This is a genomic window from Cellulomonas sp. NEAU-ZC6, from assembly GCF_056844425.1.
Genome location: NZ_JBXFYH010000001.1, coordinates 230687 through 454235 on the forward strand (window position 1 = coordinate 230687; position 223549 = coordinate 454235).

The 223549-nt window shown below is 75.8% G+C and carries 220 protein-coding genes, 1 tRNA gene and 1 pseudogene (2 of these 222 cut by a window edge); 132 read left to right on the forward strand and 90 right to left on the reverse strand.

All coding sequences use genetic code 11. The features are described from left to right. The 7 genes from prcA to pcp form a co-directional block, all read left to right on the forward strand. Positions 1-207, forward strand: partial view of a proteasome subunit alpha gene (prcA, locus tag AC1050_RS01005; protein WP_482385521.1) — the 3' portion only. The gene continues 510 nt to the left of window position 1, outside the view; the window shows 207 of its 717 coding nt (coding positions 511-717); the start codon falls outside the window, past its left edge; the stop codon is at positions 205-207. An 11-nt stretch (positions 208-218) separates the two neighbouring features. After that, positions 219-1580, forward strand: a complete 1362-nt coding sequence (gene pafA / locus AC1050_RS01010) for a Pup--protein ligase (RefSeq protein WP_482385522.1) — start codon at positions 219-221, stop codon at positions 1578-1580. 108 nt (positions 1581-1688) lie between these two features. Continuing rightward, positions 1689-2597: an FKBP-type peptidyl-prolyl cis-trans isomerase gene (locus tag AC1050_RS01015; protein ID WP_482385523.1), complete on the forward strand. Its 909-nt coding sequence runs from the start codon at positions 1689-1691 to the stop codon at positions 2595-2597. A gap of 1 nt (position 2598) precedes the next feature. Further along, on the forward strand, positions 2599-3369 hold the full coding sequence (hisF, locus tag AC1050_RS01020) for an imidazole glycerol phosphate synthase subunit HisF (protein ID WP_482385524.1): 771 nt from the start codon (positions 2599-2601) through the stop codon (positions 3367-3369). Positions 3370-3411: 42 nt separating this feature from the next. After that, on the forward strand, positions 3412-3615 hold the full coding sequence (locus tag AC1050_RS01025; protein WP_482385525.1) for a hypothetical protein: 204 nt from the start codon (positions 3412-3414) through the stop codon (positions 3613-3615). 70 nt (positions 3616-3685) lie between these two features. Beyond that, a complete protein-coding gene (gene coaE, locus AC1050_RS01030; protein ID WP_482385526.1) occupies positions 3686-4315 on the forward strand; it encodes a dephospho-CoA kinase in 630 nt (209 codons plus the stop codon). Then, a complete protein-coding gene (gene pcp, locus AC1050_RS01035; protein ID WP_482385527.1) occupies positions 4312-4971 on the forward strand; it encodes a pyroglutamyl-peptidase I in 660 nt (219 codons plus the stop codon). Before coaE ends, pcp begins: the two co-directional genes overlap by 4 nt. Before the next feature lie 300 nt (positions 4972-5271). Here pcp and AC1050_RS01040 read toward each other — a convergent pair whose 3' ends face one another. After that, positions 5272-5799: an HNH endonuclease gene (locus AC1050_RS01040; protein ID WP_482387273.1), complete on the reverse strand. Its 528-nt coding sequence runs from the start codon at positions 5797-5799 to the stop codon at positions 5272-5274. A gap of 243 nt (positions 5800-6042) precedes the next feature. Next, positions 6043-6444, reverse strand: a pseudogene (locus AC1050_RS01045) (DUF222 domain-containing protein); the annotation flags it as partial. Positions 6445-7203: 759 nt separating this feature from the next. Between AC1050_RS01045 and uvrB the strand changes: the two are divergent. From uvrB to AC1050_RS01065, 4 genes are all read left to right on the forward strand, one after another. Beyond that, complete coding sequence (gene uvrB / locus AC1050_RS01050) at positions 7204-9309, forward strand: excinuclease ABC subunit UvrB (RefSeq protein ID WP_482385528.1); 2106 nt, start codon at positions 7204-7206, stop codon at positions 9307-9309. Between the two features lie 18 nt (positions 9310-9327). Beyond that, entirely contained in the window at positions 9328-9774 is a 447-nt protein-coding gene (locus tag AC1050_RS01055) for a VOC family protein (RefSeq protein WP_482385529.1), read from the forward strand. A 257-nt stretch (positions 9775-10031) separates the two neighbouring features. Beyond that, complete coding sequence (locus tag AC1050_RS01060; RefSeq protein WP_482385530.1) at positions 10032-11072, forward strand: TerC family protein; 1041 nt, start codon at positions 10032-10034, stop codon at positions 11070-11072. Between the two features lie 7 nt (positions 11073-11079). After that, a complete protein-coding gene (locus tag AC1050_RS01065; RefSeq protein WP_482385531.1) occupies positions 11080-12129 on the forward strand; it encodes a TerC/Alx family metal homeostasis membrane protein in 1050 nt (349 codons plus the stop codon). 31 nt (positions 12130-12160) lie between these two features. Here AC1050_RS01065 and AC1050_RS01070 read toward each other — a convergent pair whose 3' ends face one another. Then, positions 12161-12457, reverse strand: coding sequence for a YciI family protein (locus AC1050_RS01070; RefSeq protein ID WP_482385532.1), 297 nt, complete (start codon positions 12455-12457; stop codon positions 12161-12163). Positions 12458-12524: 67 nt separating this feature from the next. Between AC1050_RS01070 and AC1050_RS01075 the strand changes: the two genes are divergently transcribed. Beyond that, positions 12525-13682: an acyl-CoA dehydrogenase family protein gene (locus AC1050_RS01075; RefSeq protein WP_482385533.1), complete on the forward strand. Its 1158-nt coding sequence runs from the start codon at positions 12525-12527 to the stop codon at positions 13680-13682. 71 nt (positions 13683-13753) lie between these two features. On the opposite strand, the gene AC1050_RS01080 is transcribed toward AC1050_RS01075, so the two are convergent. From AC1050_RS01080 to AC1050_RS01090, 3 genes are all read right to left on the reverse strand, one after another. Next, positions 13754-15169: a DUF4190 domain-containing protein gene (locus AC1050_RS01080; RefSeq protein ID WP_482385534.1), complete on the reverse strand. Its 1416-nt coding sequence runs from the start codon at positions 15167-15169 to the stop codon at positions 13754-13756. 164 nt (positions 15170-15333) lie between these two features. After that, a complete protein-coding gene (locus AC1050_RS01085; protein ID WP_482385535.1) occupies positions 15334-16068 on the reverse strand; it encodes an MBL fold metallo-hydrolase in 735 nt (244 codons plus the stop codon). After that, complete coding sequence (locus AC1050_RS01090; RefSeq protein WP_482385536.1) at positions 16065-17975, reverse strand: glycoside hydrolase family 15 protein; 1911 nt, start codon at positions 17973-17975, stop codon at positions 16065-16067. The genes AC1050_RS01085 and AC1050_RS01090 overlap by 4 nt, the downstream gene beginning before the upstream one ends. A gap of 102 nt (positions 17976-18077) precedes the next feature. On the opposite strand from AC1050_RS01090, the gene uvrA reads away from it, so the two are divergent. Then, positions 18078-20942 (forward strand): excinuclease ABC subunit UvrA, encoded by a 2865-nt coding sequence (uvrA, locus tag AC1050_RS01095; RefSeq protein ID WP_482385537.1) that lies wholly within the window; start codon positions 18078-18080, stop codon positions 20940-20942. 35 nt (positions 20943-20977) lie between these two features. Here uvrA and AC1050_RS01100 read toward each other — a convergent pair whose 3' ends face one another. Next, complete coding sequence (locus tag AC1050_RS01100) at positions 20978-21490, reverse strand: OsmC family protein (protein WP_482385538.1); 513 nt, start codon at positions 21488-21490, stop codon at positions 20978-20980. A 53-nt stretch (positions 21491-21543) separates the two neighbouring features. Here AC1050_RS01100 and uvrC point away from each other — a divergent pair, with 53 nt between their 5' ends. From uvrC to AC1050_RS01145, 9 genes are all read left to right on the forward strand, one after another. Continuing rightward, positions 21544-23598: an excinuclease ABC subunit UvrC gene (gene uvrC / locus AC1050_RS01105; protein WP_482385539.1), complete on the forward strand. Its 2055-nt coding sequence runs from the start codon at positions 21544-21546 to the stop codon at positions 23596-23598. Beyond that, on the forward strand, positions 23595-24542 hold the full coding sequence (gene rapZ, locus AC1050_RS01110; RefSeq protein ID WP_482385540.1) for an RNase adapter RapZ: 948 nt from the start codon (positions 23595-23597) through the stop codon (positions 24540-24542). The genes uvrC and rapZ overlap by 4 nt, the downstream gene beginning before the upstream one ends. Further along, a complete protein-coding gene (locus tag AC1050_RS01115; RefSeq protein WP_482385541.1) occupies positions 24539-25525 on the forward strand; it encodes a gluconeogenesis factor YvcK family protein in 987 nt (328 codons plus the stop codon). Before rapZ ends, AC1050_RS01115 begins: the two co-directional genes overlap by 4 nt. 4 nt (positions 25526-25529) lie before the next feature. Beyond that, positions 25530-26510, forward strand: a complete 981-nt coding sequence (gene whiA, locus AC1050_RS01120; protein WP_482385542.1) for a DNA-binding protein WhiA — start codon at positions 25530-25532, stop codon at positions 26508-26510. A gap of 199 nt (positions 26511-26709) precedes the next feature. Beyond that, positions 26710-27714 (forward strand): type I glyceraldehyde-3-phosphate dehydrogenase, encoded by a 1005-nt coding sequence (gene gap / locus AC1050_RS01125; protein ID WP_482385543.1) that lies wholly within the window; start codon positions 26710-26712, stop codon positions 27712-27714. Positions 27715-27833: 119 nt separating this feature from the next. Beyond that, positions 27834-29024, forward strand: a complete 1191-nt coding sequence (locus tag AC1050_RS01130) for a phosphoglycerate kinase (RefSeq protein ID WP_482385544.1) — start codon at positions 27834-27836, stop codon at positions 29022-29024. Between the two features lie 3 nt (positions 29025-29027). Beyond that, the gene (tpiA, locus tag AC1050_RS01135; RefSeq protein WP_482385545.1) at positions 29028-29813 is read left to right on the forward strand and encodes a triose-phosphate isomerase; all 786 of its coding nucleotides are present in this window, start codon (positions 29028-29030) and stop codon (positions 29811-29813) included. 187 nt (positions 29814-30000) lie between these two features. Next, complete coding sequence (gene secG / locus AC1050_RS01140; RefSeq protein ID WP_482385546.1) at positions 30001-30243, forward strand: preprotein translocase subunit SecG; 243 nt, start codon at positions 30001-30003, stop codon at positions 30241-30243. A 13-nt stretch (positions 30244-30256) separates the two neighbouring features. After that, positions 30257-30616: an RNA polymerase-binding protein RbpA gene (locus AC1050_RS01145; RefSeq protein WP_454048804.1), complete on the forward strand. Its 360-nt coding sequence runs from the start codon at positions 30257-30259 to the stop codon at positions 30614-30616. A gap of 191 nt (positions 30617-30807) precedes the next feature. Here AC1050_RS01145 and AC1050_RS01150 read toward each other — a convergent pair whose 3' ends face one another. From AC1050_RS01150 to tal, 5 genes are all read right to left on the reverse strand, one after another. After that, a complete protein-coding gene (locus tag AC1050_RS01150; protein WP_482385547.1) occupies positions 30808-32436 on the reverse strand; it encodes a hypothetical protein in 1629 nt (542 codons plus the stop codon). Positions 32437-32719: 283 nt separating this feature from the next. Then, complete coding sequence (pgl, locus tag AC1050_RS01155) at positions 32720-33529, reverse strand: 6-phosphogluconolactonase (RefSeq protein ID WP_482385548.1); 810 nt, start codon at positions 33527-33529, stop codon at positions 32720-32722. Further along, positions 33526-34443, reverse strand: a complete 918-nt coding sequence (locus AC1050_RS01160) for a glucose-6-phosphate dehydrogenase assembly protein OpcA (RefSeq protein ID WP_482385549.1) — start codon at positions 34441-34443, stop codon at positions 33526-33528. Before AC1050_RS01160 ends, pgl begins: the two co-directional genes overlap by 4 nt. Then, on the reverse strand, positions 34440-35981 hold the full coding sequence (zwf, locus tag AC1050_RS01165; RefSeq protein ID WP_482385550.1) for a glucose-6-phosphate dehydrogenase: 1542 nt from the start codon (positions 35979-35981) through the stop codon (positions 34440-34442). The genes AC1050_RS01160 and zwf overlap by 4 nt, the downstream gene beginning before the upstream one ends. After that, the gene (tal, locus tag AC1050_RS01170; RefSeq protein ID WP_482385551.1) at positions 35978-37096 is read right to left on the reverse strand and encodes a transaldolase; all 1119 of its coding nucleotides are present in this window, start codon (positions 37094-37096) and stop codon (positions 35978-35980) included. Before tal ends, zwf begins: the two co-directional genes overlap by 4 nt. 311 nt (positions 37097-37407) lie before the next feature. Between tal and AC1050_RS01175 the strand changes: the two genes are divergently transcribed. The 12 genes from AC1050_RS01175 to AC1050_RS01230 all read left to right on the forward strand — a co-directional run bounded on the left by AC1050_RS01175 (position 37408) and on the right by AC1050_RS01230 (position 48752). Then, complete coding sequence (locus AC1050_RS01175) at positions 37408-38385, forward strand: heme o synthase (RefSeq protein ID WP_482385552.1); 978 nt, start codon at positions 37408-37410, stop codon at positions 38383-38385. A gap of 25 nt (positions 38386-38410) precedes the next feature. After that, positions 38411-39415, forward strand: a complete 1005-nt coding sequence (locus tag AC1050_RS01180) for a site-specific tyrosine recombinase XerD (protein WP_482385553.1) — start codon at positions 38411-38413, stop codon at positions 39413-39415. A gap of 29 nt (positions 39416-39444) precedes the next feature. Next, complete coding sequence (locus tag AC1050_RS01185) at positions 39445-40311, forward strand: ParA family protein (RefSeq protein WP_482385554.1); 867 nt, start codon at positions 39445-39447, stop codon at positions 40309-40311. Next, entirely contained in the window at positions 40295-41176 is an 882-nt protein-coding gene (locus AC1050_RS01190) for a segregation and condensation protein A (protein WP_482385555.1), read from the forward strand. The genes AC1050_RS01185 and AC1050_RS01190 overlap by 17 nt, the downstream gene beginning before the upstream one ends. Next, on the forward strand, positions 41173-41880 hold the full coding sequence (scpB, locus tag AC1050_RS01195; protein WP_482385556.1) for an SMC-Scp complex subunit ScpB: 708 nt from the start codon (positions 41173-41175) through the stop codon (positions 41878-41880). Before AC1050_RS01190 ends, scpB begins: the two co-directional genes overlap by 4 nt. After that, on the forward strand, positions 41880-43172 hold the full coding sequence (locus tag AC1050_RS01200; RefSeq protein WP_482385557.1) for a pseudouridine synthase: 1293 nt from the start codon (positions 41880-41882) through the stop codon (positions 43170-43172). Before scpB ends, AC1050_RS01200 begins: the two co-directional genes overlap by 1 nt. Further along, on the forward strand, positions 43169-44302 hold the full coding sequence (locus AC1050_RS01205; RefSeq protein WP_482385558.1) for a prephenate dehydrogenase: 1134 nt from the start codon (positions 43169-43171) through the stop codon (positions 44300-44302). The genes AC1050_RS01200 and AC1050_RS01205 overlap by 4 nt, the downstream gene beginning before the upstream one ends. Then, positions 44284-45048 carry a (d)CMP kinase gene (gene cmk, locus AC1050_RS01210; protein WP_482385559.1) on the forward strand — a complete coding sequence of 255 codons (765 nt, stop codon included), beginning with the start codon at positions 44284-44286 and terminating at the stop codon, positions 45046-45048. The genes AC1050_RS01205 and cmk overlap by 19 nt, the downstream gene beginning before the upstream one ends. Then, positions 45045-45716: a lysophospholipid acyltransferase family protein gene (locus AC1050_RS01215; protein WP_482385560.1), complete on the forward strand. Its 672-nt coding sequence runs from the start codon at positions 45045-45047 to the stop codon at positions 45714-45716. Before cmk ends, AC1050_RS01215 begins: the two co-directional genes overlap by 4 nt. Positions 45717-45889: 173 nt before the next feature. After that, positions 45890-47461: a ribosome biogenesis GTPase Der gene (gene der / locus AC1050_RS01220; RefSeq protein WP_482385561.1), complete on the forward strand. Its 1572-nt coding sequence runs from the start codon at positions 45890-45892 to the stop codon at positions 47459-47461. Further along, on the forward strand, positions 47458-48585 hold the full coding sequence (locus AC1050_RS01225; protein ID WP_482385562.1) for a hypothetical protein: 1128 nt from the start codon (positions 47458-47460) through the stop codon (positions 48583-48585). The genes der and AC1050_RS01225 overlap by 4 nt, the downstream gene beginning before the upstream one ends. A 93-nt stretch (positions 48586-48678) precedes the next feature. Continuing rightward, positions 48679-48752, forward strand: a tRNA-Pro gene (locus AC1050_RS01230). A 172-nt stretch (positions 48753-48924) separates the two neighbouring features. Here the strand turns inward: AC1050_RS01230 and AC1050_RS01235 are convergent. Next, positions 48925-49590 carry a hypothetical protein gene (locus AC1050_RS01235; RefSeq protein WP_482385563.1) on the reverse strand — a complete coding sequence of 222 codons (666 nt, stop codon included), beginning with the start codon at positions 49588-49590 and terminating at the stop codon, positions 48925-48927. Between the two features lie 206 nt (positions 49591-49796). Next, a complete protein-coding gene (locus AC1050_RS01240) occupies positions 49797-50069 on the reverse strand; it encodes a peptidoglycan-binding domain-containing protein (protein WP_482385564.1) in 273 nt (90 codons plus the stop codon). A 197-nt stretch (positions 50070-50266) separates the two neighbouring features. Here AC1050_RS01240 and AC1050_RS01245 point away from each other — a divergent pair, with 197 nt between their 5' ends. The 8 genes from AC1050_RS01245 (at position 50267) to AC1050_RS01280 (ending at position 58227) form a co-directional block, all read left to right on the forward strand. Beyond that, positions 50267-51103 carry an STAS domain-containing protein gene (locus AC1050_RS01245; RefSeq protein ID WP_482385565.1) on the forward strand — a complete coding sequence of 279 codons (837 nt, stop codon included), beginning with the start codon at positions 50267-50269 and terminating at the stop codon, positions 51101-51103. Then, positions 51103-51507: an STAS domain-containing protein gene (locus tag AC1050_RS01250; RefSeq protein WP_482385566.1), complete on the forward strand. Its 405-nt coding sequence runs from the start codon at positions 51103-51105 to the stop codon at positions 51505-51507. Before AC1050_RS01245 ends, AC1050_RS01250 begins: the two co-directional genes overlap by 1 nt. 2 nt (positions 51508-51509) lie before the next feature. Next, positions 51510-51914 carry an anti-sigma regulatory factor gene (locus AC1050_RS01255; RefSeq protein ID WP_482385567.1) on the forward strand — a complete coding sequence of 135 codons (405 nt, stop codon included), beginning with the start codon at positions 51510-51512 and terminating at the stop codon, positions 51912-51914. 4 nt (positions 51915-51918) lie between these two features. Next, positions 51919-52944, forward strand: a complete 1026-nt coding sequence (locus AC1050_RS01260) for an ATP-binding protein (RefSeq protein WP_482385568.1) — start codon at positions 51919-51921, stop codon at positions 52942-52944. After that, positions 52941-54653 carry an ATP-binding protein gene (locus tag AC1050_RS01265; RefSeq protein ID WP_482385569.1) on the forward strand — a complete coding sequence of 571 codons (1713 nt, stop codon included), beginning with the start codon at positions 52941-52943 and terminating at the stop codon, positions 54651-54653. The genes AC1050_RS01260 and AC1050_RS01265 overlap by 4 nt, the downstream gene beginning before the upstream one ends. Next, entirely contained in the window at positions 54650-56281 is a 1632-nt protein-coding gene (locus tag AC1050_RS01270) for a SpoIIE family protein phosphatase (protein WP_482385570.1), read from the forward strand. Before AC1050_RS01265 ends, AC1050_RS01270 begins: the two co-directional genes overlap by 4 nt. 115 nt (positions 56282-56396) lie before the next feature. Then, on the forward strand, positions 56397-57644 hold the full coding sequence (locus AC1050_RS01275; protein ID WP_482385571.1) for a glutamate--cysteine ligase: 1248 nt from the start codon (positions 56397-56399) through the stop codon (positions 57642-57644). 67 nt (positions 57645-57711) lie between these two features. Next, entirely contained in the window at positions 57712-58227 is a 516-nt protein-coding gene (locus AC1050_RS01280) for an SRPBCC family protein (RefSeq protein ID WP_482385572.1), read from the forward strand. Between the two features lie 13 nt (positions 58228-58240). Here the strand turns inward: AC1050_RS01280 and AC1050_RS01285 are convergent, their stop codons facing one another. After that, a complete protein-coding gene (locus AC1050_RS01285) occupies positions 58241-58861 on the reverse strand; it encodes an acyltransferase (protein WP_482385573.1) in 621 nt (206 codons plus the stop codon). A gap of 160 nt (positions 58862-59021) precedes the next feature. Between AC1050_RS01285 and AC1050_RS01290 the strand changes: the two genes are divergently transcribed. The 10 genes from AC1050_RS01290 to AC1050_RS01335 are packed head-to-tail and all read left to right on the forward strand — an operon-like array spanning position 59022 to position 70145. Beyond that, positions 59022-60095, forward strand: coding sequence for a Gfo/Idh/MocA family protein (locus AC1050_RS01290; protein WP_482385574.1), 1074 nt, complete (start codon positions 59022-59024; stop codon positions 60093-60095). After that, positions 60092-61108 carry an SDR family NAD(P)-dependent oxidoreductase gene (locus AC1050_RS01295; protein ID WP_482385575.1) on the forward strand — a complete coding sequence of 339 codons (1017 nt, stop codon included), beginning with the start codon at positions 60092-60094 and terminating at the stop codon, positions 61106-61108. Before AC1050_RS01290 ends, AC1050_RS01295 begins: the two co-directional genes overlap by 4 nt. Positions 61109-61122: 14 nt before the next feature. Further along, positions 61123-62235 carry a DegT/DnrJ/EryC1/StrS family aminotransferase gene (locus AC1050_RS01300; RefSeq protein WP_482387213.1) on the forward strand — a complete coding sequence of 371 codons (1113 nt, stop codon included), beginning with the start codon at positions 61123-61125 and terminating at the stop codon, positions 62233-62235. Next, positions 62232-62954, forward strand: coding sequence for a NeuD/PglB/VioB family sugar acetyltransferase (locus AC1050_RS01305; protein ID WP_482385576.1), 723 nt, complete (start codon positions 62232-62234; stop codon positions 62952-62954). The genes AC1050_RS01300 and AC1050_RS01305 overlap by 4 nt, the downstream gene beginning before the upstream one ends. Beyond that, positions 62951-64063, forward strand: a complete 1113-nt coding sequence (locus tag AC1050_RS01310) for a DegT/DnrJ/EryC1/StrS family aminotransferase (protein ID WP_482385577.1) — start codon at positions 62951-62953, stop codon at positions 64061-64063. Before AC1050_RS01305 ends, AC1050_RS01310 begins: the two co-directional genes overlap by 4 nt. Beyond that, a complete protein-coding gene (locus AC1050_RS01315; protein ID WP_482385578.1) occupies positions 64060-65301 on the forward strand; it encodes a glycosyltransferase family 4 protein in 1242 nt (413 codons plus the stop codon). The genes AC1050_RS01310 and AC1050_RS01315 overlap by 4 nt, the downstream gene beginning before the upstream one ends. Beyond that, the gene (locus AC1050_RS01320; RefSeq protein WP_482385579.1) at positions 65298-66833 is read left to right on the forward strand and encodes an oligosaccharide flippase family protein; all 1536 of its coding nucleotides are present in this window, start codon (positions 65298-65300) and stop codon (positions 66831-66833) included. The genes AC1050_RS01315 and AC1050_RS01320 overlap by 4 nt, the downstream gene beginning before the upstream one ends. Next, positions 66830-68011: a glycosyltransferase family 2 protein gene (locus AC1050_RS01325; protein WP_482385580.1), complete on the forward strand. Its 1182-nt coding sequence runs from the start codon at positions 66830-66832 to the stop codon at positions 68009-68011. Before AC1050_RS01320 ends, AC1050_RS01325 begins: the two co-directional genes overlap by 4 nt. Next, positions 68008-69261 carry a rhamnosyltransferase WsaF family glycosyltransferase gene (locus AC1050_RS01330; protein WP_482385581.1) on the forward strand — a complete coding sequence of 418 codons (1254 nt, stop codon included), beginning with the start codon at positions 68008-68010 and terminating at the stop codon, positions 69259-69261. Before AC1050_RS01325 ends, AC1050_RS01330 begins: the two co-directional genes overlap by 4 nt. Further along, positions 69258-70145, forward strand: a complete 888-nt coding sequence (locus AC1050_RS01335) for a DUF6492 family protein (protein ID WP_482385582.1) — start codon at positions 69258-69260, stop codon at positions 70143-70145. The genes AC1050_RS01330 and AC1050_RS01335 overlap by 4 nt, the downstream gene beginning before the upstream one ends. Positions 70146-70162: 17 nt before the next feature. On the opposite strand, the gene AC1050_RS01340 is transcribed toward AC1050_RS01335, so the two are convergent. From AC1050_RS01340 to AC1050_RS01360, 5 genes are all read right to left on the reverse strand, one after another. Continuing rightward, positions 70163-71308, reverse strand: a complete 1146-nt coding sequence (locus AC1050_RS01340) for a YveK family protein (RefSeq protein WP_482385583.1) — start codon at positions 71306-71308, stop codon at positions 70163-70165. After that, positions 71287-72573 (reverse strand): O-antigen ligase family protein, encoded by a 1287-nt coding sequence (locus tag AC1050_RS01345; protein WP_482385584.1) that lies wholly within the window; start codon positions 72571-72573, stop codon positions 71287-71289. The genes AC1050_RS01340 and AC1050_RS01345 overlap by 22 nt, the downstream gene beginning before the upstream one ends. Positions 72574-72683: 110 nt before the next feature. After that, a complete protein-coding gene (locus AC1050_RS01350) occupies positions 72684-74003 on the reverse strand; it encodes a hypothetical protein (RefSeq protein WP_482385585.1) in 1320 nt (439 codons plus the stop codon). After that, a complete protein-coding gene (locus tag AC1050_RS01355; RefSeq protein WP_482385586.1) occupies positions 74000-75826 on the reverse strand; it encodes a glycosyltransferase family 2 protein in 1827 nt (608 codons plus the stop codon). Before AC1050_RS01355 ends, AC1050_RS01350 begins: the two co-directional genes overlap by 4 nt. Beyond that, complete coding sequence (locus AC1050_RS01360; RefSeq protein ID WP_482385587.1) at positions 75823-76782, reverse strand: WecB/TagA/CpsF family glycosyltransferase; 960 nt, start codon at positions 76780-76782, stop codon at positions 75823-75825. The genes AC1050_RS01355 and AC1050_RS01360 overlap by 4 nt, the downstream gene beginning before the upstream one ends. Positions 76783-77347: 565 nt before the next feature. Between AC1050_RS01360 and AC1050_RS01365 the strand changes: the two genes are divergently transcribed. From AC1050_RS01365 to AC1050_RS01385, 5 genes are all read left to right on the forward strand, one after another. Further along, positions 77348-79081: an ABC transporter ATP-binding protein gene (locus AC1050_RS01365; protein WP_482385588.1), complete on the forward strand. Its 1734-nt coding sequence runs from the start codon at positions 77348-77350 to the stop codon at positions 79079-79081. Then, a complete protein-coding gene (locus tag AC1050_RS01370) occupies positions 79078-81081 on the forward strand; it encodes an ABC transporter ATP-binding protein (RefSeq protein WP_482385589.1) in 2004 nt (667 codons plus the stop codon). The genes AC1050_RS01365 and AC1050_RS01370 overlap by 4 nt, the downstream gene beginning before the upstream one ends. Then, complete coding sequence (locus AC1050_RS01375) at positions 81078-81443, forward strand: hypothetical protein (RefSeq protein ID WP_482385590.1); 366 nt, start codon at positions 81078-81080, stop codon at positions 81441-81443. Before AC1050_RS01370 ends, AC1050_RS01375 begins: the two co-directional genes overlap by 4 nt. Before the next feature lie 149 nt (positions 81444-81592). Further along, positions 81593-85210: an ATP-binding cassette domain-containing protein gene (locus tag AC1050_RS01380; RefSeq protein ID WP_482385591.1), complete on the forward strand. Its 3618-nt coding sequence runs from the start codon at positions 81593-81595 to the stop codon at positions 85208-85210. A 20-nt stretch (positions 85211-85230) separates the two neighbouring features. Beyond that, the gene (locus tag AC1050_RS01385; protein WP_482385592.1) at positions 85231-85914 is read left to right on the forward strand and encodes a GOLPH3/VPS74 family protein; all 684 of its coding nucleotides are present in this window, start codon (positions 85231-85233) and stop codon (positions 85912-85914) included. 21 nt (positions 85915-85935) lie between these two features. On the opposite strand, the gene AC1050_RS01390 is transcribed toward AC1050_RS01385, so the two are convergent. From AC1050_RS01390 to AC1050_RS01400, 3 genes are all read right to left on the reverse strand, one after another. Beyond that, positions 85936-86436 (reverse strand): glutathione peroxidase, encoded by a 501-nt coding sequence (locus AC1050_RS01390; RefSeq protein ID WP_482385593.1) that lies wholly within the window; start codon positions 86434-86436, stop codon positions 85936-85938. Between the two features lie 16 nt (positions 86437-86452). Continuing rightward, complete coding sequence (locus tag AC1050_RS01395) at positions 86453-87646, reverse strand: NAD(P)/FAD-dependent oxidoreductase (RefSeq protein WP_482385594.1); 1194 nt, start codon at positions 87644-87646, stop codon at positions 86453-86455. Between the two features lie 90 nt (positions 87647-87736). Continuing rightward, complete coding sequence (locus AC1050_RS01400; protein ID WP_482385595.1) at positions 87737-88228, reverse strand: PLD nuclease N-terminal domain-containing protein; 492 nt, start codon at positions 88226-88228, stop codon at positions 87737-87739. A gap of 181 nt (positions 88229-88409) precedes the next feature. On the opposite strand from AC1050_RS01400, the gene AC1050_RS01405 reads away from it, so the two are divergent. After that, complete coding sequence (locus tag AC1050_RS01405) at positions 88410-90734, forward strand: glycoside hydrolase family 43 protein (RefSeq protein ID WP_482385596.1); 2325 nt, start codon at positions 88410-88412, stop codon at positions 90732-90734. 131 nt (positions 90735-90865) lie between these two features. Beyond that, positions 90866-91654: a class I SAM-dependent methyltransferase gene (locus AC1050_RS01410; RefSeq protein ID WP_482385597.1), complete on the forward strand. Its 789-nt coding sequence runs from the start codon at positions 90866-90868 to the stop codon at positions 91652-91654. 139 nt (positions 91655-91793) lie between these two features. Here AC1050_RS01410 and AC1050_RS01415 read toward each other — a convergent pair whose 3' ends face one another. Beyond that, positions 91794-94379 carry a LamG-like jellyroll fold domain-containing protein gene (locus AC1050_RS01415; protein ID WP_482385598.1) on the reverse strand — a complete coding sequence of 862 codons (2586 nt, stop codon included), beginning with the start codon at positions 94377-94379 and terminating at the stop codon, positions 91794-91796. 207 nt (positions 94380-94586) lie between these two features. On the opposite strand from AC1050_RS01415, the gene AC1050_RS01420 reads away from it, so the two are divergent. From AC1050_RS01420 to AC1050_RS01430, 3 genes are all read left to right on the forward strand, one after another. Further along, positions 94587-95405 carry an ABC transporter ATP-binding protein gene (locus tag AC1050_RS01420; protein WP_482387214.1) on the forward strand — a complete coding sequence of 273 codons (819 nt, stop codon included), beginning with the start codon at positions 94587-94589 and terminating at the stop codon, positions 95403-95405. A 111-nt stretch (positions 95406-95516) separates the two neighbouring features. Next, on the forward strand, positions 95517-96515 hold the full coding sequence (locus tag AC1050_RS01425; RefSeq protein ID WP_482385599.1) for an ABC transporter substrate-binding protein: 999 nt from the start codon (positions 95517-95519) through the stop codon (positions 96513-96515). Positions 96516-96533: 18 nt separating this feature from the next. After that, positions 96534-98687: an iron ABC transporter permease gene (locus tag AC1050_RS01430; RefSeq protein ID WP_482385600.1), complete on the forward strand. Its 2154-nt coding sequence runs from the start codon at positions 96534-96536 to the stop codon at positions 98685-98687. Positions 98688-98693: 6 nt separating this feature from the next. On the opposite strand, the gene AC1050_RS01435 is transcribed toward AC1050_RS01430, so the two are convergent. The 9 genes from AC1050_RS01435 to AC1050_RS01475 form a co-directional block, all read right to left on the reverse strand. Beyond that, positions 98694-99542 carry an alpha/beta fold hydrolase gene (locus tag AC1050_RS01435; protein WP_482385601.1) on the reverse strand — a complete coding sequence of 283 codons (849 nt, stop codon included), beginning with the start codon at positions 99540-99542 and terminating at the stop codon, positions 98694-98696. A 42-nt stretch (positions 99543-99584) separates the two neighbouring features. After that, positions 99585-100616 carry an NAD(P)/FAD-dependent oxidoreductase gene (locus AC1050_RS01440; protein WP_482385602.1) on the reverse strand — a complete coding sequence of 344 codons (1032 nt, stop codon included), beginning with the start codon at positions 100614-100616 and terminating at the stop codon, positions 99585-99587. After that, positions 100613-101143, reverse strand: coding sequence for an isoprenylcysteine carboxyl methyltransferase family protein (locus AC1050_RS01445; RefSeq protein WP_482385603.1), 531 nt, complete (start codon positions 101141-101143; stop codon positions 100613-100615). Before AC1050_RS01445 ends, AC1050_RS01440 begins: the two co-directional genes overlap by 4 nt. Continuing rightward, on the reverse strand, positions 101140-102276 hold the full coding sequence (locus tag AC1050_RS01450) for a type III polyketide synthase (protein WP_482387215.1): 1137 nt from the start codon (positions 102274-102276) through the stop codon (positions 101140-101142). The genes AC1050_RS01445 and AC1050_RS01450 overlap by 4 nt, the downstream gene beginning before the upstream one ends. A 1-nt stretch (position 102277) precedes the next feature. After that, positions 102278-103126, reverse strand: coding sequence for a UbiA family prenyltransferase (locus tag AC1050_RS01455; protein WP_482385604.1), 849 nt, complete (start codon positions 103124-103126; stop codon positions 102278-102280). Between the two features lie 20 nt (positions 103127-103146). Further along, the gene (locus AC1050_RS01460; RefSeq protein ID WP_482385605.1) at positions 103147-103809 is read right to left on the reverse strand and encodes a PAS and ANTAR domain-containing protein; all 663 of its coding nucleotides are present in this window, start codon (positions 103807-103809) and stop codon (positions 103147-103149) included. Positions 103810-103928: 119 nt separating this feature from the next. Next, a complete protein-coding gene (dinB, locus tag AC1050_RS01465; RefSeq protein ID WP_482385606.1) occupies positions 103929-105143 on the reverse strand; it encodes a DNA polymerase IV in 1215 nt (404 codons plus the stop codon). 41 nt (positions 105144-105184) lie between these two features. Next, positions 105185-105568 carry a hypothetical protein gene (locus tag AC1050_RS01470; protein WP_482385607.1) on the reverse strand — a complete coding sequence of 128 codons (384 nt, stop codon included), beginning with the start codon at positions 105566-105568 and terminating at the stop codon, positions 105185-105187. 10 nt (positions 105569-105578) lie between these two features. After that, a complete protein-coding gene (locus tag AC1050_RS01475; protein WP_482385608.1) occupies positions 105579-107423 on the reverse strand; it encodes an anthranilate synthase family protein in 1845 nt (614 codons plus the stop codon). A 189-nt stretch (positions 107424-107612) separates the two neighbouring features. On the opposite strand from AC1050_RS01475, the gene AC1050_RS01480 reads away from it, so the two are divergent. The 11 genes from AC1050_RS01480 (at position 107613) to AC1050_RS01530 (ending at position 120822) form a co-directional block, all read left to right on the forward strand. Then, positions 107613-108074 (forward strand): hypothetical protein, encoded by a 462-nt coding sequence (locus AC1050_RS01480; RefSeq protein ID WP_482385609.1) that lies wholly within the window; start codon positions 107613-107615, stop codon positions 108072-108074. 255 nt (positions 108075-108329) lie between these two features. Further along, positions 108330-109211, forward strand: a complete 882-nt coding sequence (locus AC1050_RS01485; protein ID WP_482385610.1) for a manganese catalase — start codon at positions 108330-108332, stop codon at positions 109209-109211. Positions 109212-109221: 10 nt separating this feature from the next. Continuing rightward, positions 109222-110109: a hypothetical protein gene (locus tag AC1050_RS01490; RefSeq protein ID WP_482385611.1), complete on the forward strand. Its 888-nt coding sequence runs from the start codon at positions 109222-109224 to the stop codon at positions 110107-110109. Between the two features lie 74 nt (positions 110110-110183). Beyond that, on the forward strand, positions 110184-110630 hold the full coding sequence (locus tag AC1050_RS01495) for a phage holin family protein (RefSeq protein ID WP_482387216.1): 447 nt from the start codon (positions 110184-110186) through the stop codon (positions 110628-110630). Then, positions 110623-111264, forward strand: a complete 642-nt coding sequence (locus tag AC1050_RS01500; RefSeq protein ID WP_482385612.1) for a DUF3618 domain-containing protein — start codon at positions 110623-110625, stop codon at positions 111262-111264. Before AC1050_RS01495 ends, AC1050_RS01500 begins: the two co-directional genes overlap by 8 nt. Before the next feature lie 142 nt (positions 111265-111406). Next, entirely contained in the window at positions 111407-112399 is a 993-nt protein-coding gene (locus tag AC1050_RS01505) for an ABC transporter ATP-binding protein (RefSeq protein ID WP_482385613.1), read from the forward strand. A gap of 11 nt (positions 112400-112410) precedes the next feature. Next, entirely contained in the window at positions 112411-113079 is a 669-nt protein-coding gene (locus AC1050_RS01510; RefSeq protein ID WP_482387217.1) for an ABC transporter ATP-binding protein, read from the forward strand. After that, positions 113076-116363 (forward strand): hypothetical protein, encoded by a 3288-nt coding sequence (locus AC1050_RS01515; RefSeq protein ID WP_482385614.1) that lies wholly within the window; start codon positions 113076-113078, stop codon positions 116361-116363. Before AC1050_RS01510 ends, AC1050_RS01515 begins: the two co-directional genes overlap by 4 nt. Next, the gene (locus AC1050_RS01520; RefSeq protein ID WP_482385615.1) at positions 116360-119113 is read left to right on the forward strand and encodes an FtsX-like permease family protein; all 2754 of its coding nucleotides are present in this window, start codon (positions 116360-116362) and stop codon (positions 119111-119113) included. Before AC1050_RS01515 ends, AC1050_RS01520 begins: the two co-directional genes overlap by 4 nt. Positions 119114-119319: 206 nt before the next feature. Next, on the forward strand, positions 119320-119598 hold the full coding sequence (locus tag AC1050_RS01525; protein WP_482385616.1) for a hypothetical protein: 279 nt from the start codon (positions 119320-119322) through the stop codon (positions 119596-119598). Between the two features lie 222 nt (positions 119599-119820). After that, on the forward strand, positions 119821-120822 hold the full coding sequence (locus tag AC1050_RS01530; protein WP_482385617.1) for a M15 family metallopeptidase: 1002 nt from the start codon (positions 119821-119823) through the stop codon (positions 120820-120822). Here the strand turns inward: AC1050_RS01530 and AC1050_RS01535 are convergent. Continuing rightward, positions 120813-121703, reverse strand: coding sequence for a formate/nitrite transporter family protein (locus tag AC1050_RS01535; RefSeq protein ID WP_482385618.1), 891 nt, complete (start codon positions 121701-121703; stop codon positions 120813-120815). The two genes, AC1050_RS01530 and AC1050_RS01535, sit on opposite strands and share 10 nt — an antisense overlap. A gap of 124 nt (positions 121704-121827) precedes the next feature. On the opposite strand from AC1050_RS01535, the gene AC1050_RS01540 reads away from it, so the two are divergent. Next, positions 121828-123495: a diguanylate cyclase gene (locus AC1050_RS01540; RefSeq protein WP_482385619.1), complete on the forward strand. Its 1668-nt coding sequence runs from the start codon at positions 121828-121830 to the stop codon at positions 123493-123495. Positions 123496-123584: 89 nt separating this feature from the next. Beyond that, positions 123585-124382: an NAD-dependent epimerase/dehydratase family protein gene (locus AC1050_RS01545; RefSeq protein WP_482385620.1), complete on the forward strand. Its 798-nt coding sequence runs from the start codon at positions 123585-123587 to the stop codon at positions 124380-124382. 50 nt (positions 124383-124432) lie between these two features. Here AC1050_RS01545 and AC1050_RS01550 read toward each other — a convergent pair whose 3' ends face one another. Then, entirely contained in the window at positions 124433-125023 is a 591-nt protein-coding gene (locus AC1050_RS01550; protein WP_482385621.1) for a DinB family protein, read from the reverse strand. Positions 125024-125076: 53 nt separating this feature from the next. On the opposite strand from AC1050_RS01550, the gene AC1050_RS01555 reads away from it, so the two are divergent. The 4 genes from AC1050_RS01555 to AC1050_RS01570 all read left to right on the forward strand — a co-directional run bounded on the left by AC1050_RS01555 (position 125077) and on the right by AC1050_RS01570 (position 128790). Further along, positions 125077-126078: a phosphotransferase family protein gene (locus tag AC1050_RS01555; RefSeq protein ID WP_482385622.1), complete on the forward strand. Its 1002-nt coding sequence runs from the start codon at positions 125077-125079 to the stop codon at positions 126076-126078. Between the two features lie 87 nt (positions 126079-126165). After that, positions 126166-126963 (forward strand): ANTAR domain-containing protein, encoded by a 798-nt coding sequence (locus AC1050_RS01560; protein WP_482385623.1) that lies wholly within the window; start codon positions 126166-126168, stop codon positions 126961-126963. 168 nt (positions 126964-127131) lie between these two features. Next, positions 127132-127836, forward strand: a complete 705-nt coding sequence (locus AC1050_RS01565) for an ANTAR domain-containing protein (protein ID WP_482385624.1) — start codon at positions 127132-127134, stop codon at positions 127834-127836. A 99-nt stretch (positions 127837-127935) separates the two neighbouring features. Next, positions 127936-128790: an aminotransferase class IV gene (locus tag AC1050_RS01570; protein WP_482385625.1), complete on the forward strand. Its 855-nt coding sequence runs from the start codon at positions 127936-127938 to the stop codon at positions 128788-128790. A 10-nt stretch (positions 128791-128800) separates the two neighbouring features. Here the strand turns inward: AC1050_RS01570 and AC1050_RS01575 are convergent, their stop codons facing one another. Together AC1050_RS01575 and AC1050_RS01580 are read right to left on the reverse strand one after the other, a co-directional pair. Beyond that, entirely contained in the window at positions 128801-129949 is a 1149-nt protein-coding gene (locus tag AC1050_RS01575; RefSeq protein WP_482385626.1) for a M20/M25/M40 family metallo-hydrolase, read from the reverse strand. A gap of 52 nt (positions 129950-130001) precedes the next feature. Then, positions 130002-131303, reverse strand: a complete 1302-nt coding sequence (locus AC1050_RS01580; protein WP_482385627.1) for a sensor domain-containing phosphodiesterase — start codon at positions 131301-131303, stop codon at positions 130002-130004. A gap of 103 nt (positions 131304-131406) precedes the next feature. Between AC1050_RS01580 and AC1050_RS01585 the strand changes: the two genes are divergently transcribed. Continuing rightward, positions 131407-131616 (forward strand): hypothetical protein, encoded by a 210-nt coding sequence (locus AC1050_RS01585; protein ID WP_482385628.1) that lies wholly within the window; start codon positions 131407-131409, stop codon positions 131614-131616. A 74-nt stretch (positions 131617-131690) separates the two neighbouring features. Here the strand turns inward: AC1050_RS01585 and AC1050_RS01590 are convergent, their stop codons facing one another. From AC1050_RS01590 to AC1050_RS01600, 3 genes are all read right to left on the reverse strand, one after another. Further along, the gene (locus tag AC1050_RS01590) at positions 131691-132269 is read right to left on the reverse strand and encodes a Dps family protein (protein WP_482385629.1); all 579 of its coding nucleotides are present in this window, start codon (positions 132267-132269) and stop codon (positions 131691-131693) included. Between the two features lie 108 nt (positions 132270-132377). Beyond that, complete coding sequence (gene ligD / locus AC1050_RS01595) at positions 132378-133286, reverse strand: non-homologous end-joining DNA ligase (protein WP_482385630.1); 909 nt, start codon at positions 133284-133286, stop codon at positions 132378-132380. After that, positions 133286-134212, reverse strand: a complete 927-nt coding sequence (locus AC1050_RS01600) for an ATP-dependent DNA ligase (protein ID WP_482387218.1) — start codon at positions 134210-134212, stop codon at positions 133286-133288. Before AC1050_RS01600 ends, ligD begins: the two co-directional genes overlap by 1 nt. Positions 134213-134292: 80 nt before the next feature. Here AC1050_RS01600 and ku point away from each other — a divergent pair, with 80 nt between their 5' ends. The 5 genes from ku to AC1050_RS01625 all read left to right on the forward strand — a co-directional run bounded on the left by ku (position 134293) and on the right by AC1050_RS01625 (position 138481). Next, positions 134293-135336 carry a non-homologous end joining protein Ku gene (ku, locus tag AC1050_RS01605; protein ID WP_482387219.1) on the forward strand — a complete coding sequence of 348 codons (1044 nt, stop codon included), beginning with the start codon at positions 134293-134295 and terminating at the stop codon, positions 135334-135336. 3 nt (positions 135337-135339) lie between these two features. Beyond that, on the forward strand, positions 135340-136410 hold the full coding sequence (locus tag AC1050_RS01610) for a PHP domain-containing protein (RefSeq protein WP_482385631.1): 1071 nt from the start codon (positions 135340-135342) through the stop codon (positions 136408-136410). 140 nt (positions 136411-136550) lie between these two features. Beyond that, positions 136551-136835 (forward strand): HU family DNA-binding protein, encoded by a 285-nt coding sequence (locus tag AC1050_RS01615; protein WP_482385632.1) that lies wholly within the window; start codon positions 136551-136553, stop codon positions 136833-136835. 152 nt (positions 136836-136987) lie between these two features. Beyond that, a complete protein-coding gene (locus tag AC1050_RS01620) occupies positions 136988-137389 on the forward strand; it encodes a Fur family transcriptional regulator (protein ID WP_482385633.1) in 402 nt (133 codons plus the stop codon). A gap of 36 nt (positions 137390-137425) precedes the next feature. Continuing rightward, positions 137426-138481, forward strand: a complete 1056-nt coding sequence (locus AC1050_RS01625; protein ID WP_482385634.1) for a threonine aldolase family protein — start codon at positions 137426-137428, stop codon at positions 138479-138481. Between the two features lie 357 nt (positions 138482-138838). On the opposite strand, the gene AC1050_RS01630 is transcribed toward AC1050_RS01625, so the two are convergent. Both AC1050_RS01630 and AC1050_RS01635 read right to left on the reverse strand, forming a co-directional pair. After that, on the reverse strand, positions 138839-140737 hold the full coding sequence (locus AC1050_RS01630) for a DEAD/DEAH box helicase (RefSeq protein ID WP_482385635.1): 1899 nt from the start codon (positions 140735-140737) through the stop codon (positions 138839-138841). Positions 140738-140988: 251 nt separating this feature from the next. Continuing rightward, entirely contained in the window at positions 140989-141405 is a 417-nt protein-coding gene (locus AC1050_RS01635; RefSeq protein ID WP_482385636.1) for a CoA-binding protein, read from the reverse strand. Positions 141406-141528: 123 nt separating this feature from the next. On the opposite strand from AC1050_RS01635, the gene clsA reads away from it, so the two are divergent. The 8 genes from clsA (at position 141529) to AC1050_RS01675 (ending at position 146986) form a co-directional block, all read left to right on the forward strand. Continuing rightward, positions 141529-142137, forward strand: a complete 609-nt coding sequence (clsA, locus tag AC1050_RS01640; RefSeq protein ID WP_482385637.1) for a cardiolipin synthase ClsA — start codon at positions 141529-141531, stop codon at positions 142135-142137. Continuing rightward, entirely contained in the window at positions 142134-143072 is a 939-nt protein-coding gene (locus tag AC1050_RS01645) for a DUF881 domain-containing protein (RefSeq protein ID WP_482385638.1), read from the forward strand. Before clsA ends, AC1050_RS01645 begins: the two co-directional genes overlap by 4 nt. Further along, complete coding sequence (locus AC1050_RS01650) at positions 143069-143401, forward strand: small basic family protein (protein WP_482385639.1); 333 nt, start codon at positions 143069-143071, stop codon at positions 143399-143401. Before AC1050_RS01645 ends, AC1050_RS01650 begins: the two co-directional genes overlap by 4 nt. Before the next feature lie 4 nt (positions 143402-143405). Continuing rightward, positions 143406-144188, forward strand: coding sequence for a DUF881 domain-containing protein (locus AC1050_RS01655; RefSeq protein ID WP_482385640.1), 783 nt, complete (start codon positions 143406-143408; stop codon positions 144186-144188). Between the two features lie 112 nt (positions 144189-144300). Then, positions 144301-144816, forward strand: a complete 516-nt coding sequence (locus tag AC1050_RS01660) for an FHA domain-containing protein (protein ID WP_482385641.1) — start codon at positions 144301-144303, stop codon at positions 144814-144816. Then, a complete protein-coding gene (gene ftsR, locus AC1050_RS01665; protein WP_482385642.1) occupies positions 144813-145631 on the forward strand; it encodes a transcriptional regulator FtsR in 819 nt (272 codons plus the stop codon). The genes AC1050_RS01660 and ftsR overlap by 4 nt, the downstream gene beginning before the upstream one ends. Before the next feature lie 70 nt (positions 145632-145701). Then, the gene (locus AC1050_RS01670) at positions 145702-146262 is read left to right on the forward strand and encodes a bifunctional nuclease family protein (RefSeq protein ID WP_482385643.1); all 561 of its coding nucleotides are present in this window, start codon (positions 145702-145704) and stop codon (positions 146260-146262) included. A 139-nt stretch (positions 146263-146401) separates the two neighbouring features. Beyond that, positions 146402-146986 (forward strand): MerR family transcriptional regulator, encoded by a 585-nt coding sequence (locus AC1050_RS01675; protein ID WP_482385644.1) that lies wholly within the window; start codon positions 146402-146404, stop codon positions 146984-146986. A 110-nt stretch (positions 146987-147096) separates the two neighbouring features. On the opposite strand, the gene AC1050_RS01680 is transcribed toward AC1050_RS01675, so the two are convergent. The 7 genes from AC1050_RS01680 to AC1050_RS01710 are packed head-to-tail and all read right to left on the reverse strand — an operon-like array spanning position 147097 to position 157481. Then, positions 147097-147888 carry an endonuclease/exonuclease/phosphatase family protein gene (locus AC1050_RS01680; RefSeq protein WP_482385645.1) on the reverse strand — a complete coding sequence of 264 codons (792 nt, stop codon included), beginning with the start codon at positions 147886-147888 and terminating at the stop codon, positions 147097-147099. After that, positions 147885-151280 carry a hypothetical protein gene (locus AC1050_RS01685; protein ID WP_482385646.1) on the reverse strand — a complete coding sequence of 1132 codons (3396 nt, stop codon included), beginning with the start codon at positions 151278-151280 and terminating at the stop codon, positions 147885-147887. The genes AC1050_RS01680 and AC1050_RS01685 overlap by 4 nt, the downstream gene beginning before the upstream one ends. Before the next feature lies 1 nt (position 151281). Beyond that, positions 151282-152055, reverse strand: a complete 774-nt coding sequence (locus AC1050_RS01690) for a hypothetical protein (protein ID WP_482385647.1) — start codon at positions 152053-152055, stop codon at positions 151282-151284. Then, complete coding sequence (locus AC1050_RS01695; protein ID WP_482385648.1) at positions 152052-154289, reverse strand: exo-beta-d-1,3/1,6-glucosidase; 2238 nt, start codon at positions 154287-154289, stop codon at positions 152052-152054. Before AC1050_RS01695 ends, AC1050_RS01690 begins: the two co-directional genes overlap by 4 nt. 53 nt (positions 154290-154342) lie before the next feature. Next, positions 154343-155248 (reverse strand): carbohydrate ABC transporter permease, encoded by a 906-nt coding sequence (locus tag AC1050_RS01700; protein ID WP_482385649.1) that lies wholly within the window; start codon positions 155246-155248, stop codon positions 154343-154345. Next, positions 155245-156195: a carbohydrate ABC transporter permease gene (locus AC1050_RS01705; protein ID WP_482385650.1), complete on the reverse strand. Its 951-nt coding sequence runs from the start codon at positions 156193-156195 to the stop codon at positions 155245-155247. The genes AC1050_RS01700 and AC1050_RS01705 overlap by 4 nt, the downstream gene beginning before the upstream one ends. Beyond that, entirely contained in the window at positions 156192-157481 is a 1290-nt protein-coding gene (locus tag AC1050_RS01710; RefSeq protein ID WP_482385651.1) for an extracellular solute-binding protein, read from the reverse strand. Before AC1050_RS01710 ends, AC1050_RS01705 begins: the two co-directional genes overlap by 4 nt. Positions 157482-157669: 188 nt before the next feature. Between AC1050_RS01710 and AC1050_RS01715 the strand changes: the two genes are divergently transcribed. Next, positions 157670-158758, forward strand: coding sequence for a LacI family DNA-binding transcriptional regulator (locus AC1050_RS01715; RefSeq protein WP_482385652.1), 1089 nt, complete (start codon positions 157670-157672; stop codon positions 158756-158758). Positions 158759-158770: 12 nt separating this feature from the next. Here AC1050_RS01715 and AC1050_RS01720 read toward each other — a convergent pair whose 3' ends face one another. Next, the gene (locus AC1050_RS01720; protein WP_482385653.1) at positions 158771-159538 is read right to left on the reverse strand and encodes a ParA family protein; all 768 of its coding nucleotides are present in this window, start codon (positions 159536-159538) and stop codon (positions 158771-158773) included. A 65-nt stretch (positions 159539-159603) separates the two neighbouring features. On the opposite strand from AC1050_RS01720, the gene AC1050_RS01725 reads away from it, so the two are divergent. After that, positions 159604-160278, forward strand: coding sequence for an MBL fold metallo-hydrolase (locus AC1050_RS01725; protein ID WP_482385654.1), 675 nt, complete (start codon positions 159604-159606; stop codon positions 160276-160278). Positions 160279-160281: 3 nt separating this feature from the next. Here the strand turns inward: AC1050_RS01725 and AC1050_RS01730 are convergent, their stop codons facing one another. Both AC1050_RS01730 and AC1050_RS01735 read right to left on the reverse strand, forming a co-directional pair. Beyond that, a complete protein-coding gene (locus AC1050_RS01730; protein WP_482385655.1) occupies positions 160282-161289 on the reverse strand; it encodes a LacI family DNA-binding transcriptional regulator in 1008 nt (335 codons plus the stop codon). A gap of 30 nt (positions 161290-161319) precedes the next feature. After that, entirely contained in the window at positions 161320-161478 is a 159-nt protein-coding gene (locus AC1050_RS01735) for a hypothetical protein (protein ID WP_482385656.1), read from the reverse strand. Positions 161479-161627: 149 nt separating this feature from the next. Here AC1050_RS01735 and AC1050_RS01740 point away from each other — a divergent pair, with 149 nt between their 5' ends. Next, the gene (locus tag AC1050_RS01740; protein ID WP_482385657.1) at positions 161628-162812 is read left to right on the forward strand and encodes an AI-2E family transporter; all 1185 of its coding nucleotides are present in this window, start codon (positions 161628-161630) and stop codon (positions 162810-162812) included. 6 nt (positions 162813-162818) lie between these two features. On the opposite strand, the gene AC1050_RS01745 is transcribed toward AC1050_RS01740, so the two are convergent. Next, on the reverse strand, positions 162819-163553 hold the full coding sequence (locus tag AC1050_RS01745; RefSeq protein ID WP_482385658.1) for a class I SAM-dependent DNA methyltransferase: 735 nt from the start codon (positions 163551-163553) through the stop codon (positions 162819-162821). Between the two features lie 111 nt (positions 163554-163664). Between AC1050_RS01745 and AC1050_RS01750 the strand changes: the two genes are divergently transcribed. The 7 genes from AC1050_RS01750 (at position 163665) to AC1050_RS01780 (ending at position 168591) form a co-directional block, all read left to right on the forward strand. Beyond that, entirely contained in the window at positions 163665-164000 is a 336-nt protein-coding gene (locus tag AC1050_RS01750) for a cupin domain-containing protein (RefSeq protein WP_482385659.1), read from the forward strand. Positions 164001-164004: 4 nt separating this feature from the next. Then, positions 164005-164733, forward strand: a complete 729-nt coding sequence (locus tag AC1050_RS01755) for a class I SAM-dependent methyltransferase (protein WP_482385660.1) — start codon at positions 164005-164007, stop codon at positions 164731-164733. Between the two features lie 2 nt (positions 164734-164735). Continuing rightward, a complete protein-coding gene (locus tag AC1050_RS01760) occupies positions 164736-165308 on the forward strand; it encodes an alpha/beta hydrolase (RefSeq protein WP_482385661.1) in 573 nt (190 codons plus the stop codon). A gap of 98 nt (positions 165309-165406) precedes the next feature. After that, positions 165407-165958, forward strand: coding sequence for a cysteine hydrolase family protein (locus AC1050_RS01765; protein WP_482385662.1), 552 nt, complete (start codon positions 165407-165409; stop codon positions 165956-165958). 97 nt (positions 165959-166055) lie between these two features. Further along, positions 166056-166478, forward strand: coding sequence for a YciI family protein (locus AC1050_RS01770; protein ID WP_482385663.1), 423 nt, complete (start codon positions 166056-166058; stop codon positions 166476-166478). A gap of 50 nt (positions 166479-166528) precedes the next feature. Beyond that, entirely contained in the window at positions 166529-167740 is a 1212-nt protein-coding gene (locus AC1050_RS01775) for an RNA polymerase sigma factor (RefSeq protein ID WP_482385664.1), read from the forward strand. Further along, positions 167737-168591, forward strand: coding sequence for a phosphotransferase family protein (locus tag AC1050_RS01780; protein ID WP_482385665.1), 855 nt, complete (start codon positions 167737-167739; stop codon positions 168589-168591). Before AC1050_RS01775 ends, AC1050_RS01780 begins: the two co-directional genes overlap by 4 nt. Here the strand turns inward: AC1050_RS01780 and map are convergent. After that, complete coding sequence (gene map / locus AC1050_RS01785) at positions 168575-169345, reverse strand: type I methionyl aminopeptidase (RefSeq protein ID WP_482385666.1); 771 nt, start codon at positions 169343-169345, stop codon at positions 168575-168577. The two genes, AC1050_RS01780 and map, sit on opposite strands and share 17 nt — an antisense overlap. A gap of 64 nt (positions 169346-169409) precedes the next feature. Here map and AC1050_RS01790 point away from each other — a divergent pair, with 64 nt between their 5' ends. Beyond that, the gene (locus AC1050_RS01790; RefSeq protein ID WP_482385667.1) at positions 169410-169682 is read left to right on the forward strand and encodes a helix-turn-helix transcriptional regulator; all 273 of its coding nucleotides are present in this window, start codon (positions 169410-169412) and stop codon (positions 169680-169682) included. Here AC1050_RS01790 and AC1050_RS01795 read toward each other — a convergent pair. The 6 genes from AC1050_RS01795 to AC1050_RS01820 form a co-directional block, all read right to left on the reverse strand. After that, positions 169642-170487: a glycosyltransferase family 2 protein gene (locus AC1050_RS01795; RefSeq protein ID WP_482385668.1), complete on the reverse strand. Its 846-nt coding sequence runs from the start codon at positions 170485-170487 to the stop codon at positions 169642-169644. The two genes, AC1050_RS01790 and AC1050_RS01795, sit on opposite strands and share 41 nt — an antisense overlap. Before the next feature lie 162 nt (positions 170488-170649). Beyond that, entirely contained in the window at positions 170650-171624 is a 975-nt protein-coding gene (locus AC1050_RS01800) for a MerR family transcriptional regulator (protein WP_482385669.1), read from the reverse strand. A 33-nt stretch (positions 171625-171657) separates the two neighbouring features. Next, positions 171658-172968 (reverse strand): MFS transporter, encoded by a 1311-nt coding sequence (locus AC1050_RS01805; protein ID WP_482385670.1) that lies wholly within the window; start codon positions 172966-172968, stop codon positions 171658-171660. 114 nt (positions 172969-173082) lie between these two features. Continuing rightward, entirely contained in the window at positions 173083-173706 is a 624-nt protein-coding gene (locus tag AC1050_RS01810) for a dihydrofolate reductase family protein (RefSeq protein ID WP_482385671.1), read from the reverse strand. Beyond that, positions 173703-174194: an SRPBCC domain-containing protein gene (locus tag AC1050_RS01815; protein ID WP_482385672.1), complete on the reverse strand. Its 492-nt coding sequence runs from the start codon at positions 174192-174194 to the stop codon at positions 173703-173705. Before AC1050_RS01815 ends, AC1050_RS01810 begins: the two co-directional genes overlap by 4 nt. After that, the gene (locus tag AC1050_RS01820) at positions 174191-174526 is read right to left on the reverse strand and encodes an ArsR/SmtB family transcription factor (RefSeq protein WP_482385673.1); all 336 of its coding nucleotides are present in this window, start codon (positions 174524-174526) and stop codon (positions 174191-174193) included. The genes AC1050_RS01815 and AC1050_RS01820 overlap by 4 nt, the downstream gene beginning before the upstream one ends. 189 nt (positions 174527-174715) lie before the next feature. Here AC1050_RS01820 and AC1050_RS01825 point away from each other — a divergent pair, with 189 nt between their 5' ends. Together AC1050_RS01825 and AC1050_RS01830 are read left to right on the forward strand one after the other, a co-directional pair. Further along, a complete protein-coding gene (locus AC1050_RS01825; protein WP_482385674.1) occupies positions 174716-175819 on the forward strand; it encodes an EAL domain-containing protein in 1104 nt (367 codons plus the stop codon). Between the two features lie 63 nt (positions 175820-175882). Further along, on the forward strand, positions 175883-176053 hold the full coding sequence (locus AC1050_RS01830) for a DUF1059 domain-containing protein (protein ID WP_482385675.1): 171 nt from the start codon (positions 175883-175885) through the stop codon (positions 176051-176053). A gap of 2 nt (positions 176054-176055) precedes the next feature. Here AC1050_RS01830 and AC1050_RS01835 read toward each other — a convergent pair whose 3' ends face one another. Next, on the reverse strand, positions 176056-176697 hold the full coding sequence (locus tag AC1050_RS01835) for a winged helix-turn-helix transcriptional regulator (RefSeq protein WP_482385676.1): 642 nt from the start codon (positions 176695-176697) through the stop codon (positions 176056-176058). Between the two features lie 5 nt (positions 176698-176702). Next, entirely contained in the window at positions 176703-177137 is a 435-nt protein-coding gene (locus AC1050_RS01840) for a VOC family protein (RefSeq protein WP_482385677.1), read from the reverse strand. Between the two features lie 267 nt (positions 177138-177404). Between AC1050_RS01840 and AC1050_RS01845 the strand changes: the two genes are divergently transcribed. Then, entirely contained in the window at positions 177405-178046 is a 642-nt protein-coding gene (locus AC1050_RS01845; RefSeq protein ID WP_482385678.1) for a dihydrofolate reductase family protein, read from the forward strand. Between the two features lie 12 nt (positions 178047-178058). On the opposite strand, the gene AC1050_RS01850 is transcribed toward AC1050_RS01845, so the two are convergent. Further along, on the reverse strand, positions 178059-178400 hold the full coding sequence (locus AC1050_RS01850) for a YciI family protein (protein WP_482385679.1): 342 nt from the start codon (positions 178398-178400) through the stop codon (positions 178059-178061). 84 nt (positions 178401-178484) lie between these two features. Between AC1050_RS01850 and arr the strand changes: the two genes are divergently transcribed. Beyond that, positions 178485-178895: an NAD(+)--rifampin ADP-ribosyltransferase gene (gene arr / locus AC1050_RS01855; protein ID WP_482385680.1), complete on the forward strand. Its 411-nt coding sequence runs from the start codon at positions 178485-178487 to the stop codon at positions 178893-178895. A gap of 17 nt (positions 178896-178912) precedes the next feature. Here the strand turns inward: arr and AC1050_RS01860 are convergent, their stop codons facing one another. The 4 genes from AC1050_RS01860 to AC1050_RS01875 all read right to left on the reverse strand — a co-directional run bounded on the left by AC1050_RS01860 (position 178913) and on the right by AC1050_RS01875 (position 182473). Further along, complete coding sequence (locus AC1050_RS01860; protein WP_482385681.1) at positions 178913-179326, reverse strand: GntR family transcriptional regulator; 414 nt, start codon at positions 179324-179326, stop codon at positions 178913-178915. Continuing rightward, complete coding sequence (locus tag AC1050_RS01865) at positions 179323-180249, reverse strand: hypothetical protein (RefSeq protein ID WP_482385682.1); 927 nt, start codon at positions 180247-180249, stop codon at positions 179323-179325. The genes AC1050_RS01860 and AC1050_RS01865 overlap by 4 nt, the downstream gene beginning before the upstream one ends. A 76-nt stretch (positions 180250-180325) precedes the next feature. Next, positions 180326-180952, reverse strand: a complete 627-nt coding sequence (locus AC1050_RS01870) for a phosphatase PAP2 family protein (protein WP_482385683.1) — start codon at positions 180950-180952, stop codon at positions 180326-180328. 96 nt (positions 180953-181048) lie between these two features. Beyond that, the gene (locus tag AC1050_RS01875) at positions 181049-182473 is read right to left on the reverse strand and encodes an outer membrane protein assembly factor BamB family protein (protein ID WP_482385684.1); all 1425 of its coding nucleotides are present in this window, start codon (positions 182471-182473) and stop codon (positions 181049-181051) included. A gap of 96 nt (positions 182474-182569) precedes the next feature. Here AC1050_RS01875 and AC1050_RS01880 point away from each other — a divergent pair, with 96 nt between their 5' ends. After that, entirely contained in the window at positions 182570-183151 is a 582-nt protein-coding gene (locus AC1050_RS01880; protein ID WP_482385685.1) for a GNAT family N-acetyltransferase, read from the forward strand. A gap of 64 nt (positions 183152-183215) precedes the next feature. Here AC1050_RS01880 and AC1050_RS01885 read toward each other — a convergent pair whose 3' ends face one another. Both AC1050_RS01885 and AC1050_RS01890 read right to left on the reverse strand, forming a co-directional pair. Continuing rightward, positions 183216-183842: a hypothetical protein gene (locus AC1050_RS01885; RefSeq protein WP_482385686.1), complete on the reverse strand. Its 627-nt coding sequence runs from the start codon at positions 183840-183842 to the stop codon at positions 183216-183218. Beyond that, positions 183839-184414: a SigE family RNA polymerase sigma factor gene (locus tag AC1050_RS01890; RefSeq protein WP_482385687.1), complete on the reverse strand. Its 576-nt coding sequence runs from the start codon at positions 184412-184414 to the stop codon at positions 183839-183841. The genes AC1050_RS01885 and AC1050_RS01890 overlap by 4 nt, the downstream gene beginning before the upstream one ends. Before the next feature lie 140 nt (positions 184415-184554). Here AC1050_RS01890 and AC1050_RS01895 point away from each other — a divergent pair, with 140 nt between their 5' ends. Next, a complete protein-coding gene (locus AC1050_RS01895) occupies positions 184555-185202 on the forward strand; it encodes an HAD family hydrolase (protein ID WP_482385688.1) in 648 nt (215 codons plus the stop codon). A 51-nt stretch (positions 185203-185253) separates the two neighbouring features. On the opposite strand, the gene AC1050_RS01900 is transcribed toward AC1050_RS01895, so the two are convergent. Continuing rightward, positions 185254-185646 (reverse strand): MerR family transcriptional regulator, encoded by a 393-nt coding sequence (locus AC1050_RS01900; RefSeq protein ID WP_482385689.1) that lies wholly within the window; start codon positions 185644-185646, stop codon positions 185254-185256. A gap of 66 nt (positions 185647-185712) precedes the next feature. Between AC1050_RS01900 and AC1050_RS01905 the strand changes: the two genes are divergently transcribed. The 3 genes from AC1050_RS01905 to AC1050_RS01915 all read left to right on the forward strand — a co-directional run bounded on the left by AC1050_RS01905 (position 185713) and on the right by AC1050_RS01915 (position 188542). Further along, entirely contained in the window at positions 185713-186402 is a 690-nt protein-coding gene (locus tag AC1050_RS01905) for an SDR family oxidoreductase (protein ID WP_482385690.1), read from the forward strand. A gap of 132 nt (positions 186403-186534) precedes the next feature. Beyond that, on the forward strand, positions 186535-187509 hold the full coding sequence (locus tag AC1050_RS01910) for a phosphotransferase enzyme family protein (protein WP_482385691.1): 975 nt from the start codon (positions 186535-186537) through the stop codon (positions 187507-187509). Positions 187510-187687: 178 nt separating this feature from the next. Beyond that, positions 187688-188542 carry a dienelactone hydrolase family protein gene (locus tag AC1050_RS01915; protein ID WP_482385692.1) on the forward strand — a complete coding sequence of 285 codons (855 nt, stop codon included), beginning with the start codon at positions 187688-187690 and terminating at the stop codon, positions 188540-188542. Here AC1050_RS01915 and AC1050_RS01920 read toward each other — a convergent pair. Continuing rightward, complete coding sequence (locus tag AC1050_RS01920) at positions 188471-189157, reverse strand: TetR/AcrR family transcriptional regulator (protein WP_482387220.1); 687 nt, start codon at positions 189155-189157, stop codon at positions 188471-188473. The two genes, AC1050_RS01915 and AC1050_RS01920, sit on opposite strands and share 72 nt — an antisense overlap. Positions 189158-189269: 112 nt before the next feature. On the opposite strand from AC1050_RS01920, the gene AC1050_RS01925 reads away from it, so the two are divergent. Both AC1050_RS01925 and AC1050_RS01930 read left to right on the forward strand, forming a co-directional pair. Beyond that, positions 189270-190061 (forward strand): SDR family oxidoreductase, encoded by a 792-nt coding sequence (locus tag AC1050_RS01925; RefSeq protein WP_482385693.1) that lies wholly within the window; start codon positions 189270-189272, stop codon positions 190059-190061. Beyond that, complete coding sequence (locus tag AC1050_RS01930) at positions 190054-190497, forward strand: nitroreductase/quinone reductase family protein (RefSeq protein ID WP_482385694.1); 444 nt, start codon at positions 190054-190056, stop codon at positions 190495-190497. The genes AC1050_RS01925 and AC1050_RS01930 overlap by 8 nt, the downstream gene beginning before the upstream one ends. Before the next feature lie 55 nt (positions 190498-190552). Here the strand turns inward: AC1050_RS01930 and AC1050_RS01935 are convergent, their stop codons facing one another. The 5 genes from AC1050_RS01935 to AC1050_RS01955 all read right to left on the reverse strand — a co-directional run bounded on the left by AC1050_RS01935 (position 190553) and on the right by AC1050_RS01955 (position 196487). After that, entirely contained in the window at positions 190553-191800 is a 1248-nt protein-coding gene (locus tag AC1050_RS01935) for an ABC transporter permease (protein WP_482385695.1), read from the reverse strand. Next, entirely contained in the window at positions 191797-192507 is a 711-nt protein-coding gene (locus tag AC1050_RS01940) for an ABC transporter ATP-binding protein (protein ID WP_482387221.1), read from the reverse strand. The genes AC1050_RS01935 and AC1050_RS01940 overlap by 4 nt, the downstream gene beginning before the upstream one ends. A gap of 20 nt (positions 192508-192527) precedes the next feature. Continuing rightward, on the reverse strand, positions 192528-194195 hold the full coding sequence (locus AC1050_RS01945) for an efflux RND transporter periplasmic adaptor subunit (protein ID WP_482385696.1): 1668 nt from the start codon (positions 194193-194195) through the stop codon (positions 192528-192530). Between the two features lies 1 nt (position 194196). Then, positions 194197-195246, reverse strand: coding sequence for a hypothetical protein (locus AC1050_RS01950; protein WP_482385697.1), 1050 nt, complete (start codon positions 195244-195246; stop codon positions 194197-194199). 233 nt (positions 195247-195479) lie between these two features. Continuing rightward, positions 195480-196487 carry a Gfo/Idh/MocA family protein gene (locus AC1050_RS01955; RefSeq protein WP_482385698.1) on the reverse strand — a complete coding sequence of 336 codons (1008 nt, stop codon included), beginning with the start codon at positions 196485-196487 and terminating at the stop codon, positions 195480-195482. Between the two features lie 295 nt (positions 196488-196782). Here AC1050_RS01955 and AC1050_RS01960 point away from each other — a divergent pair, with 295 nt between their 5' ends. Beyond that, positions 196783-197679, forward strand: coding sequence for a LysR family transcriptional regulator (locus AC1050_RS01960; protein ID WP_482385699.1), 897 nt, complete (start codon positions 196783-196785; stop codon positions 197677-197679). A gap of 3 nt (positions 197680-197682) precedes the next feature. On the opposite strand, the gene AC1050_RS01965 is transcribed toward AC1050_RS01960, so the two are convergent. After that, on the reverse strand, positions 197683-198384 hold the full coding sequence (locus AC1050_RS01965; RefSeq protein ID WP_482385700.1) for a type 1 glutamine amidotransferase domain-containing protein: 702 nt from the start codon (positions 198382-198384) through the stop codon (positions 197683-197685). A gap of 509 nt (positions 198385-198893) precedes the next feature. Between AC1050_RS01965 and AC1050_RS01970 the strand changes: the two genes are divergently transcribed. From AC1050_RS01970 to AC1050_RS01990, 5 genes are all read left to right on the forward strand, one after another. Further along, positions 198894-199871, forward strand: a complete 978-nt coding sequence (locus tag AC1050_RS01970; protein ID WP_482387222.1) for a zinc-binding dehydrogenase — start codon at positions 198894-198896, stop codon at positions 199869-199871. A 1139-nt stretch (positions 199872-201010) separates the two neighbouring features. After that, the gene (locus AC1050_RS01975; RefSeq protein WP_482385701.1) at positions 201011-201484 is read left to right on the forward strand and encodes a hypothetical protein; all 474 of its coding nucleotides are present in this window, start codon (positions 201011-201013) and stop codon (positions 201482-201484) included. A 255-nt stretch (positions 201485-201739) separates the two neighbouring features. Beyond that, positions 201740-202342 carry a GNAT family N-acetyltransferase gene (locus tag AC1050_RS01980; protein WP_482385702.1) on the forward strand — a complete coding sequence of 201 codons (603 nt, stop codon included), beginning with the start codon at positions 201740-201742 and terminating at the stop codon, positions 202340-202342. 481 nt (positions 202343-202823) lie between these two features. After that, complete coding sequence (locus AC1050_RS01985; protein WP_482385703.1) at positions 202824-203087, forward strand: hypothetical protein; 264 nt, start codon at positions 202824-202826, stop codon at positions 203085-203087. A gap of 369 nt (positions 203088-203456) precedes the next feature. Then, positions 203457-204032 carry a DinB family protein gene (locus AC1050_RS01990; protein WP_482385704.1) on the forward strand — a complete coding sequence of 192 codons (576 nt, stop codon included), beginning with the start codon at positions 203457-203459 and terminating at the stop codon, positions 204030-204032. A gap of 80 nt (positions 204033-204112) precedes the next feature. Here AC1050_RS01990 and AC1050_RS01995 read toward each other — a convergent pair whose 3' ends face one another. Together AC1050_RS01995 and AC1050_RS02000 are read right to left on the reverse strand one after the other, a co-directional pair. After that, positions 204113-204466 (reverse strand): hypothetical protein, encoded by a 354-nt coding sequence (locus AC1050_RS01995; RefSeq protein ID WP_482385705.1) that lies wholly within the window; start codon positions 204464-204466, stop codon positions 204113-204115. Between the two features lie 125 nt (positions 204467-204591). Continuing rightward, positions 204592-207111: a cellulase family glycosylhydrolase gene (locus tag AC1050_RS02000; RefSeq protein ID WP_482385706.1), complete on the reverse strand. Its 2520-nt coding sequence runs from the start codon at positions 207109-207111 to the stop codon at positions 204592-204594. A gap of 299 nt (positions 207112-207410) precedes the next feature. Between AC1050_RS02000 and AC1050_RS02005 the strand changes: the two genes are divergently transcribed. Beyond that, on the forward strand, positions 207411-207920 hold the full coding sequence (locus AC1050_RS02005) for an ASCH domain-containing protein (RefSeq protein ID WP_482385707.1): 510 nt from the start codon (positions 207411-207413) through the stop codon (positions 207918-207920). Here the strand turns inward: AC1050_RS02005 and AC1050_RS02010 are convergent. Beyond that, positions 207815-209374, reverse strand: coding sequence for a diguanylate cyclase (locus AC1050_RS02010; protein ID WP_482385708.1), 1560 nt, complete (start codon positions 209372-209374; stop codon positions 207815-207817). The two genes, AC1050_RS02005 and AC1050_RS02010, sit on opposite strands and share 106 nt — an antisense overlap. A gap of 79 nt (positions 209375-209453) precedes the next feature. After that, the gene (locus tag AC1050_RS02015; RefSeq protein ID WP_482385709.1) at positions 209454-210020 is read right to left on the reverse strand and encodes a CG0192-related protein; all 567 of its coding nucleotides are present in this window, start codon (positions 210018-210020) and stop codon (positions 209454-209456) included. A gap of 119 nt (positions 210021-210139) precedes the next feature. Between AC1050_RS02015 and AC1050_RS02020 the strand changes: the two genes are divergently transcribed. From AC1050_RS02020 to AC1050_RS02040, 5 genes are all read left to right on the forward strand, one after another. Further along, positions 210140-211126 carry a malate dehydrogenase gene (locus AC1050_RS02020; RefSeq protein ID WP_482385710.1) on the forward strand — a complete coding sequence of 329 codons (987 nt, stop codon included), beginning with the start codon at positions 210140-210142 and terminating at the stop codon, positions 211124-211126. A gap of 88 nt (positions 211127-211214) precedes the next feature. Further along, entirely contained in the window at positions 211215-212207 is a 993-nt protein-coding gene (locus AC1050_RS02025; RefSeq protein WP_482385711.1) for a diacylglycerol/lipid kinase family protein, read from the forward strand. A gap of 37 nt (positions 212208-212244) precedes the next feature. After that, the gene (locus tag AC1050_RS02030) at positions 212245-213450 is read left to right on the forward strand and encodes a glycoside hydrolase family 26 protein (protein WP_482385712.1); all 1206 of its coding nucleotides are present in this window, start codon (positions 212245-212247) and stop codon (positions 213448-213450) included. Between the two features lie 50 nt (positions 213451-213500). Then, positions 213501-213902, forward strand: coding sequence for a pyridoxamine 5'-phosphate oxidase family protein (locus AC1050_RS02035; protein WP_482385713.1), 402 nt, complete (start codon positions 213501-213503; stop codon positions 213900-213902). A 40-nt stretch (positions 213903-213942) separates the two neighbouring features. Then, on the forward strand, positions 213943-214938 hold the full coding sequence (locus AC1050_RS02040; RefSeq protein WP_482385714.1) for an isochorismatase family protein: 996 nt from the start codon (positions 213943-213945) through the stop codon (positions 214936-214938). Between the two features lie 26 nt (positions 214939-214964). Here the strand turns inward: AC1050_RS02040 and AC1050_RS02045 are convergent, their stop codons facing one another. Next, on the reverse strand, positions 214965-215183 hold the full coding sequence (locus tag AC1050_RS02045; protein ID WP_482385715.1) for a hypothetical protein: 219 nt from the start codon (positions 215181-215183) through the stop codon (positions 214965-214967). A 196-nt stretch (positions 215184-215379) separates the two neighbouring features. Between AC1050_RS02045 and AC1050_RS02050 the strand changes: the two genes are divergently transcribed. Continuing rightward, positions 215380-215778, forward strand: a complete 399-nt coding sequence (locus tag AC1050_RS02050) for an HNH endonuclease (protein WP_482385716.1) — start codon at positions 215380-215382, stop codon at positions 215776-215778. A 20-nt stretch (positions 215779-215798) separates the two neighbouring features. On the opposite strand, the gene AC1050_RS02055 is transcribed toward AC1050_RS02050, so the two are convergent. After that, the gene (locus AC1050_RS02055) at positions 215799-217013 is read right to left on the reverse strand and encodes an MFS transporter (RefSeq protein ID WP_482385717.1); all 1215 of its coding nucleotides are present in this window, start codon (positions 217011-217013) and stop codon (positions 215799-215801) included. Between the two features lie 23 nt (positions 217014-217036). On the opposite strand from AC1050_RS02055, the gene AC1050_RS02060 reads away from it, so the two are divergent. The 3 genes from AC1050_RS02060 to AC1050_RS02070 all read left to right on the forward strand — a co-directional run bounded on the left by AC1050_RS02060 (position 217037) and on the right by AC1050_RS02070 (position 218986). Further along, complete coding sequence (locus tag AC1050_RS02060) at positions 217037-217597, forward strand: TetR/AcrR family transcriptional regulator (protein ID WP_482385718.1); 561 nt, start codon at positions 217037-217039, stop codon at positions 217595-217597. Then, the gene (locus AC1050_RS02065; protein ID WP_482385719.1) at positions 217597-218043 is read left to right on the forward strand and encodes a DUF1232 domain-containing protein; all 447 of its coding nucleotides are present in this window, start codon (positions 217597-217599) and stop codon (positions 218041-218043) included. Before AC1050_RS02060 ends, AC1050_RS02065 begins: the two co-directional genes overlap by 1 nt. A 94-nt stretch (positions 218044-218137) precedes the next feature. Then, entirely contained in the window at positions 218138-218986 is an 849-nt protein-coding gene (locus AC1050_RS02070) for a helix-turn-helix transcriptional regulator (RefSeq protein ID WP_482385720.1), read from the forward strand. Between the two features lie 78 nt (positions 218987-219064). Here AC1050_RS02070 and AC1050_RS02075 read toward each other — a convergent pair whose 3' ends face one another. The 6 genes from AC1050_RS02075 to AC1050_RS02100 form a co-directional block, all read right to left on the reverse strand. After that, positions 219065-220036: an NAD-dependent epimerase/dehydratase family protein gene (locus AC1050_RS02075; protein WP_482385721.1), complete on the reverse strand. Its 972-nt coding sequence runs from the start codon at positions 220034-220036 to the stop codon at positions 219065-219067. Between the two features lie 20 nt (positions 220037-220056). Continuing rightward, a complete protein-coding gene (locus tag AC1050_RS02080) occupies positions 220057-220404 on the reverse strand; it encodes a VOC family protein (protein ID WP_482385722.1) in 348 nt (115 codons plus the stop codon). Positions 220405-220435: 31 nt separating this feature from the next. Then, a complete protein-coding gene (locus tag AC1050_RS02085) occupies positions 220436-220981 on the reverse strand; it encodes a TetR/AcrR family transcriptional regulator (protein ID WP_482385723.1) in 546 nt (181 codons plus the stop codon). Between the two features lie 2 nt (positions 220982-220983). Then, positions 220984-221583: a sugar O-acetyltransferase gene (locus AC1050_RS02090; RefSeq protein ID WP_482385724.1), complete on the reverse strand. Its 600-nt coding sequence runs from the start codon at positions 221581-221583 to the stop codon at positions 220984-220986. Between the two features lie 24 nt (positions 221584-221607). Beyond that, positions 221608-222444 carry a glycerophosphodiester phosphodiesterase gene (locus tag AC1050_RS02095; protein ID WP_482385725.1) on the reverse strand — a complete coding sequence of 279 codons (837 nt, stop codon included), beginning with the start codon at positions 222442-222444 and terminating at the stop codon, positions 221608-221610. A 90-nt stretch (positions 222445-222534) separates the two neighbouring features. Further along, positions 222535-223086: a small multidrug efflux protein gene (locus tag AC1050_RS02100; RefSeq protein ID WP_482385726.1), complete on the reverse strand. Its 552-nt coding sequence runs from the start codon at positions 223084-223086 to the stop codon at positions 222535-222537. Positions 223087-223209: 123 nt separating this feature from the next. Here AC1050_RS02100 and AC1050_RS02105 point away from each other — a divergent pair, with 123 nt between their 5' ends. Next, entirely contained in the window at positions 223210-223380 is a 171-nt protein-coding gene (locus tag AC1050_RS02105) for a hypothetical protein (RefSeq protein WP_482385727.1), read from the forward strand. Here the strand turns inward: AC1050_RS02105 and AC1050_RS02110 are convergent. Further along, positions 223371-223549 carry the end of a TetR/AcrR family transcriptional regulator gene (locus AC1050_RS02110; RefSeq protein WP_482385728.1) on the reverse strand. The gene runs 427 nt beyond the window's last position, so the window shows 179 of its 606 coding nt (coding positions 428-606); its start codon lies beyond the right edge, outside the window; it ends in the stop codon at positions 223371-223373. The two genes, AC1050_RS02105 and AC1050_RS02110, sit on opposite strands and share 10 nt — an antisense overlap.

Below are 223549 nucleotides of genomic sequence, written 5' to 3' on the forward strand. Positions count from 1 at the left end.
CCGGGCATGCCGCTCGGCGACGCGCTCGCGCTCGCCGTCCGGGCGCTCGGCACCCCGGCCGACGGCACGGACGAGGACGACCGGCGGGTCATCCCCGCCGCACAGCTCGAGGTCGCGGTCCTGGACCGCACGCGCCCCCGCCGGGCGTTCCGGCGCCTGTCCGGCGTCGTCCTGGAGGACCTGCTGGGCTCGGCCTCCGAAGCCTGAGGAGACGCACCATGGACCGACGGATCTTCGGCCTCGAGACCGAGTACGGCGTCACCTGCGCCGCCGACGACGGGCGCGGCCTGTCCGCGGACGAGGTCGCCCGGTACCTGTTCCGCAAGGTCGTCGCGTGGGGCCGGTCGTCCAACGTCTTCCTGCGCAACGGCTCCCGGCTCTACCTGGACGTCGGCTCGCACCCGGAGTACGCCACCGCCGAGTGCGACGACTGGCGCCAGCTCGTCACGCACGACCGGGCGGGGGAGCGGATCCTCGAGGGCCTGGTCGCCGACGCCCAGCAGCGCCTGGAGCACGAGGGCCTGTCGGGCCGGATCCACCTGTTCAAGAACAACACCGACTCCGCCGGCAACTCCTACGGCTGCCACGAGAACTACCTCGTGCGCCGGCAGGGCGACTTCTCCCGGCTGTCCGACGTGCTCGTGCCGTTCCTCATCACCCGGCAGGTGCTGACCGGCGCGGGCAAGGTGCTCGCCACCCCGCGCGGCGCCGTCTTCTGCCTGTCCCAGCGCGCCGACCACATCTGGGAGTCCGTGTCGTCGGCCACCACCCGGTCCCGGCCGATCATCAACACCCGCGACGAGCCGCACGCGGACGCCGAGCACTACCGGCGCCTCCACGTGATCGTCGGCGACTCCTCGATGTCCGAGACCACCACCATGCTCAAGGTCGGGTCGACCGACCTGGTGCTCCGGCTCATCGAGGCCGGGCTGCCGATGCGCGACCTCACGCTGGAGAACCCGATCCGGGCGATCCGGGAGATCAGCCACGACATCACCGGCTCGCACCCCGTCACCCTGGCCACCGGGCGCACCGTCACCGCGATCGACCTGCAGGAGGAGTACCTGGGCCGCGTCCAGGACTTCGTCGGCGGCGAGACCGACGCCGGACCCGAGGTCAAGCAGGTGCTCGAGCTCTGGGAGCGCGGCCTGCGCGCCCTGCGCACCGGGGACCTGTCCCTGGTCGAGCGCGAGCTGGACTGGGTCATCAAGCACCGGCTCATCGAGCGGTACCGCGCCAAGCACGGCCTGGAGCTCTCGGACGTGCGCGTCGCCCGGATGGACCTGGCCTACCACGACATCTCCCGCACGGAGGGCCTGTACAACCTGCTCGCCCAGCGCGGGCTCGTCGAGCGCGTCACCACCGACGTCGAGGTCTTCGAGGCCACGTCCGTGCCGCCGCAGACCACCCGCGCCAAGCTCCGCGGCGAGTTCGTGCAGGCCGCGCAGGAGGCGCGCCGGGACTACACCGTCGACTGGGTGCACCTCAAGCTCAACGACCAGGCGCAGCGCACCGTCCTGTGCAAGGACCCGTTCCGCAACGTCGACGACCGGGTCGAGCGGCTCATCGAGTCCATGTGACGGGTCTTCACCAGACCCGCCCCGGCTGACCGGCCCCGACGTCCAGGACGCCCTGCCCGGACCCGTACAGTGGGCGCGGCAAGATGCTGGACGCTCGGAAGGATCGATGTGCGACGTCTCGTGGCCGTGTGCGCCGCAGCGGCACTCGCGCTGCTCGCGGGGTGCTCGACGGAGGACCCCGAGCCGCCGGAGGTCGTCGTGACCGGCGAGGCCGACGTGGCGCCGACCGTGACCTACCGGACCCCGCTGCGGCTGTCCGAGCCGATGAGCGAGGTCGTCTGGGAGGGCACCGGCCCCGACCTCGTCGAGGGCCGGCCCGTGCTGCTCGACTTCTGGCTGGAGAACGCCTCCGACGCGTCGCTCGTCAAGGAGTCGTACAGCACCAGCCCGACGCCGCGCATGCTCACCGAGGAGGACCTCGGCAAGGACCTCTACGCCACCCTGTCCGGCCAGAAGGTCGGGGCGCGGCTCCTGCAGCTCAGCCCCGCCTCCGAGGCGAGCGCCTCGTCCTACCCGACGGTCACCGTCCTGGACGTCCTGCCGATCCGCGCCGACGGCGAGCCCGTGGCCCCGCGCGAGGGCATGCCCGCCGTGGCCCTGGCCGACGACGGCGCCCCGTCGCTCACCCCGACCGGCACCGAGCCGCCCACGGACCTCGTCGTGCAGCCGCTGATCCGCGGCACCGGCGACCAGGTCGCCGAGGGCGACGTCATCACCGTCCAGTACACCGGGTTCGTGTGGGGGACCGGCGAGCCGTTCGACTCCACCTGGACCAACGGCAGCCCGGCCACCTTCCAGCTCGACGACGTCCCCGCCTGGAAGGAGGCGCTGGTCGAGCAGGCCGTCGGCAGCCAGGTCATGGTCGTCGTGCCGCCCTCCTACCCGCTCGGCGCCACCCAGAGCGAGGAGCTCTCCGGGCAGACCATCGTGTTCGTCATCGACCTGCTCGCCACCCGCGCGCCGGCCCGGGCCGACGCCGCCGATCCCGCGGCGACCGCCGCACCCGAGGGGGAGTGACGTGACCGTCGCGCTGCGGGTCGTCCCGTGCCTGGACGTCGACGCCGGACGCGTCGTCAAGGGCGTCAACTTCGAGAACCTTCGGGATGCCGGCGACCCCGTCGAGCTCGCCCGCCGCTACGACCGCGAGGGCGCCGACGAGGTCACCTTCCTCGACGTCTCCGCGTCCTCCGGCGACCGCGAGACCACCTACGACGTCGTGCGGCGCACCGCCGAGCAGGTGTTCGTGCCGCTCACCGTCGGCGGCGGCGTCCGGTCCGCCGACGACGTCGACCGGCTGCTGCGCGCCGGTGCCGACAAGGTCGGCGTCAACACCGCGGCCATCGCGCGGCCCGAGCTGATCGCCGAGATCGCCCACCGGTTCGGCAGCCAGGTGCTCACCCTGTCCGTCGACGCCCGCCGCGTCACCGGGGACACCCGGACCGACTCCGGCTACGAGGTCACCACGCACGGCGGTCGCCGGGGGACCGGCATCGACGCCGTCGCCTGGGCCGTGCGCGCCGCCGAGCTCGGAGCCGGCGAGATCCTGCTCAACTCCATGGACGCCGACGGCACCGAGGCCGGCTTCGACCTCGACATGCTGCGCGACGTCCGCCGCGAGGTCCGCATCCCGCTGATCGCCAGCGGCGGCGCCGGGGTGGTCGAGCACTTCGCCGCGGCCGCCGACGCCGGGGCCGACGCCGTGCTCGCCGCGAGCGTGTTCCACTTCGGCCAGCTCACCGTCGGGCAGGTCAAGGACCACCTCCGCGCCACGGGGCACGTCGTCCGGTAGGCCCGGTTGCGGGCGGCTCGGGGAGCCGCCAGGGTCGGCCCCGTGGCGACCGCGAGCGGCCCCCGACGCCGACCGACGATGCTCGACGTGGTCGCGGGCTTCGTCCTCATGGTCTGCGGGGGCTACCTCGCGGTCCTCGGGTTCCGCGACGGCAACACGGTGTCGGGCGTCGTCGGACTGGTCCAGGTCGGCCTCGGCGCGTACTGCGGCTGGTGGGCGGTGCGGGAGCGCCGGCGCCTGCGCTGACCGGGGTGCGGGAGAGAGCCCGACCCGGACCGACGTGCGTCCCTGCGCCCCGGCACGGCACGATGGGCGGATGCAGCGCATCGGACTGACCGGAGGGATCGCGGCCGGCAAGTCGGTGGCCGCCCAGCGGCTCGCCGAGCGGGGCGCCGTCCTCATCGACTACGACGTGCTGTCCCGGGACGCCGTCGCGCCCGGCTCGGCCGGCCTCGCGGACGTCGTGGCGGCGTTCGGGGAGACGGTGCTGACCGCCGACGGCACGCTCGACCGGCCGGGCCTCGCCGCCGTCGTGTTCGCCGACCCCGGCGCGCGCGAGCGGCTGAACGGCATCGTGCACCCCGTGGTCCGCCGGCTCGCCGCCGAGCGGGAGGCCGCCGCGGCCGCCGCCGACCCCGGTGCCGTCGTGGTGCACGACGTGCCGCTGCTCGTCGAGACCGGCCGTGCCGACGCCTTCCACCTGGTCGTCGTCGTGCAGGCGCCGGCCGTGCTGCGGGTCGAGCGGCTCGTCCGCACGCGCGCCATGGACCGCACCGAGGCCGAGCGTCGCATCGGCGCCCAGGCCACCGACGAGGAGCGGCTCGCCGTCGCCGACGTCGTCCTCGACGGGTCCGGCGACCCCGACGACCTCCGCGCCGAGGTCGACGCGCTCTGGGAGCGGCTCGCCGCCGAGCGGGACGACGAGCACGAGGTGGACGTCCCGTGAGCACCCCGACCGTGCTGGTCACGGGCTTTGAGCCGTTCGAGCAGCAGGAGGTCAACGCCTCCTGGGCCGCCGTCAGCGCCGTGGCGGCCGACTGGGACGAGGCCGCCGAGGGTGCGCGGCTGGTCACGGAGCTGCTGCCCGTGTCGTTCGCCCGGGCGCCCCGACGGCTCGCCGAGCTGCTCGTCGACGTACGACCGGACCTCGTCGTCTGCGTCGGCGAGGCCGGCGGACGGTCCGCCGTGAGCGTCGAGCGCGTGGCCGTGAACGTCCAGGACGCCCGGATCCCCGACGAGGACGGCGCGCAGCCCGTCGACGCGCCGGTGGTCCGTGGCGGCGACGTCGCGTACTTCTCGTCGCTGCCCGTCAAGGCGTGCCTCGCCGCGCTGCAGGACGCGGGCGTGCCCGGCGAGGTGTCGAACACCGCCGGGACCTACGTGTGCAACACCGTGGCCTACGCGCTCGCCGACGCCCTGGCCGCCGGGCGGGCACCCGGGGCGCGCGGCGGCTTCGTGCACGTCCCGCGGCTGCCGGAGCAGGTGCCGGACGGGGCCGCGGCTCTAGGCGTCGACGAGGCGGCACGCGGCCTCGCGGCCGTGCTGCGGACCGCGCTGCGCACGACGGAGGACCTCGAGCTGGCGGCGGGCACGCTGAGCTGAGCTGAGCTGAGCTGAGCTGAGCTGGCTGGAGTGAGCGAGCCGCCCGGCACCGAGCAGCATCTCCAGGCACCGGCACGCAGCAGCAGGCACGCAACAGCAGGCGCGCGACGGCCAGCGCCCGATGGCCGGCACCCGACAACCGGTACGTGCCACAACCGGTACGTGCCACAACCGGTACGTGCCACAACCGGTACGTGCCACAACCGGTACGTGCCAGCCGGCACCGAGGAGCCTGGCACGTGCCGGCCGGTGACGCGTGTCGAGGTGGTCTGGCCGCCCGGTCGCCGACGCGTGCGTCGGCTAGAACGGCGGCGGGATCGGCAGCGGGATCGACGGCTGCGGCAGAACCGCGGAGTCGGTGCCCGGCCGCACCTCGTACCGGTGGCCGGTGGGATCGATCCAGACGAACGTCCCCGGGCTGACGTGGTGCAGCACGAAGCCCGCCTCGGACTTGAGCCGGTGGTGGTTGCGGCACAGCGGTGCCAGGTTCGCGTGGCTGGTCGTACCCGGCGGACCGCCGTCGTCGGGTGGTCGGTGGTAGTCGCGGGAGTGGTCGACGTCGGCCAGGTCCGCGGCGACGGAGCAGCCCGGCCAGACGCAGGTCCGGTCACGACGCCTGACGTGCTCGGCGAGTGCGGCGGTGGGCCGGTAGCGGGTGCGGCCCAGGTCCAGGACGGTGCCGTCACGCGGGTCGGTCAGCATCCGCTGCCAGGTGCCACCCCAGGCGAGCGCGCGGGCCTGGACGGCGTCGATCGGTCCGTAGCCGGACAGCTCGGCGGGACCGTCGTCCAGCCCCATCATCGTGGTGATCGGGATGGTGATCAGCACGCGCGTCCGAGGGTGCGTCCGCGGAGCCGTGGTCCCGGACCCCGCTGCGTGACCTGGCGATGCGGCGGGGTCGGGCGATGCGGCGGGCTCGGTGGCCTCGCAGGGACCCGACGTCCGCGCGGGCCGAGGCATCGCGTCGGAGGGGTCCGCGGCATCGGTGCGCAACGGGTTCCGGCCGGCCGACGGGCTCGGGAGACCGCCGGCGGGCGGCTGCCCGAACGCGTCCGACGGGGTGCACCCGCGATGCAGGACCAGGTCGCAGAGCCCGTCGGCGCGCAGCTGCTCCAGGGTCCGCGGGTCGCCGCCTGCCCGCGCCGCGCGGGCTGCTGCCTCCAGGAAACCGTCCACCTGGACGGCCTCGGCAGCCGGGAGCAGGACCCACAGGGCAGCCATGCCGTCGTCCCGGACGAGCGGCCGCGAGACGCCGCGGGTGGCGCGCGCCGCGACGTGGGGCGGCGTGCTCGGCGTCGACGCGCAGCAGCGCGCGTTCGACGTCCTGCTTGACCTGGTGGCTGGTCCGGCCCTCGGCGTGCTCGAGGACCGCGGTCTCGACCTGGAGCGCGACGCGGGGCGGCTGGTCGTGCAGGTGCCGCACGATGACCCGGGCGCGCGGCGGGTCGATGGCCCCGCGGGCGAGCGCGTCACCGGTCTCGGCCAGGACGCCCGCGTAGCAGCGACCCTCCGCGATCAGAGTCGCGGTCTCCCTCGGCGACGTCTGCAGGCGCAGGGCGAGCACCGCGGGCGCGATCCGGTCCGGCACGACGTGCATGCCCTCGGGCACCGGCTCCGTGCGCGGGGTGCTCATGGTCCAGTGCCGGTCCACCGCGGCGGCGGCGCGCGCCTTGACCGCGTGCGCCCAGGAGGCCACCCGGCCCGCCGCGGCCGCCACCTCGACCCGGTCGTGGGCGTCCAGCAGCTCCAGGTCGAGAGACGCGACCAGCTGCGCCAGCGCGGGACCCGCCGGGGTGTCCGCGAGCAGGCGGGTCAGGTCGCGGCGCACCTCCAGGCGCACGCCGTCGAAGCACTCCAGCACGCCCTGCTCGCCCACGTGGTCGACGGCCGGGGAGCCCGGATCCACGTATTCGGTCAGCACCAGGCGGCCGGGCAGCGCGACGCCGACCGGGTCGGCGTCGGCCGTCCGGGTCGGGTGTTCGCGCTGCTGATCGGGCATGCCGACCACCGTACGAGGTGCCACCGACAATGCAGGGAATCGACCACGACACCTGTGGACGAGCAGTTCTTTCTCCCGATCGGACATTTCCTCGCAAAGGTGGAAATGCCGGGAGGCAGCCCGGCGCGAGCCCGGTGCCGACCCGTGCCCATCCGGTGCCACCTCGCACGCCGTGGGCGAACCCGGGCCCTCGTCCGGCGCACGTGTCGGACCCGCGTCGTACGGTTGACGCCATGCGTCCCGTCACCGATCTGCAGCGCACCGTCGCCCCGTTCGAGGTGGTCTCCGAGTTCACCCCGTCCGGTGACCAGCCGGCCGCGATCGCCGAGCTGAAGAAGCGCATCCAGGCGGGGGAGAAGGACGTCACGCTGCTCGGCGCCACCGGTACCGGCAAGTCGGCGACCACGGCGTGGCTGATCGAGCAGCTGCAGCGCCCCACCCTGGTGATGGCGCCCAACAAGACGCTCGCCGCGCAGCTCGCCAACGAGTTCCGCGAGCTGCTGCCCAACAACGCCGTCGAGTACTTCGTGTCGTACTACGACTACTACCAGCCCGAGGCGTACATCGCGCAGACGGACACGTACATCGAGAAGGACTCGTCGATCAACGACGAGGTCGAGCGGCTGCGGCACTCGGCGACGTCGTCGCTGCTGACCCGCCGCGACGTGGTCGTGGTCGCGTCGGTGTCCTGCATCTACGGCCTGGGCACGCCGCAGGAGTACGTCGACCGCATGGTGACGCTCGACGTGGGCGACCAGGTCGACCGCGACCAGCTGCTGCGCCAGTTCGTCTCGATGCAGTACAGCCGCAACGACATGGCGTTCACCCGCGGCACGTTCCGGGTGCGCGGCGACACGGTCGAGATCATCCCGGTGTACGAGGAGCTCGCGATCCGCATCGAGTTCTTCGGCGACGAGATCGAGGCGATCCAGACCCTGCACCCGCTGACGGGCGAGGTGGTCCGGAACGAGAAGCAGGTGCACGTGTTCCCGGCGACCCACTACGTCGCGGGCCCGGAGCGCATGGAGCGCGCGATCGGCGGCATCGAGCACGAGCTGGAGGAGCGCCTCAAGGACCTCGAGCGCGCGAACAAGCTGCTCGAGGCCCAGCGGCTGCGTATGCGCACCACCTACGACATCGAGATGATGCGCCAGATCGGGTCGTGCTCGGGCATCGAGAACTACTCGCGGCACATCGACGGCCGCGCGCCCGGCACTGCGCCGAACACGCTGCTGGACTACTTCCCCGAGGACTTCCTGCTCGTCATCGACGAGTCCCACGTGACGGTCCCGCAGATCGGGGCGATGTTCGAGGGCGACATGTCCCGCAAGCGCAACCTGGTCGACTTCGGGTTCCGGCTGCCGAGCGCGATGGACAACCGCCCGCTGCGCTGGGAGGAGTTCGTCGACCGCATCGGGCAGACCGTGTACCTGTCGGCGACGCCCGGCGACTACGAGCTGGCGATGTCCGACGGCGTCGTCGAGCAGATCATCCGCCCGACCGGACTGGTCGACCCGGAGATCGTGGTGAAGCCGACCAAGGGCCAGATCGACGACCTGCTGGACGAGATCCGCACCCGCGTGGAGAAGGACGAGCGGGTCCTGGTGACGACGCTGACCAAGAAGATGGCGGAGGACCTGACGGACTACTTCCTGGAGAAGGGGGTCCGGGTCCGCTACCTGCACTCGGAGGTCGACACGCTGCGCCGCGTCGAGCTGCTGCGCGAGCTGCGCCTGGGCGAGTACGACGTGCTGGTCGGCATCAACCTGCTCCGTGAGGGACTCGACCTGCCCGAGGTGTCGCTGGTCGCCATCCTCGACGCCGACAAGGAGGGCTTCCTCCGGTCGGGCAAGTCGCTGATCCAGACCATCGGCCGTGCGGCGCGCAACGTGTCGGGCCAGGTGCACATGTACGCCGACAAGATCACGCCGGGCATGGCGATGGCGATCGACGAGACGACGCGCCGCCGTGAGAAGCAGGTGGCCTACAACCTCGAGCACGGCATCGACCCGCAGCCGCTGCGCAAGAAGATCGGCGACATCACGGACCTGCTCGCCCGCGAGGACGCCGACACCGCGGAGCTGCTGGGCGGCGCCGGGCGCCAGTCGAGCCGCGGCAAGGCGCCGGTGCCGGGGCTGAGCTCCAAGGCCGGCCCGCCGTCTGAGCGCACGAAGCTCGCGGGCGCGGCGGCCGGCGAGCTCGCCGGGCTCATCCAGGAGCTGAGCGACCAGATGCACGCGGCGGCGGGGGAGCTGCAGTTCGAGCTCGCGGCGCGGCTGCGCGACGAGATCTCGGGACTCAAGAAGGAGCTGCGGCAGATGCACGCCGCGACCGCCTGACGACTACGGGAGGCACGCATGGGGCACGGGTTCCAGGTCACCTTCGACGCGGGCTCGCCCCGCGCGCTCGGCGCGTTCTGGGCGCTGGCGCTCGGGTACGTCGAGGAGCCGCCGCCACAGGGCTTCGACTCGTGGGACGCCGCGCTGGACGCGTGGGGCTTCGACCCGGCTGACCGCGACACCGCGTACGCGGTGGTCGACCCGGCGGGGGACGGCCCGCGGGTGTACTTCCAGCGCGTGCCCGAGGGCAAGACGGCGAAGAACCGGGTGCACCTGGACGTCCGCTCGCCGGGATCCGCCGGGATCGACCGCGAGGACCGGGTCGCGAAGCTGGGCGCGGCCCGGGCGCACGCCGCCACGCTGGTCGGGGCCGGCGGCTCGGTCCTGCGCGAGGTGGACGACCCGCGCGAGGGCGCGTGGGTGGTCATGGCGGACCCGGAGGGCAACGAGTTCTGCGTGGTCTGACGTCTCGCTCGGGGTGAGGCGTCCCGGCCGGGTCGGCGAGACGCAGGTCACGGCGCGCCGGGGTGCGGCCGCTCGGTGCGCCTAGGACTGATGACCTATGCTGGCGCACGCAGTGGAGGGGAGTATCCCGACACGACGCCCCCCGTCAACACGGTCGCCTATGACGCCGACCCGGGGACGTCGGCCTGGTCAGCAGGTGGGAGAGACCTCCGGTACTCAGTCGTCTCTTCTTCTCGTCTGTACCGGAGGAATCACCTATGTCCGTCGACCTGTGGGTCTGGGTCGCGACCGGCGTCGCGATCATCGGGATGGTCCTGTTCGACTTCTTCGCGCACGTGCGCACGCCGCACGCGCCGTCGTTCCGCGAGGCGGCCACCTGGTCCGCCATCTACATCGCGCTCGCCATCATCTTCGGCGTCGGGCTCGGCTTCGTCTGGGGCTGGGACCACGGCACGGAGTACTTCGCGGGCTACGTCACCGAGAAGAGCCTGTCGGTCGACAACCTCTTCGTCTTCCTCATCATCATGACGAAGTTCGCGGTGCCGCGGGAGTTCCAGCAGAAGGTGCTCCTGGTCGGCGTCGTGATCGCGCTGGTGCTGCGCACCGTCTTCATCCTCGCCGGTGCCGCCGCCATCGAGCGCTGGTCCTGGGTCTTCTACATCTTCGGCGCGTTCCTGGTGTACACCGGCATCAAGCTGGCCAAGGAGAAGCACGAGGCGGACGAGCTCAGCCACGCGGACGAGAAGAAGGACGGCCTCGCGGTCCGCCTGCTGAAGAAGGTCGTCCCGTCGACCGAGGAGTACCACGGCGACCGCCTGACCACGAAGATCGACGGCAAGCGGTTCATCACCCCGATGCTCGTGGTCATGGTCGCGATCGGCGCCACCGACATCCTGTTCGCGCTGGACTCGATCCCGGCGATCTACGGCCTCACGCAGGAGCCGTACATCGTGTTCACGGCCAACGCGTTCGCGCTGCTCGGCCTGCGCCAGCTGTACTTCCTGATCGGCGGCCTGCTCGAGCGCCTGGTGTACCTGAACAAGGGTCTGGCGTTCATCCTCGCCTTCATCGGCATCAAGCTGGTCCTGCACGCGATGCACGAGAACGAGCTGCCGTTCATCAACGGCGGCGAGCACATCGAGTGGGCGCCGGAGATCCCGACGTGGCTCTCGCTGCTCGTGATCCTGGGTACGCTCACCGTCGCCACCGTCGCGAGTCTCGCCAAGACCCGGCGCGACCGTGACGCCGCGCCGGCCGCCGTGACCGCCGCGGAGGAGCCTGCCGGCAAGGAGCACTGACCCCCGCATGGACGTATCTCCCCTCGTCTGGATCGTCTCGCTCGGCCTCGCCGCCGCCGTCCTCGTCGTGGACGTGGCGGTGGTGGGGCGGCGGCCGCACATCCCGTCGACGGCGGAGTGCCTCCGGTACCTGGGGGTCTACATCGGCCTCGCGCTGGCCTTCGCCGTGACCGTCGCCCTCGTGTGGGGCGGCGGTCCGGCGGGGGAGTTCGTCGCGGGCTGGCTGACCGAGTACTCGCTCTCGGTCGACAACCTGTTCGTGTTCCTGCTGATCATGTCCCGGTTCGCCGTGCCGCGGCAGTACCAGCAGACCGCCCTGCTGATCGGCATCATCCTGGCGCTGGTGTTCCGCGGGATCTTCATCGGCATCGGCGCCGCGGCGATCGCGTCGTTCTCGTGGGTGTTCTACCTGTTCGGCGCGTTCCTCGTCTGGACCGCCGTGAAGGTCGCCCGCGAGGGGGTCGGCGAGGACGCGGACGAGGCCGCCGAGGACTACCGCGCGCCGGCCCTCGTCCGGGCGGTGCAGCGGTTCCTGCCGACGACGGACGGCTACCGGGGCGTCGCCCTCACGGCCAAGGTCGACGGCCGCAGGCACGTGACGCCGATGCTGCTGGTGCTGGTCGCCATCGGTGCGACCGACCTGCTCTTCGCGTTCGACTCGATCCCCGCGGTGTTCGGCCTCACGCAGGAGCCGTACCTGGTGCTGATGGCGAACGTCTTCGCGCTGATGGGGCTCCGCCAGCTCTACTTCCTGCTGGGCGGGCTGCTGACCCGGCTGCGGTACCTCAACATCGGGCTGGGCGTCCTGCTGGGCTTCATCGGCCTGAAGCTCGTCCTGCAGGCGCTGCACGAGAACACGCTGCCGTTCGTCAACGGCGGCGAGCCGGTGGAGTGGGCCCCGGAGCTGCCGTCCTGGGTGTCGCTCGCCGTGATCGTCGTGACCCTCGCGGTGACGGCGGTGACGAGCATCGCGGCCTCCCGCCGTGACGAGCGGCGCGGGGCAGCGGCCGGCGCGAGCCCGGCCGAGGTGCAGCCGGAGGGCGACCGCTCGCGGTGAGCGGCCGCCACCCGGCCGGCGACGGGGACGGTCAGGCCGTCGGTGCCGCCGCCCAGGGTCCGAGCACGAGCGTCCACTCGCGCACCTGCAGGTCCGCGATGATCCCGGCCTGCGAGAACGGGTCCTCGGCGACCAGGCCGTCCAGGGCGGCGCGGTCGTCGGCCGCGAACACCAGGAGCGCGCCGTCCGGGCCGTCGGCGTACGGGCCGGAGCCCAGCAGGAGGCCCCGCTCGGCCAGACCGGCCAGGTAGTCGCGGTGCGCGGGGCGGATCTCGTCGCGCAGGTCCGCGCGCTGGTCGTAGGTGTACTGGACGGCGAAGGTGGTCATGCGGCTCATCCTGCCGCACGCCGACGACGCGCCGCGTCGCCGCGGCACGGGTGGGAGAGTGGCGGCCATGACCGCACGCACGCTGCTGACCGATGACCTGCTCGCCCGCGTCGCCGAGCGCGCACCGGTGCACGACCGGGAGAACACCTTCCCGCACGACGACCTGACCGCGCTGGCGGAGGCGGGCTACCTGCGGGCGTTCGTGCCCGAGCGTCTGGGTGGCGCCGGGCTGTCGCTCGAGGAGGTCGCGCGGGAGCAGGTGCGGCTCGCGGGCGCCGCACCGGCGACGGCGCTGGCGGTGAACATGCACCTGGTGGTCACCGGCATGGCCGCCGTGCTCGCCGCGCGCGGCGACGACTCGCTGGACTTCGTGCTGCGGGACGCCGCGGCGGGCGAGGTGTTCGCCTTCGGGAACTCGGAGCCCGGCAACGACCTGGTGATGTTCGGCTCCCGGACCCGGGCCGAGCGGCAGCCGGACGGCGGCTACCGGTTCCACGGCACCAAGATCTTCACGTCGCTGTCGCCGGTCTGGACCCGCATGGCGACCTTCGGCCTGGACGATCAGCACCCCGACGGCCCGCGCCTGGTGCACGCGGTCGTCACCCGGGAGGACGGCGGCACCACGGCGAAGGACGACTGGGACACCCTCGGCATGCGGGCCACGCAGAGCCGCACCACCGTGCTGGACGGTGCGCCCGCGCGCCCGGAGCGGGTGTTCCGGACGCTGCCGCCGGGCCCCAGCGCGGACCCGTACGTGTTCGCGCTGTTCGCGGTGTTCGAGGTGCTGCTGGCCGCCGTCTACACCGGGATCGGCCGGCGGGCCCTGGAGCTCGCGGTCGCCGCGGCGCACCGGCGGACGTCGATGAAGCACGACGGCCGGTCCTACGCCCAGGACCCGGACATCCGGTGGCGGGTCGCGGACGCGGCGATCGCGCAGGACGGCATCGAGCCGCAGGTCTGGTCGCTCGCCCGCGACGTCGACGAGCAGGTCGACCACGGCGGCCTGTGGTTCGCCAAGGTCGTCGGGCTCAAGGTCCGGGCGACGGAGACCGCCCGCGAGGTCGTGGACAAGGCGGTGCGGGTCTCGGGCGGCGGCACGTACTTCAGCGGCAGCGAGCTCGGCCGGCTGTACCGCGACGTGCTGGCCGGGATGTTCCACCCGTCCGACGACGAGTCGGCGCACGGCACCGTCGCGAACGCCTGGCTCGGCCCGCTCGAGGACTGAACGACGACGGCCCCGGGGCGTGCTGCCCCGGGGCCGTCGTGGCGCCGTCGTGCGCGGTGGCGCGGCGGAGGTCAGCCGCCGATCTCGTCGGAGCAGTACATCGCGAACTCGACCCGGTTCCCGCAGGTCAGGCCGAAGTCCTCGTACTCCGAGCCGGCGGGCGACTCCGTGTACAGGTCGTCGCACGCGGTGCCGCTGCCGCCCTCGCACGCGTCCCAGAGGGCGTCGAGGGCCGGGTCGTCGCCGTACGAGCCGCCCGTGGAGCCCGACTCGTCGGCGGTGCCGGCGCCGGACGCGCAGGAGCCGACGGCGTCCGTCGTCCCGCCGCAGGTGAGGCCGAACTCCTCGTACTCGGACCCGACCGAGGACGTCAGGGCGAGCTCGTCGCACGCCGCGGCGTCACCGGAGTCGCAGGCGTCCCAGAGCGTGTCGAGGGCCTCGTCATCGCCGTACGTGAACCGCTCCGCGTCGATGCCGGTGCACGACGCGTAGCCGTCCGTCCGTCCGCCGCACGTCCGGCCGAACTCCTCGTCGTCCGAGCCGACCTCGGAGTCGTAGTAGAGGTCGTCGCACGCCTCCATGACGCCCGACGCGCAGTCGTCCCGCATCGAGTCGATGTCGTTCTCGTGCGCGACGACGGCCGCGACGATCGCGATGCCGATGCCGATCACCGCCACCAGCTCGACCGCGCCGATGATCAGGCCCGCGAGGGCGAGCCCGCGGCCCTGGGTGCCGTTCTTCCTGGTGCGGCGCAGGCCCAGGATGCCGAGGACGACCGCGACGACGTTCATGCCGAGCAGGCTGGTGACGAGCGCGGCGATGGAGACGCCGTCCGTCGTGGGCGCCTGCGGGCCCGGGTACGGGGCGGCGCCGTACGGGTACGGACCGCCGCCAGCGGGCGGGTTCCCACCCTGGTAGCCGGGCTGGCCGGGCTGGCCCGGGTACCCGGGGTAGGCCGGGTAGCCGCCCTGCTGCTGACCTGCCTCACCCGCTTGACCCGCCTGGCCGGGCTGACCCGCCTGCGGGTAGCCGGGCGCCGCGTAGGCGCCGGCGGCCGTGCCGGGGGCGGGGTCGCCGGCCGGCTCGCCGGACGTGGCCGCCGCCGGGGTCCCGTAGGGCGTGGTCGCGGGTGCGGGGTAGCCGCCGGGCGCGGGGTAGCCGGCGCCCGCCACCGGCGGCACGCCGTACGGCGACGTCGGCTGGTCCGCCTGCGGGGTGCCGTACGCCGCGGTCGGCTGGTCGCCGGTGGTGCGCGTGCCGTAGGGCGCGGTCGGCCAGTCGCCCGCGGTCGGCTGCGCCGGCGGCGTCGTGCCGGACGGCGCGGTCGGCCATCCGGCGGACGAGGCGGGCGTCGGGTCCTGCTCCCCGGGCGCCGCCGGGGTCGTGCCGGCCGACGACGGCTGCCCGCCCTCGGTCCCCGGTGCCGGGTGACCGGTGCTGCTCGGCTGCTCGCCGTCCCCCGGCGTGGCGCTGCCGTCGTTCGACATGGATGTCCCCTCGTCCTGTGCTGTGGCTGTGCGCCACTATGGCAGAAGCCGCCCGAACCGGGACATCCTGGTCCACCGCTGGTGGCACCGCCCTGACCAGCGCACGGACGGAGCCGGCAGCGCCGGGCCGGGCCGTCGGTCCCGCCCGCTCACCAGCCTGGCGCTCACCAGCCCCGCGCGCGCCACCCGCCGAGGTGCGGCCGCTCGGTCCCGAGGGTCGTGTCGCGCCCGTGCCCCGGGTACACCCACGTGTCGTCGCCGAACCGCCCGAACACGCGCTCCTCGAGGTCGGTCATCAGCGAGCCGAACGCCTCCGGGGACGTGGTCCGCCCGGGCCCGCCGGGGAACAGGGAGTCCCCGGTGAGCAGGTGCACCCGCCCGGGCACGGCCCCGGGCACGTCCGTCCCCTCGGCACCCGCAGCGCGCTCCCGGCTGCCCGGCTCCCGGTGCGCCAGGGCCACGGCGCCGGGCGTGTGCCCGCGCAGCGCGACCACCTCCAGCCGGACCGCGCCCACGGTCACGACGTCACCGTGCGCGAGCGGTCGCCCCTCGACGCCGCCCGCCGCGGCGGTGACCTCCGCCAGGTCGGGCGCGCCCGCCGCGTGCGTGGCGCGGGTCGCCGCGAGCACGGCGGCGAGGGCTCCCACGTGGTCGTGGTGCCGGTGCGTCGTGATCACCTGGACCGGCCCGTCGGCCCCGTCGGCGGCCAGCAGGTCCAGCAACCGTTCCGGCTCGGCGGCGGCGTCGACCAGCAGCCGGGCACCGGTCCGGTGGCAGGTGAGCGTGTAGGCGTCGTTGTCCATCGGCCCGACGGACAGCTTCCGGATCGTCACGCCCGCCAGCACCCGCTCGGCCGCGGGTCCGCCCGGGACGACGTCCCCGGTGTACCCCGCGGTCACGCCTGCACCACCGGCTGGTCGCCGGCCACCCCGTCCGCGGCCACCGCGTCCCGGGCCGCGTCCCGGGCCGCGTCCCCGGCGCGCGCCACCGCCTCGCCGTGGGCGTGCACCGCCCGGACCAGCGCGAGGTGCGACAGCGCCTGCGGGGTGTTGCCGGCCATCCGGCCCGTGCCGGGGTCGTACTCCTCGGCGAGCAGCCCGACGTCGTTCCGCAGCCCGGTCAGCACGTCCAGCACCGCGGTCGAGCCCGCGACGTCGTCCTGCCGGGCGAGGGCGTCGGCCAGCCAGCCGGAGCACGCCAGGAACGGGTGCTCGGCGCCGTGCAGGCCGTCGTCGGTCCGCTCGGTGCGGTACCGGAGCAGCAGGCCGGGCGCGACCTCGAGCTCCGCCCGCACCGCCGCCACGGTCCCGGTCAGCCGGGGGTCGGTCGCGGGCAGGAAGCCGACCTGCACCAGCTGCAGCAGGGACGCGTCGGTGTGCGTCGCGCCGTAGAACTGCACGAAGGTGCCGCGCGCGTCGTCCCAGCCGTGCGCGAGGACGTCGGCGTGCACCGCGTCCCGCTCCCGGCGCCACCGCTCGACCGGTCCGGGCAGCCCGTGCTGCTCGACCGCGCGCACGGCCCGGTCGAGCGCCGCCCACGCCATCACCTTGGAGTGCGTGAAGTGCCGCGGCGCGCCGCGGACCTCCCAGATGCCGCTGTCGGGCTCGCGCCACGTCCGGCACAGGTGGTCGACCATGCGGGCCTGCAGCGACCAGGAGTCGGTGCTCTCCGCGATGCCCGCCGACCGCGCGAGGTCGAGGGCGGACATCACCTCGCCGAGCACGTCGTTCTGCACCTGGCCGACCGCGGCGTTGCCCACCCGCACGGGGCGGGACCCGGCGTAGCCGGGCAGGTGGTCGAGGGTGCGTTCCGGCAGGTCCCGGGCGCCGTCGACGCCGTACATGATCTGCACGTCGGCCGGGTCGCCCGCGACGGCGCGCAGCAGCCACTGCCGCCACGCCTGCGCCTCGGTGCGGTAGCCGTGCTCCAGCAGCGCCTCGAGCGTCATCGCGGCGTCGCGGAGCCAGCAGAACCGGTAGTCCCAGTTCCGCTCGCCCCCGAAGTCCTCGGGCAGGGACGTGGTCACCGCGGCGACGATCCCGCCGGTCTCGGAGTCGCTCAGCAGCCGCAGCACGAGCAGCGACCGGACCACCGCCTCGCGGTAGGCGCCCCGGTACGCGCACGCCCGGGCCCACTCGCCCCACCGGTGCTCCGTCGCCTCGATGCGGTGCGCCATCCGCGGCGCGCGCGGGACCGGCTGCCAGGACGGCGCCCAGGTGAGCGAGAGCTCGAGCGAGTCATCCTCGGCGAGCACCACGTCGTCGGCGTGCACCCGGTGCGCGCCGGCCCGGGCCGGCCGGGGCAGGCGGTCGCCGCGCAGCACCAGGCTGTCCGGGCCCGCGACGGCCTGGATCACCTCGGTGCCGCCGGCGTCCACGACGCGGTGCACCCAGGGCACGTCGCGCCCGTAGCCGAACCGCACCACCCACTCGTGCCGCACGTGCACGGTCCCGCGGGTCGCGGTGATCCGCCGGACCAGGTCGCACCGGCCGTCGCCCAGCGGCATCGCGTCGAGGAGCACCGCGGTGCCGGTCGGGGACTCGAAGGTCGTCTCCAGGACGAACGAGTCCCCGAGGTACCGGCGGGTGACCCGGGTGGCGTCGGGGACGGTCAGCAGCCACCGCCCGTGCTCGGGGCCGCCGAGCAGCGCGGCGAAGCACGCGGGGGAGTCGAACCGGGGCGGGCAGAGCCAGTCGACGGAGCCCGCGCGGGACACGAGCGCGGCGGTGCGCCCGTCTCCCAGGACGGCGTAGTCGCCGATCGGCGTGGGGTGCGTCACGGGGGTGCCGGCGGGGTCCGGGAGCATGGCCTCATCATGCGCCCCACCTGCGGCGACGCGCAGGGCGGCGGGCCGCACACCGTTCGAACACATGTGCGTCTGTCGGAGGTCGGCCGTAGAGTTGCGCGCGTGAATGATCGACTGGTGGTCCAGGGGGCCCGCGAGCACAACCTGCGCAACGTCGACCTGGACCTCCCGCGTGACAGGCTCATCGTCTTCACCGGCCTGTCCGGGTCCGGCAAGTCGTCGCTGGCGTTCGACACCATCTTCGCGGAGGGGCAGCGCCGCTACGTCGAGTCGCTGTCCGCGTACGCGCGCCAGTTCCTCGGGCAGATGGACAAGCCGGACGTCGACTTCATCGAGGGCCTGTCGCCCGCGGTGTCGATCGACCAGAAGTCGACCAACCGCAACCCGCGCTCGACGGTCGGCACCATCACCGAGGTCTACGACTACCTGCGCCTGCTGTTCGCCCGCGCCGGGACGCAGCACTGCCCGGTCTGCGGCGAGCGCGTCACCGCGCAGACCCCGCAGCAGATCGTGGACCGCCTGCTCGAGCTGCCCGAGGGCACCCGCTACCAGGTGCTGGCCCCGGTGATCCGCGGTCGCAAGGGCGAGTACGCGGACCTGTTCGCCGAGCTGCAGGCCAAGGGCTTCGCCCGCGCCCGCGTCGACGGCGAGGTCGTGCAGCTCACCGAGCCGCCCACGCTGGAGAAGAAGCTCAAGCACGACATCGAGGTCGTGGTCGACCGCCTGGTGTCCCGCGAGGGCGTGCAGCGCCGCCTCACCGACTCCGTGGAGACGGCGCTCGGCCTGGCCGGCGGCCTGCTCGTGGTCGAGATGGTCGACGCCGACAAGGACGACCCCGAGCGCGAGCGCCGGTTCTCCGAGCACCGCGCGTGCCCGAACGACCACCAGCTCACGCTGGAGGAGATCGAGCCCCGGACCTTCTCGTTCAACGCCCCGTACGGCGCCTGCCCCGAGTGCACGGGTCTCGGCTCCCGCCTCGAGGTCGACCCCGACCTGGTCGTGCCGGACGACGACCTGTCCCTGCGGGACGGCGCGGTCGCCCCGTGGGCGCAGATCTCGTCCGAGTACTTCGAGCGGGTGCTCACCGCGCTGGCCGACGACCTCGGGTTCTCGATGGACCAGCCGTGGCGCGCCCTGCCCGAGCGGGCCCGCAGCGCGGTGCTGTACGGCGAGAACCACCAGGTGCACGTCAAGTACAAGAACCGCTGGGGCCGGGAGCGGCAGTACTCGACCGGCTTCGAGGGCGTCGTGACGTTCCTCGAGCGCCGGCACGGGGAGACCGAGTCCGAGTGGAGCAAGGAGAAGTACGAGGCCTACATGCGGGAGGTGCCGTGCCCCGTGTGCGAGGGGACGCGGCTCAAGCCCGAGGTGCTGGCCGTGCTGGTCGGCGGCAAGTCCATCGCCGAGGTCTGCGCGCTGCCGATCCGCGAGGCCCGGGACTTCCTCGACACCCTCGAGCTCGGCATCCGCGAGCGGCAGATCGCCGAGCAGGTGCTCAAGGAGATCCAGGCCCGGCTCGGCTTCCTGCTGGACGTCGGCCTCGACTACCTGTCGCTGATGCGCGCCGCGGGCACCCTGTCCGGCGGCGAGGCGCAGCGCATCCGGCTCGCCACCCAGATCGGCTCCGGGCTGGTCGGCGTGCTCTACGTGCTGGACGAGCCGAGCATCGGCCTGCACCAGCGGGACAACCGCCGCCTGATCGACACGCTGACCCGGCTCCGGGACCTCGGCAACACGCTGATCGTCGTGGAGCACGACGAGGACACCATCCGCACCGCGGACTGGATCGTCGACGTCGGCCCCGGCGCGGGCGAGCACGGCGGCCGCGTCGTGCACTCCGGCGACCTGCAGGGCCTGCTCGACTCCCGCGAGTCGGTCACCGGCGCGTACCTGTCGGGCCGCCGGCAGATCCCGATGCCCGCGAAGCGGCGCAAGGTCGACAAGAAGCGCCAGGTCACGGTGCACGGCGCCCGCGAGCACAACCTGCAGAACGTCGACGTCTCGTTCCCGCTGGGCACGTTCACCGCGGTGACCGGCGTCTCGGGCTCCGGCAAGTCGACGCTGGTCAACTCGATCCTCTACACCGTGATGGCCAACGAGCTGAACGGCGCCCGGCGCGTCGCCGGCCGGCACAAGCGGGTCAGCGGCCTGGACCAGCTCGACAAGGTCGTGCACGTCGACCAGGGCCCGATCGGCCGCACCCCGCGGTCCAACCCGGCGACCTACACCGGCGTGTGGGACCGGATCCGCAAGCTGTTCGCGGAGACCACCGAGGCCAAGGTGCGCGGGTACACGGCGGGCCGGTTCTCGTTCAACGTCAAGGGCGGCCGCTGCGAGGCGTGCTCCGGCGACGGCACGCTGAAGATCGAGATGAACTTCCTGCCGGACGTCTACGTCCCCTGCGAGGTGTGCCACGGCGCGCGGTACAACCGCGAGACGCTCGAGGTGCACTTCAAGGGCAAGACGGTCGCCGACGTGCTCGACATGCCGATCGAGGAGGCCGCGGAGTTCTTCGCCGCGGTGCCCGCGATCAGCCGGCACCTGTCGACGCTGGTCGACGTCGGCCTGGGCTACGTCCGGCTGGGGCAGCCCGCCCCGACCCTGTCCGGCGGCGAGGCGCAGCGCGTCAAGCTGGCCACCGAGCTGCAGCGCCGGTCGACCGGCCGCACCGCCTACGTGCTCGACGAGCCGACCACCGGCCTGCACTTCGAGGACATCCGCAAGCTGCTCGGCGTGCTGCAGGGCCTGGTCGACAAGGGCAACACCGTGCTGGTCATCGAGCACAACCTGGATGTGATCAAGAACGCCGACTGGGTCATCGACATGGGCCCGGAGGGCGGCTCGGGCGGCGGCACCGTCGTCGCGCAGGGCACGCCCGAGGCGGTCGCGCGCGTCGAGGCCAGCCACACCGGCCGGTTCCTCGCCGAGGTGCTGGCCGACCCGGCCCAGGAGCGCGTCAGCGCGTGAGGGCCGGGTCGCCCGGCACGGTCACCCCGTGACGGTCAGCCCGTGACGTCGGCGTCCGCGGTCTCCAGGGCCGCGGGCGCCGGCTCCGTCAGCACCGGGAACGTGACGGACCGCGCGATGAAGCAGTGCTCGTGCGCCCGCCGGTGCAGGTCCGCCAGCTGGGCGTCCAGCCCGGCGGCGACCGCGCCGCCCGGGCGGACCGTCACGAGCGGGCGCAGCACCACCTGCGTGAACTGGCCGTGCCCGGCCGCCTCGACCCGCATGGTCCCGGTGGCCCGGTCGGCGTACCCGACGACCGCCACGCCCGACGTGGCGGCGAAGTGGAGGAACCAGAGCATGTGGCACTCGGCCAGGGCCGCGACGAGCAGCTCCTCGGGGTTGTGCCGCGCCGGGTCGCCCCGGAACGCCGGGTCCGCGGACCCGAGCAGGGTCGGCTTGCCCGCGACGCGGATCTCGTGGTCGCGGGAGTACGCGGCGTACCCCGTCGTGCCGGAGGCACCGGCGCCCGTCCAGACGACGTCGGCGGCGTACTCGTGCAGCAGTCCCATCTCGTCACGGTACCGGCGGGTGGCCGTCGGTGGGTCGAACTACGGTGGAACGCATGGCTGACCCCGCGACGTACCGCCCCGCACCGGGCGAGATCCCGGACCAGCCCGGGGTGTACCGGTTCCGCGACAAGGACGGCCGGGTCATCTACGTCGGCAAGGCCAAGAGCCTGCGCCAGCGGCTGAACAGCTACTTCCAGGACGTCGCCGGCCTGCACCCGCGCACCCAGCAGATGGTGACCACCGCCTCGTCGGTGCAGTGGACCGTCGTCGGCACAGAGGTCGAGGCGCTCTCGCTCGAGTACTCCTGGATCAAGGAGTACGACCCCCGGTTCAACGTGAAGTACCGGGACGACAAGTCCTACCCGTACCTCGCGGTCACGCTCGCCGACCAGTTCCCGCGGGTCCAGGTGATGCGCGGCGCCAAGCGGCCCGGCACCCGGTACTTCGGCCCGTACGCGCACGCCTGGGCGATCCGCGAGACGGTCGACCTGCTGCTGCGCGTGTTCCCGGTGCGCACCTGCTCGACGGGCGTGTTCAAGCGCGCCAAGCAGCAGGGCCGGCCGTGCCTGCTCGGGTACATCGACAAGTGCTCGGCCCCGTGCGTCGGGAAGATCTCGCAGGAGGACCACCACGTCCTCGCCGAGGAGTTCGCCGACTTCATGGCGGGGGACACCGCCCGGTTCACCAAGCGGCTGACCGCGCGGATGCAGGAGGCGTCGGCGGAGCTCGACTTCGAGCGCGCCGCCCGGCTCCGGGACGACATCGCGGCCCTGCAGCGCGCGACGGAGAAGAACGCGGTCGTGCTGGCCGACGGCACCGACGCGGACATCTTCGCGCTGGCCGGCGACGAGCTCGAGGCCGCGGTGCAGGTGTTCCACGTCCGCGGCGGCCGGATCCGCGGCCAGCGCGGCTGGGTGGTGGAGAAGGTCGAGGCGCTCTCCGACGCCGAGCTGGTCGAGCACCTGCTGCAGCAGGTCTACGGCGACACCCCCGGCGGCGACGCGGCGGCGGGGGCGACCGCGGGCGCCGTCCCGCGCGAGGTGCTGGTCCCGGTGCTGCCGCCCGACCTGGAGCAGGTGCAGACCTGGCTGTCCGGGCTGCGGGGCAGCCGGGTGCAGGTCCGGGTGCCGCAGCGCGGGGACAAGCACGAGCTCGCGGAGACGGTGCGCAAGAACGCCGAGCACGCGCTCGCGCTGCACCGCACCCGGCGCGCCGGCGACCTCACCACGCGCAGCCAGGCGCTGCAGGAGATCCAGGAGGCGCTGGGGCTGGACTCCGCGCCGCTGCGCATCGAGTGCTACGACGTCTCGCACAACCAGGGCACCTACCAGGTGGCCTCGATGGTGGTGTTCGAGGACGGGCTGGCGCGCAAGAGCGAGTACCGCACGTTCGGCATCCGCGGCGCCGAGGGCACCGGCGCCCGCGACGACACCGAGGCGATGCACGAGGTCATCACCCGCCGGTTCCGCCGGTACCTGGCCGAGCGCGAGCAGGCCGGGGACCTGGAGCTCGGGCTGGGGCAGGACCAGGTCGCCGAGGCGCTGGCGGACTCCGACGCCGGGCCCGTGCGCTCGGGGCCGATCGACGAGACGACGGGCCGCCCCCAGCGGTTCGCGTACCCGCCCAACCTGGTCGTGGTCGACGGCGGCCCGCCGCAGGTCGCGGCCGCCGCGGCGGCGCTGGCCGAGCTGGGGATCGACGACGTGGCGCTCTGCGGCCTCGCCAAGCGCCTCGAGGAGGTCTGGCTGCCGGGGGAGGACTACCCGGTGATCCTGCAGCGGTCCTCCGAGGGCCTGTACCTGCTGCAGCGCGTCCGGGACGAGGCGCACCGGTTCGCGATCACCGCGCACCGCAAGAAGCGGAGCAAGGGGATGACCGTCTCGGCGCTCGACTCGGTGCCCGGGCTCGGTCCCGCGCGGTCCGCCGCCCTGCTCAAGCACTTCGGGTCCCTGCGTCGGCTCAAGCTCGCGTCGGCGGAGGAGATCGCCTCCGTGCCCGGCATGGGTGCGCGGACGGCCGCCGCGGTGGTGGCGGCGCTGGCGGGGAACGCGCCGCTGGTCGAGCCGACGGAGGCCGCGGCCGACGCGGCTGGCATGCTGGGCTCATGAGCGACGAGATCTCGCCGATCACGGTCCCCACCGGCATCCCGGCGATCGAGGCCGCCACCGCGGCCCCCCACCTGCAGCAGCCCCACGTCCTGATCATCACCGGCATGTCCGGGGCCGGCCGCACCCGCGCCGGCGCCGTCCTGGAGGACATGGGCTGGTACGTCGTCGACAACCTGCCCGCGCAGATGCTCACCCACCTGGTGGGCATGCTCACGCACGGCGGCCCGCCGAGCGCCGACCTGCGGCTCGCGGCCGTGGTCGACGTGCGCGGCCGGGAGTTCTTCGCCGACCTGCTCGAGGTGCTGGCGCAGCTGCGCCAGTCGGGCGTCGACTACCGGATCCTGTTCCTGGACGCCTCGGACGAGGTGCTGGTCCGCCGGTACGAGCAGGTGCGCCGCCCGCACCCCCTGCAGGGCGAGGGCCGGATCCTGGACGGGATCTCGGCCGAGCGGAACCTGCTCTCGGACATCCGCGAGCGGGCCGACGTGCTGATCGACTCCTCCGAGACCAACGTGCACGAGCTGGGCCGGATCGTCCGGGCCGCGGTGTCCTCCTCGGAGCAGGAGGACGCGCTCCGGGTCAACGTCCTGTCGTTCGGGTTCAAGTACGGCATCCCGCTGGACGCCGACCACGTCGTCGACGTGCGGTTCCTCGCCAACCCGTACTGGATCACCGAGCTGCGGCACATGTCCGGCCGCGACGCCCCCGTGCGCGACTACGTGCTCGGCCTGCCGGGTGCGCTGGACTTCGTCGACCGGTACGTCGACGCGCTCGAGCCCGTGCTGGCCGGGTACCTGGCCGAGGAGAAGCGCTACGTCACCATCGCCGTGGGCTGCACCGGCGGCAAGCACCGCTCGGTCGCGATCAGCGAGGCGATCGCCGAGCGCCTGCGCGGTCGCGGGCAGCGGGTCACGGTCGCCGCGCGCGACCTCGGCAAGGAGTGACGACCACGCCCACCCGCGGACCGCAGCCGGCGTTCGTCGCCCTCGGCGGCGGGCACGGCCTGTCCGGCACGCTCGAGGCGCTGCGGCGGGTGACCGACCGGCTGACCGCCGTCGTGACCGTCGCGGACGACGGCGGGTCGTCGGGCCGGCTGCGGGACGAGCTCGACGTGCTCCCGCCCGGTGACCTGCGGATGGCGCTGTCGGCCCTGTGCGACGACTCCGACTGGGGCCGCACCTGGCGCGACGTGCTGCAGCACCGGTTCACCTCCCGTGGCGACCTGGACCAGCACGCGGTCGGCAACCTGCTGATCGTGGCGCTCTGGGAGCTGCTCGGCGACACCGTCGACGGCCTGGACTGGGTGGGCCGGCTGCTCGGCGCGCGCGGGCGCGTGCTGCCCATGGCCGCCGTCCCGCTCGCGATCGAGGCCGACGTCGTGCGGGCGGACGGCTCCACCGCGGTGGTGCGCGGTCAGAGCCACGTCGCCGTCGCCCGGGACCGGATCGCCGGCGTGCGCCTGCTGCCCGACCGGCCGCCGGCCCGGCCCGAGGCCGTCACGGCCGTCGAGGAGGCCGACTGGGTCGTGCTCGGCCCGGGCTCCTGGTACACCTCCGTGATCCCGCACCTGCTGGTGCCGGACCTCGCGGCCGCGCTGCACCGCACGCGGGCCCGCCGGATCGTGGTGCTCAACCTCAGTCCCGACGCGGAGACCACGGGCATGGGCCCGTGCGAGCACCTGGACGCCCTGCGGCAGCACGCGCCGGAGCTCCGGGTGGACGCCGTGATCGCGGACCCCGGCGCGGTCGAGGACGTCGACGAGCTGGCGGAGCGCACCGAGGGCTTCGGCGGCCGGCTGCTGCTGCGCCAGGTGCGCCGCGGCGACGGCACGCCGCGGCACGACCCGCTGCGGCTGGCGGCGGCGATCAGCGACGTCGTCGAGGGCTACCTCGGGGACATCGGGCCCGCCCGGGGGATGGCAGGATGACCGCATGGCTCTGACGGCACAGGTGAAGGACGAGCTTGCGCGGCTCCAGGTCGACAAGACGTCGTGCCGCAAGGCGGAGGTGTCGGCGACCCTGCGGTTCGCGGGCGGGCTGCACATCATCTCGGGGCGGATCGTCATCGAGGCCGAGCTCGACACCGGCGCCGCCGCGCGGCGGCTGCGGGCGGCCATCGCCGAGGTCTACGGCCACCAGTCCGAGGTCATCGTCGTGTCCGGCGGCGGCCTGCGCCGCGGCAACCGGTACGTGGTGCGCGTGGTCAAGGACGGCGAGTCCCTGGCCCGGCAGACCGGGCTGCTGGACAGCCGCGGGCGCCCCGTGCGCGGGCTGCCGCCGCAGATCGTCGGCGCCGGCGCCCAGGAGGCCGAGGCCGCGTGGCGCGGTGCGTTCCTGGCGCACGGCTCCCTGACCGAGCCCGGCCGCTCGTCGGCGCTCGAGGTCACCTGCCCCGGCCCCGAGGCGGCGCTCGCCCTGGTCGGGGCGGCACGCCGGCTGCAGATCCCCGCCAAGGCGCGCGAGGTCCGCGGCATCGACCGGGTCGTGATCCGCGACGGCGACGCCATCGCCGCCATGCTGGCCCGGCTCGGCGCGCACGAGACGCTGCTGGTGTGGGAGGAGCGCCGGGTGCGCCGCGAGGTCCGCGGCACCGCCAACCGGCTCGCGAACTTCGACGACGCGAACCTGCGGCGCTCGGCCCGCGCGGCCGTCGCCGCCGGCGCCCGCGTGGAGCGCGCGTTCGAGATCCTCGGCGCCGACCTGCCCGAGCACCTGCGCGAGGCGGGGGAGCTGCGCCTCGCGCACAAGGAGGCGTCGCTGGAGGAGCTCGGCAAGCTCGCCGACCCCGTGCTCACCAAGGACGCGGTCGCGGGCCGGATCCGGCGCCTGCTGGCGACGGCCGACAAGCGGGCCGCCGACCTCGGCATCCCCGACACGGAGTCGGGCCTCAGCCCGGACCTGCTGGACCTCTAGAACCACCCGGCGGGGCGTCCACGAGCAGACCTAGGTCCCTGCGGCACCCACGGCTCGGGTATAGGCTCTGTGCCATCCGGAGATCACCTGCGGGTCAAGATCGTGTGACCACGGCGTTTCCGGAAGCGCACAGCGGCGTGCGCAGTCCATCACCGCAACAGTGTGTGCCGGCCCTGCCGGCGCGTGCCGAGGAGGGCAAGTGACCATCAAGGTCGGCATCAACGGCTTCGGCCGCATCGGGCGCAACTTCTACCGTGCCATCGTGGCGTCGGGCGCCGACATCGAGATCGTCGGCGTCAACGACCTGACGGACAACAAGACGCTCGCGCACCTGCTCAAGTACGACACCGTGCTGGGCCGCTTCCCGCTGAGCGTCGACTTCGACGACGACAACATCATCGTCGACGGCAAGAACATCCGCGCCCTCGCGGAGCGCGACCCGGCGAACCTGCCCTGGGCCGAGCTCGGCGCCGACATCGTCATCGAGTCGACCGGCTTCTTCACGGACGCCGAGAAGGCCAAGGCGCACATCACCGCCGGTGCCAAGAAGGTCATCATCTCCGCCCCGGCGAAGAACGAGGACGGCACCTTCGTCGTCGGCGTGAACCACGAGTCGTACGACCCGGCCACGCAGCACATCATCTCCAACGCGTCGTGCACCACGAACTGCCTGGCCCCGCTGGCCAAGGCGCTCAACGACTCGATCGGCATCGAGCGTGGCCTCATGACCACGATCCACGCCTACACCGGTGACCAGAACCTGCAGGACGGGCCGCACAAGGACCTCCGCCGCGCCCGCGCCGCCGCGCAGAACATCGTCCCGACCTCGACCGGTGCGGCCAAGGCCGTGGCGCTCGTGCTCCCGGAGCTCAAGGGCAAGCTGGACGGCTACGCCCTGCGCGTCCCGACCATCACCGGCTCGGCCACCGACCTGACCTTCACCGCCTCGCGCGAGGTCACCGTCGAGGAGGTCAACGCCGCGATCAAGGCCGCCTCCGAGGGCCCGCTCAAGGGCGTCCTGTCCTACGTCGAGGACGAGATCGTTTCGAGCGACATCGTCACCGACCCGCACCAGAGCATCTTCGACTCGAAGCTGACCAAGGTGTCGGGCGACCTGGTGAAGGTCGTCTCCTGGTACGACAACGAGTGGGGCTACTCCAACTCGCTCGTCACCCTCACGAGCTACGTCGGCGACCGTCTCTGAGACTCGCCCGTCCGTAGCGACGGTCATGCGTCCGCGCACCGCCGGGGTCGGTCACTCGACCCCGGCGTGGCGCGGACGCTGCCATGTAGAGACCCTGACGCAAGCGAGGTAGGAGACCCATGAAGACCATCGAGGACCTCGGCGACCTGCGCGGCAAGCGCGTGCTCGTCCGTTCCGACTTCAACGTGCCGCTCGACGGCACGACCATCACCGACGACGGCCGCATCCGCGCCGCGCTGCCGACGCTGCGCCGGCTGCTGGACGCCGGCGCCCGCGTCGTCGTGACCGCGCACCTGGGCCGCCCGAAGGGCGAGCCCGACGCGAAGTACAGCCTGGCGCCGGTCGCCGCGCGTCTGGGCGAGCTGCTCGGCCAGGACGTCACGCTCGCCGAGGACGTCGTCGGCGACTCCGCGAAGGCCACGGTCGCCGCGCTGCAGGACGGCCAGGTCGCGCTGCTCGAGAACATCCGGTTCGACGCCCGCGAGACCTCCAAGGACGACGCCGTGCGCGGCGAGCTGGCCGACGAGCTCGCCCAGCTGGCCGACGCGTTCGTGTCCGACGGCTTCGGCGTCGTGCACCGCAAGCAGGCGTCCGTCTACGACGTCGCCCTGCGCCTGCCGCACGCGGCCGGCACGCTGGTGCTCGCCGAGGTCGAGGCGCTGCGCAAGGCCGTCGAGGACCCGGAGCGCCCCTACGTGGTCGTGCTCGGCGGCTCGAAGGTCTCCGACAAGCTCGGCGTCATCGCCAACCTGCTGACCAAGGCCGACAAGCTGCTCATCGGCGGCGGCATGGTCTTCACCTTCCTCAAGGCCCAGGGCCACGAGGTCGGCTCCTCGCTGCTCGAGGAGGACCAGGTCGAGACCGTCAAGGGCTACCTCGCGCAGGCGCAGGAGTCCGGCGTCGAGATCGTGCTGCCCGTCGACATCGTCGCGGCCGACGGCTTCGCGGCCGACGCCCCGCACGAGACCGTCGACGCGGACCGGATCCCGGCCGGCAAGATGGGCCTGGACATCGGCCCGCGCTCGGGCGAGCTGTTCCGCGAGGCGATCCTCGGCGCGAAGACCATCGCCTGGAACGGCCCGATGGGCGTCTTCGAGTTCGACGCGTTCGCGGCCGGCACCAAGGCGGTCGCGCAGGCGCTCGTCGACACCGACGGCTTCTCCATCGTCGGCGGCGGCGACTCGGCCGCGGCCGTGCGCCGGCTGGGCTTCGACGAGGCCGGCTTCGGCCACATCTCCACCGGCGGCGGCGCGTCGCTGGAGCTCCTCGAGGGCAAGACCCTCCCCGGCATCGCGGTCCTGGAGGCCTGAACCATGGCACGTACCCCCTTCATCGCGGGCAACTGGAAGCTCAACCTCGACCACCACGAGGCCGTGCACCTGCTCCAGAAGCTCGCCTGGACGCTCAAGGACGCCAAGCACGACTTCGCGCAGGTCGAGGTCGCCGTGCTGCCGTCGTTCACCAACATCCGCTCCGTGCAGACCCTGGTCGACGCGGACAAGCTGGAGATCGGCTACGGCGCGCAGGACGTGTCGCAGCACGCGTCCGGCGCCTACACCGGTGAGGTCTCGGCCGCGCAGCTCGCCAAGCTCGGCGTGACCTACGTGGCCGTGGGCCACTCGGAGCGGCGCGAGTACCACGCCGAGTCCGACGCCGTCGTCGCCGCCAAGGCCGTCGCGGCCTTCGGCGCGGGCATCGTCCCGATCGTGTGCGTCGGCGAGGGCCTCGAGGTCCGCAAGGCCGGCGAGCACGTCGCGTACACGCTGACGCAGCTCGAGGGCTCGCTGGCCGGCGTCACCGCCGAGCAGGCGAAGTCCGTCGTCATCGCCTACGAGCCCGTCTGGGCCATCGGCACCGGCGAGGTCGCCACGCCCGAGGACGCGCAGGAGGTCTGCGAGGCCATCCGCGGCAAGCTCGCCGAGCTGTACTCGGCCGAGGTCGCCGACGCCGTCCGCGTCCTCTACGGCGGCTCGGTCAAGTCCGGCAACGCCGCGCAGATCATCGGCAAGGCGGACGTCGACGGCGCCCTCGTCGGCGGCGCCTCGCTCGACCCCGAGGAGTTCGCCAAGATCGCGCTCTTCCGGGCGACCGCGGCCTGACCCACCCGGCTCCCGGCCCGGCGGGGTGCAGGCGGTCCAGCACCGCCTGCATCCCGCCGACCGGGGGACACCCGGCAGGTCACGGCCTGTCGTGCTGGATTCCGCGGGTCGGCGTCGCCTACCCTGGACCGCGTTCCACCCCGACCCACCCGGGCCGGTCCCACGAAGCGAGAGAGTCGGACACGTCGTGACAGCCCTCACAATCGCCCTCCAGGTCCTCCTGGTGGTCACGAGCCTGCTGCTCGTCCCGCTCGTCCTGCTCCACAAGGGCAAGGGTGGTGGCCTGTCGGACATGTTCGGCGGCGGCATCACCAGCAGCGCAGGCAGCTCCGGCGTCGCCGAGCGCAACCTCAACCGCATCACCGTGGGCGTCGCCCTGGTGTGGGCGGTCATCATCATCCTGCTCGGTCTCATCGAGCGCGTGAGCTGAGGGAGACGACCTCATGGCGAGCGGAAGTGCGATCCGGGGCTCGCGTGTCGGAGCCGGCCCCATGGGCGAGGCCGAGCGCGGCGACGCCGCCCCCCGCATCTGGATCTCCTACTGGTGCGCGAACGGCCACGAGACCCGGCCGAGCTTCGCGGAGGAGGCCGCCGCCGAGGCCCCCGAGCTGTGGGACTGCCCGCGCTGCGGGTTCCCCGCCGGCCAGGACGAGGCGAACCCGCCGTCGCCCGTCCGGAACGAGCCGTACAAGACGCACCTGGCCTACGTGAAGGAGCGCCGGTCCGTCGAGGACGGCGAGGCGATCCTGGACGAGGCCCTGGCCGCGCTCCGCGCACGCCGAGGCGGCCGCGGCGTCCGCTGACCCGGACGCGCACCTGAGCCGAACCGAGCAGGGCCCCGCAGCACGCGCTGCGGGGCCCTGCTCCGTCCCGGCTCCCGCGCAGATCGCGCGGACGCGCCCCGGTGAGGTCGCGGGTTCGTCGACGAGCTACCCGCGCAACCCCTCGACCTCACCGCAAAGCCTCGACCTCACCGCAGCTCCTGGCGGCGCGGTCAGCCCGGCAGGGGCCCCCAGGGGAGGTACGGGTCCGGGTCGTACGGGTCCGCACGCCGGACCCAGGCCCTGGCCGCCCACGCGGCGAGCAGCGTCGGGATCAGCGCGAGCACCACCGCGACCGGCCGCGCCTGGAGCAGCTCCCACGCGACACCCGCGGCGACGCCCGCGAGAAGCGCCGGCCCGATCGCGCGCGCCCGCCCGGACACGGCCGCGGCGATGACGGACCCGGTGATCGCGATCGCTGCGGCGCCCCCCGCGACCAGGGGCGGCAGCCACACGAGGTACCACGGGGTGCCGACGTGTCCCGGGTAGGCCGCGGTCTCCGCGCGGACCACCGCGGCGAGGCACGAGGCGAAAGCTGCCACGCACATCGCCGTGATCGCCGTGGCGGTCGCGCCGGGCGTGCCGCGGCGTGCTGGTGACCGGCCCGTGGCCAGCAGGACGAGAGCCATCGCGGCCAGACCCCCGACGACGCCCTCCGGGACGGGGTAGACGGGCCGTGGGCCCACCTCGCCCGGCAGGGGCACCGACTGGGCGGTGGGGTCCTCGTAGACGTGGTCCAGCCGCGTCCAGGTGCCGTCGACCTCGCGGACGGCGAGGCCGTCCCCGCCGTTGGCAGCCAGGACCCGGTAGCCGCCGGGCACGGGCAGCACCGCGACGTCGCGGGTGGCCAGCGGGCCGACGTCACCGTTGCGGGCGTCGAGCTCGCGCAGGTCCTCGGCCGGGACGGACCACTCCTCGCCCCAGGTCCTGCCGCCGTCGTCGCTCCGCCGCACGCCGATCCCTAGCGGCGCGGGACGGAAGCAGACGCCGCCCGGCGTGCAGGCGACGACGGGCGCGACCTCCTCGGCCTCGTCCGCCGAGCCGTCGGCGCCGTCGTCCGTGGGTGAGCCGGGCGTCGCGGTGGCCCAGGACGGCACGTCGTCGGACGCCACGTCCTGCGACCACGGATCCGCGAACACCTCCGTGGGCGGGCCCTCGGTCGGTCCGGGCCTCGCTGGGTCGTCGTCGACCGCGCTCCAGGTGAGGCCGTCGGCGGACCGGTACCACCCGTCCCGGCCCTCGAGGTACGCCACCCCGTCCACGACCTTCACCGAGTCGGCCGAGGGCACCTGTGCCGCCGAGGTGGCGACGGTCGCCAGGACTGCCAGGGGGAGCACGAGGAGCCACCGCGGCGGCACTCGGCGGGACGCGGCCGGGTCCGGCTGGGGCGGGCACCTCGCGGACCGCCGGCCGGCCACCAGCGCGAGAGCGAGCGCCGGCAGCGTCAGCAGGTCGGTCGGGTCCTGGCGCACCAGGGACGACCCCGCGACGAGCGACCACGCGGTGGTGGCGGCCCACGCTCCGGTGGCCGTCGCCTTCACCAGCGCGAACCCCACGCCCACGACGAGCACGGGGACGCCGACCAGTCGACCCGGCCGGACCGCCCGGCCGACGCACGCCACCCCGACGGCGAGCAGCGGCGGGGCGACGATCAGCCCCGCGACGTCCGAGAGCTTCCCGGTCCACCAGGTGCCGTACGCCGCCTTGAGCACGTGGTCGTTGACCAGGAGCAGCAGCACCGCGGCACAGGTCACCGGGTGGCTGATCCAGGTGCGCGCGACGCGCCAGGTGCTGCGGTCCACGGGTCCTCCCTCGGGGCCGGGCGACCCCGGCACCCGCACCCTCGCAGCCGGGAGGGGGTGCGTGCTGCGATTCGGGGCACCGATGCCGACCCGTTGCGGAACCGAGACCGTGGCGACACCCGCATCCGGGTGACCGGTCACCCGTCTGCGCGGGCCGCTGGGGGCGGGGCGCGTCCGCCCGCGACGGCTGGAGGCGGGCCGGTGGGCGGGTTCCGGCGGAGAGACCGAGGGGCCCCCAGCAGCAGCTGCGGGCCCCTCGGGCGTGGCGTGCGGTCGTGCGTCGTCAGGCGGCGCCGGGCTCCGCGCCGACCTGCGCGACGGCCGCGGCGTCGACCAGCCACAGCGTCGCGTGGGTGCCGTGGGCGCCCGCCGCCGGGGTCTGCTCGACCGGGGCGTCGGCCAGCGCGGACGCGACGGCCTCGGCCTTCTCGGCGCCGGCCGCGACGACCCACACCTCGGACGCGGCGCGGATGGTCTCGAAGGTGAGCGAGACGCGCTCCGGCGGCGGCTTGGGGGAGCCGTGCACCCCCACGGTCGGGACGCCGGTCACGCCGACGGCCTCGTGCCCCGGGAACAGCGACGCGACGTGGCCGTCGGGTCCCATGCCGAGCATGAGCACGTCGAACGTCGGGACGTCGGCACCCTCGGGCGCGAACGCGGCGAGCTCGGCGGCGTACGCCGCCGCCGAGTCCTCCGGGGTCGCGATGCCCGCGGCCGCGTCGAGCGGCCGCATCGGGTGCACGTTCGCCGCCGGGAGGGCGTCGCCGAGCGGTCCGATCAGGGCCTCGCGGGCCTGGGTCTCGTTCCGGTCGGCGTCGCCGTCGGCGAGGAACCGCTCGTCGCCCCACCACAGGTGCACGCCGGTCCAGTCGACGGCCCCGCACGCCGGGCTGGCGGCCACGGCGGCGAGGGTCCTGATGCCCACCGTCCCGCCGGTCAGCACGACGTGCACGGGTGCCGCGGCGGACTGCAGGTCCACGAGCCGCGTGATCAGGCGCGCGGCGGTGGCCTCGGCGAGCGTGGTCGCGTCCGGGTGCACCAGGACGGTGCGCGGCGAGCCCGCCCCGCCCCGGGCGTCCGCACCGGCCGTCACGCGCCCACCTTGGTCATGCCCTTGCGCAGCACCTCGCCGTAGACCTCGTCGGCGTCCAGCCGGCGGAGCTCCTCGGCCAGGCACTCCCGGAGCTGGCGGATCGGCAGGGCGATCCGGTGCTCGGGCTGGTCGGGCTGGCGCAGCGCGGCGGTCTTGCCGTCGGGCCGGTCCAGCACGATCGACCCCGACCTCCGGTCGAGCCGCACCTGGGTGATGGCGGGGGCGTCGGCCTGGCGCTCGATGTCGACCGGGCAGTTGAGCGCCCAGCCGAGCCAGGCGGCCATGAGGTCGACCGACGGGTGCGTGCTCTCGCCGGACACGACGGCGCGCTGCACCGGCTCGAACGGCGGCTGGTCCAGCGTCGCCGCGATGAGCCCGCGCCACAGGGTGGTGCGCGTCCAGGCCAGGTCGGTGTCGCCCTCGGCGTAGCTGCCGGCGAGCCGGTGCAGGGTGTCGGACGGGCTGGCGCACTCCGTGCTGTCGGTGATCCGGCGCCGGGCGAGCTGGCCGATCGGGTGCTGCGCCGGGTTCTCGGGAGCCGCGTACGGCCACCACGCCACGATCGGGGCGTCGGGGAGCAGCAGCGGCAGCACGAGGGTGTCCAGGTGCCGCGCCTGCGCCTCGGAGGGGTGCAGGACGACGACCTCGCTCGCCCCGGCGTCACCGCCGAGGCGGATCTGCGCGTCGAGCTCGGCGCCCTCGCCCGGGCCCTTCTCGGTGAGCACGATGACGCGGCACGGGTGCTCGCGGCTCGCGTCGTTGGCCGCCTCGACGGCGGGCTCGGGGTCGTTCGCGCCGACGTCGATGATGAGCGTCAGCACGCGCCCGAGCGCGACGGCGCCACCCTCGTCGCGCTCCTTGACCAGCCGCTTGTTGATGTCGCGGGTGGTGGTGTCGGGCAGGTCGATGATCACGGTCGCCTCCAGGTCCGTCCGTCGCGCTCCATCATGCGGTCGGCCGACTCCGGCCCCCAGGTCCCGGCGCGGTACGGCTCCGGCTTGCCCTTGCTCGCCCAGAAGGACGTGATCGGGTCGAGGATCTTCCAGGAGAGCTCGACCTCCTCGTGCCGCGGGAACAGCGGCGGGTCGCCGAGCAGCACGTCGAGGATCAGGCGCTCGTAGGCCTCGGGCGAGGACTCGGTGAACGCGTGGCCGTAGCCGAAGTCCATCGTGACGTCGCGGACCTCCATGGCGGTGCCGGGCACCTTGGCGCCGAACCGCAGGGTCACGCCCTCGTCGGGCTGCACGCGGATGACCAGGGCGTTCTTGCCGAGCTCCTCGGTCGCGGTCGACTCGAACGGCAGGTGCGGCGCCCGCTTGAACACGACGGCGATCTCGGTGACGCGTCGGCCCAGGCGCTTGCCGGTCCGCAGGTAGAACGGGACGCCGGCCCAGCGGCGGGTGTCCACGTCGACGCGGATGGCGGCGAAGGTCTCGGTGGTCGAGTTGGGGTCGAACCCGCCCTCGTCCAGGTACCCGACGACCTTCTCGCCGCCCTGCCAGCCCTCGGCGTACTGGCCGCGGGCGGTGTGCTTGCCGATGTCCTTGGGCACGCGGACCGCGGACAGGACCTTGATCTTCTCCGCCGTCAGGTCGTGCGCGTCGAACGTGACCGGCTCCTCCATCGCCGTGAGGGCGAGGAGCTGCAGCAGGTGGTTCTGGATGACGTCGCGCGCCGCGCCGATGCCGTCGTAGTAGCCGGCCCGGCCGCCGACGCCGATGTCCTCGGCCATCGTGATCTGCACGTGGTCGACGTAGTTGGCGTTCCAGATCGGCTCGAACAGCTGGTTGGCGAAGCGCAGCGCCAGCAGGTTCTGCACCGTCTCCTTGCCCAGGTAGTGGTCGATGCGGAACACGTCGTCCGGGTGGAACACCGACGACACCACGTCGTTGAGCTCGCGCGCGGACTGCAGGTCGTGCCCGAACGGCTTCTCGATCACCACGCGGCGCCAGGCGTCCTCGACGGACTCCGAGAGCCCCGAGCGGGCGAGCTGCTTGCAGACCACGGGGAACGCGCTCGGCGGGACCGAGAGGTAGAACGCGTGGTTGCCGCCGGTCCCGCGGGTGACGTCGAGCTCCTCGACGGTCTGCCGCAGGCGGTCGAACGCGTCGTCGTCGTCGAAGGTGCCCTGGACGAACCGGATGCCCTCGGACAGCTGGCGCCACGTCGACTCGCGGAAGGGGGTGCGCGCGTGCTCCTTGACGGAGTCGTGCACGATCTGCGCGAAGTCCTGGTCCTCCCAGTCGCGCCGGGCGAAGCCGGTGAGCGCGAAGCCGGGAGGCAGCAGGCCGCGGTTGGTCAGGTCGTAGACCGCGGGCATGAGCTTCTTGCGGGCGAGGTCGCCGGTGACCCCGAAGATCACCAGGCCCGAGGGCCCGGCGATGCGGGGGAGCCGGCGGTCGCGCGGGTCGCGGAGCGGGTTGTGCTCCGCGGTGACCTTCGCGGGCCTCACTCGGCCACCTGCTCCAGGCCGCCGCGGACGGTGTCGAGCAGCTCGGCCCAGGACTTCTCGAACTTGTCGACGCCCTCGCGCTCGAGCGCCTCGGTGACCTCGTCGATCTCGATGCCCAGCGCGGCCAGGCCGTCGATGACGCGCTGCGCCTCGGCCTGCGTGCCGGTCACCGTGTCGCCGCGGAAGTCGCCGTGGTCGGCGACGGCCTGCAGCGTGGCCTCGGGCATGGTGTTGACCACGCCGTCGACGACGAGCTCGTCGACGTAGCGGGTGTCGGGGTAGGCCTTGTCCTTGACGCCGGTGGACGCCCAGAGCGGGCGCTGCGGCTTGGCGCCGGCGGCGGCGAGCGCCTGCCAGCGGTCGGAGGCCACGACCTCCTCGTAGACGCCGTACGCGAGCCGCGCGTTGGCGATGGCCGCCTTGCCGCGCAGCTCGGCGGCCTCGGGGGAGCCGATCTCGTCCAGCCTCGGGTCGATCGCCGCGTCGACGCGGGACACGAAGAACGACGCGACGGACGCGATGGGCGCCAGGTCGTGCCCGTTCTCGCGCGCCCGCTCCAGGCCGGTGACGAACGCGTCGAGCACGGCGCGGTAGCGCTCCAGCGAGAAGATCAGCGTGACGTTGACGCTGATGCCGTCGGCGAGCACGTCGCTGATGGCCTGCAGGCCGTCGAGCGTGGCCGGGATCTTGATGAACAGGTTGGGGCGGTCGACGGTCGACCAGAGCGCGCGCGCCGAGTCCACGGTGGCCTGCGCGTCCCGGGCCAGCCGCGGGTCGACCTCGATCGACACGCGGCCGTCCACGCCGTCGGTGGCGTCGTAGACGGGGCGGAGCACGTCCGCGGCGTCGCGCACGTCGTCCGTGGTGATGGAGAAGACCGCGCCGTCCACGTCGGTGCCCTGCGCGGCGAGCTGCTTGAGCTGCTCGTCGTACGCGTCACCCTTGGCCAGCGCGCTCGCGAAGATGGTCGGGTTCGTGGTGACGCCCACCACGCGGCGCTGGGCCACGAGGTCCTTCAGGTTCCCGGTGCGCAGCCGCTCCCGGGAGAGGTCGTCCAGCCATACCGCGACTCCCGCGTCGGCCACCTGGTCGAGCGCCGTGGTGCCCTCAGTCATCGTCCTGCCACCTCACTTCTCGTCCCGGCACGACCACCGGGACGTCGACGGACGGTCTGCCCGGTCGCGGATGGCCGGGCGCCGCTCACGCCCGACGCGTCCCCTGACGTCGCCGAGCGTGCGGTTCGAGCCTAGACCCGCACCGAGGGGGTCCGCCGGTCGGTCCACAGGCCGACGCGCCGCGGGGCGACGGACGTCACACCGGTGGGACCGGGGTCCCTGGCGCTCCGTGGCGGCATGTGCAGCCGCAGGGGCCGTACGATGGCGGGGATCATCCGCGGGGCGGCAGCCGGCGCGGACAGAGGATGTGGGTGGAGGTCCGGAGCGTGCGCACGACGAGTCCAGCCGCTCCCGCCGGTCCCGCCTCGCGCCCGCAGCAGGCCGCCGCGGCCGCGGAGCGCCCCCGCTGGCGCCGCCGGCTCGGCGCGTACGTCGCGCTCACCAAGCCGCGCGTCATCGAGCTGCTGCTGGTCACGACCGTGCCGACGATGATCCTCGCCGAGGGCGGGCTCCCGTCGATCGGCCTCGTGCTCGCGACGCTGGTCGGCGGCGCGGCCGCCGCCGGGTCCGCGAACGTCCTCAACTGCTACCTGGACCGGGACATCGACCAGGTGATGAACCGCACCAAGCGCCGGCCGCTGGTCACGGGGGAGATCACCCCGCGCGCGGCCCTGGTCTTCGGGCTGGCGCTCGGCGTCGCGTCGCTGCTGTGGCTCGCGCTGGTCGTCAACGTGGCGTCCGCGCTGCTCACCGGCGCCGCGATCCTTATCTACGTCGTCGGCTACACGATGATCCTCAAGCGCCGCACCCCGCAGAACATCGTGTGGGGCGGGGCCGCCGGCTGCATGCCGGTGCTCATCGGCTGGTCGTCGGTCACGGGCGGCCTGTCGTGGTCCGCGGTGCTGCTGTTCGGCGTGATCTTCTTCTGGACGCCGCCGCACTACTGGCCGCTGTCGATGAAGTTCCGCAAGGACTACGCCGCCGCCGGCGTGCCGATGCTGCCGGTCGTCGAGGCCGACACCAAGGTCGCGAAGCAGATGATCGCCTACACCCTGGCGATGATCGCGTGCTCGCTGCTGCTGGTGCCCGTCGCCGGGATGACCTGGGTGTACGCCGTCGTCGCGGCCGCGCTCGGCGTGTGGTTCCTGTGGTCGTGCATCGGGCTGTACCGTCGCGCCCAGGACCCCTCGCGCGGCAAGCTGCGCGCGATGTCGGTGTTCCACGGGTCGATCACGTACCTGTCGCTGCTGTCCGTCGCGGTGGCGGTCGACGTCTTCCTCCCGTTCTGATGCCGGCGGCACGGGAGGACGGCGCATGGACGCACCGCTCGCCCCTGCCCTGCGCTCGGCGCTGGAGGGCTACCTCGCGCACCTGACGGTCGAGCGCGGCCTGTCGGCGAACACGCTCGCCGCGTACCGCCGCGACCTCACCCGGTACGTCGAGCACCTCGAGGCCGCGGGCCGCCGGGGCGTCGCCGACGTCGTCGAGGCCGACGTGGAGGGCTTCCTGGTCGCGGTGCGCACCGGGTCCGACGGCCGTGCCGTGCTGTCGGCGTCCTCGGCGAAGCGCGCGGTCGTCGCGGTGCGCGGCTGGCACCGGTTCTGCGTGCTGGAGGGACTCAGCGCCGCCGACCCCGCGCGGGCCGTCCGGCCGCCGCAGCAGTCCCAGGCGCTGCCCAAGGCGATCTCGACGCACGACGTCGAGCGGCTGCTGGACGCGGCCTCCCTGGGCGACGGCCCCGTGCCGCTGCGGGACCGGGCGCTGCTGGAGCTGGTGTACTCGACCGGCGCGCGCATCTCGGAGGCGGTCGGGCTGGACGTGGACGACCTGGACCTCACGGAGGGGCGCGCCGCGGTCCGGCTCTTCGGCAAGGGCAGCAAGGAGCGGGTCGTGCCCGTCGGCGCGTACGCCGTCGAGGCCGTCGAGGCCTACCTGGTCCGGTCGCGTCCCGCGCTGGCGGCGGCCGGTCGCGGCGGCGCCGCCGTGTTCCTCAACACGCGCGGGGCGCGGCTGTCCCGGCAGAGCGCGTGGGCGGTGCTGCGCACGGCGGCGGAGCGCGCCGGGCTGCCGGGCGCGGACCACGTGTCGCCGCACACCCTGCGGCACTCGTTCGCGACGCACCTGCTCGCCGGCGGCGCGGACGTGCGCGTCGTCCAGGAGCTGCTCGGGCACGCCTCCGTCACCACCACGCAGATCTACACCAGGGTGACGCCGGACACGCTGCGCGAGGTCTACGCGACCAGCCACCCGCGCGCCAGGCGGGACGGCGCGGCACGGGCGGCGGCGCGCGGCGCGCGCACCGGCGCGGCCGACCGCTGACGGGCCGGTCCCTCCGGTAAGTTGTCCTGGTGGCACGCGAGGAGACGACCGAGACCGTTCTCGACCCGGTGGGCAGGCCCCTGCCGGAGTTCCCCGTCCCCGGGCCGCTGGCGTCGCACGGCCCCGCCCGCGTCATCGCGATGTGCAACCAGAAGGGCGGCGTCGGCAAGACGACCTCCACGATCAACCTCGCGGCGGCCCTGGCCGAGTACGGCCGCCGGGTCCTGATCGTCGACTTCGACCCGCAGGGCGCCGCGTCGGTCGGCCTGGGTGCCAACCCGCACGAGCTGGACCGCACGGTGTACGACCTGCTGGTGGACCGGCACGCGTCGATCACCGAGATGATCCTGCCGACCGAGATCGAGAACCTCGACCTGCTGCCGGCCAACATCGACCTGTCGGCCGCCGAGGTGCAGCTGGTCAGCGAGGTCGCCCGCGAGTCGATCCTGTCGCGGGTGCTGCGCCCCGTCCTCGACGACTACGACGTGGTGCTGGTCGACTGCCAGCCCTCGCTGGGCCTGCTGACCGTGAACGCGCTCACCGCCGCGCACGGGGTGCTGATCCCGCTGGAGTGCGAGTTCTTCGCGCTGCGCGGCGTCGCCCTGCTGATCGAGACGATCGAGAAGGTGCGCGACCGGCTGAACCCGCGCCTGGAGGTCGACGGCATCTTCGGGACGATGTTCGACCCGCGCACCCTGCACGCCCGCGAGGTCGTCGCCCGGGTGTACGAGGCGTTCGGCGACACGCTGCTGCACACGATGATCGGGCGCACGGTGAAGTTCCCCGACGCGTCGGTCGCGGCGGAGCCGATCACCACGTACGCGCCGACGCACGCCGGGGCGCTGGCCTACCGGCAGCTGGCGCGGGAGCTCGTCGCCCGTGGCGACGCCGCCTGACACCGCCACCCCCGCGGGCCCGCAGGCGCCGGCCGGGTCCAGCGCCTTCGAGGTGCACCTGGAGAACTTCTCCGGGCCGTTCGACCTGCTGCTGGGCCTGATCTCCAAGCACAAGCTCGACATCACCGAGGTCGCGCTCGCCGCGGTCACGGACGAGTTCATCGGGTACATCCGCGCCGCGGAGCGGGCCGCCGCGGACGGCGGACGCACCTGGGACCTCGGCCAGGCGAGCGAGTTCCTGCTGGTCGCCGCCACGCTGCTCGACCTCAAGGCGGCCCGGCTGCTGCCCGCGGGCGACGTCGAGGACGCCGAGGACCTGGAGCTGCTCGAGGCGCGGGACCTGCTCTTCGCCCGCCTGCTGCAGTACCGGGCCTACAAGGTGGTGGCCGCCGACATCGGCAGCCGGCTCGCCGAGCAGGGCAGGCGGTACCCGCGGACGGTCGCGCTGGAGCCGCACCTGGCGGCGATGCTGCCGGAGCTGGTGTGGAACCTCGGCCCCGACGAGCTCGCCGCCCTGGCGGCGAAGGCGCTCGCGCCCCCGCCGCCCCCGCCGGGCGTCGACATCAGCCACCTGCACGCCCCGGCGGTCAGCGTCCGGGAGCAGGCCGCCCTGCTCGCCGACCGGCTCCGGCACGGCGGCGCCGCGACGTTCCGCGGGCTGACCTCGGACGCCGACACGAAGCTGGTGGTGGTGGCGCGGTTCCTCGCGCTGCTGGAGCTGTTCCGCGAGGGGCTGGTCGGGTTCGACCAGGTGACGCCGCTGGGCGAGCTCACGGTGCGGTGGACCGCGGACGGCGACGGCGACGTCGAGGTGGCGACCGACTACGACGACGACGACGGCACGCACGAGGGGACGGACGCATGACGGCGACCAGCGACGACCGGACCGGCGACGACCTGGCCCGCGACGACGTGGCGCGCGACGATTTGGCCGGTGGCGTCGGCCTCACGGACGTGCCCGAGGTGCCCGAGGTCGCCGACCTCGACCGGCTGCCCGGGGGTGCGCTCGCCGCGCTGGAGGCCGTGCTGATGGTCGCCGACGAGCCGATCCCCGCGGTGCGGCTCGCCACCGTGCTCGGGCTGCCCGTGCCCGACGTCGTCGACCTGCTGCGCACGCTCGCCGAGGAGTACCGCGGGGAGCACGGCGGCCGGCCCCGCGGGTTCGAGCTGCGGCAGGCGGGCGAGGGCTGGCGGATCTACTCCGCGCCGGCCTACCACCAGGTGGTCGGCCGGTTCGTCCTGGACGGCCAGACGGCACGCCTCACGCAGGCGGCGCTGGAGACGCTGGCCGTGATCGCGTACCGTCAACCGGTCACCCGGGGCCAGGTCTCGGGGGTGCGGGGCGTCAACGTGGACGGCGTCGTGCGCACCTTGACGGCCCGCGGGCTCGTGGCCGAGGCGGGCGTCGACACGAGCAGTGGTGCGGTCCTGTACCGGACCACGGGATACTTCCTCGAGCGGATGGGCCTCACGAGCCTCGATGAGCTGCCCCCGCTGGCGCCGTACCTGCCCGACATCGACGCGTTCGACGGGCTGGACGGCGCAGACGGTACGACAGGAGACGTGTGATGAGTGCAGCAGGACAGGGCGGCCGGGGCCGCGGCGGAGCGGGCGGCGGCAGCGGTGCGCGCGGAGCCGGCGGTGGTGCGGCGGGCCGGTCCGGCTCGGGTCGTCCCGGCGGCGCGGGCCGTCCGGCGGGCGGCGGCCGCCCCGGCGGTTCGGGCGGTGGCGCAGGCCGCGCCGGCGGCTCGGGCGGCAGGGTCGCCGGTGAGCGCCGGGGCGGACCCGGCCAGAGCGGCGGCGGCTGGCAGGGCGGCGGCTCCGGCGGCGGCCGGGGACAGGGCGGTGGCCAGGGCAGCGGTGGCGGCTGGCAGAGCGGCGGCTCGGGCGGCGGCCAGGGCCGCGGTCAGGGCGGCGGCGGCTGGCAGAGCAGCGGCTCGGGCGGCAGCCAGGGCCGTGGCCAGGGCGGTGCCGGTGGCAGCTCCGGCGGCGGCTCGGGTCGTGGCCAGGGCGGCGGCGGCGAGCGTCGCGGGCCCTCCGGCGGCATCGGCCGTCCGGGGTCCCGGTGGCCCTCGGGCCCGACGCGCCCGGCGCAGCGGCGTCCGCGCTCCGAGCCGTCGGTCGACGTGCACGACCCTGAGGGCGTCCGGCTGCAGAAGGTGCTCGCCCAGGCGGGCCTCGGCTCGCGCCGTGCCTGCGAGGAGCTGATCACCGCCGGCCGCGTGTCGGTCGACGACCAGGTCGTGCTCGAGCTCGGCGTGCGCGTCGACCCGCAGAACGCGGTGATCCACGTGGACGGGCTGCGTCTGCAGCTGGACCAGTCGGTCCTCACGATCGCGCTGAACAAGCCGCTGGGCGTCGTGTCGACCATGCACGACCCGGAGGGGCGCCCGTCGCTCGCCGAGTTCGTGCAGGGCCGCGAGGAGCGGCTGTTCCACATCGGCCGTCTCGACGCCGACTCCGAGGGCCTGATCCTGCTGACCAACGACGGCGAGCTGGCCAACCGCCTGTCGCACCCGTCGCACGGTGTCCGCAAGACCTACCTGGCCACGGTCGAGGGCCGCGTGTCGGCCGGGCTGGCCGCCCGCCTGAAGCGGGGCGTCGAGCTGGAGGACGGCGTCGTCGAGGTGGACAGCTTCCGCCTGGTCGACGCGACCCCGCAGGCGAGCATGGTCGAGATCGTGCTGCACGAGGGCCGCAACCGGGTCGTGCGCCGCCTGATGGAGGAGGTCGGGCACCCCGTGACCCGGCTGCTCCGCACCCAGATCGGCCCGATCAAGCTGGGCGACCTCAAGGTCGGCCGCACGCGCGTGCTGGGCAAGGCGGAGGTCGGCTCCCTGATGACGTCGGTGGGCATGTGAGCCTGCCGTCGACGACCAACGGCGGGGTCGCCACGCGCGGCCCCGTCCGGGTCGTCGGCACCGGGCTGCTCGGCGCGTCGGTCGGCCTCGCGCTGACCACCCGCGGCGTGCCGGTGACCCTGCACGACCCGTCCCGGACCGCGCTCGCGCTGGCCCGGGACGTGGGTGCCGGGAGCCCCGCCACCGCCGACGACCCCGAGCCCGCGCTCGTCGTCGTCGCGGCGCCCCCGGACGTGACCGCCGACGTGGTGCGGGCCGAGCTGGCCGCGCACCCCGGCGCCGTCGTGACGGACGTGGCGAGCGTCAAGGGCTACGTGCTCGCCGAGCTGCGCGCCGCCGGCGCCGACCTGACCCGGTACGTCGGGTCGCACCCGATGGCGGGCCGGGAGCGGTCCGGCCCGGCCGCGGCGGTGCCCGACCTGTTCGTCGGGCGGCCGTGGGTGGTCGTCGGCTCGGGGGAGTCCCGGCCCGACGCGCTGCTCGCGGTGCGGGAGCTGGCGACCGACCTGGGCGGCGTCCCGGTGACCATGGACGCGGACGCGCACGACGCGGCGGTGGCGGCGGTGTCCCACGTGCCGCAGGTGGCGGCCAGCCTGGTCGCCGCGCGGCTGCGCGGGGTCGAGCCGGACGCGCTCGGGCTCGCGGGCCAGGGGCTGCGGGACGTCACGCGGATCGCGTCGTCCGACCCCGCGCTCTGGACCTCGATCCTGGCGGCGAACGCGGCCGCCGTCCGCGACGTGCTCGCCGGGCTGCGCACGGACCTCGACGAGGTCCTGACCGCCCTGGATGGCGCGGCGCGCGCGACCGGGCCCGAGGACGTCGAGCTCGGCGCCCTGGCCCGGGTGGCCCGGCTGATCGCCGACGGCAACGCCGGCGTCGCGCTGGTGCCGGGCAAGCACGGCGGCGCACCGCGCCGGTACGCGGTGGTCACCGCGCTGGTCCCGGACCAGCCCGGTGAGCTGGCCCGCCTGCTGACGGACGTCGGCGACGCGGGCGTGAACCTGGAGGATCTGCAGCTCGAGCACGCGGCGGGACGACCCGTCGGCATGGCCGCGGTGTCGGTCGACCCCGCGCGCTCGGCGCACCTGGAGGCGGAGCTGACGGCCCGCGGATGGAGGCTGGTGAGGTGAGCGCGCAGGACGCGACCACGGCGACGACGACGGGTGCGCCGCACCCCGTGGTGGTGGCGATCGACGGGCCGTCGGGCTCTGGGAAGTCCAGCGTGTCCCGGCGGGTCGCCGAGCGCCTCGGGCTCGCCTACCTGGACACCGGCGCCATGTACCGCGCGGCGACCTGGTGGGCGCTGCGCAGCGGCGTGCCGCTGACCGACACCGATGCCGTCGCGGACCTCGTCCGCGAGATGCCGCTGGTGATGGGCGTCGACCCGGCGGCGCCGGCGGTGCACGTGGACGGGCACGACGTCGGCGAGGCGATCCGGGACACCGCGATCTCCGCGGCCGTCAGCGCCGTCGCGACGAACCTCGAGGTGCGGGCCGAGCTGGGCCGCCGGCAGCGGGCCGAGATCGCGGCGCAGGCGGCGTCCTCGTCGTTCTCCGGCGGGCGCGGCATCGTCGCCGAGGGCCGGGACATCACCACCGTGATCGCCCCCGACGCCGACGTGCGGCTGCTGCTGATCGCCAGCGAGGAGGCCCGGCTCGCCCGGCGCGCCCGCGAGGTGCACGGCACCGCCGACGCCGCCGCCGTCGAGGCGACCCGGGACCAGGTGGTCCGCCGGGACGCCGACGACTCGACGGTGTCCCAGTTCCTGGTGGCCGCCGACGGCGTGGTGACGGTCGACTCCTCGGAGCTGGACCTGGAGCAGACGGTGCAGGCGGTGCTCGACGTGGTCGCGCGCACCGCGGACCTGCACGCGTGAGCGGCCGCCCGGGACCGGACGCGTCGCTGCCCGAGGTCCCGGCCTGGGCGCGGGGGATCGGCCGGTTCCTCGCGCACGGCGTCTGGGACGCGCGGGTCGTCGGTGCCGAGCGGGTGCCCGCCGAGGGCCCGGTGCTGCTCGCGGCGAACCACACGAGCGTCGTCGACGGGCCGCTGCTGGAGGGCGTGACGCCGCGGCGGGTGCACATCCTGGTCAAGGAGGAGATGTTCACCGGGCCGGTCGGCGCGGTGCTGCGCGCGTCGCGGCAGATCCCGGTGGACCGCACGGGCGGTCGCGCGGCGCTGACGACCGCGCTCGGTGTGCTGCAGCGCGGCGGCACCGTCGGCGTGTTCCCCGAGGGCAACCGCGGCCGCGGCGACGCGTCGTCGGCCCGGGCCGGCATCGCCTGGCTCGCGGTCAACGGGCACGCCCCGGTCGTGCCGGTCGCGATCCTCGGCACGCGGCGGACGGGGGAGTCGGTGGGCCACGTCCCGGGGTTCCGCCGCCGGCTGCACGTCGAGCTGGGGGAGCCGCTGCACCTGGAGCCGACCGCGGGCCAGTCCCGTCGCGAGGCGATCGTGGCGGCCACGGAGCAGGTCCGCGTGGCCCTCAACGCCCTGGTGACGGCGGCATCCACCCGCACCGGCGTCCCCCTCCCTCGGGACTGACCCGCCCGGCCGACTCCGCCCGGCCGCGAAGTAGGGCCTCAGCCTGGAGATAGGGCGTGCGGGTGCCCTACCTCGACGCGCAGGCCCTCTCTCGCGGCCCGCTCAGAGGCGCGCCGGCGGGGTCCGCGAGGCGCGGTCGCCGTGGGGGTCCGCGGTCAGGGACAATGGTGCCCATGCATGACAGCGAGCCGGCCCAGCCGACCACCACCGGACCCCGCGAGGACGAGGTCGTCGACCTCGACGGGCCGGGCGTCGCGGACCCCGCAGCCACCGAGCCGTCCGACGGCACCGACGTCACCTCGGACGCCCCCGACGACGACGCGCGCGAGCGCGCCCTGCGGGTCGGCCTCGAGGAGTACGACCTCGCCGAGGAGGACGTCCGGCTGCTCTCGGGCGACCTGGACGACGTCGACGAGGACGGCCAGCACGTCGTGCTGCCGGTGCTCGCCGTCGTGGGTCGGCCCAACGTCGGCAAGTCGACGCTGGTCAACCGCATCCTCGGTCGCCGCGAGGCCGTCGTCGAGGACAAGCCGGGCGTGACCCGCGACCGCGTGTCGTACCCCGCGGAGTGGTCCGGTCGCCGTTTCACGCTGGTCGACACCGGCGGCTGGGAGGTCGACGTCGCGGGCATCGAGGCGCGCGTGGCCGAGCAGGCCGAGGTCGCGATCTCGCTGGCCGACGCGGTGCTGTTCGTCGTCGACGCGACCGTCGGCCCGACCGCGACCGACGAGCGGGTCGTGCGCCTGCTCCGCAAGTCGGGCAAGCCTGTCGTCCTGTGCGCGAACAAGGTCGACGGACCGCGGGTGGAGGCGGACGCCGCCGAGCTCTGGAGCCTCGGCCTGGGCGAGCCGCACCCCGTCTCGGCCCTGCACGGGCGTGGCACGGGCGACCTGCTCGACGCCGCGATGGCCGCGCTGCCCCGCAAGTCCGCGCACGGCGAGGCCCGCCCGGGCGGCCCGCGCCGCGTCGCGCTGGTCGGCCGGCCGAACGTCGGCAAGTCGTCGCTGCTCAACAAGGTGCTCGGGACCAACCGCGTGGTGGTCGACGACGTCGCCGGCACCACCCGCGACCCGGTCGACGAGCTCGTGGAGCTCAAGGGCGTCCCGTGGTGGTTCGTCGACACCGCCGGCATCCGCCGCCGCGTGCACCAGACCTCCGGGGCGGACTTCTACGCCTCGCTGCGCACGCAGGCCGCGATCGAGAAGGCCGAGGTGGCCGTCGTGCTGCTCGACGCCTCGCAGCCGCTCACCGAGCAGGACACCCGCGTGATCCAGCAGGTCATCGACGCGGGCCGCGCCCTGGTCATCGCGTACAACAAGTGGGACCTCATGGACGAGGACCGCCGTCCGTACCTGGAGCGCGAGATCGAGAAGGAGCTCGTCCAGATCCAGTGGGCGCCCCGGGTGAACATCTCCGCGCGCACCGGCTGGCACACGGACCGGCTGGTGCCCGCGCTGACGACGTCGCTCGAGTCGTGGGACAGCCGCGTGCCGACGGGCAAGCTCAACGCGTTCCTCGGCGAGCTCGTCGCGGCGCACCCGCACCCGCTGCGCGGCGGCAAGCAGCCGCGCATCCTGTTCGCGACGCAGGCGTCCACGCGGCCGCCGCGGTTCGTGATCTTCGCGTCCGGGTTCCTCGAGGCGGGCTACCGCCGGTTCATCGAGCGCCGCCTGCGCGAGACCTTCGGCTTCGAGGGCTCGCCGATCTCCATCTCGGTGCGCGTGCGGGAGAAGCGCAAGCGGTGACCCGCGAGGTCGCGCGGGAGGCGGACGGCGCGCGGGAGGCGGGCCGCCCGTCGCCGCTGCGCAGGTCGCCCGTGCTCGTCCTCGGGCTGCCCCGCGACCCGGCCGGTCCCCGGCACGTCGCGGGGTTCCTCGCCGTCACGGTGCTGACCGTGCTGCTGACGCGCGGCGCGCTCGCGCTGACCGGCTTCCCGCAGCTCGGCGGGGACGGCCTGCACATCGCGCACGTCCTGTGGGGCGGGCTGCTGATGGCGGTCGCCGTCGTGGCGGTGCTGTCCTGGGCCGGCCCGGTGGTGCGGCCGCTCGCCGCGCTGGTCGGCGGGGTCGGGTTCGGGCTGTTCATCGACGAGATCGGCAAGTTCGTCACCTCGGACAACGACTACTTCTTCGAGCCGACCGCCTCGCTCATCTACGTCGTCGTCGTGGTGCTCGTGCTTGTCGGGGAGGTCATCCACGGCCGCCGGCCCCGGGACCCCCACGAGACGCTGGCCGCCGCCGCCGACCTGGCCGTGGCGGGCCTCGCGGGCGGGTTCTCGCACCGGGCCCGACGGCACGCCCGCGAGCTCGCGGACGCGGCCGGGGACGTGCGGGGCGCGGCCGAGGTGCGCGCGCTGCTGGACGTCGTCGAGGACGACGCCCGGGAGCTGCCGGACCCGATCAGCGCCGTGTCGCGGGCGGTCGTCGCCGGGTCGCGACGGGTGGTGCGGGTCCGCTGGCTGCCGCGGGTCACCGTGATCGTGCTCGCCGTCGCCACCCTCTACACGGTGGGCCGCGGCGTCTCCCTGGTGGTGTCGGGCGCCGAGCTGCCGTGGTGGGCGGTCATCGGCATGGTCGGCAGCGGCGTGGTCTCGCTGGTCTGCTCGTCCGTCGGGCTGCGCCTGGTCGGGCGGGACCGCCGCCGCGGTTACGAGTGGTTCCGCCGCGCCGTGCTGGTCAACCTGCTGCTCACGCAGATCTTCCTGTTCCGGGTCGACCAGTGGGGTGCCGTCACCGGACTGGTGATCGACCTGGTGCTGCTCGGGGTGGTGGCGGCGGAGCTCGACGTCCTGCGCGGGCGCGCGGGCGACGCCGCCGACGAGGACGCCGCGGCCGGGCAGGCGGAGCGGCGCACGGCGACCCGGACCTGACCTCGCGCGTCGCCGGTCCTCGGCACCGGCGGGCATGCGGTAGAGTTTCCGAGGCTCCTGCGGGGGCCGCCGAGGTCCTCTCGCGAGGGCCATCGGGCTGTGGCGCAGCTTGGTAGCGCACTTGACTGGGGGTCAAGGGGTCGCAGGTTCAAATCCTGTCAGCCCGACGTAGAGTCGCAGGTCAGAGGCCGTTTCCGGGAAGCTGGAGACGGCCTCTTGCTGCGTCCGGCGCGGCTCGTCCCGCACGTGCTCCCTCGACCGCCTGCGACGGCGCCCATGGGCCCGGGGGCCGGCGGACGAGAGGTGACCACCGGACCGTCCTGCTGCCTGGTTCCCGGTTCAGCTCAGGATGTTCACCGCGCGCGCCAGCACGAGGGCGGACGTGGCGAGGGAGACCATCGACTGCCAGGCCATGAGCATCTTCGCGGTGCGACTGAGCGGCATCGTGTCGGTCGGCGAGAACGCGACCAGGTTGGTGATCGACAGGTAGAGGTAGTCGAGGAACCTCGGCTGCCAGTGGTCGAACTGGTCGGAGTACTCGCGGATCGCGTCCTGGGTGAACCAGAACGACATCCGTTCGATGTCCGGCTGCACCCGCCCGTCTGGCCCACCACGGTCGAGCTGCCAGAAGAGCAGCGCGAAGCCGACGGTGATGACGACGAGGATCTGGAGCCCCTCGGCCAGCAGCTGCTGCACGGTGACGGGCCGCACTGCCACCACGTCCGTGACCAGGAGCGCCGCCGAGGTGGTCCCGGAGACGACCATCACGAGGGCGAGCGCGTAGCGCAGCGGCACCACGCGGCGCCGGCCTGCCCGGCCCGCGCTGTCCACCAGGATGATCGCCACGACCAGCGCGACCTCGACGACGGGCACCAGGAGGAGGGGGCCCAGGGTGATGCGGTCGCGCATCAGCACCTGGGCGGTCACGGCGACGGCGACGGCGCCCAGGGGTGCGAATCGCGCGCGGAGCGGCGCGTGGCGCCGCTCGAGGTCCCCGCCGCTCATCGATGCGCATCTCCCGTGTGGTCACGGTCGTCCACCGTCCCCCGGTGGCGTCGGATGCCGGTGGGGACTCGTGACGGCGGCACCGTCCGTGACGCTAGGGCGGTCGGCTCGCCGTCGTCGTCACCTCACCGGGATGAACGGCCGGCGACCGTCGTGGCAGCGCAGAGGGCGTTCCCGGCGTCCGGGAACGCCCTCTGGCGGTCGGGTCAGCGGGTGCCGGTCATCGCCGCCCACGTGAGCGGGCCGACGACGCCGTCCGCCACGAGCCCGTGGCTCCGCTGGAACGCCCGGACGCCGCGGCGGTCTGCGGTCCGGACCGGTGAGGACGGCAGCGAGGGCGGCACCGGCCGCGACGGTGGAGGGCGAGCGGTGCCGCCGCGGCGTGCCCGGGTGGTACCGCGGCCGTCGATCACCCAGGCCCTCGTGCTGGTCACGAGACGAGACCGCGGACGCACGGCGCCGCAGGCGCACTGTGGCACCCGGGAGACCCGCGGGGGGGACGGTTCGCCGGGACGGCCTGCCGCCGGCGCGCGTTCTTCACCCGTTCGGACGCCGTCGCACCGCGGGCCGTCCGGCGTCCGGCGTCGCCGGTGCGCGAGGTAAAGTCACCGCGCGGCACCCGACGACACGTGCGCGGTGCCCGCAGCCGCCGAGTCCTGACCAAGGAGACACACGCATGCCCGGAGCCGACTCCCGCCTCGCCCCGATCCTCGAGAGCCGGCGGGACGAGATCTCCGCCGCGTGGCTCGACAGCGTGGTCGCCGCGCTCCAGGGCCGCACCACGCGGGCCGAGGCCGAGCGCGAGCAGGCGGAGGTCCTGGACACGCTGGTCGCGGGGCTCCGCACCGGCGGCGCCCGGCTGACGGACCCGGACTTCGACGCCCTGCGCGGCGTGCTGGGCGAGCTGTCCGCCGCCCGCGCGCGGCTCGGCTTCACCCCGCGGGAGACCGCGGTCGGCGTGCTCGCGCTCAAGGAGGGCGTGTACGCGCTCATCACGGACGCCGAGCCCGGGCTGGTCGCGGACCTGACCGCGCTGCTCCGCCTGGTCGACGACCTGGCGCTGTTCACGTTCGAGGCGTTCGCCGCCGCCCGCGAGTCGATCATCGCGGAGCAGGCCGAGCAGCTGCTGGAGCTGTCGACCCCCGTCGTGAAGCTGTGGGAGGGGATCGTCGCGGTCCCGCTGGTCGGCACGCTGGACTCCGCGCGCACGCAGGTCGTCATGGAGAAGCTGCTGCAGACGCTGGTCGACACCGGCTCGGAGCACGCCATCATCGACATCACCGGCGTGCCCGCCGTGGACACCCAGGTCGCGCAGCACCTGCTCAAGACGGTGGTGGCGGCCCGCCTCATGGGGGCGGAGTGCACGATCTCCGGCATCCGGCCGCAGATCGCGCAGACCATCGTGGCGCTCGGCATCGAGTTCGGCGACATCAGCACCAAGGCCACGCTCGCGGACGCCCTCGTGGCCGCGCTCCGGGCGAAGGGCGCGGCGCGCACCGCGCCGGTGGCGTGATGGAGACCGTCCCGATCCTCAAGCTCGGCTCGACGCTGCTGGTGTCGATCCAGGTGGACCTCCAGGACCAGTCCGCGCTGCAGCTGCAGGAGGACCTCGCGGAGCGGATCACGAAGACCGGCGCGCGCGGCGTGCTGATCGACATCTCCGGCCTGGAGATCGTCGACAGCTTCATCGGCCGGATGCTGTCGTCGATCGCCGGGATCTCCCGGGTGCTCGACGCGACGACGGTCGTCGTCGGCATGCGCCCGGCGGTGGCGATCACGATGGTCGAGCTCGGGCTGTCCCTGGACGGCATCCGCACGGCGCTGGACGTCGAGAAGGGCCTGCAGCTGCTCGCGCCCGCGGACGCGGCGTCGCCGGAGGCCCTGCTGCTCGAGCTCGACGCGGCTGCGTCGGAGTGACGGTGACCGAACCCGCGCAGACGCTGGCGATCGCCTCGGACGGCGACGTCGTGCGCGTGCGGCAGGCGGTCCGGACGCTGGCCCAGGCGGCGAAGCTGTCGCTGGTGGACCAGACCAAGCTGGTCACCGCCGCGTCCGAGCTGGCGCGCAACACGCTGATCTACGGCGGCGGCGGCGAGGCGCTGCTGTCGACGGAGGTCAACGGCCGGCGCACCGGGGTCCGGGTCGAGTTCCGCGACGACGGCCCGGGCATCCCGGACCTGGACCAGGCCATGACCGACGGCTGGACCAGCGGCAGCGGCCTGGGCCTCGGGCTGTCCGGCGCGCGCCGGCTGGTCGAGCACTTCGAGATCGACACCGCGCCCGGGCAGGGCACCCGCATCGCGATCGCGTCGTGGTCCCGGTGAGCCGGTGACCGCCGACGTCACCGTGGAGGACGTGGCCTGGCTGACCGTGGACCACGTCAGCGCGTCGGGGACGGCGCGCCGCGCGGCTTCCCAGCTCGCCGCGCGCGTCGGGATGCCCGAGGAGCGGGTCAACGAGATCGCGCTCGCCGTCGCGGAGCTGACCACCAACCTGGTCAAGCACGCCGGGTCGGGTTCCGTCCTGCTCCGGCTGCGGCACGGCGCGGCAGGCCCGGTGGTCGAGGTGGTGTCGGTCGACGCGGGTCCCGGCATCGCGGACGTCACGGCGGCCCTGGGTGACGGCGTCTCCACGGCCGGGACGCTCGGGATCGGGCTCGGGTCGGTCGTCCGGCTCGCGACGACCTGGGACATCTGGACCCGGCCGGGGGCCGGCACCGTGATCGCCGCCGGCTTCGCCGCGGGCCGTCCCGCGGCACCGGCGACCGTACCGGTGGCGGTGGGGCTGACCCGGCCGATGTCCGGGCAGGACGTCTGCGGCGACGCCTACGCGATCCGCCAGGACGACGGCGTGCTGTCGCTGATGCTGGCCGACGGGCTCGGCCACGGGCCGCTCGCCGCGGTCGCCAGCACCGAGGCCGTGCGGGCCTTCCGCGCCGCGCCCGCGGGCGGGCCGGTCCCGCTGCTGACGGCGGTGCACCGCGCCCTGCACGGCACGCGCGGCGCGGCGGTCGCCGTCGCCCGGCTGGAGGCCGACCAGGTGCGGTACGCGGGGGTCGGCAACATCGCCGGCGCGGTCGTCGACGGGACCGCGCGCCGGGTGATGATCAGCCACCCGGGCATCGTCGGCGCCCAGGCGCGGAACCTGCGCGAGACCACGTACCCGCTGCCGCGGGGAGCCGCGGTGATCATGCACAGCGACGGCGTCACCGAGCGGCAGGCGCTGGACGCCTACCCCGGGCTGCTCGCCAGGTCCCCGCTGGTCACCGCCGCGGTGCTGCTGCGCGACTTCGGGGTCCGCCGCGACGACGCGAGCGTCGTCGTGGCGCGGCCGGCTGGGCCGGGGGCGGCGTGACCGGCGAGGACGGCCGCCGCGAGCTGGCGACGGTCGACGTGCTCGGGGAGGGCGACGTCGTCCTGCTGCGCCAGGTGGGCCGGGAGGCGGCCGAGCTGCTGGGTCTGGACCGGCAGGACCAGGTGCGGGTCGCCACGGCGCTGTCCGAGGTCGGGCGCGAGGTGGTCGCCGGCGGGCGGGGCCGGGCGGTGCTCTCGGTCGTGCGGCGTGCGGCCTCCGCGGAGCTCCTCGTCGAGGTGCACGGCGCCAGCGGCGTCGACGCCGACCCCCGGGGGCTCTCGGGCATGGTCGCGGCCCGGCGGCTGCTCGACGGCGCGGAGGTCGGCACCGGTCCGGACGGCGGTCCGGTGCTGGTGCTGCGCAAGCAGCTCGCCGACGCGCTGGCCCTGCCGGCGCACCGGGTGGACGAGGCGCGCGCCGCGCTCGCCCGGCCGCGGTCGGCGAACGCCCTCGACGAGCTCCGCCTGCAGAACGCCGAGCTGGTCCGCGCCCTCGGAGCGCTCGCCGCGCGCGAGCAGGACCTGGTCCGGGCCAACCAGGAGCTCGAGGAGACCAACCGCGGCGTCCTCGCCATGTACACCCAGCTGTCGGACGAGCTCGAGGAGACGAACAGCGGCGTCGTCGCGCTGTACGCGGAGCTGGACGAGCGCGGCCGGCAGCTCGCCGCCGCGAACGACGCCAAGACGCGGTTCCTGCGCAGCGTGAGCCACGAGCTGCGGGCGCCGGTCAACTCGATCCTCGGGCTCGCGTCGCTGCTGGCCGACGGCGACCTGGACGACGACCAACGGGTGCAGGTGGGGTACCTGGACTCGAGCGCGCGCGCCCTGCTGGGCATGGTCAACGAGCTGCTGGACCTGGCCCGGGCCGAGTCCGGGCGGCAGCACGTGCGCCGGGTCCGCGTCGACCTGGGCGTGCTGCTGGCCGACCTGGCCGGGACCGTGCGGCCGCTGCTGCGCCCCGGGGTCGACCTGCACGTGACGGCGCCGGTGGGCCTGGTGCTGCACACCGACCCCGAGCTGCTGGAGCGCGTGCTGCGGAACCTGCTGACCAACGCCGCGAAGTTCACCGAGGCGGGCTCGCTGACGGTCGCGGTGTCCGTGCCCGCCGACGGCGAGGGGGTGGTGGTCGCGGTGCGGGACACGGGCCTCGGCATCGCCCCGGAGCACCTGGACGCGGTGTTCGACGAGTTCTTCCAGGTGCCGAACCGGCTGCAGCCGTCGGTCAAGGGCACCGGGCTGGGCCTGCCGTACGCCCGGCGCGTCGCCGAGGCGCTCGGCGGCACCCTGGAGGTCGTGAGCGAGGTCGGCCGGGGCAGCACGTTCACGCTCACCCTGCTGCGCACCGCCCCGCCGCCGGTCGGACGCGTGCTGCTGGTCGACGACGAGGACGCGAGCCGTGCCGTGCTGCGCGGGCTGCTCGCCGAGTGCGCGCAGGAGGTCCTCGAGGCGCGGGACGGGTCGGAGGCGCTGTCCGTGCTCGCGTCCGACCTGCCCGACGTCGTGCTGCTGGACGTCCGGATGCCGCAGCTCGACGGGCCGGCGACGCTGGACGCCCTGCGCGCCGACCCGCGCACGGCGGCGCTGCCGGTGCTGCTGGCGTCGAGCGGCGAGGATCCCGGGGCGCCGGCGCCGTTCGTGTCCAAGTCCGGCCTCGACGCCGTGACCCTCGCGACCGCGCTGGCGGACGCCTGCCGGACGGCTGCGCCGTGACGGCGGTGCCGGCCGCCGGTGCCGCGCGCGCCGTCGCCCATGCGGCCGAGGGGGCCAGCCGGGTCCTGGTGGTCGACGACACCGAGGCGCACCGCTACGTGATGGCCAGCTGGCTGCGGCGCGCCGGCTACGCGGTCACCGAGGCGGGCACGGGCCGCGACGCCCTCGAGCTCGCGGCCGGGCACGACGCGGTGGTCCTGGACGTCAACCTGCCCGACATGTCGGGGTTCGACGTCTGCGAGGTGGTCAAGGCGGACGAGTCCACCGCGGTCCCCGTGGTGCACGTGTCGGCGACGCACATCGACGCGCGCTCCCGGACCTCCGGGCTGGAGCGCGGCGCGGACGCCTACCTGGTGGAGCCGCTGGACCGCGAGGAGTTCCTCGCCACGGTCGCGCGGCTGTGCCGCTCGCACGCCGAACGCCGCGGGATCACCGCGTACGCGCGGCGGCTCGCCGACCTGACCGCGGCGGTCGTCCCGCTGGCCTCGGCCCGGTCGCTGGACGACCTCGTGTCCGCCGCGGCGCAGGGTGCGGCGACGGTGTTCGGCACGCCGGTGGTCGTGGTCGCCACGGCGCCCGACGGCATGGCGACCCGGGTCGTGTGCCCCGGCGCGGGCCGCGCGGTGGTGCGCGGCCGGCTGCTGGCGCCTGCTGCGGACCCGCAGCAGGTGGTGCCGTACGCGCAGCCCGCGGCGCAGACGCCGGGCGTGTGGCGGGAGATGCTCGACCGCGCCGGGGTGCCCCCGACCCCCTGGTACGTGGTGCCGCTGACCGACGACGCGGGTCAGCTGCTCGGAGGCTTCGCGGTCGCGACGCCGGGTGACGCGCTCGGTCCGGACGACCTGGAGCTCGCGCAGCAGCTCGCCACGGCCATGACCGGGGCCCTGCGGACGCTGCGGTCGATCGCGCAGGAGCACCTGATCGCGCTCACGCTGCAGCGTTCGATGCTGCCGCACACCCTGCCGGCCCCCGACGGCCTGCGGATGGCGGCCCGGTACAGCGCGTCCGACGCGCAGCTGAGCGTCGGTGGCGACTTCTACGACGCGCTGGAGCTGCCCGACGGCCGGGTCGCGGTGGTGATCGGCGACGTGCAGGGCCACTCGCTGCGCGCCGCCACGGTGATGGCGCAGCTGCGGTTCTCGCTGGCCGCCTACCTGCTGGAGGGGCACCCGCCGGCGGTGGCGCTGGACCTGCTGCACGACCTGCTGGTGCGCAGCCACCCCGAGCTGGTCTCGGTGTGCGTGGCGGTGCTGGACCTGCGGGACGGCAGCGTGGAGGTGGTCAACGCCGGGCACCTGCCCCCGCTGCTCGTGACGGCGGACGGCGCCGAGTTCGTCCGGGCCTCGTCGCCGCTGCTCGGCCTGAGCCGCACGCGCGACCGCGCCGTCGCGCGCCTGGCCACCGACGGCCCGACCACCCTGGTGCTGGTCACGGACGGCCTGCTGGAGCGGCGCTCGGGCGACCTGCGCCAGGCCCTGCAGCGGATGCAGCAGGTCGCGGCCGACGCCGGCACGCTCGATCCGGGCGCGCTGTGCGACCTGCTGCTGCACCGGTTCGACTCGGCCGAGCGCGACGACGACGTGGCCGTGCTCGCCGTGCACCTGACGGGGGAGCGGCGCGGGCACTGAGCGTGCGCGTCGCGCCGGGGGGTGTGACGCTGTCCCCGGACGGTGCAGGATGGTGCCGGTAGCACCGGGACGCCTGCCCGCGACGACGCGGGCGCGTCCTCGAGGGGGCACGCACATGGACCCGACGTCGACCACGACCACCCGACCGCGGACGCCGCGGCTGGCGGAGCCCTGCCTGGACGGGGAGCCCGTCGCCGCCGTCCTGCTGGCGGACCGGCCGGCCCCTGCCGAACCCGGAGGGGAACCCGGACCGGAGCCCGGTCCCGGCCCCCGGGCGCTGCGCACGGTCGGGGTCGAGGAGGAGCTGCTGCTGGTGGACCCGCGGTCCGGGCGCCCCGTCCCGGCAGCCGCGGCGGTGCTGCGCGCCGCGGGGCAGCACCCGGCCGGGCTGCCGGTGCTGACGGCGGAGCTGCAGCAGGAGCAGGTCGAGACGGCGACGCCGCCGCGGGCCGAGCTGGCGGCGCTCGCCGGCGACCTGCGCGACCTGCGGGCCGTCGCCCGGGCGGCGGCCGCAGCGGCCGGCGTGCTCGCCGTGCCCGTGGCGACCTCGCCGCTGCCGGTCGCGCCGTCGCTCACGCCGACGGCCCGCTACCGCGCGATCCAGGAGCGGTTCGGCCTCACGTGCGCCCAGCAGCTGACCTGCGGCTGCCACGTGCACGTCGCGGTCACCTCGCCGGAGGAGGGGGTGGCCGTGCTGGACCGGATCCGGCCGTGGCTCCCGGTGCTGGCGGCGCTGAGCGCGAACTCGCCGTACGCGCAGGGTGTCGACACCGGGTACGCCGCGTACCGCGCGCAGGCCTGGGGCCGGTGGCCGACGACCGGCCCGGCCGACCTGTACGGCTCGGCCGCCGCCTACCGCGCGCGCCTGCAGCAGCTGCTCGACACCGGCGTGCTGCTGGACGCGGGGATGTACTACGGCGACGCGCGGCTCTCGCACCGCTACCCGACGGTCGAGGTGCGGGTCGCGGACGTGTGCCTGGACCCCGCCGACGCGACGCTGCTGGCCGGTCTGGTGCGTGCGCTCGTGGACACCGCCGCGCGCGAGTGGCGCGCCGGGGTGCCCGCGCCGCAGGTGAGCACGACGGTGCTGCGACTGGCCGCGTGGCGGGCCAGCCGGGACGGTGCGGAGGGCGAGCTGCTGCACCCGCTGAGCGGCCGGCCCGTGGGCGCCGGCGCGGCGGTCGCGGCGCTGCTCGACCACGTGGCCCGGGCCCTGGCGGACTCGGGGGACACGGCGGGCGTCGAGGGCCGCGCGGAGCACGTGCTGGCCCGGGGGACCGGTGCCACCTGGCAGCGCGCGGTCGTCGGGCGGACCGGGGACCTCGGCGAGGTGGTCCGGCGGGCGGGCGCCGCGGCGGCCTGAGCGCGCGGCCGTCGACGCCCGGGCGGCGCCGGTGGCACAGTGGGTGTCCCGAGGCGAGGGGGACGTCATGACGGTCCAGGCCACCGGCCGCGTGGCACGCGGTGCCGGCGTCGACGTGCTGGTCCTGGAGCGGACGCTCCCGCTCCCGCCCGCGGAGCTGTGGGCGGCGGTCACCGCGTCCGAACGCCTGGCGCGCTGGTTCGCGTCGTGGGAGGGGGACCCGGCGTCGGGGCGGGTGACGGTGCAGATGCTCGCGGAGGGCGCGGACGCGCCGCCCGCGGAGTACGAGATCCGTGCGTGCGAGCCGCCGCACCGGCTGGTGGTGCACTCGTCCGGCGACGACGGGGTCTGGGACGTCGAGCTGTCCGTCGCGGCGGCGGCGGACGGCGGCGCGACGCTCACGTTCGCGCAGGTCGTGCACGACGCGTCCGCCGTGCCGAGCATCGGCCCGGGCTGGGACTACTACCTGGACCGGCTGGTGGCCGCCGAGACGGGCGGGGACCCGGACGCGGTGGACTGGGACGACTACTACCCGGCACTGGCCGGGCACTACACGCAGCTCGCGGCCGCGATCGGGGGCTGAGGTCCCGCGCCCGTCACCCCGACGGCTGCAGCACGCCGGCCACCTCGGTGAACGCGTCGCCCGTGGCCGGGCACCGCCACCGGCCGGCGCCCGCGGGCTCGAGCCGCGCGCCGGTGCGCCCGACCCAGGCGACGCGCCGCGCGGGCGACCCGACGACGAGCGCGTGGTCCGGCACGTCCCGCGTCACGACCGACCCCGCACCGACCAGGGCCCAGCGCCCGATCGTCACGGGCGCCACGCAGACCGCGCGCGCGCCGATCGAGGCGCCCGACCGCACCAGGACGCCGACCGGCTGCCAGTCGTCCGCCGACTTCAGCGAGCCGTCCGGGTTGACCGCGCGGGGGAGCAGGTCGTTGGTGAGCACGGCCGCCGGCCCGACGAACACCCCGTCCTCGAGCACCGCGGGCTCGTAGACCAGGGCGTGGTTCTGGATCTTGCACCGGTCGCCGACGCGGACCCCGGGCCCGAGGTAGGCGCCGCGGCCGAGCACGCAGTCCCGGCCCACGACGGCGCCCTCGCGGACCTGCGCCAGGTGCCAGACCCGGGTGCCGGGGCCGATCGACGCGCGGTGGTCGACGTCCGCGCTGCCCGCCGCGCTCACGTGCTCCGTGCCGGTGCGGACGTCCGGGTCCATGCGCGCTCCCGAGGTGCGTGGCGGGTCGGCCGGCGCCGATGCCGGGTAGCCGGACCCTACGGCCGTCGGTGCGCCGCGTCGAGAGGGTGAAATGTGGTGATTTGCGTGACATGTCCGTTTCCGGTGGCCACGCTGTCGCCTGACGGAGGAGGCGACCGCCATGGCAGATCCGCTACGGGTCGCGGTGATCGGCGCAGGGTACTGGGGTCCGAACCTCGCGCGGAACTTCCGGTCCGCGCCCGGCTGGGACCTGGTCGCCGTGTGCGACCTGGACGCCGACCGCGCACGCCGCGTCGTCGGCCCGCGCAGCACCGTCGAGGTGCTGACGTCCACCACGGAGCTGCTGGCGCGGGACGACGTCGACGCGGTCGCCGTGGCCACGCCGGCCGCGACGCACGTCGGCCTGGTGCTCGCCGCCCTGGACGCGGGCAAGCACGTGCTGGTGGAGAAGCCGATCGCGCACGACGGCGCCGCCGCCCGCCGGATGGTCGCGCGCGCGGCGCAGGTGGACCGGGTGCTCATGGTCGACCACACGTTCTGCTACACGGCACCGGTGCTCAAGATCCGCGAGCTGGTCGCGGACGGGTCGCTCGGGGACGTCCAGTACGTCGACTCCGTGCGGATCAACCTCGGCATCGTGCAGCCGGACGTCGACGTGTTCTGGGACCTGGCCCCGCACGACCTGTCCATCCTGGACTTCGTGCTCCCGGGCGGGCTGGTGCCGACGGGGGTCGCGGCGCAGGGCGGTGACCCGCTGCACGTCGGGCACGCCTGCGTCGGGTACCTGACCCTGCCGCTGCCCGGCGGCGCGATCGCGCACGTGCACGTGAACTGGCTGAGCCCCACCAAGATCCGGCGGATGGTGATCGGCGGGAGCCGGCGGACGCTCGTGTGGGACGACCTGGCGCCGCAGCAGCGGCTGACGGTCTACGACCGGGGCGTCGACCTGCCGGACCGCGCCACCGCGACCGTCGCGTACCGGCTGGGCGACGCGTGGGCGCCGGCGCTGCAGGAGCGCGAGGCGCTGTCGGTGGTGGTCGCGGAGCTCGGCGCGGCGATCCGGGAGCGGCGCGCGCCGCAGACGGACGGGCACGCGGGGCTGCGGGTGCTGGACGTGCTGGAGTCGGCGACCCGCAGCCTGGCCGACGGGGGCCGGACGGTGCCCGTGACGGGCGGGCCGGCCGCGCCGGTCGCTCCCGCCGGCCTCGGCGTGCGGCAGGCGGCGGCCTCGTGACCGCGCTGGCCGGCGCGCACGTCCTGGTCACCGGCGGCGCGGGCACGATCGGCTCGACGCTGGTGGACCAGCTGCTGGCCGCCGGTGCGGGCCGGGTGGTGGTGCTGGACAACCTGGTCCGGGGCCGCCGGGACAACCTCGCGGGCGCGCTCGCGTCGGGGCGGGTCGAGCTGGTCGCGGGGGACATCCGCGACCGCGACACCGTGCACGACCTGGTCCGCGGGTCCGACGTGGTCTTCCACCAGGCGGCCATCCGGATCACCCAGTGCGCCGAGGAGCCGCGGCTGGCGCTGGAGGTGCTGGTCGACGGCACCTTCACCGTGATGGAGGCCGCGGCGGAGCACCGGGTGGGCAAGCTCGTGGCCGCGTCGAGCGCGTCGGTGTACGGGACGGCCGAGCAGTTCCCGACGCCCGAGCGGCACCACCACCACGACAACGACACGTTCTACGGCGCGGCCAAGTCGTTCACCGAGGGGATGGCCCGCAGCTTCCGGGCGATGTCGGGCCTGGACCACGTGCTGCTGCGGTACTTCAACGTGTACGGGCCGCGGATGGACGTGCACGGCCTGTACACCGAGGTGCTGGTGCGCTGGATGGAGCGGATCGCCGACGGGCTGCCCCCGGTGATCTTCGGCGACGGCCGGCAGACCATGGACTTCGTGTACGCCGGCGACGTCGCCCGTGCCAACGTGCTCGCGGCCGGCTCGGACGTCGTCGAGGGCGTCTACAACGTCGCGAGCGGTTCCGAGACCTCGCTGCTCGGGCTGGCGCAGGCGCTGCTGCGCGTGATGGGCAGCGACCTGGCGGTCGAGCACGGGCCGGAGCGCGCGGTGAACGGCGTGGTGCGCCGGCTCGGCGACACCACGGCGGCCGCGCGCGACCTCGGCTTCACGGCGCAGGTCGGGCTGGAGGAGGGGCTCCGCGAGCTGGTCGCGTGGTGGCGGCCCCAGCGCGAGGCCGTCGCCGCCGGGCGGGCGGTCGCCGTGCCGGCCGGGTCGGGGACGCGGCCGTGAGCCGCATCCACGTCATGCAGCCGTGGCTCGGCGCGGAGGAGATCGCCGCGGTGGCCGAGGTGATCGAGTCGGGCTGGGTGGCCCAGGGCCCGCGGGTCGCGGCGTTCGAGCGGGCCTTCGCCGCGGCGCAGGGCGCGGACCACGCCGTGGCGGTCTCCTCGTGCACGGCGGCGCTGCACCTGGCCCTGGTCGTGGCCGGGGTCGGCCCGGGCGACGACGTGGTGGTGCCGTCGTTCTCGTTCATCGCCACGGCCAACGCCGTGCGCTACGTCGGCGCCCGGCCGGTGTTCGCGGACGTCGACGCCGCGACGGGCGACCTGACCCCGGACACCGTCGCGGCCGTGCTGACGGACCGGACGCGCGCGGTGATCGCGGTGGACCAGGGCGGTGTGCCGGTCGACCTCGACGCGATCCGGGCGGTGACCGACCCCCGCGGCGTGGTCGTCGTCGAGGACGCGGCCTGCGCGGCGGGGTCGACCTACCGCGGCCGGCCGGTGGGCGCCCGCGCCGAGATCGCCGCCTGGTCCTTCCACCCCCGCAAGATCCTCACCACCGGGGAGGGCGGCATGGTGACCACCGGCCGCGCGGACTGGGCCGAGCGGGCGCGGCGGCTCCGGGAGCACGCGATGAGCGTGTCGGCCGCCGACCGGCACGCGAGCGCGCTGGCGCCGGCCGAGGAGTACCTCGAGCTCGGGTTCAACTACCGGATGACCGACCTGCAGGCCGCGGTCGGCCTCGTGCAGCTGGGCCGGCTGGCCGAGGCGGTCGACCGGCGGCGGCAGCTCGCGGCCGGCTACGCGAAGCAGCTCGCCGACATCCCGGGGCTGCGCCCGGTGACCGACCCGTCGTGGGGCACCGGCAACTTCCAGTCCTACTGGGTCGAGGTCGGTGCGGAGCACCCCCTGGACCGGGACGGTCTGCTGGCGCACCTCGCGGCCGCGGAGATCTCGGCCCGGCGCGGCATCATGGCGGCGCACCGCCAGCCGGCCTACGCCGGGCACCCGACGGCGCCGCTGCCGGTGACGGAGCGGCTGACCGACCGGACCCTGATCCTGCCGCTGTACCACCGGCTGTCCGAGTCCGAGCAGGCGCGGGTCGTCGACGCGCTCCGGTCGGCGGGCCGGTGACGGCCGGGCGCGCGCCGCGGCCGCTCGTCCTGGTGGGGGCGAGCGGGCTGGCCCGCGAGGTGCTGGCCGCGCTGCGGTCGCCCCGGTGGGCGGCTGCGCCGTACCACCCGGTCGGCGTCCTCGACGACGACCCCGGCACGCACGGGCGGGTCGTCGCCGGGGTCCCGGTGCTCGGCGGCGCGGCGGCGGTCACCGAGCACCCGGACGCGGACCTCCTGCTGTGCGTGGGCAGCGGCGCCGTGCGCGCCGCCCTGGCGGACCGGCTGCGCGCCCTGGGCGTCGGCGCCGGGCGGTGGGCGACGGTGGTGCACCCGTCGGTGGAGGTCCCGGCCGGCTGCGTCGTCGGCCCCGGCTCGGTGCTGCTGGCCGGCGTCGTGCTGACCGCCGACGTCCACGTGGGTGCCCACGTCGTGGTGATGCCGCACGTGACGCTGACCCACGACGACCGGGTCGCGGACTTCGCCACGCTCGCCGCGGGCGTCACGCTCGGCGGCGGGGTGGCGGTCGGTCCCCGCGCGACCCTCGGCATGGGGGCGTGCGTCCGCGAGCGGCTCCGCGTCGGCGCCGGCGCGACGCTCGGCGCGGGCGCCGTCCTGCTGACCGACCTGCCCGACGGCGCGACCTGGGCGGGCGTGCCCGCGCGGCCGCTGCGGCAGACCCGCTCCGGGCTCGAGCTCGAGCACGAGCACGAGCACGACGAGAGAACGGTGCCCGCGTGAGGATCCCCCTGGTGGACCTGGCCGCGCAGCAGGCCGAGGTGGACGACGAGGTCCGCGCCGGCATCGACGAGGTGTTCGCGACGACGGCGTTCGTCGGCGGCCCCGCGGTCGGCCGGTTCGAGGCCGCCTACGCCGCGGCCGTCGGCGTGCAGCACTGCGTCGGCGTGGCCAACGGCACGGACGCGCTGGAGCTCGCGCTGCGCGCCGTCGGCGTCGGACCCGGCGACGAGGTGGTGCTGCCGGCCAACACGTTCGTCGCGACGGCGGAGGCGGCCTCCCGGATCGGGGCGGTCCCGGTGCCGGTCGACGTCGACCCGGCGCAGCTGCTGATGGACCCGGCCGCGGCGCGGGCGGCGGTCGGCCCGCGCACCGGCGCGGTCGTGCCCGTGCACCTGTTCGGCCAGGTGGCGCCCGTCGAGGAGCTGCTGAAGACCGCGGCGGACGCGGGCGTCCCCCTCGTCGAGGACGCCGCGCAGGCGCAGGGCGCCCTCCGGAACGGGCGCCCCGCGGGCGGCATGGGGCTGGCGGCCGCCACCAGCTTCTACCCGGGCAAGAACCTCGGTGCCGCGGGCGACGCCGGCGGCGTGACGACGGACGACGCCGACGTCGCCCGGACCGTGCGGCTGCTCGGCGGGCACGGCAGCGCACGCCGGTACGACCACGAGGTCGTCGGGATGAACAGCCGGCTCGACACGGTCCAGGCCGTGGTGCTCGCCGCGAAGCTCCGCCGGCTCGCCGGGTGGAACGCGCGGCGCCGCCTCGCCGCGGCCCGGTACGCCGACCTGCTGGCCGGGGTGGACGGCGTGCGGGTGCCGGGCAGCGCCGCCGGCAACGAGGACGTCTGGCACCTGTACGTGGTGCAGGTCGAGGAGCGGGACCGCGTGCTCGCCGCGCTGCACGCGGCCGGTGTCGGCGCCGGGGTGCACTACCCGGTCCCCGTGCACCTGACGGGCGCCTACGCGCACCTGGGGCTCGGACGCGGCGCGTTCCCCGTCGCGGAAGCCGCCGCGGCCCGGGTGCTGTCCCTGCCGATGTACCCGCACCTGACCGCGGCGCAGCAGGAGCGCGTGGTCGAGGTGCTCGCCGCCGCCGTGGCGGGGTCGTCGTGAGGATCCTGGTCTACCCCGGGACCATGGAGGTCGGGGGCAGCCAGATCAACGCCGTCGAGCTGGCGCACCAGGCCGCGCAGGACGGGCACGACGTCGTGCTGTTCGGGCCGGACGGGGACCTGGTCGCACTGGTCGCCGAGCTGGGGCTCGACTACTTCCGGGCGCCGCAGGCGGGCCGGTGGCCGTCCCGCCGCAACATGCGGGCGCTGACCCGGCTGGTCGCCGAGCGCCGGGTCGACCTGGTGCACGGGTACGAGTGGGGACCGTCGCTCGACCTGGCGTTCGGGCCGCACCGCGCGCTCGGCGTGCCGCTGGTGACGACGGTGCTCTCGATGGACGTCCCCGAGCACGTCCCGCGGCACGAGCCCCTCGTGGTCGGCACCCGGCTGCTGGCCGAGCAGCAGCGCGGGCTGCGCCCCCGGGTGCACCTGGTCGAGCCGCCGGTCGACACCGTCCTGAACGCCCCCGGCCGGGGCGGGCCGGGGGCGCGGGAGCGGCTCGGGCTGGACCCGGGCGACCTGGTGGTCTCGGTCGTCGGCCGGCTGTCGGGCGACCTCGGCAAGGCCGACGGGGTGCTCGCCGCGATCGACGTGGCCGGCGCGCTGGCCGCGACGACGCCGGTCCGGCTCGTGGTCGCCGGGACCGGCCCGGTCGCGGGTCGCGTCGCCGAGCGCGCGTCCGCCGTGAACGACGCGGCCGGCCGTCCCGTGGTGGTCGTCACGGGTCAGCTGCTGGACCCCCGCCCGGTCTACGACGCCGCCGACGTCGTGATCGGGATGGGCAGCTCCGTGCTCAAGGGCATGGCGTTCGGCAAGCCGGTGGTCGTCCAGGGCGACCGCGGGGCCTGGCGCGCGCTGGACGCGGGGTCGCTGGCCGGCTTCCTGCACGAGGGGTGGATGTGCACCGGCCCGGGAGACGGCCGCGACCTGGAGCGCGCGCTGCGGCCGCTGCTGGCCGACCCCGCGCTGCGCGCCGAGCGGGGGGCGCTCGGGCGCCGCGTCGTGCGCGACACGTACGGCCTCGCCGCGGCGGCCCGCCGGGTGGACCAGGTCTACGCGGACGCGGTGGCGCACCGGCCGACCGCCGCGGTCCGGCGGGACGCGCTGCTGCGGTGCGCCGTCGACGTCGCGAAGTTCAAGGCGTCGCTCGCGCGCCAGCGGCTGGCCGCCGCGCGACCGGCGGCGCGGGCGCCGGCGACCGGCGGGGCGCGGCCGCACCGCGACCGGGTCGCGCTGTGACCGCCGGGGCGCCCGCCGGGCTGGGCCGCCAGGTCGGCCGCGGCCTGGCGTGGGGGAGCGTGGCCAGCCTGGTGCTGCGGTTCGGCAGCGTGCTGGTCGGCATCGTGCTGGCCCGGCTGCTCGCGCCGGAGGACTTCGGCGTGTTCGCGATCGCCCTCGCGGTGCAGGGCGTGCTGGTGACCGTCGTGGACCTCGGGCTGGGCGCGGACCTGGTGCGCGCCCGCGAGCCCCGGCGCCTCGAGCCGACGGTCGCGACCCTCAGCCTGGCGGCCGGGGTGCTGCTGGCGACGGCCATGGCGGCGTCGGCGGTGCCGGTGGCCCGCGCGCTGGGCAGCGTGCAGGCGGCGCCGGTCATCGCGGTCCTCGCCGGCACGCTGGTCGTGTCGGCGGCGGGGGTGGTGCCCTACGCGCGGATGCAGCGCGCGTTCCAGCAGCGGGAGATCTTCCTGACCGCCCTGGTCGACCTGGTGGTCGGCACCACCGTGACCCTCGCGCTCGTCCTGGCCGGCTGGGGGCCGATGGCGCTGGCGGTGTCGCGGGTGGTCGCGCAGCCGTGCGCCACCGCCGCCCAGTTCCTGCTGACCCGCACCCGGCCGCGGTTCGGGTTCGACCGCACGCTCGCGCGCGGCGCGATCGCGTACGGGGTGCCGCTGGCGGGGGCCAACCTGCTGTCCGTCGCGCTCCTCGCCGTCGACAAGGTGGTGCTGGCCCGGGGCGCCGGCGAGGTGGCGCTCGGCTACTACGTGCTGGCGTTCAACGTGGCCAGCTGGCCGATGACGGTGATCGGGCAGACGGTCCGGCCGGTTGCCCTGGCGGCGTTCTCGCGGCTGGACGAGCGGGACGCGACGGCTGTCGCGCCGCCGGGAGCGGCTCCGCCGGGTCTTGCGCCGCCCCGGGCGGCCGACGGGGGGCTCACGCTCGCGGTGCGGCTGACCTGGGTCGGCGCGGTGCCCGTGGCGTGCCTGCTCGGCGCCCTGAGCGCGCCGGTGGTCGTGCTGCTGTACGGCGAGCGCTGGCTGCCGGCGGCCGGTGCGCTCACGGCGCTGGCGACGTTCGGCGCGCTGCGCGTCGTGTTCGACCTGATGGCGACGTACCTCATCGCCCGCGGGGCGACCCGGCCGGTGCTCTGGGTCCAGCTCGCGTGGCTGGTGGCGCTGGTGCCCGCCGTGGTGGTCGGTGCGCGGGTCGCCGGGTCCGCGGGGGTCGGGTGGGCGCACGTCGTCGTCGCGGCGGGCGTGGTGCTCCCGCTGTACCTGCACGCGGTGCGACGCAGCGGCGCGGACCTGCGGGGGCTGGTCGGGGCCACCTGGCTGCCCCTGCTGGCCGGCGTGCCGACGGCGGTGCTCGCCGGGCTGGTGGGGGCGCGCGTCACCAGCCCGCTGCTCGGCCTGCTGGCGGGCGGGCTGGCGGGGACGGCCGCGTACCTCGCCGTGGTCGGCCGGCCGCTGCTGCGCGACGTCCGGGCGCTCCGGGCGACCCGCGCCGGCCCCGCAGTCCCCGCGGTTCCCGCCGACCCGGCGGGTGTCCCGTGACCGTCGACCACGCGGCGGTGCGGGGCACCGTGCGCGTCCGGCCCCGGCCCGTCGCGACCGGCGGCGCCACCGTGTCCGTGGTCGTGCCCTGCTACAACTACGGCCGGTTCCTCGCCGAGGCGGTGGGCAGCGCGCTGGACCAGACCGGGGTGCTGGTGGACGTCGTGGTCGTGGACGACGCCTCGACGGACGACTCGCGCGCCGTCGCGGCCCGCCTCGCCGCCGCCGACCCGCGGGTCACGGTCGTGGCGCACGACGTCAACCGCGGCCCGGTGGACACGTTCAACGCCGGGCTGGCGCGCGCGTCGGGGGAGTTCCTGGTCCGCCTGGACGCCGACGACCTGCTCACCCCCGGGTCGCTCGCGCGGTCGGTCGCCGTCGCGCGGGCGTACCCGTCGGTCGGCCTGGTGTACGGGCACCCGGTGCACTTCACCGACGAGCGGCCGCCCGCGCGGACCCGGGCGCGGCGGTGGACGGTCTGGCCGGGCCGGCAGTGGCTGCGGGACCGGTGCACCGACGGCTGCAACGTCATCACGTCGCCCGAGGTCCTCATGCGGACGTCGGTGGTGACCCGGGTCGGCGGCCAGCGGCCGCTGGCGCACACCCACGACATGGAGATGTGGCTGCGGCTCGCCGCGTTCGCGGACGTCGGGTACGTCGCGGGCGCCGACCAGGCCTGGCACCGGGACCACCCGGCGAGCATGTCCGCGCGGGAGGTCGACGACGCGACGGACTTCCGCGAGCGCGTCGCCGCGTTCGACGAGCTCGCGGCGGGCGTCGCGGCGGACCTGCCGGAGATGCCCGCGCTGCGGGCCGCCGCGCACCGGGCGCTGGTGCGCCAGGCGCTGCGGGCCTGCCGGTACGAGGTGGCCCGCGGGCGCCGGGACCCCGAGCGGGTCCGGGTGCTGCGCGCGCGGGCGCTCGCGCTGGAGCCGCGGCTGGCGGCGTCCGCGCGGTGGCGGCGGCTGGACGCGGCGCTCGGCACGGCGCCCGGCCCCGTCGGGCGGGCGCTCGGGCTGGTGCGGGCGTCGGCCGTGCGGGTCGAGGACGTCCGCCGGGCGCACCGGTGGGCGCGGACGGGCACGTACACGCGGGACGGGCTTCCGGCCGGACCGGGCACCCCCGACGGCGCCGGAGACGTCGCGGCGCCCGCCGGACGGAGGTGGATCACGTCATGAGCCCCTGGTCGGCACCACCACCGGGCCGTCGCGTCGTGTCCGCCGCGCACCGGGTCCGGGCGATGGGTCCCCGCGAGACGGCGCAGCGGGTAGCGGCCCGGCTCTACCGGCGCACGGGCGCCGCCGCGCTGGACTTCCCGCTGCTGCCCGACGACGTCGTGGACCCCGAGGAGGCCGCACGGGCCGTGCCGCCGTCCCCGCCGCCGTCGGGCCGCCCGCTGACCGTCGGGTGGCTGACCGTGCCGCCGGGCCTGCGGTCCGGCGGGCACACCACGATGTTCCGGATGGTCGAGGCCCTGGAGCAGGCAGGCCACCGGTGCGTGCTCTACCTCTACGACCGGCACGGCGGCGACCTCGCGCAGCGTGCCGCGGTGGTGCGCCGCGGCTGGCCGAGGGTGCGTGCCGAGGTGCGCGACGTCGCCGACGGCATCACGGGCGTGGACGCCTGCATCGCGACCTCGTGGCAGTCGGCGCACGTCCTGGCGCGGCGCGGCGTCGCCCCGATGCGGCGGCTGTACCTCGTGCAGGACTACGAGCCGTACTTCTACCCGCACGGCGCGCAGCACGCGCTGGCCGAGGACTCCTACCGCCTGGGCCTGCACGCCCTGGCGCTGGGGGAGATGGTCGGGGGGCACCTGCGGGCGCTCGGGGCGGAGGTGGACGTCGTGCCGTTCGGCTGCGACACCGCCGTCTACCGGTCGCCGGGGGCGACACCGCGGCACGGCGTGGTGCTGTACGCGAAGCCGGACGTCGCGCGGCGCGGGTACGACCTGGCCCGGCTCGCGCTCGAGCGGTTCCACCGGCAGCACCCGGAGCAGGAGATCCACGTCTACGGGGACCCCGCGCGCGACCTGCGGGTGCCCGTCACGCACCACGGCGGCCTCACCCCGGAGGCGCTGAACGCGCTCTACGGGTCGGCCGTGGCGGGCCTGGCCCTGTCGTTCACGAACATCTCGCTGGTGGCCGAGGAGATGCTCGCCGCCGGGACGCTGCCCGTGGTGAACGACGCCCCTGACGCGCGTGCCGACCTGCCGAACCCGCACGTCCTGTGGGCGGCGCCGACCCCGGGCGCGGTCGCGGCGGCGCTGTCCGCGGCGGTCGAGCACCCGGACCCGGTCGGGCGGGCGGCCGTCGTGGCGGCGAGCGTCGCGGGCCGGTCGTGGCGCGACGCCCAGGACCGGCTGGTGCGGCTCGTGGAGGAGCACGTGCGCGGCACGGTCGCCGTGCGACCCGCGGAGGGGGAGGGATGACCGGCCCGACGATGCTCGTCCTGACCCCCAGCTACCGCCCGGACCGCGCGCTGTGCGCGGACCTGAACCGGTCCGTGCTGCGGTTCGCCCCCGCCGACGTCCGGCACGCGGTCGTCGTGCCCACCGCCGACCTGCCGGTGTTCGCGCCGCTGGCCGGGCCGCGGACGACCGTCCTCGACGTGCGGGACGTGCTGCCCCGGCAGCTGCGCAAGGTGCCGCGGGCCAACGTCTGGGTGAACCCGCGGCGGCCGTTCCCCCCGGTCCGCGGCTGGGTCGCGCAGCAGGTGGTCAAGCTCGCCGCGGCCGCGGCGGCGACCGAGGACGTCGTCGTGGTCGTGGACTCCGACCTGGTGATGGTGCGGCCGTTCGACGGGCGGACGTTCGCCCCCGGCGGCGTGGTGCCGCTGTACCGGCGCGACGGCGCGGTCACCGCGCACCTGCCGCGGCACATGCACTGGCACGACGCGGCGCGGCGGCTGCTCGGCCTGCCCCCGACCGACGCCGCCGTGCGCCCGGACTACGTGTGCTGCCCGTGCGCGTGGGAGCCCGCCGTGGTCCGGCGGCTGCTGGCGCGGGTCGAGCAGGCGACCGGGCAGCCGTGGGCCACCGCCGTGGGCCGGCAGCTGCACGTCTCCGAGATGGTGCTGTACGGCGTGTTCGTGGACGAGGTCGAGTCCAGCGGCCGGGAGGTCGTGCGCACCGACGACATGCGGTGCCCGGGGCACTACGACGAGGTTCCGCTCGACGGGGACGGCCTCGCGGACCTGGTCGCGCGCCTGCGCCCCGAGGACGTCGCCGTCATGGTCTCGGCGAGGTCCGGCACGTCGCCGGAGCTGCGCCGCCGGATGGTGGACACCCTCCTCGCCCCGGCCGGGGGGCGCTGAGCGCGCCGTCCCGACCGTCAGCCGCCCCGCGGGGCCGTGGGCACGTCCGCGCGCCGCCGACCCGCGGGCGGGGGCGGGGTCGACGAGGCGGGCGGGGGCGACGAGGCCGGCCGGGCGCCGTCGGCGTGCTGCGCGCCGGACGGGTCGGGCGCGTCCGCGGCACCGGCCGCCTCGCGGCCGCCGGGCGGCGGCTCCGGCGACGTCCGGACGGAGCGGCTCCGGCCGGTCGTGGACCGGGTGCGGGGCTCGGCGGGGGTCCGCGACCGCGTCCGGGCACGGGTGGCGGGCGCCGCCGGTGGTGCGGCCAGTTGCTCGCCCGGCTGCTCGGCGGGCTGCTCGCCCGGCTGCTCGCCCGGTTCCTCGGTGGGCGGGGCAGCCGGCGGGGTGGTCGGCGGGGTCGTCGCCGCGGCGCCCGGTGCCGCCGCCCCCGCGGCCTCCGGTCCGGGCGGCCCGGCAGCACGCTCGGGACCCACCGGCACCGGCGCGACGGCGGCCGGCTGCTCGCCGGTTCCGGTCGCCGCGTCCCGGGCTCGTGCGCCACGGGAGCGGTACTGCCCGAGCGACGCCGCCGCGAACACCAGCACCGCGCCGCCGAGCAGCACCACGATCACGGCACGCAGCCGGCTCGAGAACTGCTCGGTCGCGGCGTCCGGCGCGGCGAGCCGGATGGCGGTGAACAGGTAGCGGTCGTCGGCGTCGTTCACCTTCTGCAGGTCGCGCAGCTCGTCCTCGAGGACGGCCCCGACGGCCTCCGCGGTCGCGATGGCCTCGGCAGGCGTCGGGCCGACCCCGGTGATGTCGACGACGAAGCCGTTCCCGGTCGGGCCGGGGCCGACGCCGTAGTCGGTGCCGATCCCCGCCCGCTCGAGGCCCGCCACGGTGTCCTCGGCGCCCAGGCGCGCGAGGACGGCGTCGGCGATCAGGTTCGGGTCCGCCGACCGCAGGTAGGGGTTGTCCGCGTTCAGGGCCGCGAGCGCGGGGTCGTCGTCGAGCTGCTCCTCGGTCGGGACCGCGGGGTTCACCAGGGCGTAGGTGGCCGTGGTCTCGTAGGACCGGGGCGCCAGCGCGTACACGTACGCGGCCGCGGCGAGGGTCAGCAGCAGCGCGGGCAGCACGTACCACCGCTGCCGCCACAGCACCCTCAGGACGTCGGTCGGGTCCATCGCTCCTCCTCGGTGCGCACGAGCAGCCAGACGGCGCCGGACAGCCCCACGAGCGCGGGGAAGGTCAGGGCGAAGACGGGGAACGACAACGAGTCGAAGGTCAGGGAGCACACCGCGCCGGCGAGCGTGCCGGCGGCGAGCGCACCGGCGAGGCAGCGCAGGCTCGCCGACCGGGCGGTCCGGGCCGCGTGCAGGCCGGCGACCCCCGGCAGCACCAGGTAGACCACGGTGGCGGCCACGCCGACCGCTCCCAGCGTGACCAGGGAGCTCAGGTACTGGTTGTCCAGGATGTGCAGCGCGTCGCTCGGCAGGTAGTTCCCGGGGCCGAGCCCGAGCACCGGGTTGGCCTCGTACATCGCGACGACGCGCGGGTAGTTGTCCAGCCGGGTGGCGATCGACGGGTCGGAGCTGTCGGCCCCGATCGCGCCGCCGAGCGTGCTCACCAGCCCGGGCACGGCGAGGAACATCATCGCGACCGCCACGGGTGCCGCGACCAGGACCCAGCGGCGCGTGGTCCGGGTCAGGAACGGCAGCGCGACCGTCAGCGCCACCAGGAGCCCGAGGACGCCCGACCGGGAGATGCTGACGGTGACGGCGAGCACGAGCGCGCCGGTCTGGGCCGCGTGCAGCCACCGGCGGCCCTGGGCGTCGTGCACGGCCCGCCACAGCGACAGCGGCAGCAGCATCGCGGCGACCACCCCGAGCTCGATGGGCGAGAACGCGATCCCGGCGACGCGGACCAGCGCGCCGCGCGGCTGGAACGGCGTGCTGCCGCCGTTCTCCGTGAAGCCCGGCATCACGTGGTGCGCCCACGTGACGGGGTCGACCGAGAACACGAACTGCACCAGCGCCACCAGGCAGCACACGAAGAACCCGTTCAGCAGCGCGCGCACGCACCGGGCCACGTCGTCCGTGGTCCGCACGCACTCGGCGCAGACGGTCACCAGCGCCGCGCTGGCCAGCACCAGCAGCAGCCAGCGCTCACCGGCAGCGCGGGCGGCGACCGTGCTGCCGCCCGTGGTGCCGACGTAGAGCGCGGCGGCGGACGCCGCCGACGCCAGCAGCAGCGCCGCGACCGCGATCCGGCCCGGGTGCCGTGCCGCGAGCGGGTCGTGCAGGCCCCACGCCCACGACACCAGCCAGAACGCACCGAGCAGCAGGCTGAGCAGCATCGGGACGGACCCCGCCGCGCCGACCGGGGCCAGCACCAGGCTCGCGGGCACGGCGCCGATGGTGAGCAGCGTCGCGCGGAGCAGCAGCGGCACCCCCCGCCGGTCCGCGGCCGGGGCCGCGGTGCCCCCCGGTGCGGCGCGAGGGCGAGCGGCGTCGGTCACGGCCGCCTCGCCGGTCACGCGGGTCGCCCCGGTCGCGGGCGTCACGGTGCCGTGCACCCGGCGGCGGCGTCCGGTGCGTGCGGGTACCGGTACAGGTGCACGGCCAGGCCGTCCGCGAAGTCGTCCGTGAGGACACCGTCCACGACCGCCAGCTCCCGGTCCTCGCCGAGCACGGTGACCGGGCCGTCGGCGGCGCACGTCAGGTCGAACGCCACCTCACCGGCACCGTCCCGCGTGGCCGCGGCCAGCAGGTACTGGTCGGCGCCGTCGACCTTGACCGCGGTGTCGACCGGGCCGTCGGCAGCCACCGCGCCGTCCAGGAACGGGGCGTTCAGCGCGGGCGCGAGCGCGACCAGCTGCGCGTTCACCTCCGAGACCCACGGTCGCACCGGGTCCCCGCACGGTTCGCGCAGCAGGTGGAACGACTCGCAGTCACCGCCGAAGCTGTGGTTGAAGTACACGATCCCGCGCGCGCCGTGGATCACGCTGCTCCACACCGCCGCCCGCACCTGCGGCCCGGTGATGGTCGGGGCGTCGTCCTCGGAGAACGGGTGCCCGAGCTCGACGAACGCCCAGACCGGCTGCGAGCCCGCGGGCCGCACCAGCGAGCGCACGCGGTCGACGGTGCGGCCGTAGTTGGCGGCGCGGCGGCAGTCCGCCTCGGCGAGCTCCCGGCCGCCGCCGAGCAGCCCGCCGCCCTCGCCCGCCCCGCAGATGTTGGGGTCCGTGAACCAGTAGGTGTCCACCGAGACGACGTCGCCGTAGTCGTTGACGAACCGCGCCGCGTCGGCGTCGTCGAGCCAGAACGCCACGCCCTTGCCGTAGTTCGCGTAGGTGAGGCCCGTCGCCGGCAGCGCGGACCGGACCGTCTCCTGCACGGTGAACCCGCACGCCGTCTCGTCGCCCTCCGGCGCGCACACCTCGCCCTGCCCGGGCCACAGGCCGGTCCAGCCGGCGTCGCCCGCGCCCGCCCACATGTCGACCTCGTCCGCGAGCACGAAGCCGTCGGCGAGCGGGTCGTCCCGGCCGACCAGCGCGTGCTGCCCCGTGCCCTCGAGCAGGGTCAGGTCGGAGTTCTCCGTGAGCTCGACGTACGTGTTCAGGCCGGCCTCGAGGTCGCGCCGGACGTCGTCCGGGTCGGTCAGGCTCTCCAGCCAGACTCCGACGGGGAAGTAGTCGGGCGTGGCCGGCAGCGACGGGTCGAACTGCCCGTGGTAGCCCGACCCGCCGTCGACGGCCCGCCAGGTCGGTGCGGGTGCCGGCTCGGCCTCGGCCGGGAACGGGACGCACGCGGCGGCGGCCAGCGCGGCGCCCGCGAGCACCGCGCCGAGGCCGAGCCGACCCGGCGCCGGGCGCGTCACGACCGGCTGCTCTCGTCGCGCTCCCAGCGGGAGCCGGCCGGCCGGCGGTCGATCCGCGCCAGCGCGACCAGGACCGCGTACGCAGCGGCGTCGACCGCCGTGCGCGGGCCGCGCACCGTACGGAGCAGGGCCGTCGGGGTGACCCGGGTGCCGGGAGGATCCCCGCGGGCGGCGCGGAGCGCGGCGTTGCCCCGGTAGGTGCGGCGCAGCACCCGCAGCAGGCTCCGGGCCGTCCGGGGCGCGGTCACCGCGACCGGCGGCGCGTCGACGACGGTCTTCTCCTCGGGGCGGAACAGCCCGTCCACCCAGAGGTCGTCGGCGACGAGGTCGGGGAACCGGCCCAGCCGCGCGCGACCGGCCACCGACAGCCCGTAGACGCCGGCGCCCCACAGCGCGTCCCGGCCCACGCCCAGCCGCGCACGGGCCCGGTGGAACGCCCGGACCGGCGCCGACGCGCCGGTCAGGTCCACGCGCGCCGGCGGGCGGGCGGCGAGCCAGGGCCCGTCCGCCAGCGCCCGCAGCGCGGCGGCCAGCGCGGCGGGCTGCACCCGCACGTCCGCGTCGACGTACAGCCGCGGCTCGGCCGTCGCGGCGGCGTCGCCCGCGTCCAGCGCCCGCGCCTTCGACGCCTGCGGCAGCTCCAGCACCCGGACCCCGGGGAACGCGCGCGCGACCGCGGCCGTGCCGTCCGTGCACCCGTTGGCGACCACCAGGACCTCCACGCCCGCCGTCCGTGCCCAGGGTGCCACGGGGGCGAGCAGCCGGCCGAGCACCGCCGCCTCGTCGTGCGCCGGGACGATCACGGCACCGTGCACGCCGGTGGTGAGGTCCGGGGCGGGGGCGGCCGCGCGGACCACGGGCCGGGCGCCGGGCAGCAGCCGCCGCCGGGCCGGGACGAGCAGCGCGCCCACGGCCGCGCGGTGCCCCGGGTCCCACGTCCGCGCCGCCGAGGTGAGCGCGGTGACGGCCAGCGTCGCGCCCGCCGCCGCGGCGGACCGGTGCTTGCGGGCGTAGCGGACGCGGTTGACCTGGAGCAGGGCCGTCAGCTGCGGTCCGGTCCCCGAGCCACCCTGCGCGTGCCGGACCCGGGCGGCGGGCTCGAACCACACCTCCCAGCCCGCCTCGCGCACCCGGCGGCAGTAGTCCGTCTCCTCGGAGTAGAGGAAGAACCGCTCGTCCCAGTCGCCGACCGATCGCGCGGTCGCGGCCCGGACCAGCACGGCGGCGCCCGTGCCCCAGTCGGCCGGGTGCGGCCACGCGTACGCCGTCGGGTCCCGCACCGTCTCGGAGAGCCACGCGGGACGGTCGCCGAGGTACCGCCCCAGCACCGCGTCGCCCAGCGCGCGGGTGACGGTCGGCTCGCGGCGCAGCGACGGGGCGACCGTGCCGTCGTCGTGCAGGAGCAGGGGGAGGACCAGTCCCGCCTCCGGCCGCTGCAGGCGGGCCAGCAGCGCCGCGACCGCACCGGGCTCCACGACCAGGTCCGGGTTGAGCACCAGCACGGCGTCGACGTCCGCCAGGTGGCGGGTCCCGACGTTGATCCCCCCGGCGTAGCCGAGGTTCCCGTGGCCCGCCACGGTCAGGACGTCGTCGTGCGCCCGCGCCCGCTCCAGGGTGGCGTCCGACGACCCGTTGTCCACGACGACGACCCGGACCGAGGTGCCGGCCGCCTCCCGCCGCAGGCTCGCGAGCAGCCGGTCCAGGTGGCCCGCGCTGTCGTACGTCACGACCACGACGCCGAGCGTCGCGCGGGTGCCCGCGGGGACGAACCGCGGAGCGTCCGGGCCCGCGTCCGCCGTCGTCCGCTCCGCCTGGGTCGTCACGGCGCCACCGCCGGGCTCGGCCGGGCGGCGCGGGCCGTGCCGTCCCGCACGTCGCCGGGGTCCGTGCCGGCGGCCGACGGCGCGCAGGGGACCAGCACGAAGCTGCGCCGTGCCAGCACCTCGTACGCCGGCGGGCCGTCCACCAGGTAGCGGCGGGCGAGGCGCCGGGGCTCGTGCGCGAGCCGCCACGCCCACTCCATCCCGTGCTCGCGCACCGGCTCCGGCGCGCGCGGCACCACGCCCGCCAGGAAGTCGACCACCGCCCCGAACGCCAGCAGCACCGACGCCCCGGTCAGCGGGCCGTACCGGACGATCCACCGCTCCTGCCGCGGCTTGCCGAGGCCGACGACCAGGATGTCGACCCGCGCGGCGCGGACCTTCTCGGCCCAGACGCGGCAGCGGTCGGCGTCGTCCAGCTCGGCGCGCTCCGGGGACCAGAACCCGCCGACCACGAGCCCCGGGCGGTCGTCCGCGAGCCGGCGGGACAGTGTCCCGAGGACCTCGGGCCGCCCGCCCAGGAACCCGACGGTGAGCCCGCGGGCCTCCGCCGCGTCGAGGACGGGGTCGACCAGGTCGCTGCCCGCGAGCCGGGGCCAGGCCCGGCCGGTCAGGTGGGCGGCGTGCCGGACCAGCGGGGCCCCGTCCAGCAGGTTGAGCCAGCGCACCGGCGGCGCCGCGCGGCGGTCGGCCCGGGCGCGTACGGCACCGGCGTAGCTGCCGGGGAACGGCTCACCGGCGCCGGGGTGGGCCCAGGCGAACGGGACCAGCGACGACGGCCCGTGGTAGCCGAAGTGGTGGATGTGGTCGAGGTTGGCGCTCATCACCCCGAGCGGCCAGGCCGCGCCGGGAGCGCGCGCGGCGTGGCCGACGATGGCCGTCACGGCCTCGGGCGTCTCGAACAGGTCGACCGGCGTCCCGCCGAGCAGGACACGTGGCCAGGCCGGGCGTGCGTTCATGCGTCACCGTCCGGGGGATCGGCTGCGGCGGGGCGCCGGGGGAGCGCGCGGAGGGCACGAGCGGGAGGGGCGAGGGCGGCGGGCCGGCCGACCGGCGGCGGGGAAGCAGGTGGGCACGACGCGGCGGGTCGAGGAGGCGGCCGCCCGGTGGGCGGCGCGGCGTGCGCCTCGGTCGTCGGCATCGTTGCTCGATCCGTCGGTCACATCCCCGGGCTCCGTGCGGAGTCTCCGCAAGAAAGGGACATTTCGGACATCCAGGACACGAGGACCATAGGGTGTACTCCGGACGGGGGACAAGGGTGGTTCCACCGCCTCCCCGGCGTGCCGGGTGCGCCCCGGGTGAAATCGCGTCGTCCGCTCGCCGCCCGCCGGTCGCCGGTCTACCCTCCCGCCGCCCGCCGGGCACGGCCGCCCCGACCCACGGCGTCCGCAATGCGCACTAGGTGGTCGAAAAGCGGCTGTGCGTGTCGGTGGCGGTGCGTACCCTCGCACGAGTCGATCACGGACGGTTCCCCCCGTCCGGCCGTGGTCGCGGACCTCGCTGCCCGCCACCTGGAGAGACGACGTGCTCGGACGACTGCTGCTGCGCTACCTGCGCCCCTACCGATGGCTCCTCGCCGGCGTGCTGGTGTTCCAGCTCGGCTCGGCGCTGGCCATGCTCTACCTGCCCAGCCTCAACGCGGACATCATCGACCAGGGCGTGGCCCGCGGCGACACCGCGTACATCTGGCGCACCGGCGGTTTCATGCTCGCCGTGTCGCTCGGGCAGATCGTCGCGGCGATCATCGCGACGTACTTCGCCGCCCGCGCGGCGATGCAGGTCGGCCGCGACCTGCGCGACGACGTGTTCGGCCGGGTGAGCGGCTTCTCCGAGCGCGAGATCTCGCGGTTCGGCGCCGGCTCGCTCATCACCCGCAACACCAACGACGTCCAGCAGGTCCAGATGCTCGCCATGATGGGCGCGACGATGCTGGTGACCGCCCCGCTGCTCGCGATCGGCGGCGTCGTGATGGCGCTGCGTCAGGACGTCGGGCTGTCCTGGCTCATCGCGGTGTCCGTCCCCGTGCTGCTGCTCATCGCGGGGCTGGTGATCAGCCGGATGGTCCCGCTGTTCCGCTCGTTCCAGTCCAAGCTCGACGCCGTCAACCGGATCATGCGCGAGCAGCTCACCGGCGTGCGGGTCGTCCGGGCGTTCGTCCGGGAGGACATCGAGGCGGAGCGGTTCGGCGTCGCCAACACCGACATCATGGTCGTCGGCCGCAAGATCGGCTCCCTGTTCGTCGTGCTGTTCCCGCTCGCGATGCTCGTGCTCAACGTGACCGTCGTCGGGGTGATCTGGTTCGGCGCCATCGAGGTCGACGCGGGGAACGTGCAGGTCGGCACGCTCCTGGCGTTCATGCAGTACATCGGCCAGATCCTCATGGGCGTGCTCATGGCCTCCTTCATGACCGTGATGATCCCGCGCGCCGCGGTGTCGGCCGAGCGGATCAGCGAGGTGCTGGCCAGCGAGTCGACCCTCGTGGAGCCGACCGAGCCGGTGCTCGACCTGCCGCACCCCGGCGAGGTCGTGCTCGACGACGTGACGTTCGCGTACCCCGAGGCCGAGCACCCGGTGCTGTCCGGCGTGTCGTTCACGGCCCGCCGGGGGCAGACCCTCGCGATCATCGGGTCGACGGGCGCGGGCAAGACCACGCTCGTCTCGCTGATCCCGCGGCTGTTCGACGCGACGTCCGGCGCCGTGCGCGTCGGCGGTGCGGACGTGCGCGACGTCGAGCTCGAGGCCCTGTGGGCCGGCATCGGCCTGGTTCCGCAGCGGCCGTTCCTGTTCGCCGGGACGGTGGCCTCCAACCTGCGCCTCGGCCAGGAGGACGCCACCGACGCGGACCTGTGGCGCGCGCTCGAGATCGCGCAGGCCAGCGACTTCGTCGCGCAGATGGACGGCGGGCTGGAGGCGCGGATCGCGCAGGGCGGCACCAACGTCTCCGGCGGGCAGCGACAGCGCCTCGCCATCGCGCGGGCGCTCGTGCGGCGGCCGGCGGTGCTCGTGTTCGACGACTCGTTCTCGGCGCTCGACCTCGCGACCGACGCCCGGCTCCGGCAGGCGCTCTGGCGCGAGCTGCCCGAGGTCACCAAGATCGTCGTCGCCCAGCGGGTGTCCACCGTGACCGGCGCCGACGCGATCCTCGTGCTCGAGGACGGCCGCGTGGCGGGCCTCGGCACCCACGAGCAGCTGCTCGAGACCAACCAGACGTACCGCGAGATCGCGGAGTCCCAGCTCGCGGTGGAGGCCGGCGCATGAGCGAGAAGACCGCCCAGCGGGAGCAGCCCGAGCTCACCGAGGAGGAGAAGCTCGAGATCGAGATGGGGGAGGCCGCGCGGCTCGCGTCCGACTCCTGGGACGGCGTCGCCCCCGGCAAGGCCGACGACTTCAAGGCGTCCTTCGGCCGGATGATCGGGCTGCTGCGCCCGTACCGCGCCGCCCTGATCGCGGTGTCGCTGCTCGGTGCCGCCGGCGTGGTGCTCACGGTGCTCGCGCCGCGGGTGCTCGGCCGCGCCACGGACGCCGTGTTCTCCGGCTTCCTGTCCCGGCAGCTGCCCGAGGGCATCACCCAGGACGAGGCCGTCGCCGGTCTCCGGGCGAGCGGCCAGGACCAGCTCGCCGGGATGGTCGAGGCGATGGACCGCCTGGTGCCGGGCGCCGGCATCGACTTCGACCTGCTCGGCCGGCTGCTGCTCACCGTGCTGGCCCTGTACGTCGCCGGGGCGTTCCTGACCTGGCTGCAGGGCTACATCATCAACATCATCATGGTCCGTGCCATGTGGCGGCTGCGCGAGCAGGTCGAGACCAAGATCAACCGCCTGCCCCTCGCGTACTTCGACAAGGTGCAGCGCGGCGAGCTGATCTCCCGCGTCACCAACGACATCGACAACATCACGCAGACGATGCAGCAGTCGCTGTCCACCGCGCTGACCTCGATCCTCACCGTGATCGGCGTGCTGGTGATGATGTTCTCGATCTCCTGGCAGCTGGCCCTGGTCGCGCTGGTGTCGATCCCGCTGATGGGCGTGATCTTCGGCGTGATCGGGCCGAGGTCGCAGAAGGCGTTCGGCATCCAGTGGCGCAAGGTCGGCCGGCTCAACGCACGCGTCGAGGAGTCGTTCTCCGGGCACGCCCTGGTCAAGGTGTTCGGCCGCCGCCGCGACTTCGCCGACAAGTTCCGCGCCGAGAACGAGGAGCTGTACCAGGCCTCGTTCAAGGCGCAGTTCCTGTCCGGCATCATCTGGCCGGGCATGTCGTTCGTCGGCAACCTCACCTACGTCGGCATCGCGGTGCTCGGCGGGCTGATGGTGGCCAACGGGACCATGCGGCTCGGCAGCGTGCAGGCGTTCATCCAGTACGCCCAGATGTTCACCCAGCCGCTGTCCGAGCTCGGCGGCATGGCCGCGGTCGTGCAGTCCGGCACCGCGTCGGCCGAGCGCGTGTTCCAGCTGCTCGACGAGGACGAGCAGCGCCCGGACGCGGTCGACGCCCCGGCCCCGGCCGACGGCGACGGCACCATCGCGTTCGAGCACGTGTCGTTCTCCTACAGCCCCGAGCACCCGCTGATCACCGACCTGTCGTTCACCGTGCGCCCCGGGCAGACGGTGGCGATCGTCGGACCCACGGGAGCGGGCAAGACCACGCTGGTGAACCTGCTCATGCGGTTCTACGAGCTGGACGGCGGCCGCATCCTGGTCAACGGCCAGGACATCGCCACCCTGAGCCGGCACGACGCCCGCGCGCGCACCGGCATGGTGCTGCAGGACCCGTGGCTGTTCGCCGGGACCATCCGGGACAACATCCGGTACGGCCGGCAGTCCGCCACCGACGAGGAGATCCTCGCCGCGGCGCAGGCCACCTACGTCGACCGGTTCGTGCACTCGCTGCCGCACGGGTACGACACCGTGCTGGAGGAGGACGCGGCCAACCTGTCGGCAGGGGAGAAGCAGCTGCTCACCATCGCCCGCGCGTTCGTGGCGCGGCCGTCGGTGCTGATCCTCGACGAGGCGACGTCCTCGGTCGACACCCGCACCGAGCGGCTGCTGCAGCGGGCAATGGCCTCGCTCCGGCAGGGCCGGACGTCGTTCGTCATCGCGCACCGGCTGTCCACCATCCGCGACGCCGACCTGATCCTCGTGATGGAGCAGGGCGCCATCGTCGAGAAGGGCACGCACGACGAGCTCATCGCGTCCGGCGGGGCCTACCACCGGCTCTACCAGTCGCAGTTCGCCGGCGCGCTGGTCGAGGAGGAGGCGTGACCGAGATCCGCGGGGGCCGGCGGGCTGCCGGCCCGCGCGGGCCGCTGCCGAGGATTCCGACCGCCGCCGTCGCGGCGGTGACCCTGGTCGTCGGGTTCGCGGTGGCGCAGGGCACCGGTGTCCGCGCGCTCGGCGGCGTCGTCCTCGTGCTCGGCGTCGCGTGGTGCGCGTGGCGGGCCCTGCCCGCCGCGGGCGTCGCGCGGGTGCTCGCCGTGGTCGTGCTCGGCGCGGTGTGCTTCGCCGGCGCGCACGTGCTCGCCGGGAGCCTCGGCGCGTGGCTGTCCGTGCTGCTCGTCGCCGCGGTGCTCGCCGTCGGCACCGCGGTGCTGGTGGACGGGGCGAACGGCACCTCCCGCGCCTGACGCCCCGCACTGCCGTCGGGCCGGGAGGTCGTCGTGGGCGCGGCGTCGAGCCGCGGATCGACGACCTCGCGGTGGCCCGGCGTGGTGGCGCGCTGCCGAGCGGAAATCCGTTCGGCCGTGTCCGACCGTGCTCCTAGGCTGGCCGGACGATGCTCGACACCACCGCCGCACCCACCACCGACCCGACGCGCACCGACCGCGCGCCGCGCCGTCCGTCCGACCCCTCCCGCCGGCTCGACTGGCGGCGCCTGCGTGGCCCGGTCGCCGCGTTCGCCCTGCTGGCCCTGACCGTGGCCGCGGTGGGTCAGGCCCTCGGCACCGTCGTCGCCGGCGCGCTGGCCGAGGACCCGACCGGCGCGGGCGTCGCGCTGCTGGCGCTCTGCCTGGTCGGGGCGGCCCTGGTCGACTCGGTCGGTCAGGTGGCGTGGGCCGGCGTGGTCGACCGCGCGGAGGGCCGGCTGCGGGGCGACCTGCTGAGCGCCGCCCTGCACCAGCCGCTCGCGACGCTCACCGAGCAGGCCGTCGGCGAGGTGCTGGACCGGGTGGACGACGACACGCACGCCGTCGGCACGCTGGTCCGCCGCCAGCTGTGGGGCATGGGCCGCACCGTGGTCGGCACCCTGCCGATGTGGGTGGTCGCGGGGCTGACCTGGTGGCCCGCCTGGATCCTGTTCCCGGTGCTCGGCGGCGTGGTCGTCCTCGTGGTCCGGCCGTCGCTGGGCGAGATCACCCGCCGCAAGGTCGTCGAGGAGCGCGCGTGGACCGACAACGCGGCCGCCTTCGAGGAGGCGGTCGCGGCGCGCGACGACCTGCGGACCAGCCGGGGCCAGGCGTTCGCCGTGCGGCGGCTCGCCGAGGCGTCGGCGCTGGTGCACCGCACGCTGGACCGGGTGCTCGCCGTCGAGACCGCGATGACCGCCCGGGCGGGGATGCTGCTGCACGTCCTGCTGGCCGCCGTCGCCGTCGCGGGCGTCCTGCTGGCGTCGGGCGACGACCTGTCGGTGGCGCGGCTCGTGACGCTGTTCCTGGTGACCGCGCAGTTCGTGGGGCAGTTCGACCAGCTCGCGCGGAACCTGCCGGACCTGCAGGAGGGCATCGGCGCGACCATCCGCATCCGCGAGCTGCTCGAGTCCGAGCCGGAGCCCGACGGCGGACGGCCGGTGCCGCCGGGACCGCTCGACCTCGAGGTCCGGGACCTGCACTTCGCGTACGACGAGGGCGCGTTCGCGCTGCAGGGCGTGTCGCTGCGGGTGCCCGCCGGTCACACCGTCGCTCTGGTCGGCCGGACGGGGTCGGGCAAGACGACCCTGGCCTCGCTGCTGTCGCGCGCGGTCGAGCCGGAGCCCGGGACGGTGCTGCTGGGCGGCGTCGACGTGCGGGACCTCGACCTGCAGGCGCTGCGCGCCGCGGTCGGCGTGGTCACGCAGCGCACGGAGATCGTGGCGGGCACGCTCGCCGAGAACATCGCGCTGTTCGCCGACGTGCCCCGCGCGCAGGTCGTGGACGCGGTGGCGCAGCTGCGGCTCACCGACTGGGTGGCCGGCCTGCCTGACGGGCTGGACACGGTGCTCGGCCCGGGCGGCACGTCGCTGTCCGCGGGCGAGGAGCAGCTGGTGGCGTTCGCACGCCTGCTGGTGCGCGACGTGCAGGTCGTCGTGCTGGACGAGGCGACCGCCCGCATGGACCCGCTCACCGAGGCACGCGTCGTCGCCGCGTCCGAGCGGCTGCTGGGCGGCCGGACCGGGGTGCTGGTGGCGCACCGCCTCGGGACCGTGGCGCGCGCGGAGCAGGTCGTCGTGCTGGACCACGGGCGCGTCGTGCAGCAGGGTCCGCACGCCGAGCTCGCGCGGGTCGAGGGCCCGTTCCGGGCGCTGCTGACGGCGAGCCGGAGCGAGGGCCACGAGGACGCGCTCGACGGGACGGACGGAGCCGGCGCAGCGGCGGAGGCGCCCGCGGCTCCCGTGCCGGCACCCGCCGTCCCGGCTTCGGCCGGGCCCGGGACCGCGACCGGTGCCGCCGACGGGGACGCCGGGCTCGGCGCCCGCCGGCGGACGGGTCCGCCGCCGGAGCTGCCCGACCCGGGCAGCGGGCCGAGCCTGGCGCGCGGCATCGCGCACGCGCTGGTCGTGCGACCCCGGTGGGGCGTCGTCGGCGGTCTGCTGTTCCTCGCGTCGAGCCTGTTCGCGGCGCAGGGTGCCGTCACCGGGTTCCTGTGGGGCCGGACGGTCGAGGGGCTGCAGGAGGGCCGGGTCGCGACCGGCCTGGTCGTGACGCTGGTCGTGCTGCTGCTGCTGGTCGCGCCCTGCAACTCGCTGGCGTTCCGGCTCTACCCGCGGTGGTGGATCGAGATCCTGCTGCGGGTCCGGATGTCGGTGCTCGTGGGGCAGACGCGCCAGCACCGGCTGCGGCGCACGCCGCCGGGCGAGGTGGTGGCGCGCGCGCTCGACGCGGACCGGTTCGCCCGGTACGCGGACCGGTGGGTCGACCTGGTGAACGGCCTGGTGCTGGTCGCGGTGACCGCGCTGCTCAGCTGGTCGCTGCTGGCCGGGGCCGTGCTGCTGGCCGTGCTCGTGGTCAGCGCGGCGTGCGCGCTGCTCGGCCGGCCGGTCGCGGGACGGTCCGCGACCTCGTCCGCGGCCGCCCGTGCGCGGTTCGGCCGGTCGCTGGTGTCCGCCCTGGACGCGGCCCGCACGGTGAAGCTGGCCGCCCGCACGCCGCAGGTGCACGCGCACCTGCGGCGGGTGGACTCCGGCCGGGTCGAGGCCGCGGTGCTGGAGCACCGGGTGCAGGCCGTCCTGGACGGCGTGCCGATCATCATGGTGCAGGTCGGGGCGGTCGTCGCCTGGTGGGCGCTGCTCGCCGGGGTCTGGGACCTCGCGAGCACGCTGCTGGTGGCGGGCGCAGTCGCGGGGTTCAACTGGTTCGGCGTCGTGGCGGGCGCGGTGGTCACCGAGGCGCCGGGCACCCGGGCGTGGCAACGGGCGACCGCGACCTTCGCCGGGGGTACCGACCTCGTCGCGCTGCCCGCCGGCGTGGACCTCGACGGCGGCCGCGCACCCGCGCCGGCCCCGGACCCCCGCGAGCGGCTGGACCGGCTCGAGGTGCGCGACCTCGCGGCCGTGCACGACGACGGCACGATCGGGGTGGCCGGCGTGGACCTGACGCTGCACCGCGGCGAGCTGGTGCTGCTGCTCGGCCGGGTCGGGTCGGGCAAGTCCAGCCTGCTCTCGGCGCTGGCCGGTCTGATGGAGCACACGGGCCGGATCGCGTGGAACGGCGCCGACGTCACCGACGCGCAGGCGTTCCTGCGGCCGGGACGCGTCGCGCACGTCGCCCAGGTGCCGCGTGTGCTGTCCGGGACGTTCGCCGACAACGTGCGACTGGACCACCCGCGGGAGGTCGACGGACCGCTGGCGGCGGCCCGGCTGACCACCGACGTCGCCGAGGCGGGAGGCCCGGAGTCGCTGGTCGGGCACCGCGGGGTGCGGCTGTCCGGCGGGCAGGTGCAGCGCCTCGCGCTCGCCCGGGCGCTGGCGACCGACGCCGAGCTGCTGCTGGCCGACGACGTGTCGAGCGCCCTCGACGCGGCGACGGAGATCGAGCTGTGGCAGTCGCTGCGCGAGCGCGGCACGACGGTGGTCGGGTCGACGTCCAAGCGGGCGGCGCTGGCCCGGGCCGACCGGGTGGTGGTGCTCGACGAGGGCGCCGTCGCCGCGGTCGGGCCCTGGCGCGAGCTGTCCGGCCGCTGGGGTCACCTGGCGGGGTGAGCGCCGCTAGCGTGGGCGGCATGACGACGCTGATCGCCGAGGACCTGCTGCTCCTGCTGCTCGACGACGAGACGGGCAGCGCGACGTCGTCGTACGTCGACGTCGCGCTGGGCGGCGCGGTGCTGCTCGAGCTCGCGCTGGCCGGCGCGGTCACCGTCCGCGAGCGGACGAGCATCTGGTCCGGCGCGAAGGTCGCGGTCACACCGGGCACCACCACGCTGGGCGACCCGCTGCTCGACTCGGCGCTGCCGCTGGTCGCCGAGCGGGAGCGCTCCGCGAGCGACCTGGTGCACCGGCTCGGCAAGGGCGTGAAGGACGTGCTGGCCGAGCGGCTGGCGGCCCGCGGGCTGCTCCGGCGTCAGGACGACAAGGTGCTCGGGCTGTTCCCCCGGACCCGCTGGCTCGCGGCGGACACCGCCCACGAGGTCGACGTCCGGCGCCACCTCACCGCGGTGCTCGTGCAGGGCGTGGAGCCGGACGCGCGCACGGGTGCCCTCGTGGCGCTGCTGTCGGCGGTCGACAAGGCGCCGGCGTCGGTGGACCACGACGGCGTCCCGAAGCGGGAGGTGCGGCGCCGGGCGAAGGAGGTCGCCCAGGGCGCGTGGGCCGCGGACGCGGTCAAGGACGCCATCGCCGCGTCGACCGCGGCGATCGTCGCCGGCGTGACCGCCGCGACGGCGGCGACCACGGCGACGTCGGGCTGACACCCGGAACCGGAGCGGCGCCTACGCCTCGTCGGCGCGGGCGCCGAGCAGGTCCTCGATCGCGGAGACGACCTCCGGCGCGTCGGGCAGCACCCGCGGGCGGAACCGGCGGGCCCGGCCGTCGGGGGCGACCAGGAACTTCTCGAAGTTCCAGGTGATCCGCCCGGCCTTGCCGGTGTCGTCCGGCACCTGGGTGAGGTGCTGGTACAGCGGGTGCGCGTGCCGGCCGTTGACCTTGGCCTTCTCCAGCATCGGGAACGTCGTGCCCCAGGTGGTGGAGCAGTACTCCTCGATCGCGTCGGCGCTCGCCAGCTCCTGCAGGAACTGGTTGCTCGGCACCCCGACGACGGTCAGCCCGCGGGCGCCGTAGTCCCGGTGCAGCGCCTCCAGCTGCTCGTACTGCGGCGCGAGGCCGCACCGGGACGCCACGTTGACGACCAGCGCCACGCGACCGTCGACGAGCTCGCCGAAGGTGGTCGCGCGACCGCGGAGGGTCGTCACCGGGATGTCGTCGAGGTGCACGGGCTCATCCTGCACCTCAGGACACCTTGCCGGGCAGCAGCTTGTGCCAGTAGATCTGCGGCTCCAGCCAGCGGTCGAACAGCCGCAGGCTCGCCCGCGGCCGGGCGAGCTCGGGGAACGGCACGGTCGGCTGCGGCGTGCCGTCGCGGTCGAACTCGGCCAGCAGCAGCCGGGAGCGCGACGTCGTGACGGGCGCGATCGAGTAGCCGTCGTACTCCGCCATCGGCCGGCCCGTGCGGCGCGCCTGGATGTTGCGGGCGACCACCGGCACCTGCTTGCGCAGCGCGCCGCCCGAGGGCAGGGTGCCGACCGTCGCGGCGTCGCCGAGCCCCCAGACGGCCGGGTGGGTGACGTGCTGGAGGGTGCGCGGGTCGACCGCGACGAACCCCTCGCTGCCGGCCGTCGCCAGCCCGCTCGCCGCGATCCAGCCGTACGCGCGGTGCGGGGGAGCCAGGTAGAGGGCGTCGTACGTGCTGGTGCTCGCGCCCTGCGGGCCGCGGAGCCGCAGCGTCCGCGCCTCGGCGTCGACCGCCTCGACCGTGGTGCTCAGCCGGACCTGCACGCCGTAGCGGTCCGCGGCGGCACGCAGCTCGCGGTCGCCCCGCGCGTGCCGGACCAGGTGCGGCGCCTCGACCAGCAGGTCGACCTCGACGTCGCCGAGCACGCCGGTGCTGCGCCAGTGGTCCGTGGCGGCGAACAGCGGCTTCAGCCCGACCGGCGCGCACGGCACGTGCCGGTCGGAGATCACGAAGACGGCCCGGCCCGACGTGAGCGACGACAGCATCGTCCAGGTCGTCGCGGCCTGCTCCGGCAGGTAGCTGGTCGCCGCGTGCGGGGTGGCGACGGCGTCGCGGGACCCCGGGATCGCGTCCCAGTCGACCTCGGAGCCCGGGCAGACCGCGAGGTCGCCGTAGACCAGCTCCGTGCCGTCGGCCAGCCGGACCGTCCACCGCTCCGGGTCGACCGACGCCACGTGGTCGGTGTACCAGCGCACGCCCTCCGGGATCACCTCGGCCTGCGGGCGGCGCAGCTCCTCCAGCGTGGCGGCGCCCGACGCGACGTACGACAGCAGCGGCCGGTAGTGGTGCACCGCTCGCGGCTCGACCACCGCGACGTCGCGGCAGCCGTCCCGCCGGAGCCGCCCGGCCAGGGACAGGCCGGCGTTGCCGCCGCCGAGGACCAGCACGTCGTGCCGCCGGGGACCGGTCATGGGGCGCACCTGCTCTGCGTGGGGGACGCGGACCCCCGCCACGCTAGGCGCGCGGGCCGGAACCCGCGCCCTGAGCAGGTCCGACGACGGTCAGCCGCGTGCGGCCGGACCCGCGTCGTCGAGGGGCGGGGCGTCGTCGACGGGCCGGGCGTCGCCGACCGGTGCCGCGTCCCCGGCCGGTGCCGGGTCGCCGGCGGGCCGGGCGTCGCCGGCCAGCCCCTGCTCGCGGGCGCGCAGCTGCGCCTCCCAGTCGCGGAGCATCTCCTCGTGGCGGCGGTCGGACTCGCGGTCGGCGGCCAGGAACCCGGGGTCGTCGTCCGGGCCGAGCGGCCGAGGGCGCTCGTACTCGGGGAACCCCGCCGTGGCGGTGCTCGGCCAGGGGACGCCCGGCGCACGTGCGCCGCGCTCCGGGCGCCCGGCGACCAGCCAGGCGATGCCGCCCACGAGCGGGAGGACGACGATCAGCAGGATCCACCCGCCCTTGGGCAGGTTGCGCACCAGCACGGAGTCCGTCTGGATGCAGTCGACCAGGCAGTAGACCAGCAGGCCGAGCTCGATGATGATCGGCAGCAGCCGCAGCACGCCGGACCCCCTTCGTCGTGGACGGGACCGACCGTAGGGGAGCGGGCCCCCGGCTGTCCGGCGAACGGGGGTGCGGGTTCGCCGCCGTCACCCGGGCGGCCGAGCGGTGCCCCCACTGGCGGGCACGGGTGGTTCGGCGGTAGAAGAGGACCACCACCCGTTCGGTCGAAGGAGCCCGGCGATGGATCAGCGCACCCGCGAGGCCCGGCACCGGCGCACCCTGCGCCGCGCCGTGGTCCCCGTCCTCGTCCTGGCCCTGGCGGCCCTCACCCCGGCGGCGGTGGCCGGCGACCACGGCGGCGGGGGGCACGGCGGTGGAGGCCACGGCGGCGGGGGGCACGGCGGCGGCGGGACGTACACCAACCCGGTGAGCGCCGGGTTCGCCGACACCTACGCCGACCCGGCGGTGATCCGGGGCCAGGACGGTTGGTGGTACGCCTACGGCACCACCGACCCGCTGCGGGAGGGCGAGGGCACCCGGCACCTGCTGCCGGTGTCGCGCTCGACCGACCTGGTCGACTGGGAGTACGTCGGCGACGCCTTCACGGAGGACACGCTGCCCGCGTGGGCCGACGCCGACCGGGGCGCGGCCCTGTGGGCGCCGGACGTCCGGTACGTCGACGGCCAGTACCGGCTCTACTACGTCGTCACCGAGACGACCACCACGCCCGGCGCGGGCGACGGGGCGATCGGCGTCGCGACGGCTCCGACCCCGACGGGGCCGTGGACGGACTCCGGCGACGCCGTGGTGGACCCGCGGCCGGGCGCCGGCGGGCCCGACGACTTCCTGTGGACGTTCGACCCGTCGCACGTCACCGGGCCGGACGGCACGGAGCACCTGTTCTACGGCTCGTACTACGGCGGCATCTGGGTCACCGAGCTCGACGACACCGGGACGGAAGCGGTCGGCGAGCCGGTCCAGGTGACCGTCGACAACAAGTACGAGGGCGCGTACACGCTGTGGCGCGACGGGTACTGGTACCTGTTCGTCTCCTCCGCCAACTGCTGCGCCGGCCCGACGACGGGCTACAGCGTGCACGTGGGGCGGTCCGAGCAGATCACCGGGCCGTACGTCGACCGCGAGGGCGTGCCGCTGCTGCAGTCGCGGGCCGGCGGGACGCCGGTCGTCGCCCCCGACGGCGACGCCTGGGTGGGCACCGGCCACAACGCCGTGGTGACCGACCTGGCCGGCCAGGACTGGGCGGTCTACCACGCCATCGACCGCGGCGACCCGTACCTGGACGGCACCGAGGGCATCAACGAGCGCCCGATGCTGATCGACCGCCTGGACTGGATCGACGGCTGGCCCGTCGTGAACGCCGGGACCGGCCCGTCGGACGACGCGCAGCCCGCCCCGGTCACGTCGGGGCGGGCGGTGACCGGGTTCGACGAGGGGCTGCGCGGCCCCTGGCGCGGATCGGCCTGGCGGGCGGCGGCGACCGACCCGCAGGGCGGCCCGCACGCGGTGTCCCGGGCGGCCGGCACCCTGGTCTCGAGCCGCAGCCCGCGCGGGGACGTGCGGGTCGAGGCGGACGTGCGCCTGGACGCCCGCGCGTCCGGCGGCGTGGTCGCGGGCGACGTCCGCGCGGTGGTCGACCCGCGGGCCGGGCGGCTGGAGCTGCGATCCGGCTCGGCCCGGGCCTCGGTGCCGCTGCCCGCCGGCGTGGACTGGTCCACCTGGCACGCCGTGGTGCTCGAGGTCGAGGGGCGCACGGCGCGTGCCGAGGTGAGCCACGCCCGCCTCGGCGACCCCCTGGCGGAGGTCGCCCTGGACCTGCGGCGCCGCACCGCCACGAGCCCGGCCGGGGCGCTCGCGCAGTCGGGCGGGGTGCACGTCGACGACCTCAGCGCCGTGCCGCTCGCCGTGCCGGTGACCGAGCGCGCCCCGCTGCCCGCCACCGGCTCCCTGCTCGACGACGTCACGTTCGACGACGGCCTCGGCGCCGGGTGGACCGCGGTGCGCGAGCCGGAGACGACGGTCGAGGGCGGCGCGCTGGTCTGGCCGGTGGAGCAGGCCGACCTGACCGGCTCGGGCAACGACGCGGGCCTGCTGCTGCGCGACGTCCCGGACGGCGACTGGACCGCCGAGACCGCCGTGCGGCTCGACGTCGGCGTCGACGACGTGCGCAACTTCCAGCAGGCGGGTCTGGTGGCGTACGCGGACGACGACCTGTTCGCGCGGCTGTCGCACGTGGCGATCTGGAACACCAGGCAGGCCGAGTTCGGCTACGAGACGCCGTACGCAGGCCGGCTGCAGTACGGCGGCACCATCGTCGGCCCGCCGGGGGACACCACCTGGCTCCGGCTGGTGCACCGCACCGACGACGCCGGCGAGCACGAGGTGCAGGCCCTCACCAGCACGGACGGCACGACGTGGGTCGCCGGCGGCACCTGGACCTTCCCGCCCGGCACGGACCTGCGCGTCGGCCTGGTGTCGCACGGCTGGAACGGCACCGACCCCCGCGCGACGGCCCGCTTCGAGCACCTGCGCGTCTGGTCCGACTGACGACGCCCGGGGCGTCGTGCCGCGAGGTCGAGGGGTTGCCGCCACGGCGCGGCCGCAACCCCTCGACCTCGTCGCAACCCCTCGACCTCGGGGCCGGGTCGGCCGGGGGGGTGGCGGGGGAGGATGAGGGCATGACGGCGGCGAAGGACCGGTGGACGGACGGGCACAAGGACGACGACGTCGACCCGTGGTCGGCGCTGGCGGGGGACTGGGTGGCGCTGTGGGGGGCGTTCGCCGACCCGGCCCGGCGCGCCCTGGTCGCCGCCACGGGCGCCGGTGCCGGGACGCGGGTGCTCGACGTCGGGTGCGGCAGCGGGGAGCTGCTCGCCGTGCTCGCCGACGCCGGTGCGCGGGTGGCGGGCGCCGACGTCGCCGCCGGGATGGTGGCACTGGCCCGGCAGGCAGCACCGGGAGCCGACGTCCGGGTGGCGTCCGCGGAGGCGCTGCCCTGGCCGGACGGGTCGTTCGACGTCGTCACCGCCGTGAACGTGCTGCACGTGGCGGACGACCCCGGAGCGGCGCTGGCGGAGGCCGTGCGGGTGACGACGCCCGGCGGGCTGGTCGCGGTCTGCGGGTGGGCCGACCGGGCGCTGGTGGAGCTGGACGCCGTCGAGGCCGCGCTGGCCGAGGACGACGGCGAGCCGCCCGCGGAGGAGAGCCCCGTGCGGCACGACGAGCCGGCCCGCGCCCTGCTGCGCGGTGCCGGGCTGGTCGTCGAGCACGTGGAGCTGGTCGACGTGCCGTGGACCGCGGCCGACGACGACGCGCTGGTGCGGGGTGCGCTGCTCGGGGAGGACGCGGCGGGGCTCGCGGACCGCGGGCCGGTGGTCCTGCGGGCGGCCCGGCCGTTCCGGACGGCCGACGGCGGCTACCGGTTCCGCAACACCTTCCGGCTGCTGGTCGGCCGCACGCCCGCCTGACCACCCGCCCGCCCGCCTGACCACCCGCCCGCCCGCCTGACCACCCGCCCGCCCGACCACCCGCCCCGGGGCGGCGACGGGACGACGAGCAGCTGCCCGCCGTCCCGGCGCCGTGGTCCGCGACCGGTGGTCCGGACCGTCAGTCGAGGTCCGTGACGGCCGTCCGGTAGCGCCGGCGCACGAGCACGCCCGTCCCGCCGATCGCCAGGGCGGCGAGCGCCGCGAGGACGACGGCCGCGACGTCCGAGCCGGTCCGGGCGAGCGCGCCGCCGGACGCCCCGGACCCGCCGGACCCACCGGGCAGCACCGGGTCGCCGGGTGCCGCGGGCACGCCACCGGGGGCACCGGGGACGCCGCCCGGGGCACCGGGCACGCCACCGGGCGCGCCGGGGACGGGCGCAGCCGCGAGGGCGAAGGCCACGTCGACCGGGGCGGAGGCGCGGGTGCCGAGCGCCTGGACGACCTGGCCCGCGTACCGGCCGGCGGGCAGCGCCCCGGCGTACGTGACCGTCCAGGTGCCGTCCGTCGCGACGACGGCGGAGCCGGCGAGCGAGGCGGGGACCGCGGCGGCCGCGGCGGCCGCGCGGGCCCCGGCGGCGCCGGTGTCGGTCACGGTGACGACCGCGCCGGGGGCGCCGGTCCCGCGCAGCGCGGTGACCGTGGTGCCCGCGGCGAGGTCGCCCGAGGGCGCGTCGGTGACGGCCAGCGTGCCGAGGTCCGCGCGCTGCGTCAGCCACTCGGCCTGCGTGGTCGGACGGTCGATCACGCGGGTCTCGCCGATGCAGCCGTTCCAGCCGTTGCGGGCGCCGTCGTCCACCCAGTCCGCGCCGAGCAGCCACGGCATGGTCGCCTGGATCGACTGGCCGCCGGAGTCGGTGGCGTTGCGGAGCACGGGCGCGCCGTCGACGTACATCGTCGTGCTGGCGGCGGCCGGGTCGTTGACCACCGCGACGTGGATCCACTTGTCGACGAGGATCTCGCCGGACCACGCGGTGCGGTCGCCCTTGGTGGTGACCCCCGGGACCTCGGTGTACTGCAGCTCGCGCAGGTTGGACACGCCGAGCGCGACGGGGGAGGCGGTGTAGTCCCACTGCGACCAGGGCATGCCGGGCAGCTGCGAGCGGTTGCCGGACCGGACCACGGCCTTGGACCAGCCGTTGGCGTCCGCGGTCCAGGAGGGGTCGACCTGGAGGAACGTCTCGATGGTGTAGCCGTCGGGGAACGTCTCGGCGTTGGCCGGGGCGCCGGCGGCGGTGGTGAGGTAGCTGAACCGGTCCGCGGACGAGTTCGCGAAGCACACGGCGGCGCCGTCCGAGGAGAACCCGTGCACGCCGCCGTGCACCACGGTCACGTCGCCCGGCTGCGCGGTGGTCACCGCGGGGTCGATCGCGGCCCGCGTCAGGTCGTTGCCGTGCGCGACGTCGGGGACGACGCCGCCCTCGGGCAGCACGCCCTCGGGCAGGCCGTTCATCCGCCAGTGCGCCACGGTGCCCTCGGCCTCGGCGAAGTCCAGGGCGTTGCCGGGGGTCTCGGTGGTGACGGGGTCCGGGCCGACGAAGCCGTCCAGCAGCAGGTCGCGGGCCTTCTGGGTCAGCGACGGCCAGGTGCCGGTCCCCGCCTGGAAGTCGGGGGCGAACCCGGCGAACCGCTCGCTGTAGTCCAGGTCCAGGGTGAAGCGCTGGCCCGGGCCGTCCAGCAGCGGCTGGTCGTAGCCGGTGAGCATCTCCTGGGGCTTGGCGGTGACCCACGGCGACGCCGTCTGCAGCGTGAGGGTGTCGTGGCTGAGGTCCATCTCGACCAGCCCCAGGTACCCGTTCCCGCCCTCGTAGGCCATCTGGTAGTCGATCAGCACGTTCGTCACGCTGTGCCCGAGGTCGTTGGTCCGGGTCTGCTGCGTCGCGCCGTGGAAGTGCCCGTTGAACGTGAGGAAGATCTGGTCGCTGCCCGCGATCAGCTCGTCCCAGAGCCACTCGCCGTACGCGGTGTCCCGCGGCGTGGTCTGGTCGGCGTCGACGTTCAGGAGCGAGTGCGTCGTGAGCACGAACGGCACGTCGGGGTGCGCGGCCATCGCGTCCTTCGCCCACTGCACCGTCTGGTCGGAGATCCGCCAGGCGAGCGCGAGCACGCCGAACTCCTGGCCCTCGGCCTCGAACACGTGGTACTGGCTCAGGCCGGTCGGGTCGCTGCCCCGGTACGTCGGCTGGCGGGCGGCGCGGTCCGGGCCGAACCAGTCCAGGTAGGGCTCGGCCGCGAGGTCGTAGTCGACGTCCGCGAGCGTGTCGTCGGAGTTCCGCACGTCGTGGTTGCCCGGCAGGATCGAGTAGGGCAGCCCGCCGGCCTCGAGGGTGTCCATGGCGGTGCTGGCCGCCTGCCACTCGGCGGCGGTGCCGACCCGGTCGACGACGTCGCCCACGTGCGCCACGAACGGGATGTTGAGCGCGTCGGCCTGCTCGACCAGGAACCGGGTCTGCTCCCGGTACGGGTCGGTGCCGTAGCGGGGGAGGAACTGGTCGGCGGAGTACCGCGAGTAGAACTGGGTGTCCGGCAGCACGGCGAGCGTGAACCGGGAGCCCGGCTCGTCGGAGGCCGCGGCGGGCAGCACGGACCCGGCTGCCGGAGCGGGCGGGGCCGCCGAGGCGGCGGGCAGGGCGGCGGCGAGCAGGCCGGCCGCCAGGGCGACGGTCAGCGTCGCCGCGAGGGGAGCGGTGCGAGGTGCAGGGCTCACGGACGTGGTCTCCCGGGGTGGTGGGGGCGCGCCGGTCGGCGCGCAGGCAGCCTGGTCACCCGCCGTGAACGCCCGGTGTCGCGCCCCGGTCCGGGCTGTGCACCCTGGCCGAACCCCGGGTGCGGGTGCGCGGGAGCGGGGCGCGGTGGATTGCCATCTGAGGTAAGGCTTGGCTAAGGTCCGTCCGTGCCTGTCCACCACCCCGCGATGTCCGCCGCCGACGTCAGCATCGGCTACGGCGGCGACCCGGTCGTCACCGGCGCCAGCGTCGAGCTGGCGGCGGGCCGGGTGACGGCCCTGGTCGGGCCGAACGGCTCCGGCAAGTCGACGCTGCTGCGCGGCATGGCCCGGCTGCAGCGGCTCTCGGCCGGCGACGTCGCGCTGGCCGGAGCGGACGCGTCCGCGCTGTCGGCGCGCGACTTCGCCCGACAGGTGACGCTGCTCGCGCAGTCCCGGCCGACGCCCGCCGGGATCACCGTCCGCGACGCGGTCGAGTTCGGCCGGCACCCGCACCGGCAGGGCTGGCGCGGCACCGACCCGGACGGCCGCGCGGCGGTCGACCGCGCGCTCGCGCTGGCGGGCATCGCCGACCTCGCGGGCGACGACGTCGACACGCTGTCCGGCGGCCAGGTGCAGCGCGTGTGGTTCGCCTCGGCGCTCGCCCAGGACACGGGCGTGCTGCTGCTGGACGAGCCGACCAACCACCTGGACCTGCGGTACCAGGTCGAGGTGCTCGAGCTCATGCGGTCGCTCGCCGACGCGCACGGCGTCGCGGTCGGGGTGGTGCTGCACGACCTCGAGCAGGCCGCGGCGGTCGCGGACCGGGTGCTGGTGCTGAGCCGCGGGCAGGTGGTCGCCGACGGCCCGCCGGAGCGGTCGCTCACGTCGGCGCTCCTCAGCGAGGTCTACGAGATCGACATCGTCGTCCGCGCCGACCCGGGCACCGGGCACCTCGGCGTGCACGCACCGCGGCTGCAGCTGCGCCGGCTCGCCCCGGCCGGGGAACCGGCCGCCGTCGGCGCCTGACACGGCACCGCACCACCCCCGACGACCACTGCCACGACCACCGCGCCACCGGCGCGGCTCCACGGGCGCGACGCGCGGACGCCCTGAACCTCCGCGCAGACACGAGGAACCATGACCACGCGACGCACGCTCACGGCCCTGGTGGCCGTCGGCGCGCTGGCCGCCCTGTCGGCCTGCGGCACCACCGACGAGCCCACGAGCGACGCCTCGACCACGGCCGCCGCTGCGGGCGGGCCGGTGTCGATCACCGACGACCGCGGCGAGACCGTCGAGCTGGACGCCCCGGCCACCCGCGTCGTGTCGCTGGAGTGGATGCAGACCGAGATGCTCACCTCGCTCGACGTGACCCCGGTGGGCGCGGCGGACGTCGAGGGCTACACCTCCTGGGTCGGCGCCGTGGTGCCGCTGGAGGGCGAGCCGGAGGACGTCGGCACCCGCGGGGAGCCCTCGATCGAGGCGATCGCCGACCTCGAGCCCGACCTGATCATCGGCGTGACGTCCTCGGTCCCCGAGGGCGCCATGGAGCAGATGGAGCGCATCGCACCCGTCGCCCTGTTCGACGGCGCCTCGGCCGAGGACCCGATCGGCTACGTCGAGGACACGTTCCGCTCCGTCGCCACCCTGGTCGGCGCGGACGACAAGGCGGACGAGGTCATCGAGGCGTCCGAGGCCAAGGTCGCCGAGAACGCCGCCGCGATCGCCGCCGCCGGCCTGGAGGGCACGCCGATCGTGTTCGCCTCCCCGTACGCCGAGGGCGCGAACGTGTCGATCCGCATGCACGGCCCGCGGTCGTCGTTCCAGGCCGTGGCGGACGCCATGGGCCTGACCGCCGCGACCACCGACCCGGGTGACGACGCCTACGGGCTGTCGTACGTCGACGTCGAGGGCCTGACCGCGCTGCCGGCGGACACGCGTTTCCTCTACTGGGGCAACGACTCCGAGGACGACGTCGTCGAGACGGTGCTCGCGTCCAACCCGGTCTGGCAGTCCCTGCCGTTCGTGCAGGAGGGTCACGTCTACCGCGCCGGCGTCGGCATCTGGGCCTACGGCGGCCCGGAGTCGCTGGCCGGCTGGTCGGACGACCTGGTCGCGCAGCTCACCGCCGAGTGACCACCACCTGAGCCGACCGTGACCACCTCGCTCCCGCGCAGCCCGCGACCCGACGCCACCCCGGCGCGGGTCGCGGGCCCGCCCGCCGCCGGCCTCCCGGAGGGGACGGGCGTCCCCGGCCCCGGCCCCCGCCGGTCCGCCCGCACCGCCGTCGCGCTGACGGCGCTGGTCGTCTGGCTGGTCGCGGCCGCGACGTGGCACCTGACGCAGGGCACCGCCGACGTGACCGTCGGCGAGCTGTGGCGGGCGCTGACGGGGCAGGGCGGTCTCGACCAGGCGGCCGCCGTCGTCACGTCGTCGCGGCTGCCCCGCCTCGCCGCCGGCGTGCTGGTCGGCTGCGCGCTCGGCGCCTCCGGTGCCGCGCTGCAGGGCATCGCGCGCAACCCGCTGGCCGCGCCCGACACGCTGGCCGTCAACGCGGGCGCGCACCTGGCCGTCACGGCTGCTGCCGTGCTCGGGGCGTCCCTGGGCGCGCTGCCCGGCGTGGTGGTCGCGTTCGCCGGCGGCCTCGCGGCGGCGGGGGTCGTCATCGGCTTGTCCGGGGGAGCCGCGGCGTCGCCGATCCGGCTGGTGCTCGGCGGGACCGCGATCACCCTCGGCCTGGCCTCCGTCACGCAGGCGCTGCTGGTGCTGTTCCCCTGGGAGACGCAGGGGCTGTTCGCGTGGGGCGCCGGGTCGCTCGGGCAGAACGGCATGGGCACCGTGCGCGCGGTGCTGCCGGTCGTGCTCGTCGCGTTCGCGGGGCTGCTCCTGCTCGGCCGCCGGCTGGACCTGCTGCAGCTCGGGGACGACGCGGCGCGCTCGCTCGGCGTGGACGTCGGCCGCACCCGGCTGGTCGGGGTGGTGCTCGCCGTGCTGCTGGCCACCTGCGCCGTGACCGTCACCGGACCCATCGGGTTCGTCGGGCTGTGCGCGCCGCTGCTGGTGCGGCTGCTCGCCACCTGGGTGCCCCCGCTGACCCGGCACCGGGTGCTGATCCCGGCGGCCGCGGTCGCGGGGACCGCGCTGGTCCTCACCGCCGACGTCGCGCTGCGCGCGGTGTTCGGGGCGATCAGCGGCGTCACGGTGCCCACCGGAGTGGTGACCAGCCTGATCGGCGCGGTCGCCCTGGTCCTGCTGGCCCGGCGGGCCCGCGCCGCGCTCGAGCCCGACACCCTGGTCACGCTCCGCGCGGGCAGCGCGCTGTCCCGGCGCGCGCCCGCGGTGCTCCTCGGGATCGCGGTGCTGCTGGTGGTCGTCGTGCTGGTGGCGGGCGTGCTGCTCGGGGACCGGACGGTGCTGCTCGGGGACGTGCAGAACTGGCTGGCGGGGCGCGCCTCGGTGCGGCTGGACATCATCCTCGACTCCCGGGTGCCGCGGGTCGCGGCCGCCATGCTCGCCGGGGCGTGCCTGGCGCTGGCGGGCGGGCTGATCCAGACCGTCACCCGGAACCCGCTGGCCGACCCGGGCGTGCTCGGGGTCGCGCACGCCGCCGGACTCGGCGCCGTGGTGGTCATCGTGGTCGCCGCCGCCCCCTCGTTCGCCCTCGTGTTCACCGGCGCGCTGGTCGGCGCGATCGCCGCGGGCGTGCTCGTCTTCGGCGCGGGCTCCGGCGGGTCGGCGGGCCGGATGGTCCTGGTGGGCCTCGGGACGGGGGCCGCCGCCAGCGCGGTCACCACGCTGCTGCTGGTGCGGACGGACCCGTGGAACCAGAACCGGGCGATCACCTGGCTGGGCGGTTCGACGTTCGGCGCGGGGACGCCGCAGCTGGTGCCGATGGCCGTGGCGCTGGTGATCGGCCTGGTCGTGGTCGCCCGCACGCACCGCGACCTGGACCTGGTGCAGGTCGACGACCTGACGCCCCGGGTGCTGGGCGTGGACCTGCCGCGGTCCCGGAACCTGCACGTCGCCGTCGCGGTGCTGCTCACCGCGGCCGCGACCGCGGCGATCGGGCCGATCGTGTTCGTCGGGCTGGTGGCCCCGCACGCCGCGCGGATGCTGATCGGCAAGCGGCACCGCTGGCTGCTGCCGATGACGGTGCTGCTCGGTGCGGCGCTGGTGGCCGTCGCGGACGTGGTCGGGCGGACCGCCATCGCCCCGGCGCAGCTGCCCGCTGGCCTGGTCACCGCCGTGGTGGGCACGCCGTACTTCCTGTGGCTGCTCTGGCGGATGCGGGCCGCGTCGCGCCGCTGAGCCGGCTCAGCCCGCCGCGTGCCGGGCGAGGAAGTCGCGCACCGCGGCCGCGGCCGGCGCGCTGTCCAGGTGCAGCCCGTGCCCGGCGCCGGGAACGGCGACGAGCGCGGCGCCGGGGACCTCCGCGGCGATCCGCTCCGCCGACGCGAGCGCCGCCAGCCGGTCCTGGGTGCCGTGCACGACCAGCGTCGGCCCCGTGATCCGGTGCAGCACCGCCAGGGCGTCGTGCGTGGTGCTGGCCCGGTACAGCGCCCGCAGCACCGGCCGGCCGGCGTCGAGCGCGAAGAACGCCCGCACCGCGTCGGGGTGGGCGGCCGCCCAGTCGTCCGCGAAGAACAGCCGGCGGCGGTCGGCGGGGTCCCCGCCCAGCAGCAGCCGGTGCGCCTCGGCGTCGCGGGGGACGCCGTCGCCCGCGCCGGCGCTGGTCGCGAGCAGCACGAGCGACGCGACCCGCTCCGGGGCGTCGACCGCGAGCCACTGCGCGATCTTGCCGCCCATCGAGTGCCCCACCACCTGGACCCGCTCGACGCCCGCGGCGTCCAGCACCGCCCGCACGTCCGCGGCCAGCGCCCGGGTGGTGAACCGGTCCGCCGGGACCTCGCCCGCGGGCCCCGGGGCGCTGCCGCCGGTGCCGCGCTGCTCGGCGCGCAGCACCCGGAACCGCGTCGCGAGGTCGGCGGCGACGGGGTCCCAGCCCGCCATCGGCGTCGCCTGGCCCTGCAGCAGCAGCACGGGGCTGCCGGAGCCCTGCTCCTGCCACAGGAGGTCGACCCCGTCGTCGGCTCGGGCGGTCCGGACGGTGCCGACGGTGCGGGCGGTGCTGACGGTGGGAGCCGGGTCGGGTGCGGACGTCACCGGGCGACGGTAGCCGAGCGGTGGCCGGCCCCGGCCGGCCGGTCAGCGCGCGAGCCGCTCCACCGCGCCGGCGAACACCGGGGGCAGGCGCACGGCGGCGGGCACCAGCGCGCCGCGCAGCGGGGAGGTCGCGGCGGCGACGAGCGTCGTCGTCAGCAGCCGGTAGTCCCGGGTCGCCGCCGCCCACGCGCGCTCGTAGCCCGCGGGGTCGTCCCGGTGCGCGATCGCCGCCCGGGCCTGCGCGAAGCCGAGCCGCAGCCCCTCGCCGGTCAGCGCGTCGACGTAACCCGAGGCGTCCCCGACCAGCAGGACCCGGCCGGCGGTGCGCGCCCGGGTCCGCTGCCGGAGCGGTCCGGCCCCCCGGTCCGACGCGGCCACGGGCGCACCGGCGAGCCGGCCGGCGAGCGCGGGCATCCCGGCCAGCTCGGCGTCCACGTCGATCGGTGCCGGGCCCAGCAGGGCGACGCCGACCAGGTCCGGGCCGACCGGCGTCACGTAGGCCTCGGCCCGGCGGCCCCAGTGCACCTCGACCAGGTCGGTCCACGGCGCCACGCGGTAGTGCCGCCGCACGCCGAACCGGCGCGGGTGCCGGCGCACCGCGGGCGCCTCCAGCCCGGCCAGCCGGCGCACGGTCGAGTGCAGGCCGTCGCAGCCGAGCAGCCAGCGGGCGCGCACCCCGCCCGCGGTGACGCCGTCGCCGTCCTGGTCGAGGGTGGTGACCTTGGTCGTGACCCGCTCGACCCCGAGCGCCTCGGCGCGGTCCGCGAGCGCCGCGTGCAGCACGGTCCGCCGCACGCCGCGCCCCGGCGGGCCGGCGAACCGGTGCTCCGCGCGCAGGTCGTCCCGGACGTACGCGATGCCCGCCAGCGGGCGGCCGACGGGCTCGACGCCCCAGCGGGCGAGCGCGTCGACCGCGCGCGGCATCAGACCCTCGCCGCAGGCCTTGTCGACCGGGGTGCCGCGGGGCTCGGCGACGACGGCGGACAGCCCGGCCAGCCGGGCCTCGACCGCCGCGGCCAGGCCGACCGGGCCGCCGCCGACCACCAGCACGTCGGCGTCGTGCGCCCTGCTCACGCCCGGGTCACCGCCGCCTGCAGCGCCCGCTCCTCGGCGGGGATCCGGAACCCGAGCAGCAGCACCGCGTTCAGCACCGTGAAGGCCAGCGCGGTCACCCACGCCGTGTGCACCAGGGGCAGCGCGACGCCCTCGACCACGACGGCCACGTAGTTGGGGTGCGGGATCCACCGGTAGGGACCCCGGCTGACCAGCGGCAGGTCGGGCACGACGATCACCCGGGTGTTCCACCGCGGGCCGAGGGTGGCGATGCACCACCAGCGCAGCGCCTGGCTCGCCAGGACCAGCACCAGCGCGGGCCAGCCCAGCCACGGCAGGAACGGCCGGTCGGCCGCGTGCACCTCGACCACGCACGCCACGAGCAGGCCGGTGTGCAGCGCGACCATCGCCGGGAAGTGCCCGCGGCCCGACTCCACTGCCCCGCGGGCGAACGACCACCGGGCGTTGCGCGCGGACACCACGAGCTCTGCCAGCCGCTCGAGCGCGGTCAGGGCGATCAGGACGTCGAACCACAGCAGCGAGCTCATCGGGCCTCCTCGGGCCAGCGCAGGGCGACCAGCTCCGCCGTGACCCCGGGCCCGAACGCGAGCACCGCGCCCAGGGCCCCGGGGTCCGGGGGTGGTCCGTCCAGGGTGTCGGCCAGGACGTGCAGCACGGCCGCCGACGACAGGTTGCCGGCGCGGGCGAGCGACGCGCGGCTGCGCGCGAGGGCCTCGGGCGGGAGCCCGAGCGCCTGCTCGACCGCGTCCAGGATCTTGGGGCCGCCGGGGTGCACCACCCAGCGCGCGACGTCGGCGGGGGAGTCCTCGCCGGGGCCGAGCGGTGCGAGCAGCGCGCCGACGTCCTCGGCGGCGTGCGCGGCGACGGTGTCGGCCATCCCGCCCGACAGCACGATGCGGAACCCCGAGCCGCCCACCTGCCACCCGAGGTCCCCTGCCGTGCCGGGGTACAGCGTGCTGCGGGTGCCGACGACGGACGGGCCGTCGAGGCCCAGCGCAGCCGCCCGGTGGTCGCCCACCAGGACCGCGGCCGCCGCGCCGTCCCCGAACAGCCCGCACGCGACGAGGTTCGCGGTGGAGTCGTCGTCGTGCTGGAGGGTGAGCGAGCACAGCTCGACCGACAGCAGGACGGCCACCTCGTCCGGGTGCCCGACCAGGTGGTCGTGCACCCGGGCCAGGCCGGCGGCGCCACCGGCGCAGCCGAGCCCGAAGCTCGGCACCCGGCGCACGTCGGGGCGCAGGCCCAGGCGCTCGACCAGCAGGGCGTCCAGGGAGGGCGCCGAGACACCGGTGACGGTGGTGAAGAACAGGTGGTCCACGTCGCGGGGCTGCAGCCCGGCCGCGGCGAGCGCGTCCTGCACGGCCCGCAGGGCGAGCTCGGCGCCCTCGCGCAGGAACACGTCGTTGGTCTCGCCGAACGACGACAGGCCGGCGTACTTCTCCAGCGGGAGCGCCAGGTGCCGGGTCTCGATCCCGCTGGAGGCGTGCACGCGCTCGAGCAGGGCCCGGCGCCGCGGGTCGCGCGTGACCAGCCCGGCGATCTCGGCGGTGATCTCCGCCTGGGGGTAGACGTGGTCCGGCAGGACGGGGGCGACGGCCAGGATCCGCGACATGCACCGGATCCTCTCGCGGTGCCCTCGCGACCGCGACCGGACCGGCAGGTCAGCCCTGCGTGACCAGCAGCACGACCGCCAGCCCGGCGACCGCCATCGCCGCGCCGAACGGCCACCGGCTGGCCGGCCGGGTGAGCGCGACGCCGACCGCGGAGGCCGCGAGCGCGGTCGCCCCGGCCAGGGCTGCCAGCGCCAGGGGACCGGGCGCGCCCGCGGGGGCCAGGACGACGACCAGGACCGCGACCAGCAGGACGGCGGCGGCGGCGAACGCCGTGCCCTGTCGGCCCAGCCGGTGCGGCAGGCCGCGCACGCCGGTGGCCGCGTCGTCCTCCAGGTCGGGCAGCACGTTCGCCAGGTGCGCGCCGACGCCGAGCAGGGCAGCGCCGGCGGTCACCCACCAGGGCGCCCAGGCGTCGCCGCCGGGCACGCCCAGGGTGGCGACGGACGGCAGCCCCCCGAACGCCACGGCGTAGGGAGCCCAGGACCACGCGGTCGACTTGAGCCGCGCGTTGTACGCCCACGCGACGGCGACGAGCGCGAGGTGCAGCGCCGCGGCCGGCAGCCCGAGCGGCAGCGACAGCAGCGCGCAGGCCAGGACCGCCAGCAGGGCCGCGCGCCGCAGCAGGTCCGGGGTGACGGCCCCGGAGACCACCGGCTTGCCGGTGCGCCCGACGGCCAGGTCCCGGCCCGCGTCGATCCAGTCGTTCGACCACCCGACGGACAGCTGCCCGGCGAGCACGGCGGCCGCCACCAGCAGCGCCCGGCCCGGACCGGCCCCGGCGGCGCCCGCCGCGAACGCCCCGGCGAACAGGGTCACCGCGGCGGCCGGCGCCGCGTGCGCGGCGCGCACGAGCGCGACGGAGCGGCGCCCGGCGGTCGTCGCGGGTGCGGGCGGCATGGTCCTCCTCGCCGGTCGGCTCAGGCGTCGGGCGCGGAGCGGTGCTTCGGGGCCAGGAGCCCCTCGATGAAGTGCGAGACGCGGGCGGGGTCGTGCCGGAGCGTGGGCAGCGCACCGACGATGGCACGGGACAGCACCCGGATGGGGACGTTCGCGTCGTTCGAGGCGGCCCGGAGCACGTCGAACGCGGCGCGGGTGTCGACGGACAGGGCGAACGCCACCACGCCGACGGCCTGGTCGATCACCGCCCGGCTCTGCGCGGCCGCGGCGATCGCCACCGAGGCGGCGGCCTGCGCGCGGTCGTCCACCACGTCGGTGACGTCCACGAAGTACCCGTGCAGCACGGTGGGAGGACCGCCGTCGGTGCTGCTCTGCCCCTCGCCGACGACCGCGACCACCCGGACCCTGCCGCGTGCGTCGACGATGCGGTGCACGGACGAGAACGGCTCGCCGGTGCGCCGCGCCTCGTCGAGCGCGGCGACCACGCGGTCCCGGTCGTCGGGGTGCTTGTGCGCGAGCAGCAGCTGCGTGGTGGGCACGACCTCGTGCGGGGCGAAGCCGTGGATGGCGTAGACCTCGTCGGACCACCACCAGCGCTGGGTCTCGAGCGAGAGCCGGAACCCGCCCGAGCGCGCCCGCGTGCCGAGCGCCAGGGCGTGCTCCGGACCGGACAGGTCCTGCATGGTTCCCACCCCCGTCGTGCGCGGTCCACCGGGCGCCGACGTCGGGGCGGCGCGGCTCGTCGCGGATCACGCTACGCGCGTGCGCAGCGGCGCGACACCGGAACGCCGCGGGCGCGTCCTCAGGGCCCGGGGTCCGGGAGCGACGGCATCTCCAGCCCCGTGCCGTGCCGCAGCAGCGCGCCACGCACCACCGCGCCGGACCCGAACCGCTCGGCCACCGCGTCCACGGCGGCGTCCAGACCGCTCGCGTCCGGTCCGTCCAGGTCGAGCGTCGGCTGCCAGTGGTCGTCGGGCTCGAGGTTCGTGAGGGCGACGCCGACCAGGGTCAGCCCGCGCTCGCGCACCAGCCCCGCCGCCTCGTCCAGCAGGGCGGTCGCGGTCGCCGCCAGCGCGGCGCCGGACGCGGTGGCGTGCGGGACCGACCGCGAGCGGGTGGCCCTGGTGTAGTCGGCGAACCGCAGCCGCAGCACCACCGTCCGGGCCAGCCGGTGGCCGGCCCGCATCCGGCGGCACACCCGGTCGACCAGGCCGAGCAGCGCCGCCCGGACCGCCGCGGGGTCGTGCGGCCCGGGCCCGAGCGCGCGCTGGGCGCCCACCGAGCCGCGGCGCCTGCCGGTGACCACCCGCTCTGCGGTGGTGCCGTGCACGACCGCGAACAGGTGCCGGCCCATCGCCGGCCCGAGCGCGCCGACCAGGACGTGCTGCGGGAGCGCCGCCACGTCACCGGCCGTTGCCAGGCCGAACGCGCGCAGCCGGGTCGCGGTCACCTCGCCGACGCCCCACAGCATCTCCAGGGGCAGCGGGTGCAGGAACGCGTCCTCCCGGTCCGGCTCCACCAGCAGCAGGCCGTCCGGCTTGGCGACCCGGCTGGCGACCTTGGCCAGGAACGGGGTCCGGGCGACGCCCACCGTGATGCCGAGCCCGACCTCGTCCCGCACCCGCTCCCGCAGCCGGGCGCCGATGCCGACCGGGGGGACGTCGATGTGCCGCAGGCCGTGCACGTCCAGGAACGCCTCGTCGATCGACACGCCCTGCACGGCCGGGGTGGTGTCCTCGAAGATCGCGAAGACGGCGCGGCTCGCGGCCGTGTACGCCGCGAACCGGGGCGGGACCACCACCAGCCCGGGGCAGAGCGAGCGGGCCTGCCGCGCGCTCATCGCGGTGCGGACACCCCGGCGCTTCGCCTCGTACGACGCGGCCAGCACCACCCCGCCGCCGACCGCCACCGGGCGCCGGCGCAGCCGCGGGTCGTCGCGCTGCTCGACCGACGCGTAGAACGCGTCCAGGTCGGCGTGCAGGACCGCGGCGCGGCGCTCGGCCCGGGTCGGTTCCATGGAGCACATGGTCGACCCGGGGTCTGACACCCCGGAGGGAGTCAGCCGAGCGGCGGCCCCTCGCGGCGCGTGGCGAGCAGCCCGGACCCGAGCAGCAGCCCGAGGACCGCGCCCCCGGCTCCGAGCCACAGGGCGCCCGGGTCACCGAGGGCCACGGCCCGCACCACTGCGCTGACCAGCAGCCCGGCCCCCGCCAGCAGCGCCGCCAGCCCCGCCGTGGCCAGCAGGCCGTCCACCAGGGTCGTCGTCCCGGTCCCCGGGTCGAGCAGCCAGCCGGCCCCGAGCGCGGCGACGGCGGCCACGGGCAGCAGCCAGGCCCCGGGCGGCCGGCCGAACCAGTCCGGCACCAGCAGCACCACGGCGCACGCGAGCGCGACCACCGCCACCCAGCCGGAGGCGGTCGAGACACCGGCGCGCGAGGACATGGCGGCCAACCTAGCCCGCCGGGGCCAGCACGTGCCCGACCAGCCGGCGCAGCGTCGCGAGCCCGTCCGAGGACAGCACGCTCTCCAGGTGGCCCTGGACCGACGCGACCCCGGGTCCCCGCAGCGCGTGCACCACGCCGGTGCCCGGGTCCGCCGCGACCTCGAGGTCCAGCAGCGGCGACCGGACGTCGCCCGGCACCACGTGCGCGGCGAAGGTGTTATAGAACCCGATGGCCGGCCGCTCGCCGAACACGTCGACCTCGAGGCGCTGGCCCTGGCGCGGAGCCGGCAGCGGCGCGACCGGCAGCCCCGCCTGCAGCGCCAGCACCTGGTGGCTCAGGCACACCGCGAGCACGGGCGCCCCGGCCCCGAGCCGGCGCGCGAGCAGCGCGTGCAGCCGCGCCACCCGGGGGTCGTCGAGGCGGCGGGGGTCGCCTGGTCCCGGACCGAGCACCAGCAGGTCGGCGTCGGGGTCGTCGGGGACCGCGTCCCAGGCAACGACGCGAGCGGCCAGCCCCAGGTGCCGGAGCTGGTGCGCGAGCATCGTCGTGAACTGGTCCTCGGCGTCGACCACCAGCGCGGTCCGGCCGGCCAGCCCGGGCACCGGGTCGGGCGCCTGCGGCCGCAGCCAGAAGGCGGCCAGCCGGTCGTTGCGGGACGCCAGGGCGTCGGCGACGCCCGGCTGGTCGGCGAGCACGGGCGCCGCGGCCGCGCGGGCGGGGGGCACCGCACCGATCGCCGTGAGCACGCCCGCGGCCTTCGCGTGCGTCTCCGCCACCTCGCCCTCCGGCGACGAGTGCCGGACCAGCGTGGCCCCCACCGGGACCGTCACCCGGCCGGCGCCGTCGAGGTAGGCGGTACGGATCAGGATCGGCGCGTCCAGCGCGTAGCCGTCGCCGTCCGGCTCGAGCAGCGCCAGCACGCCGGAGTAGTAGCCGCGGGGCGTCGTCTCGTGCCGGGCGATCACGGCGCACGCGTTGCCCATCGGCGACCCGGTGACGGTCGGGGCGAACATCGTCAGCCGCAGCACCTCGCGCACGTCCAGGTCGGTGCGGCCCTCGAGCACGTACTCGGTGTGGGTCAGGCGGGACATCTGCGCCAGGTACGGCCCGAGGATGCGGCCTCCGTCCGGGCAGACGGCGCTCATCATCTTCATCTCCTCGTCGACCACCATGAACAGCTCCTCGCTCTCCTTGGTGTCGGCCAGGAACGCGAGCAGCTCGTCGCCGGTGGGCGCGTGCTGCCCGTGCCGGAACGTCCCGCTGATCGGGTTCATCCGGGCGACGCCGTCCTGCACGGTCACGTGCCGCTCGGGCGTCGCCCCGGCCGCGGCCAGGCCCGGCGTCGACACCGCGAAGGTCCAGTACGCGCCGGACTCCCGCTCGAGAAGGGCCCGCAGCCAGCCCAGCACGGCGGTGCCCGGCGCCGCGGCGGTCGCCGCCACGTAGTCGCGGCGGAGCACGAAGTTCGCGCCCTCGCCGCGGCCGATCTCGTCCGCGAGCACCGCCCGGACCCGGTCGGCGTACCCGGTGTCGTCGACGTCGAAGGCCCCGGGGCCGACGGCGACCGGCTCGGGGAGCAGGGCCAGCGCCTCGGCGACCGGGAGCTGCTCCCGGTCGCGGACCAGCAGGCAGCGCAGCGGGGCGCCGTCGTCGTGGGCCGCGAACCCGCGCTCGCGCACCTGCCGGAACGGCACGAGCGCGAGCACGGTGCCGCCGTCGAGCGGGATGTCGGCGAGGTGCTCCACGTCGCGCACCTCGCCCACGAGCACGTCGAGGACGGCGGAGCCGCGGCGGTGCAGCACGGCGAAGGGCGGGGCGTCGTCGGTGAGGAGCGAGCGCAGCAGGGAGGTCATGGGGAGCCGTTCCGGGTCGGGACCGGGGGTCCCGCCGTCACGCACGGCCCGACCACCCGGTGGGGGCGGTCGTCGACGCGTCGAGGTCCGCCTAGGAGGCGGACCACCACGAGATCTGCGACGCGGACATGGCCGAGACGATAGCCGATCCGGATCGCGTGCGTGGCCCGACCGCCGCACGATGGCGGCATGAGCCAGGACGCCGCCGCCCCGCCGCCCGCCGACCGCCCCGACCCCGCCCACCTGCCGCCGGACGGCGTGCCCGACGACGTCGTGGAGGCCGTCGGAGGGGTCACCGCGGCGTTCGAGGTCGTCGAGCACGCCCGCGGGATGCTCTACGCCTTCCACCGTCTGATCGGGCGCGCCGACGCCGAGCTCGCCGACGCGCTCGACCGGCTGGCAGCAGCGGGGCACCCCGACCTCGCCGACGAGCTGCGCACCGAGGTGGTCGGGCGCAACGTGCTGGAGGGCCGGTGGACCTTCCAGGTCGTCGAGGACTTCGACGACGGGTACTACCGGACGTTCGCCGACGCGGAGCGGCGCACCCGCGACCGCCTGGTGGCCGGGCGCCGGCACGTCTACGAGTCGCAGCTGAAGGAGCGCAACCGGACGCACGGCCTGCCCGGGCACGAGTCGCGGCCGGGGCGCTGACCAGGGTCGGGACGGGCGCACGCGATACCCCCGTGGACCCGGGCCCGCAACAGGTCGTTCACGTGGCGGGGTTCGCCCGATCGGCCTAGCGTCGGCCTCGGCGGGAACACCTCGGTCCCCGCCTCAGCACCGGTGGAGCACAGCCGCCGGCGCCACCCCGGTCGCGGGGGTGGTCGCCGTCCCGGCGCGCCACCCGGCGACCGCAGGCCCTACCCCTGCTCGTGTCCGCCCCGGCTCCGGGGCGCGGAGGTCGCGATGTTCTTCCACCGTCAAGAGCTGCAGCACAAGGCCAAGCCCGACAAGCCGGACGCCGTCTACGCCCGCAAGCTCCAGGAGGTCCTGGGCGGGCAGTACGGCGAGATCACCGTCGCCATGCAGTACGGGTTCCAGTCCTGGAACACCCACCTGCCCGGCAAGTACCGGGACCTGCTGTACGGCATCGGTGCCGAGGAGTTCGGGCACGTCGAGATGCTCGCCACGATGATCGCCCAGCTGCTCGAGAAGGCCCCCGTCGGCATCACCGAGGAGGCGATCCAGAAGGACCCCACCGTCGCCGCGGTGCTCGGCGGCACCGACCTGCAGCACGCGATCGTCGCGGGCGCCGGTGCCCGCCCCGTGGACAGCATGGGCAACCCGTGGAGCGCGGGCTACATCACCGCGAGCGGCAACCTGCTGGCCGACTTCCAGGCGAACGCCAACGCCGAGATGCAGGGCCGCGTCCAGGTCGCCCGGCTCTACCACATGACCGACGACCACGGCGTCCGCGACCTGCTCGCCTTCCTCCTCGCCCGCGACACGATGCACCAGAACCAGTGGATCGCCGCCGCCCGCGAGCTGCAGGAGGAGGGCTTCGAGGGGCTTCCCGTGCCGAGCAACTTCCCGCTCGACAAGGAGGACCGCGACGTGGCGTACCAGTACATCAACTTCTCGGACGGCCAGGACGCCGACAAGGGCTCCTGGGCCTCCGGACCGACCCCGGACGGACTCGGCGAGTTCACGTACGTCGCCGAACCCCCGGCCGGCGTCCCGATGCCCCCGCCCACCCAGCCCGACCCCCGGCTCTACGGCACCACGCCGCTGCCGAACGCGGTCGAGAAGGCCACGGGCAAGCTGAAGGACACCTTCAAGAGCGAGTGAGGGAGACACGATGAGCACGAACGACACCGGCGGCGCAGCCGCCGCGACGGCGAGCACCGCGAAGGACCAGGCGGCGGATCTCGCCCACGCTGCCGCGGGCAGCGGCCAGGGCCTCCTGCAGGAGGCCAAGGGGCAGGCGGGCGGCGTGGCGCAGGAGGCCACCGCCCAGGCCCGTGACCTGCTCGGCGAGGCGCGGTCCGGCCTCACGAGCCAGGTCTCGGAGCAGCAGACGAAGGCCGCGGCGAGCCTGCGCTCGCTCGGCGACGAGCTCGGGCGGATGGCCGACGGCTCGGAGCAGGGCGGCCTCGCGGCCGACCTGGTCCGGCAGGTGGCCGGCCGCACCGGCTCGGTGGCGGGCTGGCTGGAGAACCGCGAGCCCGGTGACGTCCTGCACGAGGTCGCGGACTTCGCCCGGCGCAAGCCCGGGACCTTCCTGGCTCTCGCCGCCGGTGCCGGCGTGCTCGCCGGCCGCCTGACCCGCGGCCTCAAGGACGCCCCGCCGAGCACGTCGACGGGCGGCACCTCCACGACCGGGACGACCGGTACGACCGGTGCGGGTCACGGCGCCTACGGCTCCCCGTCCGCGACCACGCAGGACCTGTCCGGCGCCGTCGGCGCGGCCGGCGTCGCGGGCGGCCCGGGGGTCGTCGCGGGTGGCACGGCCCAGGTCGACGAGCTGGGTATCGAGTCGGGCGGCGGTCAGCACCGCGAGCCCGGTCCCGACAGCACGGACGACGCGCCCGAGTGGCCCGCGCTGCCGTCGGAGCAGCAGGCCTGGGCGGCGAGCGGCGGCGAGGCCCCGGTGGCCCCGACGCCCGGCCACCTGAGCTCGTCCGACGACGAGGGCACCGCCGGCGGCGACCCGCTGGCCGGGCTCCGCCGCGAGGACCAGCCGTGACCGGGCCGGGGGACCCCACCGTCGCCGCGGCGCCGGGCGCGGGCCCCACCGGCGCCCCGGGCACGGGTGGCACCATGCCGCCACCCGCCCCGACGGGCGCGCCGGGGTCCACCACGGGCACGGCGGGCGCCGACGAGCGGCCCTCGCTCGGCGACCTGATCGGCGCCGTGACCCAGGACCTCTCGCAGCTGGTGCGGGACGAGGTCGAGCTGGCCAAGGCGGAGCTGACGCAGTCGGCGAAGCGGGCCGGCACCGGCAGCGGGCTGCTCGCCGGCGCGGGGGTGGCAGGGCACTTCGTCCTGCTGTTCCTGTCCATCGCGCTGTGGTGGGCGCTGAGCCACCCGCTCGGCCACTCCTGGTCGGCGCTCGTCGTCGCGGTCATCTGGGGCGTCATCGCCGCGGTGCTCGCGATGCGGGGCCGGGCGGAGCTGCGCCGGATCAAGGGCGCGCCGCGGACGGCGCAGACGGTCAAGAAGATCCCGAACGCCCTGAAGGGTGACGAGGAGGCGAACCATGAGTGAGAACCCGGAGCAGATCCGCGCGCGCATCGACGCGACGCGGGCGGACCTGAGCGCGAACGTCGACGCCGTCGGCGACGCCCTGGACCCGCGCCAGATGGCGCAGCGCCAGGCCGACAAGGTCCGCGGCAAGTTCGGAGCGGTCCGGGACCGCGTGATGGGCAGCGCCCAGGACGCGCGGGAGTCCGTCAGCGGTGCGGCGCACGGCGGCGTCGACCAGGCGCACTCCGCGGCCGACTCCGCGCGGTCGGCGGCGGGCAGCGTCGCGGAGGGCGTGAAGGGTGCGCCCGCGACGGTCACCCGCCAGGCCCAGGGCAACCCCCTGGCCGCCGGCCTGATCGCGTTCGGCGCGGGCCTGCTCGCTGCGTCGCTGCTGCCGTCCTCCCAGAAGGAGCAGCAGGCGGCGCTGGCGGTCAAGGAGCAGGCCCAGGCCGTCGTGCCGCAGGTCAAGGAGGCGGCCTCCTCGGTCGCCGACGAGCTCCGCGAGCCCGCGCAGGAGGCGGTCCAGGCCGTCAAGGACCGGGCCACCGAGGCGGCGGGCGCCGTCAAGGAGCAGGGCACGGAGGCCGCGACGGACCTGCGGGACCAGGCCCAGCAGGGCGCCCAGGAGGTCCGCCAGGCCCCGCAGCAGGGCTGAGCACCGCCGCACGGCGCCGCACCCCCTTCCCAGCGCGGGGGTGCGGCGCCGTCGGCGCGCCCGGGTGACGTCGTGAGACGGCTGCTGACCTGCGGGGCCGTGGCGGGATACAGTCCGCGCGGTCGCATCGACGGAGGGCACCGTGCAACGCAGCGCTGTGGAGGAGCTGGGCTCCCACCTGGCCACCCCCGAGGAGTTCGGGCGGGAGGCCCTGGTGGCCTGCGACGCCGTCGTGCGGATCTTCCGGTCCGGCGGCGTCGAGGTGCAGGCGCTGCAGGGGCTCGACCTGGTCGTGCACGCCGGCGAGATGGTCGCCGTGGTCGGCGCGTCGGGATCGGGCAAGTCGACCCTGCTGCGCATCCTCTCGGCCGCGGACGCCCCCAGCGCCGGCCGGGTCCGGGTCGGCCGGTGGGACCTCGGGGCGCTCGGCCCCCGGGACCGCGTCACCTACCGGCGCACCGTGGTCGGCACCGTCCGGCAGCAGACCGCCCGCAACCTCGTGCCGTACCTGACCGCCCGGCAGAACGTCGCGCTGCCGCTGACCCTGGCGGGCCGGTCCCGCCGGGAGCGCGCCGGCCGGGTCGGCGAGCTGCTGGACCTCGTCGGCCTGGCGGACGCCGGCGACCGGCGGCCGGGGGAGCTGTCCGGCGGGGAGCAGCAGCGCGTGGCGATCGCCGTGGCCCTCGCCAACGCGCCGCGCCTGCTGCTGGCCGACGAGCCGACGGGGGAGCTCGACACGACGACCGGCCAGCAGGTCTTCGACGCGCTGCGGGCAGCCCAGCGCGACGCCGGGACCACCGTCGTGGTCGTCACCCACGACCCGACCGTCAGCGGCCAGGTGGAGCGCACGGTCGCGATCCGGGACGGCCGGACCAGCAGCGAGGTGCTGCGCCGCGAGCACGTCGGCGACGACGGCTCGTCGGCCGTCGTGGCCGAGGAGTACGCGGTGATGGACCGCGCGGGCAGGGTGCAGGTGCCGCGCGAGTACCGGGAGGCCCTCGACCTGACCCGCCGTGTCCGGCTCGCCCTGGAGGCCGACCACGTCTCGGTCCGCCCCGCGGGGTCCACAGGTGCCGGCACGCCCGCCGGTCCCGCCGACGCCGCCACCCGCCGTCGCCGGCACGGGGCGACGTGACCGGCACCCCGATGGTCCGGGTCCGCGGCGTGCACCGGACCTACGGCGCCGGCCGCGCCGCCGTGCACGCGCTGCGCGGCGCCGACCTGGACGTCGCGCCGGGCGAGCTGGTCGCCCTGGTCGGGCGCTCGGGCTCCGGCAAGACCACGCTGCTCAACGTCGTCGGCGGCCTGGACCGCGCCGACGCCGGGTCGGTGCACGTCGACGGCACGGACGTCACCACGCTGGACGCCGCCGGTCAGGTCCGGCTGCGCCGGGACGTCGTCGCGTTCGTGTTCCAGACGTTCGGGCTGGTCCCGGTGCTCAGCGCCGCGGAGAACGTCGCCGTGCCGCTGCGGCTGCGCGCGCTGCCCGTGGCCGACCGGGAGCGCCGCGTCGCGCTGCTGCTCCGGCTGGTCGGGCTGGAGGGGCACGCCGCTCTGCGCCCGGACGAGCTGTCCGGTGGCCAGCAGCAGCGGGTCGCGATCGCCCGCGCGCTGGCCGGGTCGCCGCGCCTGCTCATCGCCGACGAGCCCACCGGCCAGCTCGACACGGAGACGGGCCTGGCGGTCATGGCGCTGATCCGCGGCGTCGTCGAGGCCGAGGGCATGGCCGCCGTCGTCTCCACGCACGACCCGGTGATGATCGGGCTGGCGGACCGGGCCGTGCGGCTGGTCGACGGCGTCGTGCTGCCGGCATGAGCACCGCCTGGGCGACGGGTGCGCCCGCGCTGGCGCTGCGTCGCGCCCGCACCCAGGCCGGGCTGCTGGCGGCGGTCACCGCGACCGCCCTCGTGGCGCTGGTCCTGCTGGGCGTGTGCGGGCTGCTGCTCACCGAGGGCCGGCGGGACGCGCTCGACGCCGGCCTGGGTGCGGCCGGGCCGGGCGCGACCCAGGTCGTGGTGCGGGTCGTCCCGGTCGCGGGCACGGACGCCGCCCGGGCCGCGACGCTCGCCGCGGAGGCCGAGGCGGTGCTGACCGCCGCGACGGGCCCGTTGCCGGCGTCCACGTCGGTGTGGACGGAGTCGCCGCTGCTCGCGCTGCCGGCCGCGGCCGGGTCGCCGGACGCGGTGGGCGTGACGGACCCGGCGGGCGGCGGGTTCGCGTACCTGGCCGACGCGCCGGACGTCGCGGACGCCGCCCGGCTGGTCGAGGGCAGCTGGCCGACCGGGCACGACCCCGCGCTGCTGGACGTCGCGGTGCCCGTCGCGGCGGCCGACGCGCTCGGGCTCGCGGTGTCCGACGTGCTGGACCTGGCTCCGTCGGTCGACGCGGTGCTGGCGCCGGCCGCGACCCGGGTGCGGGTGGTCGGGATCTTCGCGCCGCTCGGGCTGGGAAACCCCGGCACGCCGCTCTGGTCGCGCGACCTGCTCGGCGGGCTGGGTTCCGTCCCCGACCACGACCGCCCGGGGACGTCCGGCCGGCAGACCGCCCCCGCGGCCGGGCCCTTCGTGGTGGCGCCCGGCGGTCTGGCCGCGGCGGGCACCGGCGTCGGCGTGGTGAGCGTCGTGTCGCGACCCAGCACCGCCGGCGCGTCGGTCGCCGACCTGCGGGCGGCCGCCGACGGGGCCGGCGGGCTGCGCCGGACCCTGGACGACCGCCTCGGCGACCGGGTGGACCGCGACGTCGTGCGGACGACGCTGCCGACGACCGTGTCGGCGACCGCGGTGCAGCACGCGGTGACCGGCGCGGCGGTGCTGACCGCCGGCCTGGTCGGGTTCGCGCTGGCGGGGGCGGCGCTGCTGCTGGCCGGCCGGCTGCTCACGACGCGCCGGGCGGCGGAGCGCGCGCTGCTGGTCGACCGCGGCGCCGGGACGCGCCAGCTGGCCGGCCTCGCGCTCGGCGAGGCGGTGCTGCTGGTCGCGCTGGCCGGGGTGCTGGCCGTCCCGCTGGCGCTGCTCGGCTACCGGGCGCTGACGGCCGCGCCCGTGCTCGCCGCGTCGGGGATCACCGCGGCACGGGGCGTCCCCGCGACCCTGGTTGGCGCGGTCCTCGTGGGTGCCGCGGCGCTCGTGGCGGCGCTCGTGGTGCCGGGTGCCCGGGCGGCGGGCGGGCGGCGGGCCGGCCACCCGTCGACCGCGGCCGCGCGGCGGCTGGCGCGCTCCGGCGGCGACCTCCTGCTGCTGGCGCTGGCGGTGCTGGCGGCGGGACGGCTGCGTGCGGGCGGCGCCGCGGACGCGGTCCGGGTGCTCGCGCCGGTGCTGGCGCTGGTCGCGGCGTCGGTCGTGGTGCTGCGGCTGGTGCCGCTGCTCGGGCGGCTGGCCGAGCGCGGCGCTCGACGGTCGCGGCGGTTCGTGCTCCCGCTGGCGGCCCTCGACGTCGCGCGCCGGCCGCGGGCCGCGACGGCGCTGCTGCTGCTGGTCCTCGCCGCGGCGGCCGCCACGTCGGCCGCGTCCTGGGCGGCGACCTGGTCCCGGTCCCAGACCGAGCAGGCGGCGGCCCTGGTCCCGTCCGCGGTCGTGGCGTCCGGCGTGCCCGGGGCGCCGGTGGCGCAGGGCGTGCTGGTCCGCGACGCGTCGGGCTCGGGCGCCCTGCCGGTCACCGACCGCGCCACCGGCCTCGGCACGCTGGTGGTCGCCGTGCCCGGCAGCCCCGAGCCGCGCCTGGTCGCCGTCGACACCCGGGCCGCGGAGCTCGCGGGGCGCCTGCCCGCGGGCACGACGTGGCCGGGGCTGACCGCCGGCCTGGCCCCGGAGCAGGACGACCTCGCGGCCGCGCTCCCGATCGCGGCGACGGGGGAGCGGCTGCCGCTGCGGGTCACCGGCACCACCACCGGCTCGTACCCGATGTCGGTGGTGCCGACGGTCGTGCTGGACGACGGCCACGGCGTCCGGGTCCGGGCCCAGGGCGGCGAGGTGCCCCTCGACGGCGCCGAGCACGTCCTCGAGGTGCCGGCCCCGGCGGGGCTCGGCGCGGCGCGCGACGTGCGGGTGGTCGCCGTGCTGCTGCGGGTGCGGACCGACGTCCCGCTGGACGACGGGGTGGGTGGCACGGCCGCGATCCAGGTGGACCTGGCGTGGCAGGAGCCGGCCGGCACCGGGTCGGCGCCGGCCGCCGCGCGGGGGTGGACGGCCGGTGCGACGCCGCCGTCCTCGGAGGCCGGCACGGTGTCCGGCGCCGAGGTCGTCGCCCGCCCCGGCGCGCTGCGTGCGGTGGCCGACGTGTCGGTGGCGCGGGCGTCGTTCCTGCCGTCCGTCGTCGTGCTGACCGCCTTCGCCCCGCCCGACGCGCTCCCCGTGGTGGTGAGCGCCGACCTCGCCGCCGGGGCCGGGGTCGGTCCGCAGGACCGGCTCGACGTGCTGGTCGGGGGGACGGCGCTGCCGGCGGTCGTGACGGCCGTCGCGCCGTACGTGCCGGGGGCGGTCGGCGGTCCGGCGGTCCTCGCCGACGCGCGCACGCTGTCCGACCTGGCGCTCGGCCACGGCGAGACCGGGGCGCTGGTCGACCGGTGGTGGCTGCCGGCCGCGGCGGACGTCGAGGCCCTGCGCGCCGCCGGGGCGCAGACCACCGTCCGGGGCGACGTCGCCGACGACCTCCGGGCGGGCCCGCTGCGCGGCGGCGTGCTCGCCGCGCTGGTGGTGCTGGTCGCCGGTGCGCTGGCGCTGGCCCTGGTCGGGACGGCGCTGCACGCGGCCGAGACCGCGGACGACCGCGGGCCGGAGGTCGCCCGGCTGCTCGCGCTGGGTGCGTCGCCGCGGGCGGTGGCGGGCACGCACGTGGTGCAGCACGTCGTGGTGGACCTGCTGGCCGTCGCGGCCGGGACGGTCGCGGGGGCGGTCGTGGCCCGCGCGCTCGCGCCCGCCCTCACCGTGTCCCCGGACGGCGGCAGACCCGTGCCCGAGGCCCTGCCGGTCTGGTCCTGGCCGGTCACGGGCACGCTCGCCGTCGTGCTGCTGGCCGGCTCGGCGGCCGTCGTGCTGCCGGTGGTCACCGGCCTGGTGCGCCGGGCCTCCGCGGCCCACCTGCGGCTGGGGGACGCCGGGTGAGCGCCCGGCACCGCGACAGGGCCCGGCGGCGGCGGCCCACGGCGGACCTGGCCACGCTGCCCCGCCGGGCGCGGGCCCAGGCCGGCCCGCTGCTGCTCGTCGCAGCACTCGTCGCCCTGGTGACGGCGCCCGTGTCCGCGGTGCCGCGTGCGGTGGACCGGGTGGCCGACGCCGCGGTGCAGGCCGCCGTCGCGCGAGCCGGGCCGGACGCCGACGTGGTGGTCACCGTGGCCGGCTCCTACCCCGCGGGGCGCGCGTACGACCCGGACGCCGCGCTCGTGGAGATCGCGGCCGCGGAGAGCATCGGGGAGGGGCTCACCACGCTGCTGGGCGACGTGGTCGTGCCGCCGGTCACGGTGACGGCGTCCGTGCCCCTCGCGGTCGCACCCGTCGGTCCCGCGGCCGGGGCGCCCGGGGAGACGTCGCTGCGGCTGGCCTGGACCCACGGCGACGTGCCCGTCGAGTGGGTCGCGGGCGCGGAGCCCGCCGGCTGGGCCGACGTCGCCGCCGTGGACCCGGACGCCGACCCGGACGCGGCGGTCGGCGACGCGAGCTCGCCCGACCCGGCCCAGGAGGACCCGGAACCGGTGCAGGTCGCCCTGTCCGAGGCCGTCGCGCGGACGCTGGGCGCGGCCCCGGGCGATGCGCTGCAGGCCGCCACCGCGGACGGCTCGGTGATCGACCTGGTGGTGTCCGGGCTGTTCCGGGCGGCCGACCCGGAGGCCGCCGGCTGGCAGGACGCGGCGGACCTGCTCGAGCCGAAGGTCGCGACCATCGGCCCGTCGACCAGCACGCAGGTCGCGGCCCTGCTGTCCGACGCGTCGCTGCCCGGCGCGCTGCGGGTCGTCGACCCGCGGCAGGTGCAGCGCACGGTGCGGGTGGCGTTCGACCCGGGAGCCGTCGGGACGGTGGCGGCCGGGCGGGTGCTCGGGGCGCTGCCCCGCGTGCAGGCCGCGCCGGCCACGGCCGGCTGGGGCGCGTCCGGCGGTGCGCTGCACACCAGCGCGCCCGGCGTGCTGCGGGAGGTGCTGGCGGACCTGGCCGCCGCGCGGGCCGCGGCCACCGCGCTGGTGGTCGGCCTCGTCGCCGTGGGCGCCCTGCTCCTGGTGCTGACCGCCGGCCTGCTCGCCCGCCGCCGCGCCGCCGAGCTCGTGACCCGGCGCACCCGGGGCGCGTCCCTGCCGGCGCTGGTCGTCGAGGCCGGCGCCGAGGCGGTCGTGGTCGCCGGCCTCGGCGCCGCGGCCGGCGGGGCGCTCGGTGCGCTGGTCGTCCCGGGGCCCACGCCGGGGCCCGTCGTCGTCACCGTGGCGGGGGCCGCCGTCCTGGCGCTCGTCACGGCGGCGCTCGGCCCGGTGCGGCGGGAGGCCGACCCGGTCCGGTCCCGGCCGCGGGGAGCCGTCGTGGACACGCGCAGCCGCCGGCTCGCCGCCGAGGTCGCGCTGCTGGCGCTGGCGCTGGCCGCCGTCGTCACGCTGCGCCCGGACGCCCCCGTGGCCGCACCCGGTCGGGGCCGCGGCGTGGTCGTCCCGCCCGCGACCCCGGACCTGCTCGCCGCAGCGGCGCCCGTGCTGCTCGCCGGCGTCGGTGCGGTGCTCGTCGCGCGGCTGCTGCCCGCCCTGGTGCACCGGCTCGGCCCGGCGGCGTCGCGGTCGCGGCGCGCGGTGCCGGTGCTGGCGGTGGCACGCGCCCGGTCCGACGGTCTCGCCGCGCTGCCGGTGCTCGCGGTGGCCACCGCTGCCGCGCTGGTCGTCGTCAGCGCGTCGGCGGCCGTGGCGGTGCGGGACGGCCAGGACGCGGCGGCGTGGGCCGCCGTCGGCGGCGACGTGCAGGTGCACGGCGAGGCCGACGCGCGCCTCGCGGACGCCGCGGCAGCCTGGGAGCGCGCGCCGGGCGTCGACGTCGCGGTCGCGGCGCGGGTGGTCGACGACGTGCCCGCCCGCACCGCCGACGGCGCCGTCCGGGCGGACGTGGTGGCCGGTGACCCGCGGGCGCTCGCCGCGCTGGCGCCGGCGCTCCCGGCCGCGGGCACGGCGGCCGGGACCGCGGCGGGCGAGATCACGCTGCGGTGGGACGGCGCGGACCGCGTCGTGCACCCGGTCGCCGGTCTCGCCGTCCCCGGACCGGCGGCGGGCGGGGCCGCGGACCGCGTGCTCGTCGTGGTCGACGTCGCCGAGCTCGGGGGAGCGGAGGCCGTCCCGCCGACCACCGTGTGGCTGGCCGGCCCCGGTGCGACGGCCGCCGTCCGGGCCGACCCGCCACCCGGGGCCGCCGAGGTGGTCGAGCGCACGGCGGTGCTCGCCGCGCTCCGGGCCGACGTGCTGCCCCGGGCCCTGGTGGGGGCGGCCGTGGTGTCCGGGGGGCTGCTGCTCGCGTTCGTCGTCCTGGCCGTGCTGGTGGCCGCGGCCGCCGGCGGTCCCGGTCGACGGCGCGCCCTGGACACCCTGCGCACCGTCGGGCTGACCGACCGCGAGGCGCGCTGGGTCGCCGCGGGCGAGGTGCTGCCCGGGGCGCTGCTCGCCTCCGCGGCCGGCGCGCTGCTCGGCTGCGTCGTGGCAGCGGTGGTGCTCGGACCGCTCGGCCTGGCGGGCGGTGCGGCAGCGGGCGGGACCGGCGGCGGCGGTCCGGTCGCCTGGCCCGCGGCGGTCCTGCCGGTCGCAGCGGGGCTCGCCGCCGGCGCGGTGGTGCTGCAGGTGGAGCGCGCACGCCGGCGCTCCCACCGCCTGGGGCAGGTCCTGCGCACGTCCGCCTGACCGCGCGGCACCACCGCCGGCCGCGGTGCGGGCCCCGCGTGAGCACGCACCGCGGGCGCGCCGGTACCCAGGTACGCACCGGGCACCCCGCAGGGCGGCGTCCCGCAGCACGCAGTCACCACTCAGTCCCGGTCGCGGTCACCCACCCTGGTCGGACGGTCCGCCGCCGCCCGGGCGCGCGGACGCCCGGAGCACCGGAGGCCGCCGTGGAGACCGACCAGGACGTCCGGACGCTGCTGCGCGGCAGCGGGACCCGGCCGGCCGCCGACCCCCTGGCGCGGGCCCGGCTGCTGGCGGCGATGCTGTCCCGCCCCCTGTCCGGTCCCGAGCTGGCCCGCCGGCTCGGCGAGCCGGGCGTGCCGGAGGCGGTGGACGACCTGGTGCTCGCGGGCTCGGCGCGGCGCACCGCGGACGGCGGGCTCGCGCTGGACGGGCCCCGCCGGTCCGCGGCGCTCGGCGCGCTGGCACGCGACCTCGGACTCTGACGGCGCCGGGGTCTCCGGCTCCGCCCGGGTCTCCGACGGCACCGGGGTCCACGACCGCACCGGGGTCGCGGACGGAACCGACGTGTCCGCCGGCGCGTCCGCGCACGTCAACGCCCCGCCGCCACCGGGCCAGGGGTGTCGCTCGGGCCCGATCCGTCGGAGACTGGTCCCCGTACCGCGCCCGCACGACCGGCGCACCCCGCACGTCCAGGAGCCACCGCCGTGACCACGCGCCCCCAGCACGCCCGAGGCACCGCCTCCGGCGCGCACCGGCGCGGACCGGCCCCGGTGCTCCCGCGCACGCGGCGCGGACGGCTCACGCGCGCCGTGCAGGTCGGGTCGGCCGTGCTCGTCGGCGCGGCGACCCTCGCCCTCGCCGCGCAGGGCGGTGCCGCGCTGCGACCGGCCGCGGGCGACGACGCGCGCCCGGCGGCGGCAGCGGTCGCCGACCCCACGACCCCCGCGGTCCGTGCGCCCGTCGGCCCGCTGCTGCAGCCCGGGGCGGTCGACCCGCTGGCCGACCCGCTGGCCGACCCGCGGGGCGACCTCCCGGCGACGGGACCGGTCGCGCCCACGGTCGTGCCGACCGCCCCCGCCACGCTGACGCCGCCCGCGCCCGCGCCCGCCGGGCTGGACCTCGCGCAGCACTCGACGTCCGACCCCGCCAGCCCCTGGCTCGTGGTCAACAAGGCGCTGCCGCTGCAGCCGGCCGACTGGGCGCCGTCCGACCTGGTGCTGGTCGCCGGCTACGAGGTGCGGCCGGCGCTGCAGGAGCCGCTGACGGCCATGCTGGCCGCGGCCGCCGCGGACGGGGTCGCCCTGGAGCTGCGCAGCGGCTTCCGGTCCGCGGCGTACCAGGAGGGCGTGCACGCCGGCTGGGCCGCACGCGTGGGCCCCGAGCGCGCCGACGAGGTGAGCGCGCGCCCCGGGCACAGCGAGCACCAGACCGGTCTCGCCGTGGACGTCGGCAGCGGCAGCCGGCCCGAGTGCGACTTCGAGGCGTGCTTCGACGAGACGCCCGAGGGGGCGTGGGTCGCCCGGCGTGCCGCCGAGTTCGGCTTCCTGGTGCGCTACACCGCGGCCGACCAGGCCGTCACGGGGTACGCGCCGGAGGGCTGGCACCTGCGCTGGACGGGCGTCGAGCTGCTGGCCGAGATGGACCGGCAGCAGGTCGGCACGCTGGAGGAGCTGTTCGGCCTGCCGGGTGGGCCCGCCTACCGCTGACCCGGGCCGTCCGGCGTGCTGGTGCCGCGGCCGTGCTCGCGCAGCCACTGCGAGTCGTCGTTGACGTACGCGTAGTACAGGCCGATCAGCAGGCCGCCGCCGAGGAAGTTGCCCACCAGCGCGATGCCGACGTTCCCGGCCGCGGCCGCCAGGTCGAGCCCCTCGCGCAGCCCGACGATCGAGAACAGCACCGTGTTCGCCACCGAGTGCTCGAGCCCGAGGAACGCGAAGATGAACACCGAGGTGATCATGACCAGGCACTTGGTCAGGTCGTCCTTGATGAGCCCGTTGTAGACGAGCAGCATCGCGATGTTGATGCAGAAGTTGCACAGGACGGCGCGCAGCAGCAGGTCCACCCACCCCGCGGGGCCGTCCGTGACGTACGCGAGCTTGTGCGCCACGGACTCCGACATCTCGGCCAGCGCCGGACCCTCGATCAGCGTCGAGTACCGGAGCAGCACCGCGATGAACAGCCCGCCCACCAGGTTGCCGAGGTAGCAGAGCCCGAGCATCCGGAGCGCGCGCAGCCAGGAGGTGCGGCGGTGGTAGGCGCCGATCGAGACGATCATCATGTTCGAGGTCAGCAGCTCGGACCGCGAGTAGTAGATGAACACCAGCGCCCAGCCGAACACCACGGCGCCGACCAGCCGCCCGACGGGCCGCAGGGACGAGCCCTCGCCGACCTCGATCCCGGCGAAGGCCGCGACCACCGCGTAGAACGTCGCGTAGAGCAGGCCGATCAGCACGCCGGCCATCGCGGCGCGCTGCAGGTAGCGCCGGGCCAGGCCGCCGGACATCGTCGTCTTGGTCTCCAGCACCTCCAGCGCGGTGCTGATGAACTGCTTGCCCGGGAACAGGGACTGCGGGTCGGCGGCGCTCACGGCGATCACGCTGCCACACCGCGAACCGGGACGGGTGAAGACGTGCCGATGGGCTCATCGCCGCAGGTCGGCGGCCCGATGACACGGGAAGACCCGCGACGGACCGCGGGCGGGACGAAGGACCATGACGGCCACAGCGATCGACGTACCAGCAGCAGCCCCGGCGGCACCGGCCGCCCCCGTCGACTGGGAGGTCGCGGTCGAGGAGCTCGCGCTCCTCGCGGAGTCGGACGCGGCCGCCTGCGTGCGGCGGGCGGAGGTCCTGCTGGCGAGCGCCGTCGCGCAGCGCGCCGGCGGCGCCGAGATGCGGCTGGCCTACCACGCGGCCGTCGCGCACCACGCGCTCGGCGAGGACCGGCGTGCGCTGGAGCGCGCCGTGCGAGCCGAGCACCTGGCGCGGGAGCGGGACGCGCTGGTCTGGGAGTCGCGGGCCCTGGCCCGGCAGGGCGTGGTGCACCACGACCTCGGCCAGCTCGAGGACGCCGTGGACCTGCTGACCCGCGCGGCCGAGCTGCGGCGGGAGGCGGACGACGTGGCCGGCACGGCCGACGTGCTGACCATCCTGGGCTCCGTCTACACCGGCATGCCGCACTTCGCGCCGCAGGCCGCGGGCGTGCTCACGCAGGCCCGCCGGCTGTGGCTGGCGGCGGGGGACCCCGACCGCGCGTCCATCGCCCTGGCGAACCTGGCCCGCACGTTCGTCGAGACCAGCCGCCGGCTGGCGGTGGACAACCCGCGCGGTGCGCGCGCCTCCGCCCGCCGCGCGCTCGGGCTCGCGCTGGAGGCCGTGGACGAGGCCGACGCCGCCGGGCTGACCCGCACCGGCGTCGACGCCCGGCTAACCGCGGCGACCGCCCACCTGCTGGCCGGGGACGTCGACGACGCGACGGCGGTGCTCGACGCCGCCGCCGCCATGCTGACCCGGTTCCCGTCCACGGGCCACCAGCTCGCGCTGCACCGGATCCGTGCGGGGATGCTCGCGGGCACCGGGCGGCTGGTCGAGGCGGTGGCCGAGGCGGACGCCGGGATGGTGCTCTGCGACGCGATGCGCCGGCCGGCGGAGCGGATGGAGCTGCTGCGGGTGCTGTCGGACGCGCACGAGGAGCTGGGCGACCCCGAGGCGGCCCTCGCCGCGCTGCGGGAGCTGCACACCCTGACCGTCCGGATGGGCGACGCGCAGGCCGAGCGGCGGGCCGCGCTGCTCGGCGCCCGCATGGAGGTCGAGCAGGCGGAGCGGCAGGCCGAGGCCGAGCGCCGCCGGTCCGAGGCGCTGGAGGAGCACAACGCCCGGCTCGCCCACGAGGCGGCGCACGACGCGCTGACCGGCCTGGCCAACCGGCGGTCGCTGGACACCGAGCTGGACCGCTGGACCACCGAGCGCAGCGCGTTCGCCGTCGCGCTGGTCGACGTCGACCACTTCAAGCGGGTCAACGACACCTGGTCGCACCAGGTCGGCGACGTCGTGCTGGCGCGGGTCGCCGCCGCGCTGCAGCACGCCCTGCGCCGGGACGACCTGGCCGCGCGGTACGGCGGCGAGGAGTTCGCCGTGCTGCTCGACGGGCTCTCCGGCGCGCGGACCGCGGACGTCTGCGACCGGCTGCGGTCGACCGTCGCCGACCTCACCTGGGACGACCTGATGCCGGGGCACCGCGTCACCGTCAGCGTCGGGGTCGCCGAGCGCGAGCCGGGGGAGACGGTCGCCGCGCTGCTCGCCCGCGCCGACGCCGCGCTGTACCGGGCCAAGCGCGAGGGGCGCGACCGGGTCTGCGTCGCCGCACCGCCGGCGGCCTGACCGCCGGCGGTCCCGACCTCCGGCGGGCCCGACCGCACCGGCCGCGACCTCGCCGAGCGGGCGGCGGAGCCGCGGCGCAGACTGCGGGCATGACGCAGCGCGACGTGGTCCTCACCGGTGCCGCCGGCCGCATCGGCACCTACCTGCGGCAGGCCGACGGCGGCCTGGGAGCGCGGGGCTGGCGGCTCCGCCTGGTCGACGCCGACGAGCCCGACCCCGCGCTGCGCGACGACGAGACGTTCACGCGCGCGGACCTGACCGACGAGGACGCGATCGAGCGGCTCGCACCGGCGATGACCGGGGCCGACGGCGTGGTGCACCTCGCGGGGATCCCGAGCGAGGACACGTGGACGCGGGTGCGCCGCGCGAACGTCGACGGCACGTTCCGGGTGCTCGAGGCCGCCCGGCGGGCGGGCGTCCGGCGCGTCGTGCTCGCGAGCTCGAACCACGCGGTCGGCTACTACCCGACGGGCACCGAGGCACCCACCGACCGGACGCCGCGCCCCGATTCGTTCTACGGCGTGTCCAAGGCGGCCGCGGAGGCGCTGGGCAGCCTGTACGCGGACAAGTACGGGCTGGAGGTCGTCGCGCTGCGGATCGGGCTGTGCGCCGACCGGCCGGGGACGACGTTCGACCTCGGCATCTGGCTCAGCCCCGGCGACGCGGTGCGGCTGGCCGACGCGGCGCTGCGCGGCCCCGTCGACGGGCCGGTGGTGGCCTACGGCACCTCCGCGAACACCCGCGCGTGGTGGGACCTCACGACGGCCCGCGCGCTGGGGTACGCCCCCGCGGACGACGCCGAGGTGTTCGCGGACCGGGTGCAGCCGTACGACGGCCCCGAGGGCGTCCTCGGGCACGCGATGGTGGCCGAGGACCCGCTGCGCTGACCCCCTGCGCCGGCCCCCTGCGCCGACCCGCGGGCCGACCGCCGCCGGCCTCAGCCGGCGGCGAGCCCCGCGGCCCGACGCGCGTCGGCCTCGATGCGCGCCCGGTGCGCGGCCCACCTCGCGGCGTCGTGGAACGGCACGTTCGGGTCCTGCGCGCCGTTGCCGACCTGCCCGTCCACCAGCTCGCGGACGATGTCCGCGTGCCCGGCGTGCCGCGCCGTCTCCGCGATGACGTGCACGAGGACCTGGTGCAGCGTGACGCCCGCCCGCTCGTCCGGCCACCACGGCACGCGTCCCGGCGCGTCCAGGGGCAGCTCCTCGATCGTCGCGTCGGAGTGCGCCGCCGAGAACGCGTGCAGCTCGCGGACCGACTCCAGCGACTCCTCGGCGGGCAGCCACATGTCCGCGTTGGTCTCGGCGCCGTCGGCGAACCAGGGCAGCACGCGGCCCGTGGGCCGGTCGAACACCTCGCCGAAGTAGTCGAGCTGCACGCTGGCGACGTGCTTCACCAGCCCCGCGAGGTTCGTGCCGGTGCCGGTCAGGGGCCGGCGCGCGTCGTACTCGCCCAGCCCGTCGAGCTTGCCGAGCAGCCCCTCGCGCTGCCGTCGCAGGTAGTGCAGGAGCGTCGTCTTCTGGTCCATCGCCCCAGTGTGGCGTGCGGGTCCGACACCGCCCGGCCGCTACCGTACGGCGGATGACCTCCCTCGCCGCGGGCACCGTCGACGACCAGCGCCTGCGCGACGCCCTGCCGGCCGTCCTGGCCCCGCTGGGCCGCGTGACCCGGCTCGACCGGCTGACCGGCGGCCTGTTCGCCACGACGTACCGGGCCACCCTCGACGACGGGCGCCGGGTCGTGGCCAAGACCGCGCCCACGGCGTCGGACCGGCTGCTGACCCACGAGCGGGACCTGCTGCGCACCGAGGCGCTGGTCTACGAGCTCGCCGCCGGCCGGCCCGGCCTGCCGATGCCGCGCGTGCTGCTGACCGACTTCACCCGCACGGTGGTGCCGTCGGACGTGGTGGTCGCCAGCCACCTGGACGGGGTGCCGCTGACGACGCTCGCGCAGGACGGGCGCCTCCCGGTGGACGTCCGGGCGCGCGTCGAGCCGCAGCTCGGCGGGTTCATGGCGACGCTCCACCGGATCACGGGGGAGCGGTTCGGCTACCCAGACGCCGCGACCGGGCTCGCCGGACCGACGTGGCCGGAGGCGTTCGGGCGGATGGTCGGCGCGCTGCTGGCGGACGCCCGCGCCTGGGGCACCGACGTGCCCGCGGCCGGGATCGAGGCCGCCCTGGAGCGCCACCGGGGCGCGCTGGCGGAGGTCGTGCGGCCGGCCCTGGTGCACACCGACCTGTGGGAGGGCAACCTGTTCGTGGACCCGGGCACGCTCGACCTGACCGGGGTGATCGACCCCGAGCGGGCGCTCTGGGGCGACCCGCTGCTGGAGCTCGTGGGCGCCGACCAGCTGGGCCGCGGCCCGGTACCGGGCCCGCTGCTCCGGGGCTACGCCGGGGCGGGGGGCGAGCTGGCCGTCGGCACGGCGTCCGGCGAGGTCCGCCTGCAGCTCTACCGGATGTGGATCTCGCTGGTCATGCTCACGGAGATGGCACCCCGCGGGTACGCGGGCGCGGCCGCGGACGCCCACCGCGCGAGGTGCGCGGGCAACCTGCGCGCGGCGCTCGACGCGCTCGCCTGACGGCTCGCCCGACCCGCTCACCTGACGCGTCACCCGGACGCCCGCGCTCGGCGTGCGCGGCGCCCCCGGCGGGCCGACACTGACCGCGTGACCGACCGCACCGCCCTGCTCCGCGCGCTCGCCCAGGCGGTCGAGCGCCGCGACCGCACCGTCGCGACCGACGCCGACGTGCCGGTCGCGGAACGGCTGTGCCGAGCGGCGGTGGACCTGCTGGGCGCGCGCGGCGCCACGGTGACGTGCGCGCCGACGGAGGTCGGCCGCTACACCGCGTGCGCGACGGACGACGTCGCGTCCCGCCTGGCGGAGATCGAGGAGGTGGCCGGCGACGGGCCCGGGCTGCGCGCGTTCCGCGAGGGCCGGCCGGTGGGGACCCTGCTGGGCGTCGTGCCGCGCCCGGTCGGCGGGGACGAGCTCCCAGGCCCGCACGGTGCCGCCGGCGCCGAGCGCGCGCGGCACGACGACCTGCCGGTGTTCGCGGTCCTGGCGGGGGAGGTCACGGCGGACTCCGGCCCGGTGGCGGTGCGGTCCTGGCCGGTGCGGTCCGCCGCCCGGGCGGTCGCCGTGCTGACCGTCTACGGGCTGCCCGACGACGGGAACGGCTCCGACGTCGACGCGGACGGCCAGGTGCTCGCGGACGCGCTCGCCCCCGTGCTCGTCGGCCAGCCGGAGCCCGGGTCGGACCACCGGGACGACCGGTCCCGGGTGCACCGGGCGGTCGGCATGGTCGTGGCGCAGACGGGGCTGGCGCCGGCGGACGCGCACGCGATGCTCCGGGCGCGGGCCTGGTCCGAGGGCATCGGCGTGGCGACGCTCGCCGGTGCCGTGCTGGGCCGCCGCACCTCGTTCGACCGCGGCGCGGGACCGGGGGAGCAGTCCCCGGCCTGACGCCCGCGGCCCGGCGAGCGGGTGTCACCCGGCCGGGCGATCCGCGAGATCACGCGGCCGTTCGCGGTTGACAGGCGGTCCGCCCGTGCCACCATGGCGGGGCGTGCCGGCAGCGCACGCGACGGGGCTCGGCGAGGAGTCCCGCACCTGCTGCCCAGGGGGCTGGGAATGGCTGAGACGTGTGCGGTGTGGCCCGGTGCGGAACCCGCCGGGAGCGTGCTGGCGCTGCTCGACGACCTCGTGGGGATCGTCGCGCGGCAGACCGGGTGCGAGGTCGAGGGCACGGTGCACGCGCGCCGGCGCGGTGCGGACTGGCTGGTCGCGACCAGCGGTGAGCGTGCGCCCCGGTGCGACGCGGACCCCCTGGGGCGCCGTCCGTGGCGCGCGGCCCTGGACTCCAGCACCACGGTGCTGCTGCCGGACCTGCGCGCCGAGGAGGACGGGTGGGAGCCCTGGCGCCGCGCGACGCTGGCCGAGGGCTTCCGCTGCGTCGTCGCCCTGCCCGCCCCGCTGGCCCGCGGCGGCGTCGCCGCGCTCTCGCTCTACCTGGACGACCCCGGCGCGTGCGGCACCGACGTGGTGCGCCGCGCCACCGGGTTCGTCGGCGAGATGGCCTCGCTGATCGAGCTGCACAGCAGCATCCCCGCCCGGACGCCGACGCAGCCGTCCCGGGGACGCCGGACCCGCGCCACGGTGGACCACGCGGTCGGGGTGCTGATGGAGGTGCGCGGCTGCGGCGAGGAGGAGGCGCGGCACGTCCTCGAGGTGCTCGGCTCCACGCAGGGCCGCACGGCGGAGGCGGTGGCCCAGCTGGTGGTGCAGCACGCCGTCAGGGTGCCGGCGGCCGGCCCGACCGCCCCGCACGCCGGCTGACCCGCCCCGCGCGCCGGCTGACCCGCTCCGCGCGCCGCCCGACGTACGCTGCCGAGGACGGGCGCGCTCGTAGCCGCCCGCGGACCGGAGGGTGCAGCGGTGGACGACGACGCGTCGACGGTGTTCTGGGTGAACGGGCGGCTGGTGCCGGACGCGGAGGCCACGACCTCGGCGCGCGACCACGGGTTCGTGGTCGGTGACGGGGTGTTCGAGGCGGTGAAGATCGTCCACGGCGACCTGTTCGCCCTGACCCGGCACCTGGCCCGGATGGCGCGGTCCGCGGCCGGGATCGGCCTGACGGGCTTCGACGTCGAGACGGTACGGCGTGCTGCGCACGAGGTCGTGGCGGCGAACCGGGAGCTGCTCACCGGCGCCTACGACCTGCTGCGGATCACCTTCACGGCCGGCCCCGGCCTGCTCGGCAGCGGGCGCGTGGGCGGCCCGCCGACGCTGGTCCTGGGGGTGACCCCGGGTCACGACCCCGACCCGGAGACGGCCGTCGTCACGGTCCCGTACCGCCGCAACGACGTCGGCGCGCTGACCGGTCTCAAGACCACCTCGTACGGCGAGAACGTGCTGGCGCTGGCGCAGGCGCACGCGGCCGGCGCGAGCGAGGCGGTGTTCGCGAACACCCGCGGGCAGCTGTGCGAGGGCACCGGCACCAACGTGTTCGTGGTGCGCGACGGCGAGCTGCTCACCCCGCCGCTCGCGTCCGGCTGCCTGGCGGGCGTCACCCGGGCGCTGGTGCTCGAGTGGTACGGCGGGCGGGAGGCGGACCTGCCGTTCGACGCCCTCACCACTTCGGAGGAGGTGTTCCTCACCTCGACGGCGCGGGACGTGCAGGCGGTCGTCGCGGTGGACGGGCGGCCGGTGGGCACCGGGCGGGCCGGACCCGTCACGCTCGCGGCGGCGCGGGCGTTCGCCGAGCAGCAGCGGGAGCGCACCGACCCCTGAGGACCGCCGGTCACACCGCGTGCAGCACCGCGGCCAGCAGGGCGGCGCGCGGGGCGATCGCCGGCAGCCGCACGTGCTCGGTCGGCGCGTGCGCCCCGCCGCCGGCGGGCCCGAAGCCGTCGAGCGTCGGGAGCCCCGCGTCCGCGGTCAGGTTGGTGTCCGCCGCACCGGGCGCCGGGGCCCCTGTCACGTCCTGCCCCAGGCGTGCGCCGGCGGCGGCGACCGCGGCCAGCAGGCGCGCCGACGCGGCCCCCGGCTCCCAGGCCGGCCGCCGGGAGAGCACCTCGGCGGTGACGCCGGCACCGGCGCGCACCGGGTGCGGGTCCGTGAGGTGCCGCAGCACGGTGCGCTCGTCGGCGGCCGTCGTGAACCGCAGGCCGAGGTCGGCGTGCGCCCGGTCGGCGACGACGTTGGTGCGCGTGCCACCCCGCACCGTGCCGAGGTTGGCCAGCACCGACGGGTGTCCGGCCAGGTACCGGCGGGCCGCCAGCAGCTGGTCCACCAGCTCGTCGGTCGCGGACACGCCGGCGCCGGGGTCGACGGCCGCGTGCGCCGCGCGCCCGGTCACGTGCAGCCGGAGCCGGGTGGACCCCCGGCGGGCGGTCTTCAGCCCGCCGTGCTGCCCGGGCGCCTCGAGCCCGAGCGCGTACGCGGCGCCGGCGGCGGCCTCGCGCACCAGGTCCGCCGACGCACCCGAGCCGACCTCCTCGTCGGGCGTGACCACGAGGCGCACCGGCCGGTGCCCCAGCCCCAGGTCGCGCAGCAGCGCGGCCGCGGCCAGCGCCACCACGAGGCCGGCCTTCATGTCGTAGGTCCCCGGGCCGTGCAGCACGTCGGCCTCGCGCCGGACGGCGAGGGCGCCGACGGCGTGCACCGTGTCGGCGTGCGCGAGCAGCAGCGCCGGCGCCTCGCGCGCGCGGGCGCCACGGCCGGGGAGGTCGAGGACGACGGCGTCGCCGGTGGCCGCGTCGCTCGTGGGGACGCGGCCGCCCAGGAACCCGAGCGCCCGGGCGTCCGCGACCAGCACGTCGGCGAGCGCGTCGATCGCCGGCGCGTCGCCCGTCGGGGTCTCGTGCCGGACGTACCGCTCGAGGCGCGCGACGTCCTCGGGCAGCCGCTCGCGGGCGGCGTCGCCGAGCCGGCTCAGGCCGTCTCCCATGGCACGGGAACCTAGGCCCGCCGGAGCCCGCCCGCGCGCCGGGAGGGTGCGGTCAGCCCCGCGGGTCCGCGCGGAACCGGCGCAGCAGCGACTGCGCCGCCTCCGCGACCAGCCCGTGGTCGTACGTCACGGCGAACTCGAACTCCCGCGCGTCGTCCTCCGGCGACCCCGGCCGCCCACCCGGCGCGCTCGGCGGCCACACCGGCGCGACCTCGCGCCCGACCAGGGCCACCGACTCGTGCGCGCCGAGCACCACCACGGCCCACTCCCGCGCGAGCGGCTCGGTCGGGTCGACGGACGCCCAGCGCACGCCGGCCGGCAGCGTGGTCGGCCAGCCGGTGCCGAGCGCCCCGATGAACGGCAGCCGTCCCGCGAGCCGCCCGTACCGCCGGGCGGAGCGCCCGCTGAAGAACCGCTCGTCCTGGAACGCGCCGAGCACCACCGGCGGCACCCGGTGCGTGACCGCGGCGGTCTCGAGCGTGCGGGACAGCGGCAGCAGCAGGTGCTTCGGCGCCACGCGCACGGGGCGCCGGGTCGCGACGATCTCGTAGGGGGTCGCCGAGCCGCCGAGCGGCGCGTGCGGGCGGGGGAGCCGGCCCCCGTGCCGCTCTCCGGCGGGCAGCTCGCGCTGCGGCCGGCCCAGGTACCAGCCCTGCCCCAGGTCGGCACCGAGCACGAGGGCGCGGGTCAGGTCCTCGGCCGTCTCGATGCCCTCGGCGACCACGCGCGCGCCGGTCGCCTCGGCCCGGGCGCGCACCGCGCCCGCGACGGTGATCGTCTCCGGGTCCTCGAGCGTGCGGAGCAGCTTCAGGTCGAGCTTGATGATCTCGGGGGCGAGCAGCGGGATGAACGCCAGCGACTCCGGCACGGCGCCGACGTCGTCCAGGGCGATGGCGCACCCGGCGGCCCGCAGCCGCGCGGCGGCGTCCAGCATGCCGGCAGGGTCCAGGGCGAGCGCGCGCTCGGTGATCTCGACGACCACGCGCACGTGCGGTCCGCGCCGGGCGAGCGTCTCGAGCACCAGCGGCAGGTGCCGCGACAGCGTGCGCGGCTCGATGTTGAGGAACAGCGTGTGCGAGGCCCCGCCGGACGCCGCGGCCGCGTCGGCGAGGGCGCGCGACATCGCCGCGCGCTCCAGCTCGCCCAGCAGCCCGTCGGCCTCCGCGGCGTCGAGCACGTCGAGCGGCGAGGTCCAGCCGGAGCCCTCGGCGGTGCGCAGCAGCGCCTCGCGGCCGAGCACCTCACCCGTCGCCAGCTCGACGACCGGCTGGTACGCGCAGTGGACGCCACCGGTGCGGAGCAGCTCCGGCACGGGCAGGCGGCCCGGGCGCTCCGGTGCGGACAGGAGAGTCACAACCCCTCCATCGGCCGGTCGCAGCCGACTCTGAAGGTCCTGGTCGCAGCAGGTGTGCGGGCGCGGGCTGGTCGGACGGCGCGGAACGGGGTACAACCGGGGGATGACGACCCGCCCCCGCAACCTCACCTCCGACCCCGCCGCCGAGCGCCTCGCCGACGCACCGACCTCCGAGGCCGAGCTGCGCGCGGCGGACGCGCGCTCGGGCGGGGACCCCAGCCACGCCCCCCGTTCGCTGCGGGACAGCGAGCTGCTGCCGGACGACGAGGCCATCGCCGCCTCCGACGAGTGGGACCAGCCCGAGCGGCTCTGAGCGTGCAGCACGAGGCCCCGGTCACCTCGCGGTGACCGGGGCCTCGCTGCGCCGGGGAGCGTGCCCCGCGGCGGTCAGGCCTCGTCGCGCGCGGCCTCGCCGGCGCTGCGCGCCGACTCCTGCTCGCCGTGCGAACCGGCCGTGCTCAGCTCGCCGCCGGCGGACTCCAGGTGCGCGCGGACGAACCAGTGGAACAGCTCGAGCTCGTGCAGGTGGCCGACCAGCAGGTCGTTGGTCACCGTGTCGAGCTCCTCGGTGGCCGTCGCGGCCTCGCGGTGGTCGGTGATGACGCCGACGTAGACCTCGTCCAGCGCGCCCAGGTGCTCGATCGCGCCGGCGCGGCCGATGGAGTAGTCGTCCCAGCTGCGGTCCTGGACCAGCGCCCCCGGCGTGCCCACCGGCGCCACGCCCAGGGTGGCGATCCGCTCGGCGATCGCGTCGACCATCGCGCGGACGGCGTCCACCTGCGGGTCGAGCATCTCGTGCACCGCGATGAAGTGCGGGCCGGTCACGTTCCAGTGGATGTGCTTGAGCGTGAGCGCGAGGTCGTTCAGGGCGTTGAGGCGCTGCTGCAGGATCGCGGCGATCGTCCGGCCGTCCTCGACCGACAGCGACGGGACGGTGTACTTCGGCAGCTCCGTACGGCGAACCATGGGGTGTCCTCCTCGAGACTCTCGGCGTCCGACGACGCCGGCTGCTGCCCACGCTGCCGCAACCTCGCAGGTCGCGCAATCGCAGGTGGGAGGCCGCCCGAGCACGCGTCAGGCCTGCGTGAACGGGTCGCCGTCCTGCTCCAGCCGGTCGAGCACCTCGGCGGGCGACAGCTGCCTCAGGTCCGGCCCGATCTCGTCCCACCAGCGCGGCGCCGCGACGGCCGGCTGCTCCCGGCCCCGCAGCGAGTAGGGCGTGATCGTGGTCTTCGCCGGGTGGTTCTGCGACCAGTCGATCAGGACCTTGCCGCCCCGCACGTCCTTGCGCATCACCGCGACGACCAGGTCGGGGTGCGCCGCGGCCAGCTCGTGGGCGAGGTCGCGGGCGTACTCCCGGACCTGCAGCACGGTCCGGCGGCCGTCGAGCGGCGCGTACAGCTGCATGCCCTTGCTGCCCGACGTCACGGGGACCGTACTCAGCCCGTCGGCGCGCAGCCGGTCCGCGACCAGGTGCGCCACCCGCGCGCACTCCGCGAGGCCCGCGGGCGCACCGGGGTCGAGGTCGACCACCAGCCGGTCCGGGTGCCGCACCCCGCCCCGCGGCCCCACGGTCCACTGCGGCGTGTGCAGCTCGATCGCCCCGGCGTTGGTCGCCCAGACCAGCGACGCGACGTCGTCCAGGAACGGCAGCTCCAGCTGCTTGCCCTCGTCCTCCGCGCCCGGGGCGGCGGGCAGCGTCTGCCGGCGCAGCCACGGCGGTGCGCCGCGCGGCGTGTTCTTCTCGAAGAAGGTCTCGCCGCCGACCCCGGTCGGGAACCGGATGCGGGTCACCGGCCGGTCGCGGAGCTGGTCCAGCAGGGCCGGCGCGGCACGCACCACGTAGTCGACCGCCTCCGCCTTGGTCGTCCCGGTGGCGGGGAACAGCACGCGGTCCAGGTGGGTCAGCCGGACGTCGCGGCCGCCGATGCGGACGCGCTGCGGCGGGTCGCTCGGGCCGGTCGAGGCGGCGGGCGGGGTCATCAGGCCTCCCAGGGGTCGACGTCGGTGTCCTCGCGGCGGCCGCGCAGCACGGGCTGGCGCAGGCGGCCCGACGGCGTCCGGGTCAGGTACCGGACGTCCAGGAGCACCCGCGGCTCCACCCACACGGTGCCGCGGGCGTCGGCCGGGTCCAGCGGCTCCGCGAACGGGGACGTCGGGCGCTCGAGCGGCGCGAGCAGCGTGGTCAGCTCGCGGGCGAGCGCGCCGGCGAGCCCGCTGCCCGCCCGGCACAGCAGGTGCAGGTCCCCGTGCACGTCGGGCGCGCCGAGCAGGACCGCGCCCATCCGCCCGCTGCCCGTGGTCTCCGGCCGCCAGCCCGCGATCAGCGCGGTGCGGGTCGTGTGGTGCACGGCCTTCAGCCAGTCCGTCGACCGGCGGCCCGGCTGGTACGTCGACGTCCGGCGCTTGGCCACGACGCCCTCGAGCCCCTGGGCCCGGGTCGCGTCCCAGATCAGGGCCCCGTCGTCGTAGACCGGGGACAGCTGCACGTGCGCCGGCAGGTCGAGCGTCTCCAGCGCGGCCCGGCGCTCGGTCAGCGGCCGGCGGGTCAGGTCCTCCCCGGCCAGGACCGGCACGTCGAACACCAGGTAGCTGACGGGCGACCGGCGGGCCAGCGCCGCGGCGCGCGTGCGGTCCCGCACGTGCATCCGCTCGGCCAGCGCGGGGAACGACGGGATGCCGTCGCGCATCAGCAGCACCTCGCCGTCGACGACCGTGCCCGGCGGCAGGGCGTCCAGCGCCTCGAGCTCGGGGTACGCCGCGGCGGCGTCCCGGCCGGTGCGCCCGAGCAGCCGGAGCCGCTCCGCGGTGGTGTCCGCGAGGATCCGGACGCCGTCCCACTTGACCTCGTGGAGCCACCCCGGACCGTCGGGCAGCCGACCCGGAACGGGTGCAGGGGTGGCGAGCATGGGCTGCACGGGTCCATCCTGCCCAGAGCACGACGTTTCGTCGCGGGGGACTGCCCCCTGCTCGCAGAGGGGTGGTCATGATGCGCGCGATCTGGAAGGGCGCCGTCGCGTTCGGCTTGGTCAACGTCCCGGTCAAGCTCTACGCCGCGACGGGGGAGCACGAGGTGCCGCTGCACCAGGTGCACAAGAAGGACGGTGGCCGGATCCGCTACCGCAAGGTCTGCAGCATCGAGGACGAGCCGGTCGAGTACTCCGAGATCGCCAAGGGCTACGAGACCGACGACGGCCAGCTCGTCGTGCTGACCGACGAGGACCTCAGCCAGCTGCCGCTGGCCACCGAGCGCGAGATCGAGGTCATCGAGTTCGTCCCGTCCGACCAGGTCGACCCGATCCTGCTGGCCAAGACCTACTACCTGGAGCCCGACCGGACCGCGGCGAAGCCGTACGCCCTGCTCCGCGAGGCGCTGACCAGCACCGACCGGATGGCGGTCGTCAAGGTCGCGCTGCGCCAGCGCGAGTCCATGGCCGTGCTGCGGGTGCGCGACGACGTCATCTGCCTGCAGACGCTGCTCTGGCCGGACGAGGTGCGCGAGGCGGACTTCCCGATCCTCGACCAGGACGTCACGGTCCGGCCGCAGGAGCTGGCGATGGCGTCGTCCCTGGTCGAGTCCCTGGCCGGCGACTTCGACCCGTCGTCGTTCGAGGACCGGTACCGGGCCGCGCTCGAGCAGGTCATCGAGGCCAAGGTGTCGTCCGGGCGCACGCAGTCCGTGCCGCAGCCCGAGGAGGTCGGCGAGGGCGGCGCCCAGACCGGCGAGGTCGTCGACCTGCTGGCGGCGCTGCAGCGCAGCGTCGAGAAGGCCCGGGGCGGCGCGGGCAAGGCCGCCGCCGCGGACGCCCCGGCGGACGAGGACGCCGAGCAGGCCACGGGGACCTCCGGGCGGAAGGCGTCAGGGACCAAGGCGCCGGCCCCCCGGTCCCGGGCGAAGACGGGCGACGACGCGGACGAGGCGCCGAAGAAGCGCGCCGGCACCCGGTCGAAGGCCGCGAAGAAGGACGAGCCCGAGCCGGAGGAGGCCGCGGACGCCAAGCCCGCGCGCACCCGCCGCAAGCGGGCGTCCTGACGCGTGGCGGGGCACGGCGGCGCCGGCGGGCCGGCGCAGGTGCACGACGAGGTGCTCGGTGCGCTCCGGCGTGCCGCGTTCCTGCTGGAGCGGGGCGGGGCCACCTCGTACCGCGCGGACGCGTTCCGGGCCGCGGTGCGGGCGCTGGAGCGGCTCGACCCGGCCGAGCTCGGCGCCCGGCTGCGGGCCGGGACGCTGACCGACCTGCCGGGGGTGGGCGCGCGCACCGCGGAGGTGGCGGCGGCCGCGGCCGCCGGCGGGCCCGTGCCCTACCTGGTGGACCTGGAGGCGCGGTACCCCGCGGCGGAGGCGACCGGTCCCGGTGCGGAGCTCCGGGCCGCGCTGCGCGGCGACCTGCACGCGCACACCGAAGCCAGCGACGGGTCGACCACGATCCAGGAGATGGTGCTGGCCGCGATGGAGCTCGGCCACGAGTACCTCGCGATCACGGACCACTCGCCGCGGCTCACCGTCGCGAACGGGCTGTCGGCGGCGCGGCTGCGGGCGCAGCTGGACCAGGTCGAGGCGCTGAACCGGGCCGTCGCCCCGTTCCGGGTGCTCACCGGCATCGAGGTCGACATCCTGGACGACGGCACGCTGGACCAGGAGCCGGAGCTGCTGGACCGGCTCGACGTCGTGGTGGGCTCGGTGCACTCCAAGCTGCGGATGGACGCGGCGTCGATGACCCGCCGCATGCGCGCGGCCGTCGCGAACCCGCGGCTCGACGTGCTGGGGCACTGCACCGGCCGGCAGCTCACCGGGAAGCGGCAGCGGCCGCAGAGCGAGTTCGACGCCGCCGCCGTGTTCGCCGACTGCGCGGAGCACGGGGTCGCCGTCGAGGTCAACTGCCGTCCCGACCGGCTGGACCCGCCGCACGCCCTGCTCGACGTCGCCGTGCCGGCCGGGTGCCTGTTCACCGTCGACACCGACGCCCACGCGCCCGGCCAGCTGTCGTGGCAGCCCGTCGGCTGCGACCGCGCCGCCGCGCACGGGATCGGCCCCGACCGGGTGCTCGACGCGTGGCCGCTGGACCGTCTGCTCGGCCACCTCGGGGACCGCCGGGTCGGTGCCTGAGCGACACACCGGGCGCGTGATGTTGCGGGAAGCGCCCTGCCAGCCGTTATGGTCGTCCGCGTCGGTCGCCGGATGCTGACGCCCCGCCACGGGGCGCCGCGCGGCCCGCACCCCCAGTTCGATCCACAAGGAGCACATCCGTGAGCGTGAACCGCACCGAGCTCGTCCAGGCCATCGCCGCCAAGGCCGGGCTCACCAACACCGCTGCCGACTCGGCCCTCAAGGCCTTCCAGGAGGTCCTGGTCGAGCAGCTCAGCGCCGGCGAGAGCGTGACCATCCCGGGTCTGCTCGCGGTGTCCCGTGCCGACCGTGCCGCGCGCACCGGCATCAACCCGCAGACCGGCGAGAAGCTGGACATCCCGGCCGGCTTCCGCGTGAAGCTGACCGCGGGCTCGGCCCTCAAGCGCGCCGTCGCCGCCAACTGAGCGCACCCGCTCACGCAGCACCTCCGCGAGCCGGGGACCCGCACGGGCCCCCGGCTCGCGGCGTGCCCGGGACTTCGACGGGGGCCGCGCGCGTTGAGTACGATGATCAGTCGCGTCTGCACCCGGGACGCGCACCGGAGGGAGCACGCACGATGGCCGTCACCCGCACCACGAAGCAGCGCACCGAGATCCTCGGGCTGCTCGACGACCTCGACGAGTTCCGCAGCGCCCAGCAGCTGCACGACCTGCTGAAGGGCCGCGGGTCCACCACCGGGCTGGCGACCGTCTACCGCGCCGTGCAGACGCTCGCCGACGCCGGCGAGGTCGACGTGCTGCGCTCGCCCGAGGGCGAGGCCGTGTACCGGCGCTGCGTGCAGCGCGGGCACCACCACCACCTGGTCTGCCGGTACTGCGGCAAGGCCGTCGAGATCGACGGGCCCGGCGCCGAGGCGTGGGCGACCCAGGTGGCCGCCGCCCACGACTTCGCCGACGTCGAGCACACCATCGAGCTGGTCGGCACCTGCGCGGAGTGCCGCGCCGCCCGCGCCCGCTGACGCAGAGCACCCTCGCCGATCAGGCAGGATGGACGGGTGGACACGCTGCACGACCCCGCCCGGCACGACTTCGCCTCCGACAACTACGCCGGGGTGCACCCCGAGGTCCTCGCGGCCCTCGCCGCCGCCAACGACGGCCACGTCCCGGGGTACGGCGCCGACCCCTACACCGAGCACCTGCAGGACGTGCTCCGCGGCCACTTCGGCCCGGACGCCACCGCGTACCCGGTGTTCAACGGCACCGGCGCGAACGTCGTCGCCCTGCAGACGATGCTCCCGCGCTGGGGCGCGGTCATCTGCGCCGAGACCGCGCACATCAACACGGACGAGAACGCGGCGCCCGAGCGCGTCGGCGGCATCAAGCTGCTCACCGTCCCGACCCCCGACGGCAAGCTCACCCCCGAGCTCGTCGACCGGCACGCCCACGGCTTCGGGGACCAGCACCGCGCCCAGCCCGGGGTGGTGTCCATCACCCAGGCCACCGAGCTCGGCACCGTCTACACGCCGGACGAGATCCGCGCGCTCACCGAGCACGCCCACGGCCTCGGGCTGCGCGTGCACCTGGACGGCTCCCGGCTGGTCAACGCCGCCGCGGGCCTGGACGTGCCCATGCGCGCCCTGACCACCGACGTCGGCGTCGACGTGGTCTCGCTCGGCGGCACCAAGAACGGCATCCTGTTCGGCGAGGCCGTCCTGGAGCTGACGCCCGGGTCCACGCCCGGCATCGCGTTCCAGCGCAAGGTCGACATGCAGCTCGCCTCGAAGATGCGGTTCGTCTCGGCCCAGCTGATCGCCCTGTTCGAGGGCGACCTCTGGCTGCGCTCGGCGCGGCACGCCAACGCGATGGCCGCCCGGCTGCGCGCCGGGGTCGAGGCCGTGCCCGGCATCCGGATCAGCCAGCCGACCCAGGCGAACGCCGTGTTCGCCGCGCTGCCCCCGGGCGTCGCCGACGCGCTGCGCGAGGTCCGCCGGTTCTACGACTGGAACCGGGCCACCGGCGAGGTCCGGTGGATGTGCGCCTTCGACACCACCGAGGCCGACGTCGACGCCTTCGTCGCCGCCGTCCGCGACACGGTCGCCCCCGCCGCCTGACCCCCGCCTGACCCCGGACGCCGGCCCGGCCCGGCGCCGCGGCCCGCGCGGCCCCGTCGACGGCGAGCGCCGCGTCGACGGGGCCGAGGAGAGCCGTGCCGCGGGGAGCCGTGCCGCGGGGAGCCGTGCCGCGGGGAGCCGTGCCGCGGGGAGCCGTGCCGCGGGGAGCCGTGGCCGCCGAGATAGGGCGTCCCCGTCGAGATAGGGCCTGCGCAGGCCCTATCCCGACGCGCGGGCCCTATCTCGACGCGCGGGCCCTCTCTCGACGGGCGCACCTCGGCCCGGCCGCTCCGACTCGGGGCGGGGACGGCGGAGGCCCGGCACCCTCGTGGGTGCCGGGCCTCGTGCGCCGACGGGTCAGCGCGGGGTGCTCGTGCGGCGCGGGCGCGCGTCGCGGCTGCCGAAGTCGCGGCCGCCGTCGCGGGAGCCGTAGCCCTCGCGGGAGCCGTGGCCCTCGCGGGAGCCGTAGCCGCCGGAGCGCGGGGCGGCACCCTGCGGGCCGTGGTGCGACGGGCCGCGGGAGCCGGCGCGCTCGGGGCGCGGGGCGCCGGTGCGGGGGCCGGGGCCCTCGTCGACGCGGATGCGCAGCGGGCGGCCGGCGACGCGGGCGCGGCCGATGCGGTCGATCGCCTCGGGGCTGAGGCCCGCGGGGATCTCGACGAGCGAGAAGGTCGTGAAGATGTCGATCTTCCCGAGGTCCTTGCCCGTCAGGCCGCCCTCGTTGGTCAGCGCGCCGACGATCGCGCCGGGCTGCACGTTGTCCTGCGAGCCGACGGACAGGCGGTAGCGCGGGCCGCCGCTGCTCGGGCGGGCGGCACGCGACCGGCCACCCTCGGAGCCCTCGCGGCGCGGGCCGCGCTCCGGCGCCAGGTTGGCGCGGGACAGGGCGTCGTCCAGGTCGTCGCCCTCGGCCGGGCGGGGCGCGGGGCCCTCGTCGCCGACGGCCAGCGCGGCCAGGACGGCCACCAGGTCGGAGGCGTCGACGTCGGGGTGCGCGGCGAGGAACTCGGCGGCGGCGGTCCGGTACAGGTCCAGGCGGCCGAGCTCGAGGCGGGCGGGCACCCGGCCGAGCAGCGACGTCACGCGGTGCGCGGAGACGTCGGCCGGCGACGGGATCTGGATGGCCTCGAGCTGCTGGCGGGTGGTGCGCTCGATCGCGCGCAGCTTGCCCTGCTCGTTCGGGGTGACGAACGTCAGAGCCTCGCCGGTGCGGCCCGCGCGGCCGGTGCGGCCGATGCGGTGCACGTACGCCTCGGGCTCGCCCGGGACGTCGAAGTTGACGACCAGGCCGATGCGGTCGATGTCCAGGCCGCGGGCCGCGACGTCCGTGGCGACCAGCACGTTGATCGCGCCGGAGCGGACGCGCTCGACGATCTTCTCGCGGTCGCCCTGCGCCACGTCGCCCGAGATGTAGGCGGCGGCGACGCCGCGCTCGACGAGCGAGACGGCGACGTCCTCGGCGGCGCTGCGGGTGCGGACGAACACGATGGCGGCGTCGGCGTCGGACACCGCGAGGACGCGGGCCAGGGCCCCGGCCTTGTGGCGGAACGGCACGACCGCGTAGGTCTGCCGGACACTGGTCACGGTGGACGACTGCCGGGACACGGTGATCTCGACCGGGTCGGTGAGGTGCTTCGCGGCGACGCGGCGGATGGCCGGCGGCATGGTCGCGGAGAACAGCGCGACCTGCTTGCTGTCCGGCGTCGCGGACGCGATGCGGTCGACGTCGTCGACGAAGCCCATGCGGAGCATCTCGTCGGCCTCGTCGAGGGCGAGGAACCGCACGGCGTCGAGCTTCAGGCTGCCGCGGTCCAGGTGGTCGATGATCCGGCCGGGGGTGCCGACGACGACCTGCGCACCGGCGCGGAGCGCGCGCTGCTGCGGCTGGTAGGGGGAGCCGCCGTAGACCGGCACGACCTGCAGGCCGGGCATCTGCGAGGCGAACGACTCGAGCGCCTCGGCGACCTGCATGGCGAGCTCGCGGGTCGGGGCCAGCACGATCGCCTGGACCTCACGCAGCTCGGGGTCGACCGCGGCGAGCAGCGGCAGGCCGAACGCGGCCGTCTTGCCGGTACCGGTCTGCGCGACGCCGGTGATGTCGCGGCCCGCCAGCAGGGCGGGGATCGCCTCGGCCTGGATGGCGGTGGGGGTGGTGAAGCCGAGACCCAGGACGGCCTCGCGCAGCGGCGCGGGCAGGTCCAGGTCGGCGAAGGTGGTGGCGTTCTCGGGCAGGGCAGGGTCGAGCACAGACGTCATGGAAGACAGCACCGTTTCGTGTCGCTGGGGGGAGCTGCTGGGCCGCACCGGATCGGTCGGCCACGCGGTCGCACTCCCACACCCACACATCACGAGGCCGCACCGTCGAACGGGGTGGGGCCTCGGCACGCACATCACGGGACACTGCGACGAACTCCGAGTGGGACCAGCCTACCTGCCGCGGCCCGAGCATGCGGGGGAGCGCGACGGTGACCTCGGGCACACGGCCGCGTCGGCGGCGGCGGCGCGGCTCAGCCCAGTCCGAGCCGCCGGCCCTCGATGGCCGGGCAGGTGTCCATGACGACGTCGAGCCCGGCGGCGGACGCCCGGGCCGCGGCCGCCTCGTCCACGACCCCCAGCTGCAGCCAGACCGCCCCTGCGCCCGCGGCGATCGCCTGGTCGACGACGTCCCCGGCGAGGGCGGAGTTCACGAACACGTCGACGACGTCGACCGGGCCGTCCACCTCGTCGACCCGGCGGACCCCGGGGGAGCCGTGCACCGTCTCGGCCCGCGGGTGCACGGGGACGACGCGCTGCCCGAGGTCCTGCAGGTACGCCGCGACGCCGTAGGCGGCCCGCGCCCGGTTGGTCGACAGGCCGACCACGGCCCAGGTGCCCGGCGTGCCGAGCAGGCGGCGGATCACGGCGGGGTCGTTGACGTGGGCCATGCAGGTCAGCGAACCACAGCACCCGGGCGTCCGCCCGGGTCGGGCAGGGGAAAACGTGCTCCGGGGCCACCCGCGGGGTGCGTAGGATGTGTGCTTCATCAGGTCGGACGAACCAGGAGTGCTGTGGCAGAGCGGGACGTGGTGAGCGACCGCGTCCTCACCGTGCCGAACGTCATCAGCCTGGTCCGGCTGCTGATGGTCCCGGTGTTCGCCGTCCTCATCGCCCAGGGCCACGACGGCTGGGCGATCCTCGTCCTCGCGGTGTCCGGGGCCAGCGACTGGCTGGACGGCGTGCTGGCGCGCCGGCTGCACCAGGTGTCCCGGCTCGGGCAGGTCCTCGACCCCGCGGCGGACCGGCTGTTCATCCTGGTCACGCTGCTCGGGCTCGCCGCGCGCGGCGTCGTCCCGTGGTGGCTGGTCGTGGTGCTGGTGTCCCGCGAGGTCATGCTGCTGGTGATGCTCGTCGTCCTGGCGCGGCACGGCTACGGCCCGCTGCAGGTGCACCTCGCCGGCAAGGCGGGGACGTTCGCCCTGCTGTACGCGTTCCCGCTGCTGCTGCTCGCGCACTGGGGCGGCATCGTCGGCGACGCCGCCTCCGTGCTGGGCTGGGCCTGCGCGTGGTGGGGCGTGGCGCTGTACTGGTTCGCCGGCGTCCTCTACGTCCGGCAGGCCTGGGTGCTGCTCGGGCGCCGCGGCGGTGCCGAGGCGGAGACCCGCACGGTGGCCGTGTGACGACGCCGGCACCCCGCCGGCCGGACGCCTCGATGTCGTTGCTGACCGAGGTGACGACCCACCCCCTGGACCCGGAGTACCGGGACGCCGCGGAGCGTCGTGCGCGCGCCGGCGGGCGGCGCCGGCGGTTCGGCCCGGGCACCGCCGCGGTCGCCCTGCTCGCCGTGGTGCTCGGGGTGGGCGTGACCTGGTCCGTGCTGGCCCTGCGCGCGCCGCAGCCGTCCGCGATCGCCGCCCGTGAGGTGCTGGCCGGGCAGATCACGGAGCGCAGCGGCGAGGTCGAGCGGCTGCGCGACCGCAGCACGGAGCTGTCCGACGAGATCGCCGCGATGCAGGAGGCGGCGCTCGGGGCCGCCGACTCGCCGCTGGTGGAGCAGCTCGCCGCCGACTCGGTGGCGTCGGGTGCGACCGCCGTCACCGGCGAGGGGCTGAGCATCTCGCTGCGGGACGCCGAGCAGGTGACCGGCCAGGACGCCGACCCCGACGCCCGGGTGCGCGACTCCGACCTGCAGCTGGTCGTGAACGGGCTCTGGGCGTCCGGCGCCGAGGCCATCGCCGTCAACGACGAGCGGCTCGCCCCGACCACCGCGATCCGGACCGCGGGCGACGCGATCCTGGTCGACGTGGTCCCGCTGGTGGGGCCGTACGTGATCGAGGCGATCGGCGACCCGCAGGGCATGCAGACCGCGCTCACCCGGACCTCGGGCGGCCGGCTGCTGGCGGTGCTGCAGTCGACCTACGGCATCCCGACGCAGGTCTCGGCGCAGCGCGAGCTGGAGCTGCCGGCGGCCGGCACGGTGACGCTGCGCTCGGCCCGGGTGCCCGACGGGGTGGCGGTCGTGCCGGGGCTGACGGGGTCGAGCCCGACCGGGGCGGCGGCGCCGCCGTCGGGCACACTGTCCGGAGGGTCGGACGACAGCGAGGGGGACCTGTGATCGCGGTGATCGGGCTGCTGGTGGGGGTCGTGGCCGGCCTGGTGCTGGAGCCGACCGTGCCGGCGGCGCTGCAGCCGTACCTGCCGATCGCGGTGGTGGCGGCGCTCGACGCGCTGTTCGGCGGTCTGCGGGCCGTGCTGGACGGGCTGTTCGACGACCGGGTGTTCCTGGTGTCGTTCCTGTCCAACGTCGTGGTCGCCGCGCTGATCGTGTTCCTGGGCGACCAGCTGGGCGTGGGGTCGCAGCTGTCCACCGGCGTGGTCGTGGTGCTGGGCATCCGGATCTTCTCCAACGTCGCCGCGATCCGACGGCACCTGTTCAAGGCGTGACCCGATGAGCGACACCGACCCGCAGCCGGGCCCGGCGGCACCGCCGGCGCCCCGGCCGCAGCCCGTCGTCGGCTGGCGCGCGCTGGGCCGCGCGCTCCGGCCGCGGCTGACCCGCGCCCAGGTGCTCACCGGCGTGCTGTGCGTGCTGCTCGGCTTCGCGATCGCCGTGCAGGTGCGGCAGACGGACACCTCGAGCCTCACGGTCATGCGCGAGTCGGAGCTGGTGTCCCTGCTGGACCAGACGACGCGGCAGGCGGACGAGCTGCAGGACCAGGTCTCCGAGCTCGAGCGCACCCACCAGGAGCTGCAGTCCGGCACCACCAGCCGGGAGGCGGCGCTCGAGGCCGCCACCCGCAGCGCGGCGGCGCAGGGCATCCTGTCCGGCCGGCTGCCCGCGGTGGGGCCCGGCGTCACGGTGTCGGTCGGCGACCCGTCGCGGTCGGTCTCCGCGCTCACGCTGCTGAACCTGCTCGAGGAGCTGCGCAACGCCGGCGCCGAGGCCGTCCAGCTGAACGACCAGCGCCTGACCGCGTCGTCCTACGTGCTCGGCACGGACGACGGCATCGAGGTGGACGGCGCCCTGGTCGCGCCCCCGTACCGCTGGGTCGCGATCGGCGAGCCGGAGACGATCGCCACCGCCCTGGCGATCCCCGGCGGCGCGCTCGCCAAGGTGCAGATCGACGGGGGCACGGCGACCGTGCAGACGCAGGACGAGGTCGAGGTCACGGCCACCCGGGTGGTGCCGGACCCGCAGTTCGCGACCCCGCAGACCTCCGGCGAGGGCTGATCGCGACGCGCCCACCCGATCGCGGGGTGTGCTCAGGTCCGTCCGGGCGCATAGGCTGTCGAGGACCCCGGTGCAGGTCGGGGCCGTGCACGAGCAGGTCTGGGAGGGTGTCATGAGCGACGAGCAGCAGGTGCCGGGGGGCGAGCAGCGCCCGACGGCGCCCGACGGGGCGACGACGCCCGCGGCACCCGACACCACCATCAGCTTCGGCTCGCTGGGCGCCATCGAGAACGAGCCGGCCGGTCCCGTCGGCCTCACCGCGGAGCAGGCGGCGGCCGTGCAGGCCCTGCCGCGCACCTCGGCCCTGCTCGTCATGCAGCGCGGTCCGAGCTCCGGGGCGCGGTTCCTGCTGGACGCCGAGCGCACCGTCGCGGGCCGCAGCCCGAAGGCCGACATCTTCCTGGACGACGTCACGGTGTCCCGCAAGCACGCCGAGTTCGTGCGCGAGCTCGACGACTTCGTCGTGCGCGACGTCGGTTCGCTCAACGGCACCTACGTGAACCGCGAGCGGATCGACTCCGCCGTGCTGCGGCCGGGGGACGAGGTGCAGATCGGCAAATTCCGGATGACCTTCCACCCGAGCCCCGCCCTGCGACCGGGCGGCCGGCCGGCCGACCCCGCGCAGTGAGCGCGGCTCGCCCCGCACGCCGCACGGACGCCGAGCCCGCCGAGGGCGCCGAGGACGCAGCCGGGCAGGCGCGCCCCGACGCGGCGGCCACCGGTGCCGAGGAGCCCGCCCGCTGGCCCCGGGGCATCTCCCGCCGGGCGACCATGCGGATCTCCGACGTGCTCGCCGCGCTGCGGATCGAGTTCCCCGCCGTGACCAACTCCAAGCTGCGGTTCCTCGAGGAGCAGGGCCTGGTCGACCCCGTGCGCACGCCCGCGGGATACCGGCAGTACAGCCCCGCGGACCTGGAGCGGCTGCGGTTCGTGCTGCGCGAGCAGCGGGACCGGTACGTGCCGCTCAAGGTCATCGGCGAGCGGCTGGCCGAGCTGGACGCCGGCGTGGACGCCGAGCAGACCTCGCCGGCGCTGATCGTGACGGAGGACGGCGTGCCGCGCTCGGGCGCCGTCGACGCGCGGTACACCACGGCCGCGCTGGCGCGGGAGGCCGCGGTCGACGAGCAGCTCGTCGCGGACCTGGTGCAGGCCGGCGTGCTGCGCCCGTCCGCGTCCGGGCACCTGGACGCGTGGGCCAAGGACGTCGTCGTGGCGGCGGCCGCCCTCGCCGAGCACGGTCTGGAGCCGCGGCACCTGCGGGCGTTCCGCAGCGCGGCCGACCGGCAGATCGACGTGGTGGAGACCGTCGTCGCCCCGTGGCGGGGCCAGACCTCGCCGTCGGCCCGCGGTCGCGCGAGCACCGTCGCCGCCGAGGTCGGCGAGCTGTGCACCCGGCTGCACACGGCGCTGGTGCGCGCCGGTGTGGCCGACCTCGCGCCCTGAGGCCCGGGGCGCGCCGGCCGGTGGACGTCGCCCGGTGCGCGGACCGACCCGGCGTCGTAGCGTGGGCCGTATGCACGAGGACGACCTGGTCCAGCTCGAGGTGCTCGGCGTGCGTCGCCACCCGGGTGACGACGAGCTCGTCGTGCTGCTCCTGGAGCCCGTGGGGGAGCTGATCGTGCCGATCGCCATCGGCGCGACCGAGGCCGGCGCCATCGCGACGGCGCAGGCGGGCATCGTCCCGCCGCGGCCCATGACGCACGACCTGCTGCGCGACGTGCTGCTCGCGCTCGGCGTCCGGGTGCGGCAGGTCGAGATCACCGAGCTGGTAGGCGGCGTGTTCCACGCCGCGGTCGTGCTGGGGGAGCAGGGGCTGCGGGTCGACGCCCGCGCGTCCGACGCGATCGCGCTGGCGGTGCGGGTCGGGTGCCCGGTGCTGTGCGCGACCGACGTGCTGGCCGAGGTGGGCGTCGAGGCGTCGCCGGTGTCGGCCGAGGACGCCGACGAGCCGAGCCGCACGCCGGAGGAGCAGGTGGCGCAGTTCCGGGAGTTCCTGGACCACGTGCAGCCGGACGACTTCGAGCAGGGCGGCCCCCCGGAGCCGGAGCGAGGTTCAACCTCAGGTGGAGGGTAAGACACGCCGTGCGCGACACGCCGGGACGCCTGGGCGCGGCGGTCGTTGACCGCCCCCCTCGCCGGGCCTAGCGTTGCCCCCAGAACAGCACGAGCCGCGACGCCTCCCGGCGGGACGGACGCGACGAGTGGAGGACCCCGTGACCGGCACCGAGCAGGCAGCAGACGCTGCCGGAGGCGTCCCGCAGCGCGCCCAGGGCCTGCTGTTCGGCGACGACCTGCCGGACCTGGACGTCACCACCGGCTACCGCGGGCCGACCGCGTGCCGCGCGGCGGGCATCACGTACCGCCAGCTCGACTACTGGGCCCGCACCGGGCTGGTCGAGGCCTCGGTGCGCCCGGCCACCGGCTCGGGCACGCAGCGCCTGTACTCCTTCCGCGACATCCTCGTGCTCAAGGTCGTCAAGCGCCTGCTCGACACCGGCGTCTCGCTGCAGCAGATCCGCGCCGCCGTCGGCCACCTGCGCGAGCGCGGCGTCGACGACCTCGCGCAGATCACGCTGATGTCGGACGGCGCGAGCGTGTACGAGTGCACCTCCGCCGACGAGGTCATCGACCTGGTCCAGGGCGGTCAGGGCGTGTTCGGCATCGCTGTCGGCCGGGTCTGGCGCGAGGTCGAGGGCACCCTGGCCGAGATGCCGACCGAGCGCGCCGAGGACGACACCCCCGCGTCGCACGAGCACGACGAGCTCGCCGAGCGGCGCCGCGCCCGCAACGCCGGCTGACCACCTGCGCCTCGGCGGACGGCCCGGACCCACCACGGGTCCGGGCCGTCCGTCGTCGTCGGCCGGTGCCGTGCCCGCGTCGCGGCGGCCCGGTCCCAGGCGGCCCGGTCTCAGGCGGCCGGCAGCCGGACCGCGGCGACCACCGGGTCGTGGTCCGACGGGAAGCGCCCGCCCGGCCGCGCGTCCAGCACCGCGTACGCCTCGACGGCCACGTCGGGGCCGACCAGCACGTAGTCGATCCGCCGCTGCACCCCGGTGACCGGCCGGTCCGGGTCGGCGAGGTCCGTGAACGTGGTCTCGGGACCCGACGGGGCGGTCGTGCTCGCCGCGCGCGCGTCGACGAGCCCGCCGGCGAGGAGCACCTCCAGCGGTTCGGAACCCGGCTCGGCGTTGAGGTCGCCCGTGACGACGACCGGCCCGCCGCCCGCCACGGCGGCGGCCCGGGCGAGGAGCAGCCGCGCCGACTCGACCCGCGCCCGGCTGCCCTCGTGGTCCAGGTGCGCGTTGAGGACGGTGAGCACGGCACCGTCGCGCCGGTCCCGGAACCGGGCCCAGGTGCACAGCCGGCGGTAGGCCGGGGCGTCCCAGCCGGTGCTCGGGACGCCCGGCGTCGGCGACAGCCAGAAGTCGCCGTGCTCCAGCACCTCCAGGCGGCCCGTGCGGTACAGGATCGCGGAGTGCTCCCCGGTGGTGCCGCCGTCGCGCGACCGGCCCACGGCGGCGAACCCGGTGCCGGCGGTCAGCGCCGCGAGGTGCGCCGTGGTGCCCTCCTGCGTCCCCAGCACGTCGACGTGGTCCAGCGCCGCGCGCACCAGCGCCGACCGGTCGTACGTCCGGGTCGCGGGCCAGTGCGCCACCCAGAGGTTGTACGAGCCGACCCGCAGGCGCGCGTCCCCGGTCACGCGCGGGACCGCGCCGGCGCGCCCGGCGGGGTGGTGATCTCGAGCACCCGGGCACCCTCGAGCGCCGCCGGGTCGAGGGCGGCCCCCGGCCACCGGTACCGCTGCGGGACCTCGGCGGTCGGCACGGGGCGCCCGTCGACGCGGACCTGGACGCGCGTGGCCGCCGGGTCCACGCGGTACCGCACCGTCCGGCAGGCGCCCGCCAGGTCGAGCTCGACCTCCAGCCCGTCGTCCGCCGGCGCCAGCGTGGGCCCGACGAGCACGGCGTCGTGCCGCTCCTCCAGGCCGAGCAGCGCGTGCAGGACCTGCCGGATGTAGATGCCGGGCCCGGACGAGTACACCCGCCAGCCGTCCGCGGTCGCGACCTCGCCGGTCCGCAGCAGCTCGAAGTCGCGCGCGGCGGTGTACCGGTCGGGGAAGGTGGCGTCGGACGACGACGTGTAGCAGGTGCGCTGCCGGCGGGTCGCGCTGGGCACGCGGTCGCCCATGCCGACGGGGGACAGACGTAGCAGCTCGTCGCCGACGTCTGGCCGGCCGAGCGCGGCCAGCGCCTCGGCCCACCGGATGTGCGCGTGGGCGTACATCAGGCCGACCTCCCGGCCGAAGAACGCCGCCTGCTCGGCGCGGCGGAACGACTCGGTCTCGCCGTCGGCGAACCGGGTCGGCCGGTCGGTCAGGCGCACGCCGTCGGGGAACAGCAGGTGCTCGCGGATGATCCCCTCGTGCCGGTCCGCCTCGTCCTGGTCGAGCACGCCGGCGAGCACGAGCTGGGTCATCGGGATCAGCCGGTAGGTGAGCCCCGTCGCGGTGTCACGGGGGTGGATCACCGGCGTGGCCACGCCGTCGGTCACCGAGACGAACCCGGCGGCCACGCCGTCCGGCAGCATGTGCCGCCGCAGGTCCGCCGTGACGGCCGCGGCGAGGGTCTCCATGCGCGTCACCAGGGGCGCGAGCGCGGCCACGGGCCGCAGCTGGTCCGCCGCGAGGCCCAGCGCCTGGGTCGCGAGCGCGGTCGTCCACGTGGAGGCCATCGTGGCGCGCATCGCGGACCGGGCCGGCTGCAGCGTGTCGTCCCAGTCGCCGTCGCCGTAGGCCGGCAGCGAGGTCCCCGGCACGAGGTCGGTCTCCAGGTGCCGGACCAGGGCCTCGACGTGGTCCGCGACGCTCGCCGGCTCGCCGGACCGGAACGGGACAGGGGCGTCCAGGACGGCGAGGTCGCCCGACGCGCGCAGGTACTGGCCGAGCGCGACCAGAGGCCAGTGCACGACGTCGCCGTGCGCGTGCTCCTGGAGCACCTCGGCGTAGGCGTCGAACATGAACCACTGCGGGAACGTCCCGTCGGGCGCCTGTGCCCGGAGCACGCGCAGCACGATGTCGCGGCAGCCGTCCAGCAGGCCGGCGGCCAGCAGCAGCTCGAACGGCCCCTGGCAGACGTCACGGGTGCCCCACGCCGCGCCCTGGTACTGCTCCAGGCCGTGCGGCACCAGGTAGTGCACGCGCGCGTCGTTGGCCCACCAGGGCAGCAGCACGCCGAGCTCGGCCAGCCGGGAGCCCTCGGCGACGCTCAGCCCGCGGGTCAGCCGGGCGAGCGTCGCGCGGTGCCCGGCCGCCTCGCGGGCGGCGTCCAGCCCGTCCCGCACGAGGTCAGGCGCGGTGCCGGCGCTCGCGCCTCCCGCGCGGTCGGCCGTCGTCGCGACGCGCAGGGACGTCGTGGCCGTCGCCCGGACGGTGACCAGCGACGTCCCGCGCGGCACCCCGTCGGCGAACAGCGGCGCGTCGTCGCCGACCTCGGCCCCCGGCGTGGCGGCGAGCACGTAGGCCAGCCCCGGGTGGTGCCGGCGGGTCGGCGTGGACGCGTCGGCCGTCAGCACGACGGCGCCGTCCTCCGGCCGGGCCTGCCACGCACCGCCGCCGAGCTCGACCTCCGTGGTCACGAGCAGGTCGGCGGGGGAGGTCGTGGTGATCTCGAGCAGCAGGGCGTCCCGCGCGGCGTCGGCGACGGTGCGCACCTCGACGCGCTGCCCGTCCAGGACGTAGACCCAGCGGGCCTCCCCGACGTCCAGCACGAACGCCGAGGGCGCGCCCAGCAGCCGCCACCGGCCGCCGTGGCGGACCAGCACCCGGACGCCGTTCGAGCGCAACAGGTTCAGGTGGTTGCGGTGCACGGTGGTGAACGTGTCGAAGGTGGTGTTGCCGAGCACCGTGTGCGACCCGAAGACACCGTGCGCGAACACCGTCGTCGACAGCGGCGGCCGGTCCGGGTCGAGCGAGTCCCCGGCCAGCAGCACGTGCCCGTGCGGGCGCAGCAGCTCCAGGTCCTTCTCGCCGCGCACCACGTGGGCGCCGCCGGCGGTGAAGTACGACAGCACGCGCCCGCGGTCGTCGCGCTCGACGTAGCGGGGACCCTCGCCGAGGGCCAGCAGGTCGTCGTCCGCGAGGGGCGCACCGCCGAGCAGGGGCGCCGTCGCGAGCAGCGATCGCTCGTCCGCGGAGTCGGTGCCGCGGGCGACCGCGGGCGACGCGGCCGCGGCGTCCGCCAGCGCGACGAGTCCGGGCACCTCGGCCTCGAGCCCCGGCAGCGCGTCGAGCACCGCGCCCCGGCGGTCGGGCCAGTAGCGGCCGACCACGTGCAGGACGGCCGGCTCCGCCAGGTCCGACGGGTGGGTCAGCAGGCCGGCCATCGCCATCTCGTGCTGCCGCACCCGGTCCGGCCAGGGCGCCCCCGTGAGGAACGCGGGGGTGCGCCCGACGCGCGCGGGCGGGCCGTACAGGTCGAACCCGTCCGTCCCGGCGCCCGCGGTGCCCTGCGCGACCGCGAGGGCGAACAGCGGCAGCACCGGCGCCGAGGCCATCGTCTGCCGGGACAGCACCACCGTGCCGAGCGCGTCCGAGGTCGCGAGCCGGTGGGCCACGTACTGGGAGACGTACGGCTCGGACGACGACGCGGCCTGCGCCGGGGCCAGCGACAGGTCCTGCAGAGCCGCCACGTCCCACGTCGCGCCGGCGGTCGTGCCGGCCGCGGCGAGGTGCACCCGCCACACCAGGGCGGTCCGCGACGGGTCGAGGGCCAGGTCGACGGTCCAGCGGACGCCGAGGCCCGCACCGGTCCACCGGGCCGCGCCGTCGCCTGCCGACCAGGTCGTCCCGGAGCGGCTGCCGGTCAGGGCGAGGTGCTCGACCACGCCGTCGGCCGCCGTGCGGCGCAGGAACAGGCCCGCGATGCCGGCGTCGTGCGGGCCGACGCGGTACTGGTCGACCAGGTGGTCGTCCGGCGCGGTGATCGCCGCGACGTCGCCGGCCGGGGTGAGCCGGACGGTCAGGCCGCCGCCGGCGTCGAGGGTCCGGGTGCGGTCGGTGCGGTCGGGGGCGAGGAGCGTCGGTGCGTCGGTCATGTCAGGTCCCGGGGGTGTCGAGAGGGTATGCGGTAGTCGCCGGCGGCGGGGCGGCGAGGAACCGGGTCCCCGCGTCGCGGAGCATCCCGGCGGTGGTGCGGTACCAGAGCCACACCGCGACGCCGGCGAGGGCGGTGAGCAGCAGGTCCGAGGCGGCCACGGCGACGGCGGCCGCGCCGGCGAGCAGCAGCAGCGTGCCGAGCGAGGCGCGCCACCGCGTGACGAGGTAGTACGCCCCGGCCTGGACGGCGTCCGCGGCGGGCAGGCGGTAGAAGGTGCGCAGGGCGAGGGCGTGCAGCACCAGCACGGCGAGCAGGACGGCCGTCCCGGTGGCCAGCCCCGTCACGAGGGGCGGGACGCCCGCGGCACGGGCGCCCGCGCCGGCGGTCGCGGCGACCGCCCCGAGGGCGCAGAGCGGTACCCAGAGGGCGGAGGCGTCGCGCCAGCCCAGCCGGTAGCCGCGCCCGAAGGCGCGTGCCACGCCCCGCTCCGGGTCGACGTGGTGCTCGCGCACGGCGTACAGACCGGCGGACAGCGCGGGGCCCAGGGGCACCGCGGCGAGGGCGACCAGCCACGCGAGGGACGGGTCCGGTCGCAGCAGCAGCGCCGCCGCGACGAGCGGCAGGTCCGCCAGCGTGAGCAGGGCCGTCAGCCCGGCTCCCCAGACGAAGCCGGTCACGGCGCGGCCGAACGGCCCGTCACCCACCTCGTCGCCCCGGCTAGCACCGCGTGCCTCGGCCCAGGCGCGGGACGTCACGGGGAAGGCGGCGCTCATGCGGCCGCCTCGACGCGGAAGCCGGCGCGCAGCAGGTCCTGCGGGCGGCTGCTCGGGCCGACCAGCAGCTCGAAGGCGCCGGGTTCGACCACGCGGCGCCCGGCCGCGTCGACGATCGTGCACGCGGACGCGGGCAGCTCCAGGTCGACCACCGTGCCGGTGCCGGGCGCGACCTCGACCTGCGTGAAGGCCTTCAGCTCGCGGTCCGCCCACGACGCGGACGTGACGAGGTCGCGGACGTACACCTGGACCGTCTCGAGCGCCGGGCGCGAGCCGGTGTTGGTGACGGTGACGCGCGCGCGGACCGTGTCCGCCGCCGTCACGACCGGCGTGTCCACGACCAGGTCCGCGTACGCGACGGTGGTGTACGACAGCCCCTCGCCGAACGCGAACGCCGGCTCCTGCGTGAGGTCGGCGTACCGGTCCCCGTGCTGGCCGCGGACCTGGTTGTAGTACGTCGGCTGCTGGCCGGCGTGCCGCGCGAACGAGATGGGCAGCCGGCCGCTCGGCTCGATCTGCCCGAGCAGCAGCTCGGCGAGGGCGCGGCCGCCGGTCATGCCCGGGTTGGCCGCCCAGACGACCGCCGCCGCCGCCGTCACCGACGGCGGCAGGACCAGCGGCTTGGACGCCTGCAGGACCACGACGACCGGCGTGCCGGTGGCCACCAGCGCGTCGAGCAGCGCCACCTGGCCGCCGATCAGCTCGAGCGTCGCCGTGGAGCGGCCCTCGCCCACCAGCTCGATCCGGTCGCCGACGACCGCGACGACCACGTCGGCCGCGCGCGCCGCGGCGACGGCGGCCGCGAGCTGCTCGGGGTCCACGGGCGCGGGGACCGCGACCGGGGGCCGGGGCTGGCCGTCGGGGAAGAACGGGCCCGCCGGGTCCTCCTCGTGCGTGACGATGGCGGCGCCGGGCTGGTGGAGCACCGTCCAGCCGTCCGGGACGGCCGCGCGCAGGCCGTCGAGCACCGTGGTGATCATCGCGCGGGGCTGGCCGTGCGCCATGGCGGCGACCTGGCCGGAGGACCCGGCCCAGTCGCCGAGCTGCGTCTGCGGGTCGTCCGCGAGCGGCCCGACCACCGCGACGGTGCGCGGGCCCCCGGTGGGCAAGGGCAGCGTGCCGTCGTTCCGGAGCAGCACGAGCGAGCGCCGCGCGATCTCCAGGTTGAGGTCCTGGTGCGAGCCGACGACCGCGCCCATGTCGTCCAGGTCGGGGCGGCGGGGGTCCTCGAAGAGCCCGAGCTCGAACTTGAGGGTGAGGATGCGGCCGACCGCGACGTCCAGGTCCGCCTCCGCGACCAGCCCGCGGTCGACCGCCTCGAGCGCGCCCTCGAAGAACCGGGCGGTGGTCATGATCATGTCGTTGCCGGCCCGGACCGCCGCGGCGGACGCGTGCACGTGGTCGGGCTGCACCTGCTGCTCCCACACCATGCGGCCGACGTTGTCCCAGTCGGTGACGAGCATCCCCTCGTAGCCCCACTCGCCGCGGAGCACGTCGGTGAGGATCCAGTCGTTGACGGTGATCGGGACGCCGTCGATGGTCTGGTAGCCGAGCATGAACGTCGCGCACCCCTCGCGGGCGACCCGCTCGAACGGCGGAAGGAACCACGAGCGCAGCTTCCGCGGCGAGAGGTCGGCCTCGGAGGCGTCCCGGCCGCCCTGCGTCTCGGAGTACCCCGCGAAGTGCTTGGCGGTCGCGAGCACGGCGGTGGGGTCGGCGAGCCCGTTGCCCTGGTAGCCGCGGACGGCCGCGGACGCGAGCTCGCCGATGAGGAACGGGTCCTCGCCGAACGTCTCGCCGACGCGGCCCCAGCGCAGGTCGCGGGCGACGCAGAGCACGGGGGAGAAGGTCCAGTGCAGGCCGGTCGCGGCCGCCTCCACCGCGGTGGCGCGGGCCATCCGCTCGACGAGCTCCGGCGACCACGTGGCCGCCATGCCGAGCTGGGTCGGGAAGATGGTCGCGCCGTCGCAGAACGAGTGGCCGTGGATGGCGTCCTCGCCGACCAGCAGCGGGATCCGCAGCCGGGTCTGCTCGGTCAGGTCGTGCCCCCGGAGGATCAGCTCCGGCGAGGCGTGCAGGATCGAGCCGACGTGCTTGTCGAGCACCTGCTCCTCGATCCCGTCCGGCGCGGACAGCTGCATCATCTGGCCGACCTTCTCCTCGAGCGTCATCCGCCCGAGGAGGTCGGCGACCCGGTCGGCGACGGGCAGGGTCGGGTCGAGGTAGTGCGTCATGGTGCGGGGGAGTCCTTCCGGCGCGGCACGTCGGCCGCACGGCAGTGGTGGCGCTACTTGATGCCGGTCATCGCGATGCCCTGCACGAAGTGCTTCTGCATGGCGATGAACACGGCGAGCACGGGCACGATGATGAGCACCGAGCCGGCCATCTGGAGGCCGAACTCCGCGCCCTTGTCACCCGTCGGGCTGGTGTAGAGCGCCAGCGCGACGGGCAGGGTGTAGAGCGAGTCGCGCTGGGACACGATCAGCGGCCAGAGGAACCCGTTCCACGAGCCCATGAACGTGAAGATCGCCAGCGTCGCGAGGGGGGCGCGGCACAGGGGCATGACGATGCGCGCGAAGATCCGGAACTCGCCGGCGCCGTCGATGCGGGCGGCGTCGAGCAGGGAGTCCGGGATCTCCAGCATGAACTGCCGCATGAGGAAGACGCCGAACGCGCCGACCATGCCGGGCAGGATCATGCCCCAGTAGGTGCCGACCATGTCGAGGTTCGCGACCAGCACGAACTGCGGGATCAGCGTGACGATGCCGGGCACGAACATCGTCCCGAGGACGACCGTGATCAGCACCTTCTTGCCGGGGAACTCCAGCTTCGCCAGGGCCCAGCCGACCATCGAGCAGAACAGCAGCGTGGTGGCCACGGACACCAGGGCGAGGAACACCGAGTTGACGAAGTACCGCGTCATGTCGAACTCGAAGAACCACGCGCGGAAGTTGTCGAGGGTCGGCGCCTGCGGCCACCACGTGATCGGGCGGCGCATGATCTCCGCGTTCGTCTTGAACGCCCCGAGGAGCATCCAGGCGAACGGCAGCAGGGTCCCGGCGAGGCCGACCGACAGGACGGCGACCAGGGCGGTCCTGCCGGGCGTCAGGCGCTTGCGCCGGCGGCGGACGACGGGCGCGACGGGCACGGCGGTGGTCGCCGGCGCGAGGGGGGTGGAGGTGGTCATGGTCATGTCCTCTGCCGGAAGAACCGGAACTGGATGATCGCGAAGATGCTGATGATCGCGAAGAGCACGTACGCGCCGGCCGCGCCGACCGAGTAGTTGCCCCACTGGAACTGGTTGAAGACGTACAGCGCGATCGACGTCGTGGACTGCAGCGGACCGCCGTTGGTCATCACGAACGGCTCGTCGAAGAACTGCATGAAGCCGGTGGTCGTGAGGATCGCGTTCAGCAGGATGGTCGGCATCATCATCGGGATCGTGATGCGGAAGAACCGCTGGACCGTCGACGCGCCGTCCACCATCGCGGCCTCCTTGACCTCGGAGGGGATGGCCTGCAGCCCGGCGAGGAAGATCACCATGCTCGAGCCGATGCTGCGCCACACGGCCATCAGCGTCAGCGCGGGCAGGGCTGTGCGGGTGTCGCCGAGCCAGTTCGGCCCGTCGATCCCGATGTCCGCCAGCAGCGAGTTGATCAGGCCGTTCGGCTGGTACATGATCCGCCACACCACCGCGACGGCGACGATCGTCGTCACCACGGGCGTGTAGTAGCCGACCCGGAAGAACGTCGCCGCCCGGCGGCCCAGCGAGTTGAGCATGACGGCGAGCACGAGCGCCGAGAACAGCGACAGCGGCACGCCGACCACCACGAAGCCCAGGGTGTTGCGCAGCGCCCGCAGGAACGTCGTGTCGCTCAGCACCGTGGCGAAGTTGCCCAGCCCGACGAAGTCCACGGCGAACGGCGTGCGGATGTCGTTGACGCGCAGGTCGGTGAACGCCATCCCGAACGAGCTGAGCAGCGGGACGAGCCCGAACACCCCGAACGACAGGACGAACGGGGCCGCGAAGAGCCAGGCGACGACGGCGGTCCGGCGGCGCCGGGCGGCCAGGGACACGGATTTCCCCGGCCGCCGCGACGTCGCGGGCGGCGTGCGCCGCACCGTGCTGGTGCTGGTCACCAGCCGAAGCCGATCTGGTCGGCCTCGGCCTGGATCGCCTGCGCGGCCTCCTCGGAGGTCAGCTCGCCGTGCGCGACCCGCTCGGAGTAGATGCCGATCTGCTCGGCGATCTGCGACCACGACGGGTAGCTCGGCGTCTCGACGGTGTGCGGCATCTGCTCCTTGAGCACCGACATCACCGGGCTCTCGTCGATCGGCGCGTAGTCGGCGGACTCCACGCGCGACGGGAACGAGCCGGCCTCGTCGAACAGCGTCTTCTGCTGCTCGTCCTCCAGGAGCCACTGGAGGAAGAGCCACGAGGACTCCTGGTTGTCGGACGACGAGAACACGCCGAGGTTGCCGCCGCCGATGTAGGAGTCGTTGTTGGCCGAGCCCGCGGGCAGCGGGACGTACCCGATCGAGTCCGCGGTGAAGCCCTCGGGCGCCGCGCCGGTGTCGATCAGGTCCTGGTAGGTGCCGACCATCCACGGGCCGGAGATGAGCAGCGGGGAGCCGCCGTTCTCGAACGTGGCCTCGGTCTCCGACAGCGCCGCCTCGCCGCGGTCGAAGAAGCCCTTGTAGAAGTCGAGCGCCTCGACGAACTCCGGGGTGTCGAACGTCCAGGCGTCGCCGTCGGTGACCGAGCCGCCGGCCTGGGACAGGAACGGGATGATGACCTGCGCGGGGTTCTCGATCGGGCGCGGCAGGCTGAGGCCGTACTCGCCGCCGGGACGCGCGGCGAGCGCGCCGCTCAGCTCCTCGAGCTCGGCCCAGGTGGTCGGGGCGTCGTACCCGAGCTCGGCCGCCAGGTCCGCGCGGTAGAAGAGGAACCGCGTCTCGACGTACCACGGCACCGCGTACCGGGCGTCCTCGCCGGTGACCGAGGCGACGGCCGCGGGGTAGAAGTCGTCGGCGTCGAAGACGTCGTCGGGGACGGGTGCCAGACCGCCCATGGCGATGACGGAGGCGGTCTGGTCGGCACCGGTCATCACGATGTCCGGGCCGGTGCCGGAGGCGACCGCCGTCTGGTTCATCGTGATGATCTCGCCCCACGGGATCTCCGTGACCTTGATCGTGGCCTCGGGGTTGTCCTCGGTGAACTGCGCACCGAGGGTGCGCAGCACGTCCCCGTTGCCGGCGGCGGCCCAGATCTCGATCTCGCCGGTGGCCTCGTCGGCGACGGAGCCGGCCTCGGCGGATCCGGCGTCGGCGCCGGCGTCGGAGCGCCCGCAGGCGGCGACGGGGGCGAGGGCCAGGGTCGTGACGGCCACGGCGGCGAGCGCGCGCCGGACGGTACGACGAGTCATGTGTTCCTCCTTGAACGGTGGTGCGCACCCGCCCCGCTGCGACGCCCTGACCAGCGACATCGGAGGGGCCCTGCTTGTAATGCGCATTACAAGCGGGGAATCTAAGCGTGTAGACTGGCGAAGTCAACCCGGTCCTCCGACCGTGATCCCGCCGTGGTCCCCGCTGCCGCTCGACGCCGAGGAGCTCCGTGGCTCGCCGCCCCACCGTGTACGACGTCGCCGAGCGCGCCGGGGTGTCCATCACCACCGTGTCCTTCGCCTTCCGCCAGCCCGGGCGGGTGCGCGCCGCCACCCGGCAGGCCGTCCTGGACGCCGCCCGGGACCTGGGCTACGTGCCGTCCGCCAGCGCCCGAGGCCTCGCGGCGGGCAGCACCGGTGCCTTCGGCCTGTACGCGTTCGACCTGATGCTGGCGGGCGCCGACGGGGCCGCGGCCGCCGCCGTCCCGGACAGCCCGGCCGCGGTGGGCGAGGGGGACCCCCGGGTGTTCCCGCTCTACGTGGACGAGGTCGAGCGCGGGTTCGCCCTCGAGTGCCGGGAGACCGGCCGTGCGCTGCTGCTCGCGTCGGGCGCGCCCAGCGGGACGGCCGTGGCCGACATCGCGGGACGGGTCGACGGGCTCGCGATCTTCCCCGGCACGCACAGCCTCGACGCCGTGCACGGCATCGCGCAGTCGATCCCGCTGGTCGCCTTCAACACCCCGGGCACCGACGCCTCGTTCAGCCACGTGTCCGTCGACAACCGGGCGGCCGTGACCGGGATCGTCGAGCACCTGGTCGGCGCGCACGGGGTGACCGACCTCGCGTTCGTCGGCGAGGGGTCCATGTACGACTTCGCCGAGCGGCTCGCCGGGTTCCGCCAGGCCGTGACGGCGCTGGTGCCGGGGCGGGACGCGGTCCGGCCCGAGCACGAGGGGCTCGCGAGCACCGGGTGGGTCGCCGCGCTGACGGAGCTGGTCGCCGCGGACCGGTTGCCGCGCGCCCTCGTGTGCCAGAGCGACCAGGCGGCGCTCGTGGCTCTGGACCTGCTCGCCGCGCACGGCGTCGACGTCCCCGGCCGGGTGCTGGTCACCGGGTTCGACGGCATCCTGGCCGGCCGGCTGTCCACGCCGACGCTCACGACGGTGCGGCAGCCGTTCGAGGACATGGGGCGGCTCGCCGTGCGGCTGCTGGAGGACCGGCTCGCCGACCCCGGGTCCGCGGCGGTGTTCCGGACGCTGCCCACCCGGTTGATCCCGCGCGGGAGCTGCGGCTGCGCGGGAGCGGCGCGGGAGGGCTGACGGCCCCGGGGGTCAGCGGGGCGCGCGCAGGGCGCGGTCCAGCAGCTCCTCGAACGCGCCGGCGACCTCGCGGGCGCCCGCGCCGGGCCAGGCGTGCACGGGCTGCGCCGCGCCCTGCGCCTGCTGCAGCGCGGCGCGCTCGGGGACGAACGGCGTCAGGACCAGCGGCCCGTACAGCCCGCGGAGCTCCTCGAGCCGGAACGCCTGCTCGACGGACCGGGCCTTCACCCGGTTCACGACGACGCCGAGCGGCTGCAGCTGCCCGGCGGGCCCGCGGCGCAGCTCGTCGATGGTGCGCATGGCGCGGCCGACGGCGGTCACCGCGAACAGCCCCGGCTCGGTGACGACGACGGCGCGGTCGCAGGCGGTCAGCCCGGTGCGGGTGAGGCCGCCCAGCGACGGCGGGCAGTCCACGAGCACCAGGTCGTAGTCGTGCGCCCACGCGAGCGCGAACCGGAGGCGGTCGACGTCGGCGACGGCGCCGTCGTACGCGTCGTGCCGGGACGACGCCGCGGACCCGACCAGCACGTCCAGGCCGGCCTCGGCCCAGGCGCTCGGCGCGGTCGCGGCCGCGAGCGTCTCGGCGGTGGGGGAGTCCAGCAGCGAGGCCACGTCGCCGTCCGCCGGACCGGTGGCCAGCGCCAGGGTCGAGTCGCCCTGGGGGTCCAGGTCCACCACGAGGGTCCGCAGCCCCCGCTCGAGCGCCGCCGAGGCCAGCCCGAGGGTCACCGAAGTCTTCCCGACGCCGCCCTTGAGCGAGCACACTCCCAGTACCAGCACGCCGACACGGTAGCGGGCGGCGCTGCGTTCGCGGAATCCGCTCACCTGGGGCGATGCTGGCGCGCATGAGCGCACCGACCACCGTCACGCACTGGGGACACGCCTGCATCCGGTTCGAGAAGGACGACCGCCGGCTCGTCCTGGACCCCGGCGGGTTCAGCGACGCCGCCGTCCTAGTGGACGCCGACGCGGTGCTGGTGACGCACGAGCACCCGGACCACGTCGACCCGGCCACGCTGGTGCCGGCCCTCGCGGACCGGCCGTCGCTGGAGGTGTGGGCGCCCGCGGGCGTGGTCGCGCAGCTGGTCGGGGCCGGTGCGCCGGCGGACCGCGTGCACGCCGCCGCGACCGGTGACGCGTTCCGGGCGGCGGGCTTCGACGTGCGGGTCACGGGGGAGCGGCACGCCGTCATCCACCCCGACCTGCCGGTGCCGGACAACGTCGCCTACCTGGTGGACGGCGCCGCGCTGCACCCCGGCGACTCGTTCACGCCGCCGCCCGCCGGGGTGGCGGTGGACCTGCTGCTGGTGCCGGTGGCCGGTCCCTGGATGAAGCTGTCCGAGGCCATCGACTACGTCCGGGCCGTCGCCCCGCGGGTGGCCGCGCCGATCCACGACGCGATCCACAGCGCGCCGGGGCGGGCGCTGTCGGACCGGATGGTGGGCACCCTCGGCGGCGCCGGGGAGTACGTCCGGATCTCGGCGGACGCGCCGTACGAGTGGGACCCGGCGGGCGCCTGACGGTCAGCGCCGCGCCGGCGCCGGCGCGGTCGACCCGCGCCGGACCAGCGAGGTCGGCAGCCGCACGTGCGGCTCCGGCACCTCGTCCCCGTCCAGCAGCGCGGTCAGCAGGCCGATCGCCTCGGCGCCCATCTGCTGGATGGGCTGGTGCACGGTCGTCAGCGGCGGCTCGGTCTGCGCGGACTCCGGGATGTCGTCGAACCCGATCACCGAGACGTCGTCCGGCACGCGCAGGCCCAGCTCGCGGGCGACCTCGATCGTCGCGATCGCCGACAGGTCGTTCGCCGCGAACACCGCCGTCGGCCGGTCGGCCAGGGTCAGCAGGTCGTGCACCGGCTCGCGGGTCGGCTCCTTGCGGTAGTCGCCGGCGCGGACCAGCACCTCGTCGACCGGGACCCCCGCCGCGGCCATCGCCTCGCGGAAGCCCTGCTCGCGCAGCCGGGACGACTCCAGGTCCGCGCGGCCGCCGACGAAGGCGATCCGCCGGTGGCCGAGCTCCAGCAGGTGCTCGGTGCCGAGCACCGCGCCCCGCAGGTTGTCCGAGTCGACGGTCGGCAGCCCGGTCGGCCCGGTGTGCGGGTCGATCGCGACGACGGGGACGTCCCCGCCTGCCTCCACGACCGTGGGGGTCACCAGGACCGCCCCGTCGATCAGCGTGCCGCTCAGCCGGGACAGGTACCGGCGCTCCCAGCCGGCGCCGCGGCCCTGCAGCCCGCCGGTGTAGGCGAGCAGCTCGTAGCCCGAGTCGGCCAGGGCCGACGCGGCGCCCTTGAGGATCTCCGCGCTGAACGGCTCGAACTCCGCGACCAGGATCCCCAGCACGTGCGTGCGGTGGGACCGCAGGCTGCGCGCGACCAGGCTCGACTCGTAGCCCAGGCTGTCGATGACCTCCAGCACGTGCGCCGAGGTGGCCTGCGCGACGCCGTACCGGCCGTTCAGCACCTTGGACACGGTCGCGACGGACACGCCCGCGTGCCGCGCGACGTCGGTGATGGTCACTCGCTGCCCCATGCCGAGATGGTAGCGACGCGACCGGCACCCCTAGCGCGCGACGGGCTCCCGCGGCATCGCCGGGTCCATCGCCAGCCGCAGCGCCACGTCCAGCGGCAGCCGGGTCAGCGCGCGGCGCCGTCGCGCGAGCAGCTCGGCGCGCTGCCGTGCGCGTGCGTCGCTGAGCCGGTGCGGGCGGTCCTGAGCCATGCCACCACTGTGCCGCGCCGCGGTGGCCTGCGTCGTCGTCCCCACGACGGAGACCGGCGTACGCCGTGAGGTGGACGCCGCCGGTATCGGTCGCGGCGCCCCGGCGCGCCCCGTAGCCTCCGAGGTCGGACAGCCGGGAAGGTGTGCACATGTGGTTCGGACGAGGTAGGACGGCCGCGCCCACGCGCGTCGACGCGGCGCGGGCGGTCGAGCGGGCCGTCGACGCGCAGCAGGAGCAGCGGCGCACGACGCCCGGGCTGTGGGCGGACGGCTTCGGCCGGGTCGGCACGCGCTCGGTGCAGACGCTCGCGCTGCTGGCGCTGGTCACGGTCGTCGTGTTCGCGGTCACGCAGCTGACCCTGGTCGTGATCCCGGTGCTGATCGCCCTGGTGCTCGCCAGCGCGATGCACCCGCTGGTGTCGTGGCTGCGCCGGCACCGGATGCCCTCGATCCTCGCGACCTGGGTCGCGCTGTTCCTGGTCGTCGGCGTGCTCGGAGGCGTCCTGGCCGCGGTGGTCTACGCCGTGATCCACCAGTGGGACGACCTCGCCGACCAGGCCACCGCCGGTCTCGGCGAGCTGCAGGAGCAGCTCGGCGACCTGCCGATCCAGATCACGGACGAGCAGATCGCGGACGCCCGCACGGCCGTGACGGACTTCCTCACGTCCAGCAGCTTCGGCGCCAGCGCGATCGCCGGGTTCTCGGCCGGGGCCAACTTCGTCACCGGCTTCGTCCTGATGGTCGTCGTGCTGTTCTTCTTCCTCAAGGACGGCCCGAAGATCTGGGAGTTCCTGCTGCGCCCGTTCGAGGGCGAGCGCTACCGGCGCGGGCAGCGCGTCGGGCACCGCGTGGTCACCACGATGGGCGGCTACGTGCGCGGGACCGCGATCGTCGCCGCCGTCGACGCGATCGGCATCGGCATCGGCCTGGCGATCGTGGGGGTGCCGCTCGCCATCCCGCTGGCGGTCCTGGTGTTCCTGCTCGCGTTCATCCCGCTGGTGGGCGCGACGCTCGCCGGCGTGCTGGCCGCGCTCGTGACGCTGGTCGCGGTCGGGCCGGTCGAGGCGCTGATCGTCGTCGGCATCGTCGTGGTGGTGAACCAGCTGGAGGGCAACTTCCTGCAGCCGGTCGTGATGGCACGCTCGCTGGCGCTGCACCCGCTGGTCATCCTGGTCGCCCTGACCATCGGCACCGTGCTGGCCGGGATCACCGGCGCGGTGCTCGCGGTGCCGATCGCCGCGTCCCTCTGGGGCGCCGTGCAGGTGTGGAACGGCGAGCACGAGCCCGCCCGGCCCGCGCAGCAGAAGCGCCGCGAGGTCGCCGAGCGCCGCTGAGCGCGGTCAGGCCGGGGTGCGCCAGACCGAGACGTGCGACGGGCTCTCCGCGGTGAACGGCGACCCGGCGAAGTCCGCCCGGCGCTCGGTGCGGGTCATCCCGGCCATCCGCGCCATCAGGTCCAGCTCCGCGGGCCACGCGTACCGGTGCGGCGAGCGGCCCGTGGTGACCGTGCCGTCCGGCGCCGTGCCGTAGTGGTAGGACACCAGCCGCTGCTCCACGACGTCGTACCGGTCGAAGCCCAGGTGCTCCTCGCTGACGTCGAACGGGATCGCGACCTCCCCGGGCGGGAGCCGGCGCAGCTGCGGGACGAACACCTCGCAGACGAACGCACCGCCCGGCTCCAGGTGCCGCGCCGCGTTGGCGAAGCAGGCGACCTGGGCGTCCTGGGTCAGCAGGTTCGTGATGCCGTTGAACACCAGGTAGACCAGCCGGAACCGGCCCGGCGCGGTCGCGGTCGCCATGTCGCCGATCGTCACGGGCACGCGGTCGCCGCCGGGCTTGGCCGCCAGCCGCGCCGCCATCGGCTCCGACAGCTCCACGCCGTGCACCGGTACCCCGCGGTCGGCGAGCGCCAGGGCGACCCGCCCCGTGCCGACGGCCAGCTCCAGCGCAGCGCCGCCGGCGGCCCGCGCCGCGAGGAAGTCCACGGCCGGCCCCAGCACCTCCGGCGCGAACATCGCCGCGCTGGACGCGTCGTAGGACGCGGCGGCGTCCTCGGTCCACAGGTGCGTGCTCATGGCCGCGACGCTGCCACCTGCGCGACGCACCGGGCCACCTGATTCGCCCCGGGCGGCCCGGACGTGTTGGGTAGGAGCACACCGCACCGATGACGACGCCGGGAGAACACCGTGGACGTGCACCAGCTCGCGCAGGACCAGATCGCCCTCGCCCACGAGGACCCGCACGGACGCAGCGCCCAGATCGTCGTGCACGACGGCCCGCTGCGGCAGACGGTCATCGCCCTGACCAGGGGCACGCGGCTCGCGGAGCACAACTCGCCCCCCGCCGGCAGCATCCTGGTGCTCCGGGGCACCGTCGGCGTCAGCACCGCGGACCGGGTCGACACGCTGCCCGCCGGGTTCCTCGCCACGCTGACCCACGACCGGCACGGCGTCGAGGCGCTGAGCGACGCCGCGCTCCTGCTGACCACGGTGACCAGCATCGGCGAGCCGTCGCACGGCTGAGCGCGTGAGCCCCGACGCGATCTTCGCCGACCCGCGCCTCGCCCCGCTGTACGACGTCTTCGACGACGACCGGTCCGACCTGGACCTGTACCGCGGGGTCGCCCGCGAGGTCGGCGCACGCCGCGTGCTCGACGTCGGCTGCGGCACCGGCACGCTGGCGCTGCTGCTCGCGGCCGACGGCTGCGCAGTCACCGGCGTCGACCCGGCGGCCGCCTCGCTCGACGTCGCCCGGGCGAAGCCCGGCGCCGATGCGGTGACGTGGCTGCACGGGGACGCGAGCACGCTGCCGCCGCTGCAGGTCGACCTGGCGACGATGACCGGCAACGTCGCGCAGGTGCTGCTGACCGACGACGCGTGGGCCGCGACCCTGCGCGGGATCCACGACGCGCTCGTGCCCGGCGGGCACCTGGTCCTCGAGACCCGCCGGCCCGAGGCGCGTGCGTGGGAGGGGTGGGCCGCGGGGCCGGACCACCAGGTGCGCGACGTGCCGGGCGTCGGACGGGTCGAGGAGCGGTTCGCCGTCACGGAGGTGGCGCTGCCGCTGGTGTCGTTCGCGTCGACGTTCCGGTTCCCCGACGGGACGGAGGCGGTGTCGACGTCGACGCTGCGGTTCCGGACGCTCGACGAGATGCGCGACTCCCTGGCCGCCGCGGGCCTGGACCCGGTCGACGTGCGGGACGCCCCGGACCGGCCGGGCCTGGAGCACGTGGTGCTGGCCCGCCGCGCGGTCTGACCGTGCCGGACGGACGCCGCCACCTGGTCGTGCTGCTGCACGGCGCCGGGGGCGTCCCCGCCGACATGGCACCGATCGCCGAGGCGCTGCCGTCGTCCGCGACGGGCGTGTCCCTGCCGGGCAGGCTGCCACTCGGCGACCGGTACGCGTGGGCGGACGTGCACCGCGGCGACCGCGCCGGCTTCGCGGCCTCGGCGGAGGCGGTCGCCGCGTGGACGGACGCGCAGCCGGGCGCGTCGTCGGTCGGGCTGGTCGGCTTCTCCCAGGGCGCGGCGGTCGCCCTGGAGATGCTCCGCGCACGGCCGGACCGGTACGCGTACGTGGTGACCCTCTCCGGGTTCCTCGCCGGCGCCCGGGACCCGCGCGACCCGGGGGTCAGGGCGGTGCGCCCGCCCGTGCTCTGCTGCCACGGCGGCACCGACGACGTGATCCCGCCGTCGTGGGCCGACCGGCTGGAACGGTGGCTGGACCGGTGCGCGACGCCGACCGTGCGCCGGTACCCGGGGCTGGGGCACACCATGGACGCGGTGGAGGTGGCCGACGTGGTCCGGTTCGTCGAGCGGACCGCACCCTGACACCGCCCCGGTTCCGGTGCCGGTCCTGGGCGGATCGGGGCAGCAGGCCTACCGTGGGTGCACGGCGGGCGACCGCCGGGCGGACGAGGGGGATCGCCATGACCACGCTGCCGGACCGCACCCGGACCGCGCTGCTGCTCGTCGACGTCCAGCGCGGAGTCGTGGCCGAGGCGCACCGCCGGGACGAGGTGCTGACCAACGTCGCCGTCGTCGCCGAGCGGGCCCGCTCGCAGGGCGTCCCGGTCGTGTGGGTGCAGCACGCCGACCCGGGGATGCCGATCGGCAGCGACGCGTGGCAGCTCGTGCCCGAGGTGCCCCGCCGGGAGTCCGAGCGGGTGGTGCGCAAGCGGTTCGGGGACGCGTTCGAGGACACGGACCTCGAGGACGTCCTCGCCGAGGCGGGCGTCGGCCGGCTGGTGGTGGCGGGCGCCCAGACCGACGCCTGCGTCCGGGCCACCATCCACGGGGCGTTCGCGCGCGGCTACGACGTCACGCTGGTCTCCGACGCGCACACCACCGAGGACCTGAGCGCGTGGGGTGCGCCGCCGCCGGCGCAGGTCATCGCGCACACCAACCTCTACTGGGCCGAGCAGGCGGCGCCGGGGCGGACGGCGGGCGTGATCCCGGCGCGGGACGTCCCGTTCTCCTGACGAGCGGGTCCGGTCCCGTGTCGATCTCGGGGGTTCCCCGTTCGACTACCCGGTGAGAGGGTCCGCAGGAGACCCCCGGAACCAGGAGGCGATGACGATGAAGTACATGCTGATCATGCGGTCGAGCGAGGACTGGACCCCTGAGGAGGCCGCGGAGGTCGACTTCGCCGAGATGCTCGACACCATGGGCGCGTTCAACGACGAGCTGATCGCGGCCGGCGTGCTGGTGGCCGCGGAGGGCCTCGACGACGCCGCGAAGGGCGTCGTCGTCGACTACGCCCAGCAGCCGCCGCTCGTCACCGACGGACCGTACGGCGAGGCCAAGGAGCTGTTCGGCGGGTTCTGGATCCTGGACGTGGCCTCGCAGGAGGAGGCGGTCGAGTGGGCGAAGCGCGTGCCGCTGGCGGGGCCGGGCAGCAAGACCGAGGTCCGGCGGATCGCGAGCATCGACGAGTTCCCCCAGGACAACCCGTACGTCCAGCGGGAGCGGGCCTGGCGCGAGCGGACGGGGCAGCTCTGAGCGTCACGAGCACGTCCGGTGGCCGGGCCGCGGTCGAGGCGGTGTGGCGGATGCACTCCGCCCCCATCGTCGCGACGCTGGCCCGGTCCACCGGCGACCTCGCGCTCGCCGAGGACCTGGCGCAGGAGGCCCTCGCCGAGGCGCTGGTGACCTGGCCGCGCGACGGCGCCCCGGCGAACCCCGCGGGCTGGCTGGTCACCGTGGGCCGGCGCCGTGCCGTCGACGCGTACCGGCGGCGGGCCGCCCTCGACGCGCGGTACGCCGCGCTGGCCCGCGAGCTGCCGCGCGACGGCGCGGCGCCCGCCGGTCCGGAGCCGGACCTGCTGTGGGACCCGGACCGGGTCGGGGACGACGTCCTCGCGCTCATGTTCACCGCGTGCCACCCGGTGCTGTCCCAGGAGGCACAGGTCGCGCTGACGCTGCGGGTGGTCGGTGGCCTGAGCAGCGACGAGATCGCCCGCGCCTTCCTGGTGCCCACGGCGACCGTGCAGGCCCGGATCACCCGTGCCAAGAAGACCCTCACCGCCGCGCGGGTGCCCTTCGCCGTCCCGTCCGCCGAGGACCGCCGGGAGCGGCTCGGCGCGGTGCTGGCCGTGGTCTACCTGATCTTCACGGAGGGGTCCACGGCGACGTCCGGCGACGACTGGATCCGGCCCGACCTCGCGCACGAGGCGGTGCGGCTCGCCCGGGTGCTGGCCCGGCTGCAGCCCGACGAGACCGAGGTGCACGGGCTGCTCGCGCTGCTGGAGCTCACGGCGGCGCGGTTCCCCGCCCGCACCGGCCCCGACGGCGCCCCGGTGCTGCTGGAGGACCAGGACCGGCGGCGCTGGGACCGGTCCGCGATCCGCCGCGGCCGGGCTGCGCTGGCGGTCGCGGGGCGGGTCGGCCAGGGCCTCGGCGCGTACGGGCTGCAGGCGGCCGTCGCGGAGTGCCACGCGGTGGCGCCCTCCGTCGGGTCCACCGACTGGGAGCGCGTGGTGCTGCTGTACGACGCGCTCAGCCGCCTGGCGCCGTCGCCGGTCGTCGAGCTCAACCGGGCGGTCGCGGTGGCGCAGGCGCGGGGGCCGGCGGCCGCGCTGGTCCTGGTCGACGCGCTGGTCGCGGACGGCGCGCTGCCAGGGTCCCACCTGCTGCCGAGCGTCCGCGGCGAGCTGCTGCGGCGGCTCGGGTGCGTCGACGAGGCGCGCGCCGAGGTCGAGCGCGCCGTGGCCCTGTGCGGGAACGCGCGGGAGCGTGCGCTGCTCCGAGGGCGGCTCACGTGAACCCTTCGCGGCAGTCCCCGGTCGCCGGGCTCCTCGAGGACCTGGTCGGTCCGGGTGCCCGGGTCGTCGCCGAGACGAGCGGCGACGGGGGAGCCCGCGCCTGGCACGTCGTCGACGCCGACGGCGTGGCGCTGGTCGTCAAGGTCGCGCCCGCGGGAGCCGGCCTGCGGCTCGCGCGCTCGGCCCGCGCCCAGCGCGCCGCGGCGGACGCCGGCATCCCGGTGCCGCGGGTGCTCAGCGCCGGGACTTGCGGAGAGCAGCAGCACCTGGTCTACGAGCGCGTCGACGGCCGCCCGTGGCGGGAGGTGGCGCCGCGCCTCGCGGCGGCGGACCGTGTCCGGGTGCTCGACGGGCTGACCGACGTGCTCGAACGCCTCCGCCGCGTGCCGTATCCCGGGTCCGGGGACCTCGACCACCCGACCGGCACCGCGCTCGACGCGCTCCGCGCCCGCACCCGCGACCGGGTCGGGGACCCCGCGCGCCGGGCAGTCGCCGAGCAGGTGCTGGACCGGCACGGCCACGTGTTCGGGGACGCCGAGCGCGCCGTCCTGGTGCACGGCGACCTGCACCACGCGAACGTCCTGGTCCGGCACGACGAGCACGGCTGGGCCGTGGCGGCGGTGCTCGACTGGGACAGCGCCTGGGCGGGCCCCGCGGACGCCGACGCGGCGCGGGCCGCACTGTGGGACGACATGCCGGGCGAGCCGGAGCCCGTCGGGGTCCGCGCCGCCGTGCACCAGCTGCTGTGGTGCCTGGAGTACCCCGTCGGCACTCACCGGCACCTGGACGACACCCGGCGGCTGGCGGCCCTGCTCGGGGTCGGCGTCGCGGGGCTCAGCCCCGCAGGGTGAGCACCTCGGCGCCGTCCTCGGTGATCGCGACGGTGTGCTCGCTGTGCGCGGTGCGGCAGCCCGTCGCGCTGCGCAGCGTCCAGCCGTCGGCGTCCGTGACCAGCTCGTCGGTGTCCGCCATCACCCACGGCTCGATCGCCAGCAGCAGTCCGGGCCGGAGCGTGAAGCCGCGGCCGGGGCGGCCCGCGTTGGAGATGTGCGGGTCCTGGTGCATCGTCGAGCCGACCCCGTGGCCGCCGAACTCGAGGTTGATCGGGTACCCGGCGCCGTCGAGCACGGTGCCGATCGCGTGCGACAGGTCGCCGATCCGCGCGCCGGGGCCCGCCACGGCGATCGCCGCGGCCAGCGCGCGCTCCGTCACCTCGATCAGCGCGAGGCTCTCGGCGGGCTGCGTGCGCCCGACCACGAAGCTCACCGCGGAGTCCGCGACCACGCCGCCGAGCGAGACGGCGAGGTCGAGCGTCAGCAGGTCGCCGTCGGCGAGCACCTGGTCCCGCGGCTTCCCGTGCAGGACGGCGTCGTTCACCGAGGTGCAGATGTAGTGCCCGAACGGCCCGCGGCCGAACGACGGCGCGTAGTCGACGTAGCAGGACTGCGCGCCGGCCTCGACGATCATGGCCTGGGCCCACCGGTCGATCTCGAGCAGGTTCGTGCCGACGGCGGCCCGCCCCTGCAGCGTCTGCAGGATGTGCGCGACCAGCGCGCCGGTGTCCCGGGCGCGGGCCAGCTCGGTGGGGTTCAGGATCTCGATCATCGTGCGGCGTCCTCCGTTTCCAACAACTATCCCGGCAAGAGTATCCCGGTATTAGTATCGGCTCATGGTCCGGCTCCCGCTCTCACCCGACGAGGTCGCCCGTGGGCAGCGCCTCGGTGCCCTGCTGCGCCGCGCCCGGGGCGAGCGGTCGATGCTCACCACCGCGCTCGACGCGGGCGTGTCGCCGGAGACGCTGCGCAAGATCGAGACGGGCCGGGTCGCCACGCCGGCGTTCCCGACCATCGCGGCCATCGCCGCCGTGCTCGGGCTGTCGCTGGACGCCGTCTGGGCCGAGATCAGCGCGCCGGAGGACGCCGACGGGCGGCTGGCGTCCTAGCCGCCAGCCCGCGCACCCGCGCCCGCACCCGCTCGCCCGCGGCGCGCCACGGCCCCTGCTGGGGCCAGTGCAGGACCACCGACCGCCAGCCGCGAGCGAGCCGCAGCACCATGCCGCCCGGCGAGCGGAACGGGCGGGCGGAGATGGAGACCGCGAGCCCGTCGTCGTACCGGACGGACCCCGGCCGCAGGTGGAAGCTCAGGTCGAGGTCGTCGTGCACGTCCTCGTCCCGGTGCACCGCCGTCCGCGCCGCCCGCCACGCCGACGCGCGCACCGCGAACCCGGAGCCGAACACCGGCGTCCCGCCGAGCGCGAGCCCCGCCAGCACGAAGTACGTCTGCATGTAGAGCAGGTGCGCGATCCCGGCGGGCACCCGGCGCAGCCCGCGGAACCGGCCGGGCCCGGTGACCGCGTCGCACGCCGGGTCGGCCGTCATCAGGTGCTCGACGCGCGCCAGCCAGTCCGGAGGGAGGACGGTGTCCGCGTCGACCCGCGCGATGACGTCCCCGGTCGCCGCGTCGTAGCCGGTCGCGGCGGCGGGCCAGATCCCGCGGACGGGCTCGTGCACCACCCGGGCGCCCGCCGCCGCGGCGAGGCGGGCCGTCGCGTCGCTGCTGCCGTTGTCGACCACGACGACCTCGTCGGGCTGCCGCGTCTGCGCCGCGACGGACGCGAGGCAGCGGGGCAGGCGGTCGGCCTCGTCGCGGGCCGGGACGACCAGGGAGATCCGCAGCCGGCCCGCGTCCCGCTCCACACCGGGGGAGCCGGGCCGGTCCTGCTGGTCCGCGTGGGGGTCGTCGAGCACGCCCCAGTGCCTCACGCGGCCGGGGCCGGCGCAACCCAGGAAGGCGCGATCCCCGGCGGCGGCGGCCTGGTCCTGCTCGGCTACGGCTGCACCCAGGGCGACGTCACGGTCGTGCCCGGTACCGGGCGCACCGTGATCCTGTCGGGGCCGGCGCGGACCGCGTCACCCGCGCAGCAGGACCGGCATCACCAGACCGACGTCGTCCGGGCGCCCGCTCGGGGACACGCTGAGAACGGATCTGCGGTCCTCGAGGGCGAGGTGCACCCGTTCGGTGCCGGCCGCCCGCACGGCGTCCAGCAGGAACGTGCGGGAGAAGCCGTGCACGTCCCTGGCGCGCGGTGCGGTCAGCCGGACCCGGTCGCCGTCGAGGCGGACGACGACGACGTCATCCGCTTGCTCGGCACCGGCGACGAGATCGTCGGAGGCGGCGGTCGCGGTCCGCGCCCTCGGCACCCCCAGGAGCTGCTCGTAGTCCGGGTACGCGGCGTCGAGGGGTGCTCCCGATACCCCGAGAAGGTCGAGGACACGCGCCCCGAGCGCGATCGCGCCGGTGCCTGCCACGGACGTCGCCGCGTCCAGCTGCTCCAGGGTCGCGACCACCCGGGTCTCCGGGCCGGACGGCTCCCCGACCGGGATCGTCGCGACGGCGAGACGACGACGGTCGCAGGCGACGACCCGGAGGACGGGCCCGTCCAGGTGGAGCAGGATCCCGGCCAGCGCGGGCCACTCGGGGTCCGCGCCGACGGCGTCCCGGACGGCGGCGACCGCGCCCGCGAGCTCGGTGGCGTCGACGGTGCCACGTCCCGGCTCGGCCAGGATGTCGGCCGCGGTGTCGAGGTGGGCGCCGGCGGCCGCCAGGTCCTCCTCGAGCCGGCGACGGTGGCGCGCCAGGACAGCGTGCGCGCGGTCCGGCGCCGCCAGGACCGCGACGAGGTCCGCCACGGGCAGCCCGGCCTGGCGCAGGCTGGCGACGAGCCGCGCGGTGTGGACCTGGGCGGAGGTGTACCAGCGGTAGCCGGTCGCGGGGTCGACGTGTGCCGGCCGCAGCACGCCGGCGGCGTCGTAGTAGCGGAGCGCGCTCACCGACGGGCCGCCGGCGCGCGCGAGCTCGCCGATGCTGAGCAGGTCGTCGGGCACGGAGCCACTCTGGACCCTCGACCCACGTGAGGGTCAAGCAGCGCCGCGCTCGCCCGACGGGACGGTCGCGCCTGGACCCACCGGGCGACCGACGTCTTCGGAGGTCCGGGTCGTGCCGGTCGACCACCGGCGCGCGCCCGCGGCCGTCGCCACCAGGGCCGCCGCCGTCGCGCTCAGTGCCCATCCCGGGTGGGTGCGCTCGGCGACCGCGCCGAGCACGGTGTTCGTCACCAGCACGGGCACGAGCTGGGCGAGGCCCACGAGGGCCTGGACCCGGGCGAGGTGGGTCCGGGGCGCGCTCCCCAGGACGCGCGGCGCGAGCCGAGCGACGAAGGCGCCGCTGCCGAGGCCGAACGTCAGCGCTCCGAGCACGGCGACCGTCGCGGCTGCGGCCCCGTCGAGCAGCTGGCCGGCGGCGAGCGCACCGGTCCCGGCCGCGCTGACGAGGAGACCCGCGGCACCGGAACCAGGACCCCGGGGCGACGTGGCGGGTCGTCGCCGGGTCGTGACGAGAGCTGCGACGATCACCCCGGCGCCGACCGCGCCGGCGGCCGCACCCGTCCAGCCCGACCCCCAGCCCGCCGCGCGCCCGGCCAGCGGCACCAGGAGCGACGGGACCGGCAGCATCAGAGCCGCCCCGGCGCCGGTCAGCACCAGTGCCCCCGTCAGACCAGGTGTCCGCGCGACCACCCGGAGGCCGTCGGCCAGGTCGAGCCCACGGAGCCGAGGCGCCGGGCCGTCGTCACCGCGCGGCTCGGGACCGGGCAGCTCCCGGACGACGACGAGCACGGCCAGCAAGGTGCCCAGTCCGACGACGTCGCCCCAGGCGATGGCGGGCAGACCGACCGTCCCGACCAGCACGCCCCCGAGCGGCGCGGCGAGGATGAGGACGAGCTGGCCCGAGCTCTGGCGCAGGGCCAGGGCCCGGCTGAGCTGCTCGTCCGGGACCAGCCGTCTCGGCATCGACCCGGCGGCCGGGAGGCAGAACGCGCTCACCGTGCCCAGGGCGAGGGATGCGGCCAGCAGCAGCACGGTCGGGGACCCGGTGCGCGACAGCACCAGGGCGAGCGCTGCCGTCATCGCGAGGAGTGCCGTCTCACCGCCGATCAGGACGCGGCAGGCCCCGAACCGGTCGGCGACCGCACCGCCGAGCACCAGGAGGACGAGGCGTGGCAGCCCGTTGAGGGTCAGCGCGAGCGCTGCCGTGGTCCCGCCGTGCCCGGCCGCCGCCCAGCCGAGGGCGAAGGCGAGCACGGCGTCCCCGAGGCGTCCGACGGTGACGCCGGACAGCCAGACGAGGTACTGACGGGGCAGCACGGTCGTGGGGAGGTCGGTGGTGGTCATGGCGGCACGGTCGTGCCTCGACCGGGTCGAGGGTCAACCTCGCGCCACGTCCGTCTCCCACGACCCCAGCAGGTCGGGGTCCCGACCTCGGCGGTCGGTCGTCCGGCCGGCGGGTCAGCCGACGCCCGGCACCCCGGCGTACTCGGCGAGCGGCGCCGCGCCCGTCGTCTCGTACTCGAGCAGCAGCAGCCCCGACGGCGTGACGTCGTGCTCCACGAGCCGGAGCCCCAGGTCGGCACCGGGGTGGGGGAGCAGCCGACGGCCATCGCCGACCGCCACGGGCGCGACGGCGAGCCGGAGCGTCTCGACCAGGCCCGCGGCGAGCAGCGTCGACGCGAGGCGGGCGCTGCCGTGCACCTGCAGCTCGCGCCCCGGCCGCCCCCTCAGCGCGGCGACCGCCGTGACCACGTCGCCGCCCAGGACGGTCGTCGGGTGCCACGACCCCGACCGCAGCGTCGTGCTGGCCACGTACTTCGGCAGCGCGTTCATCCGCGCCGTGAACGGGTCCGGCTCGGGGATCTGCGGCCAGTCCCGCGCGAACGCCTCGTAGGTGCGCCGGCCGAGCAGCAGCCCGTCGGCCCGGTCCAGCCAGTCCGACGCGCGGCGGACGAACGCCTCGTCCAGGTACGGGACGAACCAGCCGCCGTGCCGGAAGCCGTCGCTCGGGTCCTCGTCGGCGGAGCCGGGACCCTGGCTGACCCCGTCCAGCGTGACGAACTGGGTGACGGTGACCCTCATGCCGCCGCGCCGCCCTCGACCAGCACCGCGAGGGCCTCGGTGACGGAGCCCCAGCCCTCGAAGAACCCGAGCTCCTCGTGGCGGTCCCGGTGCGCCGGGTCCCCGTGGCGCACGACCACCCGGTAGTCGGTGCCGTCCGGGTGCTCGGCGAGGACGATCTCGGCCGTCATCGACACCGGTTCCGGCCACGCCGGCCGCCAGGCGCTGTCGAGCGCGTTGGTGAACACCAGGCGGCGCTCCGCCTCCACGACCAGGAACACACCGTCCGTGTGCGGCACGAACGTCTCGCCGTCGTCGCTCATCCGCGTGACGAACGCGCCGCCGGGCCGGACCTCGAGCCGGTCGACCCGGGCGCGCGTCGGGGCGGGCACCCACCACCGCTCCAGCAGCGCCGGCTCCGTCCACGCGCGCCAGACGTCGCGGCACGGGGCCCGCATCACGCGGTGCAGCGTCAGGTCGAGCGCGGGGTCGATCGAGAGCGTGGTCACGGGGTCTCCTCCAGGTGGGTGACGAGGTGCTCGAGCCGGTCGGTACGGCTCTCCCAGAGCGCGCGCTGCTCGGCGAGCCAGTCGTCGACCAGCGCGAGGCGCTCGCGGTTGAGCGTGCAGGTGCGGACCCGGCCGGACTTCGCGGTCCGGATCAGCCCGCAGCGCTCGAGCGTCCGCACGTGCTTCATGAACGACGACAGCGTGATGTCGTGCGGGCGGGCGAGCTCGCTGACGGCGGCGGGACCCCGCCCGAGGTACCGGACGACGGCGCGCCGGGTCGGGTCGGCCAGCGCGACGAGCACCTCGTCGAGCGCGTCCGGATGGTGTGCCATGAGGAACAGCATGCCAGAAACTGTGCCGCGAAGAACAGTATCTCGGGCGGAAGGTGACGACGAGAGCGCGGAAGTCGTGTCCTTCTGCACCGGTTCGTCCCCGGGGGGATCCGCTTTCAACGGGAGGCCCGGGCTCAGGTTCGGGGCGTCGGGGCCGATGGGAGTGAGGGTCGGAGCGGGAGGGGAGTCGTGAGCCAGGTGGACGAGGCGCCGGACACGGTCGAGGACCCGCGGTGGGACGCCGCGCTGCGGGGCGTCCTGGACGACCCGGCGCGGCACGCGCTGCACGCGCAGCCGATCGTCGAGCTCGCGACCGGCTTCGTCACCGGGTACGAGCTGCTGTCGCGGTTCGACGGGCCGTTCCGCGCGTCGCCCGACCGCTGGTTCGAGGCCGCGCAGCACTGGGGGCACAACCCGCGCCTGCAGGCCCGCGTGCTGGAGAAGGCCGTCGCGGCGCGGGCCGACCTGCCGCCGAACACCTTCCTCACCGTGAACGTCGACCCGCACCTGCTGTCGGACGACCTGGTCGCGGCTGCGCTGGACCGGCACGACGACCTGTCCCGGGTGGTCCTGGAGCTCACCGAGCACACGCAGGTGGACGACGCCGGGCGCGCGGGCGCGGTGCTGGACCGGGCGCGGGCGGCGGGCGCCCTCGTCGCGATGGACGACGCCGGGACGGGGTACGCCGGCCTGCAGCTGCTGCTGGAGCTCCGGCCGGACATCGTCAAGCTCGACCGCGCCCTGGTGACCGGCATCGACGCCGACCCGGTGAAGCGCACCCTCGTCCAGGTGTTCGGGGACCTGGTCGGCCGGATGGACGGGTGGATCCTCGCGGAGGGCATCGAGACCCGGGGCGAGCTCGACGCGCTGATCGGGCTGGGCGTGCCGCTCGGGCAGGGCTGGGCGCTGGGCCGGCCGCAGCCGCAGATGCTCCCCGCGCTGCCCGCCGAGGACGTCGCGCACATCCGCCGCACGGCGGCCCGCACCTCGCTGACGTCGAGCATCGCGAGCCTGGTCCACCCCGCGGAGGCGGGCCGGGACCGGGAGCGCTGCGACGTGCTGGTCGGGGAGAACGGCATGGTGGCCGAGGTCCGCGACGACATCGGCCGGTGGGTGCCGGCGATGACCGTGGCACCCAGCGCGCCGGTGGTCGACGTGGCGCGGCGTGCCCTGCTCCGGCACGAGCTGCGCCGGTGGGACCCGCTGGTCTGCACGGACCCGAACGGCGCCGTCCTGGGGACCGTCGCGATGGAGCGGGTGATCCTGGCGGTCTGCGACTCAGTCCCGGGGTAGTCCCGGCCGATGAGCCTGGAGACGGGCCCGAGCACCGCGGGCCCAGCGAGAGAAGGACGTGACATGAAGGCATTCCGCTGCGGCGACGTCGTCCCCGGCTGCGCCCGTGCGTTCACCGGCACCGAGGACGAGATCCTCGGTCAGGTGGCGCAGCACGCCCAGCACGACCACGGCCTGGCCGAGGTCCCCGCCGAGCTGGTGGCGCAGGTCCGCGCCGCGATGGTCCCTGCCTGACCTCAGGCCGCCAGGTGGAAGGTGCTGGCGAAGCGGTGCAGCAGCGCGCCGCTCCCGCCCAGCACCTCCACCACCCCGGTCGCGAGGGCGCGGTCCGGTGCGAGCTCGCCGGAGATCACCCGGCGGATGCCCGGTCCCGCGGCGAACGCCAGGTCGGCGGCGCCGTCGCCGCCGGCGATGTCGAGGGTCGGGCCGTCGACCCGGACCAGCAGCTCCGCGGCGCCGAGGTGCGCCGCGTACGCCGTGGGCGGGAGCTCGGCGGCCACCTCCGGCCGGAAGGCCGTCCGCAGCGCGACCGTCATCGCGTCGGCGGTCATCACCTGCCCCTCCCGGGGCTCGCCCAGCGCCTTGAAGCCCCAGGCGCCGAGCGCGAGCACGACGGGCTCCAGCTCGCGCCCGTACGGCGTGAGCTCGTAGACGACCACCCGGGAGCGCGGAGCGCGCCGGATCACCCCGGCCTCCTGCAGCTCCTTGAGCCGGGCCGCCAGGACGTTGCTCGGGATGCGGGGGAGGCCCGCGGCGAGCTCGCCGTAACGGCGCGGCCCGACCAGCAGGTCGCGGATGATCAGCAGGGCCCAGCGCTCGCCGACCAGCTCCAGGCCGCGCGTGACCCCGCAGTACTGCCCGTAGTCGCGCGCGGCCACGGTGCTCAGGCCTGCTGGTTCGCCACGGCCCCGGGGCCGTGCTCGGCGGCGACCGGGTCCATCCAGCCGAACTCGAGCAGGTTGCCGTCGGGGTCGGCCAGCTGGCGCTGGTACATGAAGCCGTAGTCCGAGGCGGGCCGCTCCTCGACGCCACCGGCCGCCAGGCCGGCGGTCACCGTGGCGTCGACCTGGTCCCGGCTGTCCAGGAAGATCGCGGTCGCCACCGAGACCGTCGTCCGGGGGTCGCCGACCGGCCGGTCGCTGAACGTCTGGAAGTACTCGCGGGTGACGAGCATGAAGTACCCGTGGTCGTCCTCCACCACCACGCACGCCGCGTTGTGGTCGGTGAACTGCGGGTTGATGGTGAACCCGACGCCCGTGTAGAACGCCTTCGCGCGCTCCAGGTCGGTCACCGGCAGGTTGACGAACATCGCGGTCATCGTGCTCTCCCTCGAACGCTCCACGTGCTGACGTGCTGACGTGCCCACACTTGCGAAAAACAAGTGCGGCGTCAAGACCCACCCGCCCTCGGTGTGCTGCGAGACTGCCCGCATGCCGCACCTGGTCCACGCGGCGCGCGTGGCTGGCCGGCAGCGGCAGGCGTCGCGCTGCTCGTGGTCCTCGCGTACGTCGGGGTCGTCGCCCTGCTCTCGGCGGTGCACTGACTCCCTTCCGTCCGCACGTGTGTCGGGTCTAGCGTCCGGCAGATGAGCCGCACCCGGATCCACAACCTCTCGGTGTCCCTGGACGGCTTCGCCGCCGGCGAGGGCCAGTCGCTGGAGCAGCCCATGGGGCATGCCGGGGAGCGCCTGCACGAGTGGATGTTCGCCACCCGGTTCGGCGCGACGATGCTCGGGCGCACGGGTGGTGCCGACGGCGTGGACGACGCGATCGCGCGGCGGCACGAGCCGGGGATCGGCGCCGAGATCATGGGCGCCGGCAAGTTCGGGCCGCCCGGGTGGCAGGACGACCCCGGCTGGACGGGCTGGTGGGGTGCGACCCCGCCGTTCCGCACCCCGACCTTCGTGCTCACCCACCGGCCGCGACCGCCCGTCGAGATGGCCGGCGGGACGACGTTCCACTTCCTCGACGCACCACGGGCGGAGGCGCTCCGCGTCGCGCGGGAGGCAGCGGGTGGCCAGGACGTCCGGATCGGCGGGGGACCGACCGTCGCCCGCGACTTCATCGCCGCCGGGCTCGTCGACCACGTCCACGTGGCCCAGGTGCCGATCGTCCTCGGACGCGGGGTGCGGCTGTGGGACGGGCTCGAGGCGCTGGAGGCCGACTACGACGTCGAAGCCGTCTCCACCCCGAGCGGGGTCACGCACCTCACGTTCACCCGGCCGTGACGCGGAGCCGCCCTAGGACTCCGGGTCGAACATGATCTCCCGGACCTCCTGCGTGCAGCGGCAGCCACGGGCGATCCGTGCCGCCCAGTGCACGGCGTCCTCGCGGGCGGGCACCTCGATGATCGCGAAGCCGCCGACGACGGCCTTGGTCTCCGGCGAGGGGCCGTCCGTCACCGTCCCGTCGGGATCGACCAGCGACGCACGCTGCCGCAGCAGCCCGCCGCCGAAGACCCACACGCCCGCGTCCTTGGCCTCCTGCACGACGGCGTGCGACGCGGCGCCCACCTCGGGCATGTCCACGTCGGGGATGTGGTCCATCGCACCGTCGTCGAACGAGATCAGGTAGCGGCGCATCGGTGAACTCCGTCGTCCGGGGTGCTCGTGCCTGGCGGGCCCAGGATAGGGCGCCGCCGGCGCGGCAGCGCCTAGCCTGGCGTCGTGAGCAGCGCGCTGGACGAGGGTCCGTTCTTCCACGGCACGAAGGCCGACCTGCGCACCGGGGACCTCCTGACCGCGGGCTTCCGGTCGAACTACCGGCCCGAGGTCGTCATGAACCACGTCTACTTCACGGCGCTCGTCGACGGCGCGGGGCTCGCGGCGGAGCTCGCGGCGGGAGCCGGAGCGCCCCGCGTCTACGAGGTCGAGCCCACCGGGCCGTACGAGGACGACCCGAACGTCACCGACAAGAGGTTCCCGGGCAACCCGACGCGGTCCTACCGCAGCGGCGCACCGCTCCGGGTCGTCGGCGAGGTCACCCGGTGGACGCGCCTGACGCCCGAGGCCCTGGCGACATGGCGGGAGCGCCTCGCCGCGCTGCGTGCGGACCAGCGGGGCGAGATCATCAACTGAGGCGCACCACCGGGCGGCTACGTCGCCGAGGGCACCGGGGCGTCGGCCTGCACCCCCCGGACCAGCAGGAGCAGCTCCGCGTCGTCGAGGCCCTCGGCCCGGCCGCGGGCGACCAGGGCCCGGACGTCGCCGAGCAGGTCGTGGCCGTGCGCCGTCCTCCCGGCCGGTGCCGGGCCCCCGGGTCGGACCGCACCCTCCGCCACGACCGTCCCCGTGCGTCGCCGCGAGTGCACGACCCCCGATGCCTCGAGCTCGCGGTAGGCGCGCTGGACGGTCCCGACCGCGACCCCGAGGTCGCGCGCCAGGTCGCGGGACGCGGGCAGCCGCGCACCCGGCAGGAGCGACCCGACGGCGACGAGGGCCGCCAGCTGCGCACGGATCTGCTCGTAGACCGGGGTCGGGGCGTCGAGGTCGACCCGGAGCTCCGTCACGCCGGTGCCCCGTCGAGGACCTCCCGGCCGGCACGGGCGCCGGGAGCCCGCGGGCGCGGTACCGCCGTGGCCGCGACGACCACCGAACCGAGGACGAGCACTCCGCCGACGCCGGCGGAGAGGGCGGCGCCCACCGCGTGCTCCGTGCTGCGCAGCGCCAGCGCCGCGAACAGCATCGTCAGCCCCACCCCGGTGCCGGTCCACAGCTGCGCACCGGCGAGCACGCGAGCCGCTGCGACCCGGCGCACGGCGTCGTCGTGCTCGGCCGGCAGGTGGGGGAGGGGCGGCCGTCGCGTGACGGTGCGCAGCGACAGCAGCACCGCGGCGCACACGCAGACGAGCCCGACGGCGATCGGGACGCCGTAGTACCACCCGGGGTACGGGCCGGCGGATCCCCACTCGACCAGGTCGCCGTCGCGCGTCGTCACGAGGGTGGCGACCCGCTGGCCGTCCGGCATCGAGGTCGCCCCGTAGACCAGGAGCGCGAGCATCCCGGTACCGACGGTGGCGGCGAGCACCGTGAGGCGCCAGCCACCCGTGTCCCGGAGGGTGCGGCGGTGCAGGGCCGCGGTCCGCACGGCGCCCCGCGGGCGGGGCCAGGTGCGCTCGCCGAGCGCGCGGACCAGGCAGAGCAGCACCGCGGCGAGGTACGGCGCGGTGGCGGCGCCGAGCGCGAAGAACGGCGATCGCTGCTCGTCGCCCCGGGACAGCGGCATCGCGGGTGCCATCAGGACGGCCGCGGTCGCCGCCGCGCTCACCACGGCGGCGGCGACCGACACGCGCGTCTCGTGGCGCTGGGCCGCAGCCGCCACCGCCGGCCGGTCCGGGGCGGGCCCTGCGCCGGAGCTCGACAGGAGTGCGACCACGAGCACGACGGCGACCACCGTCAGTCCGAGCAGGGCGACGAGGACGAGAGCTGACACGGTGCCTCCAATGACTCAATGCGTTGCCTCATTGAATCAGAGAGCCGGGTGCGCGTCCACGCCTCCTCGTGTCCGGCTACGCCGGCACGGCGTGCCCTTCCGCGCGGCGCCGCAGCACCGCTCCGCACCACGCCGCCCCGGCGGCCACCGACAGGCCGACGACCGCACCCAGGGCGACGTCGTGCGGGTAGTGGACCCCCTCGAGCACCCGGCCCGCCGCCGCCAGCAGCGCGACCACCACCGCGGCCCACGTCGCCCACGTCGATCGCGCCGCGACCGCGATCACCACGACCGCTGCGAACGCGACGGTCGCGTGGTTCGACGGCAGCGACCAGTCCCCGGCGGGAGGGCAGTGCGGGACACCGTCCCACCGCGCGCAGGGACGCCCCTGGACGAGGAGCACCTTGGCGGCCTCGCTGGTGCCGTAGGCGAGGACGACCCCCGCCGCGGCGCCGAGCACGGCGGGCAAGCGGCCGGGGTGCCGACGCCAGGCACGGACCGCCGTCACGACGACGCCGGCGGCGAGGAGCCCGAGAGCCCCGAGCGAGACCAGGTCGATCATCGGCAGCCCCGCGGACGAGGCGACAGCCCAGCGGGAGACGACCACGCTGAGGCTCCCGGGGAACGGCAGCAGCAGGGCGACGGCGACGAGGACGCCGAGGGTGGCGAGCGGGGCGGTCGGGACCTGACGAGACGTGAGCACGTCGCCGACGCTAGGCCGCGGCCCCGGTCGCGACATCCGACCGCGGTCGGACGTCGCGCGGCTCGGCGTCCGACCGCGGACGTGGTCCGCGTGCGATCAGTGCAACCGGAACATCTCCCGGCCGTCGCCGGAGTAGCCGTACAGGACGCCGTCCCACGGCCACAGCCGCTCGACCCCCTCAGGAACCGGCGTCGTCCAGATCCGGCGGCCGGTGTCGAGCGCGTACGCGGACAGCACGAGCCCGCCGGCGTCGCCCTCGCGCTCCGCGCGCAGGAGGTGGCGGCCGTCGGTCATCAGCTCGGAACCCTCCGTGAGCGCCGCCGATGTCGTCCACCGCTCGGCCCCCGTCCCGGCGTCGACGGCCCACGCGGTCGTCAGGTCGCTGCCGTACAGGACGCCGTCGAGCAGCAGGTAGCCGCTGCGGGGACCGGACTCGACCCCGCGTTCCCACCGCGCCGCCCCGGTCGCGGTGTCGACGCCCCGCAGCACGCTGCCGGAGCCGTCGGTCGCCGACACCGGCTGGACCGACGGGGCCGAGCCGTCGTCCGGCGACACGGGGACCGGGAACCCGGAGACCGTCGCGGTGCCCGCGCCGTCCGTCCCGAGGAGCCGGACGCGCATGCCGCCCGAGCTCGGGACGCCCACCAGCCCGTCACCCCGGGCGACGTACAGGCCGTCCTCCCGGGCCTGCACCCGGCCGTCGTCGGGGTCGACCGCCCACGTCCCCGAGGCACCGTGGACGAGCACGTGATCGCCCGGCGCGACGAGCCACCCGTTATGGATCGACGGCGAGACGGCGTCCGGCACCTCGGTGCGCCACCGCTCGGAGCCGTCCACGAGGTCGCTGCCGACGAGCAAGACCGCGCCGTCCTGCTCGGTGCCGACCACGAGCGTGTCGCGGACGACCGTCGCCTCGGCGTGCGGAGGCAGCGCGCGGGAGCCGGCGACCGCACGCGCGTCCAGGTCGACCTCGACCAGGCTCGTCATGACGGGGCCGGCGTCACTCGCCGGACCGTCGATCACGGTGCACCACAGGGTCGCCGCGGGTGCGGGCGTGCCCGAGGTGCAGGACGCCGCGTGCGTGTAGCCGGTGTCGTCAGGCAGCACTCCGATCTCGGCCTGCCACGCCACGTCTCCCGTGTCCGGGTGCAGGGCGACCACCGACGCCGGGGTGCCCGTCCCCGGGACCAGCACCCCTGCGACGAGGTCGTCCTCGGTCCGGGTCCCGGACATCAGGAGTCCCAGGGCGTCGCTCGTGCCCCAGGGCGTCGCCTCCAGCGGGGCCGTCACCGTCTCGGCGAGCACCCCGGGGGTGTCGCGGAGCACGTCCGCCCGGTCCTCGGCCCGGCCGTCGGCCGCAGCCTGCCAGGCCGCGGCGGCGAGGACCACGAGGGCCGGCACCGGCCACCACCGCCGGAGCAGCCTCCGCGCGCGCGTGGCGGCCACCGCCCGCCGCGGGGTGTGCGCCCCCGGCGCGGGATCGTCGTCGAGCTGCACCTCGGCCATGCGTCCCGCCCCCATGAGCGGGGACTCTACGGGCAGGCGAGGCGCGATGTGCCCGCTCGCGGAGCGTCGTGCGTCTTCCGCTCGACCGGGCCGCAGTACCAGGATCGGGGGATGGCCGACCACGTCATCAAGCCGCTGACGCCGGAGACGTTCCCCGCGTGGCTGGCGCTCGCCGAGAAGCACAACGGCGTCTGGGGCGGCTGCTACTGCAGCTACTTCCACGGCGACACCTCGAGCACGGTCAAGCACGACCACGACGGGCCCACGTTCAAGCGGCGGCTCGTCGACGAGGGCGTCGCCCACGCCGCGCTCGTGTTCGACGGCGAGCAGGCGATCGCCTGGTGCCAGTACGGCAGCCCGACCGAGCTGCCCGGGATCTACCACCGCAAGCAGTACGACGCCGGCGAGACGCACCCCGCCCCGTGGCGGATCACCTGCTTCTTCGTCGACCGGGACCACCGCCGCCACGGCGTCGCGCTCGAGGCGCTGCACGGCGCTCTCGGGCTGATCGCCCAGGCCGGTGGTGGCGAGGTGGTGTCGTTCCCGAACGAGCTCCCGCCGGGCAAGCGGACCTCGTCCTCGTTCCTGCACAACGTCACGCGCAGCATGTTCGAGGAGGCCGGTTTCGTCTTCGAGCGGCACATCGGAAAGAGCAAGACCGTGATGCGGACGACGGTCCAGCCGGCGACCTGACGCCGCCCCGGACCCGACGGCCGGGGCGGCGCGGGACCCTCCTCCCGCGCCGCCCCGGTGCTCGTCAGCCGCGCGTCGGCTCGGCGCTCCCGGTGACGTCCAGCCCGCCGGCGAACTGCGCCGCGGTCTCGCCGCTCCAGCCGAGCTCCGGCGGCAGCTGCACCGAGAGGTAGCCGCCGTCGCCCTCGGGCACGAAGACCCCGAGGGTCCCGCCGGGCTCGCCGTCGGCCCCGAGCATCTCGTAGACCAGCGTGCGGTCGCCGTCGACGGTGAACTCCTGCGCCTCCAGCGAGGCCGGCAGGGACTCGTCGCCGACCAGCGTCGCCACGATGCGGCCCTCGAAGGAGGCGGGGTCGGCTCCGGTGTCGTCGCCGTCGGCCAGCACGAGGCTGCCCGCGTCGGAGGACAGCACGTGCCAGCCCTCGGGGACCTCCTCGATCGTGAACCCGGCGGGCTGCTGCTCGGTGTAGGCGACGAGCTCGACGGCCGCGGCCGGGACCGCGGACGAGGTGAACCCGATGCCGACGGCGGCGGTGACCGCGAAGGCGCCGCCGACGCCGGAGCCGACGATCCGGTTGCGCCGGCGTCGCGCCCGCTGCCCGCGGCTCACGTCGGCGTCCAGGATCGCCGGGGACGGGGTGGTCGCGACGTCGGCGGTGGCACGGGACATCAGGGTGTTCAGATCGCTCACGACTGGCTCCTCGCGGGGACGGCGGTACGGAAGACGGTGGGGACGGCGGTGGTGGGTGGTGGGGGCGTCGGCGGGTCGTCCCCGACCAGGGCGGGTCCCAGCCGGACCTGCAGCTTGTCGAGGGCCCGTGCGGTCTGGCTCTTGACCGTGCCGGGGGTGCAGCGCAGCGCCCGTGCCGTGTCCGCGACGCTCAGGTCGTGGAAGTAGCGCAGCACCACCGTCGCGCGCATGCGCTCCGGCAGCTCGGCGAGCGCCTGGTACAGCAGGCGGGAGTCCTCGTCGGTCCCCGCGCCGGCGACCGCCCGGTCCGGCAGCTGCGGCCGGAGGTCCTCCCGCTGCCGCCGCGTCGAGCGCATCTCGTCGGTGAAGGCGTTGACCAGGACCCGTCGGGCGTACGCCGTGCGGTCCTGCACCCCCCGCAGCCGTGGCCAGGCGAGGTACATCTTGGTCAGCGCGGTCTGCACCACGTCCTCGGCGGTGTGCGCGTCGCCCGCCGTGAGCAGCGTGGCGGTGCGGACCAGCAGCGCACGGTTGTGCTGCGCCCAGGCCCGGAACTCGTCGTCCGATCTCATCTGGTACTCCATCCGTTCATGCCCATCAGACGGGTCCAGGGCACCGAATGGTTGCATCGGCGAGCGCGGAGCCGCCGTGAGTCGCTCTGGACGCGGGTCGCGTCGTTCGCCGGACCCCGCCCGTGCGGCAGGCTGCTGCCGTGACGACAGCACGAGTGCCCACCGACCTCCGCGCCGTCGTCCTCGACGTCGGCGAGACCCTCGTCGACGAGTCCCGGGCGTGGGGCGACCTGGCGCGGGCCGCGGGCGTCACCCCGTTCACGCTCATGGCCGCGATCGGGGCGGTGATCAGTCGTGGTGGCGATCATCGCCTGGCGTGGGAGCTCCTCGGGGTGGCGCCGCCGGCCTCGGCGCCGGACATCGGCCCGGAGGACCTGTACCCCGATGCCCTGGAGTGCCTGCGGAGCGCGCGCGCCGCCGGTCTGGTCGTCGGGATCGCGGGGAACCAGCCCGGGGGAGCGGAGCAGGCCCTGCGCTCCGCGGGTGCGGACGTCGACTTCATCGCCACGTCCGCGACGTGGGGTGTCGCGAAGCCGTCGCCGGAGTTCTTCGAGCGCGTCGTCGTCGCGTCAGGGGTTCCCCCGCACCAGGTGCTGCACGTGGGCGACCGCCTCGACAACGACATCCGGCCGGCACGTGCGGCGGGTCTGCGCACCGCCTGGCTGCGGCGTGGGCCGTGGGCCCTGCTGCACGAGCCGGTCGACGACGACGTCGCGGACCTCGAGCTCGCCTCCCTCTCGGAGCTGTCGCAGGCGCTGCTCGCCGGCGGTCAGGGCCGAGGTCGGTAGACGGAGGCCGTCGGTCCACCCCGGGAAGCGGCTGACGCCGGCCCTGCCTCGTCAGGACGCGAGGGCACGTCCGTCGTGCCCCGCACGCTCGGTGCGACCCGCGCGGTGCGCCTGCCCCAGCCGGATGACCTCGTCGAGCTTGTCGCGCGTCGCGGTCAGGTCCTCGAGCTGGGCCTGCACCCGCGCGCGCTCGGCGAGCAGCCGCTCGTGCATCTCGTCGGTCAGCCCGCCGTGCTCCATGCACGGCAGGATCCGCAGGACGGCCTTGCTGCCGAGCCCGGCCGCGTAGAGGTTCTGGATGAACCGGACCCGGTCGACCGCCTCGGGCGCGTACCGGCGCTGCCCGCTCGCGGTGCGCTCCGCGGTCAGCAGCCCCTGCTCCTCGTAGTAGCGCAGCGCCCGCACGCTCACGCCCGCCTGCGCGGCGACCTCTCCGATGCGCACCCGTTCCCCCGACCGCTCGCCCTGGACTTGACCCTGACGTCAACGTCAGGTCCTAGCGTGCCAGACATGACAACCGCACTGATCACCGGGGCCAACCGCGGCCTCGGCCACCACTTCGCCGCCGAGCTGCTCGCCCGGGGCGCGACCGTCTACGCCGCCGCCCGCGAGCCCGCCACGATCGACCTCCCGGGTGTCCGGCCGATCGCCCTGGACATCACCGACCCCGACGCCGTGGCCGCGGCCGCCGCCCTGGCCGGCGACGTCGACCTGCTGGTGAACAACGCCGGCATCTCGACCGGCGCCCAGCTGCTCGGCGACCTGTCGGGCGTGCGCGCCGAGATGGACGTGAACTTCTGGGGCACGCTGTCGATGGTCCGGGCCTTCGCGCCCGTCCTCGCCGCCAACGGCGGCGGGACCGTCGTCAACGTCGCCTCCGCGCTGTCCTGGTTCGCCGCCCCGGGCGCCGGCGCGTACGCGGTGTCCAAGGCCGCGAACTGGAACATGAGCAACGCCCTGCGTCTGGAGCTGGCCGGCCAGGGCACGCAGGTCACCTCCGTGCACCTCGGCCTGGCGGACACGGACATGGCCCACGGCGTCGAGGGGCCGAAGACGGACCCGGCCGTGGTCGCCCGCAGGACCCTCGACGCCGTCGAGGCGGGGGCGCTCGAGGTCGTCGTCGACGAGTGGAGCGCGATGGTCAAGGCGTCGCTGGCCGAGGACCCGCGCGCGTTCTACGACCGCTTGCTGACCGCCTGAGGCGGCTGCCGGGTCCGGCGAGCGGCTCGCGCGCGCAGCAGCTCGCCGGGCCCACGGGTGGCCCCGGGATTCCGCCGACCAGGGCCGTCGGAACGCGGACGTGGACGTCAGGGCGGGGCTAGGGTCGGCGCCGTGGAGGAGCCGCCGGTGACCATGCTGTGGGAGCCCGTCGAACCTCGTGCGGCGCTCGCGCGACGGTTCGGCTTCACCGACGCCGCCGCGGCAGCCGCGCACCTCGTCGCCGCGCTCGCGGACCACTGGGGCCTGCGCACCACGTGCGAGCGCCTGGTCCTGAGCGACCAGAACCTCCTGGCGTGGGTGCACGGCGCCGCCGGGTCGTTCGTGGTGAAGGCGTGCGCCGCCGAGGCGCAGTTCGCGCGGCTCGCCGTGGTCGCCGACGTCGTCGCCCGCCTCGGTGGCGGAGGCCTGCCCGTGGCCGCGCCCGTGCCCGCACGGGACGGCAGCCACCGCGTGGTGCTGTCCGGGCCGGTGAGGCTGTCGGCGCTGGTCATGCCGTTCGTCCAGGGTGCGGCGCTCGATCCCGGTGACGCCGCCGCGGTGCGGGCGACCGGATCGGCGCTGGCCCGGATGCACCGTGCCCTCGCCGGGATCGACGTCGCGTTGCCGGGACCGGTGCCGCCCGCCGTGCTCGGGGCCGCCGACCCGCGGCCGGTCCGGGCCCTGCCGCGCACCTCCGCCGTGCGGGCCCGCGCACCCCGGGCGGCGGCCCGGCTGGACGCGTTGCTGCGTGACCTCCCGGATCTCGACGTCACCCCGGCGCTCGTGCACGGTGACGTCCGGGGGGCGAACGTGCTCGTCGCGGACGACGGAGCGGCGGTGCTGATCGACCACGACGCCATGGGGCTCGGGCACCGGGTGCTCGACCTGGCGCGCGGGGCCGCGACGATCGCGACGCAGTTCCGCACCTGGGACCCGCCGCCGCCCGGCGCCCGCCGGAACCTGGTCGACGGGTACCGCGACGTGGCCGTGCTGACGGCGCTGGAGGAGCGGTGGCTCGAGGCCGCGCTGCTCGCAGAGGGCCTGCGCCACGTCCCGGCGGGCGACGACCCGGCCGGCTGGGCCGCGGCGGTCGAGCGCGACGCGTGACGACACAAAGGCGTTGTGCCGGCGGCGGAACCGCCGCTACCTTCCGAGAGCCGTGTGAGAGGACGAGGAGGTGGTACCCGTGAACGCCGTGTCGACATGGGTGCTCCCTGCCGGGGTCATGGTCGGGCGATAGGTCGCCCGGGAGCACCACCCACGATCGCTCCCGAGAGGCACGACCATGCGATTCACCTCCGAGCACCACCTGGACGACGGCGTCGTCGAACGCGAGTTCACCGTCGGTGACATCCCCGGCACGGTGTGGACACCTCGTGCCACGCCCGCTCCGCTCGTCCTGATGGCGCACAACAACGGCCTGCCCCGGTCGGACGCCCGGCTGGTGGCCAGAGCGCGGTACACGGCCGGCGAGCACGGCTACGCGGTCGCGTCGATCGACGCGGCGGGGTGCGGTGGCCGGAGCCGTTCCGTCGCCCTCGAGCAGGCCGGCGCCGACCTGCGCCGGGCCCTGCAGGTCGGCGAGCCGGTGGACGAGATCCTCGAGTCCCTGGTCGGCCCGCTCGTGCACGACGCGGCCCCGGAGTGGCGGGCCGTCCTGGGCGATCTGCTGCTGCTGCCGGAGCTGGACGGGCGCGTGGGGTACTCCGGGTGGGCGGCCCTCGGCATCCGGCTGACCGTCGCCGAGCCACGCATCGCCGCCACGTGCCTCTTCGCCGGAGGCTTCGTACCGCGCGCCCAGCGCGACGAGGCCCGGCAGGTGACCGCGCCGGTGCTCCTGCTGCTGCAGTGGGACGACGCGGGGAACCCGCGGCAACGGGCGTTCGACCTGTTCGACGCCTTCACCAGCGCGGAGAAGACGCTGCACGCCAACCGGGGCGGGCACCTCGGCACGCCCGCGTTCGAGCTGGAGGACACGTGCCGGTTCTTCGGCCGGCACCTGCGCGAGCCCGAGGCGGCCGGTCCCGCCCCCGCGTCGCCGTCCAGCGGACCGTCCGTCGCCGGCAGCTCAGCCGGTCGGGGAGGTGTTCCGGGCGACCGCGCCGTGGGCGGTGCCGCCCCGGACGCCGACGTGACCTGACCGCTCGTGCGTCCGGTACCGGGCGGTCATGGTGAGCGCCGCCTCCTCGACGGCGCGGGCGACCGCATCCGTCCCGGGATCCCAGTCGACCAGGAACATCCGCGGCCAGAGCACGAAGTTCGAGATCATCCCCATCATCTGCGTCGCTGCCATGGTGGCGTCCTCGACAGCCAGGGTCCCGGCGCGGTCGGCCGCCTCGAGGTAGCGACGCACCTCCTCGAAGAACGGCATCTTGCCGAGGTCGAACTGCCGGCGGCCGAGCTCGGGGGACGACGGTGCCTCGCTGATCACCAGGCGGAACAGATCGGCCATCCCCGGACGGCGCAGCAGGTCGGCGTACACCGTCCCGAGCGCGCGGATGCCCGCCTCCGGGTCGGCGGGGTCGAGGTCCGCGGTGGCATGCGTCCTGGGCGTCCACACGTCTCCGACGATCGCGTCGAAGAGCGAGTCCTTGGTCGGGAACTGCTTGAACAGCGTGGACTTCGACACCTGCGCGGCCGTGGCGACCTGCGTGAGCGAGGTACGGGCGAACCCCTGCGTCCCGAACAGCGTGGTGGCAGCGGCGAGGATCGCGGCCCGCTTGTCGGCGGCGACGCGCTGGTGGAACGACGACATACCCGGCACCGGCCCAGCGTACCCAACGGGCGAGTCGCTTGACTCGCCTCACGAGGCGGGTGCACGATCGTGCTGCGAGTCAGATGACTCGCAGCACGTGGAGGGGATCAGCATGGGAACGCGCTACAGCGAGGACGTCGTCCTGATCACGGGAGCCACGGGCGGGATGGGCGAGTCCCACGTCCGCGGCTACCACGCCGAGGGCGCACGCGTCGTCGTCGCGGCCCGGCGGGACGACGCGGGGGAGGCACTGGCCGACGAGCTCGGGGGCCGAGCGGTGTTCGTCCACCTGGACGTCACCGAGCCCGACCACTGGTCGCGGGCGGTCGAGGCAGCGGAGGCGGAGTTCGGTCCCGTCTCCGTCCTCGTGAACAACGCGGGCCTGCAGACGCCACCGGCGCCGATCGAGCACACCGACCCGGCCGACTGGGCGCGCGCGATCGCCGTCAACGCCACCGGTGCCTTCCTCGGGATCCGGACGGTGGCCCCGTCGCTCCGCCGTGCCGGAGGTGGGTCCGTCGTCAACATCGTCTCGACGATGGGCAACGTCGGCACCGCGCTCTTCGCGCCCTACACCGCCGCCAAGTGGGCGGTCCGTGGCCTGACACGCACCGCCGCGCTGGAGCTGGGTCGAGACGGCATCCGGGTGAACTCGGTGCACCCGGGCGTGGTCTCCACGCCGTTCATCCACGAGCCGGTGCCCGGGTCCGACACCGCGATCGCCGACGTCTACTCGCCCGGCGCCTTCGCGGTCCCGCGCCTGGCCGAGCCGCGCGAGGTGACCGACATGCTGCTGTGGCTGACGTCCCGCGAGGCGGGGTTCGTCACCGGTGCCGAGTTCGTCGTCGACGGGGGCCTGCTGCTGGGACCGGCGATGCGGGCGGGGGAGACCGTCGATGCCTGATCCCCGTGCCGTCGAGGCGGCGCTGTCCCTCGACCGGTGGTCGAGCGCTGCGGCACGCACGATCGACCTCACGACGACGGGAGCCCGTTCCGGGCGCCCGCGCAGGATCGAGATCTGGTTCTACCGGGCCGGCGACGAGCTGTACCTGAGCACGGCACCGGCGCGGCGGGACTGGTACGCCAACATCGTCGCCGACCCGAGGATCGTCGTGCACCTGAAGAACGGCGTGCGGGCCGACCTGCCGGCCACCGGTGTGGTGGTCACCGATCCGGCCGAGCGCGAGCGGGTGCTCCGCGAGATCGTCGACGAGCTGCGGCACCCGGACAACCGCGGCGGCGTGCAGGACGTGATCGGCTCGGCCGACGACTGGATCGCCGGGAGCCCGCTGGTGCGGATCGACCTGGACGACCCGTCGCTGCTGCCCGGCGACGGGTAGGACCGCAGGAGGCCGTGCCGCCCGGTGCCCGGCCACGTCCCGGGCACCGGCGCGGCTACACCCCGCCGCGCAGGGCGGCGATCGGCTCGACCCGCGCCGCCTTGAGCGCCGGGTAGACGCCCGCGAGCAGGCCGATGACCCCGCCCCCGGCGGCGGACAGCAGCACGACCCCGAGATGCAGGATCGGCGTCCAGGACTGGGCGGCGGACACGAGGACGACGACCGCCACGCCGAGCGCCGCACCGACCATGCCGCCGAGCAGGCCGACGGTCGCCGACTCCAGCATGAACTGCGCCGCGATGTCCCGGCGCCGCGCGCCGAGCGCCCGGCGCAGACCGATCTCCCCCACCCGCTCCATCACGGACAGCAGCGTGACGTTCGCGATCCCGAGGCCGCCGATGAGCAGCGCGACGCCGCCGAGCGCGAGGAAGATCGTGCTGATGTCCGCCTGGACGTCGTCGCGCACCCCGCCGGACCCGCCCGGCACCTGCATCGTGACCGTCTCCGGGGTGTTGGGGGACAGGGCCACCGGGACCTGGTCCCCGACGACGGGACCGGCGCCCACGGCGATCCGCAGGTGCAGCTCGTCGGGTGCGACCAGGCCGAAGTCCGCCCGCGCGGTGCCGAGGGGGAGGACGACCGCGTCGCGCAGGTCGGTCCGGCGCTGCATGCCGTCGACGATCCCGACGACGGTGTAGGACCGGTCGCCGATGAACACCGAGGGCTGCCGGTCGACCCGGGAGACGCCGAGCCGCTCGGCGGCGCGCACCCCCAGCACCGCGACCCGGTCGGCGCGCGCGTCGTGCCCCGCGTCGAAGAAGCGCCCGGTGACGACCTCGCCGCGGACGGCGTCGAGCAGGTCGCCCGAGCCCGCGAGCACGGCGACGGACGTCGTCGCCGGTGCGGAGGGGTCGTTGACCGGCACCGCGGTGACGGCGGCGCCCGCCACGTCGACGGCCGCGACGAGCCCCGCGGACTCGACGCCCGCGAGGCGCTCGGCGCGCTCCGGCGCGTCCCACGGCAGGGGCGCGGCGGCCCGCTGCTCGCCGTCGGCGCCGCGGGTCGTGCTGGCGGACGCCATGGCCTGGGTGGCGGCGACGGCGTCGAACCGGCTGGCGATCTGCCCCGCCGCGGTCTGGGCGAGGCCGACGGTGACGACCACCGACGCGATGCCGAGCACCGTGCCGAGGATGGTCAGGAACAGGCGCCCGGGTCGGGCGTCGATCCCCGCGGCGGCCTCGGTGGCGAGGTCGCGCAGGCCGAACCGGTCGGCACGCGGGGTGTCGAGGACCGGCGCGCTCACGCGAGCTCCGTCAGCCGGCCGTCGGCGATCCGCACCCGGCGCCGGGCGCGGGCGGACACGACGTCGTCGTGGGTGATGACCACGAGCGTGAGCCCGTCGGCGTGCAGCTCGTCGAACAGGTCGAGCACCTCCGCGGAGTTGTGGGTGTCCAGGTTGCCGGTGGGCTCGTCGGCCAGGAGGACGCCGGGCGACGCGACGACGGCGCGGGCGACGGCGACCCGCTGCCGCTCGCCGCCGGACAGCGTCGTGGGCAGGAACCGGAGCCGGTGCCCCAGGTGCACGCGGTCGAGCGCGGCCAGCGCCCGGGCGCGCCGCTCGGCCCGGGGCACCCCGCTGTACAGCGTGGCGAGCAGGACGTTGTCGAGCACGGTGCGGTGGGGCAGCAGGTGGAACTGCTGGAACACGAACCCGATCCTCCCGCCGCGCAGCGCGGTGCGGCGCGCCTCGGTCGCCTCGGACGTCGGCTCGCCGTCGAGGAGGTACTCGCCGCCCGTCGGCCGGTCCAGCAGGCCGAGCAGGTGCAGCAGCGTCGACTTGCCGGAGCCCGAGGGACCGACGACCGACAGGTAGTCGCCCCGCTCGACCCGCAGGTCGCTCGGCAGCAGCGCGACCACGGGCGGGTCGCCCGGGAACGCGCGGGTGACGCCCCGGAGCTCGACGACGGGCGGCACCCCGCCCGAGCCCTCACCGGCACCGAGGAGGGCCACGGCGGGCGCGTCGACGGCCGTCACGCGTCCGCGTCCTCGTCGCCGGGGGCGTCGCCCGCGTCGTCGGCGCCGGTCGCCCCGATGACCACGAGGTCGCCCTCCGCGAGAGCCGACCCGCCGGCGGGGGAGACCTCCACGTAGCCGCCGGCCGCGAGGCCGGTCTCGACCTCGACGAGCGCCGTCGTCCCGTCCTCACCCATGACCTCGACGCGCGACTCGCCGCCCGGCCCGGCGGTGAGCGCCGCCAGCGGCACGGCGAGCACGGAGCCGGCGGTCGACGACACGGGGATGCGGACCCGGACGTTGGCGCCCTGGAGCGCCGCGACCTGCTCGGGCGTGAGCTCGCCCGGCAGCAGGGTGACGGTCGACCGGCCGGTGCCGGACGCGCCCTCGCCGGAGCCCTCCTCGGACCCCTCGGAACCGCCGCCGGCCGCCCCGCCGCCCGCGGTGCCGGCGTCGATCGCGCTGACCGTCACGCCGAACTCCTGGTCGTCCAGCACCGCGGTGCCGGTCGCGCCGACGGCGAGCAGCCCGGCGTCGGCGCGGTCGGCCGTCGCGACGACCTGGAGGGTGGCGCCGGACACGCTCATGACGGACCCCTCGACGGTGCCGCCGCGGCGCACGGACACCGCGTCCACCCGCCGGGGCAGCGTCTCGAGGAACACGACCTCGCTCGCGGGGAGCGCCACGACCGTGTCCTCGCGGGCGTCCTGGAGCGCCTCCCGGGCGTCGGCCAGGCCGTCGCGCGCGGCGGTCAACGAGGCGCGCTCGCCGGAGGTGTCCGGTGCCGCGTCGAGCGCGGCGCGCTCGGCCTGCGCGACGCCGACGGCGTCCCGGGCGTCGTCGACCGCCGCCTGCCGTCGCGCGCTCTCCCCGGCGGTGCAGCCCTCCGCGGCGCAGCTGTCCAGCTCGACCTGGGCGACGGTCACCGCGCGCTCGGCGGACCGGACGGCGGCGTCCGCCGCGGCCACCTGCGCGCCGCCCGAGCCGCCGCCCGCGGCCGCCAGGGCGCCCTCGGCCGCGCTGACCTCCGCCTCCCCGGACCGCACGGCGCGCTCGGCGGCGGTCACGGCCTCGGACGCCTCGTCCGAGGGCTGCGGCACGGGGTACCCCGCGCGCCGGTACAGCTCGGTGACCCCCACGGCCGTCGCGGTGTCGTAGACGTCGGAGGTCGCGTCGCCGACGCCGATGCCCAGGGCGCCGAGCGCGGCCTTCAGCTGCAGGACGTCCGGCCCGGACACCCCGAGACCCAGCGTGCGGTACGTCGGCAGCCCGCCGGGCAGCACCAGGACGGGGCGGCCGGCGATCTCCAGGGCCACGGAGCCCGCGTCGAGCGTCGCGCCGACCGCAGGCACCTGGCCCGTGACGACGGCGCGCTCGCCCAGGTCGGCGGTCTCGACCCGCAGGTCCACGGCGTCGTCGAACACGACGTCGCCACGGAAGGTCACGTCGTTGCTCAGCTCGCGGCTCTCCACCGGCACGGTGATCGGCCCGGCCTCGGGCGGCGCGGTGCGGGCCGCCGCCTCGGCGGGGTTCAGCACCAGGCGGGACAGGCCCAGCCCGGCCACGAGGCTGACGGCGGCGACGCCCGCGAGCACGGCGAGGGTGCGGTTGCCGGTCCGCCAGGAGCGGCGCGGCTCGGGCTCCGGCGCGGAGCCGGTCGGGACGAGGTCGTTCCCAGCGGTCACGTCACTGCTCCCGGGCGGCGGTGGCGGCGGTGGCCCACGCCTCGAGCTCGTCGGCGTGCTGGTCGACGAACCCCTGCTGCAGCTCGTGGTCGATCCGCATGCGCTCGGCGGTGAAGTCCACCTCCTCCTGGCAGTCGACGTCGGCGACCGCCTGGCCGATCTCCTTCTCGGTGAACGCCGCGACCGCGGCCTCGTCGACCTCGGGCGCCGGCGGGCCCTCCGGCTCGGCCTCCCAGTCCCACGACTCGCTCAGCGCCGCGTACTCCGGGTCGTCCCAGCCCTGCAGGGCGTTGTACTCCGTGTAGAGCGCGTCCTGGGCGGCGTACACCCCGGTCAGCCCGTCGTAGCCCTCGTCGGCCATGCACGAGGACCACGCCTCGTCGAGGGCCACCACCTGCGGGTCGGTCCCCGAGGCCTCCAGGAACCGGTCCAGCTCGTCCTCGATGCCGGCGAACTCGTCGGAGTCGACGCCGCCCTCGTACACCTCGTGCTGCGCCGCGCCGTAGCAGCCGGCCGTGGTCCAGTCGTACTCCTGCTCGCCGTCGCCCTCGACCGGCGGGCCGTTCAGCGCCTCGGACCAGGCCGCGAGCTCGCTCTCGGACATCTGCTCGATGTACTCCTGGTTCGGGTCCACCCACTCGTCGGCCTCCGCGTCGTCCGGGGAGCCCCACGGGTCGGTGCTGATCCCGTACCCGTACTGCTCGGCGAACTCCCGCGTGCCCCACTCGACGTCGAGGTCGTCCGAGCTGACGGTGCCGCCGCTCGACTCGGCGGGCGTGTAGTCGAAGCCCTCGTCCTGCATGCAGGCGGCGACCAGCTCCTCGACCTGGCGGTTCTGCCGGTCGGACTCGGCCTGCAGCTCCTCCTCGGTCCGGTCGTCGTCCAGGCTGTACCCGTGGATCTGCGCCAGGTACTCGTCGAGCGGGCCGGGGGTCCACTCGTCCGAGGCGGACGCCGTGCCACCCCCGTCGCTGCTCGAGCACCCGGCGAGCGCGAGGACCGCGAACGCGGCTGCCGCGGCCGCGGCACGGGAGGATCGGGTGGTGGTCATCGGGTGGCCCCTTCGTCGGTGGCACCGTCGACTGCCCGTGCGACGGCGCCCGCCCAGCATGGCGCGGACGACCGCTCCCGCGTGGGCGTTCCGGCACGTGACCTGTGCGGATGCTGTGCGTCCACCAGGGACGGTAGGGGCGTGGCGGGGCGGGCTGCGTCCGCCCGGGGGTGGATCGGCGACGCGGATCCGTCCTCCGTCGGGCGGACGGCCCGGGCGGCGTGCGGCCGGCGTCAGTCGCGCTGCTGGTCTGCCGTCGCGCGGAGGTCCGACCGCCACCGGGCGAGCAGCCGGGCGGTGGCGGTGCTGTCGCCCCACGGCATCCGCGCGTCCTCGAGGTGACCGGCCGCCGCTGCGACGGCCAGCGCGCGCGCCTCCACCAGGAACGGGTCCACGACGGGCACCTCGACCTGCTCCGTGGAGGCGCCCGTCCGGATCTCGAAGGAGCGCGCGGACGCCCGGCCGGAACCCCATCCCTGGTCGGCGTGGATGCTGCCCCGGTCGCCCTCGATGTCGACCGCCCGCGTCAGGTCGCGGGTGATGGCTGCCTCGACCCGCGCGTCGAAACCCGGCCCGGTGACCAGGGCACGGGCGTGCGTCTCCACGCCCGTGCGGCGCGCGAGCCTGCCGTCGGCCGTGGTCACCGTCAGCGCCTCGGGGGAGACCCCGAACCAGCGGGCGACGGCCACCGCGAGCGAGACGGGGTAGCCACCGACGTCGTACACGGCGCCACCGGCGGACGCCGGGTCGAACAGACGCCCCGAACGGGTCGGCGCCGTGAACCCGAAGCTCGCGCGCACGGACCGGACGCGACCGATGCGTCCCTCGAGGACGGCCAGGCGCAGCGCGTCGGTGAACGGGCTGAAGCGGTACTTGTACGCCTCGACGACCGGGAGGCCGGCCGCCTCGGCCGCGGCCGTCACGGTCGCTGTCTGCGCCGCGTCGAGCCCGAGCGGCTTCTCGCAGAGCACGGGCTTGCCGGCGCGCAGCGCCTGCACCGTCAGCGCGGCGTGCGTGGTGTGCACCGTGCCGATGTAGACCGCATCCACGTCGGTGTCGCCCAGGACCTCGGCGTAGGTCCCCGCGCCCGGGACCCCGTGCTCCGCGGCGAACCGCCGCGCACGCGTGCCGTCCGAGCTGCCCACGGCCACGACACGGGCGTCGTCCGCCCCGGCGAGCGAGGCGAGGAACGTGCGTGCGATCTGCCCCGTCCCCAGGACCGCCCAGCGGGTCGTCGTCATCGTCGTCGGTCCGGATCTCTCGGGCGGCACTGCGGGGACTCGCCACGGACGATACCGGCAGCGGCCGTTCGCGCGTCCCCGTCGGACCGGGGGCGCGGGACCTCGCCGGAGCCCTCGGAGGTGGTCGCTGCGGGGGCGCGGAGGGAGGGGAGGCACCACCGCCCCCTGGGACCGGTGGTGCGCCATCGCTCGCGCGCCAGCGATCGCGCAGGTCGTCGTCACGGCGGCGGCGCCGCAGCTGGCGCACCGGCTCACGGCGCCATGTCCGTGGCCTGGTTCGTGCGAGCATGCGACCGTGGCAGCCCAGAACCTCGAGCACCTGCGGACGTTCGTGACCGCCTACCGGGCCGGCTCGGTCAGCGACGCCGCGCGGCTGCTGGGTATCTCGCAGCCCACCGCGTCCGGTCACGTGCGGGCGCTCGAAGGGCGGCTCGGCTACGTGCTGTTCGACCGGACGCCCACGGGCGTGGTCGCCACGGCGCGGGCGACGGTGCTCGCGCAGCAGGCCGCCCGGCACCTCGACGCGCTGGACGACCTGGTCGAGCTCTCCGGCGACGCCGGCACCGTCATGCACGTGGGCGGTGCCGCGGAGGTCGTCGGCGAGGTGCTGGCGCCGCACGTGTCCGAGCTCGTGGCGGCGGCCGGCGCCCCGGTGCGCCTGCACCTGGGCGTGGCTGACGACCTGCTCGAGGAGCTGCGCGTCGGCGAGCTCGACATCGTCCTCAGCTCGGTGCGACCGCGCGTCCAGGGACTGAGCGGCTCACCGGTCACCGACGAGGAGTTCGTCCTCGTCGGCGCGCCGCGCTGGGCGCAGGCGCTCGTGGAGGGCGACGGAGCCGTCGACGTGCTCGAGCGCATCCCGGTCGTGGCCTACGCCGAGAACCTGCCCATCGTCCGCCGGTACTGGCGGTCCGTCTTCGCTCGCCGGCCCGACATCGCGACCACGGCCGCCGTGGTGCCGGACCTGCGCGCCGTCCGCGCGGCCGTCGTCGGTGGCGCCGGCATGTCGGTGCTGCCCCGGTACCTGGTGGGGGAGCAGCTCGCGGCAGGTTCGCTCGTGGAGCTGCACCGGCCGGAGGTGGCCCCCCTCAACACCCTGTACCTGGTGACGCGGTCAGGGCGGGCAGAGGCGAGCCGGAGCGTGCGCGACCTGGCCGCCGCGATCGCGCGGATCACGGCGGCCGGGGTGTGACGCTCAGGCGGCGAGGAGCCTCAGGACAGCGGTTGCGACCTCGTCGCTCGACTGCGGGTTCTGCCCGCTGACGAGGTTGCCGTCGACGACGACGTGGCTGCTCCAGGGCGCGGCGGACTCGACCACGGCGCCGCGCTCGGTCAGCGCGTCCGCGACGAACCACGGAGTGCCGGCCCCGAGGCCGCCCGAGGTCTCCTCCTCGTTGGTGAACACCGTCAACCGGCGGCCCGCGAACGCGAACGTCCCGTCCGGCCGGGTCGCGCTCAGGAGCGCCGCGGGACCGTGGCAGAACGGCGCGACGACACGGCCCGCGTCGTCGGCGGCGACCAGCGCGGCACCCACCACCGGGTCGCCGGCGAGGTCGGCCATGGGCCCGTGCCCGCCGGGCAGCACCACCGCGTGGAACGCGGCCGCGTCGAGCGCGGCGAGATCCGCGGGGCGCTCCAGCTGCGCCTCGATCGTGCGGAGGTACCGGGCGAACTCCTCGACCTTGCTCTCGTCGCCGACGACGGCCGCGTCGAGCGAACCGGGATCGACCGGCGCACGGCGACCGCCCGGCGTCGCGAGGACGACCTCGTGACCCGCGGCGGACAGCGCGCGGTGGGCCACCACCAGCTCCTCCGCCCAGAACCCGGTGGCATGGGTCGAGCCGTCGGCCAGAGTCAGCGCGTCTGCGGCGGTGACGATCATCAGGATGCGTGTCATGCGGCCGAGCCTGCACGCCCGGCCCGGCCTGGGGTCATCGGCAAACTTGCGTGCCGTCATCACAGGCGTCTGCTGGTACCGCTGCGCAGCCAGATCGCTCGCGACCGGCGTCGGCCAGGGGGATGCGCCTCGGCGCCCTGTGGGCGACGTTCCCCTCTGGTCGTCCCGGATCAGCTCATTCGGTCCCGACCGCAGGAGGCGGCATGACGGGTGCGCGACCGGCGACGCCGCTGTCCCCCGGGCAGGAACTCGGGGGAGAGGGGTGGCGGTGGCGCTCGCCGCTCCCGCACCTGGCGCTCCGCGGCGGTTCCGCCCACGAAGTTGCCTCCGGCAATCGGAATAGATGCTCGCACGACGACCGTTCTTCTCCCTGGCGACGACCGGTACCCGGTCCGCCGCGGTCGGCCGGGAAGCGGTTCCTCCGCGAGGCACGAGCCCGCGGCGACCTCCCCTCGTCCGACCGCAGTCATCGCCTACCACTGCATCAGATGCAGAAAGTCGAGAACACCATGCGCGCTGTTGTCCATCACGAGTTCGGAGAGCCGACCGAGGTACTGGTCGTCGACGACGTCCCCACCCCGCAGCCGGGGGTCGGTGAGGTGCGCGTGCGCACGCTCCTGAGCCCTGTCCACAACCACGACCTGTGGACGGTACGGGGAACCTACGGGTTCAAGCCCGAGCTCCCCGCCCGCGCAGGAACCGAGGCCGTCGGTGTCGTCGACGCCCTCGGCGAGGGCGTGACGGCGCTCGAGGTCGGCCAGCGGGTCGCCACCGGCGGGACCTTCGGTGTCTGGGCCGAGTACTTCGTCGCCGAGGCCGCTTCGCTGATCCCCGTGGGTGACTCGCTGCCGGATGAAGCCGCCGCGCAGCTCGTGTCGATGCCGTTCAGCGCGATCAGCCTGCTCGACACGCTCGACCTCGCCGAGGGCGACTGGCTGGTGCAGAACGCGGCCAACGGGGCTGTCGGCCGCCTCGTGGCCCAGCTCGCCGCGGCGCGAGGGATCAAGGTGCTCGGTCTGGTGCGCCGCGCCGCCGGAGTCGACGAGCTCAAGGCCCACGGCATCGGCGACGTCGTCGCCACCGACGCCGACGGATGGCGCGAGGCGGCCACCGAGATCACCTCCGGGGCTCCGATCGCCGTCGGCGTCGACTCGGTCGGCGGATCGGCCGCCGGTGACATCGTGTCGCTCCTGGCCGAGAACGGGCGGCTCGTGGTCTTCGGGGCGATGAGCTCGCCCGTCATGGAGATCGCGTCCGGCCCCATCATCTTCAAGAGCATCTCGGTGTCCGGCTTCTGGGGCAGCAAGGTCATGGGAGCCATGGACGGCGCCAAGCGAGCCACCCTGCTCAGCGAGCTGGTCGCGCGCATCGGCGACGGCTCGCTGACCCTTCCGGTCGAGAAGATCTACTCTTTCGACGAGGCTCGAGAGGCCAGCGCGGCGAACTTCGTCGCGGGCCGCAGCGGGAAGATCCTGCTGCGCCCGTAGCCCTGGCCGCGCGGACTCGCCGTTCAGCAGGCCGGGAGCGCCAGGACGGCACCGGCTAGCGACGGGCCGAGCGAGATGACGTAGGCCGGGCGTGCCCGTCCACCCGGAGACGCACACCGAAAGGTGCGGACCTGATCGAGCGGGAGGCGGACCGGGGAGCGTCCACCCGGGCACGGCCCGCGAGCTCCTCGGCTTTCCTCCGGGTGGCGGGATCGAGCACATCCAGGATCTTCCGGACCCGCTCACAGGCAGTGCGCACAGCGCGACTGGCGCCTCCGCGTATCAGGCCTGGTCGTAATCGTGCGCGCCGGAGGGGCGGCGTGAGGGGCGCAGCTGAGCGAGGACTCGGAGGATCACCGGCTCACCAGAGCGGGCGCGGCCTGGCCGACGGCGACCTCCGGGGCTCGAGCGTTCGCGGCGAGCGCCGTCACGACGGCGCCGAGCAGGAACAGGACGCGCGGAGCGAGGTACCCAGTCGCGTACCCGTGACTGAGCGCATCGAGCGCGGTGCCGCCGTGACGCGATGCGGAGGCAGTCGTGGCGGGGGATGCCGCGCGTCGATGTGATCCGCGTTATGGCCGTCAGGGCTCCGTCTCGGACGGTGATCATCCGCATGCTGCGGCGGTGGTCCCCGCTGTCGACCCCGCGTGCGCTGGGGAACCTCGAGGCGCGCGTGGCCGGCTGCTGGCTCCCTGCCTCATCCGGTCGGTCGCACTCATCGGGGGAGGAGGGAGTGGACCGCTGCTCACCAGGACGCTCAGGCTGCTACAGGCACGTCTGCGGATCACGACAGGTCGCACCCGGTCCCCGGCACCTCCGCGGATCTCGCTCGGTCGCACTCCGTGCGTGGCGAGCAGCGAACCTGCGTGCGCCGCGGTGGCCGCCGCACGTCGGGCCTCGTAGCATCGCGTGCCCGGGGGACCTGATCCCTCCCGTCCGTGCCGCGGGCGCTCGGCCTCGGCTGCGTCCGGTGGCCACACATTGAGGGGAGCACGTCGATCCGTACCGTGCGCCGTACTGGGACCAACACCCGTCCGAAAGCGTCCATGCGTCACTGGCGGGCGGTTCTGCGTCCGCTCGTCGCCGCCACGGCCTGTGTCACGACGCTGAGCTCCTGCACCGGCACGGAACCAGATCCTGTGCGCTCCGCGCAGCCCGTGGCGTGCAGCTTCGTGGGCACGGCCACGGTCCGCGAGGCTCTCGGTGACGCGGTCAACGACCCCACCGATGCCACCATCCCGCTCACAGACGCCCCCGACCTGCTTGGTTGTCGATGGACGACCGCGGTCGGGACCGCCCTCACGGTGACCGTCACCCGCACCCTGGACGACGACGCCTCGGCGGCCGTCGCTCGGTGGGCCGAGGGATGCGCGACGCCCCAACCGCTGCAGGTCGAGGGTGCCACCGGCGGCATCTGCCAGGACACCGCCTTCGACGCGGCCGGATCAGAGCTGTACGCCACCTGGTCGGGAGACGAGCTCACCATGCGTGTCGGTCTCCAGCGCGACGGCGGCGCCGACCCCGACGACGCCGACCGGCTGCGGGGGATCGCCAGCGACCTGACGGGGAACCTCACGCCCGACGGCTACGACGACGCGGAGGCGTCGTCGTAGGTGCGGCAGGCGAGGGTGTGACGTCGCAGTCATGAGCGGTGTGCACTCCACTACTGGCACCTCTGCGTATCGAGATCGGTCTTACTCCCGCTGATCGCGCTTCCGGAGCCTCGCCACGAGACGCACCGGACCTGCGTGACTCAGGCGCCTGCAGCGGTCATGTCCTCGATCGCTACACAACCAGCGGCGTCGAATACCGCCGTATCGTTCGCTCCACAACGCTGACCCTCTAGCCGACGTGTGGAGAGCATGCCCGTGCCCACCGACGAGACCTCTCCCGAGATCGCTCCCGGTCGCCGCGGCCCCCGGGTCCGCATCGTCCATCTGACAGGCGCGGTGTTCGACGCTCTGGCCGCCGGTGACCTCGCCCGTGCCGAGTCGTGCAGCCCTGTCCGGTTGACCGCGTACTTCGCCGGACCCGACTGGCGCAGCGTGTGGGCGAGGCGGAGCGAGCAGGCTCGTCGGGACCCCGCCAGCACGGGCTGGGTCACCGGCGTCATCTGGGACGAGGACCAGTCTCTGCCCGCCGGTCGCGCCGGCTTCCACGGACCGCCGGATGCCGACGGCATGGTGGAGATCGGGTACGCGGTCGATCCCGCGCATCGTCGCCGTGGCTACGCCCGTGCGGCACTCGAGGCGCTGCTCCAGCGAGCTCGGGATGAGCCGACGGTGCGTGGGGTGCGGGTCACCATCGCTCCGGGGAACACCGCTTCCGGTGACCTAGCCGTGCAGTACGGGTTCACCGCCGTGGGGGAGCAGTGGGACGACGAGGACGGCCTGGAGATCATCTACGAGGTCGCTGCCGACGCCGGGACCTCGACTCGCGATGTCGAGCGCGGGTTCGCCGGGGATCTCTAGTCATCCAGGGTCCGGGATGGTCCTGCTGTGCAGCTGTCCCTTGAGTCCTTCGGCGAGCGTGACACAAGCTCGGGTCCCAGCGAGTGCTGCGCAAGCTCGGCATGCAGCAGGAAGGTGTCATGCGTTCCCACATGCTCATCCGCGGGGATCGCGAGGACTGCCTGGGCCTGAGCCGCTTCACGCGGACTGCGTCGTGCGTGTCGTCGCACGCGGCAGGCTGTCAGGGACGCGCAGGAGAGTGCCCGCGCAGAGTTCTACTGGCACCTCGGCTTGTCACGATCGGTCGTACCACTCCAGCGACACGCAACCTACTACTGGCACCTCTGCGTATCAGGATTGGTCGTACTCGACGCCGCGTGAGCGGGGTCACGCGGACTGCCCCGTCCAGCAGGAACTGTCGCCCGTCCGTGCTGAGCCAGACGAATCGGTGGGTTGACGTCGCCGCCGCGCGCCGGGCGGACGCCGGTGCCACACTCGCGGCATGCCGACCGAGGGGATGCGTTCGACGCCGGAGCTGACACCCGGCTGGTTGCTCACGCTCCGCGCGTCGGTGGTGGTGTTCGTCGTTGCAGCGGTGGTGCTCGCGGTGCAGGCCTCGCGTGGCGCAGGGTCAGGGGCCTGGGCGGCGTCAGCGGCGTTTGTCGTCGCAGCGATCGGCCAGGGCGCCGGCCTAGTCATGCGGCGGCGGCGAGAAGCGCCCCGAGCGGGTGACGACGCGGCCGGCCCTCGACAGGGCCGGGTCTGACCACGGGCCACCGGCCGCAGGTGCTCGTGCACGTGCAGCCCGGGGTCGGCGCGCACACCATCCCGGCCACGCGGCGAGGAACGTGAAGCCCGGGACATGCCCAACTCCCCGGACCCCAGCGACGCTGCGGCGATGGACGACCGTCCCGATGACTGGCGCGTGTACGCGGCCCGATTGGCTGAGGCAGCGTCGCGGTGTGTTGCTGCAGGTCGGAGCTATACGCATACTACGATCTGACATAACGCTCATTATCGGCTCTTCGCCGAACGAGTGCTGCCCGGGTGCGAGAGCCCCGATCACGCGTCGTCGGGAGCCCGTGGCCATGACCGTGACCGTGACCGACGATGCGCGCGGTGGGATGCTCGGCCGATGATCGACGAGTTCGCGAAGGCGTACCTTCACGACGACCTGCGTGACGTGCGGAGGTCGCTCCTAAGCAGCGTCGACGGGCTCTCCGAGTACGACGTGCGGCGGCCCCTCACGAGGACGGGCACCAACCTGCTCGGACTGGTGAAGCACCTGACGCTGTCCGAGGCGCGCTACCTGGGCGACGTCTTCGGCCGTCCCTATCCCGAGCGGATCCCGAAGTTCGACGACCCGGGCTACGCCAACCGCGACAGTCTCTGGGCCACCGAGCACGAGCTGCGCGGCGACATCGTCGCCGCGTACCGCCGGGCGTGCGCGCACGCGGACGCCACCATCGAGGCGCTGCCCGTCGACACCCCGGGCGTGGTCCCGTGGTGGCCGCAGCCCGACGTGATGCTGTTCAACGTCATGGTCCACGTGCTGACCGAGACCAACCGCCACGCCGGTCACGCAGACATCGTGCGCGAGCAGCTGGACGAGGCACGCGGTGCCGACCCCGTGACGTCGACCGTCGCGGACTGGGCGGCACACCGATCGCGCGTGGAGGCCGCAGCGCGCGCAGCGGCCCGCCGTGGGTGACCTGGCGCGGTGATACTCACCTCGACGTGTCCGGCTCCGTCACCGTCAACGAGCACGAGACGAGCGCGACCGGTGACGCCTCAGAACGTGACGACGGTCGCGCCCTCCAGGGTGAACCGCAGCAGCTCGTCGCGCGCGACCCGCAGCCGGAACCCCCGGGCGTCCAGGTCGGCCTCGACGCCGTCCGCGCGCGCCGAGTTGACGCATGCTCCGACGACGACGCCGGCGGCCAGCAGCTCGTCGAGCTGCCGGTCGAACGTCGCGTCGGCTTCACCTGCACCCCGGCCGATCCGACGCTGCGCGGGGCCGAAGCAGAACACCTCGAGCTCCACGCCCTGGTCCAGTGCGACCTCGAGGATCCGCTGCGCCACCCGGGTTCCCACGACCACGGAGTCGTCGTCGTCGTGGAACACGTGGATCACCGTCTTCGGCATGGTTTGCCTCTCTCACCTGGGTGGCCGCACTCTCGCACCTGCCCGGCGTACCCCCGCGGCGCGTCCCAGCCTGTGAGAGCGCCGATCGTGACGAGCCGTGCGGCGCCGAGCACTCACGTGCGCGGTCACACCGGTTCGATCCGGAGCCAGTTGAGGTTCCACCCGGAGCCGTCGACCTGCAGCCGGATCCGCTGGATCCCGGCGCCGAGCCGCACGGTCGTGGCGACGTCCGTCCAGCTCTGCCACCCACCCGAGGCGGGAACGGAGACCGGCGAGCTCGACGTCGGCGAGACGACGTGGAGTGCGCCGGGTGAGCCACCCGGGCTCGCGACGCGCAGCGTCACGCGGTACTCCCCTGCCCGGGGGGCGATGACGTCGTACTCGACGAAGTCCCCCGGTTCGGTCCAGCCCATGTTCACGCCGCCGCCGTCCGTGGTGGGCTCCGACTGCAGGCCACCCACCTGCACGTAGCCCTCGGCCTGGATCGTGCTCGGAACGGTAGGCGTCGCCCGTGGCGCCGTGGCGGCCCGCAGGACGTCCTGCAGCCGTGTGTTGGGGACGAAGCCGGAGGTGGCGAAGCGTGCCCACTTCGCGGCGATCGTCTCGGGTGCGTCGCCGGCGAGGTCCGGAACGGGACTGGTGTTCTCCTGGAAGAGGCCCCAGTGGCCACCGACTCGCACCTTGTACGTCCAGGTGGTCCACGCGGCGTGGATCCCGTTCAGCCCGCCGAGCCACCGGTGGTAGAGGTCGTCGAACTCCCCCATGTGGAACTCCCCCGCGTAGACCGGCACCTGCCAGAGCGCGCGGTAGTGCGAGAGCCGGGCCAGCTCCTCGTCGACGAACTGCTGCATCGCGGCGTGGTCACCGGTCGCCCAGGACCGGTAGTGGTGCGTCTGGTACACCACGTTGGTCCACCCGTAGGCGGACGGCGGCAGGGCGTTCTCCCACGTGTAGAAGGCGGCGACGACGATGACGTGGTCCGGGTCGACCGCCCGGACGGCGTCGTAGAGCCGGTCGTACAGGTCGAACTTCTGGCGGGTCTGCTCCGCGGACTCTCCCGCACCCATGGTGACGAGCGGCTCGTTGAGCAGATCGTAGGCCGCGACCGTCGGTTCCCCGACGTAGCGGGCGGCGATGCGCTGCCAGATGCGCACCGTCCGCTCCTGCAGGACGGCGTCGGACCACAGCGCGTTGGACCCGGCCCGGCCGCAGGAGTGCCACGGGCACGCGGCCCCCGGAGCCCCGTGCAGATCGATGACGACGTAGATCCCCCGCTCGCCGGCCTCGGCGAGGAGCCAGTCCAGACGCGCGAAGGCCTCCTGGTCCGGCCGCATCGTCCCGTCCGGTCGCATGAGGACCTGCCAGTCGACGGGGACGCGCACCATGTTCATGCCCAGACCGCGGATCACGTCCAGGTCGGACTCCTGGATCCACGCGTCCTGGTAGCCGGCGATCAGCGAGTCGGCCACCGTGGTCCCGAAGCGCTCGGCGAGCACGCGGCGGGTGTTGTACTCGTCCGACACGTACGCGTGGAACTCGCTGATCGACCACCACCGCCGCTCCCGGTCGGCCTCCGTGATCGCGACCTGGATGTAGCGGGCCGTCTGGTAGTCGGTGTGCACGACCGTCTTCTGCCCGGAGCCACGGCCCCACCCGACGTCCCACCAGGAGGTGCCGTCGTGTGACGCCCGCACGACGAACCCGGGCGGGACGTCGCCGGTGCTCGACCCCGCGTCGAAGGACACCTCGTCGAAGGTGCGCGCCGCTCCGAGGTCGACGGTGAAGGTCAGCCCGACGGTCTGCTCGCGACCGCTGGACCACCGGGTGGACGGGTCGCCGTCGAGTGCGCGTTCGGGCCAGTCTCCCCACCCGGTCGCGTCCGCCGACGCGGTCCACCCGGTCCGCGCGAGGGGCGCTTCGCCGGCCGGTGACATCCACCCCTCCTGCAGCAACCACCCCCCGAGGTTGGTGCCCCGGAGGTCGACGACCTCCCCGGTGCCGCCGGCATCGCGCAGCACCGTGCCCGACACCTGGAGCGACCGGTCCTCGGCTGTCTCCGTCGGCCCTGGCGCGGGGTCCGGCGACGGCTCCGGTGTGGCCCCGGGGCCATCCAGGTAGATGTCGCACTCGATGATGAAGGGACCGTCGGCGACGGGGCCGACGACGAAGCCGTGCGGCCGGACCTCGACCCGCACCGGATCACGTCCTGCGGACAGGATCACCTGGTCGCGGTCCGGGCCGCTGAGCACGACCTCGACCGCCGAGGCGTGACCGGACCGCGGGGACGCCGACGCCCCGTCCGGGCAGGACGCAGGGTCGCAGGGGTCCCCCGCCGGCAGGAGCTGCGTGACGGTGAGGTCCAGCAGGACCCCGGTGGCGCCGTCCGGTACGTCCGGGACCGGCACCGTCGTCGTCGTCCCCGGCTCGAGGACGTCCGGCACCGTCAACGGCACGGGAGCCACGGGCACGACATCCGCAGCGGCACCGGACGACGTGGCTCCGGGCGTCGTCGGGCCCCGTCCACCCTCTGCGACCTGGCTCGCGGTGGCCTGCGCGTTCTCGGGAGCGGCGCCGGCCGCCGTCAGCGCTCCGTCGAGGGTCAGCACGAGGGTGGCGCTCAGGCCCGCGAGGACGACGCCGGCCACGGCGGCGCGGGCTCGTGGGCCGGTGCGCCACCGCCCCCGCCCCGCGGCCGTGGGGACTCGGCGGTCGCGGGCGTGGTCGAGCGGTCGGTGCATGGGTGGTCCTCCTGAGCGCGGCGGCGACGAGCCGTCGGACGTCACGTCGGCCGCTGCGCGCGCGACCTGAGGGGAACCGCGGGTGACGAGGAGGGCGGTGGAGGGTGGCCCCGGCACGTCCCGGCGGGTGCGCGAGGTGCGGCAGGCCCGTCCCGTTCCGAGGCGACGGGGGACGTGGATCCGGCGCCACCTGCGAGCATGCTCTCGTGACCACGTCCCGCTCCCCCGCCGGCCCGCTCGACACCGCCGCCGCCGCGGTCTTCTGGCACGAGTACGTCACTGCGCACCCGGAGCTCGTCGCCGCCGGCGACGAGTACGTCGTCGACCGGTTCGGCGACTCCCGGGAGCTCAGCGACGAGCTGCTGGGCGTCGTGCGGCACGGCGCCAAGCGCGCGACCGCCGAGCTCGTGGCCGAGTTCGCACACCGCGGCGAGGCGCTGCCGCGGATCGGCGCGCACTGGGTCGCGTGCGACGGCAGGGGCGCGCCCGCCCTGGTGCTGCGCACCGTCGAGCTGCGGATCGCGAGGTTCCGCGAGGTCGACGCCGACTTCGCCTTCGACGAGGGCGAGGACGACCGCAGCCTGCGGAGCTGGCGCGAGCAGCACCGCGTCTACTGGGAGCGCACCTGCTCGGCGCGGGGGGCGGTCTGGAGCGAGTCCGACGAGATCGTGCTGGAGCGGTTCCAGGTGGTGTGGCCACCGGAGCTCGCCGACTGAACCCCCCGCCCCTCCGGCCGCGCACGCTTCGACTCGTACATCCGGGAGTCCGCCGCGGACAGCACCCGCTCGGCGGTGGTGGTGGTCCCGGGTCGCAGCACGACGGCCCCGACGCTGGCGCGGGCGACCGTGGTCAGCGGTCCCAGGTCGACGCCCTCCGTCAGCACCTGGTCCAGCCGACCGACGGTCTGCGCCTCGAGCCGGTCGGGGTCGCCGACGCGGACGACGACGAACTCGTCACCGCCGAACCGCGCGACGAAGTCGTCGGGCACGGCCGCGCGCAGCCGCTCGGCGACGTGGACCAGCAGGCGGTCACCCACATCGTGGCCGTACCGGTCGTTCACGTCCTTGAAGCCGTCGAGGTCGAGGAAGCACACCACACCGCCCGGTGCCGCGCCGGTGCGCACCGCCTCGACCACGGCGGTGACCTGACGGTCGACCGCACGGCGGTTGGGCAGCCCGGTGAGCGCGTCGTGGGTGGCCTGGTGCACGAGCTCCTGCTCGGCCCGTGCGTGCAGCAGCGCCAGCTGGTTCACGCGGACCAGCACGAGCGGCACGAGCACCAGGGACCCGAGGCTCAGCTGCAGCAGGTCGGCCTCTCCCCCGGCCAGCTCGCGGACCGCGGCGATCGCCGGGTTCAGGGCGAGGGCGAACCCCAGGAAGGTCAGCGCCCCGGGGCCGAGCCGGCGGGCGGGCCGCGACACCGGCGCGGCCAGGAACGCCGCCGCCGGGTGCACCACGGCCGCCCCGGTCGCGGCGTAGGCGACGATCCACGCGAGACCCACCCAGTGGGCGGCCGCACCGCTGACCGGGTCGACGGCCACGACCTTGCCGACGTTGCCGAGCAGGGCGCACGCGCCGGCGAGGAGCAGGTAGGCGATCGTGGGACGCCCTCGCCGCGCACCGACCCACGTGCGCAGGATCGCACCGCAGGTGCCGCTGACCAGCAGCACGGTCAGCAAGGTGGAGGCGCGCTCCCCCACGCCGGCGCCCCGTTCGGACAGGGCCGGGAAGAACACGAACGACCAGAGCAGCCCGGCACCGCCGAGCGCCATGATGGACGCGTCGACGACCCGCCCGCCGTCCACGCGGGCGGTCGGCATCACCACGAAGATGCTGGCCGCGAGCAGCGCGACGTACCCGAGCGGGACGGCGACCGTGGCGACCAGGCCGCTGGTCCGGGGCGCTTCCCCGAGACCGACCTGGACGAGCCACGTCGCGCTGTCGGCGGTGAGGAGGGCGAGCGCGGCGGCGGCGCACCACCACGGCTGCGGACGCGGCGGCCGGCGCACCAGCAGGACGAGCAGCACGGCCACGCCGGGGACGAGCGTCGCGGCGAGCAGGACGACGCTGCGCGCGACGCCCTCGGTGAGCAGGTACGCGACGGAGGTGCTCAGCGCGCTCACCGCGAACGCCGCGTGCGCGGCCGCGCTCCCCGGCGCCTGGTCCCTCACGCACGACCCATCGGCGCTGGTCGCCGGGTCCTTCCGCTCCGAGGCGGGTGAATCCGGCGTGCACCGGGGCCGCGCGGCGTCAGGTCAGGCGCACCAGCACGACGGGCTCCTCCTGGCCGGGCCAGACCCCGGTCAGCGCCCCACGTGCCGGCGCCTCGTCCTGGTGGAGCGGCCGCCGGACCACGACGACCTGGGTCGCCGGAGCACCGTCGTCGAGCGGGCCGGAACCGCGCACCTGCATCGTGGGCTGCCGCTCGACCGGCCCCTCGGGCGTCTCGACGAGCAGCCGGACCTGCGAGTCCCCCTCGCGGACCACCCGCGTCACCTCGGCCACGTAGACGGGGTCGCCGGGGGCGTCGTAGACCCAGCGCGTCCCGAGCACGGAGTGCTCCATCGTCCCGACGAGCCACTCCTCGGCGCCAGCGAGCTCGGCCCCCCGGTAGGTCAGGGGGACGTGCACGAGGACGCCGTCGGCGTCGAACAGGTGCGACTCGATGCCGACCTCACCGGCCGGGTCGTCGAACCGGTAGGCCGCGACCGGCCGCAGCTCCCCCGCCGCGCGGTCGAACCACGGCTGCGCCGGCAGCCAGGTGGCGACCAGGTCGGCCTTGGAGGGGGTGAGCGTGGCCTGGTGGATGATCGCCATGCCGCACAAGGTAGCGGGCCGGGGCCGCGCTCGGGTGACGTGCCACCGCTCGGGCGGCGGCACGGGCCGCGCCGGGTTTGAATGACCCCGACCCCGGTACCGCCGCAGGAGGACTCTCGATGACGAAGCCGCCCGTCACGCTCGCGCTGTCCGGCGCCGCAGGTCAGATCGGGTACGCGCTGCTGTTCCGCGTGGCGAGCGGCGAGATGTTCGGCGACGACACCCCCGTGCGCGTGCGGATGCTCGAGCACCCCCGGGCGCTCGGCGCCGCGGCCGGCGTCGCGCTGGAGCTGCAGGACGCCGCCTCGCCGCTGCTCGTCGACGTCGACGTGACCGACGACCCGCGCGTCGCCTTCGACGGGGCCGACGTGGCGGTGCTGGTCGGCGCGAGCCCCCGCACCGCGGGGATGGAGCGGGCGGACCTGCTCGAGGCCAACGCCGGCATCTTCGGCCCGCAGGGTGCGGCGCTCGACGACGTCGCCGGGTCGGACGTGCAGGTGCTCGTCGTCGGGAACCCGGCCAACACCAACGCCGCGGTCGTCGCCGCGCACGCGCCGAGCATCCCGCGGGACCGGTTCACCGCGCTGACCCGCCTGGACCACAACCGGGCGGTGGCCCAGGTCGCGCTGCACGCCGGCTGCGGCGTCGCGGACGTCAGCCGCGTGACGATCTGGGGCAACCACTCCCCGACCCAGTACCCGGACCTGCGGCACGCCCGGGTCGCCGGCCGCCCCGCCCTCGACGTGGTGGACCGCGGCTGGGCCGAGAGCACGTTCGTCGACACGGTCGCGCAGCGCGGCCGGGCGATCATCGAGGCGCGCGGCGCCTCGTCCGTGGCCTCCACGGCGACGGCGATCATCCAGCACAGCCGGCTGCGGCGGCTCGGCGTGCCCGACGGTGACTGGACCTCGGCGGGACTGGTGTCGGACGGCTCCTACGGCGTGCCCGAGGGGCTGGTGTGCTCCTTCCCCGTCACCTCCGTGGACGGGCGCTGGCAGATCGTCCCGGGGCTGGACGTCGACGCGTTCTCCCGGGCCCGCATCGACGCGTCGGTGGCGGAGCTGGTCGCCGAGCGCGACGCCGCCCGGGCGCTCGGGCACCTCTGACCTCGACGCGCCGGAAGCCGCCGGACGTGGTGCACTGCTTCGTGCCGAGTCGTCGGCCCACCCGGACCACCGCACCGCAGGAGCACCGTTGACCCCGACCGACGCCACCACCAGCCCCACGCCGGAGGGCGCACGCACCGAGCAGGACGCCGGGCCCCGGCGCTCCGTCGTCGTGTTCAACCCCGTGCGGGTCGACGGCCTGGAGGCCCGCCGGGAGGCCGTCGAGGCGGCGCTCACCGAGGCCGGCTGGCCGCTCCCGGAGTGGGTCGAGACCACCGAGGACGACCCGGGCGCCGGGCAGGCGCGCCAGGCCGTCGCGGACGGGGCGCAGGTCGTCTTCGTGTGCGGCGGTGACGGCACGGTGCGGTCCTGCATCGAGGGCCTCGCCGGCACCGACGTGGCGCTCGCGGTCCTGCCCGCCGGCACCGGCAACCTGCTGGCCGTCAACCTGGGCGTCCCCGACGACCCCGGCGCCGCGGTGCGGATGGCGACCGAGCACGGCCGGCGGCGGATCGACGTCGGCGACGTCGAGGGCCGGGCGTTCGTGGTCATGGCCGGCATGGGCTTCGACGCCGCGCTGCTGGAGGACGCCTCCACGACTCTCAAGGCCAAGGTCGGCCCGATCGCGTACGTGTTCTCGGCGGTCAAGCACCTGACCGACCGCCGGATGGACGTCGAGATCCACCTGGACGACCGGCCGCCGCTGCGCCGGCGCGCGCGCTCGGTGATCATCGGCAACGTCGGCCGCCTGCAGGGCGGGGTCCGGCTGCTGGCCGACGCCGAGCCGGACAACGGGCAGATGGACGTGGCGATCCTGCAGCCGCGGTCGCTCGCGCACTGGGTGCAGACGTCCTGGGGCGTGCTGCGGCACCGCACGCGCGTGCCCCACATGGAGGTGCTGCGCGCCGCGCGCATCACCGTGGTCAGCACCCGCGAGGAGCCGCGCCAGGTCGACGGCGACGCCATCGACCCCGGGCGCCGGCTCACCGTGACCGTGCGGCCGGGCGCGCTGGAGCTGTGCGTGCCCCGGCCCGAGGAGAGCCCGGACCTCACCGAGGGCGCCGACCGCCTGCGCGGCTAGGCTCCCCGTCCCCGTCTCCCGCCCCCCGAGGAGTGCTGTGACCCGACCCACCCGTCCGACCCGTGCCGCCGCCGGCGCCCTCGTCACCGGCGTCGCCCTGCTCGCGGGCGGGTGCGCCCAGCCCGGCGCGCCGGAGGCGTCCCCCTCGGCCCCCTCGTGCGTGGCGGTCCTGCCCTCGCAGGTGTTCCCGGCCGACGGGGTGGCGCTCGGCGTCAACCCCGACTGGGGCGCGGAGACGCTGGCGGAGTTCACGGAGGCGACCGGGCTGCGGCCCGCCGCCGCGGTCTCGTTCACCGGCGTGCCGCTCGACGGCACCGACGCCGAGAACGTCCGGGCCGCCGCGCAGCAGGTCGCGCAGGACGGCGGGGTGCTCGTCCTCACGCTCGAGCCGCACGACGGGCTCGCCGCCGTGACGGACGACGTCGTCGCCGACGTGGTGGACCTGCTCGCCGAGATCAACGCCGGCGGCGTCCCCGTGCTGCTGCGGTTCGCGCACGAGATGAACGGCTCCTGGTACGCCTGGGGCCAGCAGCCGGTCGAGTACGTCGAGGCGTTCCGCCGGGTCGCGGCCGCCGTGCACGCCGGTGCCCCCGGCACGCAGACGCTGTGGGCGCCGAACTACGGCGGTGGCTACCCGTTCCCCGTCGGCGACCACGCCGCCCGGCCCGGTTCACCCGCGTTCGCGGTGCTGGACACCGACGCCGACGGTGCGCTCACCGGTGCGGACGACCCCTACGCGCCGTACTACCCGGGGGACGACGCCGTCGACTGGGTCGGCATGTCCCTGTACCACTGGGGGGACGTCTACCCGTGGGGGGAGAGCTCCGTCCCGGAGCCGACCAAGTTCGTCGACCAGCTCACCGGCGGCTACGTCGGCCTGGCCGGCGACGAGTCCGCCGTCCCCGACTTCTACGCGGACTACGCCGAGGCGCGGGACAAGCCCCTCGCGATCCCGGAGACCGCCGCCTTCGTGACGGCGGACGCGGCGCCCGGGACGGCGCTGGAGATCAAGCAGGCGTGGTGGCGCCAGGTGCTGTCCGAGGACGTGCACCAGCGGCTCCCCCGGCTGCGGCTGGTCAACTGGTTCGACTGGGACAAGCACGAGGCCGAGGTCGACGCCGTCGTGCAGTGGTCGCTGAGCGGCGACCCCGACGTCGCGGCGGCGTTCCGCGCCGACCTCCCGGCGTGGGTCCGCCAGGCACCGGACGGCACGGCCTGCGGCCCGGACGACGCGACGGGCTGACGGGTCCGCCGCCGGTGCGGAGGGGCCGCGGGCCGCGTACGCTCCGGCGCGTGCTCCACCTCTCCCCGGTCCGGCTCGAGTTCGTCACCGACCGCCACCTCGCGACCCTGACGACCCTGCGACCGGACGGGACGCCGCACGTCGTGCCGGTCGCGTTCACGTGGGACGCCGACGCGGGTGTCGCCCGCATCACCACCCGGCGCAGCACCGCCAAGGTCCGCAACGCGCGCCGCGCGCCGGGCGACCCGCTCGGGCGGGCGGCGCTCTGCCAGGTCGACGGGCGTCGCTGGCTGACGCTGGAGGGGACGATCGAGGTCGTCGAGGACCCCGTCGAGATCGCCGACGCGCTGCGGCGGTACGGCGAGCGCTACCGGCACCGCGAGTACGACCCCGAGCGCGTCGTCCTGCGCGTCACCCCCGACCGGGCGATGTCCTCCTCGCACCTGGCCTGACGTGGCACGACGCCCGGGCCCGGCTGCGATGATGGCGCCCGTGACCCCGCGCACCGTCCTGATCGTGATCGACCTGCAGGTCGGCGTCCTGCCCGGCTGCGTGGACGCGGACGGCGTGCTGGCGCGCACCGCGGCGCTGGTCGGGCGCGCCCGCGCCACCGGGACCCCGGTCGTCTGGGTCCAGGACCACGCGGCGTTCGGCGAGGGCACGACGGAGTGGCAGCTCGCGCCGCCGCTCCGGCGCCTGCCGGACGAGCCCCTGGTCCGCAAGGAGTACCGCGACTCCTTCGCCGCGACCGACCTCGCCGACGTGCTGGCCGCGCTGGGCGCGACCCACCTGGTCGTCGCCGGCGCGCAGAGCGACTACTGCATCCGGACCACGACGCAGGCGGCGGCCGCCCGCGGGTTCGACGTCACCCTGGTCAGCGACGCCCACACCACGACCGACGCGCGGTACGACGGGGTCGCGATCTCCGGCGAGCAGATCGTCGCGCACACGACGATGTACTTCCGCGGCCTGCGCTACCCGGGCCAGCGGTTCGCCGTCGCCCCGCACGACCGCGTACCGCTCGCCGACGGCCCCTGCCTGATCAGGACCGCTGGTCGTACGGTGGGGCGCGTGACCGAACCCGGTGCGCGTCCCGTCCGCCAGCTGCGGCTCGTCGTCGAGGCCGAGGACTACGACGCCGCGGTCGCGTTCTACCGCGACGTGCTCGGCATGCCCGAGGAGGCCGCCTTCACCGGCGACGGCGACGCGCGCGTCATGATCCTGGACGCCGGCCGCGCCACCCTCGAGATCGCGAACCCGGCGCAGAAGCGGATGATCGACGACGTCGAGGTCGGCCGTCAGGTCAGCCCGCGGCTCCGGGTCGCCCTCGAGGTCGACGACGTCGCGGCGAGCACCGCCGCGGTCCAGGACGCCGGCGCGGTCGTCGTCGCGCCCCCGGTGCGCACGCCGTGGAACTCGCTGAACGCCCGGTTCGACGCGCCCGCCGGGCTGCACCTCACGCTGTTCCAGGAGCTCGACGGACCGTGACGCACCGCTGCGGCGCGGGGGCGTGGTCAGGACGCGCGGCGCGACAGCAGCGAGCTCACGAGCAGGACCACTCCGACCGGCACGGCCAGCAGCAGGACCACCGCCGCGACCGGCAGGAGCCATGCGGACGGCCCCGCGCTCGCGGGCACGGTGAGTGCGGGTGCGACGACCGGGCCGACCGTGATCAGCAGGACCAGCGCGACGAGCGCGGCGGCGCCGAGCCGGCCAGGGGTGAGCAGCCTCATCCCCCGATGATCGCAGGGTCGCCGCCGCGCCGGGGCGGAAACGGCTGGTTCACCTCGGAGCCGGCTGCTCGCCGACCGCGTCTGCCAGGTAGCCGGCACCAGACCGCCAGGCCACCCGTCGTCGTCCTGCGAGGGGTGCGGGCTCGCGTCGACCGGCACGGTGGCCGAGGACGAGGCCCCGGCCTACCGTCGGCCGATGAGCACCGGCCGGGCGCACCCCGTGGCACGCGTCGAGCGCCTGCGCCTCGCGGTCGAGCGCGACGGCGCGCGCTGCGTCTGGTGCGGCCGGCCGTTCGCGCCGCTCGTCCCCCCGACCCGCGACCACCTCGTGCCCCGCGCCCGGGGCGGCCCGTCCTGGCTGGAGAACGAGGTGCCGGCCTGCCGCCGGTGCAACGCCGAGCGCGGGCACCGCGGCGTCGTCGAGTGGCTCGAGGAGTGCGAGGGCCGGGGGTGGCACCCCGACGAGTCGGCGATCGCGCGGGCGCTGACCGCGCTGGACGCGGCGATCGCCGCCCGCGGTGGTCAGCGCCGCGCCCGCGCCTACGTCGCGGCGCAGCAGCGGCGGCTCGTCCGCCGCTCACCTCGCCCCCGGTGAGGAGCGCCCGGGCCCGGGGGTCAGGAGGCCGTTCGCTGGGCGGGCTGGAGCGCCGGCCCGCCGGGAACGGCGGTCGCACCGGTCCGCGGGCCGGTCCCCAGTCCCAGGAGCGCCGCCAGCCCCGCGACGGCGCCCGCCGCGAGGAACGTCGCCGGGTACCCGGCCGCCCCGACGAGCACGCCCGCGCCCGCGGCGCCGAGAGCCTGGCCGAGGACGAGCGTGACGAACAGGACCGCGGTGCCCGTCGCGGCGCGGGCGGCGTCGATCTGGCTCGTCCAGGCGATCAGCGCCCCGGTGGCCGCGGTGTACCCCCAGCCGAACGCCGCGCACGCGACCAGGGCGAGCAGCAGGTGACCGGTCGAGCTCACGAGCAGGGCCGGGGCCAGAGCGACCACGCCCGCCGTGACCGCCCAGCCGGTCGCGGGGCGGAGCCGGCCGGTCCAGCGCGCGGTGACGATCACCGCGGTGCCGCCGAGCCCGAGCGCCACCCACGCGAGCGTCGACGCCGTGGCGCCCTGGCCCGCCGACTGGAGCATCCCGCGGCCGTAGGTCCACACCGCCGCGGATCCCGCGCCCAGCAGCAGCGCGGCCACCAGCAGCCGCCGGTGCGCCCGCACCCACGGCGCCGGCGGCGCGATCCGGGGCGCGTCGCCGTGCGCCGACGGACCGCGGTCGAGGACCAGCACGAGCGCCGCCGCCACCGCGGTCACCACGGCCGCGACCAGCCAGGCCGCCCGCCAGGCCGGCAGCAGCACCAGGGCCAGCACGCCCGCGGAGACGAGCCCGGGTCCGGTGCCGGCGTTCACGACCGTCTGCGCGCGGTCCACCGAGCGGGCCGCGACGTTCCGCTGCACGGTCCCGACCAGCGCCGGGGACGCCAGGCCGGCGCCGGCCGAGCTCACCATGGCCCCCGCCGCGAACAGGGCGACCCCCTGCGACATCGCCATGCCGGCCGCGCCGAGGCCCGCGGTCGCGCCCGCGGCGACCACGAGCGACCGTGCATGCCGGGGGGCCACGAGGAACCCGAGCAGCGCGCCCAGGCAGTAGACGACGGACGCCCCTGCCGAGATGCCGCCCGCCGTGCCGGCGGAGAAGCCGAGGCCGGCCTGCATGTCGGGCAGGTAGAGGCCGTACGCCAGCCGGACCAGCCCGTAGGTGCCCGCGATCAGCGCGGTGCCGGCCACGAGCAGGCCGGTGGCGCGGGACGGCTGCAGGAACGAAAACGAGCGTTTCACATCTGCGAGCCTAAAGTGCAGGGGTGGGTATCCGCACCAGCACGGAGGCCAGGCTCCTCGATGCCGCCGAGGAGCTGTTCTTCACGCGCGGGATCGGCGCGACGCCGGTCGACGCGGTGCTCGAACGAGCAGGCGTCTCCGCGGCGACGCTGTACCGCGGGTACCCGAGCAAGGAGGCGCTGCTCGCCGCCGCGCTGGCGCGCCGCCACGACGCCTGGATCGCGGCCTGGGACCGGGCCGTCGACCGGCAGGACTCCCCCGAGGGCCGCCTGCTCGCGGTGTTCGACGCGCTCGACGAGTTCCGGCAGCAGCCCGTCGGCTCCCGGTGGTGCGCGTTCCTCGGGTCGGCGGCCGAGTACGCGGATGCCCCCGCCGAGGTCGCCGACGCGGTGCGGCTCGACACCGACACGCTGCGCGCGCGCCTCACGGCCTTGGCGGTCCCCCTGGCGGGCGACGACGCGGCCGCCCTGGCCGACCAGCTCCTGCTCGTCGTCACGGGGGACCTGGCGATGCGCCTGCGCGACCCCGGCCACGGCACCGGCACGGCCCGTGCCGTCGCGGCCGCGCTGCTCCCGGCGCGCTGATGCCGGGGTGGGCGTGGTCGCTCGCCGGCGCGGCCGGCGGGCTGCTGCTGCTCTGGCTCGCGCTGGTCGCCGCGCTCTGGCTGTCCCGGCCGGACGAGCTGCGGCTGCGCGACCTCGTGCGGCTGCTGCCCGACGTGGTCCGCCTGGTCCGCCGGCTCGCGGCGGACCGCACCCTGCCGCGCGGCGTCCGGCTCCGGCTGTGGCTGCTCCTGGGGTACCTGGCGCTGCCCGTCGACCTGGTGCCGGACGTGGTACCGGTGCTCGGGTGGGCCGACGACGCGGTCGTGGTGGTGATCACGCTCCGGTCGGTCGTCCGCGCCGCGGGCGTCGCGGCGATCCACCGGCACTGGCCGGGGACGCCCGAGGGCCTCGGCGCGCTGCTCCGCCTCACGACGCCCCGCGTCACCAGGCTCCCGAGCGGGGCGACGGAGACCGGCGGGCGGTGAGCACGTCGCCGCGTGCGACGGGGGGATCGGCAGGCCGTGGTTCCGTGCGGTCGCGCAGGGCAGGATCGCCGCAGCACCCGCACGAAGGAGACGCATGGAGATCGACCGGCCCGGACTCGCCGAGTTCCTCCGCCGCCGCCGCGAGGCGCTGCAGCCGGAGGATGTCGGCATGCCCCGCGGTGCACGCCGCCGGACCAGCGGGCTGCGCCGCGAGGAGGTCGCCGTGCTCTGCCACATGTCGACCGACTACTACGCGCGGATCGAGCGGGAGCGCGGACCCCAGCCGTCCGAGCAGATGATCGCGTCGATCGCGCAGGGCCTGCACCTGTCGGTCGACGAGCGGGACCACCTGTTCCGGCTCGCCGGCCACCAGCCGCCCGTGCGCGGCGCGGACGGCGACCACATCTCCCCCGGCCTGCTCCGCATCCTCGACCGCCTCGAGGACACCCCGGCCGAGATCGTCACCGAGCTCGGCGAGACGCTCCGGCAGACGCGCCTCGGTGTGGCGCTGGTCGGCGACCTCACCCGGTTCACCGGCCCGGACCGGAGCATCGGCTACCGGTGGTTCACGGATCCCGCCTCGCGGGCGCTCTACCCGCCCGAGGACCACGAGGCCCTGTCCCGCCTCTGGGCGTCGGGCCTGCGGGAGGTCGCCGGCCGGCGCGGTCCCGGGTCGCGCGCCGCGCGGTACGCCGAGCTGCTGCTGGCCCGCAGCGCCGAGTTCCGGGACCTGTGGGACCGGCACGAGGTCGGCATCCGTCCCGGCGAGGTGAAGCGGTTCGTCCACCCCGAGGTCGGCGCGCTGGCGCTCAGCTGCCAGAGCCTGCTGGACCCGGACCGGTCCCACCGCCTGCTCGTCTACACGGCGGTCCCGGGCAGCGAGTCGTCCGACCGGCTGCGGCTGCTCGCGGTGCTCGGCTCCCAGCCCCTCCACCAGCACTGACGCCCCGGCGCTGTCCACTCCGCACCGGCCCGGTGTGCCGCTGCGGGGGCCGGTGCGTGCGTGGTTCGGCGGACCCGTTCAGGCGGCCAGCGGCCGCGCGACCTCCAGCTGGTCGTGCTCGACCAGCCACCGCACGGACTCGAGCACCGCCTGCTCCGGCTGGTACCGCGGCGCGTACCCCAGCCGCGACGCCGCCTTCTCGATGCTGAACGCGTGGCTGCGCGACAGGTGCTCCCAGCTGGCCTCGGCGTGCTCCGCCGGGGTGGACGCGCGGAACTCGTCCCAGCCCACCGGCTCCAGACGCGCCTCCTGGCCGAACCACCCCGCGGCGATCTGCGCGTAGCCGCGGACGGTCAGGGCCGTCGGCGCGACCAGCGAGAAGTCCTCGCCGGCCGCCGCGTCCCGGTGCGTGAGCGCGCGCTCGAACCCCTGCGCGACGTCGTCCGCGTGCACGTGGTGCATCAGCTCGGCACCGATCCCCGGCACCCGCAGCGGCTCGCCCGCGGACAGGGTCCGCCAGACCCCGGGATCCAGGTTGCCGAGCGGTCCGACCGGGTGCCAGCCCGGGCCGACCACGTGGCCCGGGTGCAGCGAGGTCGTGACCAGCCCGCCGCCCGCCGTCTCCGCCGCGAGCAGCCGCGCGATCCGGTCCTTCTGGATGCCGTACTCCCCCACCGGCGGCGTCAGCGCGTCCTCGGTGATCGGTACGCGCACGCTCGGACCGGACCGCCAGATGGACCCGCAGTGCAGCAGGTGCGCGACCTCGCCGCGGAGCCGCTCGACCAGGGCAGACGCCGACTCCACCGTGAAGCAGACCAGGTCGACCACGACGTCCGGCCGGAGCGCCACGACCCGGTCGCCGAACGTGCCCGAGCGGTCCTCGGCCTCGCGGTCGGCGACGACCCGCTGCACCTGCCGCCACTCCGGGGCGTCCGCGTACGGGCCGCGGATGCCGCGGCTGATCGTGAGCACCTCGTGGCCGGCGCGCACCAGCCGCGGGACCAGGAACGTGCCGATGTGGCCGCTCCCGCCGATGACGACGATCCGCATGCTGGTGTCCTTCCGTGGGGTCAGGCGGGCCGGACGACGCACCACTCGTTGCCCTCCGGGTCCAGCAGCACCTGGAACGACCCGGCGGTGTCGTGGTGCACGGCACCGACCCGCCGGGCGCCGAGCGCCTCCGCCTGCGCGGTGGCCGCCTCGATGTCCTCGACCCGGACGTCCAGGTGCACCCGGTTCTTCACCGACTTGGGCTCGGGCACCTTCTGGAACGACAGCTGCGTCCAGCCCGGCGGCAGGACGTACCACCACGCGTCGTCCCGCTCGACGGGCTCCCCGCCCAGCACCCGGGACCAGAACGCCGCGAGCGTCCCCGGGTCCGCGCAGTCGATGACGACCTCGTCGATGCTCCCGATCATGCGCCGACCCTAGCCGCGGCCCGGGTCGCGGTCACCCGCGCACCACCTTGCGCACGGCCGCCTCCGTGGCCGCGCGGTCGCCCGGGTGCTCGTCGAGCGCGCGGTGCAGGGCGAGCCCCTCGATCAGCGCGTCCACCTCGCGGGCGACGTCCGGGGCGAAGTGCCGCTCCAGCGCCGCCCGGCTGCGCCGCATCCACGCCGTCGTGATCACCCGGTACCGCGGGTCGCGCGCCGCGAGCGTGTAGAGCTCGTACGTCACGACGCGCTCGGGGTCGCCGTCCGGGCGGGACAGGTCGTGGACCAGGTCCACGACGGCCGTCACCGCCTGGTCCGGCGTCGTCGCCGCGCCGAGCACCGCCTCGAACCGCGCCGCGACGCTCTCGGCGAACCGGGTGAACGCCTCGTGCAGCAGCTCGTCCATCCCGGCGAAGTGGTAGGTCATCGACCCCAGCGGCACGTCCGCGCGCTCGGCGATCCGCCGGTGCGACACCCCGGCGACGCCCACCTCGGCGACCAGCGCCACCGTGGTGGCGACGATCCGGTCCCGGCGACCCGGGTCGGTCCGGCGGGTGCGCACCGTCAGAGGGACCGGACGACGCGCGCCGGGTTGCCGACCGCCACCACGTCCGCGGGGACGTCCCGGGTCACGACGGACCCGGCGCCGATGACGGAGTTGTCCCCGATCGTCACGCCCGGGCAGACGATCACGCCGCCGCCGAGCCAGACGTTGTCCCCGATCGTGATCGGCTTCGCGGCCTCCAGCTTGTCCCGGCGCGGCTGCGGCTCGACCGGGTGCGTCGGGGTCAGCAGCTGCACGTGCGGGCCGATCTGGCAGTCCGCGCCGATCCGGATCGGCGCGACGTCGAGCGCGGTGAGCCCCATGTTGACGAAGGTCCGCGCGCCGATGAACACCTGGTTGCCGTAGTCGACGTGCACCGGCGCCCGGACGAAGGCGCCCTCGCCCAGCGCGCCGAACAGGGCGCGGGCCGCGTCCTGGCTCGTCGTGGGGTCGGCGTCGTACGCGTCGCGGAACGCCGCCATCCGGTGCACGGCCGCCGTCGCCGCCGCGGCGATCTCGGGGTCGTCCGCCGCGATGTACAGGTCGCCCGCGAGCATCCGCTCGTGGGCCGTGCGGGGGTCGCCTGCGAAGTAGTCGGGGGTCGTCTGCTCGTCCGTCATGCGTACGATCGTACGCACCGCCGGTCAGCCGACGACCAGCTCCCGGCGGGCCAGCACGCCGCCGGGGATGTCCGTGCAGATCGCGTCCACCCCCATGCGCATGAGCTCCTCGGCGCGGTCCAGGTCGTTGACCGTCCACACCCACGCCGCCAGGCCGGCCGCGTGGATGCGCTCGACGTCCGCCGCGCCGAGACCCTCGGCCCAGGTGGAGACGCCCGCCGCCCCGACGCGGGCGGCGAACTCCAGCGCGTCGTCCAGCCCGCGGCCGAGGTGCGAGAACCGCTCCAGGTCGGCGTCGACGGCGTCGGCGTCGTACCCGGCGGCGACCGCCGCCGCCCGCAGGTGCGCGGTCGTCGCCACGCCGAGGGTCAGCGGGTACACCCGGGCCCCGGGGACCAGCGCGAGCAGCTCCTCCAGCGCCGTCCACTGCCCCGACGACGCGAACCAGGTCAGCTCCGGGTGCCGCGCGACGCACGCCGCGACGGCCGGGGCCGCGTCGGCGGCCTTGAGCTCGATGTTGACCTCGGCGCGGCCCGCGGCGAGCGCGAGGACCTCGTCGAGCGTCGGCACCCGCTCGCCGCCGCCGGCGTCGAGCACGCGGAGCTCCTGGAGCGTCAGCGCGGCCACGTCCCCGGTGCCGTCGGTGGTGCGGTCGACGGTCGCGTCGTGCAGGACGACGGCGACCCCGTCCGCGCTCAGCGCCACGTCCAGCTCGATGCCCTCGGCGCCCTGCTCGAGCGCCCGGCGGAAGGCGGCGAGCGTGTTCTCCGGCAGCTCGGCGGAGGCGCCGCGGTGGCCGGACACGCCGACCTCCGCGACGGGACGGGCGGGCAGGGCGGTGCGCGAGGTCTCGGTGGTCATGCCCGCAGCAGACGCCGCGCAGGTGGCGCGCCCGTGATCCGGCGGCGACCGCACGGCCAACGACCGGTGACGAGTCGCCGGCCCACGGCCTCACCGGGTCAGGAACGTGAGCACCCCGGTCGCGAGCAGGGTGACCCCGGTCGTCCAGACCACGATCGCGACGGCCTGCCACAGCAGCACCCAGCCCTTGCGGACCCCGGACGCCACCAGCGTCGCCGCCGTGATCTGCGTCGGGATCGCGAGCGGCCCGAGCAGGCTCGCCCCGGGGACGCCGAACCGGAGCACCCAGGCCCGCAGCCGTTGCTTGCCCTTGGACTCCGGCGCCGCGGGACGCTCGGCGACCGCGACACCGCCCGCCCCGCGAGGCCCGCCGGCACGGCGGTCGACGACGGCGGTCCGCGCCCGCGAGGTGAGCAGCACGACGGCGAGCACGCAGAGGAAGTTCCCCGCGGCGCCCGCGACCGCGGCGACCACCGGGTCGAGCCCGGCGAGGATCCCGATCACGGCGGACCCCTCGCCCTCGATGAACGGCACGGCGCCGGCGAGGGCGACGACGAACGGCTGCAGCGCGTCGGGCACCTGCGCGGCGAGGTCCTGGAACGTGGCGACGAGCCCGGTGGGCTCGGTGGTGGCGCTGGACATGGACGGCTCCCGGCGGTGATGTGGCGACCGCCCGCTGCGGCCGCAGGGCACGAGTGCACGGCGTGCCCCTGGGGCAGGGTCAAGCACCTGTCGCGATCCATCGACTATCGATAGACTCCCGGCATGACCTTCCTCCTGGCGGCTGTCGCCGTCCTGCTCGGTGCCGCCGCCGTCGTCCTCGGCGGCATGGACGACTCGCCCGGCCTGCAGCTGATCGGCGTGCTGATCGTGGCCGGGGCCGTCGTCGCCGTCGTGCGCGCGGCCCGGCGCCGGCGGTCCACGCCTCAGGCGTAGCTGCCGTCGAGGTACCGCTGGATCGTCGGGGCCACCTCCGCGACCAGCTCCTCGGTCGTGGCCGTGGCGATGGGGGGCAGCCGCAGGACGTGACGCGCGAGCGCCAGGCCCATCAGGTGCGCGGCGGCCAGCGCGAACCGACGCGACACCGCCGGACCCTCCAGCGCAC

What these genes read in the sequence shown, in the direction of transcription:
- pafA (WP_482385522.1), top strand. Translation starts at nt 219, where the DNA reads ATGGACCGACGGATCTTCGGCCTCGAGACCGAGTACGGCGTCACCTGC.
- coaE (WP_482385526.1), top strand. Translation starts at nt 3,686, where the DNA reads ATGCAGCGCATCGGACTGACCGGAGGGATCGCGGCCGGCAAGTCGGTG.
- uvrB (WP_482385528.1), top strand. Translation starts at nt 7,204, where the DNA reads ATGCGTCCCGTCACCGATCTGCAGCGCACCGTCGCCCCGTTCGAGGTG.
- AC1050_RS01055 (WP_482385529.1), top strand. Translation starts at nt 9,328, where the DNA reads ATGGGGCACGGGTTCCAGGTCACCTTCGACGCGGGCTCGCCCCGCGCG.
- AC1050_RS01060 (WP_482385530.1), top strand. Translation starts at nt 10,032, where the DNA reads ATGTCCGTCGACCTGTGGGTCTGGGTCGCGACCGGCGTCGCGATCATC.
- AC1050_RS01065 (WP_482385531.1), top strand. Translation starts at nt 11,080, where the DNA reads ATGGACGTATCTCCCCTCGTCTGGATCGTCTCGCTCGGCCTCGCCGCC.
- AC1050_RS01070 (WP_482385532.1), bottom strand. Translation starts at nt 12,457, where the DNA reads ATGACCACCTTCGCCGTCCAGTACACCTACGACCAGCGCGCGGACCTG.
- AC1050_RS01075 (WP_482385533.1), top strand. Translation starts at nt 12,525, where the DNA reads ATGACCGCACGCACGCTGCTGACCGATGACCTGCTCGCCCGCGTCGCC.
- AC1050_RS01080 (WP_482385534.1), bottom strand. Translation starts at nt 15,169, where the DNA reads ATGTCGAACGACGGCAGCGCCACGCCGGGGGACGGCGAGCAGCCGAGC.
- AC1050_RS01090 (WP_482385536.1), bottom strand. Translation starts at nt 17,975, where the DNA reads ATGCTCCCGGACCCCGCCGGCACCCCCGTGACGCACCCCACGCCGATC.
- AC1050_RS01100 (WP_482385538.1), bottom strand. Translation starts at nt 21,490, where the DNA reads ATGGGACTGCTGCACGAGTACGCCGCCGACGTCGTCTGGACGGGCGCC.
- uvrC (WP_482385539.1), top strand. Translation starts at nt 21,544, where the DNA reads ATGGCTGACCCCGCGACGTACCGCCCCGCACCGGGCGAGATCCCGGAC.
- rapZ (WP_482385540.1), top strand. Translation starts at nt 23,595, where the DNA reads ATGAGCGACGAGATCTCGCCGATCACGGTCCCCACCGGCATCCCGGCG.
- whiA (WP_482385542.1), top strand. Translation starts at nt 25,530, where the DNA reads ATGGCTCTGACGGCACAGGTGAAGGACGAGCTTGCGCGGCTCCAGGTC.
- AC1050_RS01130 (WP_482385544.1), top strand. Translation starts at nt 27,834, where the DNA reads ATGAAGACCATCGAGGACCTCGGCGACCTGCGCGGCAAGCGCGTGCTC.
- tpiA (WP_482385545.1), top strand. Translation starts at nt 29,028, where the DNA reads ATGGCACGTACCCCCTTCATCGCGGGCAACTGGAAGCTCAACCTCGAC.
- AC1050_RS01145 (WP_454048804.1), top strand. Translation starts at nt 30,257, where the DNA reads ATGGCGAGCGGAAGTGCGATCCGGGGCTCGCGTGTCGGAGCCGGCCCC.
- tal (WP_482385551.1), bottom strand. Translation starts at nt 37,096, where the DNA reads ATGACTGAGGGCACCACGGCGCTCGACCAGGTGGCCGACGCGGGAGTC.
- AC1050_RS01180 (WP_482385553.1), top strand. Translation starts at nt 38,411, where the DNA reads ATGGACGCACCGCTCGCCCCTGCCCTGCGCTCGGCGCTGGAGGGCTAC.
- scpB (WP_482385556.1), top strand. Translation starts at nt 41,173, where the DNA reads ATGACGGCGACCAGCGACGACCGGACCGGCGACGACCTGGCCCGCGAC.
- AC1050_RS01200 (WP_482385557.1), top strand. Translation starts at nt 41,880, where the DNA reads ATGAGTGCAGCAGGACAGGGCGGCCGGGGCCGCGGCGGAGCGGGCGGC.
- cmk (WP_482385559.1), top strand. Translation starts at nt 44,284, where the DNA reads ATGGAGGCTGGTGAGGTGAGCGCGCAGGACGCGACCACGGCGACGACG.
- der (WP_482385561.1), top strand. Translation starts at nt 45,890, where the DNA reads ATGCATGACAGCGAGCCGGCCCAGCCGACCACCACCGGACCCCGCGAG.
- AC1050_RS01235 (WP_482385563.1), bottom strand. Translation starts at nt 49,590, where the DNA reads ATGAGCGGCGGGGACCTCGAGCGGCGCCACGCGCCGCTCCGCGCGCGA.
- AC1050_RS01245 (WP_482385565.1), top strand. Translation starts at nt 50,267, where the DNA reads ATGCCCGGAGCCGACTCCCGCCTCGCCCCGATCCTCGAGAGCCGGCGG.
- AC1050_RS01250 (WP_482385566.1), top strand. Translation starts at nt 51,103, where the DNA reads ATGGAGACCGTCCCGATCCTCAAGCTCGGCTCGACGCTGCTGGTGTCG.
- AC1050_RS01275 (WP_482385571.1), top strand. Translation starts at nt 56,397, where the DNA reads ATGGACCCGACGTCGACCACGACCACCCGACCGCGGACGCCGCGGCTG.
- AC1050_RS01280 (WP_482385572.1), top strand. Translation starts at nt 57,712, where the DNA reads ATGACGGTCCAGGCCACCGGCCGCGTGGCACGCGGTGCCGGCGTCGAC.
- AC1050_RS01285 (WP_482385573.1), bottom strand. Translation starts at nt 58,861, where the DNA reads ATGGACCCGGACGTCCGCACCGGCACGGAGCACGTGAGCGCGGCGGGC.
- AC1050_RS01290 (WP_482385574.1), top strand. Translation starts at nt 59,022, where the DNA reads ATGGCAGATCCGCTACGGGTCGCGGTGATCGGCGCAGGGTACTGGGGT.
- AC1050_RS01300 (WP_482387213.1), top strand. Translation starts at nt 61,123, where the DNA reads ATGCAGCCGTGGCTCGGCGCGGAGGAGATCGCCGCGGTGGCCGAGGTG.
- AC1050_RS01330 (WP_482385581.1), top strand. Translation starts at nt 68,008, where the DNA reads ATGAGCCCCTGGTCGGCACCACCACCGGGCCGTCGCGTCGTGTCCGCC.
- AC1050_RS01335 (WP_482385582.1), top strand. Translation starts at nt 69,258, where the DNA reads ATGACCGGCCCGACGATGCTCGTCCTGACCCCCAGCTACCGCCCGGAC.
- AC1050_RS01340 (WP_482385583.1), bottom strand. Translation starts at nt 71,308, where the DNA reads ATGGACCCGACCGACGTCCTGAGGGTGCTGTGGCGGCAGCGGTGGTAC.
- AC1050_RS01360 (WP_482385587.1), bottom strand. Translation starts at nt 76,782, where the DNA reads ATGAACGCACGCCCGGCCTGGCCACGTGTCCTGCTCGGCGGGACGCCG.
- AC1050_RS01370 (WP_482385589.1), top strand. Translation starts at nt 79,078, where the DNA reads ATGAGCGAGAAGACCGCCCAGCGGGAGCAGCCCGAGCTCACCGAGGAG.
- AC1050_RS01380 (WP_482385591.1), top strand. Translation starts at nt 81,593, where the DNA reads ATGCTCGACACCACCGCCGCACCCACCACCGACCCGACGCGCACCGAC.
- AC1050_RS01385 (WP_482385592.1), top strand. Translation starts at nt 85,231, where the DNA reads ATGACGACGCTGATCGCCGAGGACCTGCTGCTCCTGCTGCTCGACGAC.
- AC1050_RS01395 (WP_482385594.1), bottom strand. Translation starts at nt 87,646, where the DNA reads ATGACCGGTCCCCGGCGGCACGACGTGCTGGTCCTCGGCGGCGGCAAC.
- AC1050_RS01405 (WP_482385596.1), top strand. Translation starts at nt 88,410, where the DNA reads ATGGATCAGCGCACCCGCGAGGCCCGGCACCGGCGCACCCTGCGCCGC.
- AC1050_RS01410 (WP_482385597.1), top strand. Translation starts at nt 90,866, where the DNA reads ATGACGGCGGCGAAGGACCGGTGGACGGACGGGCACAAGGACGACGAC.
- AC1050_RS01420 (WP_482387214.1), top strand. Translation starts at nt 94,587, where the DNA reads ATGTCCGCCGCCGACGTCAGCATCGGCTACGGCGGCGACCCGGTCGTC.
- AC1050_RS01425 (WP_482385599.1), top strand. Translation starts at nt 95,517, where the DNA reads ATGACCACGCGACGCACGCTCACGGCCCTGGTGGCCGTCGGCGCGCTG.
- AC1050_RS01445 (WP_482385603.1), bottom strand. Translation starts at nt 101,143, where the DNA reads ATGAGCTCGCTGCTGTGGTTCGACGTCCTGATCGCCCTGACCGCGCTC.
- AC1050_RS01455 (WP_482385604.1), bottom strand. Translation starts at nt 103,126, where the DNA reads ATGCCGCCCGCACCCGCGACGACCGCCGGGCGCCGCTCCGTCGCGCTC.
- AC1050_RS01460 (WP_482385605.1), bottom strand. Translation starts at nt 103,809, where the DNA reads ATGCAGGACCTGTCCGGTCCGGAGCACGCCCTGGCGCTCGGCACGCGG.
- dinB (WP_482385606.1), bottom strand. Translation starts at nt 105,143, where the DNA reads ATGGAACCGACCCGGGCCGAGCGCCGCGCCGCGGTCCTGCACGCCGAC.
- AC1050_RS01470 (WP_482385607.1), bottom strand. Translation starts at nt 105,568, where the DNA reads ATGTCCTCGCGCGCCGGTGTCTCGACCGCCTCCGGCTGGGTGGCGGTG.
- AC1050_RS01475 (WP_482385608.1), bottom strand. Translation starts at nt 107,423, where the DNA reads ATGACCTCCCTGCTGCGCTCGCTCCTCACCGACGACGCCCCGCCCTTC.
- AC1050_RS01480 (WP_482385609.1), top strand. Translation starts at nt 107,613, where the DNA reads ATGAGCCAGGACGCCGCCGCCCCGCCGCCCGCCGACCGCCCCGACCCC.
- AC1050_RS01485 (WP_482385610.1), top strand. Translation starts at nt 108,330, where the DNA reads ATGTTCTTCCACCGTCAAGAGCTGCAGCACAAGGCCAAGCCCGACAAG.
- AC1050_RS01490 (WP_482385611.1), top strand. Translation starts at nt 109,222, where the DNA reads ATGAGCACGAACGACACCGGCGGCGCAGCCGCCGCGACGGCGAGCACC.
- AC1050_RS01495 (WP_482387216.1), top strand. Translation starts at nt 110,184, where the DNA reads ATGCCGCCACCCGCCCCGACGGGCGCGCCGGGGTCCACCACGGGCACG.
- AC1050_RS01500 (WP_482385612.1), top strand. Translation starts at nt 110,623, where the DNA reads ATGAGTGAGAACCCGGAGCAGATCCGCGCGCGCATCGACGCGACGCGG.
- AC1050_RS01510 (WP_482387217.1), top strand. Translation starts at nt 112,411, where the DNA reads ATGGTCCGGGTCCGCGGCGTGCACCGGACCTACGGCGCCGGCCGCGCC.
- AC1050_RS01515 (WP_482385614.1), top strand. Translation starts at nt 113,076, where the DNA reads ATGAGCACCGCCTGGGCGACGGGTGCGCCCGCGCTGGCGCTGCGTCGC.
- AC1050_RS01540 (WP_482385619.1), top strand. Translation starts at nt 121,828, where the DNA reads ATGACGGCCACAGCGATCGACGTACCAGCAGCAGCCCCGGCGGCACCG.
- AC1050_RS01545 (WP_482385620.1), top strand. Translation starts at nt 123,585, where the DNA reads ATGACGCAGCGCGACGTGGTCCTCACCGGTGCCGCCGGCCGCATCGGC.
- AC1050_RS01550 (WP_482385621.1), bottom strand. Translation starts at nt 125,023, where the DNA reads ATGGACCAGAAGACGACGCTCCTGCACTACCTGCGACGGCAGCGCGAG.
- AC1050_RS01555 (WP_482385622.1), top strand. Translation starts at nt 125,077, where the DNA reads ATGACCTCCCTCGCCGCGGGCACCGTCGACGACCAGCGCCTGCGCGAC.
- AC1050_RS01565 (WP_482385624.1), top strand. Translation starts at nt 127,132, where the DNA reads ATGGCTGAGACGTGTGCGGTGTGGCCCGGTGCGGAACCCGCCGGGAGC.
- AC1050_RS01575 (WP_482385626.1), bottom strand. Translation starts at nt 129,949, where the DNA reads ATGGGAGACGGCCTGAGCCGGCTCGGCGACGCCGCCCGCGAGCGGCTG.
- AC1050_RS01585 (WP_482385628.1), top strand. Translation starts at nt 131,407, where the DNA reads ATGACGACCCGCCCCCGCAACCTCACCTCCGACCCCGCCGCCGAGCGC.
- AC1050_RS01590 (WP_482385629.1), bottom strand. Translation starts at nt 132,269, where the DNA reads ATGGTTCGCCGTACGGAGCTGCCGAAGTACACCGTCCCGTCGCTGTCG.
- ligD (WP_482385630.1), bottom strand. Translation starts at nt 133,286, where the DNA reads ATGACCCCGCCCGCCGCCTCGACCGGCCCGAGCGACCCGCCGCAGCGC.
- AC1050_RS01600 (WP_482387218.1), bottom strand. Translation starts at nt 134,212, where the DNA reads ATGCTCGCCACCCCTGCACCCGTTCCGGGTCGGCTGCCCGACGGTCCG.
- ku (WP_482387219.1), top strand. Translation starts at nt 134,293, where the DNA reads ATGCGCGCGATCTGGAAGGGCGCCGTCGCGTTCGGCTTGGTCAACGTC.
- AC1050_RS01620 (WP_482385633.1), top strand. Translation starts at nt 136,988, where the DNA reads ATGGCCGTCACCCGCACCACGAAGCAGCGCACCGAGATCCTCGGGCTG.
- AC1050_RS01630 (WP_482385635.1), bottom strand. Translation starts at nt 140,737, where the DNA reads ATGACGTCTGTGCTCGACCCTGCCCTGCCCGAGAACGCCACCACCTTC.
- AC1050_RS01635 (WP_482385636.1), bottom strand. Translation starts at nt 141,405, where the DNA reads ATGGCCCACGTCAACGACCCCGCCGTGATCCGCCGCCTGCTCGGCACG.
- AC1050_RS01655 (WP_482385640.1), top strand. Translation starts at nt 143,406, where the DNA reads ATGAGCGACACCGACCCGCAGCCGGGCCCGGCGGCACCGCCGGCGCCC.
- AC1050_RS01660 (WP_482385641.1), top strand. Translation starts at nt 144,301, where the DNA reads ATGAGCGACGAGCAGCAGGTGCCGGGGGGCGAGCAGCGCCCGACGGCG.
- AC1050_RS01670 (WP_482385643.1), top strand. Translation starts at nt 145,702, where the DNA reads ATGCACGAGGACGACCTGGTCCAGCTCGAGGTGCTCGGCGTGCGTCGC.
- AC1050_RS01685 (WP_482385646.1), bottom strand. Translation starts at nt 151,280, where the DNA reads ATGACCGACGCACCGACGCTCCTCGCCCCCGACCGCACCGACCGCACC.
- AC1050_RS01690 (WP_482385647.1), bottom strand. Translation starts at nt 152,055, where the DNA reads ATGAGCGCCGCCTTCCCCGTGACGTCCCGCGCCTGGGCCGAGGCACGC.
- AC1050_RS01695 (WP_482385648.1), bottom strand. Translation starts at nt 154,289, where the DNA reads ATGACGCACTACCTCGACCCGACCCTGCCCGTCGCCGACCGGGTCGCC.
- AC1050_RS01700 (WP_482385649.1), bottom strand. Translation starts at nt 155,248, where the DNA reads ATGACCATGACCACCTCCACCCCCCTCGCGCCGGCGACCACCGCCGTG.
- AC1050_RS01710 (WP_482385651.1), bottom strand. Translation starts at nt 157,481, where the DNA reads ATGACTCGTCGTACCGTCCGGCGCGCGCTCGCCGCCGTGGCCGTCACG.
- AC1050_RS01725 (WP_482385654.1), top strand. Translation starts at nt 159,604, where the DNA reads ATGAGCGCACCGACCACCGTCACGCACTGGGGACACGCCTGCATCCGG.
- AC1050_RS01730 (WP_482385655.1), bottom strand. Translation starts at nt 161,289, where the DNA reads ATGGGGCAGCGAGTGACCATCACCGACGTCGCGCGGCACGCGGGCGTG.
- AC1050_RS01735 (WP_482385656.1), bottom strand. Translation starts at nt 161,478, where the DNA reads ATGGCTCAGGACCGCCCGCACCGGCTCAGCGACGCACGCGCACGGCAG.
- AC1050_RS01740 (WP_482385657.1), top strand. Translation starts at nt 161,628, where the DNA reads ATGTGGTTCGGACGAGGTAGGACGGCCGCGCCCACGCGCGTCGACGCG.
- AC1050_RS01745 (WP_482385658.1), bottom strand. Translation starts at nt 163,553, where the DNA reads ATGAGCACGCACCTGTGGACCGAGGACGCCGCCGCGTCCTACGACGCG.
- AC1050_RS01765 (WP_482385662.1), top strand. Translation starts at nt 165,407, where the DNA reads ATGACCACGCTGCCGGACCGCACCCGGACCGCGCTGCTGCTCGTCGAC.
- AC1050_RS01770 (WP_482385663.1), top strand. Translation starts at nt 166,056, where the DNA reads ATGAAGTACATGCTGATCATGCGGTCGAGCGAGGACTGGACCCCTGAG.
- AC1050_RS01775 (WP_482385664.1), top strand. Translation starts at nt 166,529, where the DNA reads ATGCACTCCGCCCCCATCGTCGCGACGCTGGCCCGGTCCACCGGCGAC.
- map (WP_482385666.1), bottom strand. Translation starts at nt 169,345, where the DNA reads ATGATCGAGATCCTGAACCCCACCGAGCTGGCCCGCGCCCGGGACACC.
- AC1050_RS01790 (WP_482385667.1), top strand. Translation starts at nt 169,410, where the DNA reads ATGGTCCGGCTCCCGCTCTCACCCGACGAGGTCGCCCGTGGGCAGCGC.
- AC1050_RS01805 (WP_482385670.1), bottom strand. Translation starts at nt 172,968, where the DNA reads ATGACCACCACCGACCTCCCCACGACCGTGCTGCCCCGTCAGTACCTC.
- AC1050_RS01810 (WP_482385671.1), bottom strand. Translation starts at nt 173,706, where the DNA reads ATGAGGGTCACCGTCACCCAGTTCGTCACGCTGGACGGGGTCAGCCAG.
- AC1050_RS01820 (WP_482385673.1), bottom strand. Translation starts at nt 174,526, where the DNA reads ATGGCACACCATCCGGACGCGCTCGACGAGGTGCTCGTCGCGCTGGCC.
- AC1050_RS01830 (WP_482385675.1), top strand. Translation starts at nt 175,883, where the DNA reads ATGAAGGCATTCCGCTGCGGCGACGTCGTCCCCGGCTGCGCCCGTGCG.
- AC1050_RS01840 (WP_482385677.1), bottom strand. Translation starts at nt 177,137, where the DNA reads ATGACCGCGATGTTCGTCAACCTGCCGGTGACCGACCTGGAGCGCGCG.
- AC1050_RS01845 (WP_482385678.1), top strand. Translation starts at nt 177,405, where the DNA reads ATGAGCCGCACCCGGATCCACAACCTCTCGGTGTCCCTGGACGGCTTC.
- AC1050_RS01850 (WP_482385679.1), bottom strand. Translation starts at nt 178,400, where the DNA reads ATGCGCCGCTACCTGATCTCGTTCGACGACGGTGCGATGGACCACATC.
- AC1050_RS01875 (WP_482385684.1), bottom strand. Translation starts at nt 182,473, where the DNA reads ATGGGGGCGGGACGCATGGCCGAGGTGCAGCTCGACGACGATCCCGCG.
- AC1050_RS01880 (WP_482385685.1), top strand. Translation starts at nt 182,570, where the DNA reads ATGGCCGACCACGTCATCAAGCCGCTGACGCCGGAGACGTTCCCCGCG.
- AC1050_RS01890 (WP_482385687.1), bottom strand. Translation starts at nt 184,414, where the DNA reads ATGAGATCGGACGACGAGTTCCGGGCCTGGGCGCAGCACAACCGTGCG.
- AC1050_RS01905 (WP_482385690.1), top strand. Translation starts at nt 185,713, where the DNA reads ATGACAACCGCACTGATCACCGGGGCCAACCGCGGCCTCGGCCACCAC.
- AC1050_RS01915 (WP_482385692.1), top strand. Translation starts at nt 187,688, where the DNA reads ATGCGATTCACCTCCGAGCACCACCTGGACGACGGCGTCGTCGAACGC.
- AC1050_RS01920 (WP_482387220.1), bottom strand. Translation starts at nt 189,157, where the DNA reads ATGTCGTCGTTCCACCAGCGCGTCGCCGCCGACAAGCGGGCCGCGATC.
- AC1050_RS01925 (WP_482385693.1), top strand. Translation starts at nt 189,270, where the DNA reads ATGGGAACGCGCTACAGCGAGGACGTCGTCCTGATCACGGGAGCCACG.
- AC1050_RS01930 (WP_482385694.1), top strand. Translation starts at nt 190,054, where the DNA reads ATGCCTGATCCCCGTGCCGTCGAGGCGGCGCTGTCCCTCGACCGGTGG.
- AC1050_RS01950 (WP_482385697.1), bottom strand. Translation starts at nt 195,246, where the DNA reads ATGACCACCACCCGATCCTCCCGTGCCGCGGCCGCGGCAGCCGCGTTC.
- AC1050_RS01955 (WP_482385698.1), bottom strand. Translation starts at nt 196,487, where the DNA reads ATGACGACGACCCGCTGGGCGGTCCTGGGGACGGGGCAGATCGCACGC.
- AC1050_RS01965 (WP_482385700.1), bottom strand. Translation starts at nt 198,384, where the DNA reads ATGACACGCATCCTGATGATCGTCACCGCCGCAGACGCGCTGACTCTG.
- AC1050_RS01970 (WP_482387222.1), top strand. Translation starts at nt 198,894, where the DNA reads ATGCGCGCTGTTGTCCATCACGAGTTCGGAGAGCCGACCGAGGTACTG.
- AC1050_RS01985 (WP_482385703.1), top strand. Translation starts at nt 202,824, where the DNA reads ATGCCGACCGAGGGGATGCGTTCGACGCCGGAGCTGACACCCGGCTGG.
- AC1050_RS01990 (WP_482385704.1), top strand. Translation starts at nt 203,457, where the DNA reads ATGATCGACGAGTTCGCGAAGGCGTACCTTCACGACGACCTGCGTGAC.
- AC1050_RS01995 (WP_482385705.1), bottom strand. Translation starts at nt 204,466, where the DNA reads ATGCCGAAGACGGTGATCCACGTGTTCCACGACGACGACGACTCCGTG.
- AC1050_RS02015 (WP_482385709.1), bottom strand. Translation starts at nt 210,020, where the DNA reads ATGGCGATCATCCACCAGGCCACGCTCACCCCCTCCAAGGCCGACCTG.
- AC1050_RS02020 (WP_482385710.1), top strand. Translation starts at nt 210,140, where the DNA reads ATGACGAAGCCGCCCGTCACGCTCGCGCTGTCCGGCGCCGCAGGTCAG.
- AC1050_RS02045 (WP_482385715.1), bottom strand. Translation starts at nt 215,183, where the DNA reads ATGAGGCTGCTCACCCCTGGCCGGCTCGGCGCCGCCGCGCTCGTCGCG.
- AC1050_RS02050 (WP_482385716.1), top strand. Translation starts at nt 215,380, where the DNA reads ATGAGCACCGGCCGGGCGCACCCCGTGGCACGCGTCGAGCGCCTGCGC.
- AC1050_RS02065 (WP_482385719.1), top strand. Translation starts at nt 217,597, where the DNA reads ATGCCGGGGTGGGCGTGGTCGCTCGCCGGCGCGGCCGGCGGGCTGCTG.
- AC1050_RS02070 (WP_482385720.1), top strand. Translation starts at nt 218,138, where the DNA reads ATGGAGATCGACCGGCCCGGACTCGCCGAGTTCCTCCGCCGCCGCCGC.
- AC1050_RS02075 (WP_482385721.1), bottom strand. Translation starts at nt 220,036, where the DNA reads ATGCGGATCGTCGTCATCGGCGGGAGCGGCCACATCGGCACGTTCCTG.
- AC1050_RS02080 (WP_482385722.1), bottom strand. Translation starts at nt 220,404, where the DNA reads ATGATCGGGAGCATCGACGAGGTCGTCATCGACTGCGCGGACCCGGGG.
- AC1050_RS02090 (WP_482385724.1), bottom strand. Translation starts at nt 221,583, where the DNA reads ATGACGGACGAGCAGACGACCCCCGACTACTTCGCAGGCGACCCCCGC.
- AC1050_RS02095 (WP_482385725.1), bottom strand. Translation starts at nt 222,444, where the DNA reads ATGACCACCGAGACCTCGCGCACCGCCCTGCCCGCCCGTCCCGTCGCG.
- AC1050_RS02100 (WP_482385726.1), bottom strand. Translation starts at nt 223,086, where the DNA reads ATGTCCAGCGCCACCACCGAGCCCACCGGGCTCGTCGCCACGTTCCAG.
- AC1050_RS02105 (WP_482385727.1), top strand. Translation starts at nt 223,210, where the DNA reads ATGACCTTCCTCCTGGCGGCTGTCGCCGTCCTGCTCGGTGCCGCCGCC.